At 67.8% G+C, this 230686-nt stretch carries 209 protein-coding genes, 8 pseudogenes and 1 riboswitch (2 of these 218 only partly in view); of the genes and pseudogenes, 137 read left to right on the forward strand and 80 right to left on the reverse strand.

The genetic code is table 11. The features are described 5' to 3' along the window. Together JOF29_RS12695 and JOF29_RS12700 are read right to left on the reverse strand one after the other, a co-directional pair. Positions 1-27, reverse strand: the 5' end (the start) of a protein-coding gene (locus JOF29_RS12695) for a hypothetical protein (protein WP_209694394.1). 333 nt of this gene lie to the left of the window's left edge; 27 of the gene's 360 nt are visible here — the first part of the coding sequence; it begins with the start codon at positions 25-27; the stop codon falls past the left edge of the window. Positions 28-189: 162 nt separating this feature from the next. Next, positions 190-1320, reverse strand: coding sequence for an epoxide hydrolase family protein (locus JOF29_RS12700; RefSeq protein ID WP_209694395.1), 1131 nt, complete (start codon positions 1318-1320; stop codon positions 190-192). A gap of 54 nt (positions 1321-1374) precedes the next feature. Here JOF29_RS12700 and JOF29_RS12705 point away from each other — a divergent pair, with 54 nt between their 5' ends. Then, on the forward strand, positions 1375-2385 hold the full coding sequence (locus JOF29_RS12705; protein WP_209694396.1) for a helix-turn-helix transcriptional regulator: 1011 nt from the start codon (positions 1375-1377) through the stop codon (positions 2383-2385). A 50-nt stretch (positions 2386-2435) separates the two neighbouring features. On the opposite strand, the gene JOF29_RS12710 is transcribed toward JOF29_RS12705, so the two are convergent. Together JOF29_RS12710 and JOF29_RS42960 are read right to left on the reverse strand one after the other, a co-directional pair. After that, positions 2436-3083, reverse strand: a complete 648-nt coding sequence (locus tag JOF29_RS12710; RefSeq protein ID WP_209694397.1) for a response regulator transcription factor — start codon at positions 3081-3083, stop codon at positions 2436-2438. Beyond that, positions 3080-5191 (reverse strand): GAF domain-containing sensor histidine kinase, encoded by a 2112-nt coding sequence (locus JOF29_RS42960; protein ID WP_245357564.1) that lies wholly within the window; start codon positions 5189-5191, stop codon positions 3080-3082. The genes JOF29_RS12710 and JOF29_RS42960 overlap by 4 nt, the downstream gene beginning before the upstream one ends. A 154-nt stretch (positions 5192-5345) precedes the next feature. On the opposite strand from JOF29_RS42960, the gene JOF29_RS12720 reads away from it, so the two are divergent. From JOF29_RS12720 to JOF29_RS12730, 3 genes are read left to right on the forward strand one after another with little or no spacing between them, the layout of a single operon-like run. Further along, complete coding sequence (locus tag JOF29_RS12720; protein WP_209694398.1) at positions 5346-5690, forward strand: hypothetical protein; 345 nt, start codon at positions 5346-5348, stop codon at positions 5688-5690. After that, a complete protein-coding gene (locus JOF29_RS12725; protein WP_209694399.1) occupies positions 5687-6385 on the forward strand; it encodes a hypothetical protein in 699 nt (232 codons plus the stop codon). The genes JOF29_RS12720 and JOF29_RS12725 overlap by 4 nt, the downstream gene beginning before the upstream one ends. A gap of 49 nt (positions 6386-6434) precedes the next feature. Then, positions 6435-7403, forward strand: a complete 969-nt coding sequence (locus JOF29_RS12730) for a methyltransferase domain-containing protein (RefSeq protein ID WP_209694400.1) — start codon at positions 6435-6437, stop codon at positions 7401-7403. Here the strand turns inward: JOF29_RS12730 and JOF29_RS45270 are convergent. Further along, on the reverse strand, positions 7329-8249 hold the full coding sequence (locus JOF29_RS45270; protein ID WP_209694401.1) for a DMT family transporter: 921 nt from the start codon (positions 8247-8249) through the stop codon (positions 7329-7331). The two genes, JOF29_RS12730 and JOF29_RS45270, sit on opposite strands and share 75 nt — an antisense overlap. 78 nt (positions 8250-8327) lie before the next feature. On the opposite strand from JOF29_RS45270, the gene JOF29_RS12740 reads away from it, so the two are divergent. Continuing rightward, positions 8328-9239, forward strand: a complete 912-nt coding sequence (locus tag JOF29_RS12740) for a LysR family transcriptional regulator (RefSeq protein WP_209694402.1) — start codon at positions 8328-8330, stop codon at positions 9237-9239. Here JOF29_RS12740 and JOF29_RS12745 read toward each other — a convergent pair. After that, on the reverse strand, positions 9224-9775 hold the full coding sequence (locus tag JOF29_RS12745; protein ID WP_209694403.1) for a dihydrofolate reductase family protein: 552 nt from the start codon (positions 9773-9775) through the stop codon (positions 9224-9226). The genes JOF29_RS12740 and JOF29_RS12745 overlap by 16 nt on opposite strands. 342 nt (positions 9776-10117) lie before the next feature. On the opposite strand from JOF29_RS12745, the gene JOF29_RS12750 reads away from it, so the two are divergent. Then, the gene (locus JOF29_RS12750) at positions 10118-11476 is read left to right on the forward strand and encodes an FAD-binding oxidoreductase (RefSeq protein ID WP_209694404.1); all 1359 of its coding nucleotides are present in this window, start codon (positions 10118-10120) and stop codon (positions 11474-11476) included. A 38-nt stretch (positions 11477-11514) separates the two neighbouring features. Here the strand turns inward: JOF29_RS12750 and JOF29_RS12755 are convergent, their stop codons facing one another. Both JOF29_RS12755 and JOF29_RS12760 read right to left on the reverse strand, forming a co-directional pair. Further along, positions 11515-12054 (reverse strand): dihydrofolate reductase family protein, encoded by a 540-nt coding sequence (locus JOF29_RS12755; protein ID WP_209694405.1) that lies wholly within the window; start codon positions 12052-12054, stop codon positions 11515-11517. A 12-nt stretch (positions 12055-12066) separates the two neighbouring features. After that, entirely contained in the window at positions 12067-12630 is a 564-nt protein-coding gene (locus JOF29_RS12760) for an NADPH-dependent FMN reductase (protein WP_209694406.1), read from the reverse strand. Positions 12631-12759: 129 nt separating this feature from the next. Between JOF29_RS12760 and JOF29_RS12765 the strand changes: the two genes are divergently transcribed. Then, positions 12760-15714 (forward strand): AfsR/SARP family transcriptional regulator, encoded by a 2955-nt coding sequence (locus JOF29_RS12765; RefSeq protein ID WP_307863294.1) that lies wholly within the window; start codon positions 12760-12762, stop codon positions 15712-15714. Positions 15715-15791: 77 nt separating this feature from the next. Beyond that, entirely contained in the window at positions 15792-17294 is a 1503-nt protein-coding gene (locus JOF29_RS12770; RefSeq protein ID WP_209694407.1) for an LLM class flavin-dependent oxidoreductase, read from the forward strand. Here JOF29_RS12770 and JOF29_RS12775 read toward each other — a convergent pair whose 3' ends face one another. Both JOF29_RS12775 and JOF29_RS42965 read right to left on the reverse strand, forming a co-directional pair. Next, positions 17295-17921, reverse strand: a complete 627-nt coding sequence (locus JOF29_RS12775; protein ID WP_209694408.1) for a DUF6308 family protein — start codon at positions 17919-17921, stop codon at positions 17295-17297. A 338-nt stretch (positions 17922-18259) separates the two neighbouring features. Further along, positions 18260-18448, reverse strand: coding sequence for a hypothetical protein (locus JOF29_RS42965; RefSeq protein ID WP_245357565.1), 189 nt, complete (start codon positions 18446-18448; stop codon positions 18260-18262). Between JOF29_RS42965 and JOF29_RS45920 the strand changes: the two genes are divergently transcribed. Beyond that, a complete protein-coding gene (locus JOF29_RS45920) occupies positions 18366-18629 on the forward strand; it encodes a DUF4291 family protein (protein WP_372446329.1) in 264 nt (87 codons plus the stop codon). The genes JOF29_RS42965 and JOF29_RS45920 overlap by 83 nt on opposite strands. On the opposite strand, the gene JOF29_RS12785 is transcribed toward JOF29_RS45920, so the two are convergent. Continuing rightward, the gene (locus tag JOF29_RS12785) at positions 18626-19255 is read right to left on the reverse strand and encodes an FMN-dependent NADH-azoreductase (protein ID WP_209694410.1); all 630 of its coding nucleotides are present in this window, start codon (positions 19253-19255) and stop codon (positions 18626-18628) included. The two genes, JOF29_RS45920 and JOF29_RS12785, sit on opposite strands and share 4 nt — an antisense overlap. A 197-nt stretch (positions 19256-19452) precedes the next feature. Between JOF29_RS12785 and JOF29_RS12790 the strand changes: the two genes are divergently transcribed. Together JOF29_RS12790 and JOF29_RS12795 are read left to right on the forward strand one after the other, a co-directional pair. Further along, the gene (locus tag JOF29_RS12790) at positions 19453-20094 is read left to right on the forward strand and encodes a LysE family transporter (protein WP_307863555.1); all 642 of its coding nucleotides are present in this window, start codon (positions 19453-19455) and stop codon (positions 20092-20094) included. Positions 20095-20310: 216 nt separating this feature from the next. Beyond that, positions 20311-20562 carry an alpha/beta fold hydrolase gene (locus JOF29_RS12795; RefSeq protein ID WP_209694411.1) on the forward strand — a complete coding sequence of 84 codons (252 nt, stop codon included), beginning with the start codon at positions 20311-20313 and terminating at the stop codon, positions 20560-20562. Here JOF29_RS12795 and JOF29_RS12800 read toward each other — a convergent pair. From JOF29_RS12800 to JOF29_RS12810, 3 genes are read right to left on the reverse strand one after another with little or no spacing between them, the layout of a single operon-like run. After that, positions 20559-24056 carry a UvrD-helicase domain-containing protein gene (locus JOF29_RS12800; RefSeq protein WP_209694412.1) on the reverse strand — a complete coding sequence of 1166 codons (3498 nt, stop codon included), beginning with the start codon at positions 24054-24056 and terminating at the stop codon, positions 20559-20561. The two genes, JOF29_RS12795 and JOF29_RS12800, sit on opposite strands and share 4 nt — an antisense overlap. Continuing rightward, positions 24053-24253 carry a hypothetical protein gene (locus tag JOF29_RS12805; RefSeq protein ID WP_209694413.1) on the reverse strand — a complete coding sequence of 67 codons (201 nt, stop codon included), beginning with the start codon at positions 24251-24253 and terminating at the stop codon, positions 24053-24055. The genes JOF29_RS12800 and JOF29_RS12805 overlap by 4 nt, the downstream gene beginning before the upstream one ends. After that, positions 24246-27311: a PD-(D/E)XK nuclease family protein gene (locus JOF29_RS12810; RefSeq protein WP_209694414.1), complete on the reverse strand. Its 3066-nt coding sequence runs from the start codon at positions 27309-27311 to the stop codon at positions 24246-24248. Before JOF29_RS12810 ends, JOF29_RS12805 begins: the two co-directional genes overlap by 8 nt. Positions 27312-27459: 148 nt before the next feature. On the opposite strand from JOF29_RS12810, the gene JOF29_RS12815 reads away from it, so the two are divergent. The 10 genes from JOF29_RS12815 to JOF29_RS12860 all read left to right on the forward strand — a co-directional run bounded on the left by JOF29_RS12815 (position 27460) and on the right by JOF29_RS12860 (position 35182). Continuing rightward, a complete protein-coding gene (locus JOF29_RS12815) occupies positions 27460-27852 on the forward strand; it encodes a VOC family protein (protein ID WP_209694415.1) in 393 nt (130 codons plus the stop codon). Between the two features lie 98 nt (positions 27853-27950). Next, the gene (locus JOF29_RS12820; protein WP_307863295.1) at positions 27951-30704 is read left to right on the forward strand and encodes an FtsK/SpoIIIE domain-containing protein; all 2754 of its coding nucleotides are present in this window, start codon (positions 27951-27953) and stop codon (positions 30702-30704) included. Continuing rightward, positions 30701-31378: a hypothetical protein gene (locus tag JOF29_RS12825; RefSeq protein ID WP_209694417.1), complete on the forward strand. Its 678-nt coding sequence runs from the start codon at positions 30701-30703 to the stop codon at positions 31376-31378. The genes JOF29_RS12820 and JOF29_RS12825 overlap by 4 nt, the downstream gene beginning before the upstream one ends. A 17-nt stretch (positions 31379-31395) precedes the next feature. Continuing rightward, positions 31396-31656, forward strand: coding sequence for a hypothetical protein (locus JOF29_RS12830; protein ID WP_130388988.1), 261 nt, complete (start codon positions 31396-31398; stop codon positions 31654-31656). A gap of 1 nt (position 31657) precedes the next feature. Further along, positions 31658-32980 carry a CdiA C-terminal domain-containing protein gene (locus tag JOF29_RS12835; RefSeq protein ID WP_209694418.1) on the forward strand — a complete coding sequence of 441 codons (1323 nt, stop codon included), beginning with the start codon at positions 31658-31660 and terminating at the stop codon, positions 32978-32980. Between the two features lie 50 nt (positions 32981-33030). Further along, positions 33031-33438 carry a hypothetical protein gene (locus tag JOF29_RS12840; protein ID WP_209694419.1) on the forward strand — a complete coding sequence of 136 codons (408 nt, stop codon included), beginning with the start codon at positions 33031-33033 and terminating at the stop codon, positions 33436-33438. Positions 33439-33774: 336 nt separating this feature from the next. Beyond that, complete coding sequence (locus JOF29_RS12845; protein WP_209694420.1) at positions 33775-33912, forward strand: hypothetical protein; 138 nt, start codon at positions 33775-33777, stop codon at positions 33910-33912. Between the two features lie 9 nt (positions 33913-33921). Continuing rightward, a complete protein-coding gene (locus tag JOF29_RS12850) occupies positions 33922-34398 on the forward strand; it encodes a hypothetical protein (protein ID WP_209694421.1) in 477 nt (158 codons plus the stop codon). Positions 34399-34550: 152 nt separating this feature from the next. Further along, complete coding sequence (locus tag JOF29_RS12855; protein WP_209694422.1) at positions 34551-34796, forward strand: hypothetical protein; 246 nt, start codon at positions 34551-34553, stop codon at positions 34794-34796. Beyond that, positions 34793-35182, forward strand: coding sequence for a hypothetical protein (locus JOF29_RS12860; RefSeq protein ID WP_245357567.1), 390 nt, complete (start codon positions 34793-34795; stop codon positions 35180-35182). The genes JOF29_RS12855 and JOF29_RS12860 overlap by 4 nt, the downstream gene beginning before the upstream one ends. 97 nt (positions 35183-35279) lie before the next feature. On the opposite strand, the gene JOF29_RS12865 is transcribed toward JOF29_RS12860, so the two are convergent. Further along, entirely contained in the window at positions 35280-35591 is a 312-nt protein-coding gene (locus JOF29_RS12865) for a hypothetical protein (RefSeq protein ID WP_209694423.1), read from the reverse strand. 189 nt (positions 35592-35780) lie between these two features. On the opposite strand from JOF29_RS12865, the gene JOF29_RS12870 reads away from it, so the two are divergent. Further along, on the forward strand, positions 35781-36782 hold the full coding sequence (locus JOF29_RS12870; RefSeq protein WP_209694424.1) for an NAD-dependent epimerase/dehydratase family protein: 1002 nt from the start codon (positions 35781-35783) through the stop codon (positions 36780-36782). A 9-nt stretch (positions 36783-36791) separates the two neighbouring features. Then, positions 36792-37283 carry a metallophosphoesterase family protein gene (locus JOF29_RS12875; RefSeq protein WP_209694425.1) on the forward strand — a complete coding sequence of 164 codons (492 nt, stop codon included), beginning with the start codon at positions 36792-36794 and terminating at the stop codon, positions 37281-37283. A 100-nt stretch (positions 37284-37383) separates the two neighbouring features. Here JOF29_RS12875 and JOF29_RS12880 read toward each other — a convergent pair whose 3' ends face one another. Beyond that, a complete protein-coding gene (locus JOF29_RS12880) occupies positions 37384-37539 on the reverse strand; it encodes a hypothetical protein (RefSeq protein ID WP_209694426.1) in 156 nt (51 codons plus the stop codon). A gap of 36 nt (positions 37540-37575) precedes the next feature. On the opposite strand from JOF29_RS12880, the gene JOF29_RS12885 reads away from it, so the two are divergent. Continuing rightward, positions 37576-38184 carry a hypothetical protein gene (locus JOF29_RS12885; RefSeq protein WP_245357568.1) on the forward strand — a complete coding sequence of 203 codons (609 nt, stop codon included), beginning with the start codon at positions 37576-37578 and terminating at the stop codon, positions 38182-38184. 69 nt (positions 38185-38253) lie between these two features. Continuing rightward, positions 38254-39483 carry an exonuclease domain-containing protein gene (locus JOF29_RS12890; protein WP_209694428.1) on the forward strand — a complete coding sequence of 410 codons (1230 nt, stop codon included), beginning with the start codon at positions 38254-38256 and terminating at the stop codon, positions 39481-39483. A gap of 20 nt (positions 39484-39503) precedes the next feature. On the opposite strand, the gene JOF29_RS12895 is transcribed toward JOF29_RS12890, so the two are convergent. From JOF29_RS12895 to JOF29_RS12920, 6 genes are all read right to left on the reverse strand, one after another. Next, complete coding sequence (locus JOF29_RS12895; RefSeq protein ID WP_209694429.1) at positions 39504-40028, reverse strand: orotate phosphoribosyltransferase; 525 nt, start codon at positions 40026-40028, stop codon at positions 39504-39506. Between the two features lie 24 nt (positions 40029-40052). Further along, the gene (locus JOF29_RS12900) at positions 40053-40307 is read right to left on the reverse strand and encodes a hypothetical protein (RefSeq protein WP_209694430.1); all 255 of its coding nucleotides are present in this window, start codon (positions 40305-40307) and stop codon (positions 40053-40055) included. Between the two features lie 64 nt (positions 40308-40371). Then, a complete protein-coding gene (locus tag JOF29_RS12905; protein WP_209694431.1) occupies positions 40372-40860 on the reverse strand; it encodes an FBP domain-containing protein in 489 nt (162 codons plus the stop codon). An 87-nt stretch (positions 40861-40947) separates the two neighbouring features. Then, on the reverse strand, positions 40948-41337 hold the full coding sequence (locus JOF29_RS12910; protein WP_209694432.1) for a hypothetical protein: 390 nt from the start codon (positions 41335-41337) through the stop codon (positions 40948-40950). Positions 41338-41506: 169 nt separating this feature from the next. Then, positions 41507-41998, reverse strand: coding sequence for a hypothetical protein (locus JOF29_RS12915; protein WP_209694433.1), 492 nt, complete (start codon positions 41996-41998; stop codon positions 41507-41509). Positions 41999-42102: 104 nt separating this feature from the next. Beyond that, complete coding sequence (locus JOF29_RS12920; protein WP_209694434.1) at positions 42103-42630, reverse strand: hypothetical protein; 528 nt, start codon at positions 42628-42630, stop codon at positions 42103-42105. A 219-nt stretch (positions 42631-42849) separates the two neighbouring features. Between JOF29_RS12920 and JOF29_RS12925 the strand changes: the two genes are divergently transcribed. The 4 genes from JOF29_RS12925 to JOF29_RS12940 are packed head-to-tail and all read left to right on the forward strand — an operon-like array spanning position 42850 to position 45595. After that, the gene (locus JOF29_RS12925; protein WP_209694435.1) at positions 42850-43395 is read left to right on the forward strand and encodes a hypothetical protein; all 546 of its coding nucleotides are present in this window, start codon (positions 42850-42852) and stop codon (positions 43393-43395) included. Between the two features lie 20 nt (positions 43396-43415). Continuing rightward, positions 43416-44594, forward strand: a complete 1179-nt coding sequence (locus JOF29_RS12930; RefSeq protein ID WP_209694436.1) for a sensor histidine kinase — start codon at positions 43416-43418, stop codon at positions 44592-44594. Continuing rightward, positions 44569-45234, forward strand: coding sequence for a response regulator (locus JOF29_RS12935; RefSeq protein ID WP_209694437.1), 666 nt, complete (start codon positions 44569-44571; stop codon positions 45232-45234). The genes JOF29_RS12930 and JOF29_RS12935 overlap by 26 nt, the downstream gene beginning before the upstream one ends. 4 nt (positions 45235-45238) lie before the next feature. Then, entirely contained in the window at positions 45239-45595 is a 357-nt protein-coding gene (locus JOF29_RS12940; protein WP_209694438.1) for an MmcQ/YjbR family DNA-binding protein, read from the forward strand. 9 nt (positions 45596-45604) lie between these two features. Here the strand turns inward: JOF29_RS12940 and JOF29_RS12945 are convergent, their stop codons facing one another. Then, positions 45605-46273, reverse strand: coding sequence for a maleylpyruvate isomerase family mycothiol-dependent enzyme (locus JOF29_RS12945; protein WP_209694439.1), 669 nt, complete (start codon positions 46271-46273; stop codon positions 45605-45607). Between the two features lie 53 nt (positions 46274-46326). Between JOF29_RS12945 and pgm the strand changes: the two genes are divergently transcribed. Next, positions 46327-47949, forward strand: a complete 1623-nt coding sequence (gene pgm, locus JOF29_RS12950; RefSeq protein WP_209694440.1) for a phosphoglucomutase (alpha-D-glucose-1,6-bisphosphate-dependent) — start codon at positions 46327-46329, stop codon at positions 47947-47949. Here pgm and JOF29_RS12955 read toward each other — a convergent pair. Continuing rightward, positions 47946-48320 carry a DUF3037 domain-containing protein gene (locus JOF29_RS12955; RefSeq protein WP_209694441.1) on the reverse strand — a complete coding sequence of 125 codons (375 nt, stop codon included), beginning with the start codon at positions 48318-48320 and terminating at the stop codon, positions 47946-47948. The two genes, pgm and JOF29_RS12955, sit on opposite strands and share 4 nt — an antisense overlap. Further along, complete coding sequence (locus tag JOF29_RS12960; protein WP_209694442.1) at positions 48317-49054, reverse strand: HipA family kinase; 738 nt, start codon at positions 49052-49054, stop codon at positions 48317-48319. The genes JOF29_RS12955 and JOF29_RS12960 overlap by 4 nt, the downstream gene beginning before the upstream one ends. Before the next feature lie 38 nt (positions 49055-49092). On the opposite strand from JOF29_RS12960, the gene JOF29_RS12965 reads away from it, so the two are divergent. Beyond that, positions 49093-50151, forward strand: a complete 1059-nt coding sequence (locus JOF29_RS12965) for a carboxylate-amine ligase (protein ID WP_209694443.1) — start codon at positions 49093-49095, stop codon at positions 50149-50151. Between the two features lie 69 nt (positions 50152-50220). On the opposite strand, the gene JOF29_RS12970 is transcribed toward JOF29_RS12965, so the two are convergent. Continuing rightward, positions 50221-50943: a hypothetical protein gene (locus JOF29_RS12970; protein WP_209694444.1), complete on the reverse strand. Its 723-nt coding sequence runs from the start codon at positions 50941-50943 to the stop codon at positions 50221-50223. Positions 50944-51173: 230 nt separating this feature from the next. Next, on the reverse strand, positions 51174-51788 hold the full coding sequence (locus JOF29_RS12975; protein ID WP_372446267.1) for a hypothetical protein: 615 nt from the start codon (positions 51786-51788) through the stop codon (positions 51174-51176). 72 nt (positions 51789-51860) lie between these two features. Between JOF29_RS12975 and JOF29_RS12980 the strand changes: the two genes are divergently transcribed. The 20 genes from JOF29_RS12980 (at position 51861) to JOF29_RS13075 (ending at position 74015) form a co-directional block, all read left to right on the forward strand. After that, positions 51861-52664 carry a GNAT family N-acetyltransferase gene (locus JOF29_RS12980; RefSeq protein ID WP_209694446.1) on the forward strand — a complete coding sequence of 268 codons (804 nt, stop codon included), beginning with the start codon at positions 51861-51863 and terminating at the stop codon, positions 52662-52664. Positions 52665-52677: 13 nt separating this feature from the next. After that, entirely contained in the window at positions 52678-53064 is a 387-nt protein-coding gene (locus tag JOF29_RS12985; protein WP_209694447.1) for a hypothetical protein, read from the forward strand. Next, positions 53061-53255, forward strand: coding sequence for a hypothetical protein (locus tag JOF29_RS12990; RefSeq protein WP_209694448.1), 195 nt, complete (start codon positions 53061-53063; stop codon positions 53253-53255). Before JOF29_RS12985 ends, JOF29_RS12990 begins: the two co-directional genes overlap by 4 nt. A 71-nt stretch (positions 53256-53326) precedes the next feature. After that, complete coding sequence (locus JOF29_RS12995; RefSeq protein WP_209694449.1) at positions 53327-54436, forward strand: GNAT family N-acetyltransferase; 1110 nt, start codon at positions 53327-53329, stop codon at positions 54434-54436. After that, positions 54408-55358, forward strand: coding sequence for a potassium channel family protein (locus JOF29_RS13000; RefSeq protein WP_209694450.1), 951 nt, complete (start codon positions 54408-54410; stop codon positions 55356-55358). Before JOF29_RS12995 ends, JOF29_RS13000 begins: the two co-directional genes overlap by 29 nt. Positions 55359-55508: 150 nt before the next feature. Then, positions 55509-57302, forward strand: coding sequence for a hypothetical protein (locus JOF29_RS13005; RefSeq protein WP_209694451.1), 1794 nt, complete (start codon positions 55509-55511; stop codon positions 57300-57302). 200 nt (positions 57303-57502) lie between these two features. Next, entirely contained in the window at positions 57503-58492 is a 990-nt protein-coding gene (locus tag JOF29_RS13010) for a LacI family DNA-binding transcriptional regulator (protein WP_209694452.1), read from the forward strand. After that, positions 58489-59409: a carbohydrate ABC transporter permease gene (locus tag JOF29_RS13015; RefSeq protein WP_209694453.1), complete on the forward strand. Its 921-nt coding sequence runs from the start codon at positions 58489-58491 to the stop codon at positions 59407-59409. The genes JOF29_RS13010 and JOF29_RS13015 overlap by 4 nt, the downstream gene beginning before the upstream one ends. After that, positions 59406-60239 (forward strand): carbohydrate ABC transporter permease, encoded by an 834-nt coding sequence (locus JOF29_RS13020; protein WP_209694454.1) that lies wholly within the window; start codon positions 59406-59408, stop codon positions 60237-60239. The genes JOF29_RS13015 and JOF29_RS13020 overlap by 4 nt, the downstream gene beginning before the upstream one ends. 8 nt (positions 60240-60247) lie before the next feature. Beyond that, positions 60248-61525, forward strand: a complete 1278-nt coding sequence (locus JOF29_RS13025) for an ABC transporter substrate-binding protein (protein ID WP_209694455.1) — start codon at positions 60248-60250, stop codon at positions 61523-61525. Continuing rightward, a complete protein-coding gene (locus JOF29_RS13030) occupies positions 61525-62676 on the forward strand; it encodes an ADP-ribosylglycohydrolase family protein (protein WP_209694456.1) in 1152 nt (383 codons plus the stop codon). Before JOF29_RS13025 ends, JOF29_RS13030 begins: the two co-directional genes overlap by 1 nt. Beyond that, positions 62673-63971, forward strand: a complete 1299-nt coding sequence (locus JOF29_RS13035; protein ID WP_209694457.1) for an ADP-ribosylglycohydrolase family protein — start codon at positions 62673-62675, stop codon at positions 63969-63971. The genes JOF29_RS13030 and JOF29_RS13035 overlap by 4 nt, the downstream gene beginning before the upstream one ends. Beyond that, positions 63961-64866 (forward strand): ribokinase, encoded by a 906-nt coding sequence (locus JOF29_RS13040; RefSeq protein WP_209694458.1) that lies wholly within the window; start codon positions 63961-63963, stop codon positions 64864-64866. The genes JOF29_RS13035 and JOF29_RS13040 overlap by 11 nt, the downstream gene beginning before the upstream one ends. After that, positions 64863-66845, forward strand: coding sequence for an SUMF1/EgtB/PvdO family nonheme iron enzyme (locus JOF29_RS13045; protein ID WP_209694459.1), 1983 nt, complete (start codon positions 64863-64865; stop codon positions 66843-66845). Before JOF29_RS13040 ends, JOF29_RS13045 begins: the two co-directional genes overlap by 4 nt. After that, a complete protein-coding gene (locus JOF29_RS13050; protein ID WP_209694460.1) occupies positions 66842-68029 on the forward strand; it encodes a CaiB/BaiF CoA transferase family protein in 1188 nt (395 codons plus the stop codon). Before JOF29_RS13045 ends, JOF29_RS13050 begins: the two co-directional genes overlap by 4 nt. Positions 68030-68042: 13 nt before the next feature. Next, complete coding sequence (locus tag JOF29_RS13055; RefSeq protein ID WP_209694461.1) at positions 68043-68864, forward strand: HpcH/HpaI aldolase/citrate lyase family protein; 822 nt, start codon at positions 68043-68045, stop codon at positions 68862-68864. Positions 68865-68973: 109 nt separating this feature from the next. Beyond that, positions 68974-70566: a phytoene desaturase family protein gene (locus JOF29_RS13060; RefSeq protein ID WP_209694462.1), complete on the forward strand. Its 1593-nt coding sequence runs from the start codon at positions 68974-68976 to the stop codon at positions 70564-70566. A gap of 67 nt (positions 70567-70633) precedes the next feature. After that, a complete protein-coding gene (locus tag JOF29_RS13065) occupies positions 70634-71041 on the forward strand; it encodes a TIGR03668 family PPOX class F420-dependent oxidoreductase (protein ID WP_209694463.1) in 408 nt (135 codons plus the stop codon). Between the two features lie 357 nt (positions 71042-71398). Continuing rightward, complete coding sequence (locus tag JOF29_RS13070) at positions 71399-72646, forward strand: IS110 family RNA-guided transposase (RefSeq protein WP_443667596.1); 1248 nt, start codon at positions 71399-71401, stop codon at positions 72644-72646. Positions 72647-72770: 124 nt separating this feature from the next. Continuing rightward, positions 72771-74015 carry an RNA polymerase sigma factor gene (locus JOF29_RS13075; protein WP_307863299.1) on the forward strand — a complete coding sequence of 415 codons (1245 nt, stop codon included), beginning with the start codon at positions 72771-72773 and terminating at the stop codon, positions 74013-74015. A 28-nt stretch (positions 74016-74043) separates the two neighbouring features. Here JOF29_RS13075 and JOF29_RS13080 read toward each other — a convergent pair whose 3' ends face one another. The 3 genes from JOF29_RS13080 to JOF29_RS13090 are packed head-to-tail and all read right to left on the reverse strand — an operon-like array spanning position 74044 to position 77105. Beyond that, positions 74044-75057, reverse strand: a complete 1014-nt coding sequence (locus JOF29_RS13080) for a Gfo/Idh/MocA family protein (RefSeq protein WP_209694465.1) — start codon at positions 75055-75057, stop codon at positions 74044-74046. Then, positions 75054-76061 carry an alcohol dehydrogenase catalytic domain-containing protein gene (locus tag JOF29_RS13085; protein WP_209694466.1) on the reverse strand — a complete coding sequence of 336 codons (1008 nt, stop codon included), beginning with the start codon at positions 76059-76061 and terminating at the stop codon, positions 75054-75056. Before JOF29_RS13085 ends, JOF29_RS13080 begins: the two co-directional genes overlap by 4 nt. Positions 76062-76121: 60 nt before the next feature. Continuing rightward, positions 76122-77105 carry a LacI family DNA-binding transcriptional regulator gene (locus JOF29_RS13090; protein ID WP_209694467.1) on the reverse strand — a complete coding sequence of 328 codons (984 nt, stop codon included), beginning with the start codon at positions 77103-77105 and terminating at the stop codon, positions 76122-76124. Between the two features lie 86 nt (positions 77106-77191). On the opposite strand from JOF29_RS13090, the gene JOF29_RS13095 reads away from it, so the two are divergent. Next, on the forward strand, positions 77192-78496 hold the full coding sequence (locus JOF29_RS13095) for an acyl-CoA dehydrogenase family protein (RefSeq protein WP_209694468.1): 1305 nt from the start codon (positions 77192-77194) through the stop codon (positions 78494-78496). Continuing rightward, positions 78496-79698 carry an acyl-CoA dehydrogenase family protein gene (locus tag JOF29_RS13100; RefSeq protein ID WP_209694469.1) on the forward strand — a complete coding sequence of 401 codons (1203 nt, stop codon included), beginning with the start codon at positions 78496-78498 and terminating at the stop codon, positions 79696-79698. The genes JOF29_RS13095 and JOF29_RS13100 overlap by 1 nt, the downstream gene beginning before the upstream one ends. A gap of 240 nt (positions 79699-79938) precedes the next feature. On the opposite strand, the gene JOF29_RS13105 is transcribed toward JOF29_RS13100, so the two are convergent. Then, complete coding sequence (locus JOF29_RS13105) at positions 79939-81285, reverse strand: sulfatase family protein (protein WP_209694470.1); 1347 nt, start codon at positions 81283-81285, stop codon at positions 79939-79941. A gap of 182 nt (positions 81286-81467) precedes the next feature. On the opposite strand from JOF29_RS13105, the gene JOF29_RS13110 reads away from it, so the two are divergent. From JOF29_RS13110 to JOF29_RS13140, 7 genes are read left to right on the forward strand one after another with little or no spacing between them, the layout of a single operon-like run. Then, a complete protein-coding gene (locus JOF29_RS13110; RefSeq protein ID WP_209694471.1) occupies positions 81468-82466 on the forward strand; it encodes a carbohydrate ABC transporter permease in 999 nt (332 codons plus the stop codon). Continuing rightward, positions 82459-83286, forward strand: coding sequence for a carbohydrate ABC transporter permease (locus JOF29_RS13115; RefSeq protein ID WP_209694472.1), 828 nt, complete (start codon positions 82459-82461; stop codon positions 83284-83286). The genes JOF29_RS13110 and JOF29_RS13115 overlap by 8 nt, the downstream gene beginning before the upstream one ends. Further along, complete coding sequence (locus tag JOF29_RS13120) at positions 83283-84644, forward strand: extracellular solute-binding protein (RefSeq protein WP_209694473.1); 1362 nt, start codon at positions 83283-83285, stop codon at positions 84642-84644. Before JOF29_RS13115 ends, JOF29_RS13120 begins: the two co-directional genes overlap by 4 nt. Then, on the forward strand, positions 84641-85990 hold the full coding sequence (locus JOF29_RS13125; protein ID WP_209694474.1) for a sulfatase family protein: 1350 nt from the start codon (positions 84641-84643) through the stop codon (positions 85988-85990). The genes JOF29_RS13120 and JOF29_RS13125 overlap by 4 nt, the downstream gene beginning before the upstream one ends. Positions 85991-86033: 43 nt before the next feature. Next, a complete protein-coding gene (locus tag JOF29_RS13130) occupies positions 86034-88241 on the forward strand; it encodes an arylsulfatase (RefSeq protein ID WP_209694475.1) in 2208 nt (735 codons plus the stop codon). Then, positions 88241-89203, forward strand: a complete 963-nt coding sequence (locus JOF29_RS13135; RefSeq protein ID WP_209694476.1) for a nucleoside hydrolase — start codon at positions 88241-88243, stop codon at positions 89201-89203. The genes JOF29_RS13130 and JOF29_RS13135 overlap by 1 nt, the downstream gene beginning before the upstream one ends. After that, the gene (locus tag JOF29_RS13140; RefSeq protein WP_209694477.1) at positions 89204-90013 is read left to right on the forward strand and encodes a ribokinase; all 810 of its coding nucleotides are present in this window, start codon (positions 89204-89206) and stop codon (positions 90011-90013) included. Here JOF29_RS13140 and JOF29_RS13145 read toward each other — a convergent pair. From JOF29_RS13145 to JOF29_RS13165, 5 genes are all read right to left on the reverse strand, one after another. After that, positions 90002-91006, reverse strand: coding sequence for a LacI family DNA-binding transcriptional regulator (locus tag JOF29_RS13145; RefSeq protein WP_209694478.1), 1005 nt, complete (start codon positions 91004-91006; stop codon positions 90002-90004). The genes JOF29_RS13140 and JOF29_RS13145 overlap by 12 nt on opposite strands. Positions 91007-91693: 687 nt before the next feature. After that, entirely contained in the window at positions 91694-92479 is a 786-nt protein-coding gene (locus tag JOF29_RS13150) for a carbohydrate ABC transporter permease (protein ID WP_209694479.1), read from the reverse strand. Positions 92480-92587: 108 nt separating this feature from the next. After that, on the reverse strand, positions 92588-93523 hold the full coding sequence (locus tag JOF29_RS45275) for a carbohydrate ABC transporter permease (RefSeq protein ID WP_307863302.1): 936 nt from the start codon (positions 93521-93523) through the stop codon (positions 92588-92590). 7 nt (positions 93524-93530) lie between these two features. Beyond that, positions 93531-94739 (reverse strand): ABC transporter substrate-binding protein, encoded by a 1209-nt coding sequence (locus JOF29_RS13160; protein ID WP_209694480.1) that lies wholly within the window; start codon positions 94737-94739, stop codon positions 93531-93533. Between the two features lie 179 nt (positions 94740-94918). Next, positions 94919-96307: a sulfatase family protein gene (locus JOF29_RS13165; protein WP_209694481.1), complete on the reverse strand. Its 1389-nt coding sequence runs from the start codon at positions 96305-96307 to the stop codon at positions 94919-94921. Between the two features lie 9 nt (positions 96308-96316). Here JOF29_RS13165 and JOF29_RS13170 point away from each other — a divergent pair, with 9 nt between their 5' ends. Further along, positions 96317-97162 carry an IclR family transcriptional regulator gene (locus JOF29_RS13170; RefSeq protein ID WP_209694482.1) on the forward strand — a complete coding sequence of 282 codons (846 nt, stop codon included), beginning with the start codon at positions 96317-96319 and terminating at the stop codon, positions 97160-97162. Between the two features lie 256 nt (positions 97163-97418). Here JOF29_RS13170 and JOF29_RS45925 read toward each other — a convergent pair whose 3' ends face one another. The 3 genes and pseudogenes from JOF29_RS45925 to JOF29_RS13185 all read right to left on the reverse strand — a co-directional run bounded on the left by JOF29_RS45925 (position 97419) and on the right by JOF29_RS13185 (position 100468). Then, the gene (locus tag JOF29_RS45925) at positions 97419-97937 is read right to left on the reverse strand and encodes a carbohydrate-binding protein (RefSeq protein ID WP_372446268.1); all 519 of its coding nucleotides are present in this window, start codon (positions 97935-97937) and stop codon (positions 97419-97421) included. A 182-nt stretch (positions 97938-98119) separates the two neighbouring features. Then, a pseudogene (locus JOF29_RS45930) lies at positions 98120-98812 on the reverse strand (FAD-binding protein); the annotation flags it as partial. Between the two features lie 138 nt (positions 98813-98950). Continuing rightward, on the reverse strand, positions 98951-100468 hold the full coding sequence (locus tag JOF29_RS13185) for a glycoside hydrolase family 31 protein (RefSeq protein ID WP_209694483.1): 1518 nt from the start codon (positions 100466-100468) through the stop codon (positions 98951-98953). 104 nt (positions 100469-100572) lie between these two features. On the opposite strand from JOF29_RS13185, the gene JOF29_RS13190 reads away from it, so the two are divergent. From JOF29_RS13190 to JOF29_RS13200, 3 genes are read left to right on the forward strand one after another with little or no spacing between them, the layout of a single operon-like run. Continuing rightward, positions 100573-101451: an SMP-30/gluconolactonase/LRE family protein gene (locus tag JOF29_RS13190; protein ID WP_209694484.1), complete on the forward strand. Its 879-nt coding sequence runs from the start codon at positions 100573-100575 to the stop codon at positions 101449-101451. A 35-nt stretch (positions 101452-101486) separates the two neighbouring features. After that, the gene (locus JOF29_RS13195) at positions 101487-103703 is read left to right on the forward strand and encodes a beta-galactosidase (RefSeq protein WP_209694485.1); all 2217 of its coding nucleotides are present in this window, start codon (positions 101487-101489) and stop codon (positions 103701-103703) included. Next, positions 103693-104520, forward strand: a complete 828-nt coding sequence (locus JOF29_RS13200) for an SDR family NAD(P)-dependent oxidoreductase (RefSeq protein ID WP_209694486.1) — start codon at positions 103693-103695, stop codon at positions 104518-104520. Before JOF29_RS13195 ends, JOF29_RS13200 begins: the two co-directional genes overlap by 11 nt. 29 nt (positions 104521-104549) lie before the next feature. On the opposite strand, the gene JOF29_RS13205 is transcribed toward JOF29_RS13200, so the two are convergent. From JOF29_RS13205 to JOF29_RS13215, 3 genes are all read right to left on the reverse strand, one after another. Further along, the gene (locus JOF29_RS13205) at positions 104550-106214 is read right to left on the reverse strand and encodes an extracellular solute-binding protein (RefSeq protein WP_209694487.1); all 1665 of its coding nucleotides are present in this window, start codon (positions 106212-106214) and stop codon (positions 104550-104552) included. Positions 106215-106219: 5 nt separating this feature from the next. After that, positions 106220-107050, reverse strand: coding sequence for a carbohydrate ABC transporter permease (locus JOF29_RS13210; RefSeq protein ID WP_307863303.1), 831 nt, complete (start codon positions 107048-107050; stop codon positions 106220-106222). Positions 107051-107160: 110 nt separating this feature from the next. Then, positions 107161-108090 (reverse strand): ABC transporter permease, encoded by a 930-nt coding sequence (locus JOF29_RS13215; RefSeq protein WP_307863304.1) that lies wholly within the window; start codon positions 108088-108090, stop codon positions 107161-107163. A gap of 274 nt (positions 108091-108364) precedes the next feature. On the opposite strand from JOF29_RS13215, the gene JOF29_RS13220 reads away from it, so the two are divergent. From JOF29_RS13220 to JOF29_RS13255, 8 genes are all read left to right on the forward strand, one after another. Next, positions 108365-109870, forward strand: a complete 1506-nt coding sequence (locus JOF29_RS13220; RefSeq protein ID WP_209694490.1) for a sulfatase family protein — start codon at positions 108365-108367, stop codon at positions 109868-109870. Positions 109871-110038: 168 nt separating this feature from the next. Beyond that, a complete protein-coding gene (locus tag JOF29_RS13225) occupies positions 110039-111313 on the forward strand; it encodes an ABC transporter substrate-binding protein (RefSeq protein WP_209694491.1) in 1275 nt (424 codons plus the stop codon). 150 nt (positions 111314-111463) lie between these two features. Then, the gene (locus tag JOF29_RS13230; RefSeq protein ID WP_209694492.1) at positions 111464-113242 is read left to right on the forward strand and encodes an ABC transporter permease; all 1779 of its coding nucleotides are present in this window, start codon (positions 111464-111466) and stop codon (positions 113240-113242) included. Between the two features lie 36 nt (positions 113243-113278). Continuing rightward, positions 113279-114466 carry a mandelate racemase/muconate lactonizing enzyme family protein gene (locus JOF29_RS13235; RefSeq protein WP_209694493.1) on the forward strand — a complete coding sequence of 396 codons (1188 nt, stop codon included), beginning with the start codon at positions 113279-113281 and terminating at the stop codon, positions 114464-114466. Beyond that, on the forward strand, positions 114463-116004 hold the full coding sequence (locus tag JOF29_RS13240; protein WP_209694494.1) for a sulfatase family protein: 1542 nt from the start codon (positions 114463-114465) through the stop codon (positions 116002-116004). The genes JOF29_RS13235 and JOF29_RS13240 overlap by 4 nt, the downstream gene beginning before the upstream one ends. Continuing rightward, the gene (locus tag JOF29_RS13245) at positions 116001-117953 is read left to right on the forward strand and encodes a glycoside hydrolase (protein WP_209694495.1); all 1953 of its coding nucleotides are present in this window, start codon (positions 116001-116003) and stop codon (positions 117951-117953) included. Before JOF29_RS13240 ends, JOF29_RS13245 begins: the two co-directional genes overlap by 4 nt. Positions 117954-118011: 58 nt before the next feature. Beyond that, a complete protein-coding gene (locus tag JOF29_RS13250; protein WP_209694496.1) occupies positions 118012-119031 on the forward strand; it encodes a LacI family DNA-binding transcriptional regulator in 1020 nt (339 codons plus the stop codon). 52 nt (positions 119032-119083) lie between these two features. Continuing rightward, entirely contained in the window at positions 119084-120604 is a 1521-nt protein-coding gene (locus JOF29_RS13255) for a glycoside hydrolase family 31 protein (RefSeq protein ID WP_209694497.1), read from the forward strand. 63 nt (positions 120605-120667) lie between these two features. Here JOF29_RS13255 and JOF29_RS13260 read toward each other — a convergent pair whose 3' ends face one another. Then, positions 120668-120874, reverse strand: coding sequence for a hypothetical protein (locus JOF29_RS13260; protein WP_209694498.1), 207 nt, complete (start codon positions 120872-120874; stop codon positions 120668-120670). Between the two features lie 477 nt (positions 120875-121351). Here JOF29_RS13260 and JOF29_RS13265 point away from each other — a divergent pair, with 477 nt between their 5' ends. The 3 genes and pseudogenes from JOF29_RS13265 to JOF29_RS13270 all read left to right on the forward strand — a co-directional run bounded on the left by JOF29_RS13265 (position 121352) and on the right by JOF29_RS13270 (position 125279). Then, positions 121352-124528 carry a galactose-binding domain-containing protein gene (locus JOF29_RS13265; RefSeq protein ID WP_209694499.1) on the forward strand — a complete coding sequence of 1059 codons (3177 nt, stop codon included), beginning with the start codon at positions 121352-121354 and terminating at the stop codon, positions 124526-124528. A gap of 153 nt (positions 124529-124681) precedes the next feature. After that, positions 124682-124861 (forward strand): annotated as a pseudogene (locus JOF29_RS45935) (S8 family serine peptidase); the annotation flags it as partial. Positions 124862-125012: 151 nt separating this feature from the next. Next, positions 125013-125279 carry an aldehyde dehydrogenase family protein gene (locus JOF29_RS13270; protein ID WP_209694500.1) on the forward strand — a complete coding sequence of 89 codons (267 nt, stop codon included), beginning with the start codon at positions 125013-125015 and terminating at the stop codon, positions 125277-125279. Positions 125280-125338: 59 nt separating this feature from the next. On the opposite strand, the gene JOF29_RS13275 is transcribed toward JOF29_RS13270, so the two are convergent. The 3 genes and pseudogenes from JOF29_RS13275 to JOF29_RS13285 form a co-directional block, all read right to left on the reverse strand. Further along, positions 125339-126109, reverse strand: a complete 771-nt coding sequence (locus JOF29_RS13275; protein WP_209694501.1) for a maleylpyruvate isomerase family mycothiol-dependent enzyme — start codon at positions 126107-126109, stop codon at positions 125339-125341. 58 nt (positions 126110-126167) lie between these two features. Continuing rightward, positions 126168-126990, reverse strand: a pseudogene (gene folP, locus JOF29_RS13280) (dihydropteroate synthase). Positions 126991-127013: 23 nt separating this feature from the next. After that, a riboswitch (ZMP/ZTP riboswitch) is annotated at positions 127014-127101 on the reverse strand. After that, positions 127088-128008: a class II aldolase/adducin family protein gene (locus tag JOF29_RS13285; RefSeq protein ID WP_209694502.1), complete on the reverse strand. Its 921-nt coding sequence runs from the start codon at positions 128006-128008 to the stop codon at positions 127088-127090. It overlaps the preceding riboswitch by 14 nt. A gap of 144 nt (positions 128009-128152) precedes the next feature. On the opposite strand from JOF29_RS13285, the gene JOF29_RS13290 reads away from it, so the two are divergent. From JOF29_RS13290 to rhaI, 4 genes are all read left to right on the forward strand, one after another. Further along, on the forward strand, positions 128153-130420 hold the full coding sequence (locus JOF29_RS13290) for a hypothetical protein (protein WP_209694503.1): 2268 nt from the start codon (positions 128153-128155) through the stop codon (positions 130418-130420). A 34-nt stretch (positions 130421-130454) separates the two neighbouring features. After that, positions 130455-132743, forward strand: coding sequence for a DUF4838 domain-containing protein (locus JOF29_RS13295; protein WP_209694504.1), 2289 nt, complete (start codon positions 130455-130457; stop codon positions 132741-132743). A gap of 68 nt (positions 132744-132811) precedes the next feature. After that, on the forward strand, positions 132812-133816 hold the full coding sequence (locus JOF29_RS13300) for a LacI family DNA-binding transcriptional regulator (protein WP_209694505.1): 1005 nt from the start codon (positions 132812-132814) through the stop codon (positions 133814-133816). A 115-nt stretch (positions 133817-133931) separates the two neighbouring features. Then, the gene (gene rhaI / locus JOF29_RS13305; RefSeq protein ID WP_209694506.1) at positions 133932-135107 is read left to right on the forward strand and encodes an L-rhamnose isomerase; all 1176 of its coding nucleotides are present in this window, start codon (positions 133932-133934) and stop codon (positions 135105-135107) included. A gap of 38 nt (positions 135108-135145) precedes the next feature. On the opposite strand, the gene JOF29_RS13310 is transcribed toward rhaI, so the two are convergent. The 4 genes from JOF29_RS13310 to JOF29_RS13320 form a co-directional block, all read right to left on the reverse strand. Next, entirely contained in the window at positions 135146-136024 is an 879-nt protein-coding gene (locus JOF29_RS13310; protein ID WP_209694507.1) for a carbohydrate ABC transporter permease, read from the reverse strand. Further along, complete coding sequence (locus JOF29_RS13315; protein WP_307863305.1) at positions 136021-136947, reverse strand: carbohydrate ABC transporter permease; 927 nt, start codon at positions 136945-136947, stop codon at positions 136021-136023. Before JOF29_RS13315 ends, JOF29_RS13310 begins: the two co-directional genes overlap by 4 nt. Beyond that, the gene (locus JOF29_RS42980; RefSeq protein ID WP_245357569.1) at positions 136944-138326 is read right to left on the reverse strand and encodes an ABC transporter substrate-binding protein; all 1383 of its coding nucleotides are present in this window, start codon (positions 138324-138326) and stop codon (positions 136944-136946) included. Before JOF29_RS42980 ends, JOF29_RS13315 begins: the two co-directional genes overlap by 4 nt. 94 nt (positions 138327-138420) lie before the next feature. Next, positions 138421-139590 carry an SGNH/GDSL hydrolase family protein gene (locus tag JOF29_RS13320; protein WP_209694508.1) on the reverse strand — a complete coding sequence of 390 codons (1170 nt, stop codon included), beginning with the start codon at positions 139588-139590 and terminating at the stop codon, positions 138421-138423. A 67-nt stretch (positions 139591-139657) separates the two neighbouring features. Between JOF29_RS13320 and JOF29_RS13325 the strand changes: the two genes are divergently transcribed. Together JOF29_RS13325 and JOF29_RS13330 are read left to right on the forward strand one after the other, a co-directional pair. Continuing rightward, entirely contained in the window at positions 139658-141820 is a 2163-nt protein-coding gene (locus JOF29_RS13325) for a family 78 glycoside hydrolase catalytic domain (RefSeq protein WP_209694509.1), read from the forward strand. Then, the gene (locus JOF29_RS13330) at positions 141817-143190 is read left to right on the forward strand and encodes a rhamnulokinase (protein WP_209694510.1); all 1374 of its coding nucleotides are present in this window, start codon (positions 141817-141819) and stop codon (positions 143188-143190) included. The genes JOF29_RS13325 and JOF29_RS13330 overlap by 4 nt, the downstream gene beginning before the upstream one ends. Here JOF29_RS13330 and JOF29_RS13335 read toward each other — a convergent pair. Beyond that, complete coding sequence (locus JOF29_RS13335; RefSeq protein WP_209694511.1) at positions 143187-144059, reverse strand: MurR/RpiR family transcriptional regulator; 873 nt, start codon at positions 144057-144059, stop codon at positions 143187-143189. The two genes, JOF29_RS13330 and JOF29_RS13335, sit on opposite strands and share 4 nt — an antisense overlap. Before the next feature lie 218 nt (positions 144060-144277). Here JOF29_RS13335 and ngcE point away from each other — a divergent pair, with 218 nt between their 5' ends. Genes ngcE through JOF29_RS13360 form a run of 5 tightly spaced genes read left to right on the forward strand, consistent with a single transcriptional unit; the run spans position 144278 to position 152377 of the window. Beyond that, on the forward strand, positions 144278-145681 hold the full coding sequence (ngcE, locus tag JOF29_RS13340; protein ID WP_209694512.1) for an N-acetylglucosamine/diacetylchitobiose ABC transporter substrate-binding protein: 1404 nt from the start codon (positions 144278-144280) through the stop codon (positions 145679-145681). Then, on the forward strand, positions 145659-146615 hold the full coding sequence (locus tag JOF29_RS13345) for a carbohydrate ABC transporter permease (RefSeq protein WP_209694513.1): 957 nt from the start codon (positions 145659-145661) through the stop codon (positions 146613-146615). The genes ngcE and JOF29_RS13345 overlap by 23 nt, the downstream gene beginning before the upstream one ends. Beyond that, the gene (locus JOF29_RS13350) at positions 146612-147439 is read left to right on the forward strand and encodes a carbohydrate ABC transporter permease (RefSeq protein WP_209694514.1); all 828 of its coding nucleotides are present in this window, start codon (positions 146612-146614) and stop codon (positions 147437-147439) included. The genes JOF29_RS13345 and JOF29_RS13350 overlap by 4 nt, the downstream gene beginning before the upstream one ends. Next, complete coding sequence (locus tag JOF29_RS13355) at positions 147436-150042, forward strand: DUF8189 domain-containing protein (protein ID WP_209694515.1); 2607 nt, start codon at positions 147436-147438, stop codon at positions 150040-150042. Before JOF29_RS13350 ends, JOF29_RS13355 begins: the two co-directional genes overlap by 4 nt. Before the next feature lie 34 nt (positions 150043-150076). Continuing rightward, a complete protein-coding gene (locus JOF29_RS13360) occupies positions 150077-152377 on the forward strand; it encodes a DUF4838 domain-containing protein (protein WP_209694516.1) in 2301 nt (766 codons plus the stop codon). 12 nt (positions 152378-152389) lie between these two features. Here the strand turns inward: JOF29_RS13360 and JOF29_RS13365 are convergent, their stop codons facing one another. From JOF29_RS13365 to JOF29_RS13395, 7 genes are all read right to left on the reverse strand, one after another. Then, complete coding sequence (locus tag JOF29_RS13365) at positions 152390-153124, reverse strand: helix-turn-helix domain-containing protein (RefSeq protein ID WP_209694517.1); 735 nt, start codon at positions 153122-153124, stop codon at positions 152390-152392. A 579-nt stretch (positions 153125-153703) separates the two neighbouring features. Then, entirely contained in the window at positions 153704-154696 is a 993-nt protein-coding gene (locus JOF29_RS13370) for a BadF/BadG/BcrA/BcrD ATPase family protein (RefSeq protein ID WP_209694518.1), read from the reverse strand. Next, entirely contained in the window at positions 154693-155988 is a 1296-nt protein-coding gene (locus JOF29_RS13375) for a family 4 glycosyl hydrolase (protein WP_209694519.1), read from the reverse strand. Before JOF29_RS13375 ends, JOF29_RS13370 begins: the two co-directional genes overlap by 4 nt. A 32-nt stretch (positions 155989-156020) precedes the next feature. Further along, positions 156021-156827 carry a 6-phosphogluconolactonase gene (locus tag JOF29_RS13380; RefSeq protein WP_209694520.1) on the reverse strand — a complete coding sequence of 269 codons (807 nt, stop codon included), beginning with the start codon at positions 156825-156827 and terminating at the stop codon, positions 156021-156023. A gap of 37 nt (positions 156828-156864) precedes the next feature. Continuing rightward, positions 156865-157677: a carbohydrate ABC transporter permease gene (locus JOF29_RS13385; protein WP_209694521.1), complete on the reverse strand. Its 813-nt coding sequence runs from the start codon at positions 157675-157677 to the stop codon at positions 156865-156867. After that, positions 157674-158660, reverse strand: a complete 987-nt coding sequence (locus JOF29_RS13390) for a carbohydrate ABC transporter permease (RefSeq protein ID WP_245357570.1) — start codon at positions 158658-158660, stop codon at positions 157674-157676. Before JOF29_RS13390 ends, JOF29_RS13385 begins: the two co-directional genes overlap by 4 nt. A 6-nt stretch (positions 158661-158666) precedes the next feature. Beyond that, positions 158667-160025: an ABC transporter substrate-binding protein gene (locus JOF29_RS13395; RefSeq protein WP_209694522.1), complete on the reverse strand. Its 1359-nt coding sequence runs from the start codon at positions 160023-160025 to the stop codon at positions 158667-158669. 130 nt (positions 160026-160155) lie between these two features. Here JOF29_RS13395 and JOF29_RS13400 point away from each other — a divergent pair, with 130 nt between their 5' ends. From JOF29_RS13400 to JOF29_RS13430, 7 genes are all read left to right on the forward strand, one after another. Beyond that, entirely contained in the window at positions 160156-160875 is a 720-nt protein-coding gene (locus tag JOF29_RS13400; protein WP_245357571.1) for a GntR family transcriptional regulator, read from the forward strand. 136 nt (positions 160876-161011) lie between these two features. After that, a complete protein-coding gene (locus JOF29_RS13405) occupies positions 161012-161707 on the forward strand; it encodes a Crp/Fnr family transcriptional regulator (RefSeq protein WP_209694524.1) in 696 nt (231 codons plus the stop codon). Between the two features lie 89 nt (positions 161708-161796). Beyond that, entirely contained in the window at positions 161797-162480 is a 684-nt protein-coding gene (locus tag JOF29_RS13410; protein ID WP_209694525.1) for a nucleotidyl cyclase domain-containing protein, read from the forward strand. A 203-nt stretch (positions 162481-162683) separates the two neighbouring features. Then, the gene (locus JOF29_RS13415; RefSeq protein WP_209694526.1) at positions 162684-164552 is read left to right on the forward strand and encodes a hypothetical protein; all 1869 of its coding nucleotides are present in this window, start codon (positions 162684-162686) and stop codon (positions 164550-164552) included. After that, complete coding sequence (locus JOF29_RS13420) at positions 164549-165526, forward strand: hypothetical protein (RefSeq protein WP_209694527.1); 978 nt, start codon at positions 164549-164551, stop codon at positions 165524-165526. Before JOF29_RS13415 ends, JOF29_RS13420 begins: the two co-directional genes overlap by 4 nt. Next, positions 165516-165872 (forward strand): hypothetical protein, encoded by a 357-nt coding sequence (locus tag JOF29_RS13425; protein ID WP_209694528.1) that lies wholly within the window; start codon positions 165516-165518, stop codon positions 165870-165872. The genes JOF29_RS13420 and JOF29_RS13425 overlap by 11 nt, the downstream gene beginning before the upstream one ends. Continuing rightward, positions 165862-166365 carry a Pycsar system effector family protein gene (locus JOF29_RS13430; RefSeq protein ID WP_209694529.1) on the forward strand — a complete coding sequence of 168 codons (504 nt, stop codon included), beginning with the start codon at positions 165862-165864 and terminating at the stop codon, positions 166363-166365. The genes JOF29_RS13425 and JOF29_RS13430 overlap by 11 nt, the downstream gene beginning before the upstream one ends. Before the next feature lies 1 nt (position 166366). Here JOF29_RS13430 and JOF29_RS13435 read toward each other — a convergent pair whose 3' ends face one another. The 6 genes from JOF29_RS13435 to JOF29_RS13460 all read right to left on the reverse strand — a co-directional run bounded on the left by JOF29_RS13435 (position 166367) and on the right by JOF29_RS13460 (position 172792). Next, positions 166367-166726, reverse strand: coding sequence for a hypothetical protein (locus tag JOF29_RS13435; RefSeq protein ID WP_209694530.1), 360 nt, complete (start codon positions 166724-166726; stop codon positions 166367-166369). Between the two features lie 483 nt (positions 166727-167209). Beyond that, complete coding sequence (locus tag JOF29_RS13440) at positions 167210-168772, reverse strand: MDR family MFS transporter (protein ID WP_245357572.1); 1563 nt, start codon at positions 168770-168772, stop codon at positions 167210-167212. 43 nt (positions 168773-168815) lie between these two features. Beyond that, a complete protein-coding gene (locus JOF29_RS13445) occupies positions 168816-169703 on the reverse strand; it encodes an ABC transporter permease subunit (protein WP_209694532.1) in 888 nt (295 codons plus the stop codon). Continuing rightward, positions 169700-170635, reverse strand: a complete 936-nt coding sequence (locus JOF29_RS13450; protein WP_209694533.1) for an ABC transporter ATP-binding protein — start codon at positions 170633-170635, stop codon at positions 169700-169702. The genes JOF29_RS13445 and JOF29_RS13450 overlap by 4 nt, the downstream gene beginning before the upstream one ends. Positions 170636-170753: 118 nt before the next feature. Next, positions 170754-171482, reverse strand: coding sequence for a response regulator transcription factor (locus tag JOF29_RS13455; RefSeq protein ID WP_245357573.1), 729 nt, complete (start codon positions 171480-171482; stop codon positions 170754-170756). Next, positions 171464-172792 (reverse strand): sensor histidine kinase, encoded by a 1329-nt coding sequence (locus JOF29_RS13460; RefSeq protein ID WP_209694534.1) that lies wholly within the window; start codon positions 172790-172792, stop codon positions 171464-171466. Before JOF29_RS13460 ends, JOF29_RS13455 begins: the two co-directional genes overlap by 19 nt. 718 nt (positions 172793-173510) lie before the next feature. Here JOF29_RS13460 and JOF29_RS13465 point away from each other — a divergent pair. The 6 genes from JOF29_RS13465 (at position 173511) to JOF29_RS13490 (ending at position 181763) form a co-directional block, all read left to right on the forward strand. Further along, entirely contained in the window at positions 173511-174686 is a 1176-nt protein-coding gene (locus tag JOF29_RS13465; protein WP_209694535.1) for an ABC transporter substrate-binding protein, read from the forward strand. Beyond that, complete coding sequence (locus JOF29_RS13470; RefSeq protein WP_209694536.1) at positions 174683-175612, forward strand: carbohydrate ABC transporter permease; 930 nt, start codon at positions 174683-174685, stop codon at positions 175610-175612. Before JOF29_RS13465 ends, JOF29_RS13470 begins: the two co-directional genes overlap by 4 nt. Next, the gene (locus JOF29_RS13475) at positions 175609-176430 is read left to right on the forward strand and encodes a carbohydrate ABC transporter permease (RefSeq protein ID WP_209694537.1); all 822 of its coding nucleotides are present in this window, start codon (positions 175609-175611) and stop codon (positions 176428-176430) included. The genes JOF29_RS13470 and JOF29_RS13475 overlap by 4 nt, the downstream gene beginning before the upstream one ends. A gap of 33 nt (positions 176431-176463) precedes the next feature. Next, positions 176464-177516, forward strand: a complete 1053-nt coding sequence (locus JOF29_RS13480; protein WP_209694538.1) for a LacI family DNA-binding transcriptional regulator — start codon at positions 176464-176466, stop codon at positions 177514-177516. Positions 177517-177591: 75 nt separating this feature from the next. After that, entirely contained in the window at positions 177592-180201 is a 2610-nt protein-coding gene (locus JOF29_RS13485; protein ID WP_209694539.1) for a family 78 glycoside hydrolase catalytic domain, read from the forward strand. After that, positions 180198-181763 (forward strand): DUF5597 domain-containing protein, encoded by a 1566-nt coding sequence (locus JOF29_RS13490; protein WP_209694540.1) that lies wholly within the window; start codon positions 180198-180200, stop codon positions 181761-181763. Before JOF29_RS13485 ends, JOF29_RS13490 begins: the two co-directional genes overlap by 4 nt. Positions 181764-181895: 132 nt before the next feature. Here JOF29_RS13490 and JOF29_RS13495 read toward each other — a convergent pair whose 3' ends face one another. The 4 genes from JOF29_RS13495 to JOF29_RS13510 all read right to left on the reverse strand — a co-directional run bounded on the left by JOF29_RS13495 (position 181896) and on the right by JOF29_RS13510 (position 185140). Next, positions 181896-182612, reverse strand: a complete 717-nt coding sequence (locus tag JOF29_RS13495; RefSeq protein ID WP_209694541.1) for a TetR/AcrR family transcriptional regulator — start codon at positions 182610-182612, stop codon at positions 181896-181898. A gap of 15 nt (positions 182613-182627) precedes the next feature. Next, on the reverse strand, positions 182628-183848 hold the full coding sequence (locus JOF29_RS13500) for an FAD-dependent monooxygenase (RefSeq protein WP_209694542.1): 1221 nt from the start codon (positions 183846-183848) through the stop codon (positions 182628-182630). Positions 183849-183947: 99 nt separating this feature from the next. Continuing rightward, positions 183948-184427, reverse strand: coding sequence for a nuclear transport factor 2 family protein (locus JOF29_RS13505; RefSeq protein WP_209694543.1), 480 nt, complete (start codon positions 184425-184427; stop codon positions 183948-183950). Next, the gene (locus JOF29_RS13510; RefSeq protein ID WP_209694544.1) at positions 184424-185140 is read right to left on the reverse strand and encodes a ribonuclease activity regulator RraA; all 717 of its coding nucleotides are present in this window, start codon (positions 185138-185140) and stop codon (positions 184424-184426) included. Before JOF29_RS13510 ends, JOF29_RS13505 begins: the two co-directional genes overlap by 4 nt. Before the next feature lie 187 nt (positions 185141-185327). Between JOF29_RS13510 and JOF29_RS13515 the strand changes: the two genes are divergently transcribed. Both JOF29_RS13515 and JOF29_RS13520 read left to right on the forward strand, forming a co-directional pair. Continuing rightward, positions 185328-186122: an IclR family transcriptional regulator gene (locus tag JOF29_RS13515; protein WP_209694545.1), complete on the forward strand. Its 795-nt coding sequence runs from the start codon at positions 185328-185330 to the stop codon at positions 186120-186122. After that, on the forward strand, positions 186119-186925 hold the full coding sequence (locus tag JOF29_RS13520) for a fumarylacetoacetate hydrolase family protein (RefSeq protein WP_209694546.1): 807 nt from the start codon (positions 186119-186121) through the stop codon (positions 186923-186925). The genes JOF29_RS13515 and JOF29_RS13520 overlap by 4 nt, the downstream gene beginning before the upstream one ends. 218 nt (positions 186926-187143) lie before the next feature. On the opposite strand, the pseudogene JOF29_RS13525 reads toward JOF29_RS13520, so the two are convergent. After that, positions 187144-187800, reverse strand: a pseudogene (locus JOF29_RS13525) (IS701 family transposase); the annotation flags it as partial. 248 nt (positions 187801-188048) lie between these two features. On the opposite strand from JOF29_RS13525, the gene JOF29_RS13530 reads away from it, so the two are divergent. Further along, positions 188049-188381: a type II toxin-antitoxin system PemK/MazF family toxin gene (locus tag JOF29_RS13530; protein WP_209694547.1), complete on the forward strand. Its 333-nt coding sequence runs from the start codon at positions 188049-188051 to the stop codon at positions 188379-188381. Between the two features lie 118 nt (positions 188382-188499). Here the strand turns inward: JOF29_RS13530 and JOF29_RS13535 are convergent, their stop codons facing one another. Further along, positions 188500-189489 (reverse strand): LacI family DNA-binding transcriptional regulator, encoded by a 990-nt coding sequence (locus JOF29_RS13535; protein ID WP_209694548.1) that lies wholly within the window; start codon positions 189487-189489, stop codon positions 188500-188502. A 118-nt stretch (positions 189490-189607) separates the two neighbouring features. On the opposite strand from JOF29_RS13535, the gene JOF29_RS13540 reads away from it, so the two are divergent. The 8 genes from JOF29_RS13540 to JOF29_RS13575 are packed head-to-tail and all read left to right on the forward strand — an operon-like array spanning position 189608 to position 197080. Then, positions 189608-190939, forward strand: a complete 1332-nt coding sequence (locus tag JOF29_RS13540) for an extracellular solute-binding protein (RefSeq protein ID WP_209694549.1) — start codon at positions 189608-189610, stop codon at positions 190937-190939. After that, positions 190936-191874, forward strand: coding sequence for a carbohydrate ABC transporter permease (locus tag JOF29_RS13545; RefSeq protein ID WP_209694550.1), 939 nt, complete (start codon positions 190936-190938; stop codon positions 191872-191874). The genes JOF29_RS13540 and JOF29_RS13545 overlap by 4 nt, the downstream gene beginning before the upstream one ends. After that, positions 191871-192746 (forward strand): carbohydrate ABC transporter permease, encoded by an 876-nt coding sequence (locus JOF29_RS13550; protein ID WP_209694551.1) that lies wholly within the window; start codon positions 191871-191873, stop codon positions 192744-192746. The genes JOF29_RS13545 and JOF29_RS13550 overlap by 4 nt, the downstream gene beginning before the upstream one ends. Beyond that, entirely contained in the window at positions 192743-193018 is a 276-nt protein-coding gene (locus JOF29_RS13555; protein WP_209694552.1) for a hypothetical protein, read from the forward strand. The genes JOF29_RS13550 and JOF29_RS13555 overlap by 4 nt, the downstream gene beginning before the upstream one ends. Then, a complete protein-coding gene (locus JOF29_RS13560) occupies positions 192982-193971 on the forward strand; it encodes an ADP-dependent glucokinase/phosphofructokinase (RefSeq protein ID WP_209694553.1) in 990 nt (329 codons plus the stop codon). The genes JOF29_RS13555 and JOF29_RS13560 overlap by 37 nt, the downstream gene beginning before the upstream one ends. A 28-nt stretch (positions 193972-193999) precedes the next feature. Continuing rightward, the gene (locus tag JOF29_RS13565; RefSeq protein ID WP_209694554.1) at positions 194000-195043 is read left to right on the forward strand and encodes a beta/alpha barrel domain-containing protein; all 1044 of its coding nucleotides are present in this window, start codon (positions 194000-194002) and stop codon (positions 195041-195043) included. Between the two features lie 7 nt (positions 195044-195050). Continuing rightward, positions 195051-196223, forward strand: a complete 1173-nt coding sequence (locus tag JOF29_RS13570) for a mandelate racemase/muconate lactonizing enzyme family protein (RefSeq protein ID WP_209694555.1) — start codon at positions 195051-195053, stop codon at positions 196221-196223. After that, entirely contained in the window at positions 196220-197080 is an 861-nt protein-coding gene (locus tag JOF29_RS13575; RefSeq protein ID WP_209694556.1) for an SDR family NAD(P)-dependent oxidoreductase, read from the forward strand. The genes JOF29_RS13570 and JOF29_RS13575 overlap by 4 nt, the downstream gene beginning before the upstream one ends. Before the next feature lie 116 nt (positions 197081-197196). Here the strand turns inward: JOF29_RS13575 and JOF29_RS13580 are convergent, their stop codons facing one another. The 3 genes from JOF29_RS13580 to JOF29_RS13590 are packed head-to-tail and all read right to left on the reverse strand — an operon-like array spanning position 197197 to position 199004. After that, a complete protein-coding gene (locus tag JOF29_RS13580) occupies positions 197197-198132 on the reverse strand; it encodes a sulfurtransferase (protein WP_209694557.1) in 936 nt (311 codons plus the stop codon). Beyond that, complete coding sequence (locus JOF29_RS13585) at positions 198129-198563, reverse strand: OsmC family protein (protein ID WP_209694558.1); 435 nt, start codon at positions 198561-198563, stop codon at positions 198129-198131. Before JOF29_RS13585 ends, JOF29_RS13580 begins: the two co-directional genes overlap by 4 nt. A gap of 9 nt (positions 198564-198572) precedes the next feature. After that, positions 198573-199004 carry a transposase gene (locus tag JOF29_RS13590; RefSeq protein ID WP_209694559.1) on the reverse strand — a complete coding sequence of 144 codons (432 nt, stop codon included), beginning with the start codon at positions 199002-199004 and terminating at the stop codon, positions 198573-198575. Positions 199005-199187: 183 nt separating this feature from the next. Between JOF29_RS13590 and JOF29_RS13595 the strand changes: the two genes are divergently transcribed. Genes JOF29_RS13595 through JOF29_RS13625 form a run of 7 tightly spaced genes read left to right on the forward strand, consistent with a single transcriptional unit; the run spans position 199188 to position 208074 of the window. Then, a complete protein-coding gene (locus tag JOF29_RS13595; protein ID WP_209694560.1) occupies positions 199188-200801 on the forward strand; it encodes an ABC transporter substrate-binding protein in 1614 nt (537 codons plus the stop codon). Between the two features lie 4 nt (positions 200802-200805). Next, positions 200806-201738: an ABC transporter permease gene (locus JOF29_RS13600; protein ID WP_209694561.1), complete on the forward strand. Its 933-nt coding sequence runs from the start codon at positions 200806-200808 to the stop codon at positions 201736-201738. 1 nt (position 201739) lies between these two features. Further along, entirely contained in the window at positions 201740-202615 is an 876-nt protein-coding gene (locus tag JOF29_RS13605) for an ABC transporter permease (RefSeq protein WP_209694562.1), read from the forward strand. Beyond that, a complete protein-coding gene (locus tag JOF29_RS13610) occupies positions 202602-204269 on the forward strand; it encodes a dipeptide ABC transporter ATP-binding protein (RefSeq protein ID WP_307863309.1) in 1668 nt (555 codons plus the stop codon). The genes JOF29_RS13605 and JOF29_RS13610 overlap by 14 nt, the downstream gene beginning before the upstream one ends. An 8-nt stretch (positions 204270-204277) precedes the next feature. Continuing rightward, positions 204278-205708 carry an NtaA/DmoA family FMN-dependent monooxygenase gene (locus tag JOF29_RS13615; protein WP_209694563.1) on the forward strand — a complete coding sequence of 477 codons (1431 nt, stop codon included), beginning with the start codon at positions 204278-204280 and terminating at the stop codon, positions 205706-205708. A gap of 1 nt (position 205709) precedes the next feature. Continuing rightward, positions 205710-207074 carry an NtaA/DmoA family FMN-dependent monooxygenase gene (locus tag JOF29_RS13620; RefSeq protein ID WP_209694564.1) on the forward strand — a complete coding sequence of 455 codons (1365 nt, stop codon included), beginning with the start codon at positions 205710-205712 and terminating at the stop codon, positions 207072-207074. A gap of 10 nt (positions 207075-207084) precedes the next feature. Further along, entirely contained in the window at positions 207085-208074 is a 990-nt protein-coding gene (locus tag JOF29_RS13625; RefSeq protein ID WP_307863310.1) for an aldo/keto reductase, read from the forward strand. Between the two features lie 6 nt (positions 208075-208080). Here JOF29_RS13625 and JOF29_RS13630 read toward each other — a convergent pair whose 3' ends face one another. From JOF29_RS13630 to JOF29_RS13645, 4 genes are all read right to left on the reverse strand, one after another. Next, on the reverse strand, positions 208081-208920 hold the full coding sequence (locus JOF29_RS13630) for a sulfurtransferase (protein WP_209694565.1): 840 nt from the start codon (positions 208918-208920) through the stop codon (positions 208081-208083). A gap of 120 nt (positions 208921-209040) precedes the next feature. Further along, complete coding sequence (locus JOF29_RS13635; protein ID WP_209694566.1) at positions 209041-209268, reverse strand: MerR family transcriptional regulator; 228 nt, start codon at positions 209266-209268, stop codon at positions 209041-209043. A gap of 25 nt (positions 209269-209293) precedes the next feature. Then, positions 209294-210289: an NADP-dependent oxidoreductase gene (locus JOF29_RS13640; RefSeq protein WP_209694567.1), complete on the reverse strand. Its 996-nt coding sequence runs from the start codon at positions 210287-210289 to the stop codon at positions 209294-209296. 34 nt (positions 210290-210323) lie between these two features. Next, positions 210324-211109: an acyl-CoA dehydrogenase family protein gene (locus JOF29_RS13645; protein WP_209694568.1), complete on the reverse strand. Its 786-nt coding sequence runs from the start codon at positions 211107-211109 to the stop codon at positions 210324-210326. Here JOF29_RS13645 and JOF29_RS13650 point away from each other — a divergent pair. The 3 genes and pseudogenes from JOF29_RS13650 to JOF29_RS45940 form a co-directional block, all read left to right on the forward strand. Continuing rightward, entirely contained in the window at positions 211104-211298 is a 195-nt protein-coding gene (locus JOF29_RS13650; RefSeq protein WP_209694569.1) for a hypothetical protein, read from the forward strand. The genes JOF29_RS13645 and JOF29_RS13650 overlap by 6 nt on opposite strands. Before the next feature lie 98 nt (positions 211299-211396). Next, positions 211397-211633: pseudogene (locus JOF29_RS46315) on the forward strand (pPIWI_RE_Y domain-containing protein); the annotation flags it as partial. Between the two features lie 7 nt (positions 211634-211640). Further along, positions 211641-211910 (forward strand): annotated as a pseudogene (locus JOF29_RS45940) (substrate-binding domain-containing protein); the annotation flags it as partial. A gap of 65 nt (positions 211911-211975) precedes the next feature. Here JOF29_RS45940 and JOF29_RS13665 read toward each other — a convergent pair. Then, positions 211976-212809 (reverse strand): SDR family NAD(P)-dependent oxidoreductase, encoded by an 834-nt coding sequence (locus JOF29_RS13665; RefSeq protein ID WP_209694570.1) that lies wholly within the window; start codon positions 212807-212809, stop codon positions 211976-211978. Positions 212810-212884: 75 nt separating this feature from the next. On the opposite strand from JOF29_RS13665, the gene JOF29_RS13670 reads away from it, so the two are divergent. Together JOF29_RS13670 and JOF29_RS13675 are read left to right on the forward strand one after the other, a co-directional pair. Beyond that, the gene (locus tag JOF29_RS13670) at positions 212885-213478 is read left to right on the forward strand and encodes an acyl-CoA-like ligand-binding transcription factor (RefSeq protein WP_209694571.1); all 594 of its coding nucleotides are present in this window, start codon (positions 212885-212887) and stop codon (positions 213476-213478) included. A 16-nt stretch (positions 213479-213494) separates the two neighbouring features. Next, positions 213495-214301 (forward strand): SDR family NAD(P)-dependent oxidoreductase, encoded by an 807-nt coding sequence (locus JOF29_RS13675; protein ID WP_209694572.1) that lies wholly within the window; start codon positions 213495-213497, stop codon positions 214299-214301. 145 nt (positions 214302-214446) lie between these two features. On the opposite strand, the pseudogene JOF29_RS45945 reads toward JOF29_RS13675, so the two are convergent. Both JOF29_RS45945 and mobF read right to left on the reverse strand, forming a co-directional pair. Continuing rightward, a pseudogene (locus tag JOF29_RS45945) lies at positions 214447-214801 on the reverse strand (SCO5389 family protein). Between the two features lie 12 nt (positions 214802-214813). Further along, complete coding sequence (mobF, locus tag JOF29_RS13680; RefSeq protein ID WP_209694573.1) at positions 214814-218404, reverse strand: MobF family relaxase; 3591 nt, start codon at positions 218402-218404, stop codon at positions 214814-214816. 284 nt (positions 218405-218688) lie between these two features. Here mobF and JOF29_RS13685 point away from each other — a divergent pair, with 284 nt between their 5' ends. The 15 genes and pseudogenes from JOF29_RS13685 to JOF29_RS13765 all read left to right on the forward strand — a co-directional run. Continuing rightward, complete coding sequence (locus JOF29_RS13685) at positions 218689-218979, forward strand: hypothetical protein (protein WP_209694574.1); 291 nt, start codon at positions 218689-218691, stop codon at positions 218977-218979. Between the two features lie 480 nt (positions 218980-219459). Then, a protein-coding gene (locus tag JOF29_RS13695; RefSeq protein ID WP_209696115.1) for an IS3 family transposase occupies positions 219460-220736 on the forward strand; the annotation gives its coding sequence in 2 pieces (ribosomal slippage) (positions 219460-219808 and positions 219808-220736; 1278 coding nt in all). 54 nt (positions 220737-220790) lie between these two features. Further along, positions 220791-221381, forward strand: a complete 591-nt coding sequence (locus JOF29_RS13700) for a hypothetical protein (RefSeq protein ID WP_209694576.1) — start codon at positions 220791-220793, stop codon at positions 221379-221381. A gap of 366 nt (positions 221382-221747) precedes the next feature. Next, positions 221748-222347, forward strand: coding sequence for a hypothetical protein (locus tag JOF29_RS13710; protein ID WP_209696260.1), 600 nt, complete (start codon positions 221748-221750; stop codon positions 222345-222347). Then, positions 222344-223420 carry a toprim domain-containing protein gene (locus JOF29_RS13715; RefSeq protein ID WP_209694578.1) on the forward strand — a complete coding sequence of 359 codons (1077 nt, stop codon included), beginning with the start codon at positions 222344-222346 and terminating at the stop codon, positions 223418-223420. The genes JOF29_RS13710 and JOF29_RS13715 overlap by 4 nt, the downstream gene beginning before the upstream one ends. A gap of 50 nt (positions 223421-223470) precedes the next feature. Further along, complete coding sequence (locus JOF29_RS13720) at positions 223471-223614, forward strand: hypothetical protein (RefSeq protein ID WP_209694579.1); 144 nt, start codon at positions 223471-223473, stop codon at positions 223612-223614. A 163-nt stretch (positions 223615-223777) separates the two neighbouring features. Then, positions 223778-224197: a hypothetical protein gene (locus JOF29_RS13725; protein ID WP_209694580.1), complete on the forward strand. Its 420-nt coding sequence runs from the start codon at positions 223778-223780 to the stop codon at positions 224195-224197. Positions 224198-224419: 222 nt separating this feature from the next. Beyond that, complete coding sequence (locus JOF29_RS13730) at positions 224420-225019, forward strand: hypothetical protein (RefSeq protein WP_209694581.1); 600 nt, start codon at positions 224420-224422, stop codon at positions 225017-225019. Further along, entirely contained in the window at positions 224968-225681 is a 714-nt protein-coding gene (locus tag JOF29_RS45280; RefSeq protein WP_209694582.1) for a CHAP domain-containing protein, read from the forward strand. Before JOF29_RS13730 ends, JOF29_RS45280 begins: the two co-directional genes overlap by 52 nt. After that, positions 225678-226001 carry a DUF6112 family protein gene (locus JOF29_RS13740; RefSeq protein WP_307863313.1) on the forward strand — a complete coding sequence of 108 codons (324 nt, stop codon included), beginning with the start codon at positions 225678-225680 and terminating at the stop codon, positions 225999-226001. Before JOF29_RS45280 ends, JOF29_RS13740 begins: the two co-directional genes overlap by 4 nt. 12 nt (positions 226002-226013) lie before the next feature. Further along, positions 226014-227201, forward strand: coding sequence for a TrbL/VirB6 family protein (locus JOF29_RS13745; RefSeq protein WP_209694583.1), 1188 nt, complete (start codon positions 226014-226016; stop codon positions 227199-227201). After that, positions 227198-227788 (forward strand): annotated as a pseudogene (locus JOF29_RS45950) (SCO6880 family protein); the annotation flags it as partial. The gene JOF29_RS13745 and the pseudogene JOF29_RS45950, both read left to right, overlap by 4 nt. Before the next feature lie 49 nt (positions 227789-227837). Next, the gene (locus JOF29_RS13755; protein WP_307863558.1) at positions 227838-228638 is read left to right on the forward strand and encodes an SCO6880 family protein; all 801 of its coding nucleotides are present in this window, start codon (positions 227838-227840) and stop codon (positions 228636-228638) included. Further along, positions 228635-230041 carry a putative type IV secretion/conjugal transfer ATPase gene (locus JOF29_RS13760; RefSeq protein WP_245357575.1) on the forward strand — a complete coding sequence of 469 codons (1407 nt, stop codon included), beginning with the start codon at positions 228635-228637 and terminating at the stop codon, positions 230039-230041. The genes JOF29_RS13755 and JOF29_RS13760 overlap by 4 nt, the downstream gene beginning before the upstream one ends. Positions 230042-230546: 505 nt before the next feature. Then, positions 230547-230686: the 5' portion of a type IV secretory system conjugative DNA transfer family protein gene (locus tag JOF29_RS13765; RefSeq protein WP_209694586.1), read on the forward strand. Its footprint extends 1111 nt past the window's final position; the window shows 140 of its 1251 coding nt (coding positions 1-140); it begins with the start codon at positions 230547-230549; its stop codon lies off the right edge, out of view.

The raw sequence follows: 230686 nt of genomic DNA on the forward strand, positions 1-230686 counted from the left end.
CAGATGCTGGGTTTCCTGGGGGTCCATGTGTGGTCCTTCCGGTTGCTCGAGCCTCGTCTCCAGAATAGGAGTAGGGCCGCATCGTCGATCAAGTTATCCACAGGCACCGCCCGCCGGTGTACGCAGCCTGCCTGAAGCGATGCGCCGGCCCGGCACACGCGTTGTGCGGGCCGGGCCGGGGAGAGTCGCTTACAGGTTCCGGAAGAACGTGCGGAGGTCGGTGATGACGTCGTTCGGGCATTCGAGGGCGGCGAAGTGGCCGCCTTGTTTGAAGTTCGACCAGTGGACGATGTTGGTGTTGTCGCGGTCGGCGAGGGGGCGGATGGTTTTGAAGTCGTCGGTGAAGATGGCTACGCCGGTGGGGGCGTGGTTCAGGGCGGGTTGGGCGCCAGCGTTGGCTTCTTCGTAGTGGTAGCGGGCGGCGGCGGCTGCGGTGTTGGTGAGCCAGTAGAGGGTTACCTCGGTGAGGATCTGGTCGGGGGTGACCAGGCTGGTGCCGTTGCCGAAGTTGTTGAAGAGTTCGTTCCAGGCGAGTTGGCCGACGGGGGAGTCGGCGATGCCGACGGCGACGGTTTGGGGGCGGGTGGAGTTGATGGCGTTGTAGCCGCCGACGGACTGGAACCACTTGAGGTGTTCGAGGGCGGCGTAGTCCTCGGGCGTGAACTTCTCGAACTCTGCCGGGTCGCCGGACGGGAACGAGAACAGTTGCAGGACGTGCAGGCCGAGGAAGCCGGGCGGGTTGAGGACGCCGAGTTCGCGGGCGACCATCGCGCCGGCGTCGGAGCCGTGGGTGCCGTACGAGTCGTAGCCGAGGCGTCGCATCAGCGTGTCGAACGTGCGGGCCACTCGCGCCATCGTCCAGCCGCGGTCGACCAGCGGCGTACTGAAACCGAAGCCGGGGATCGATGGTACGACGACCGAGAACGCGTCCTCGGGTGAGCCGCCGTACGCCGCGGGGTCGGTGAGCGGGCCGATCATGTCGAGGAAGTCGACGAACGAGCCCGGGTACGTGTGGGTCAGCAGGAGCGGCGTGGCTCCCTCGACCGGCGACGGTACGTGGATGAAGTGCACGGTCTGGCCGTCGATCTCGGTCAGGTAGTGCGGGAACTCGTTCATCCGGGCCTCCTGCGCGCGCCAGTCGAACCCGTTCTGCCAGTGGTCGACCATCTCGCGGAGGTAGTGGTTCGGGGTGCCGTAGTCCCAGTTGTCGCCGGGGGCGGCCTCGGGGAGGCGGGTGTGCGCGAGGCGGGTGTTGAGGTCGTCCAGGTCGGCCTGGTCGATCGTGACGGTGAAGGTCCGGATGCTCTCGTTCGTGTTCATGGCTCTACCGTAGGATCCGTATAGGAACATTAGATTCCTAATTAGGAGATTGATGTGCTGGAGACTTCGCAGCGGCTGTTGAGCCTCCTCGCGCTGTTGCAGACGCGCCCCGCCTGGACCGGTACCGAGCTGGCGGTGCGGCTCGAGGTGACGACGCGGACGGTGCGCAACGACATCGATCGGCTGCGCGAGCTCGGGTACCCGGTCGATGCCGCGCGCGGTCCGGCCGGGCACTACCGGCTCGGGGTTGGTGCCAAGCTGCCGCCGTTGCTGCTCGACGACGAGGAGGCGGTCGCGGTGGCGGTGGGTCTGCGGACGGGTGCCGGCGTCGTCGGTATGGCGGAGAGCAGCCTTCGGGCGCTGACCAAGCTCCAGCAGGTACTGCCGCATCGGCTGCAGCGGCAGGTGAACGCGATCAACGACGCGATGACGGAGGGGCCGGAGAACACCCGCTCGAACATCGATCCCCCCGAGATCGACACAATCCTATTGTCGACAATCGCCGCGTGTATTCGGGACGAGCACTACCTCCGGTTCGAGTACGCCGTACCGGAAGGGGACTCGCTCTACAAGGCCGGATCGAGTACGACCCAGGACCTGCCGATCCTCGTGGAGCCGTACCGGCTGGTGAGCTGGCACGGGTACTGGCATCTGGTGGCGCGGGACGAGGCGGGGGACTGGCACACGTACCGGGTCGACTGGATGTCGTTGCGGATGGCAACGGGTCGGAGGTATCGGCCGCGGCCGATGCGGGCCGACGAGTACGCGGATTTCGTACTGCGGGACGTGGCGTCGGCGGGGTGGAAGGTGCATGCGCGGATCACCGTGTACGCGCCGGCGCAGGAGGTGCTGTCGCGGATCCACGCGGCGGTGGGGATTGTCGAGTCGGTCGACGAGCGGACCAGCGTGCTCGTCACCGGCGCGGACTCGTTCGAGCTGATCGCCGTGTACATCGGGATGCTGGGCCTCGACTTCCGCGTCGACGAACCGCCGGGGTTGGTCGCGCACCTCGAGACCGTCGGAAAGCGGTACTTGACGGCGATCGGCGTACCGAAGAACGGGTAGTGGTGGTGGTAGCACGGCTGCGGGCGGCGGGGAGTGGGCGAATCTGGGGACTACTGCCCGTCCTTCGGTACGCCGAGGCCGGCGTTGCGGGCTTGGATGATGGCGTTGGCGCGGTCGGCGGTGCCCAGTTTGGTGAAGATCGTGGAGACGTTGTTGGCGACGGTCTTCGGGGCGAGGGCCAGACGGGTGGCGATCGCGGGGTTGGAGAGCCCGGCGGCGAGGAGGTCGAGGATTTCGCGTTCGCGGGTGGTGAGTTCGGGGAACGGGTCGGTGGGGGGCGGGGCGGCGAAGAAGGTGAGGACGCGGCGGGCGACGCCGGGGCCGAAGATGGCTTCGCCGGCGGCGACGGCGCGGATGGCGCGGGCTATTTCCTCCTGTTCGGCGCCTTTCACCAGGTAGCCGCGGGCGCCGGCGCGCATGGCGGCGAAGACCGAGTCGTCGTCCTCGAACATGGTGAGGACCAGTACGGCGACCTCGGGCGCCGCGCGGGCAAGTTCGCGGGTGGCGGCGAAACCGTCGAGGTCGGGCATTTGCAGGTCGAGTACGGCGACGTCGGGGTGGGTGGTGACGACTTCGCGGATCGCTTCCCGGCCGGTTGCGGCGACGCCGACCACCTCGATGCCGGGGAGTGAGGTCAGCAGGGCCGCCAGGCCGGCGCGTACGACGGGGTGGTCGTCGGCCAGGACAACTCGGATCACCGCACCTCCAACGGGACGGAAGCGGCGGCGGGGAGGGGGAAGCGGGCTTGGATTTGGCCGCCGGTGGGGGTTGGGCCGGCGGTCAGCGTGCCGCCCAGTTCGGCGGTGCGGTCGTGCATGGCTTGGAGGCCTACGCCGGGGTGCCAGACGCCGTTGGCGCTGCCGTCGTCGGTGATCTCGATTTCGAGTTCGGTTCCGCAGCGGAGGGACAGTACGGCGGAGGTCGCCGAGGCGTGACGGACCACGTTGGTCAGGGCCTCTGTCGCGATTCGGTACGCGGCGACCTCCAACGCGGCGGGCAGCGGCGGCAGGCTGTCGGTGGTGACCGTGACTCGGATCGGAGCGCCGTCGGCGCGGAACGACAGCTGGTCGGCGCGTTGTCGCAGGGCGGCGATCAGGCCGAGTTCGTCGAGGGCCGGCGGGCGGAGGTCGTCGACCAGGCGGCGTACGTCGGTGATCGCCGAGCGGGTGTCGGCACGCAACCGGGCGAGCAGTTCGACGGCTCGCGGGGTGTCGGTGGTGATGAGGTTGGCGGCGGCGTCCGCTGCGAACGCCACGCCCGTGAGCGTCGGCCCCAGTCCGTCGTGCAGATCGCGCCGCAACCGCCGTCGCTCCTCCTCGCGCGCCGACACCAGGTTCTCCCGCGACGTCTGGAGCTCCGCCGACAACCGGGTCGCGTGTACTGCCACCGCCAGCGGTACGGCGACCAGCGCGAGCACGCTCCGGTCCGCCGACGACAACCCGGCCTCGCCCGAGCGCGTCCCAACCTCGAGGAGCCCGAGTACCTGCCCGCCGTACGAGAGTGGTACGACGGAAACCCCCTCCGCCGTCGGGCCGCTCGCCCCGTCGCCGGGGTCTACCGGCCCCGGGCCGGGGTCGACCGGTTCGGACCCGGGGTCGACCGGTCCGGGGTCGAGCGAGGGCCGGGTGCCATGCGGGGGCCGGGTGTCGTGCGAGGGTGGGATGCCGTCCGAGGCGATCAGCCTGCCGTCTACTCGCAGGGCGGCGTACGGCAGGCGGAGTGCCGAGCGGATCGCGGCGACCACGCCTGGCAACCCGGCGGACAGTTGCGAGCCGACCCGGGATGCGACCCGCGCCGGGTCGTTGCGGTCGCCGTACAGAGCGCGGTCGACGAGTTGCTGCAGGCGCGGCAGCACCGGCGCGATGATCAGCGCGACGAATACCGTCACCGCGGCCGAGCGGCCCACCTGTGACGCGATCAGCGAGTCGAGCACCGCGACCAGCGCGGCATAGATGCCGATGGCAACCAACGACAGGAGCGCCCAGGTCAGCGCGCGGGAGACCACCAGGCGGATGTCGAGGAGCTGGTACCGGACGATCGCCACCGCGACGGCGATCGGGATCAGCGGGATCGCCAGCAGTACGAGGATCGGCGTACCGGCGACGAATGCCCACGGGGTGACGAACAGCAGGGCGATCACCGATGCCAGGAGCAACCACAGCAGTTGCCGGCGGCCGGGTTCGTCGGCGCGGCGGTAGCGGATCGCGAGGCAGACCAGGGCGAGCAGGAGCGCGGCCAGGTTGCGTACTTCGGTCGCGGTCCACAGCGGCTGCAGCGCGTCGAACCGTGGGATTGTCAACAATCCGCGGGGCAGTTCGGGGGAGACCGGCTCGCCACTGCCCGCCATCTCGAGGACGAAAAGCGGCGAGGTCGCGATGATGCCGATCGCGGCCCAGCGCCAGCGTGGTGACAACAACCGGCCGTCCGGGAACAGCAGCAGCGCGAGGGGCAGGAACAAGCCGATCGACCACGGCCAGGCGGTCAGCGAGACGGTGACGAATGCCTGTTGTACGACGTGGTCGTGCACCACATGAGCCAGGGCGTCGGCGACCGGCGTTGTCGCGTGCCCGATGCCGTCAGCGAGGAACAGCCAGCCGATCGGGTTGGCCGGGCGATGCCAGGCGATGACCGCGCCGCAGAGGCCGAAGGTCAGACCCATCAGCCCGTTCGTCACGACGAAGTTGTCGACAAGTTGCTGCCAGCCCCAGCCGGCCGAGACGCCGTACGCGACGGCGAAAACCACCTCGACCACGACCAGCGCGGCGAGCGCGCCGGCCAGGCCGCGGCGGTTTCCGGAGGTTGCCATACCCGAAGTGTGCTCCCGGAACGTTCCCGGCGTCTCGGGATCGCGATCCCGGATCCGGCGGGGGACTGCCTGCGCCGGAGGGATCCGGTCCCCGGGCGGCGCCGGTTCCGGGACCGCACTGTGGTGCCGAACCACGACACAAGGGGGTAAGGAGATGTACAGATTCGGTTTGGTGCTGCTGGGGTTGCTCGCACTCGCGGACCTCGCGTCGCCGCTCATGACGGACGGGGAGCACCCGCCGATGAGTATCGCGATCGGGTCCGCGGTCATCGGGCTGATCAGCCTGGCGCTGGTCGGTCTCGCCTGGCGGGGGAAGCGGTGGGCGCTCGCGCCGCTGATCACGTTGCGCCTGGCGTCGGCGTTGCTCGCAGTACCGGCGTTCTTCGCGTCCGGCGTACCTGCGGTTGCGGTCGCCGCCGCCGGGATCGGTGTTGCGGCGACGGTTGTCGGCGTGATCGCAGTACTGCTGCCGAAGCGCGTGCTGGCAGGTGCGCGATGACTCAGGAAACAGCACAGACGACCAGCGGTACGTCGGCGCACGCGGACATCCGGCCCGTCTGGAGGTGGGTGGCGGCGGTGATCCTGCCGATCGGGCCGGCGGCGGTGGCGCTGCTGCGGTTCCTGCTCCCGTACAACACGGCTGATGACTCGTCGACAATCGTCAATAAGATTGTCAACAATCTGGATCGCAGTTCGTTGGTGATCTGGTTGACCTACGTCGCGATTCTGACGTTGGTGCCGGGTGTGTACTTCGTGGGGCGGCTGACTCGGCGCAGTACGCCGTGGCTGACCGGGATCGCTGTGTTCCTGATGGTTCCGGGGTATCTGTCGTTGCCTTGGACGGCGAGCAGTGACGTCTTCACGTGGGCGGCCGGGACTGCCGGTGTCGACCAGGCGTCGATCACGAAGATCGCCGAGGTTTCGCACGGCTCGGTGAGCCTGGCCGGGTTGGTGTTCGTGGTTGGGCATGTGCTCGGGACTGTGCTGCTCGGGATCGCGATGTGGCGTTCCGGGGTGGCTGGCCGGTGGGCTGCGGTGGCGGTGGGGATCTCGCAGCCCCTGCATCTGACGTCGGTCATCATCAGCAGTCATCCGCTGGATCTGGTCGGTTGGGGGCTGCAGGCAGTCGGATTCGCCGCGGTGGGGTGGGCGATTGTCCGGATGTCGAACGACGAGTGGCAGCCGGTTCGATGAGCTGGACCCGGGCTCGGCGTTACGCTCGGCGTACTGAAGGGGGAGCGGTATGGGCGAGGTAACGGGCGGGCCTGGGTTCGTCACCGAGCGCGGGAGTTTCCGTGCCGCGCATGTGGCGGATCAGAACGTCGAGCGTCAGGCGTTCGTGCTGGATCAGGTGGCTGGGCGTCCTGCGGTGCGGGCGTTGAAGGCGTGGGCGCTTGAGCAGTTGGCGCCGGCGGCGGGGGAGACGGCGGTCGACGTCGGCTCGGGTATGGGGGAGGACGTGCTCGCGTTCGCGACGTACGGCGCCCGTGCGATCGGCGTCGAGCCCAGCCCCGGCCTCCGAGCCGAGGCAGCCCGACGCACGGGCCGGGCCGAGGCAGGACGACGCGCGGCCGGGGCCGAGGCAGCACAATGCGCGGCTGGCGCCGAGGCGACGCTACGCGCGGCCGGGGCCGGGGCGGCATTACGCGGGGCCGGGGCCGAGGAGGTGCGGCGTGCGCCGGCGTCGGGCGCCCCGGAGGGCGTGGAGTTTGTCGACGGGCGGGCTGAGAGGTTGCCGTTCGAGGATGCGTCCGTGGATGTGGTGCGGTGTGAGCGGGTGTTGCAGCACGTTGATGAGCCGGGGGATGCGGTGCGGGAGATCGCTCGGGTGCTGCGTCCGGGTGGGCGGGTTGCGTTGATCGACACCGACTGGGGTACGTCGATCATTCACCCGGCGGACCCCGACGTACTGCAGCGCATCGTCGACTACTTCCGCGGTGAGACCGCCAATCCGTACTCGGGCCGCCGGCTCCGCGGGCTGCTCGTCGACGCCGGGCTTGAGATCACCGGTGAGACGGCCGCGACCTGGATCGAGCCGCAGGACGGCGCCACGACGGGCTTTGTCGGCATGATGCACACGACCGCGGCCCGGGCCGGCGTGATCACCGACGCCGAGGCCGCGGCGTTCACCAAGACGCTAGGGGACGCGGCTGAGCGCGGCGTCTTCCATATGTCCCTCACGATGTACGCGGTCAGCGCTCGCAAGCCGTGAACGGCGCGGCCATTGCACGACCAGTACCGCGGACAGCACCAGCGCGCCGCCGAACCACTGCGGCGCGGTGAGCTTCTCGCCGAACATCCAGGCCGCCGCGACCACTGTCACGACCGGCTCGAAGATCGACAGGATCGACGCGACCGAGGCGCCGACCTGCGCCATGCCGGCGAAGAACAGCAGGATCGCCGCGACCGTGCTGATCACTGCCACCGCGGTCAGCCACAACCAGCCGATCGGTGCGAACCCGAAGTCTGTGCCGCCGCGCAGGAACCCCAGTAATACAAAGGTTCCGAACGCCCCGGTGCAGACCAATGCACTCAGCGCGAGCGGCGGTACGTCGACCGAGTCGCCGACCAGGATGTACCCGGTGTAGACGATCGGCGCGCCGAGTGCGAGCAGTAGCCCGGACCAGTCGAAGTGGCCGGACAGCGCGCCGCTGAGCACCAGGCCGATCCCGAGCAGTGCGATCACCAGCGCGGCCACCCGGCGCCGCGAGGCGGCCTCGCGGCGCAGCGCGATCGCCGTACCCATGACGAGGACCGGGTACAGGTACAGGATCAGCGCGACCAGCGACGCGTCGATCCTGGCGAGCGCGGAGAAGTAGAAGGTCGACTGCGCGGCGTACCCGAAGGCGCCCATCGCGAGGCCGGTGAGCACGACCCGGCGCGGCAGGTTGCGGAGTGCGCCACGGGCGAGCGCGATGCCTAGCAGCAGTACCGCGGCGAGGCCGAACCGGACGAGCAACAGCGCGTCCACGGACACGCCCGCGCCGTACGCGAGCTTGCCGAACACGGCCATCACGCCGAAGGCGGCGGCGGAGAGAAGGCAGAAGAGGCGTCCCACGACATCGATGGTCCGACCAGTGAACCGTTCACGTCCATCACGGCTTCACGGACAGCATCGTGAAGCTAAGCTGAACGAATGATGGATCTGCATCGGCTTCGGCTGCTGCGTGAGGTGCACGGCCGCGGCACAGTGCACGGAGCGGCCCGCGCGCTCGGATATTCGCCCAGCGCGATCTCGCAGCAGCTGGCCGTTCTGGAGCGCGAAGCCGGTACGCCGTTGCTCGAGCGGGTCGGCCGCAACGTACGGCTGACCGCGGCGGGCGAGGTCCTGGTGCGGCACGCGACCGCGCTGCTGGAAGGTGTCGAGGCGGCCGAGGCGGAGCTGGCGGCGGTCGCGGCCGGACGGGTCGCCGGGGTGGTGCGGATCGGGGCGTTCCAGTCCGCGTTCATCCGGGTCGTCGCGCCGGCGATCCGCAGCCTCGCGGGGACACATCCCGACATCCGCGTGCAGGCCACCGAGCTGGAGGTCGAGCAGGCCGCGCCCGCCTTGCGGATGCAGCAGCTGGACGTGATGGTCGGCGACGAGTACGACGGCCAGCCGCGCGCCGTCCACACCGACCTGCATCGCGAGCACCTGCTCCGCGAACAGATCAGCGTCGTTCTGCCGGAGGACCATCCGCTGGCCGCCAAGCGCCGGGTCCCGGTCGAACAGCTGAGGGAATTGCCCTGGGCGGCCTGTCAGCCAGGCACCGGGCACCGCGAGATGCACGTCCGCGTCTGCCGCGAGCTGGGCGGGTTCGAGCCCGACATCCGCTACAGCTCCGACGACTTCCGCATCCTGCTGGAGCTCGTCCGTACGACGGGTGCCGGGGCGCTCCTCACGGACCTGGCCCTCGGCGCCGGTGCGCCGGGTGTCGCCGTACGCCTGCCGGCCGAAGGCGATGTCGGTCGGGCGGTCTTCCTGCTGACCCGCCGTACCCGAACTCCTGCGGTCGCGGCGGTCGCCGATGCGCTGGCGGCCGCGGCCACTGATCAGACCAGGTCGTGACGGAGCAGGACTGTCCGATTGTCGAAAGTACGATTGTCGACAAGCCGCAGGGTGCGGCGTTCGGTGGGCTGGTGGACGGGCTTACCGCCACCGAGGATCACCGGGTGCACGATGACGTGGTATTCGTCGAGCAGCCCTCGTGCGGTCAGTGCCGCCGCGACGCTCGCGCTCCCGGTCAGCAGGATGTCCTTGCCCGGCTGCTCCTTGATCGCCTCGAGCTCGTCGGCGGCCCGGATGATCCGGGTGTTCCAGTCGGCGGATTGCAGGGTTGTCGACAATACGATCTTCGACGTCCGTCGCCAGACCGGTGCGAACTCGATCGCGTGCTGATCCGGGTTCAGCGCCTCGGCGTTCGGCCAGTACGACGACATCATTTCCCAGACCGTCCGCCCGTACAGGAACAGGTCGGCGCGCTCGGTCAGCCCCATCGAGTACGCGCCGAGTTCCGGGCCGAGCTCGGCCCAGTCGAACTCGCCGTTCGGCCCCGCGATGAAGCCGTCGAGCGACTGGTGCACGTAGTACATGATCTTCCGCATGGTGTCCTCCGGGTGACGGCCGCTTGTGCCTCCTGGTCGGAGGCGGTTGCCCGGAATTGACACGCGTCAGCCGATCCAGCCCAAACTGCTGACGGTGTCCGTCGTCGGCTTGACCTCGCAACCAGCCACCACCTTGCCGAGGGGGATTGACGAAACCGCCTGGGCTTGGGAGATTCGGAGGGGAACGGGCGGGTCTGGGGGAGGACCGGCCGCTCGTCGGGGGTCCAGTTGCTCTCTGGGGTGAAGTCTTCGCGCTGTGCTCGACGGTGACGCCGGTCTGCGCGGTGTACGCGGTGACGTGTACGCCGTTCTGCGACAGAACTTGTACAGGGGAGCGGGCGCATGATCGAGAACCTGCGGGAACGCACGCGGGGACAGGTCTTCGTAGTGGGAGACGAGGAATACGACGCGGCGCGCCGTGTCAACAATTGGATGATCGACAAACGACCGCAGGTGATCGTCCGGTGTGAGAACACCGGTGACGTGATGGCGGCGATCGACTACGCGCGGACGAACGACCTGGAGATCGCCGTCCGCGGCGGCGGGCACAGCGTGCCCGGCTTCGGTACGGTCGACGACGGACTGGTCATCGACCTGAGCCCGATGCGGAACGTCCGGGTCGACCCGGTGACCCGGACGGCGCGGGCCGGCGGCGGCGCGACCTGGGGCGACTTCAACGCGGCGACGCACGCGTTCGGGCTGGCGACCACGGGCGGGATCATCTCCACGACCGGTGTCGGCGGGCTGACCCTCGGCGGCGGGATCGGGTACCTGGCGCGGGGGCTCGGGCTGTCCTGCGACAACCTGGTGTCGGCCGACGTGGTGACCGCGGACGGGCGGTTCCTGATCGCCAGCGAGAAGGAGCACGACGACCTGTTCTGGGCGCTGCGCGGCGGTGGCGGCAACTTCGGCGTGGTGACCGCGCTGGAGTTCCGGCTGGCACCATTGTCGACAATCTACGGCGGCCCGATGTTCTTCGAGCTGTCCGACGCGGCCGCCGTACTGGCCGGGTTCCGGGACCTGATCATGGACGCGCCCGAGCAGCTCGGCGGGTTCCCGGCGTTCCAGATCGCGCCGCCGCTGCCGTTCATCCCGGAGGACCGGCACGGCGAGCCGTTCGCGGCGATCGTCGGCTGCTGGGCGGGAGACCTGGACGAGGGTGAGGCGCAGATCTCGAAGTTCCGGGAGCTGGCGCCGGTGATGGCCGAGCACGTCGGCCCGATGCCGTACCCGGCGCTGAACAGTGCCTTCGACGCACTGGTACCGCCCGGACTGCAGCACTACTGGAAGGCGAACTTCGTCACCGAGCTGACCGACGAGGCGATCCAGGCGCACCTGCGGCACGCGCCGGGCCTGCCGGCGGTGAACTCGACCGTGCACATCTACCCGATCAACGGCGCCTGCCACCGGGTCACCCCGGACGCGACCGCGTTCGCCTACCGGGACGCGAACTTCGCGACCGTGATCGCCGGCATGTGGCCGGATCCGGCGCAGAACGAGGCGTCGATCGACTGGGTTCGGTCGTACTACGACGACATCGCACCGCACTCCGAGGCCGGCGGGTACATCAACTTCATGGCCGGCGACGACCAGGGCCGGATCCGGGACAACTACCGGCAGAACTACGACCGGCTGGCGGAGGTGAAGCGCAGGTACGACCCGGACAACGTGTTCCACCTGAACCAGAACATCGTGCCCTGACCGCAGGGGGGTGCGGCCGGGCCGCACCCCCCTGCGGGCTACTTCTTGGGGCTGAGCTTGTGGACCACGATGCCGGACTTGAACGTCGTGGTCCCGAGCAGCTCGAGGTGCGTCGGTTCGATGCCGCTGCCGTGCAGCATGTTGGTGCCGTCGGCAACCACCGGGAAGATCCAGAAGTGGTACTCGTCGACGAGCTTGTTCTCCAGCAGCGTCCGCGAGAACGACCCGGTGCCGTACTTGATCAGGTCGCCGCCGTCGGACTCCTTCAGCCGCCGTACCGCGTCGGCAGCGTCGCCTTCGAGCGGCTGGGCGTTCCATTTCCACTCGGTCAGCGTCCGGGTCGCGACGTACTTCGGCATCGCGTTGAAGGCGTCGGCGAACGGGTCGCCGGCCCGGGACAGCCAGGCGTCCGCGAAGCCCTCGTAGGTGACGCGGCCGAGCACCTGCGCCTCGACACCCTCCATCAGGCTCTGGTTGTACGCCATGTGCTCGTCGTCCCAGTACGGCGGGCTCCAGTTCTGCGGGTCGTCGATGACGCCGTTCAGCGTGACGAACGTGGTTTCGATCAGCTTCCTCATGGGTCTTTCCTCTCAGGGTTGGTACGGGCGCCGGTTGCGGGCGTCGCGTAGTACTTCGGCCCACCAGACGAGCTGGTCGAGCATGAGCTTGGCTGTTGCTTCGTAGCCGGCGGACGGCTTCGGCCAGCCGCCGTCCGCGGTGAACTGCTCCCAGTAGCAGGGCAGGGCGATGGTGTTGCGGATGGTGACGGCGTGCAGCTCGGCGAACACCTGTCGCAGCTGTGCGGCCGCCTGGCAGCCGCCGTACTCACGGCCGTAGCTGACGATCGCTACCGGCTTTGCGTGCCACTCCTCGTAGTACCAGTCCAGTGCGGTCTTCAGAGGCGCCGGGAAGCTGCTGTTGATCTCCGGAGTGACTACGGCGAACGCGTCCGCCGTTGCGAGCCTGGTCCCGAGTTGCTGGACCTCTTGCGGTGCCGCGTCGTCGGTGTCGGGCAGCGTGTCCGGCAGGTTCGCCGTCACCAGGTCGACAAGATCGACCTCGAACTGTTTGGCAGCCTGCTGAGCGAGCCAGTGCGCCACCGTCGGGCCGAAGCGGCCACGGCGGGTGCTGCCGATGATCACTGCCAGTCGCATCTGCCGTCCTCCTTCCGTCTGACCCAGACTCTGCCGGAAGGCGTTTACGGTTTCTTTCCGGTTAGTGTTCGGTCGTGCGCTTCGGGGTGCTCGGACCGGTGACGGCCCTGGACGGACGCGGGACCGCCCGTGGTCATCCAGGGGCTGAAGGTGCGTGCGCTGCTGGCCGACCTGCTGGTGCATGAGGGACGGCCTGTTCCTGCTGACCGGCTCATCGACCACCTGTGGGGCACCGAGCTGCCAGGCAATCCGTCGGGGACCCTGTCGGCGAAGGTGTCGCAGTTGCGCCGCGCTTTCGAGGACGCCGAGCCCGGCAGTCGGGCACTGGTCCGGTCAGGGCCTGCCGGGTACTCGCTGGCGCTGGAGAGCACCACTTGTGACTCCCTCCGCTTCCGGGAGCTGCTGGACGCCGGTGCTGTCGACGAAGCGCTGGCACTGTGGCGTGGGCCGGCGTACGCGGACTTCGCCGACGAGGCCTTTGTCGAGACGGCTGTCGCCAGGCTGACGGACGAGCGGCTGAGCGCGTGCGAGCGAGCTGATCTGTCCGTGGCCGACCTGTCGGACCTGGTTCGTGCGCACCCGCTGCGTGAGGGGTTGCGGGCTGCGCAGATGAAGGCCCTGTACCGCGCTGGCCGTCAGAGCGAGGCTCTGGGGAGCTTTGACGAGGTGCGGTCACTGCTGGTGGAGGAGCTCGGACTGGACCCGAGCCCTTCGTTGGTCGCGCTTCAGCAGTCGATCCTGAAGCAGGAGCTACCGCACGCGCGGAACAACCTGCCGGCCCAGGTGACCGAGCTGATCGGCCGGGAGGAGGCTCTGGCCGATCTTGGGGTTGCTCTCGGCACGGCTCGGTTGCTGACGCTGACCGGGCCCGGTGGTGTTGGCAAGACTCGCCTTGCTCTTGCAGCGGCTGCTGCGGTTGCTGAGCGGTTCGCTGACGGTGTCGTGCTGGTGGAGCTGGCTGCTGTGACACCCGATGCTCTGTCGGTCAGCAACGCGCTCACAGACGCGGTGCAGGCCGCGCTGGATCTGCGGGACACCGGAGAGGCCATCGTCGATCGTCTGGCTGCGGTGATGGGCTCCCGGTTGCTTGTGCTGGACAACTGCGAGCAGGTGGTCGAGGAGGTCGCAGTCCTGGTCGACCGTTTGCTGGCTGCTGCTCCGGGGCTCCAGGTGTTGGCAAGTAGCCGTGAACCGTTAGGCCTGGCTGGTGAGGTGGTGTGGAGCGTTCCGCCGCTGGTGATCCCGGGAGTTGATTCTGGTCCGGAGACGGTGGAGGAGTGCAGCGCGGTGCAGTTGTTCGTCGCCCGTGCTGCTGCGGCGTCACGGGGGTTCGCTCTGACGGAGGAGACCGTTGCTGATGTCGCCGTACTGTGCCGGCGGCTGGACGGGATTCCGTTGGCGCTGGAGCTTGCGGCGACGCGCGTACGAGCTCTTGGCGTACGTGGTCTGGTGGCGCGGCTGGACGACCGCTTCCGGTTGCTGGCGACAGGGCATCGCGGTGCGGCGCCGCGGCAGCAGACGTTGCACGCGATGATCGACTGGAGCTGGGAGCTGCTCGACGCGGCGGAGCAGTCCGTGCTGCAGCGCCTTGCAGTACATGCAGATGGCTGTACTGCGGAAGCGGCGGCGGCTGTTTGCGGTGAGGACGACGTACTGGATGTGCTGGTGCGGCTCGTTGACCGGTCGCTTGTCGTACCTGTTGACGGGACGCGCTTCCGGTTGCTGGAGTCGGTGGCGGCGTACTGCGTCGACAAGCTCCAGGACTCTGGTGAGCTGGAGGCTGTGCGGCAGCGGCACTTGGCGTACTACGTGTCGCTGGCTGAGTCGGCGCAACTGTTCGGCGCTGAGCAGGGCAGGTGGCTGCAGCTGCTGGATGACGACTCGGCCAACTTCAGGGTTGCGCTGGATCGTGCTGTGTCCACGGGGCAGCTGGACATGGCTGAGCGGCTTGTGGATGCGCTGGCGTGGTACTGGTTCCTGCGTGGGCGTCACTTGGAGGCCCTGCGTTCGATGGAGGCAGTTCCAGGGTCTGCGCGTGCTGGGATCTGGCGGGCGGGCTACCTGTACCTGCTTGGACGTCCTGAGGCTGCGGTGGAGCGGGACCGCTGGATCGATGCTGCTGATGCAATGGGGCAGTGGTGGATCGGATACGCCGCGAGCGATGCAGGTGACCTGGCCGCGTGTCAGTCACTGCTGGACAGCGCACTGAAGCGCTTTGAAGCAGACGGCGACCAGTGGGGAGTTGGCGCCGTACTGGCGGCACGGGCGAAGCACGCGCATGTCAGAGGAGACTTGCCGGCCCTGTACGACGACGCGTGCCGGAGCATCGCGATCTTCCGGGCGCTGGGGGATCGGTGGGGCGTCCTGCAGGCAACGAGCTGGTTCGGTGCGCACGCGGAGCTTGTCGGTGACTTCGACGAGGCGGAGCGGCTGCACCTGGAGGGCGTGGCGGCTGCTGAGGAGATCGGGCTGTGGCCCGAGCTGGCGAACGAGCTGGGGATGCTCGGCTGGACGTCGATCCGGCAGGGCCGTTACGACGCGGCTCGGTCGTACGGCGAGCGCGCGGTGCGGCTGGCCACGGAGCAGGGGCAGCGCGCGACGCAGGCGTTGGCGGAGATCGTGCTGGCGTTCGCGGCTCGTCGTACCGGGGCTCTGGGTGAGGCGTCGGAGCGGTTGCAGACGCTGATCGACGTTGCCCGCCGGCAGCAGGAGGCCGTGCTGTACCTGGCGCTCGTGCTGGACGAGCTTGGGTTCGTCAGGGAGCTGCAGGGGCGGCTGGGGGACGCCCTGGAGCTGCACGTGGAGGCTTTTCGGGTGTCGGAGGAGTTCGACTCGCTCCGTGGCATGTGCTGGGCGCTGGAAGGGATTGCCGGCTGTCACCCGGACAAGACGCTCGCCGCTGTCCTGCTGGGGTGTACGGCTGCCACTCGGGCGTCCGAGAACTATCTGGTGGCTGCCACTGAGACGGACGACCTCGACCGGGCAGTCGCTGCGGCGGCGTCGGCTCCGGACTATCAGGTGGCATACGCACGCGGCGCGGAGCTGAGTCCGGCCGAGGCGTTCACGCTGCTCGTCCGGCAGTAGATGTTCTGTAGTTGAGATTATTCATCTAGCGAAGTAGTTTTGCTCGCGAGCCAACTTCGACAGGTGAAGGTGAACGCATGGACTACGGCCACGAGCTGGTCTTCGGCACGTTCCTGACCCCCGCGGTCGACGCCCCGGACCGGGTGATCGCGCTGGCCCAGCTGACCGAGCAGGTCGGGCTGGACCTGGTCAGCTTCCAGGACCACCCGTACCAGCCCCGGCTGATGGACGCGTGGACGCTGCTGTCCGTCGTCGCCGCGCAGACCGAGCGCATCAAGGTGACCACCAACGTTGCCAACCTCCCGTTGCGGCACCCGGTCGTCCTGGCGCGCAGTGTCGCGACACTGGACCTCATCACGGGCGGCCGGGTGGAGCTCGGGCTAGGCGCAGGCGGCTTCCTGGAGGCGGTGGCGGCGAACGCGGGGCCACGGCTGACGACAGGGCAGAGCATCACCGCTCTCGAGGAGGCCATCGCGATCATGCGCGAGGTCTGGACGCCTGGAGCCGGTGGGATCCGGCTCGAGGGCAAGCACTACACCGTGGCCGGCGCCAAGCGCGGCCCGGCGCCCGCGCACGACGTGTCGATCTGGTTGGGCGCATACAAGCCGCGGATGCTGGCCCTGACCGGACGGCTCGCCGACGGCTGGCTGCCGAGCAGCGGGTACGCCGGGCCGGACGAGCTGGCTTCTATGAACAAGGTGATCGACGAGGCGGCCGTAGACGCCGGCCGGGACCCAGCGGCCGTACGGCGGCTCTACAACGTCGCCGGCCAGTTCAATGGGCGTGGCGGGTTCCTGCAGGGGCCAGAGGAGCTGTGGATCGACCAGCTGACCGAGCTGACGCTGGGCGAGGGCATCAGCACGTACATCCTTGCCTCTGACAACCCTGACGACATCAGGCGCTTCTCTGAGGTTGCAGCAGGCGTACGTGAGGCTGTGGCGATCGCACGGTCGGGTGCAGTCGTCTCTCCAGCTCCGGTGTCCAGCTTTGGCGTCGTACCGACACCACCTCCTGCTGTACGGCGGAGCGCAGTACAGCTGCTGGACGAGGCGGAGCGGCCGACCGGGCCGGCGCAGGACCCGTCACGGACGTACACGCCGTACCAGCTGCAGTCGGGGCAGCACCTGATCGATGTGCACGACCACCTGCGTGCTGAGCTCGAGCAGGTACGTGACCTGGTGGAGCAGGTCGCGGCCGGGACGCTCGGGGTCGGTGCGGCGCGGTCACACATCAACACGATGACCATGCGGCAGAACAACTGGACGCTGGGCACGTACTGCGAGTCGTACTGCCGGCTTGTCACGACGCACCACTCGCTGGAGGACGCGTCGCTCTTCCCGCACCTCCGGCGCGCCGACCCCGCTCTGGCGCCGGTGGTGGACCGGCTGCAGGAGGAGCACAAGATCATCCACGACGTGCTGGAGGGTGTCGACAAAGCGCTGGTCGCGCTCGTAGACGGCTCAGGCAGCATCGACGGATTGCGCGCCGCCATGGACCTGCTCGACGACACGCTGCTCTCGCACCTGTCCTACGAGGAGCGAGAGCTGGCGGAGCCGCTGGCGCGGCTTGGGGTGCTGTAGCTACTTCGCCTCACCCAGCAGGGAGGCGAGGATGTCGAGCAGGCGGAGCGTCGGCACCTCGCCCAGCAGCCGGGCGGCGCTGGTGGCCGGCTCCGCGATCAGGCGGACCTGGAGCAGCTTGAAGTCGCGGATGTTGGCCGGGTTCACCAGGTCGTCGCGGACCGCGGACAGGAAGGCGGAGCCGGCTGCCGACGTACCGTAGGTCATCCGGATGAAGCTGTCCGTCACCGGATACAGGTACGGCCGCTTCAGGTGCAGCAGCTTCGACTTCTTCGCGTGCCCGAAACCCCGGTGGCCGGTGAACTTGTCGTCGAGCGCCATCGCCGCCTCGAACAGCTCGCTCCCCGGCACCGCGTCCTCGAGGCGTGCGTCGACCGGGATCGCCGCGAGGTCCTTCTCGGCCTCGACCTCGAGCAGCCACGGAATGTCCAGCGCCCGGAGGTCGGAGCCGATCACCATCGTCCGGGCCAGGTCCTCGAGCGTGACCCGGTTCGGGTCGGAGCCGCCGACGGTGGTCATCCCCGGCAGCCCGTCGTAGTACTGCAGCACGGAGCCGTTCGTCTCGGCGTACAGCCGCAACTGCGCGATCGCCTCGTCGACGACGATCTTCCGGGTACCGATGTTCATGAGCCACACCCTCACACTTGTGGTGGCAGACCCGCCAGCGGGCGGACCATCATTCGAACGTTTCCTCACCTGTTTCCGCAGATCGTAGCGACTTCCGGGGGACCTGCACGCCAGAGTGACTTCCCGTTATCCACAACCTGTAATCATCTCCGCCGCCCGAGTGCCGTTCGCTATAAACTCTCTGTCACAATCCCGCGACTGAGCGGAGGCAAACCGTGCGGCCCCTACTCGCGCTCGCCCTGTCCGTCCTCCTGCTCGTGCCCTTCACCCCGACCGCACACACCGCCGCCGGATGCCTACAACTGCCTGCACCCCGACGGCGCCGTCTCAGCCGGTGGTCAGCTGCTGAGCACCGGCTGACCTCGGTCACCGGCGACCAGTCGTTGGCGGGCCCGCGCCGGTGCGGATCCGGAGCAGACCGTGACGCTGACGCCGCAGCCTCGGGTGCGGTCGATCCAGATCGGGCCGTCGGGGGATGCGGTACGCCGGTACGTGCACGAGTGGATCGTCGGGATCGAGGACGTCACCGCGGACATGCAGCACGTGCGCGACCTCGCCCGTACGTCGACAGAAGCGGCAGAGGGTCGCCGGGCTGCGGATTGCCGTGCACGCGGTCGGCGCCGCGCATCCTTGGGTGCGGAAGATGCCGGTAGTGGACGCTCGGGCGTACCGGGCGCCGAGTCGCGTGCGCGTGGCTGTCGAAGTTAGAAGGTCTTGGCGGTGGTGCGGGTGGTGGAGAGGGCTTCGTCGCGGGATTGGGGTGCGTCGCCGGTGAGGGTGGGGTGGTAGCGGATGTCGGTGATGTCGTCGATGCCGGTCCAGCGGAGCCAGTCGTTGAAGAAGGTGGACTGGAAGTTGGTGCCGAAGCTGGGGCCGAGTTGTGGGCCCCAGACGCCACTGGTGTAGATGACGGCTGCTTTACGGCCGGTGCCGGCGAGGAGGGGCTGGTATCCGGTGTGGGGGTCCAGGCCCCAGATCGTCCCGGGCTGGGAGATCACGTCGATGAACTGCTTGAGGATGTACGGGACTCCGGCGTTCCACATCGGGACGCTGAACAGGAGGCGGTCCGCGGCGAGGAAGCGCTGGACGGTCGCCTGGACGGCTTCCCAGGCCTCGGCCTCTTCGCCCTCGAGCGCTTCGCCCGCGATGAACGTCATCTTGGCGCCGGCCGCGGCCGGCCCGAACTCCGGCAGCGTGCCGTCCCACAGGTTCCAGGTGACGACCTCGTCGCCGGGGTGCGTCTCGCGGTAGACGTCGACGAACGTGTCGGCGATCCGCAACGACTCCGACTTGTTTCCACGGGGTGACGACGCGATGTGCAGCAGGGTGCTCATATGGGTGCCTTCCGATCTTATCGGACTGTAGTCCGGTTATGTTCAGGACGATACGGACCTTGGTCCGGTTAGTCAATCGGCGGCTGCAAATTGGGTTGACCGCCTCCGCATGATGAGGACATGACTACGACTTCTGGACTGTTGCTGATGGGACCTGTGGCCTTGGCGGCTCGGGTTCAGCAGCAGGCCGGTCGTTGGTGGAGGTCGATGCCCGGTCAGTCGTGATCGGGCTGGTGGTCGCGGGGCTTTTGGCTGGGTACGGCGTTGCCGTGCCGGTCGGGCCTGTCGGGACCTATCTGGTGGCGTTGACGGCGCGGAGTTCGTTGCGGATCGGGGCGTTCGCCGCTCTTGGGGTCGCTTCGGCTGATGGTGTGTACGCGGCGGTCGCTGCGGGAGCCGGTTCGATGCTGGCTCCGTTGCTCGTGCCGATTGTCGGACCGTTGCGTTGGGCATCGGTTCTGGTGCTGATCGGCCTCGCGGTGATGGGAGCGGCCAAGGCGGTACGGCGTTATCGCGAGCAGCGGATCGTCGCGCTGCAACAGGAAGCCCCGGTCGGCGCGTGGACGGCGTACCTCGGGATGCTCGGGATGACGATGCTCAACCCGTGGACGGTGATCTACTTCGCGGCGCTGGTACTCGGGGGATCGGGTGTCGCGGGTGTCGGCGGGCGGATCGTGTTCGTGGTGGCGGCGTTCGTGGCGTCGGCGAGTTGGCAACTGCTGCTCGCGGGCGGTGGAGCGCTGCTCGGACGAGTGCTGACCGGGGCGCGGGGCCGGTTGGCGACGGCGCTGGTGTCGAGCGCGCTGATCGTCGTACTTGCGGCGCGACTGGTTGTCTAGTTGAGAATGTGGCTGTGATGATTCGGCGGGGGACGTGGAGATCGCGGTGACCGATCGCGGCGGGGACGGTCCGGGGGTTGTGCTACTGGATGGGCTGGCCGGGAGCTCGCGTGAACTGCTGCCGACGGCGGACGCGTTGGTCGGCTGGCGGTTGCCTGGTGCAACGATCTGGAGAGGACCGGTGAGGGCCTGCGCCCGCGATTCGACGCGGATGTGATGGAGTCGACGATCGCCGCGGTGCAGGAGGATCGCTGGGCGGAGTGGGAGCGGCTGGAACCGTCTGCGCTTGCGGTGTTCGCCGAGCACGGCATGTTCACGCCGGAGCAGCAGGACGAGCTGATCCGACGTCGTCCGCACACCGCGCGGGCCGTGATTGCCGGCGGAAGTCACGATGCGCACCTCGATGCGTTCGACGGATGGGTCGACGTGCTTCGCAGCTATTTGCGGGCTGGGCGGACTTCGGTCTAGCGCTCCGGTACCGCTCGCTCGACGGCTCCGCCCGGGTTGAGGAACAGGAGGATCGGGGGACCTGTGTTGGGGAGGATCTGGGCGTATGCCTGGAGTTGTGGTGCGTAGTACGCGACGCGGCTGTCCAACGCTGCCGCGGGGATGGCGTCGGTCTTGTAGTCGACGATGGTCAGGCGGCCGTCGTCCTCGCGGTAGATCAGGTCGACGAAGCCTTCGAGGACGGTGCCGTCGGGCTGGAGCGTGCCGACGTACGACTCGCGCCAGTGCTCGCGGGCCGCGGCGCGTTGTACGACGTCGGACGCCAGCGCCGAGCGGACGAGGGCGGCGACGATGTCGGTGAACTCGAGGACGCCCTCGGCGAGGCACTGGGTCGATACGGCGGCGTCGAGGCCGGCGCCGGTGGAGAGGTCGACGACCTGCAGTACGGCGTGGACGGCGCGGCCGATCGCGGTGCCGTAGCGGCCCTTCGACCACGGCGGGAGCTCGACGTCGCGGGGGCCTTTCGCCGTACCGGGGTCGACGTCGGTGAGGGTGGCGTCCGGGCCGGTGCCTTCGAGGCCGGAGGCGCTCTGCGCGGAGCGGGCGCGGCTCGCGGCTTGTGCGGCGGAGGCCCGCGCTTCCCATTCCGTGCGGGAGATCGGCCGGGACACGTCGGGGGCGGCGGTCGGCTCGCGGTCGGGGACGGGCGGGCCGGTGAAGAGGGTCGAGTTCGGGGCTTCGACGCCGCCGGCGGTTGCGAGGAGCTCGGCGTTGCTGGTGTGGCGGCGGTTGCCGGAGCGGTGCAGCGAGACGACCAGGTGGTCGCGGGCGCGGGTCGCGGCGACGTACAGCAGGCGGCGGCGTTCGTAGTCGTCCATCTGTTCGTCGACGGGCTGCACGAGGTCGAAGTCCTCGGTCTGGACGGATGACTTGAGCTTGACCGCGTACCCGCCGGACTGCGGCCAGAGGACCTGTACGCCGCGTTGCCGGTTCGGCGAGGCGGTCATGCCGGACAGGATCACGATCGGGAACTCGAGTCCCTTCGCGGCGTGGATCGTCATCACCCGGACCGCGTCGGCGTCGGTCTCGGGCAGGACCGCCTCGGCGACGCGGGAGGTTTCCTCACCCTGATGGGCGGCCCAGGCGAGGTACGAGCGGAGTCCGCCGTGCTCGACCTCGGACCAGGCACGGGCCTGGTCGACGACGAACCGGATCCGCCGCCAGGCGTCGCGGGCGCGCGGGCCGATCGCGGCGACCTCGAGCATCCGGCGGTCGGCGACGATCTTCGCGAGTACTTCGCTGGGGGTGAGCCAGCGGGCGGCGTAGTGCGTACGGCGGAGCCACTCCATCGCGTCGCCGACGGGATGGGTGAGGAGCTGGTCGGGGACCGGGGCGGTCAGGGTGAACGTGCCGCCTTTGCGCTTCCACGTGAACAGGTCGTCGTCGCCGCAGCCGAACAGCGGCGAGCGGAGGGTGGTGACGAGCGCGAGCTGGTCGCTCGGGTCGCCGAGGGCGCGGGCGCAGGCGAGCAGGTCGCGGACCTCGGCGGTCTGGTAGACGAGGGAGCTGGCTTCGGCGCGGTACGGGATGTCGGCGCGGTCGAGGGCGTCTTCGAGGAACGGGAGGGAGGTGCGGGCCGGGACGAGTACGGCGATGTCGCCGGCCTCGGCGGGGCGCCAGGTTTGGGTGCGGTCGTCGTACACGAGCCAGCCGTCGCGGAGCGCTTCCTCGATGACGGAGGCGACGTCGGTGGCTTCGCGCTCGCGGAGGACGGAGGCTTGCGCGCGCGGGAGGTCGTCGTGCGGGACGGCGCCGAGGATCGTGACGGCGGGGCCGGCGGATGGGTCGACGGCGGCTGGCTCTTCGAGAGGTACGTCGATGGCGTCGCCGCGGCGGCGGAACGGGAGCACCTCCGCGAGATCGGTGAGCTCAGCACCGTGGTCGGGTTCGTCGAAGAGTGCGGGCTCGTCGAAGATCGAGAGCTGGTCACCCTCGACGGGCGTCGAGCCCCGGTCCGAGGAACCGGGGGCGCCAGGTGCGGTGGAGCTTGCTGGAGGGCGGGAGCCGCCTGGTGTGCGCGCCCCGGTGTCGGCGCTGTCGGTGTGCGGCTCGCCAGGATTGGTGCGGTGGGGGGAGAGGGCTTGGTAGGCGGGCTGGGCGGAGTCCTGGGGCTGGATCAGGGTGGTGAAGACGGTGTTGATCCACTGGAGGATCGGTGGGACGGTGCGGAAGTTGGTGGTCAGGGCGACGGTTTCGCCGAGGAGCTCCTGGGCGGTGAGGTACGTCGCGATGTTGGCGCGGCGGAACCGGTAGATGGACTGTTTCGGGTCGCCGACCACGAACAGCCTGCCCTCGGGGACCTCGATGTCGTGCCAGTCCGGGTCGGACGCCTCCGCGCCGCCGGCGATGCGGACCGCGAGCTCGATCTGGATCGGGTCCGTGTCCTGGAACTCGTCCAGCAGCAACCGCTCGAACCGCTCCTGCAGCTCATCCCGTACGTCGGCGTCGCGGCGCAGCAGGTCCCGCGCCAGCACCAGCAGGTCGTGGAACTCGAGCCGCCCGTCCGCCCGCCGCAGCTCGGCCGACTCCAGCACCCGCTCCGCGATCCAGTGCGAAAGATGCCGCAGGCAAGCATCAAGCAGCAGCTCGACCAGCGAACCGGCGACCTCGACCACCTCGGTGCAGTCCGCGCGCGCCTTCGCGATGTCCGGCCAGTTCTCCTTGCGCCCGATCCGGCCCACCTTGATCCCGCGCAGCGCCTGCAGGAACGACAGCTGTGTCTCCTGATCGGAGGCGGCCTCCAGCATCAGACCGAGCTCGCGGATCTGCACCACCTTCGGCAGCAGCCGGTCCTCGGGATCCAGACACGTCTCGGCGAGCCCGCCGATCTGCGCCGCCGCGGCGATCAGCCCGGTCAGATCCGGCATCGCCACCAGCTCGGGCGGCTCGACGAGCACCCGGTCCGCGATCAGGTCCCAGTCGTTGCCGAACAGCCGCGCCAGCGACCGCAGATGCTTGAGCTCGACCCCGACCGCCATCGCGAGCAGCAGCGGCTCGGCGATCGTGTCGTCGTCGAGCAACTGCTGCTGCAGCTCGGCCCACCGCTCCTCGAACGCGACCGACGACCCGACCTCGTCCAGTACTTCGATCAGTGGCGGCAGCCCGGCCTCGATCGGATGCGCGAGCAGGATCTGCTGCGCGAACGCGTGCAGCGTGCCGATCGAAGCCGAGTCCAGATCGTCCAGCGCCGCGTCCGCGAGCTGCCCGGCGTCCGTACGCCGTGCCTTCTCGAACTCGACCCGCAACCGGTCCCGCAGCTCCGCCCCGGCCTTCTCGGTGAACGTCACGGCCGCGATCGTCCGCAGCGGTACGCCGTCCCGCAGCACCAACGTCCGCACCCGCTCGACCAGCGCATGCGTCTTCCCCGAGCCGGCACCCGCCTCCACGAACAGCGTGGCGTCGGTATCGGACCGGATCCGCTCCCGCGCATCCCCGTCGAGCAACTGCTCGGTCATCGGCAGCTCCCTTCGATCCAGCAGGCGCGCGCCGGCACCGCCGAGCCGGCCCGCAGCACACTCGCACACCCGCTGACGGCGAGCGGAAGTGCATGCCGGGCGGGAGCTGACGGCGCAGCCGCGCGCATCGGCGGACCGGAGGTGTCGGCGCGGCCGAGGTCGTCGGAGTGGGCCGAGGGCGTCGGGAGGCTACTCATCGGCGGACTCCAGCGCGGTTGGGTCGATGAGGCGGACGAGTCGCTCCAGCACGGGATCGTGCCGCTTGCGGTCCCACCGCGCCCGAACCTCGCTGTGCCCCAGGCCGTCCGGGTTGCAGTACGGGCACTGCACCCACAGGAAGTCCGGCACTTCGGGCGCCTTCGGCGGGAAGTACCCGGCCGCGATCGAGGACACGATCACGTCGAGGGTGTCGACGTACCGCTCCTCGACCTCCGGTGTCAGCGGGACCGGGATCCGTTTGCCGCCGCGGCGGACGAACCAGTACGACGCCTCGACCGGGGTGGAGGCCTCGCCCAGTCGCGCGCGGGCGGCGTACGCGTACACCGGCAACTGCAGCTTCGTGCCGCCCGCGACCGGGTCGGACTCGATGCCCTCGTACCGCGAGAAGCCGCCGGTCTTCACGTCGGTGACGTAGATCGTCCCGTCCGCGCCGAGGTCGACCTTGTCCGCGGAACCTCGCAGCAGCACCCGCCCGGACGGCACCGGGATCTCCACCGGCGGCTCGCCGTCGAACCCGAACCGCAGCTCGCTCGCGACCACCGAGGCGGATCGCGAAGAACGCCACCGGTCGTCGTCGGTCAGCAGCACCATCAGATCCCCGAGGATCCGCAGTCGCTCGCGCTGCCACAACCGCGGATGCCCGGTCAGCCCCTCGGCCTCGAACTGATCGCCGAGGTCCGCGCCGATCGTCAGCAACAGCGTGCGTTGCTCCGCGGTCCAGGGCTCGCCGTACCCGGGCAGTGAACCGGCCAGCCGTGACACGAACGCGTCCAGGCTGTTGTGGATCAGGTTCCCGATCTGCACCGGGGAGATGACGAGCAGGTCCTCGGGCGCTTCCAGCGGCTCCACCTGAAGCAGCCGCTCGACGAAGTACGCGTGCGGACAGGTCGCGTACGACTCCAACGAGGTCGGCGACGCGATCCGCTCGTCGATCGCGAACTCCGGCAGCCCCGAAACCCCCGACAGATCCCCGTCGAACCGGGTGAACGCCTTCGACGCCCTGCCACGCAACAACTCCCGTGCCCGCACGAGCACGCCGTCGTGCACCCACAGCCGCGCCGCCGCGGCCCGCGTCTGCCACTCCTGCTCGGTCGCCGGCATGGTTGCCGTCGTCAACGAACCGGCGTACGACGCGGACGTCCGCAGCACCGCCTCGTACCTGTCCCACTGGGTCGCGGGCAGCGCGTGGTCACCGGTCAGCTCGCGCAGCGAACCGAGCAGCCAGCGCGTCGGCAAGCGCCGCGACGACCGGCGCAGATCGCCGCGCGGGAACGACGCCACCACCCGCGCACCCGAGGAGAACGCGACCAGCAGATGCCGCTGCTTCGCGTCCAGGCGGTCCCGGAACGACGCCAACTCCGGCGCCGCCGCCTCCCGCACCCGATGGGGAAGCAGCGCGTCCTCGTGCACGCGCCCCGGATACAGGTCCTCCGACAGACCGACGACATACACGATGTCCGCCGACAACCCGATGCTGGCCGACAACGGCGCCACCAGCACACCGGTGCCGAACGTCCCGACGCGTGGCAGCGACTGCTGCAACTCGAGATCGAGGACATCACGCAGTACTGCGAGACTCGCCGGCGTGCCGAGCTCGTCGAGCGTCGACAGGCCCTTCAACGACCCCTCGACCGCGGCCGCGGCGTACTGCTCCTCGATCGGCAAGGACGAGTAGTCGCCGAGCAGATCGTGGAAGAGCTGCAGCACGCCCGCCGACAGGTCGAACCACGTGTCGAGCGCGGCAAGATCGGTCAGCCGTCGGCGCAACGTGGATGCGAACGCATGCAGCCGCTCCGCGGTGGTCGCGTTGTACTGCGCTCGCCGTACCGCGGCCGGTCGTGGATCGTCGGCCGCCTCCTCCTGGTCGGCGGTCCGCCGCTCGGACTCGGCGTACCGCGCCAGCCGGGTGTCCCAGTCGTCGCCACGCACCACACCGGCCGCCCGCGACATGCGCTCCCACTGCGGCACCGGGATCCGATCGCCGGCGAAGTCCCGCGTCGGCGCGTTCGCCAGTGCCCGGAAGACGTCCGCCCGGGGTAGGTCATGATCGACAAGGGCCAGTACTTCGAGCAGCGTCCGCGCGATCGCGCGCTCGTGCACCGGACGCGTACCGGGACCGTTGACCTCGATGTGGGCGGCGGACAGGTGCTCGTGCAGCAGACGCGCGTACGGCGAGGCGGCGGCGTAGAGGACCGCGATCCGGTGCGCGGGTGTCTGGTCGAGGGCCGAGACCACGTCGCGGACCACGCACCGCACCTCGTCGTCGGCGTCGGACGCGTTCAGGATCTCGGTGGCGACCGGGTAGTTCTTCGAGATCGAGGTCGGCAGGTCGATCCCGATCCGCTCCAGCGAGCGGCGGACCGCACGGTCGGCACGGCGGACATCGGTGAGGCCGACGATCACTGTCAGATCAGCTGCCGCGTCACCGAGCGCGGCGACGAACCCGGCCTCGGACTGCGTCAGCTCCTGCGGGAGATAGAGAACGAGAGCGCCGAGCTCGCGGACCGTCGACGAGTTGACGGTCGCCGCGGCGGCGCGGAGCAGGTCGGTCGCGTCGTACCAGTCCGTGCCGAGCTCGGTGGTCACCTGACGGTGCAGGCGGATCAGGTCGCGGCCGAGCGCGGAGGCCTCCGCGACCCTGTCGAGCGCCGGATCGCTGAGGTCGCGCAGCTCCTTGTGCGCGGCAGCGAGCGCTTGAATGGTCGACGGGTGCTCCGCGACCTCGTCGAAGATGCCGGGCGCCTTCGCCAGCGCCGTACGCCAGGTGGCGGCGACGATCGGACGGGTCGCGGGCCGTCGCGGCGCGAGCAGCCCGGCCGCGATCTGTTCGGCGAGGCGCTCGAGGGTCGCGAGGTACAGACCGCCGATGGACTCCCGCGCGAGATGCCGGCGGGCGATCACCCCGGACAGGTTGTTGGGCAGCAGCAGCGTGACCGGGGTCATCGGGTCGTCGGCCTTCAGCCGCGCGACGACGGCCCGCAGGCGCTCCAGAGCGGCGGCGCCGTACGCCGTGCTCTCGATCCGCGTGCTGCTCATCAGGAAAACTCCCGCCGTTCGACTGTCATCGCAGACGCTAGACCCTGCCACGGACAGAAAGGTGAAGGGGCGCGAAACGCCACGGTTTCTGCGGTGCCGGCGGTGGCCCTCGCACAATGGAGAAATGACGGGCACCGATAATGCTCCGATGACTGCCGCGGTGCATCACGTCGAGATCTGGGTCCCGGACCTGTCCCGGGCCGTTACGAGCTGGGGCTGGGTCCTCGGCCGGCTGGGGTGGAAGGACGGTGACGGCTGGCCCGGTGGGATGACCTGGACCGCGCCGGACGGCAGCTACGTCGTGGTCGAGCAGAGTCCCGCGATGTCGGCGGCCGAGCACGACCGGATGCGGCCCGGGATGAACCACCTGGCGCTGAACGCGGCCAGCCGCGCAGAGGTCGACGGGATCGTGTCCGAGGCGGCCGATCGCGGCTGGACACTGATGTTCGCCGACCGGCATCCGTACGCCGGCGGCCCGCAGCATTACGCCGCCTTCCTGCACAACGACGACGGTTACGAGGTGGAGATCGTCGCCCCTTGAGACGACTGATGCCTGGAGTGACCACTGGGGCCAGTGGTGTGACACGATTACCCGAGGCAATGAGTACTCGCGGGGCCAGGTGTGGAAGGACGATGCTGGTGACGGAGAAGCCTGACGGGGGGCCGGTTGCGTCGGAGCTCCGGCCGGCCTCGTCGGAGGCTCTTGAGGGGCGGATCCGCGGTTTGCAGCATGCGCTCGGGCAGTTGTTGGACAACGCGCGGCGGCTGACGTACGGCGAGCATCAGCGCGCCGTGCGGCTGCATCGGCAGTTGCAGGAGCAGACCGCGACGGCCCGTCGGGAGTCGCGGTCGCTGGTGGACGCGAAGACCGCCGAGGCGCTGTCGGAGGCCGAGCCGAAGGCCCGGTTGCTCGCCGATCGGCTCGCTCCGGGTCTCGCCGCGGTCCCGCCGAACGACGCACGCTGGCGTTCGCGGCAACTCGTCGGCGCCGGCGTCCCGGCGTACGTTCGGGTCGGCGAGCTCGACGCGGGTACGCCGGTGGTCGCGCCGCTGCTCCGTACGAACGGCTGGAAGGTGACCGGCGACCGCAACGAGACCGCGCGCCGGCTGCTGCAGAGCATCGCGCTCCGGCTGGTCGCGGCTGCGGAGCCGTTCCGGCTGCGCGTCGACGCGTTCGACCCGAAGCTCACCGGGATGATGGGGTTGCTCGGCCATCTGACCACGAAGTACCCGCAATTGGTGCCTAGGGCAACGCATACCGCGGAGCAGCTGCACACCGTGCTGTCCGGTCTCGTCGACGTGTCGTCGCTGCGGGCCAGCCGGCAGGCGCAGCTCGGGCACGAGCGGTTCGAGGACTTGCTGAAGGAAACCGGCCAGGTCACCGATCCGTACCGGGTGGTGATCCTCTTCGACTACCCGTTCGGCATCGACACGCTCGCGCAGCGCGACCTGCTCCGGCTGGCCGCGACCGCCGGCAGGCGCGGCATCTGCTTTCTGGTGCACTACGACGCGTCGACGGCGGCCGAGCTGGACGTCGACTCGAAGCAGTTGCTCGAGCTCCTCGATCCGGTTGCCATCGTCAACGATCGGGTCGAGGTCGCGCAGCTGCCGCCGGCCCGGCTGGATCCGCCGTTCGACGCGTCCGTTGCCGCGGGCATCTGTGACGTGATCGCCGAGCAGGCCGAGATCGCCGTGCTGCCGACCATCGACTTCGAGCGCACGCTGCCGGATCGCCTGACGTGGTGGCGACCGGTCAAGGACGAGATCGGTACCGTGATCGGGTACGACGATCGCACGCCGGCGCTGGTGCGGTTGCGCAGCGGCAACCCGGCGCTGCCGCACGTCCTGGTCGGCGGCGCGGTCGGCCAGGGCAAGTCGAACCTGCTGCTCGTGATGATCCACGGTCTCGCCGCGCGCTACTCGCCGGCAGACCTGGAGATGTACCTGCTCGACTTCAAGCACGGTGTCGAGTTCTCCGCGCTCGGCCCGGGTCCTGATCGCCCGCACTGGCTGCCGCAGATCCGGGTGCTCGGCGTGCACAGCGACCGCGCGTTCGGCCTCGCCGTGCTGCGGCACCTGTCCGACGAGCTTGCCCGGCGCAGCGAGGTGTTCAAGTCGCACGGGAACGTCGCCGACATCGCGGAGCTCGCGCCCGGCCCGGACCGCCCGCCGCGGATCCTCGTCGTACTGGACGAGTTCCAGGTGCTGCTCGAGGACGACGACGAGCTGGCGGACGAGGCCGCGAAGCTGCTGGAGCGGCTGGTGCGGCTGGGGCGGGCGTACGGCGTCCACGTGGTGCTCGCCACGCAGACGATCGAGGGCGTGAAGCGGCTGTCGACGCGGCGGGACTCGATCTTCGGCCAGGTGCCGTACCGGATCGCGCTGAAGACGACGCCGGCCGACTCGCAGGCGATCCTGCGCAGCGGGAACACGGCGGCCGCCGAGCTGCAGTTCCGCGGCGAGGCGGTGCTGAACGCGAACTTCGGATCGCCCGACGACAATCAGCACGTGCTGGTGAGTTTCGCGGACAAGCGCGTGCTGGACTCGTTGCGCGAGGAGCTGTGGACACGGGCCGGCGATGCCGCGCATCCGCCGCGGGTGTTCCACCTCGCGGAGCCGGCCCGGTTGACGGACACCGCGACGGCGGTGCAGCCCGAGCTGGGGCGGCCGTGGACCGGGTTGCCGATCGCGGTGACCGAGGAGCCCGTCGCGGTCGAGGTACGGCCCGAGCCTGGCGCCGGCGTACTCGTGCTGGGCGACGGGCCTGCCGATGCCTTGGGCGTGCTGACCGGGCTGGCCGTGTCGACGGCGGCCGGAGCGGTGGAGCCGCCGCGATTCGTGTTCGTCGACGGTACGAACTCGGCGCCGGCCGTTGCCGAGGGCAAGGACACGTTGGTGCGGGTACTGCGGGAGCTCGGCTGCGAGGTCGAGACCGTGGACAAGCACGACGACATCGCGCCGCGGTTGTTCGCGCTCCGGGACACGATGCGGAACGGGCAGGCGGGCGGGACGTACCTGCTCGGGTTCGGGTTCCACGGCGTACCGCGGATGCAAGTGCACGCCGAGGGGTACTTCGAGAGCCCGGCGAACGCGCTGCAGGAGATCGTGCGGGACGGGCCGGCGCAGGGGCTGATCACGTACGGCTGGTGGAACCGGCTGCACGTGTGCACCGAGCAGCTTGGGTACGGGCGTGGGAATGTCGCGACGCACATGTTCCTGAGGCACCCGCAGGACGGCGTACGCGCGGTGGCCGGGCCGCTGGTGCGCTGGGCGTCCGAGCCGCATCGGGCGTTGCTGTGGGACGGGCTGCATCCCGAGGCACAGGTCGTCGTACCGTTCGCTGCTCTGCGCGCGGACGAGGTGGAGCGAGCGGTGGAGTTGCTACGGCGATGAAGACTGACGAGCAGGTGTGGTCGGAGTACGTGCGGGCGCTGCGGACGGTCGCGATGGCGCGGACCGACGCGCAGCAGGCGCAGGACCGGGTGACGGCGCACAAGTCGAAGGCCGAGGCGACCGCCGCGGCCGAGGCCGACGCGATGGCCGAGCGCGGGCGGAAGCTGCAGACCCGCCTGAACGCCCTCGCCGACAAGGCCGCGGAGAGCCTGCAACGAGCCGGGCTGCCGGCCGAGGGCAAGCGGTCGAACCACACGCTTCCCGAGATCCGCGCGCTGAACGACATCGAGACCGTCGCCGCGCGGATCACCGAACAGCTCGCCGAGTCGGTCGACCAGCTGGAAGAACTGCGCACGTCGGCCCGGCGGCTCCAGGAGCTCCGTCGGCGGCGTACCATCAGCGCGGTCCTGGCGCTGGTCGGGTTCGTGCTGGTGTGGGTGTTCAGCCGCTCGTTCCTGGCCGGGGTCGAGGCTGCCGCGATCGCTGCCCTGACGATGCTGGCCGCGTCCCGGGTGCTCGGCCTGCCGCGGCTGCCGGCCGCGCGCTGGTGGGGCTGGGGCGGTGCCGGGCTGGTCTTCGTCGCGATGCTGGCGGGGCTGCCGTGGTGGATCGGGATCCTGGTGCCGGTCGTCGTGGCCGGTACGGCGATCGTGCTGCCGAAGAAGCGCAACTAGTTTGGGAGTGGGTTGAGGTGTCCGACGTACTGCGGCTCAAGGAACAGCTGCACCAGGTCTCGATGGAGGCCAAGCAGGCAGCCGGGGGACTGGCCGGGTTCAAGCTCCGGTTCACCCAGCACAGCCAGCTGGTGGAGAGCCTGATCGCCGGCACCGCGACCGGTATCGACCGCGACATCACCGAGATCCTGGAGGCCGCGAGCAAGGCGGTCGAACAGGCCGCCGAGGCACTCGAGATCGCGTCCGCCGGCTGCAAGAACTACGCCGACCAGATCTGAATTGGCTTCCGAGCTGCAGCGGGTCGCCCGCGGCCTGGTCGACTGCTTCGACGAGATCCCCCGCGTCGTCGACCAGTTGCTGCGTACGGCGGCCCGCTGCCGCGAGAACGCCCAGCTCGCCCTGATCGCGTCCCGCGGCCAGGCGACCGTCGCCGCCCAGCAACTCGACGCCGCCGCCCATTCCTGCGAGGCGGCCGCCCACTACCTCTCGATGGCACCTCCCAAGGCTCGCGGCTGGGCGGAGGGCCTGATCGGCGCGGCCGGCCCGTCCACGAACCGCCCGTCCTCCGACTCCGCCGACCGCAACAAGTCGACGAGCGGTACGGGCGTCCGGATCCGCACGACCCGGTTGACCGCGACGTACGACGATCTAGAAGTTGCCGAAGACAACGAACCCCCGCTGGTCACGGTCTCCCGCACGGCCTTCGAGAAGTACCGCAAGACGGCCGAGGAGGACTCGCACGAACCTCTCGAGTTCGAGATCACCGTCACCGAAACCGGCGAGATCATCGTCGAAGAACGTGACGAGAAGGAAGAGGCCGAACGCGAGGAGCGCCTCACCCGTGACTTCGAACTCACCCCCGACCGCGACGACGAAGACGAGCCCCCCGAGTTCGAAGAACGTGACGAGAAGGAAGACCAGAAACGCGAGGACCGCCTCACCGCCGACCACGAGCTCGACGTCGACCTCACCGAGCAGGTAAAGACACTCCTCGCCACCATGGCCGAATCCGAGGGCCAAGAATGGCAACACGCCACCCTCACCATCACCACCGACAAAGTGGAAGCCACCTTCGACTACGCCGAGGCCCCCCAGTTCGCCCCGATCACCGTCGACATCGAGCTGCCAGAACTCGCGACGCCCGACAGCTTCGACTTCGACCCAGCCTTCGATCCCCGCCCCCTCGAAGCCGACTTCGCGCCGGGCGTGCACGACCCCGAGAACTCCTTCAAACCGCACGAGCGGCTCATTGCCGATCGCCTCGCCGAGGAGGAGTGGCGCGTCGATGCCCGGAGGGAGGATCACTCCTCGGGCGACAAGGACCCGGACGCGACGGTGCGCAAGCACGCGGACAGACGTGGAACGGTCGTCGAGTTCAAGACTCCGAACCAGAACGGCGCCAATATTCTCAGACGCAACATCTGCGACGCGAGTGCTCAAGCAGCCGAGGTCGTCATCGACGGGCGGAACATCGATCTTTCAGAGGCCGACGCACTGCGCGCCTACCGCCGGGCACTCGGTCAGCCCGGCAAGACTATTGCTGACATCGTCCACGTCATCCTCGGTGACGGACGGCTGGTCACCTATCGAAGGGAGAAATGATGTCCGTCGTCGACAGTGTCTTTCTGGCGGTGTCCGGTGGACCTCAGGAGGTGAGCGACTGGTTGGTCGAGGGGGTCGGCGCGGAGGCTATGACGGCTGGGGCGGAGGAGGTTCGGCTGCGGGCGCGTGGGGCGACCGGGGAGGGCTGGTTCGGTGTGGTGGTGCAGCCGAACGGGTATGTCGAGCCGGATCCGGCGCCGGATGAGGTGCAGGCGATGGATCGGTATGCGATCGAGGTCCAGGTCCGTGGGGGCTCTGACGACGCCCTTCATCGGGAGGCGGGGCGCTTGTTCGACACGTTGATCGCTGGTCACTCCGACCTACCCGCACTTCTCGTGCACAACCTCGACACACTGGTGTCCGCCTATCTCCCCGGCGCCGGCAAGCACACCTTCGACCCGCAGATCACACCCGATGTCGAGGACATCGACACCTGGCGGCCGTGGGTCGTCGGCTGATGGCGAACAGCCACACCATCTTCCTGGCTGCTGGCGAGCCGCTCGAGACGACGGCTGGACGGATCGCGGCCGCCTTGCAATTGGAGCGCGTCGACGATCCGGATCTGAAGGACGATCAGTACTTCTTCCGCGGGCGTGCGCGGACGGTCGACGGGAGGGTTCTCCTGGTGGTGGGTCCGAACATCTACGGTGAAGACAACCCTGAGCCGGAGGACGTGTCCGCGATCGATCGGTACAGCGGCGTGGTCGACGTACGGATCGCCGGCTCCAGGAACGAGGAGCAGCAGCTGCGCGAGGCCCGCGCGCTTCGACGAGCTCGCAGCAGCGCGGCCACCGGTGGCCCTCGTCCTGGTCCACGCGATGTCCCTGATCATGGCGGCGTACCTGCCGGGCTCCGGCGTCCACACATTCCCGGCGGAGACCTCACTCGACGCGGACGACATCAGCGCGTGGCAGTCCTGGGTTGTGGACTGAGGTTCTGTGGTGGACACCGATGAGATCTTCCTGGCGCTGGCCGGGCCGTTTGAGGAGGCGGCCGAGCGGGTGGCCAGGGTGCTCGGGCTGGAGCCGAATGGGGATCTGCGGGTTGAGACGGGTGAGTTGCAGTACAAGGGGCGGGCGCGGTCGTCGGATGGTGTAGTCGGTGTCTACATCGGTCCGAACACCTTCGAGCCGGAGCCTGACGAGGCGCAGGCGATGGATGGGTACGGCGTTGTCGTCGATGTCCAGTACCGAACGCACAAGCCTCAGGCCGAGGAGGCGCGGCTGGCGTTCGAGGCCCTGGTTGAGGGGCTGCCCGACGTACCAGTATCTGGGAATTCCGTTGGTCCCGGGACAGTCCGTGGGGTCTGGGGACAGGTCATAGCTTGTTCACGGGCGCCGGGGGTTGTTCACACGGCCGGCGGCTGGCCGGCTCGTCCACCTGCCCGGGATGTCGGGGAGTGGTTTCACGAGGTGTGAGATTTTTCTTCGGGGTCGCGTCATGAAGTGCTGGGCGGGCCGTCACTACCTGTGAACCCATCCCCACAGGGAAGTGGAAGTGGTTGACGTGAAGGGTTGTCTTGCGAGGTCGCTGATGGGATCCGGCTCGACTCGGTGCCGGGTGTATTGACATGGGCGACGGTGATTGTTCGCGGTCCGTCGCGGTGCGGGTGGAGCGGCGGCGGGTGCGGGTCTGGTTCGGGGACCATGTGGTGGCCGACTACCGGGCCGAGGCCGAGTTGGCCGAACGGTACGCAGAAGCCATGTCGCGGAGGTTCGCCGGGCTGCGGGTGACCAGCGAGCCGCTGCCCGATCACGATCCGGGGCCGGACCGGAGGCTGCCGGGGGAGCGGCTCTGGGAGGTGGCGCCGAAATGAGTTCGCGTCGCTTCCGGCTGATCCGGCATCAGGATGTCTCCGGTGTCAGCGGCACCGGGCCCGTCGCCGAGGGTGTGCAGTTCACCGACGGGGCGGTCGCGCTCCGCTGGTACGGCGACTATCCGACCACGACCGTGTGGGACGGCATCGATTCCGTCGTCGCGATCCACGGTCACGGCGGGGCCACCGAGGTCGAGTGGCTGGACCCGGAACCGGGTCCCGACCCCGAGCTCCCGCTGCCGCCCCGCGAGTCCCTTCCACCCCGTCCCTGGCCGGACCTGCACTCGGCCCCCGAGCCGCAGGACCCCGACCCGTTGCACTCCGAGCGCGATCTCGGTTCGTACGGCGCGGCGCCGCCCTGGTCGTCGCACCGCGTCTTCCGCTGAGGTATCCGATCCACCGGTGCCGGGTTCATCCTCCTCTCCGGCACCGGTCACCACAGGTACGGCGTACGCCTGGGCGAGCCGGTGTACGCCGTACCTGTCAGCGGTAGTTCTGCTCCGCCAACTGGTCGAGGTTGTAGAACGTCGCGGGGCCGTCGCAGAGCTCCATCATCCGCTGCGAGAACTCGGTGGTGTCGGGGCGCCGGGAGTTCTCCATCGCCTCCTCGTAGGACTTGAACTCGATGATCGAGAAGTAGCGTCCCGCCTGGTCGCGGTCTGCACAGGTGAGCCCGCGCACCGGCGCCGGCCCGTCGTTGTCGGCTTCGCGCTTCGCGCGGAACTCCTCCATCAGCGCCGTGACCTCGTCCGCTTTCGACGTCCGGTACTCGATGATCTGAACGAAACCAGCCATCTCTCCCCCTGGTTGTGAATCGACACTCACCCTGGGTGTCGCTTGCTCCGACAGTGCCCCTGGATCGACTGCCTGGCAAGGGCGGACGACGTACGGTGACCTGACGAGGGCGGTGGATCACGCGGCGTTGTTTCTGCCCTCGGCAGAGGCGGCTGGGAATTGTCGGCGGCGGCTGATTTGCTTGCCCGCATGGAGATTCTGATTCTCGGTGGTACGGCGTTCCTCGGGCGGGAGATCGCGACGCAGGCGCTCGCCCGTGGGCACGCGGTGACGTGTGTGGCGCGTGGTGAGAGTGGCGCGGTCGCCGACGGCGCGACGCTGGTCGCCACCGATCGAAGCCGCCCGGATGCGTATGACGCGGTTCCGGCGCGCGACTGGGACGCGGTGTTCGAGGTCTCGTGGCAGCCGGGGTTCGTGAAGGGCGCGCTGGCCGCGTTCGGCGCGCGGGCGAAGCACTGGACCTACGTCTCGTCGGGGAACGTGTACGAGAAGTTCGACACCCCCGGCGCCGACGAGTCTGCGGTACTGCGGGAGCCGGTCGAGCAGGACGTCGCGGACCGGGAGCAGTACGGCGAGGCGAAGGTGGCGTGTGAGCGCGCGTCGTTGGACACGGTCGGGGAGCGGCTGGTGATCGCCCGCGCCGGGCTGATCGGCGGGCCGGGGGACGCCAGCGACCGGGCCGGTGCGTGGGTCGCGCGGGCGGCGCTGGCGCCGGAGGAGCCGCTGCTGGTGCCCGACACGCCCGACCTGGCGACGGCGGTCGTCGACGTACGGGATCTGGCCGGCTGGTTGCTCGACAACGCCGAGCTGGGGCGGACCGGGACCTTCGACACGTACGGGCCGGTGGTGCCGTTCGGGGAGTGGATCGCGACGGCGCGCGAGGTCGGCGGTCACACCGGGCCGGTGGTGCTCGCTCCGCAGGAGTGGCTGGAGGAGCAGAAGGTCGAGCAGTACATGGGGCCGGAGTCGCTGACGATGTGGATCACCGAGGCCGGCTACGAGGGCTGGTCGGAGCGCAGCGGGTCGGCCGCGGCGGCTGCCGGGTTGACGCACCGGTCGCGCATGGAGCTGACGGCGGACTCGCTCGCCTGGGAGCGCGAGCTCGGCCTGGCCCGCGAACGCCGCGCCGGCCTGAGCCTCGCGAAGGAGAAGGAGTTGATCGAGGCACTGAAGGCATCAGGCCGGTCCTAGAGTGGGCGCATGCGGCTGACGCTGATCTCGGATACTCATCTGCCGGTGCGGGCGAAGAAGTTGCCGGCGCCGGTGTGGGAGGCGGTCGAGCGGGCCGACGTGGTCATCCACGCGGGTGACTGGGTGAGCGTCGGGCTGCTGGACGAGTTGGAGTCCCGTGCTGCCCGGCTGGTCGGGTGCTGGGGCAACAACGACGGCCCGGAGCTGCGGGCGCGGCTGCCTGAGGTCGCCCGGGTGACGCTCGACGGGTTGTCGGTGGCCGTGGTCCACGAGACCGGTCCGGCGACGGGGCGGGAGGCGCGCTGCGAGGCGGCGTACCCGGGGGTGGAGCTGCTGGTGTTCGGGCACAGCCACATCCCGTGGGACACCACGAGCGCGGGCGGACTGCGGCTGCTGAACCCGGGATCACCGACGGATCGCCGGCGGCAGCCGTACTGCACCTACCAGACCGCGACCATCACCGCGGGCCGGCTGGAAGAAGTTGCCCTGCACAACCTCTAGAAGGTTGCATATCACAACGAAACGCGGCCGGGCGCGTGTGGCCGACGCCGTACCACCGAGTTACGGCGCACCCACACGCGCCCGGCCGACGCTGGCCAGGTCAGGCGCTCGCTGCTTCCTTGACTCTGGTCTTGAGGCGATCGCGGACCTCTTCCGGCGTGTACGCCCGGCGCTTCCGCTCGCCCCGTGCGACCACAACACCCGTGGCAGCCACGCCGACGAGCCCCGCAAGCCCTACCACCTTCCATACCTTCATGCCGACTAACCTAGCGATGTGAACAGCCGGATTTCCTTGGATGACGCTACGGAACTGACACGAACAGGTGACATTTGGCTGTTCCGCGGTGCGAGTGCGGCGGATCGCGCGATCCAGCTGACCACGAACAGCCCGGTCAACCACGTCGGGATGGCGATCGTCGTCGAGGACCTGCCGCCGCTGATGTGGCACGCGGAGCTCGGTCGTTCGCTGCCGGACGTGTGGACCGGGACGCACCACCGCGGCGTTCAGCTGCACGACCTCCGGGACGCGGTGCTGGTGTGGGGCAACAAGTATGGTCAGCACGCATGGCTGCGGCAGCTGGAGCACCCGGTGACGCGGGAGCTGGAGGACGCCGTACTGAAGACGGTCGCGCGGCTCGACGGTACGCCGTTCCCGTCGACGGCGCGGCTCGCGTCGCGCTGGGTTCGCGGGCGGATGCCGGCGCTGCGGACGGACTCGCGCGAGCTCGAGTCGGCGTACTGCGCGGAGGTGGTCGCGCTGACCTACGAGGCGATGGGACTGCTGCACGGCCGGCGGCCGAACTGGTACGACCCGGGCCGGTTCTGGAGCGGTGACGAACTGCAGCTCGCACACGGCGCGAAACTGGGCGCGGAGATCGCCGTCGACCTGCCGGAATCCTGACTCGACGAAAACTGTCGGCGGGCTGTGATTGGGTTGTTCCAGTCGGTCATCGACCGGAGGAGGACCCGGATGTACGCCGTCATCGACACGGAGACGACCGGCCTGTTGCCGAGCCATCGGCATCGGGTCATCGAGATCGCGGTCGTGCTGCTGGACGCGCGCGGGCAGGTCGAGCGCGAGTGGGTGACGTTGCTGAATCCGCAGCGCGACCTCGGTCCGCAGCACATCCACGGGATCCTCACCGCCGATGTGCTGGCGGCGCCGGAGTTCGCCGACATCGCGGCGCAGCTGGGCGGGCTGCTCGCCGGGCGGATGGTTGTCGGGCACAACGTCGAGTTCGATCTCGGGTTCCTGCGGGCGGAGTTCGCGCGGCTCGGTGTCACGGTGCCGCTGATCACCGAGCGGTCGATGTGCACGATGGCGCTGGCCGGTTACCTGCATCCGGGCGCGAAGCGGACGCTGGGCGCCTGCTGTGCGGCCGCGGGGATTCCGATCGAGGGCTGGCATTCGGCGCTCGCGGACACCCGCGCCACGGCCGAGTTGTTCGCGCAGTACCTCGGCGCGTTCGCGGCCCCGCCGCCGTGGCAGTGGGCTTATGAGGAAGTACGCCGTTTGCCGTGGCCCGATCTTCCCAGGACAGGGGTCGCACCGACCGTGCGGCCGGTGCACGCGGGCGGCCGCCACGGATGGATGAGTCGACTCGTCGACCAGTTGCCCCGCGTGCCGGAGCCGCCGCAGGCCGACTCGTACCTGGTGCTGCTGGACACGATCCTCGCCAACCGCGAGATCACCGCGGCAGACGCCGACCAGTTGGTGCAGGTGGCCAACGAGCTCGGCATGACCCGTCCACAGGTCGACCACCTGCATCGGTACTACGTTTCCGCGCTGGCGGACGCGTCGTGGGCGGCCGGCGACGTGACGCCTGATCAGCGCAACGACCTCGACAAGGTGGCGGTGATGCTCGGGCAGCGGGCGTTCGACGTCGACGACGCGTTGCTGCGCGCGAGCAGCGGGCGGTACGTCGTACCGGATCGCCCGGGGGCGCGCGGGTTTCCGCGGGGGAGCACGATGGTGTTCACCGGGGACATGGTCGAGCCGCGGGAGGTGTGGTGGGACCGGGCGGTCGCGGCCGGGTTCGCGCCGCAGGAGGCGGTTCGGCCGGAGACGACGTTCCTGGTCGCGGCCGACGTCGACAGCCTGTCGATGAAGGCCCGCGCGGCCCGGGAGTTCGGCGTACCGATCATCTCGGCCGAGGACTTTCGCAGGCTCCTGCCACAGGCCGAGCGCAAGGCGGGATGAGCCGGCGGGGGGGTGGGACGTCAGTTGTCCGGTTGCAGGTGTTCTGGGGTGAGGAGGGCGTGGAGCGTCAGGCCGGCCCCGGTCAAGGGCTCGGGGGTGGTGGCATTGCGGTTGATCACGCAGAGGGCGTCGGTGACGGTGGCGCCCAGGGTGCGGAGTTCGTTGGTGGACAGGACGATCTGGCCGCCGGTGGTGACGACGTCCTCGACGATCGTGACCCGGCGGCCGTTGGTCTCGGCGCCTTCGGCCAGCCGGCAGGTGCCGTAGGTTTTGGCCTCCTTGCGGACGAACGCGCACGGCAGGCCGGTGTGCCGTCCGAGCGCGGTGACGACCGGGATGCCGCCCATCTCCAGACCGGCGAGGACCTCGGTGCCGGCCGGGACGAACGGGACCATCGCGGCCGCGATCTCGTCCAGCAGCACCGGGTCGGCCTCGAACCGGTACTTGTCGAAGTACTCCGTGGCCGTGTGCCCGGACCGGAGCACGAACTCGCCGGTCAGATGTGCGGTTGCGTGTACCCGGCGCCCCAACTCAGCAAGTTCCACACCCGGCACCCTATCCGGCAGGTCTTACTCCTCGTCGGGTGCCGGTTCGATCTCGAAGTGCAGTTGCTTGCCGGAGCGGATGCGTTCGATGGCGGACCGGCAGGCGGACTCGCTGATCTGAACGCCGATCTCGCCGAGCTTGTGCCGCAGGATCCGGGCCGCGTCGTCCGCGGAGCGGGCGCTGGACTCGTTGATCGCCTCGATCGTGGTGGCTGTGAGTCGCTCGCGGATGTCCGGGTGGGTCTTGGCGATGTCATGCGTGATGCGGAACTCGGTCATTCGCGACTCGCTTTCTCGCGCGCTCGATGCGGGCCGGCAGGGGTCTCCAGGATAGTGCGCGCAGCTACCTGAGAACCCGCTGGGCGAAGCTCTCGAGTCGTGTCGCGAGCCGCTCCGCGCGGACCTCGGGCGGGGCGGTCTCACCCTGCGGTACGTCGAGCTCCTTCAGCCCGCGGATGTACAGCGAGCACGCGAGGTCGGCGCACACGTACAGCCCGACGGTGTTGCCCTCGCGCCCGGCGGTGCCTGCGCGCCGGGCGGCGAACAGTGCGACGTCGCTGACGTGGTGCGCGGTGTTGCACAGGTCGCACAGCCCCGCGAACCGGCGCGCGGCACCGGACGCCTGCGTGCTGACCGCGATCCCGGTCACGCCACCGTCCCGGCGGACCACCAGGTACCCCCGGTTCGGCGCCTTGCCGTCGCGCCAGCCGAGGAAGTCCAGCGACTCCCAGGGCAGCTCAGTGAACCGCGGCGGCAACGCCATCGCCTTCACCTGGCTCTTGGTCGAGTTGACGAACGAGCGCCTGATGTCGTCGGCGCTGAGCGGTTCCACGGTAGGTCCTCCGATCCTTCGAGGACCCATGAGACCTGCTGCCCGGGCCGCTGCGCAACCCGTTAATCAAGTTGCTGCCAGCAACCGTCAGGAGTCGGCGTAGTGCGTACTGCGGTTCGCGTCGTGGTTGCGGAGGTCGACGCCGAAGTCGACCGACGCCTTCAGCCGGAGCAGCAGCGAGACCAGCTCGGGTACGTCGTCGGGTCCGTCCGAGGTGAGCGTCAGGTCGGTGCCGGCCGCGGCCGGGGCCAGCCGGAACGTCAGCGTGCGGCCGAAGTACCGCAGCTCGTAGAGCTGGTCCTGGACGGCGCGCTCGATCCGGCTCTGGCCCCGCCGGCCGTCGGCGAGCACGAACGAGATCACCCCGTCGGACTCCGGTGCCTGATCGGCCCAGAACCGCTCCCGGCCGAGGACCGTGCTGACCGCCCGGTAGACGTCACTCGCCGCCGACGCGCAGTACACCTTCTGCTGTGCCACCCCACACCCCTGATGATCCGCCGCCCCGATCTGGTGCAGTCCATTATCCGGCCATTCTCCGGGCTGAACGGCTCCAGGACACGGACACGCCGGGCTGGGGTGGACTTCTGTCCGGCTTCAGCCTCCCAGACCCCGGATCGGCTTCAGCGCGTTCGACGAACTCGAGGACTCAGGCGTGCCGGGTGGTCTGCTGCAGGAGTGCCTCGACCGCCTGGCGCAGGTCGGTGTCGTGGTGTGGACCGGACCAGACCACGATCCGGCCGCGGTCGCCGAGCTTGGTGGAGATCAGGTCGCGGGCCGGGGCGGGGTCGCCCTGGTTGACGAGGACGACGAGCCGCCGGCCGTCGCGTTGCAGCCGGTCCAGCAGCGGCGGCAGCGTGGAGCCGCGGAACACGCCGGGATCGCTCTTCACCTTGGTCTCGATCATCACGCCGCGGCCGCGGACCACCAGCAGGAAGTCGGCCCGGTCCCGGGTGAACTCGCGATCGTGATAGATCCGCGCCTTCGGCCAGAGCCGCTGCAGTGCGGCGTCGACGTCGGAGTCGTACTCCGCCGCGAGCCGGCTGACGCGTGAACTCGTACCGCGTGGCCGGAACGCTTCCGGCGTACGACGGCTGCCGAACCAGGACGGCAGCCAGTGGCGAACGTGTGTGTCGATCATCCGGTGGACCCCTCGACCTAGTCGGCACTCAGGAGTGAGTGTGCCCGCGGTGACCAAGTGCAATCCGGTGACCACGCGATCGTGATCGCACCGCCACAAAGTTGTCAGCAGGCGGTCGGGGTGGTGGTGCCGCCGTCGACGATCCACCGGGAGTCCTGCGTGACGACGCGCATCTGGTCGAGCCAGCGGGTCGGGGTGGTGTTCGGGAGGACGCCGCGGCCGCGGACGTTCACGGTGCGGGCCGAGGTGGTGTCGTAGCAGGCGCTGATCAGGATGCCGTTCGACGCGAGCGTGCGCTTGGCCCAGACGACCTTGGTGAGCCCCGTGTTGTGCAGCTTGTTGGTCCGGAAGTACTTCGCCTGCGCGCTGATCGCCTGGTACATCTTCGGCGTCATCACCGCCTCGAGCTGCGTGGTCCTGCTGCCGCCGCTGCGCATCATCACGTCGAGCGCGGTGCGGTACGCGTAGTAGGCGTTCAGCACCGGGTCGTCGGAGCCGAGGTCGCTGGTCGCGGCCCGGGTCGCCTTGTGGGCGGCAGGCGCAGCCGCGGCGATGCCGCTGTCGGTCCCGCACCCCTGGAGCAGCAAAACCGGGAGCAGCGTGGCGGCCACGGCCAGGTTCCGCTTGCGCATGAACACCTCCTGTTGGACGAAAATCCCCGTCCTGGTGCCGCCGGCGCAACCCGTCCGGCACTGATCGTGTAACGCGGTGGCGCATACCGTGGTCACTGTGACCTGAATCACACACCACCCCCTACCCGGGTACTGGTCCGGGATCGGCTCTCTGGCTGGAGGTGCCGGCGGCGCCGGATTTCTACGCTCGATCTCAGTTATCAAGACCGAGGAGAGATCATGACGCAGACGATCGCTGAGGTGCGGGAGCACCGCGTCCGGCGGCTTGCCCGTTCACTGGTGTACGTCGCTTTGCTGCTGCCTGCGGGTCTGCTGACCATGGCGGACGCGATCCTCGGCGAGCCGGTGACCGCGGCGCGGCGCTGGCGTCGGCTGGGGGAGTACCGCGTGGGGGTGTCTGTTGTGTCTCCGAAGCGCAGTGCCCGTACGTTCGGCGACGGTCTGCTCAGTGCGGTACTAGGCCTGGCGAGCCTGTTCGTACTGTTGCTGACCGTGCTGGCCGTGGTCCGCGGCCCGTTCTGGGGCCTCGTCGAGCACGGCCCTGTCGAGCCGGGGACGTGGGGCGGCCCGAGCCGCGCCGGTGCCTGGGCCACGCACGGACTGCTCGCTCTTCCGTGCACTGTCGCATTCTTGTTCGTACTGCGTGGCATCGCGGCGCTGCAGACACTCCTGGTGCAGGGGACGCGCAGGTGGGTGCTTCCGGCAACTATCGTGGTGGCTGCCGGTACCTTCGCGTTCTTCTGGGCCTGGCTGCAGCAGGTGTGAGTAGGGTCCAACCTGTGCAGATGCCGAACAGGTGGTCGTGGGTTGCCGGGCTCGGCGTTGCCACTCTGCTGTTCCTGACGGTCCTCGACCTTGCACAGCACTACGAGGTGGCCCTCGGCGCTGTACTCGCACTGGCGATCGCACGCGCACTGGCCTTGAGCCTGTCGTGGCTGCGGCCGCGGGTGGCGGTAGTGGTCTCGCTTGTCACCACGGCTGTCACTGCAGCGCTCACAACACCGGTCAGCGCGAGTGAGCCGTGGCCGTGGGGTACGACGGCCGCCTTCGGGCACTCGTTCGTCGTGGCGATCGCAGGTGCACGTGGGCTCGGCCGTCGCGAGCAGGTGGGCTGGTGGGTCGCTACACAGGCTCTGGGGGTCGGTGCGATCGCATTGGCGCCGGAGCGTGGTGGCTGGCGCGGGCTGATCACGATGGCGGTCTTGTCGGCGGTAGCGGTCGTGGTGGGCGACCTGCTCCGCTCTCGCCGCGAGACGAACCGCCTCCTCGTAGAGCAGGAGACGATCAGCAAGACCGAGCGTTCGGAGCGGGAACGGCTGCAGGAGCGCGCCCGGATCGCCCGCGAGCTGCATGACGTCGTGGCGCACCACCTGTCCGTGGTGGTCGTCCGCGCGGACAGTGCCCCGCACCGGCTGCCCGACGTACCGGATGAGGTGCGCGCTGAGTTCACGGGCATTGCAGATGAGGCACGGGCCTCGTTGACCGAGATGCGTCGCGTACTGCGGTTGCTGCGCGAGCCGGTCGAACAACCGGGTGAGCTAAGCCCGCAGCCCGGTCTGCAGGAGGTACCTGAGCTCGTGGAGAGCACCAGGCGCGCAGGGGCCGACGTACGACTGGTGGGTGAGGTACCGACCGGGTTCGACCCGGCTGTCGAGCTCACGGCGTACCGGATTGTGCAGGAGGGTCTCAGCAACGCAGTACGGCATGCCCTGCACGCGGTCGTGGAGGTTGCCGTACGTCGTACCGCCCGTGAGCTGGAGGTCACCGTGCAGAACGCGAGGCCGCCGCGTCCCGTCGTACCGGCTCCTGGCAGCGGGCAGGGGCTGGCGGGGATGCGCGAGCGGGTGGCGCTTGTCGACGGGACGGTGAGCGCCGGTCCGACCTCGGAAGGCGGTTATCTGGTGCAGGCAGTGATTCCGGTCGGACAGGAGGTGTCGGGTGGCGATTACGGTCATGGTGGTTGACGACCAGGAGATGGTGCGGGCCGGCTTCGGCGCACTGCTGGACGCGCAGCCGGACATGCGGGTGGTCGGGCAGGCCGGTGACGGTGCACAGGCTGTCGAGCTGGCCGCGGACCTGAAGCCGGACGTGATTCTTATGGACGTACGGATGCCTGTGCTCGACGGTCTCGCGGCCACGCAGCGCATCCTCGCGGGGACTGCGCCTGGCGAACCGCCGCGGGTTGTGATGCTGACGACGTTCGACCTGGACGACTATGTGTACGCCGCCCTCCGTGCTGGTGCCAGCGGGTTCCTGTTGAAGCACTCGACGCCGGAGGAGCTGGCAGCGGCGGTACGGGTCGTGGCTGCGGGGGATGCGCTGTTGGCTCCGTCTGTCACACGTCGGCTCGTGGAGGACTTCGCCCGCGCGCAACCCGTCGTACAGGTGACACCGGCTCGGCTGACGCCACGGGAGACCGACGTACTGCGGCTGGTCGCTAGAGGGCTGTCCAACCGGCAGATCGCTGAAGAGCTCGTGCTGGCCGAGCAGACCGTCAAGAGCCACGTCAGCAACGTCCTGACCAAGTTGGACCTGCGGGACCGCGCACAGGCCGTCGTGTACGCGTATGAGTCCGGCGTAGTGATCCCTGGTCCGCGACACTAGACAGATGGACGTTCTGGAACGCGTACGCAGCCTCTGCCTCGCCCTTCCCGAAGTGACCGAGCGGTCGAGCCACGGTGAGCCGACGTGGTTCGTCCGGGACAAGAAGACCTTCGTGATGTACGCCGATCAGCACCACGACGACCGTGTCGGCGTCTGGATGGCGGCACCACCCGGCGTCCAGGAGTCGCTGGTCGCGGACGATCCCGAGCACTTCTACCGGCCGCCGTACGTCGGCCACCGCGGCTGGCTCGGCGTGTTCCTGGACGTGGACGTCGACTGGGAGCACTTCGAGGACCTGGTCGAGAACGCCTACCGCCAGATCGCCCCGAAGACACTAATCGCCCGCCTGGACGAGTCCTAGGGCATGCCCTTAGTCGTTCAGCGACACCGACGTCTGCGGGAACCAGGCCGGTGCCGGGGTCCAGGCGCGGGCGTGCTCCGGGTCGTCCCAGTCCCAGTTCTGGATCTGCGCCTTGCTGCGGCGGCCGAAGATGGCCCGGAACAGCTCGTAGGAGCTGGTGCGGACGGTCGCCGCCGGCGCTTCGGAGCCGGCCGAGTACGTGCCGTCCGGGGTGATGACGGTCAGCGGCCCGGGCTCGTCGAGCATCCAGTCGAGCGCGGCCAGCCACAGTTCGGCCGGCGGCCGACCGCTGCCGATCGCTCCGTGCAGGTCGGCCTCGTGGACGGCGGCGTCGACGTACGGGTTGCACACCAGCGGATGCGAGGTGGTGCCGCCGACGATCACCGCTTCGAGGGCCGATCCGGCGGTCGCCCATTCGTCGAGGACCTCGGCGATCGGCAGGTTCTGCCGCGTCGCCACCTGTGCCGCGGTCCACGGCGGCCGCGGCGCGCCAACGAGGTTACCGGTCGCGAAGTCGGCAGCAACGCCGGTGAGGTGCGCGATGAGGTCCTGCACGCTCCACTGCGGACAGGCAGGCACCTGCCGATCCAGGTCCTCCGCACTGAGCCCTTGCACGGCCGCGGCCATCCGAGCACGCCCCGCGTGGTACAGCTCGGCGCTTCTTCTGGGGTCCGTCACCGAACCATTGTCACCCCGTACAGCCCTCGGCGGTCTTGTGGTTGCATGTGGGCATGCACCCACGCGCAGGTCAGCCAGCACAGCCCGAGGACCTGGTCGACGTCGACGCCATGCTGGCGGCGTACGGCGACATCACCCCGGACGTCGAGAACCCAGCTCAGAAGGTCGTCTTCGGTACGTCGGGGCACCGGGGCTCGAGTCTTGACGGGGCGTTCAACGAGGCGCACATCCTGGCGATCACGCAGGCCGTCTGCGAGTACCGGGCCGGTGAGGGTACGTCGGGCCCGCTGCTGGTTGGCCGCGACAGCCACGGGCTCTCGGAGCCGGCGTGGCGCACGGTCCTGGAGGTGCTGGCCGGTAACGACGTACAGACGCTGGTGGACAGCGCGGACCGGCTCACGCCGACGCCCGCCGTGTCGCACGCGATCCTGCGGCTGAACCGCGGCGGCGGTGCGGACGCCGACGGCATCGTCATCACCCCGTCGCACAACCCGCCGCGGGACGGCGGCATCAAGTACAACCCGCCGCACGGCGGCCCGGCCGACTCCGACGCCACCAGCTGGATCGCGAACCGCGCCAACGCGCTGATCGCGGCAGGCAACCGGGAGGTACGCCGGAAGCCGTTCGGGCAGGCGCGTCAGCACGCCGGGGACTACGACTTCCTCGGGCACTACGTCGACGACCTGCCGTCGGTGGTCAACCTGGCCGCGATCCGGGACGCCGGCCTGAAGATCGGGGCCGACCCGCTCGGCGGTGCGAGCGTCGACTACTGGGCCGCGATCGGCGAGCGGCACGGGCTCGACCTGACCGTGGTGAACCCGCGGATCGACCCGGCCTGGTCGTTCATGACGCTGGACCACGACGGCAAGATCCGGATGGACTGCTCCTCGCCGTACGCGATGGCCTCGCTGGTCGCGCAGCGGGACAAGTACGACCTGGCGACCGGGAACGACGCGGACTCCGACCGGCACGGCATCGTCACGCCGGACGCGGGGCTGATGAACCCGAACCACTACCTGGCCGTGGCGATCTCTTACCTGTTCAGCAACCGCCAGTGGGGTCCGGACGTCGCTGTCGGTAAGACGCTGGTGTCCTCGTCGCTGATCGACCGTGTGGTCGGGGACCTCGGGCGGCGGCTGTGGGAGGTGCCCGTCGGGTTCAAGTGGTTCGTACCGGGGCTGGTTGACGGTTCTGTCGGGTTCGGTGGTGAAGAGTCGGCAGGTGCTAGCTTCCTGCGCTTCGACGGCACCGTGTGGACCACTGACAAGGACGGGATCCTGCTGGCGTTGCTGGCGAGTGAGATCACCGCGGTGACGGGTGAGACGCCGTCGCGGGCCCATGCGAAGCTGGTGGACCGTTTCGGTGCCTCGGCGTACTCACGGGTAGATGCGCCGGCTACCCGCGAGCAGAAGGCCAAGCTGGGAGCTCTGACGCCAGAAGCGGTCACGGCGACCGAGCTGGCCGGAGAGCCGATCGTGGACCGGCTCACCCACGCTCCCGGTAACGGGGCCGCTATCGGCGGGCTGAAGGTCACAACGGAGTCGGCCTGGTTCGCTGCACGTCCGTCGGGCACCGAGGACCTCTACAAGATCTACGGCGAGTCCTTCAAGGGCGCGGACCACCTGGCGCTGGTGTTCGAGCAGGCCCGCGACGTCGTGTCGGCGGCACTCGCCTAACGTACGAACGAGTCCAGCAACCGCTCCAGCTCCGCGGCGGGGTCCGTGGTGATCCCGCTGTGGATCGGTCCCGGATGTACGACGGTACTGCGAGGCGCCGCGAGCCACCGGAACCGCTCACCGATCTTGGTGGCCGCCGCCGGCCCACCCGCCGGGTCACCCGCGCAGATCGCCCGAACCTGCTCCAGCGCCGCACACACGACATCAACGTCGACTGCTGGGTCCAAGGCCCGCAGGCGGTCCGGATCCACATCCCATCCGGCACCCAGATAGTCCAGCGCCTGGCAGTACAACACCGCGCCGACGTTGATGAACTCGCCGCGCTGGATCCTCGGCGCCGCCCGCAGGATCACATAGTCGAACGGCTTCACCGCGCACCTCCCGGCACCCACGCGGACCGGTTCTCCAGCCGCGCCACCAGGTGGCCGAGATAGCGCTCCCGGTCCCCGTCCTCGATCCACTCGGACGGCACGAGCCCGATCACCTCGGTCAACAGTTCCGGGGTGATCGCCGCGGCCAGCTCCGCATCCATCTTCGCAACACCCGGTACGGCGACCGAGAACACGTGGTCGGACGCGTCGTACGGCAGCGAAGCGAACTTCTCCGCCGACATCCACGAGTGATGGAAGTACAGTGCCGCGCCGTGGTCGATCAGCCACAGGTTCTTGTGCCAGACCAGCATGTTCGTGTTCCGCCACGACCGGTCCACGTTCGCGACGTACGCGTCCAGCCAGAGGATCCGCGCCATCGCGTCGTCGCCCGGGTTGCCGGCCGATCCGTCGTACCCGAAGGACCCCGGCAGGAAGTCGACGGCCAGGTTCAGCCCCGCGCTGCGGATCAGCAGCTCCTGGATCTCGAAGTCCGGCTCCGACTTCCCGATCGCCGGGTCCAGCTCGATCAGCTTCAGCTCCGGCACCCGCAGCCCGAGCCGCCGGAACAACTCCCCGACGATCACCTCGGCCACCAACGCCTTCGGCCCCTGGCCGGCGCCGTGGAACTTGATCACGTACGTCCCGAGGTCGTTGCCCTCGACAACCCCAGGCAACGACCCACCTTCACGGAGCGGCAGAACGTACCGCGTCGCAGTAACAACAGGCAGACTCACGCCGCAGAGCCTAACTGCTTAGCGGTGGGTACCTGTGCATGGTGAAGCTTCCGTCCTTCGGAGTAGAGGAAGAGCTACTCCTCGTGACCGACGCGGGCGATCCGCTCCCGCGGAGCAAGGCCGTGGTCGATGACGTGGGGGAGTTCGACGTCGCGCTGGAGATGTCCAGGGCGATGGTGGAGATCAACACTCCGGTCTGCACCGGCGCGAGCGAGCTCCGCGACCACCTGGTCCGGATGCGGTCCCAGCTGGCGTCGGCCGCGGCGGACGGCGGTGCCCGGCTGCTGGCGATCGCAGTACCTCCGCACGGCCGGGCCGCGCAGCTGATCACGAAGAAGCCGAGGTACCAGCAACTGGTTCGTGAGTGGGGCCTGCTGGCGCGGGAGCAAGGTGTGTGCGGCTGTCACGTGCATGTCGAGGTGCCGGACCGGGACACCGCGACGAAGGTCAGCAACCACGTCCGTCCGTGGTTGCCCGCGCTGCTGGCGCTGACGGCCAACTCTCCGATCTACCTCGGTCAGGACACCGGATTCGCCAGCTGGCGCTGGCTGATGACGACGCGGTGGCCGAGCGCCGGCCCGCCGCCGTACCTGGAGTCGGCTGAGCACTACGACGCGCTCGTCGCGATGCACCTGGCGGCCGGCACGTTGATCGACGAGAACATGGTCTATTGGGACATCCGGCTGTCGACGCACCTCCCGACGGTGGAGGTGAGGGTCAGCGACGTACCTCTCACAGTGGATGAGACGGTGCTGCTCGCGACGCTGGTCCGCGCGATCGTGCTCACCGCGCTGGTGGACGGCTCGACAGGCCCGACACTGGAGCCTGAGGTACTGCGGGCCGCGTACTGGCTGGCTGCCCGGGACGGGCTCACCGCGCGAGGTCTCGACGTACTGCGTGCCGAGCCGATACCCATCGCCCAATTGCTCGAACAGCTCCGCCGGACCGTCGAACCGGCCTTGCAGCAGCTCGACGCGGTCGAACTGGTCGGCGATGGCATCGAGCGGGCGTTCCGTGACGGAAACGGCGCAATCAAACAACGCAAGGCGTTCCGCAAGACCCACGACGTAATCACCCTGACCGAAATCAACCCCTAACCCCGCCGGGCGCCCAGGTTGGGGAGGATTTTGTTCCCGTGTTGGCACAAAATCCTCCCCAGGTCAAGGCTACGGCGTTGAGGTGATTTGGCGGGTTGACTGGGTTTCGGCGGTGATGGAGCCGTCCTTGAACGCTTTGTCCAGGGTGCCTTCGGTACGGCGGGTCAGCGTGATGTCGACGGGACAGGTGGTCGCCGGCTTCACACCGGGCGTCGGCGTTACGGTGACCGGGCGGATCGAGCCGGGCGTGATGCTGACCGACGTACGACCGGGCTCGAGGTGAACGCTCCCGGTCTGCACGCAGGAACCGGCCCACGTGACGAGCGACGGCAGGTCGGACGGCCTGCTGTCGAACCGGACGGCGAGAGCGGCGCGGCGGGAGTACGTCGTACCGGTCACGGGCGCGGTGAGCTTGACCCGCTCGGGCAGCTTGACCGTCGACTTGGGCGCGGAGTCGTCGGCGCTTCCGCGGGTGAGGTCGAACGTGATCTCCGTACCCGCGGCGACCGCACCGTCGAGCTGCCCGTCGTAGTCGGTGACACCGGCGGGCTTGTGATGCTTGAGCTTCACGTCCTTCCCACCACCGGACGACGTGACCGACTCGCCGTCCCCGAGCTCGATGAACGTGAGCGTGCCAACCCGGTACGACGCACTCACGTCCGCCACCTGCGTCGTTTCCGGGACTGTGACCACGTAGGTCGCGCTGATCCCACTGGTCCGCACGTCCTTCGACTGGACCGTGGAACAACCCGCCAGCACCAGCACCACCGCACTCACAACAATCCGCTTCACAGCCAACGAAGCTAACAGCGCACAGGTCTAGTCACGCGGGTAGAACTACTCGAGTGGTGGTGCCGGGTCGGGAAGCGCCTCACGGCGCGTGGCCGCTCGTGGCGGCTTATTTTGGGACCCGGGGCTTGCACCGGCCCGGCACCTCGAACAGTGTAGCGGGTGCTCAAATGCCTTGTCCTGTTGGGATTCCGGGGTTCGGGACGTATAACATCCGCGAGGCCGGCGTGCAACTACCAGAGGTGTCCGGCGCGTTCCGCGCGGGCGGAGGTTTCCAGTTGGTCTGCGGTCTCGACCAGTTTGGCGGCGGACAGGACGCGGTCGTGGCCGTCGTCGGCGAGGTGGGCGCGGCCGGTGGCGATGATACGGGCGAAGGCGGCGGCGCGGTCCAGGGTGGTGGCGAAGTCGCCGGTCGCGACGCCGCGCAGGACGGCGTCGACCATGTCCCGGACCTCGGCGGGACCGGGGGGTTCGGCGACTCCGGCGACGACGGCGTGCACTTCGGCGTACGCGCGGCCGGTGCTGAACTCGCGGGAGACCTCCTCGGCGTTCCCGTGCACCCAGGAGCGCAGGACGTACAGCCGCCAGAGCGCGCCGGGCAGCGAGTCGGCGGGGGAGCCGGACCAGAGCTCGGCGAGCTCGTCGAGGCCGTAGTCGTCGGCGAGTTTGACCACCCGGGCGTGCACCTCGGCGTCCTCGGACTTGCGCACCCCGCGGACCAGCAGCTCGGCGGTCCGGTGCGCGGCCTCGGTCACGGTCGCCGGGTCGGCGGCACCGGGCAGTGACTCGAACAACTTGTTGCCGGGCATGATCGGCCGACGCGGGTTGGGCGTACTCACGGCCTCCATGGTGCCTGAACCCACCGACACCCGCATGCCGACGCGCGAAATCGGGTTGCGGGTGCCTGGTCTACTGATGCCGTGATTCCTCTCGACAACTCACCGGAGGCACTCGCCCTCCGGTCGGCGTACGACCAGCAGATCCGCACCCGCCGCGGCGGCGCCAGTACCGGTACCGCCGAGCATCTCGGCGCGCTGATCCGGCAGGTCGGGCTCCGCGGTGACGGGTTCGTGCAGTACCTCGGCGGCGTCGACGGGCCCGAGCTGGACCGGTTGATCGCGGATCAGGTCGCGTACTTCGAGGAGCGCGGCGCCAAGTTCGAGTGGAAGTACTACACGCACGACCTGCCGGCCGATCTGCCCGAGCGCCTCACCGCGGCGGGGTTCGTCCCGGACGACGAGGAGTGCCTGCTGATCGGCGACGTCACCGAGCTGCCGACCGAGGTCGTGCTGCCGGACGGGATCCGGCTGCGGGAGATCACCGAGCGCGCCGACCTCGAGCGCATGCAGGCGATGGAAGAAGAGGTCTGGGGCTACCCGCACGACTGGCTGCCGGAGGCGCTGAGCGCGGACATCGCGAACGCGGACGAGCCGGGCATGGTGCTCGTGGCGGAGACCGACGAGGACGACCCGACGATGGTTTGCGGGTCCTGGATCCGGTTCCACCGGGGCACCGACTTCGCCTCGTTGTGGGGCGGTTCGACGCTGGCGGAGTGGCGCGGCAAGGGCATCTACCGCGCGCACGTCGCGTACCGCCGGAACCTCGCGGCCGCGCAGGGGTACAAGTACCTGCAGGTCGACGCGTCGCCGGACAGCCGCGGCATCCTCGCCCGCCTCGGCCTGCGGCCGGTATCCGTGACGATCCCGTACAACTGGAAACCCTGAGTACCCTCGTCCCATGGCGGGTGGAGCGGGGAAGAGCAGTCAGCTGGCGAAGAACCTGGTGAAGTACGGCGTGCGGTACGGGCCGCTTGTTGTCGAGGCGGTTCGGCATGGGCGTGAGCCCGCGCAGCAGGCGGTGCAGGCCGCGTGGGCGAAGCGGTCCGCGCGTCGGAAGGCGTTCGAGCATGCGTTGACGGTCCGCGACGGGACGCTGCTGAAGGTGATCAAGGACGGTCAGGCGGTCTTCTTCGTATTCTCCGGCGACGCGATCGTGACGACGTACCCCGCCGTACCGCAGGCCACCTATCCCGAGCTGCTCCGGCACGCCGACCTGGACAAACGCGAGACGCCGGTCATTCCTGCACGCCGACCACACCTGCCGAGGATCCGCCGCAAACGGTGAAGCCGCAAACGGTGAAGCGGGAAACGGTGAAGCGGGAAACGGTGAAGCGGGAAACGGTGAAGCGGGAAACGGTGAAGCGGGAAACGGTGAAGCGGGAAACGTTGAAGCGGGAAACGGTGAAGCGGGAAACGGTGAAGCGGGAAACGTTGAAGCGGGAAACGTTGAAGCGGGAAACGTTGACGCGCGCGTAACATCCCGGACCCGACCGGGCAACAGGCCGGACGCAGAGTGGAAGGACGTTTCCACGAGGGAGGGCGTCCGCATGCTCTGGAAGATCAGGACCGAACTCGCCGACCGGCCCGGTGCACTGGCCGAACTCGCTGCACGGTGTGGTGCGGACGACATCAACATCCTTCATCTGGAGGTCTTCACCTCCGAGACCGGTGCGGTCGACGAGCTGGTCGTCTCCACCCGCGTCGGCTGGACCGCCGACGACCTGGCCGCCCTGGTCGCGGAGGCCGGTTGTGTCCGTACGACGGTCCGCCCGTGCCAGGCCGACGTACTCCACGACGCCCCGACCCGGTACCTGCGTGCCGTACTGCGGCTGATCGACGACCCGGTGTCCGTCGACGACGAGCTCGGCAACCTGCAGGGGTTCGACGAGTACACGCCGGCGGAGTGGGCGCGGGCCGACGCCCTGGTGGAGATCGCCGGGCGGCTGGCGGAGCGGTCCGATACGCCGGACGGGCCGCGGCCCGGTAGCGGCGTACCGGATCTGCGGACCGCGACCGTGGAGGACGCCGACGCGGTCGTCGCGATGCACGACCGGTGCTCGTACGAGAGCCGCACGCGCCGGTACCACGTACCGATGCCGAAGCTGACCGCCCGTACGGCGCGGCACCTGTCCGCTCCGGCCGGTGGTGTGTCGATCGTGGCGTGTGTCGACGGCGCGGTGATCGGGATGGCGACGGCGGCGCCGTGGGAGGAGCTGGGCAGTACGACGATGGAGGTCGCCGTACTCGTCGAGGACGGCTGGCAGGGACAAGGACTCGGACTGCGGCTGCTGCGCGAGGTGGTCAACGGAGCGCGGGCGCTCGGCGCGGATCGTGTCGTGTGCATGGTGCAGCCGGAGAACCACGCGATGCTCCGGACGCTGGAGCGGTTGCGGATGCGTTCGAGGGTGGTCCGGGACGGCGACAGTCTGATGGTGAGTGTCGCCCTGTCGGACCGGAGCCTGTCGCATGAGGTGGATCGGCCCGCGGTGCCATATCGTCATACGCGTGCCACCCCTTCCCACCGGTCGGAACCCCCACGGTCTGCTGGTCAACCTGCCCGCGAGCACACGCTCGCCGCTCTTTCAGCTCTTCACCCGGTTCCTGATCGCGCTGGGGCTGCTGACCGTGATGGTGCTGATCGTGGTGGTCGACCGTGACGGGTACCGCGACAGCTACGACGGCAAAGTAGACCTGATCGACAGCATCTACTACGCAACCGTCACGCTCACCACGACCGGGTACGGCGACATCACGCCGGTGACGTCCGCCGCCCGGCTGGTGAACGCCTTCATCGTGACCCCGTTGCGGATCGCGTTCCTGGTGGTTCTGGTCGGTACGACACTGGAAGTACTGGCCAACGAGGGTCGCCAGATCATGCGCGACACGCGCTGGAGGAAACGGATGAAGGACCACACCATCGTCGTCGGCTACGGCACCAAGGGCCGGTCGGCGGTGCACACCCTGCTCAGCAACGGCGTGAAGCGCGACAGCATCGTGGTGATCGACCCGCGGGCGCAGGCGATCGGGGACGCGGGCAACGACCAGATGGCCGCGTTCCACGGCGACGCGACGAACCGGACGGTACTGCGGCGGGCCGAGGTGGTGTCGGCCCGCGAGGTGATCGTGACGACCGACCGCGACGACTCGGCGGTCCTGGTCACGCTGGCGGTCCGGCAGCTGAACCCGAACGCGCACATCGTGGTCGCGGTCCGCGAGGAGGACAACGTCCCGCTGCTCCGGCAGAGCGGCGCGGACGCCGTCGTCACGTCCTCGGAGGCGGTCGGCCGGCTGCTCGGCCTGTCCGCGGTCAGCCCGAACCTCGGCGAGGTGATGGAGGACCTGCTGACGTACGGCGAGGGGCTCGAGGTCGCCGAGCGCCCGGTGCTCGGGCGCGAGGTGGGCAAGCCGCCGTCCGCGCTGCCGGACCGCGTCGTGTCGGTTGTCCGGGACGGCAAGGTGCACCGGTACTACGACTCGAACGTGTCGGTGCTCGCCGCCGGCGACAAGGTGATCGTCGTACGGCCGGCCAAGGCGACCCCGTGGGCCGAGCGCCCGGGCGCCGACGAGAACGAAGACTGAGCGGCCGCTGAGAAGCGTGTTCACCTATTGACAGTGGGTGACGGCGAGGAATAAGCCTGGCCTTGTTGCACCGACGGCGGTCCACAAGGGGGCCCTGAGCCGTCGCCGGCCCAGCCTCGGGCTCCCTCTCTGCGGGGTGGAGGCACGTCGATGCGCAGAATGCATTCTCGCTGGGGGATAGGTGCCGCCGTCATCACACTCGCGATCGCGATGATGCCGGTTCTTGGGTGGCAGGCAACGGCTGCGGCGCCTGCCACGAGCTCGGGCACGGTCAAGCCGAACGCGACAAGCATGATGGACTGCAACGGGTTCAGCCCGAAGTACAAGTCGGTCAAGCACGGACTGGGCGGGTTGTGCACCGACCCGGTCACCGTCGACAAGAACGGGGTGCCCTGGCGGTTCGAGGACAACGAGCACTACATCGGCCACGACGAACCGTCGGTCAAGTTCATCTCGAGCCGGCCGGGCAGTGCGAACGACATCAGTTACTTCATGCGGCTGGCCAAGGACCCGAACGCCAAGCCGACGGTGAACAGTCCGGCGGTGAGCAAGTACGCCCAGCTCAGCCCGGCACCGTGGTTCGGGCTGCCGCTGTGCGACCCGAAGTCGTACCCGCAGAACACGTGTACGGCGAACAGCGACGCCAACCAGTCGCAGATCAACAACCCGAACGCGGCCGGCTCGGCGTTCATGGAGCTGCAGTTCTACCCGCCAGGTTTCGGTCCGTTCATCGACGCGCCGAGCTGTGATGCCAAGGATTGGTGTGCGGCGCTGACGATCGACAGCCTGAGCTGCACGTTCGGGTTCGCGACCTGTAACAACAACTGCATCGAGCCGGTGAACTTCTCGTACCTGCAGACCGACGGCGTACCGTCCGGGCCGCCGAGCCCGCAGCTCACCGACGTGTCGACGCTGACACCGAACAACAGGACGCTGAAGATGCGGCAGGGCGACGTACTGCGGGTGGTGATGCGCGACACCGCGCACGGTCTACTCGCGAGGATCGACGATCTGAGTACCGGGCGCAGCGGGTCGATCGTGGCCTCCGCGGCGAACGGGTTCATGAACACGAACATCGCGGACTGTACCGGGACGCCGTTCGACTTCCATTCGGAGTTCAGCAGCGCGCAGCAGCAGAACCAGGTCCCGTGGGCCGCGCTCGAGGGCGGCGTACTGATGCAGGACGAGCTGGGTCACTTCGAGGGGTGCTCCAGCGTGTCGAGTCCGTTGCCGGTCAGCCAGACCTTCGCGAACGGGCAGAGCTTCTCGGACCCGAAGGTGTTCCAGGTCTGCAACGGTGGTGCCGAGGGCAACGGTTCCGGTGAGGGGCCGTGCGACCCGGCGACCGGGATCTGCCAGAACGCGACCACCGAGACCGGTGCCGCCTGCCCGACCAACGATTCGGCGAGCGGCGTGAACTGCGAGTTCTCCGGTGCGAACTGCATGATCGCCGGTCCGCGGACCACGATGGTGAACGGCCAGGCGGTGGTCGAACGGTGGCCGATCGCCGGCTGCCAGGAGAACGTGTTCCAGAACGGCGACCTGGACTTCGACGGATCGTCGTACCAGGCCGGCTGGCCGGACGGTTCGGCGGGGCATCCGACCTCGTTCGAGTATCTCGGGCCGTTCACCGGCGGCGGGCATCCGTATCCGTCGGTCCAGTTCGAGACCAACGTGGCCGCGTCGGAGATCCTCTGCAACACGCAGACCGGGGCCGGTTGTACGGCGAAGCCGCAAGGGGCCGCGTTCTACCCGTTCTGGAGTCTCGGGCGGTCGTCGCTCGGGGGCGGCGTGTGTACGTGGAACTTCGGCAACGTGATCAAGAACCGGACGGCGAAGACGTTCGGCCAGACGGCGCAGTACGGCGTACCGGATCTGGCGCGGTTCGGCGGGACGCTGACGAGTCCCGTGATCCCGAATCCGCAACTCAGCACCCGCTGCTGACGTCCGTCTGAGGGGACTTTGAGAACCCACCGACCGTTTCGGTACGCCGAGAACGGTTGGTGGGTTCTCAAAGTTGTACCGACGGGGGTCACGGTACGGTTTCGGCGGGGTGGTGTGGGGTGCTTGAGGTTGACGGGGGGTGCGTGGCGTTTTAGGGTCGGGCTTGTAAACGATTACAAGAACGATTACAGGAGCTTTTCGTGAGTCGTCCGACGATCGCTGGGGTGGCCCGGGTGGCCGGGGTCTCGGTGGCGTCGGTGTCGCGCGTGCTGAACGGGCTGCCGGCCACCGAGGAGATGGCCGAGCGGGTGCAGCGGGCTGTTGCCGAGCTTGGGTACGTGCCGGACGCGCGGGCGCGGTCGCTGAAGGTCGGGCGGACGTTCCAGCTGACGCTGGCGGTCGCGGACGTCGGCAACCCGGTGTACGTGACGATGATGCGCGCGGTCGAGGAGGTCGTGTCCGCCGCCGGGTACCGGCTGGTGGTGACGACGACCGGGCCGGAGGTGGTGGACGAGGTCGCGCTGGTGCAGGGGATGGCGCGCGGGTACGCCGATGGTCTGCTGATCAGCCCGATCCGCGTCGACGAGGACCTGGTGAAGGCGATCCGCGAGTGTGAGGTGCCGGTGGTCGTCGCCGGTAGTGTGCCGTCGAAGGCTGGCGTCGACACGGTCCGCGCCAACTCCCCGAAGGGCATGCTCCTCGCCGTCGACCACCTGGTGTCCCGCGGCCGTCAGCGGATCGCCTTCATCAACGGCCCCGCCGACACAGTCCCCGGCACCGCCCGCGCGAAGGGCTTCGCTGAAGCCCTCAGATCCCACAATCTCGACCCGATCGCAGTTGGTGAGGCAACGGACTTCACCTTTGCTGCCGGCCGCGCAGCCGCTCCCGCCCTGTTGTCCACTGGTGGGTTTGATGCGGTGATCTGTGCGAACGATCTGTTGGCCGTCGGGTTGATGCATGAGTTGGCTGCGGCGGGGCTTGAGGTGCCCGCGGATGTTGCGGTGGTGGGGATGGACGACAGCGAGCTGGCCGAGCAGAGTTTTCCGCCGTTGACGAGTGTGAATCTCGGGTCCGCGGAGCGGGGGCGGCGGGCGGCTGAGTTGCTGTTGGCAAGGATCGACGACAACGATCGGACGCCGCGCCGGATCATCGTACAGCCGTCGTTGAGCGTCCGGAGGTCCACCCCGTGACGGCTACGCTGACCGCGCCGGCGCCGCTGAAGAAGAAGCCTGGAAAGCCCAAGCAGAACCGCGAAGCGATCCTGCTGTTCCTGCCCGCGTTGCTGCCGGTGCTGATCCTGAGTGTCTACCCGCTGATCCGCGGTATCGCGCTCGGCTTCACCGATGCCCGCGCCGGCCTGCACGTGCAGACGAACTTCGTCGGCTTCGAGAACTTCAGCAAGCTCCTGCACAACAACCTGTTCTGGGACTCGTTCCGGATCGGCGTGATCTGGACGTTGTCGGTCACGATCCTCCAGTTCGTCGCCGCGCTCGGCCTCGCGCTGCTGCTGAACACGGACCTCAAGTTCCGCGGCGTCGCCCGTACCCTCGCGCTGATCCCGTGGGCCATGCCTCCCGTCGTGGTCGCGATCATGTGGCGCCTGCTGCTGCACCCGACGAACGGCCCGGTCAACGAGATCCTGCAGAAGCTGCACCTCACCGACCACCCGATCAACTTCCTCGGCGACTTCAGTACGGCGCTGCCGGCGGTGATCGTGGTCGGGATCTGGGTCGGCATGCCGATGACCACGGTCACCTTGCTCGCCGGCCTGCAGAGCATCGACCGCACCCTGTACGAAGCCGCCGCGGTCGACGGCGCCGGCGCGTGGAGCCAGTTCTGGAACATCACGCTCCCGCAGCTCCGGACCGTGATCGTCGCGATCACCAGCCTGGACATGATCTGGAACTTCAACTCGTTCGGCCTGGTCTACGTGCTGACCGCCGGCGGCCCGGGCGGGAAGACGATGCTGCCGATGCTGTTCGCGTACAACGAGGCGTTCCGCTACGGCAACTTCGGGATGGCCGCCGCCATGGGCGACGTGATGGTGGTCATCATCATCGTGTTCCTGTTCTTCTACCTGCGGAACCGCCTGCGGAGTGAGGCATGAGGACCAAACCCGCTACCCGCTTCCTGCAGTACGTCGCGGTCATCTGCTATCTGGTGTTCCTCGGCTTCCCCCTGCTCTGGCTGATCTCCAGCTCGCTGAAGTCGCCGCAGGAGTTCGCGAGCATCACCCCGTCGATCCTGCCGAAGCACTTCGACCTGTCGAACTACAGCGACGCGCTGAACGAGCAGGGCCTGGTCCGCGGTCTCGGCAACAGCCTGCAGATCTCGATCTACAGCACGATCCTGGTGCTGATCGTCGCGCTCCCGGTCTCGTACGCGCTGGCCCGTTTCCGCAGCCGGCTGCGGCCGCTGACGAACGGCTGGATCCTGGTCAGCCAGGTGTTCCCGGTGATCCTGATCGTGATCCCGCTGTTCATGATCCTGCGTCCGCTGCACCTGACGAACACGATCCCCGGCGTGGTGATCGTCTACACGGTCTGGTCGCTCCCGTTCGCGCTGTGGATGCTGCAGGGGTACGTCGCCGCCGTACCGCGGGAGCTGGAGGAGGCCGCGTCGGTCGACGGCGCGGGCCGGATCCGGACCATCGTGTCGATCGTGATGCCGCTGCTCCGGCCGGGGCTGATCGCGACCGCGATGTTCACGTTCATCTCGGCGTGGAACGAGTTCTTCTTCGCGCTGGTGCTGCTGCAGGACCCGCAGCTCAAGACACTTCCGCTGGTACTCGCCCGTTTCGTCGGTGCCGAGGGCCAGGTGCAGTTCGGTCCGCTCGCCGCCGCCTCCGTGCTGGCCACCGTACCCAGTCTCGTGTTCTTCGCCTTCTTGCAGCGGAGGTTGACCTCCGGCCTGCTCAGCGGCGCAGTCAAAGGTTAGGAGAAGTAATGAAGAAGGTCATGACCGCGTTGCTCGCTGCGGGTGCGCTGGTGACGCTCGCCGCGTGCGGGGGCAACAGCAGCAACAACAGCTCGAGCAGTTCGACCGAGAAGGTGACGCTCAAGTTCCAGAGCCTCGCCTTCCAGAAGACCACGGTCGCGGCGACGAAGAAGATTGTCGACGATTGGAATGCGAACAATCCGAACATCCAGGTCGAGTACGTCCAGGGCAGCTGGGACTCCGTGCACGACCAGCTGGTGACGCAGTTCCAGGGCGGCACCGCGCCGGACATCATCCACGACGAGTCCGCCGACATCACCGGGTTCGTCAACCAGGGCTACCTCGCGGACATCTCGCAATACCTGAGCAAGGAGACGAAGGACGCCGTCTCGCAGGGCGTCTGGGACACCGTCTCCAAGGACGGCAAGGTGTACGCCGCCCCGACCCTGATGCAGTCGTACGTCGTCCTCGCGAACTCGAACCTGCTCAAGCAGGCCGGGATCACCGCGACCGGTGACTCGCTGACCTGGGACGCCCTGGCCGCGGACGCGAAGAAGCTGACGGCGGGCGGCAAGTACGGTCTCGGCTGGGGTCTGAAGAGCCCGACCGCGACGATGCTGAACCTCGGCCTGAACTTCGACGCGAAGTACTTCGACGGCAGCGGTACGGCCGCGAAGGCGACGATCGGCGACGCCGAGCTCGAGGTACCGAAGCGGATCCACGCGATGGCCTACGACGACAAGTCGATCGACCCGACCTCGCTGACCCAGAGCGGCTCCGACGTGCTGCCCGGGTTCTACGCCGGCAAGTACGGCATGATTGTCGCCGGCAACTATGTCGCGCAGCAGATCGCCGAGGAGGCGCCGAAGGGCTTCCAGTGGGAGGTGCTGCCGCCGCTGAAGGGCACCAGCACCAAGCAGGCCGCGAACCCGCAGACCCTGTCGGTGCCGGCCGAAGGCAAACACATCGAGCAGTCGGGGAAGTTCATCGACTACTTCATGAAGGCCGAGAACCTGGCCGCGGTCGGTCAGGGCGACTGGCTGATCCCGACCACCCAGGCGGCCCGGGACGCGATCCAGAAGGCAACCGGCGGCAAGAACGGCTGGACGCAGACGCTTGCCTCCGGCACCGAACTCACCAAGGCGCCGTTCCAGAGCGTGGAGAACTACCCGAAGTGGAAGGACCAGATCGCGACGCCGGCGTTCCAGGAGTTCCTGGCGAACAAGACCGACCTCGCGGCACTGGGCAAGAAGCTGAGCGACGGATGGGGTCAGGTCAACAACTGATGCCGGAAAAGGCCAGCACCGCGATGGAAGAGAAAGCAACGGGGGTCCTCGCCGGGGCCGCGGTCGGTGATGCGATCGGTGGTGCCGTCGAGGGCTGGACTCCGGAGGCGATCCGGGAGCGGCACGGCGGCTGGGTGACCGGCATCGTCGGCCCGTGGTACGAGGACTGGCGGACCGCGCGTCCGATCGCGCCGTACCACAAGGGTGATGGGCACATCACCGACGACACGTTGATGACGCACGCACTGGTCGAGGTGTACGACGAACGCCGCGCCCACCTGGACGCGTACGCGGTCGCCGAGTCGCTGGTGCCGAAGATGCTGAACGGGACCCGCTGGGTCCCCGAGCTCGAGGCGGACGCGCTCCTGCTGCAGCGGGTGTTCCTGGCCGAGAAATGGCTGGTCGCCCGGCTGCACTACGGGCACGTCGACCCGCGCGAGGCCGGGGTCGGCAACATCGTGAACTGCGGCGCCGCGATGTACATGGCGCCGGTGGGGATCGCCAACGCGGGCGATCCCGAGGGCGCGTACGCCGAGGCGCTGGACGTCGCGGGTGCGCATCAGTCGAGCTACGGGCGGGAGGCGGCCGGCGTGTTCGCGGCCGCCGTCGCCGCCGCGATGGCGCCCGGGGCGACCCCGGCGTCCGCCGTCGGGACCGCGCTCGGGCTGGCCAAGGACGGCACTCGGAGGGCCGTCGAGGCGGTCGCCGAAGCAGCCCAGGGCATCACGGACTGGGAAGAGGCGATTCCGGTACTTCGGAAGGCGATCGAGCCGTACGACACCGTCGGGCCGAACTACCGCGAGCTGTCGATGGACGCCCGGCGGCCGAGCCGGACGAAGGCGATCGAGGAACTGCCGGTGGCGCTCGGGTTCGTGCTCGTCTCTGAAGGAGATGTACGGCGGGCCGTGCTGGGCGGGACGAACTACGGGCGTGACGCGGACTCGATCGCCTCGATGGCCGGCGCGATTACCGGGGCTCTCCAAGGCCGGAGCGGCGTCCCTCAGGACTGGGTGGCAGATATTGCCGAGGCGAGTAAGACGGATCTGCTCGGGCCCGGCCGGGTGATGGCGGCGGTCGCGCAGGACATTCGCGCGGCCGATGCGGAGCGGTGGGCGCGGCGGAACGACGTACTGGAGAAGTTGACGCGATGAGATTGACGTGGGTGCAGCCGGAGGATCTTCTGCCGCACCAGCTGGTTCAGGCGCGGTCCGAGGGGATCGACGTCACGGACGTGCAGGCGCGCTGGCTGGCGGCCGGAGGTACGACGGATGCGCCGGTCTCCGGCGCCTCCGACGAGCCGGCCGCACCCGCGCTGCGGGCGCTCGCCCGGGAGCTGCTGGAGGTGCTCGACGCCAGGACCGGGGACTGGCGTGAGCCCACCGTTCCGGAGTTGCGGAAGCTAGCTGAACCGGACGATCTCGAGGCCCGGACGCTGAACGCGTGGCTCGGCCGGTGCGCCGGGAACCTGCTCGGCAAGCCGGTCGAGAAGATCCCGCGCGCGGGGATCCGGGAGATCCTGGAGAGCTCCGGCCAGTGGCCGCTCACGCAGTACATCACCGCCGTCGGCGTACCGGACGAGATCCAGCAGCGCTGGCCGTGGAACCGGCGGTCGAAGCCGACCAGTCTGCGTGAGGTCATCGACGGGATGCCCGAGGACGACGACATCAACTTCGCGATCCTCGCGCTGCTGATGATGGAGCGCTTCGGGCCGGGGATGACCACCGAGGACGTGGCGCAGAGCTGGCTCGGCGAGCTGCCGGCCGGCCGGGTGTTCACTGCCGAGCGTGTTGCCTACCGCAACCTTCTCGAAGGCGTCGAGCCGGCTCGCGCGGCCGTGGTCGGGAACCCGTTCCGGGAGTGGATCGGCGCGCAGATCCGGACCGACGCGTACGGCTGGGCGCATCCCGGCGACCGGACGGCTGCGGCCCGGCTGGCGCTTGTCGACGCGCGGCTCAGCCACACCGGCGCCGGTGTCGACGGTGCGCTCTGGGTGGCCGCGATGTCGGCGGCGGGCCTGGTCCTGGACGACCCTGTCGAGGCCGCGACCGCCGGCCTGGAGGTGGTGAACGCTCAGGGCGCGATCGCCCGGGCGGTGCGTTTCGGGCTGACGCTCGCCGACGCCGGTCTGGACGAGGCGCTGGACGCGTTGCATGCGGAGTACGGCGACCTGCACTGGGTACACGCGGTGAACAACACGGCACTCACCGCCTACGCTCTGACGGCTCCGGATTTCGGGACCGCGATCGGTCGCGCCGTGATGGGTGGCTGGGACACCGACTCGGCCGGTGCCACCGTGGGCGCGGTGTTTGGCGCCACCCGCGGGGTTCCGGCAGAGTGGTCGCAACCACTGGACAACCGGGTGGCCACGAGCCTCCCGGGGATGAACCAGATCGCGATCGACGAGCTGGCGCGGCGGACTGTGGAGGTGGCCCGGGGTGGAGCCTGAGGTTGTAGTAGTAGGAAGCGCGAACGTGGACCTGGTGCTGCCGGTGCAGCGCATCCCGCGGCCGGGGGAGACGGTGCTGGCGGGACCGATGACCCGTGGCCCGGGCGGCAAGGGTGCGAACCAGGCCGTCGCTTCCGCACGCGCCGGCGCCCGTACGGCAATGGTGGTGGCGCTCGGCGACGACGAGGGCGGCGCGCTGCTCCGGGACGCGCTCGACGGCGTGGACCTGTCGCTGGCGACCACGAGCAAGGCCCCGACCGGTACGGCGATCATCACCGTCGAGGAGAGCGGCGAGAACTCGATCGTCGTCGCGCCCGGCGCGAACGGCGAGCTGACGTTGTCCGGCGCCGCGCTGGCCGCCATCGGACAGGCGAAGGTCGTGCTCTCCCAGCTGGAGATCCCGTTCGGCACGGTCCAGGCGGCGGCCGCGGCGGCGTCTGGATCTGGGGCGTACTTCATCCTGAACGCGGCCCCGGCCGCGGAGCTGTCCGACGAACTGCTCGCCGAGGTCGACCTGCTGGTGGTGAACGAGACCGAGGCCGAGGCGATCGCCGGGCCGGACCGGTCCGCGCTGCTGGGCAAGGTGCCGGCCGCGGTGGTCACGCTGGGCGGTGCGGGCGCCGTGATCCTGACCCGGGACGCCCCGGAGATCACGGTTCCCGGCGTACCCGTCGAGGTGGTCGACACGACCGCCGCGGGGGACACGTTCTGTGGGGTGCTGGCGGCGGCACTCGTTGCCGCGTCAGCTAACGACTCGGTCACGACAAGCGAACTGACGAACGCGGTCCGACGCGCTAACGTTGCTGCTTCATTAAGTGTTCAGGGCGCGGGGGCGATTCCCTCGGTGCCTCACGGGGATGCAATCGACGCGCGTTATGCGGAGGTATACCTGTGAACCCGCTCGAACCGCGGCCGATCGATCTACCGACCCTGGTGGACCCGACGGCCGACGTGTCCTTCCTGGACGACGCCAAGATCATCGGCGCCCCGGAGGACCCGGCCGACCTGCCGCGGTGGCGCGCCACGCTCGCCGAGTGGAAGGCCGGGGCTCTCGAGCGGACCCGGTACGACGGTTCGCACTACGTGGAGCCCGGTCGCGAGTGGACCCAGACGGCGTACTCGGTGGCGCTGGTCTGGCTCTGGGACGACCTGCTGTACGACGTGTCGACCGGGACGTTCACGCCGCGGAAGTTCGTCGAGCACGGGGTCGCGGAGTTCGGCGGGTACGACGCGATCGTGCTCTGGCACGCGTACCCGGTGATCGGCATCGACGACCGGAACCAGTTCGACTTCTACCGCGACGTCCCCGGGCTGCGGGAGTTGGTCGACGACCTGCACGGGTTCGGCCTGAAGGTGTTCTTCGACTACAACCCGTGGGACGTCGGCACCCGCCGGGCGGCCCGCTCGGACGCGGACGAGTTTGCCTCGCTGGTCAGCGACTACAACGTTGACGGTGTCTTCCTGGACACCCTGAAGGAGGGCGACCCGGCGTTCGCCCGGGCGATCCGGGCGGCGAACCCGGCGATCGCGCTGGAGGGCGAGTCACGGTTGCCGCTGGCAAGGATCGGGGACCACGCGCTGTCCTGGGCGCAGTGGTTCGCCGACACGCACGCCCCCGGCGTACTGCGGGCGCACCTGTTCGAGCGCCGGCACATGATGCACCACACCCGCCGCTGGAACCGCGACCACAGCGACGAGCTGCAGTCCGCCTGGGTGAACGGCGTCGGCATGCTGGTCTGGGAGTCGGTGTTCTCGGCCTGGGTCGGCTGGAACGCCCGGGACCGCGCGACGCTGCGCCGGATGGTCGCCGCGCAGCGCGCGTTCGCGCCGGTACTGATCGACGGCGACTGGATCCAGCTGACCCCGGAGATCCCGGACAAGGCCCGCGCGCACGGCGTCTACGGCTCCCGGTTCGACCTCGCCGACATCACGTTCTGGACGCTGGTCAACCGCGACGAGGAGGACTTCGAGGGCATCGTGCTGCGCTCGGAGGACCAGGTCGGGGACTGGTACGACGTGACGTCGGGCGTCCCGATCACCGCGGACGACGACGGCGTACACCTGGTCGTGCCGGGTCGTGGGGTGGCCGGGATCGTCCGGGTCGGCGCGACCGCCGGTGCGTCCTGCCGGGCGACCGCGCGCCGGCTCGGGACGTTGCCGCGGGCACACGTGTCCGAGTCCGCGTTCCCGATGCGCCCGGCGGCGTTGGTCGCCGTACCCCCGGTGTCCGGTGATGCCCGGATCGGCGCGACGGTTGCGGTGCCGGCCGGTTCTCGCACGTTGACGGTGACGCATCGGCGGCGCGAGACCGGGCTGTACGACACGGCGCCGTACGTCGAGGAGTGGAAGCCGCTGCCGCCCCGCCTGCACGATCTCCAGACGGTCACCCGCGAGGTCTCGCTGCCGGGGATCTCGGTCGCCGTGGCCGAGGTGACCAACGCGGAGTACTTCGCGTTCCTGGACGCGACCGGCTACCGGCCGGTGGTGGCGAACCGGTTCCTTCAGCACTGGGCCGACGGCGTGCCGGTGCCCGGGACCGAGGACCAGCCGGTGACGTACGTCGACCTGCCGGACGCGCGGGCGTACGCCGCCTGGCGTGGCGGCCGGCTGCCGACCGAGGACGAGTGGCAGGTCGCGGCTGGTCTTGAAGGGTTCGAAAGGCGTGAGCCGTTGGTGTGGAACCTGACCGAGAGCGAGTACCGCGACGGCCGCAGCCGGTTCTGCATCCTCAAGGGCGGTTCGCACTACCGCGCCGAGGGCTCCGACTGGTACGCCGACGGCGGGCCGCAGGAGCCGGAGGTCAGCTTCAAGCTGGTACTCACCGGCGGCGGCCTGGACCGCTCGGCGAACATCGGTTTCCGGTGCGCGGGATGAGACCTGCCGCCCTTGACGGTGTGAAGGTGCTGGAGGCGGCGACGCTGTTCGCGGGACCGCTGGCGGCGACCTTCCTCGGCGACTTCGGCGCCGACGTCACGAAGATCGAGCATCCGTCCCGCCCGGACGCCGCCCGTACCCACGGCGCGTCGAAGGACGGGGTCGGGCTGTGGTTCAAGACCCTCGGCCGGAACAAGCGGCTCGCGACGCTGGACCTGTCGCAGGGCCGGGACGTGTTCCTGTCGTTGGTTCGGCAGAATGACGTGCTGGTGGAGAACTTCCGGCCCGGGACGTTGGAGCGCTGGGGCCTCGGGCCGGACGTCCTGCTCGCGGCGAACCCGCGGTTGGTGATCGCCCGGGTGACCGCGTTCGGGCAGGTCGGGCCGTGGTCCCGGCGTCCCGGGTTCGGGTCGCTGGCCGAGGCGATGAGCGGGTTCGCAGCGGTCACCGGTGAGCCCGACGGGCCGCCGACGCTGCCGCCGTTCGGGCTCGCGGACGGCATCACCGCGCTCGCCACGGCGTACGCCGTCCTGGTCGCGCTCCGCGAGCGGGATCGCTCCGGGGCCGGGCAGGTGATCGACATGGCGATCATCGAGCCGATTCTGATGATGCTCGGCGGCGGCATCACGGCGTACCAGCAGACCGGGTACGTGCAGCCGCGGCTCGGGAACCGGTCGTCGAACAACGCCCCGCGGAACGTGTACCGGACTTTGGACGACCGGTGGGTCGCCGTGTCCACCAGTTCGCAGAGCATCGCCGAGCGGGTCGTGACGCTGGTCGGGCGCGCGGATCTGGTCGCCCAGCCGTGGTTCGCGACCGGCCGGGAGCGCGCGCAGCACGCCGACGAGCTGGACGAGGCGGTCGGGTCGTGGATCGCGGCGCGGCCGTTGGAGCTCGTGATGGCGGAGTTCGAGAAGGCCGAGGCCGCGGTCGGGCCGGTGCACGACATCCGCGGCATCGTCGGGGATCCGCAGTACGCCGCACTCGGGACGATCGTCAGCGTGGACGACGACGAGCTCGGCGGGCCGGTGGCGATGCAGAACGTGTTGTTCCGGCTGTCCGAGTCGCCGGGGGAGATCAAGTGGGCCGGGCGCCCGCACGGCGCGAACACCGACGAGGTGCTCGCCGGGATCGGCGTCACGCCCGACCAGCTCGCCGCGCTGCGGGCAGCAGGAGTTGTGTGAGGGGGAGTTCTAGGTGCTGACCGCACTGTACGTCCCGGCCAACCGGCCGGACCGGTTCGCGAAGGCTGTTGCCGCTGGACCCGATCTGGTGGTGTTCGACCTGGAGGACGCCGTACCCGTTGCCGGCAAGGCGGATGCGCGCGGGTGGGCGGTGGCCTGGATCGCGGCGAACGCGCAACGATCGGTGGAGATCCGGGTGAACGCGTTGCACTCGCCGTGGATCGCGGACGACCTGGCCGCGACCTCCGCCGTACCGTCGGTGCGGTTGCGGGTGCCGAAGGTGGAGAGCGCCGCGGACGTGTACGCCGTACTGGAAAAGGTGCCGTCGGCAAGGATCACGGCGCTGATCGAGTCCCCGCTGGGTGTCGAGCGGGCGTTCGAGATCGCCGCCGCCGATCCGCGCGTGGTGGCGGTCGCACTCGGCGAGGCGGACCTGTCCAGCGCGCTGGGAGTGGACGGGCCGGAAGGTCTCACCTGGGCGCGCGGCCGGTTGGTGTTGGCGTCGCGCGCGGCCGGCCTGGGCGCACCGATGATGTCGGTCTATCCGAACGTGCATGACCTGGACGGCCTCCGTCGTACGTCCGCGGAAGGCCGGGCGCTGGGCTTCGTCGGGCGTACGGCGATCCATCCCCGGCAGCTGTCGACGATCGTCGAGGCGTTCACCCCGACACCGGACCAGGTCGCCGCGGCGGTCGAACTTCTGGAAGCGGTCGAGAAGGCCGATGTCGCGAGCGGCGGCGTCCTCGTGCTGCCCGACGGCCGGATGGTCGACCCCGCGATGATCGGACGCGCCCGCGAGGTCGTCGCCCTGATCCGGGAGATCGAGTCCCGCTGACGTGCGGACCTGCACGCAGGCAAAAGTCGGTCATTAGCCGTGTTTGGAGCGGTTGATCGGTACTTGTGCTTGCCTGGCGGTCCGCCGGACGTCGGTTAAGGTCGTAGGCATGCTGCCGCGCAGTGTTGACGCCGTGGTGATCGGTTCGGGGCCGAACGGGCTGGTGAGCGCGATCACGCTTGCCGACGCGGGCTGGGACGTACTGGTCCTGGAGGCCGCCGCCACGTACGGCGGCGCCGTGCAGTCGACCGAGGACGGCGGCTGGATCAGCGATCGTTTCAGTTCGAACTACCCGCTCGGAGTGGCGTCGCCGGTGATCCGCGCGCTCGAGCTGGAGAAGTTCGGGCTCAAGTGGGCGCATGCGCCGCTGCCGTTGGTGCACCTGCTCGACGAGGACGGTGCCGCCGCGGCGATCCACCCCGACCCCGAGGACACGGCGAAGTCGCTCGGCGCGGAGCACCCCGGCGACGGCGATGCCTGGCTGCGGCTGTACCAGCAGTACGTCGCGCTCCGCGAGCCGCTGCTGAACGCGTTGCTCACCACCTGGCCGCCGGTCGGTCCGGGGCTGAAGCTGGCCCGGAAGCTCGGGTCGGCGGGGGAGCTGCTGCGGTTCGCGCGGTTCATGGCGATGCCGATGCACCGGATGGGGCAGGAGTTGTTCGCCGGCCGGCACGGTCCGGCGATCATCGCCGGGAACGCCCTGCACGCGGACGCGCCGTTGTCGGGCAGCGTCAGCGGCACGATGGGCTGGCTGCTCGCGATGCTGGCGCAGGACGTCGGGTACCCGGTCGCGACCGGCGGCTCGTCCGCCTTCTCGGGCGCGCTGGTACGACGGGCCGAGCGGGCCGGGGCTTTGCTGGTATCGGGCATGCCGGTCACCGGGGTGGACGTCGCCGGCGGCCGCGCCACCGCGGTCCGGACCTCGTCGGGGGAGACCGTCACCGTCGGGCGGGCCGTGATCGCGGACACCTCGGCACCGATGCTGTACGGCGAGTTGTTGCCGGAGGCACTCGTTCCGGGCGGGCTGCGGCGGGACCTGGACGAGCGGTTCGAGTGGGACTACCCGACCGTCAAGCTGAACTTCCGGCTGAGCGGGCCGATCCCGTGGAAGTCGGTCGAGGCACGCTCGGCGGGCGTCGTCCACCTCGGCGGTACGGCGGACGACCTGGTGCACCTGTCCGCGGACCTGGACACCGGGCGGGTGCCGTCGCAGCCGTTCCTGCTGATCGGGCAGACGACCAAGTCCGATGCGTCACGCTCGCCTGCGGGGACCGAGGCGGTCTGGGCGTACGCGCACCTGCCGCGTGGGATCGCGGACGACGCGTCGGCGGAGAAGCTGGCCGGCCGGATGGAGCGCGCGATCGAGCGGTTCGCGCCGGGCTTCGGCGATCTGGTCATCGCCCGCGACCTGCAGCGCCCGTCCGCGCTGGAGTCCGGGAACGCGGCGCTCGGGTTCGGCGCGCTCGGCGGCGGCACGATGCAGCTGCACCAGCAGTTGGTGTTCCGGCCGACGATCGGCCTCGGCAGCGCCCGTACCTTCGTCGACGGCCTGTACCTCGGCAGCTCGGCGATCCACCCCGGCGGCGGCGTCCACGGCGCCTGCGGCCACCTCGCCGCCCGTACCGCCCTCCGCGACGCGTCCGTCCTGGGCCCGCTCACCCGCCGTCTACCCGCCGCCGCATTGCGCCGCCTGCAACGCTGACCCCGCGGCTGTCAAACCCCGCGGCGGGGAGCTGAGAGCAGTGCGCGAGGCAGGTTAGAGTCATGGGGTGCGGTTGGATGAGGCGGCGTGCAGGGCCCGGGTGGCGGCCGCCCGGGTCGGGCGGTTGGCGACCGTCGGCGCGGACCTGCGACCGCACCTGGTGCCGGTGACGTACGCCGTCCACGGTGACGCGCTGTTCATCGCCGTCGACCAGAAGCCGAAGTCGACGACCGCACTCCAGCGGCTACAGAACATCGCCGCGCACGAGCAGGTCGCCGTACTGGTGGACGAGTACGACGAGGACTGGACACATCTTTGGTGGGTCCGCGTGGACGGGGCGGCGCAGGTGGTGCCGTCGGACGCGGCGGCGGTCGGGCTGCTGGTGGCGAAGTACCCGCAGTACGAGACCGACCCGCCGCAGGGTCCGGTGATCGTGATCCAGGCGGCCGCCTGGTCCGGCTGGTCGTTCAAGTGATCGGCAGCTCGACAGGACATGTCCGGCCGGGCCCGATGCGCCCACGCTCAGCTCGGCGTCCGACGGGGCGCAGTGGACGTATACGTCCTAATGAGAGTTATCGGGTCGCCGTCGGGCAGACTCGGTAGCTGGTAGGCCGCCGGTGGGTGAGCACTCTATACGTCCTGGACTTTGAGTCCTGTCGACAGAGCGTGCCCCTGCCGGTGACCGGGAGAGTTGATCGCTGATGGGATGTCGTGCCTGGCCCCGCCGTGCTGTGTGGTGGGTTGCCGTGAGTACTGCTTCATTAGGTCGCTGATGGTTCTCCCGACCGGCTTGCCTGCGGGTGACTGGCTTGATCGAGAGCGGGAGAACTTAGTGAAGTTGTTCGTGGGTGATGACTGGGCCGAGGCGCATCACGATGTGGAGGTGATGGACCCGGCCGGGCGGGTGCTGGCCAAGGCGCGGCTGCCCGAGGGGATGGTGGGGATGGCCCGGCTGCACGCGCTGCTGGCCGAGCAGTTCGCCGCTGTTGATCCCGATGCCGATCTGGACGAGGTCGAGGTGGTGGTCGGGATCGAGACCGATCGGGGGCCGTGGGTGGCCGCGTTGGTGGCCGCGGGCTACCAGGTGTTCGCGGTGAACCCGTTGCAGGCGAAGGCGTACCGCAAACGGCATGCGGTGTCGGGCGCCAAGAGCGACGCGGGCGACGCGCACGTGCTGGCCGACATGGTCCGCACCGATTCCCACCAGCTGCGCACGGTGGCCGGTGACAGCGCCGGGGCCGAGGCGATCAAGGTCGTCACCCGGATGCACAAGACACTGATCTGGGAACGGACCCGCACCACGCAGCGGCTGCGGCACGCGCTGCGCGAGTACTTCCCCGCCGCGCTGGAAGCCTTCGCCGACCTCGACGCGCCCGACACCCTCGAACTACTGGCCAAGGCCCCCGACCCGGCGTCTGCGGCCCGGCTGACCACCGCGCAGATCACCGCGGCGCTCAAACACGCCCGGCGCCGCAAGATCGACGGCATCGACGGCAGGGCCGCGCGGATCCGGGCCGCGCTGCGCGCCGAGCACCTCGGCCAGCCTGCCGTGGTGACTGCCGCCTACGCCGCCTCGACCCGCGCGCTGGTCGCGGTCCTGGTCGTCCTCGATGAGCAGGTCACGACGCTGCAGGGCCAGGTGGAGGCACATTTTGGCCGGCACCCGGCCGCTGAGATCATCGTGTCCCAGCCCGGGCTGGGACCGATCCTCGGCGCCCGGGTGCTCGCAGAGTTCGGCGACGACCCCGAACGGTACGCCTCGGCCAAAGCCCGCAAGAACTACGCCGCGACCAGCCCGATCACCATCTCCTCGGGCAAGAAGAAGGTCGCCCTGGCCCGCTACGTGCACAACGACCGGCTCATCGACGCCCTCATGACCCAGGCCTTCTCCGCGCTCAACACCTCGCCCGGAGCCCGCGCCTACTACGACAAACAACGAGCCCGCGGAGCCGAACACAACCCCGCCCTGCGCCAACTCGCCAACCGGCTCGTCGGCATCCTCCACGGCTGCCTCAAAACCAGCACCCCCTACAACGAAACAACCGCCTGGTCACAACAGGCCGAATTGCTCGCAGCTTGACACCCTTAGCTCCTGGGATGTCTGTCGAGCTGCACATCGGCGGGAGGCTGGGCTTGATTGGCTGGGTGGCGGGTCGGGTTCAGGGGCGTGTACGTCCTGTGGAGTGCAGGTTAGGCTCGGCGGCGTGAACGTGGAGGGGCTGTTGCGGGAGCTCGCGCCGCAGGTGCTGGGGTTCCTGGCGCGGCGGCACGGGCAGTTCGACCTGTGCGAGGACGCCGTACAGGAGGCGCTGCTGGCGGCGGCGACGCAGTGGCCGGTGGACGGCGTACCGGGGAATCCGCGGGGCTGGTTGATCACGGTCGCGACCCGGCGGCTGACGGATGCGTTCCGTAGCGAGAGCGCGCGGCGGCGGCGTGAGGACAACCTGGCGGCGATGGCCGGGCCGGAGGAGCTGGTTGCCCCGGGCGCGGATGTGGACGAGACGCCGGACACCGACGACACGTTGACGCTGCTGTTCCTGTGCTGTCATCCGGCGGTCACGCCCGCGTCCCAGGTGGCGTTGACGCTGCGGGCGGTCGGCGGTCTGACGACGGCGGAGATCGCCCGGGCGTTCATGGTGCCGGAGGCAACGATGGCGCCGCGGATCAGCCGGGCGAAGAAGAGCATCAAGGCGGCCGGCAGCCGGTTCGAGCTGCCGCCGGTGGCGGAGCAGGCCGAGCGGCTGCGCGTCGTGTTGCAGGTGCTGTACCTGATCTTCAACGAGGGCTACACGGCCAGCTCGGGGGAGGAGTTGCAGCGTGTCGAGCTGACCGCGGAGGCGATCCGGCTGGCGCGGATGCTGCGCTCGGCGCTGCCGGACGACGGCGAGGTTGCGGGCCTGCTGGCGTTGATGCTGCTCACCGACTCCCGCCGCGCGGCGCGGACGACGGCCGACGGAGGTCTGGTCCCGATCGACGAGCAGGACCGTTCGCTGTGGGACCGCGCGCAGATCACCGAAGGCGCCGACCTGACCCTGCACACACTGCAGCAGGGCGCCGTCGGGCCGTACCAGCTGCAAGCCGCGATCGCCGCCGTCCACGCCGAGGCGCCGAGCGCGGACGCGACCGACTGGCAGCAGATCCACGCGCTGTACCTGGTGCTGGAGAAGTTCGCGCCGAACCCGATGGTCACGCTGAACCGCGCGATCGCGCTGGCCCAGGTGGACGGTCCACAGGCGGGCCTCGACCTGCTCACGACGATCGAGGACGACAAGAACATCACCGAGACCCACCGCCTGGACGCTGTCCGCGCCCACCTGTACGAGCGCCTGGGCGAACCTCTCAAAGCCCACGAGCACTACCTGGCCGCGGCCCGCCGCACCACCAGCCTCCCCGAACAGCGCTACCTCGAGGCGAAGGCCGACGCGATCGGCGTACCGAAGAACGGGTAGTACTCGCCCGTCGGCGCTCTCGCCACGCTCAGCACCCGCCTGCCGAGGGTCGATTTGCGGAGTACTGCCCGTCGTTCGGTACACATGCCACCCGGCGTCCGGTTTCGTGGGACTTGATTGCGGCGTGCGCCAGGTGGAGGGCGCGGCGGCCGGCTCGGGCGTGGATCGGCGGTTCGGCCCCGGCGCGGAGGGCTGTCAGGAGGGCGTCGACGTGGCGGTCGAAGGTGCCGGCGAAGTTGCGGGACTCGTCGTCGAAGTAGGTCGAGTGCCAGCGCCGTTCGACCGGGTCGCCGGGTTTGCTGAAGCTGAGCGACCGGACCGTGTCGTGGATGACGAGGCGGCCCTCGGTGCCGTTGATCTCGAGGTGCTGCGTGTCCGGGTACGCGTACGAGGAGTCGTAGCTGCCGAGCATCGTGCCGACCGCGCGGTTCGCGAAGTCGAGCGCGAGGGCGACCGTGCTGAACGCGCCGTACGTCTTGTCGGTCAGGTGTGCGGACACGGCGGAGATCGGGCCGACCAGGTGCTCGAGCATGTCGAAGCCGTGGCACTGGGTCTCGATCAGGTTCGCGTGCGGTGAGCCGCCGCGGTTCGGTTCGCCGCCGAAGCGCCAGGTCGCGAAGATCAGGTCGCCGAGTTCGCCGGCGTCGATCAGGGCCTTGGCGCGTTGCACGGGTTCGGCGTACCGGTGGTTGAAGTTGATCGCGAAGAAGTTGCCTCGAGCATCGTTGAGGAGGGTGTCGGCCTCGTCGAGGTCGAAGACGAGGGGTTTCTCGACGAGAAGCGGGATGCCCGTGTGGACGAGCTTCAGCGTGACGTCGTAGTGGTCCTCGTTCGGCAGGCACACCGTGATCAGGTCGGGGCGCTCGCGCTCCAGCATCAGGTCGAGATCGGTGTACGGCGTGGTGCCGTACCGCTCGGCCCTCGCTGCTGTCCGGGCCGGTGTGCGACCGACGACGGCGACCAGTTCGGTGTCCTCGCGACGGGAGAAGATCCGCGCGTGGTGCTCGCCCCAGCCGCCGGCGCCGACCACCGCGACCCTCATGAGGCACCCTCCTGGGTGACGACGACCTTGCCCGTCTCGCCGGCCATGAACAACTGGAACGCCTCTGCGATCTCGGACACCGGGAAGCGGTGGCTGATCACCCGTGAGATCAGTTCCTGGTGCTCGGACAGCAGCGCGAGGTTGCCCGGCATCTCGTCGTACCGGAAGTACTCGCTGCCGAGGACCGCGTGCTCGGGGCCGATCAGGTCGTCGGACGCGTTCAGGGCCAAGCCCTCGCCGTGGCCGACGCAAATCAGAGCGCCGCGTTTGCTGATGATGTCGAGCGCCGCACGCCGCGCGGACTCCTTGCCGGAGGCATCGAACGCGAGGTCCGGGTTCCCGGCAGATTGCAGATTGTCGACAATCAACGGGATCGCCCCGAACGACTCCGCGAAGTCCAGCCGCCAGCGGGACAGGTCGGAGATGTAGACCGGTACGTCGGCGCCGTACGTGAGCTTGCTCATGACGGTCAGCCCGAGCCCGATCGGCCCGGCGCCGGCGATGTAGACGCTCTCGACGTCCTGCCGGACCAGTGCCGCGCGGCCGAGCGCGTGACTGCTGGTACCCATCACGTCGAGCAGCATGGTCGCGTTGCCGATCTCGACGTCGTCGGTGATCGGGAAGAAGTTGGACTCGTGGACGAGTTCGTACGGGCCGTAGCCGCCGTCGTGGGTGAAGCCCATGTCGGCGCGTTTCGCGAAGCACTGGTTGGTGGCGCCGTACCGGCAGCTTCGGCACTCGCCGCAGTAGTCCATCAGGAACACCGCGCCGCGGGTGCCGACGGGCGTGCTGGTTCCTTCGCCGGCTTGGAGAACCGTCCCGGCGGCCTCGTGTCCGGGGACGACCGAGGAGCCGTCGAAGTACTGGTGGCGGTCGGTGCCGCAGAGAGCGTTGGCCTGCACGGACAGCAGCAGCTGACCAGGACCGGGGTCGGTGTAGTCGTGAGCCGCGAACTCGATGTTTCCGGCTCCGGTGAACTTCGGGGCGAGAGCGGTGCGCGTCATGGTGCGGGAATTTACTACGTAGCAAATCCCGTCCACAAGGGGTCGCGCCGGGGTGTTTCGTCAGCGGGTGGAGCTCTCCCGGATCCGGAGTTCGTACCCGGCCATCCGATGCTCGGGGACGTGTTCCTCGTCGAGTTGCTCCGCGAGCAGGTCGAGCGCACCGGTCGCGATGTCGCCGAGCAGTGGCGCGACCGTACTCAAAGTCGGCGTCGACAGGCTCGACTCGACGATGTCGTCGAACCCGATCACCGAGACATCCTTCGGTACGTCGAACCCGCCGCGATGCAGCGCCTGCAGTACGCCGAGCGCGGCCGAGTCGTTCATCGCGAAGATCCCGTCGGGTCTCAGACTCTCGAAGGTGCGGGTGATCGCATCGGCCGCGGCGGTGGTGGTCCAGTCGCACTCGACGAGCAGCCCGGGATCGAGCGGCATGCCGTGCTTCTTGAGTGCGGCCTGGTACCCCTGGCGGCGGAGCTGGTACGACCTTTTCGGCCCGTGGTTCGCGCCGAGCAGCAGGATCCGCCGTCGGCCTGTCTCCAGCAGGTGGGTGACCGCGGCCAGCGCTGCCTCGCGGTTCCTGATGCCGACGTGGTCGATCGTGCTGCCCGGCTCGCGGTCGCCGATCAGTACCACCGGATGCGCGCCGCGCTGGTCGTCGCGGCCGAGCGACACCGCGCTCATGATCACGCCGTCGGTCAGGATGTCGCCGCCGCCGCGGAGCAGCTCGAGCTCGGCGTCCCGGTGACCGCCGGTGGTCTCCACGAGGACCGTCGTACCGCGGTCCCGGGCGGCGCCGACGACCGCCTCGGCGAGGTCGGCGAAGTACCGCTCGCGGAAGCTTGGGACGGCCAGCGTCACGGTGCCGGTGCGGCCGGTGCGGAGCCGGCGGGCGGCGGTGTTCGGGCGGTAGCCGAGCGCGTCGAGGCTGGCCTGGACGCGGGCGCGGGTCATGGGGGAGACGTGGACGTAGTTGTTCACCACGTTCGAGACCGTGCGCTGCGAGACGCCCGCGTGCCGCGCCACGTCGGACATGCTGACCGCCACCGCAGCTGCTCCTTCCCGCCCAGGACTGGTCAGATTATCAACGGTTAGGCGTGACCTGAGTTGTAACTTCGGTTTACAGTAGCGCCATGAGCGTTCAAGAGCGGGCACGCGGGCGGCGGGACGCGATCGGCGTCGGGGTCGCGCTGCTGAACCGGCTGGCGAGGTGGCGGGCGATCGACCGGCTCGGGCTGCGGAAGCCGGCCGAGCGGGCCGTGTTCGAGGCCACCAAGACCGGATTCCGGACGGCCGGCGCACTGTCCCGCCGGTTCACCGCGGCGTCCAGGCTGGCGTCCCCGTCACGGCTGCCCGCGGCCCGGGGGACCGGGCGGTTCGACCTGACGCCGACCGAGGACCAGCAGCTGATGGTCGAGGTCGTCCGCGAGTTCGCCGCCGACGTACTGCGGCCCGCTGCTGCCGCCGCTGACACCGCGTGTACGACGGACGCGAAGATCCTGGACTCGTCGGCCGAGCTAGGGCTGAGCCTGATCGAGGTACCGGAGGAGCTCGGCGGGATCGTCACCGAGCGCTCGACGATGACCGGCGTACTCGTGGCCGAGGCACTCGCGCACGGCGACCTGGGCCAGGCGGTCGCGTGCCTGGCGCCGTCCGCGGTCAGTACGGCGATCTCGCTGTGGGGCGACGAGACCCAGCAGGCGACGTATCTGCCGTCCTTCACCGGATCCTCGGTCCCGGCGGCCGCGCTGGCGCTGCTCGAGCCGCGGGCGTTGTTCGATCCGTTCGAGCTGGGGACCCGGTACACCGGCGGGCTGCTGAACGGAGTGAAGTCGCTGGTACCGCGGGCCGCGGAGGCGGAGCTGTTCGTGATCGGCGCGCAGACCGATGCCGGGCCGCGGCTGTTCGTGGTCGAGCCGGATCACCCGGGCGTGACGATCGAGGCTGAGCCGTCGATGGGGCTCCGTGCGGCGTCGCTGAGCCGGGTGATTCTGACCGACGTACCGGCGGTGCCGCTGGGGACGGCGGACGACTACCGGGAGTGCGTGCGGTTGTCGCGGCTCGGGTGGTGCGCGCTGGCCTTGGGTACGGCGCGGGCCGTGCTCGACTACGTGACGCCGTACGTGAACTCTCGTGAGGCTTTCGGTGAGCCGATCAGCCATCGGCAGTCGGTGGCGTTCATGGTGGCGAACATCGGGATCGAGCTCGAGGGCATGAAGCTGGTCACGTACCGGGCCGGGTCGCGCGCGACCCAAGGGCTTCCGTTCGGCCGCGAGGTGGCGCTGGCGCGGCAGTTGTGTGCCGAGAAGGGCATGCAGATCGGCACGGACGGCGTACAGCTGCTCGGCGGGCACGGGTACGTCAAGGAGCATCCGGTCGAACGCTGGTACCGCGACCTGCGGGCCATCGGCATCATGGAAGGCGCGGTACTCGTCTGATGATCAACCTCGAGACCCCTCGCAAGTTCAAGGCGTTCGTCAACCAGGCGCACCAGGTCGCGGCCGAGATGCTGCGGCCGAACTCGCGGCGCTACGACCTGGCCGAGCACGAGTACCCGGTCGAGCTGGACATGCTGGCCGCGATGGTCGACGGATTAGGGGCCTCAGGCACCGGTTCCGGCGCGGGCGCGTCCGGTGTACGACGTACCGCCGGCGCCGAGGACGGCGTCGTGAACGGGTCGAACCTGTCGTCGGTCCTGTCGATCATGGAGATGTGCTGGGGCGACGTCGGGCTGCTGCTGTCGATGCCGCGCCAGGGCCTCGGGAACTCGGCGATCGCGTCGGTCGCCTCCGACGAACAACTGCAGCGCTTCGAGGGCGTGTGGGCGGCGATGGCGATCACCGAACCCGGCTGCGGGTCGGACTCCGCCAGCATCCAGACGACCGCCCGGCTGGACGGCGACTCGTACGTGCTGAACGGCGAGAAGATCTTCGTCACCGCCGGCGGCCGCTGCGACGCGATCGTCGTCTGGGCCACCCTCGACAAGTCCCTCGGCCGGGCCGCGATCAAGTCGTTCGTGGTCATGAAGGACACGCCCGGCATGACCGTGGAGCGGCTCGAACACAAGCTGGGCATCCGCGCGTCCGACACCGCCACCATCCGCTTCGACAACTGCCGCGTCCCCGCCGCGAACCTGCTCGGCACCGCCGACATCGACAAGGGCTTCGCCGGCGTCATGCAGACCTTCGACAACACCCGCCCGCTGGTCGCCGCGATGGCCGTCGGCTGCGCCCGCGCCGCCCTCGAACTCACCCGCGACCTCCTCGCCGATGCCGGCGTACACGTCGACTACGACCGCCCCACCGCCCGCCAGTCCCACGCGGCCGCGACGTACCTCGCCATGGAAGCCGACTGGGAAGCCGCCTACCTCCTCACCCTCCAGGCCGCCTGGATGGCCGACAACGCCCAGCCCAACTCCCTCCAAGCCTCCATGGCCAAAGCCAAAGCCGGCCGCACCGCCAACGACATAACCCTCGGCTGCGTCGCCCTCACCAACACCTTCGGCTACTCCGAACACCACCTCCTCGAAAAGTGGTCCCGAGACAGCAAAATCCTCGACATCTTCGAAGGCACCCAACAAATCCAGCAACTGATCGTCGCCCGCCGCCTACTCGGCAAGACGTCGGCCGAACTCAAGTAGCCCGATTTATAAGGCATCCCGGATTGGTCCAATCGGCTGCTCAGAGCAGTTCCGGCGGGTGTACGACGATCGCCCGTGGCTGGCCGGCGCCATGCTCGCCTCGGCATCTCTCGGGCCGTACAGCGGCCCCGGGCCGAAGGCGATCAGGACGGGTTCGCCTGCGGCCTCATCGTCATCCTCCGCGGCATCGCCCGCCATCCTGGTCGCGAGCGGGACGTCCCGGGTAGTGGCGCCTGGTGTTCACTGGGAGGTGGCGGCATCGTTCCAGAGAGCGTTGTCGCTGACGAGGGTGGCTCGGCCCCAGTTCCGGAAGTCGTCGGACTCGTAGTACGCGAGGTCGCGGCCGTCGGTCGACTCCCACCATTCGTCGACCCGGCGGCGGAGTTCGGCACGGGTGCCGGCGAGGTCCCCGCGACCGACCACGTTGCGCAGCTCACCGGGATCCGCGGCGAGGTCGTAGAGCTCTTCCCACGGTGTCTCGCCGAAATGGCGTACGTACTTCCAGTTCCGCGTCCTGGCGACCCGGAAGGGATGTAGACCCCAGTACGCCGCGTAGTGCTCGAGGAACACGCACTCGTCGGCTGGTGGCGCCGGCCGCATCGCCCGATCCAGCACCGATCCACCTGACATCTCAGCTGGTACCGGCAGACCGGCTGCAGCCAGCAGTGTTCCGGGTTGCGCCACGTTCACGCAGAGATCGTCGACAACCGATCGCTCGACCGGCAGGCCCGGCACTTTCAGGACGAAGGGAATCCGGTAGAGCTCGTCGTACGGCAGGACGCCCTTCAGCCGGAACCCGTGAGCGCCCATCATGTCGCCGTGGTCGGAGGTGAAGAGCACGACCGCGTCGTCCCACATCCCGCGCGCTTCCAACGCGCCGCGGACGTCACCGACCAGGGAGTCGATGTGGCTGATCATGCTGTAGTAGGAGCTCAGCTCGTCACGCAGCCGGTCCAGTCCGACCCCACCGTGTGGCATCGCCCGTCGCTCGGCCTGGTAGGGCGGCTTGCCGATGAGATCGTCGTCGTACGTCGCCGGTATCGGCATCTCCTCCGGCGGGAAGTGCTCGTCGAACGGCGCGACATGCTCGAACGCCGGATGTGGCTCGTGCCAGGACACGGTCAGGAACAGTGGCTGCTCCGGGTCGTGTTCGGCGACGAACCGGACCGCGTCGGCCGTCACTGTCCGGTCCACCGCGGACAGCGGCGAGCTGACGCCGTGCTCCTGGACGTGTTGGTAGCCGAGGGCATCGAGCGGATGACCGAGATGGCTCTTGCCGAAGTACGCCGTCGTCCAGCCGGCATCGCGGAACACCTTGCCGACCGTGAGCCGGTCCGGGCTGAGGTGCCCGGTGTGCCCGCGGAACCCGTAGATCGCCAGCACGCCTGCCTCGTGCGGATACAGGCCGGTCTGCATGGAGACCCGGGACGGCGTGCACTGCGGGTTGGAGCAGAACATGCCGGTGTAGTTCACGCCCTCGGAGGCCAGCCGGTCGAGGTGCGGAGTCCGCGCGAGCGGGTCGGCGGTGCCGAGCCGCTGGTGCTGGAACTGATCTGCGATCAGCAGAACGACATGTCGGGGTGACATCCGGTAACCCTTCGGCCAATGGATTTGGTATCGATTTCAACTCCGTTGGCCGAGGAAGTCAAGGGACTGCGCCGATCCCTTGACCCGATGGACATTCGGCCTCTACGGTCGATTTGGTATCGATTTCAAATCCCGCTGACGGCGAGGTCGTCAGCAGCCGAGGGAGGCGCAGGGTGTCGATCATGTCCCCGCCCACAACATCGCCGGAACAGGCCGCCGTCGAGAAGGTGCCCGACCGGTCGCGACGCCGCCGGCGGCAGGGCGCGGTCGGTCTGCTGTTCGCCCTTCCCGCGCTGGTGCTTCTCGGCGTGTTCCACATCTGGGCGAGCCTGTTCAACATCGCGATGTCGTTGACCGACTGGTCGCTGGGCGGAGCGTCGTTCGTCGGGCTGCGCAACTACGTCGATCTGCTGACCGGCGCCGAGTTCCGCAACTCGCTGACGGTGACGTTGTTCTTCGTCGTCGGCACCGTCCCGGTGACGATCCTGCTGGGGCTGCCGATCGCGTACGCGTTGCACTACAGACTCGCCCGGTTCCATGTCTACCGGGTCCTCGTGTTCACGCCGTACGTCGTCCCGACGGTCGCATCGGCGATGATCTGGGGCGTCATCTTCGGATCGAACCCGGGCAGCCTGGCCAACTGGATCCTGTCCTGGTTCGGAGTCGGGCCACATCAGTGGCTGGTCGACGGAACCGGTGTGGTCAATCTGGTGCTGCATCCGCTCGGTGTCCAGCTGCCAGGGCTGCTCGGCGGCCCGAGTGTCGCACTGACGGTCACGATGGTGGCGCAGATCTGGCACATGCTCGGGTTCACAGTGATCGTGCTGCTGTCCGGGCTGACCGGTATTGGCGAGGACGTCCGTGAGGCTGCCCGGGTCGACGGTGCCGGCGAGCTCCGGGTGCTGCGCAGCGTCGTGGTGCCGTTGCTGTCGCCGACGATCTTGTTCCTGGCGGTGATCTCACTGATCTTCGCGGTCCGCGAGTTCAATCTGATCTACGTGCTCACCGGCGGTGGACCACAAGGGAGCTCGGAGACGTTGTCGATGCTGATGGTCCGCCAGTTCTACGAGGACAACGAGCTCGGCCGGGGCGCGACGACCGGCACCTTCCTGGCGATCACGGTCGCCGTCCTGACCCTGGTCCAGTTCTGGATCTCCCGGAGGCGAGTCCACTATGAGTGAGCCGACGCGCAGGCTGAAGACGCTGCCCACCCACCTCGCGCTGGTCGTGACCTGCCTGATCCTGATGGTGCCGCTGTACTGGATGGTGGTCACGGCGGTGAAGCCGCTGCAGGAGGCGCTCGCCTCGCCGCCGACTCTGTGGCCGCACCACGTCGCGTTCTCGAACTTCGCGGACGCGTTACGGCAGGCGCCGTTCGTCCGCTACGTTGCCAACACCGTGCTGACGGCCGGCCTGACCGCGGTCGGCAACGTGGTGATCGGGTCGCTCGCCGGATACGCGCTGGCTCGTGGCCGCTTCCGCGGTCGGGGGGTCCTGCTCGGATTTGTTCTGGCCAGCGTGATGGTCCCGGGCGAGGCGACGTTCATCCCGAACTACGTGACGATCCGGAACCTCGGCTGGTACGACAGCTACCTCGCGTTGGTGGCGCCTTGGCTGGTCGGCGCGTTCAGCGTCTTCCTGTACCGGCAGGCCTTCCGGTCGCTGCCCGAGTCGCTGTTCGAGGCGGCGCGGCTGGATGGTTGCTCGGAGCTCCGGTTGTTCCGCGCCGTCGCGTTCCCGCTGGTTCGGGCGACTTCGCTGACGGTTTTCGTGCTGAGTTTCGTATGGACCTGGAACGCGTTCCTGTGGCCGCTGCTGGTCACCTCCCGCCCCGAGTTGCGTGTCCTTCAGTTGGGCCTGACCGCCTTCCAGACCGAAGGCGGCGTGTACGTCAACCTGCTGATGGCGGCGACAGTGCTGTCGGTGGTGCCGGTGCTTGTGCTGTTCGCGACCACCCAGCGCCTGGTCATCAGCGGTATCGGAGAAGGAGCTCTCAAATGAAGGTACTTCCGCGCCGTCGCTGCCTGACTGTCCTGGTTGTCGCGGGTACGGCGCTGCTGGCCGGTGCCTGCGGGTTCGGCGGACCGAACTCCCCGGCTGCCGGGAGCAACGCCCCGATCCCGGACACCTTGAGCAAGAAGACCACGATCTCGTTCTGGCACGTGTACACGGGCGCCGACGGTGCTGCGATCGACGGGCTGGTGAAGAAGTTCGAGGCCGCGAACCCGAACGTGACGGTCCAGGCGCAGTACGTCGGTGGCTTCAACGACCTGAACAAGAAGGTCGTCTCGTCCCTACAGGCCGGATCGCCGCCCGACGTCACGGTCGCCTACCCGCCGAACGTCCTGGAGTACGTGAAGTCGAAGCGGGTCGTGGATCTGACGCCGTACGTCGACAAGGCCGGGGCCGGGTTGTCCAAGCAGGATCTGGCCGACATCCTGCCGAACGAGCTGAAGCGCAACCGGTACAGCACACAAGGTGGCGCCTATCTGAGCTTCCCGTTCGCGGTGAACGTCGCAGTGCTGTACTACAACGCCGATCTGCTCGCCAAGGCAGGCTTCAACGCCCCTCCGAAGACCTGGGCAGACTTCGAACGAGTGTGTGCGGCGGTGAAGGCGCTCGGCAGGACCTGCTACTCGGCGAACGCGAACGCCTCGACGCTGAACGCTATCGGGTACTCGTACGGAACGTCGCCGGTCGCCGCCGATGGCAAGGCATCGTTCGGCACTGCGCAGTGGAAGGACGCCTTCGGCCTGCTTGGCCGGCTGACGGGATCGGGCACGACCCGGCTCGCCAGCACCGGCGACGCCCAGACGGTCGACCAGAACGAGTTCGTCTCCGGGCAGGCGGCCTTCATCATCCGGTCGAGCCGGACGGCGCCCTTCCTGAGCAAGGCCATCGGCGACAAGTTCGCCTGGAACGCCGCGGCGTTGCCGCAAGCGACGGCGACCGCGCGGCCGACCACCGCACTGTACGGCCCCGGACTGGCCGCATTCGCGTCCGATCCGGATCGGCAGCTGGCATCGTGGCAGCTGATCAAGTTCCTCGGGTCGGCAGACACCCAGTCCACCTGGGCGAAGAGCACCGGCAATCTGCCGATCCGGCGGAGCGTGGTGACAGCTCCGGCGTACGCCGCGTACCTCAAGCAGCACCCGGCGACGGCGGTCTCGGCGAGCCTGGTTGCCGATGCGCACTGGGAAGGTGCGTTGGGGGACCAGGGCATCGTCGCCTTCCTGCCGCAGAAGCTGCGCAACTCGATGGAGGATCTCGAAGGCGGCATACTGAGCGGAGCGCTCACACCTGATGCCGCGCAGTCCCAGCTCCAGGCTCAGGCGACCCGGTTGATGGCGGCCAGATGAGCCGGCCGAACATCGTGGTGTTCCTGAGCGACGACCATGCGGAGTGGGCGCTCGGATGCTCCGGCAACTCCGAGATCCGGACCCCGACGCTCGATCACCTCGCGCGGACCGGCGTACGGATGCGGAACGCGTTCACGCCCAGTCCCGTGTGCTCGCCTGCCCGCGCATCGTTCTGGACCGGGTTGTTCCCGTCCCAGCACGGCGTGCACGACTTCCTGGCGTTGCAGGATCCCGAGGTGGCCGCGACGCCGTGGCTGGCCGGCGAACGCCTGCTCGGCGAGCAGCTGCAGGCCGGCGGGTACGAGACCGCGATGGTCGGTAAGTGGCATCTCGGCCGGACGGACGAAACAGCCTCGGGCTTCGACCACTGGGCGCCGAACGATTACCTCACCGCGACCCCGGGCCGTCAGGTGGTTACCGACGACGCCGTACGGTTCCTGCGGGAGCGGGACACCGAGCGTCCGTTCTTCCTGTACGTCGGCCACTTCGCGACTCACAGCCCGTGGCAGGACCGCCCCGAGCGGCTGGTCGACCAGTACCGTACGGCGACCTTCGGCGACATCCCTGACGACCCGGTGTATCCCTACGGCCGGATGGCCGGCGAGGCCCTGTTCACCACTCGGAACCAGCCTCGCGCGGCGCTGGCGCAGTACTACGCGGCGGTGTCCGAGATCGACGAGGGAGTCGGCCGGGTCCTGGACGAGCTCGAAATGCAGGGTCTGACCGACGACACCTTGGTGGTCTACACATCCGACCACGGACTGATGACCGGTCACCACGGCTTGTGGGGCAAGGGCAACGCGACCGTGCCCTACAACATGCTCGACGAGTCGATCCGGGTGCCAATGATCCTCCGCCAGCCCGGCGTGCTGCTGGGCGATCAGGTACGGGACGAATTCGTCAACCACTGCGACCTCTTCGAGCTCCTGCTGGACCATGCCGGGGCCGACGTACGCGATCGGCGGCACGAGTACCCAGGTCGATCGTTCCGGGAGCTGTGTCGTGGCGGATATGTGCCGGACTGGCCCGACGAGGTGTTTGCCGAGTACGGCGACACCCGGATGGTCCGTACGCGGACCGAGAAGCTGGTGTGGCAGCCGGGCGCCGGCCGGACGCTGCTGTTCGACCTGGTCGCCGATCCGCGCGAGTCGGTCGACGTCGCCGGTGACCGGGCGGCGTCCGTCGCGGAGCTGACCAAGCGGCTCGACGACTGGTTCGCGCGGTACGACGAACGCGGCACGAGCGGTCTGCGCGTCGCCGACCTGCCACGACACAACAAACGGGAGGCGTGGCGGGACCACGGGCGGCATGACATCGTCGCCCACCCGCCGTGGCTCGCCCGCTGATCAGTTCTGCACCAGTACAACCTCCGGAAAGGCGAGGTTCGCTATGTCACGCCCAAACACAGACTTCCAGGGCCGGATCGGCACCACCGTGGCCGACTCTGAGCCATGGTGGCCGGACAACGATGCCTCCGGTAACCGCCGGCCGAACGTCGTCACCGTAGTTCTGGACGACACCGGGTGGTCCGACTTCGGCTGCTACGGCTCGGAGATCGCCACGCCGACGATCGACCGGCTCGCGGCCGACGGGCTGCGGTACACGAACTTCCACGTGACGCCGCTGTGTTCACCGACCCGGGCCAGCCTGCTCACCGGCCGAAATCACCACCGTGTCGGCATGCGCTTCCTCGCCGACACCGACACCGGATTCCCGAACGCGCGCGGGCGCATCGACGCCGACGTACCGACACTGCCGCGACTGCTGCGCGAGCAGGGGTACGGGACCTATCTCGCCGGGAAGTGGCACCTCGCTCCGCTGCACGAGATCACCCCGGCGGGGCCGTTCCACAATTGGCCGCTGGGCAAGGGGTTCGACCGGTTCTACGGTTTCCTCGGTGGCTGCACGGATCAGTATGCGCCGGAGCTCTTCCAGGACAACGCGCCGATCGAACCGCCGCCCGACGAGGGGTACCACCTCAGCGCGGACCTGGTGAACCAGGCGATCCGCTTCGTCACCGACCACGTTGCATTCCGGACCGAGCAGCCGTTCTACCTTCAGTTGGCGTTCGGCGCGACCCATGCTCCGTTCCAGGCACCTCGGGAGTACGTCGACAAGTATGTCGAGACGTTCGCGAAGGGCTGGGACCAGACGCGTGCGGATCGGTTCGACCGGCAGGTCGAGCTCGGTCTCGTACCGCCAGGGTCAGAGCTGTCGGAACGCGCACCGGGCGTCCCGGCGTGGAACGAGCTCGACGACGACCGGCGCGAGCTCTTCACACACCTGCAGGCGGCGTTCGCGGGGTTCCTGGAACACACCGATGCCCAACTGGGACTGTTCGTTGCGGCGTTGGAGCGGCTTGGGCTGCTCGACGACACGGTCATCGTGGTCTGTGCCGACAACGGAGCGAGCCGGGAAGGCGGAGCGCAGGGTGCCGTCAACGTCGCGGCGGCCTACAACGGGGTGACGCGTACCGTGGCGACCGAGCTGAGCGAGTTGGACCGGCTCGCCGGCCCCGACGGACCATCGTTCTACCCGGAGGGCTGGGCGAATGCCGGAAACACACCGTTCCAGCTTTACAAGCAGTACGTCGACCTGGGCGGCGTACGGTCGGGGCTGGTCGTGCATTGGCCGCGAGGTGTGACCGGTCGCGGTGAGGTGCGCCGGCAATTCGTGCACGTCGTCGATCTCGCGCCGACGCTGCTGGAGCTGGCGGGAACCGCAGCCGATCTGGAGTTCGACGGTGCCTCGATCGTGGGGACCTTCGACGATGTGGGTGCCGGCCGCGATACGCAGTACTGGGAGATGCTCGGGCACCGGGCGATCTGGCACCGCGGGTGGAAGGCGGTCACATGCCACGAGCCGGGGGCGCCGTTCGGCTCGGACAAGTGGCGGCTGTACGACACGACGAGCGACTTCAGCGAGTGCCGGGATCTCGCTGCCCGGGAACCCGGCGTACTCGCGGATCTCCAGGAACTGTGGTGGCGGGAGGCGAAGGCGAACGACGTCCTCCCGCTGGACGATCGACGATTGAAGGACCTGCTGAAGTTCCGGCCGCCGCTGGGGATCGCGGCACGTCGCTCGCTGCGGCTGCACGCGGGCCAGAGCCACCTGCCGACGACCAGCACCCTCTGTGGCCTGGATCGGTCGATGCGCGTTCGGGCCCGGCTGACCCGGGCGGCCGACGGCGTGGTGCTGGCCAGTGGCGGCTCGTACGGCGGTTACGTTCTCTACGTGCAGGACGGCGTGCTGTCGTTCGAGTATCACTTCCTCGACTGGCGAGGGCGGGCCACGTCTGCACCCTTGCCGCCGGGTGAGATCGAGGTCGGTTTCGATCTCGACCGCCGCGACGACAGGTCGGCGCGGCTGCACCTGACCGTCGCCGGCGACCCGGTGGACGTCGCGGAGTTGCCGATGGCAACCACATTGCTGTCGTTTTGGGGACTCGACGTCGGGCGTGATCCGGTGTCGCAGGTGTCGAGGGCGTATACGGGTCCGTTTCCGATGCCGGCCGACGTACTGGCGGAGGTGGCGATCGACTTCCTCGAGGAGCACTCCGCCGGGGCTGTCGCCGACGCGATTCAGGCGACCGAGTGATGCGGCCGGTACTGCTCGATGTCGACACCGGCATCGACGACGCCCTCGCGCTGACACTCGCCGTACGCCATCCCGAGCTGGACGTGCGAGCGGTGACCTGCGTTGCGGGCAACACCGCGGTCGACCAGGTCGTGCGCAACACCTTGACGGTGTTGGACGCGGCCGGCGGCACACGGATCCCGGTCGCCCGCGGCGCGGAACGCCCGCTGCTCGCGGCGAGCCGGGACGCAAGTCATGTGCACGGCGAGGACGGGCTCGGCGATCTGGGAGTGCCGCCTTCGCCCCGGCGACCGGTGGAGATCCACGCGGTGGAGTTGATGCGACTGCAACTCCTCGACAGCACGACGCCGGTCACCATGATCGCCTTGGCTCCACTCACCAACGTTGCCCTCCTGCTGCGGATGTACCCCGAGGCTGCGGCGAAGCTCGAGCGGCTCGTGGTGATGGGTGGTGCGGCATCGGTCGGCAACGCGACACCCGTTGCCGAGTTCAACGTCTGGCACGATCCGGAGGCCGCGGCGATCGTCTTCGGTGCCGGCCTGCCGGTGACGATGTACGGGCTGGACGTCTTCTACCAGGTGGGTATCAGCGGGGAGGAGGCGGCCAAGCTCGCGGTCAGCGAAGACCTGGGGACCTGTCTGGTCGGTCGGCTGCTCGCCGGGCAGGTCGCCAAGGTGCACTCCGAGCAGCGGATTCCGCCTGGTACGGCGACGATCGGAGACGCCGGTGCGGTCTGCGCGGTCGCGGACCCGGCCGGCCTGAACACGTCGTCGTTGCCCGTCCGGGTGAGTCTCGAGGGCGAGGACACGCGAGGACAGACGATCGTCGATCGACGGAGCCGTCCCGGCGAGTCAGACCTGGCCGGGCGCGCGCAGGCGACAAGGGTCGACGTAGCGCTCGAGGTCGACGCTGAGCGCTACCGGCGGCTGTTCCTCGACGTCGCCTGCCGTGGCGAGGCGTGAGTGGACGGCACGGTCTGTGTGGTCGGGTCGCTCAACCTCGATCTGGTGACCCGGGTACGACGACATCCCCGGCCCGGCGAGACAGTCACCGGTGAGTGGACCCGGACATTCCCGGGCGGGAAGGGCGCGAACCAGGCCCTCGCCGCCGCCCGGGCGGGTGCGCGGACCCAGCTCGTCGGCCGGGTCGGTGCCGATGGCAACAGCTACCTCGCGGGCCTGGCCGAGCGCGGAGTGGACTGCGCGGCGGTGCTGGTGACTCCCGACGAGGCGACCGGGCGCGCGATCGTGATGGTCGACGAACAAGGTGAGAACAACATCGTCGTCTGCCCCGGTGCGAACGGCCACGTCACGGCCGCTGACGTCGACGCGAGGGCGGTGATATCGGCCGACGTCCTGCTGCTGCAGCTCGAACTGCCGGTCGACGTGGTCCGACGTGCGATCGATCTGGCCGCGGCCGCTGGCGTCCGAACCGTACTGAACGCGTCGCCGTGGTCGTTGTCGGCGAGCGAACTGGCGGAACTGGCCGATGTCGTCATCGTCAACGAGCACGAGGCGGCCGCGCTCGGCCCGGTGCCGGGCACGGTGTGCGTAACTCTCGGATCACGCGGCGCCCGCTGGCTCGGGATCCACGTACCGGCGCCGGAGGTGCAGGCGGTCGACACTACCGGAGCCGGGGATGCTTTCGCCGGGACATTGGCTGCTCGGCTCGCGGCGGTAGCCGAGCCGGGTCAGGCGCTGCATGCTGCCGTGACCGCAGGCGCGGCGGCTTGTTGCCACCTCGGCCCTCAGGGCTGGGCCCTAACTGGATGATCCGCGGACGACAAGGTGGTGGGGGACCAGCGTCCTCGCCGGGACGTCCTGACCGGCGATGGCCGAGATTAAGACGTCGACGATGCGGCGGCCGTAGTCCTCCAGGTCGGTCCGCACCGAGCTCAGAGGGGGTTGCAGATAAGCGCCGAGCGGGACGTCCTCGCAGGACACGATCGCGACGTCGGCCGGGATCGTCAGTCCGCGTTCGGTCAAGGCCCGCGCCGCACCCAGAGCCATCGGGGTGTTGTCCGCGACGATACCGGCCGGCCGGACACCGTTGTCGAGCAGCGTGCCGACGCTCTGCTCCGCAGCCTCGGCCCGGTAGTCACCGTTGATGACGCACAGCTCGTCGTCCGACCGTCCAGCGGTGCGACAGGCCTGCTCGTACCCCTTGCGGGCATCGCGGGTCAGCGCCGATCCCGGCCCACCGCCAAGGAAGACGATCGGCCACAAGCCTTGCGTGAGCAGGTGGGCGGTAGCGTCGCGTGCGACCGCCACGCGGTCCGTGACGAGGGCGGGCACGCCCAGCGACCGGATGTTCTGCGATCCGCACACGACAGCGACACCCTGATCCAGTAACTCGCTGAGCGCACCACGCACCGGCTGGACGTTCAAGTTGTCGGCAGTAGCGATGATGACGCCGTCAACGCCACGCTTCGGCAGCGAGTGCAGCAATCCGATCAGCCGGTCGCGACTGTGGTCCAGGTCGCAGAGCAGCAGGCTGTACCCGTGCTCGTCGGCGGCTCGTTGCACGGACTTCGCCAACGCGCCGTGGAACGGCTGTGAGATGTCGCCGACCAGCAACGCCAGCGTGTCGAAGGACCCCCGCCGCAGGTTCCGGGCCGCCGAGCTCGGCCGGTAGTCCAGCTCCGCGATCGCCGCGAAGACCCGATCGCGCTTCGCGACGACAACCGCCTCCGGCTGGTTGAGCACCCGCGACACCGTGCTCGGAGACACCCCGGCCGCCCGAGCCACATCACTGATGGTCGCCATAGTCCCCTCCACTCGGTCCTGCCAGCCACCCTACGCCAAGTCTGAAATCGATACCAGACACGCCTCTGATCCTCTAACCAGAGTCGTCACCGTGTGTGGGTCAGCGAGAGCCTTCGGACAGGTAGTGGTGTTGCAAGCGAGCTCGATGTGTGGCTCGAGTGGCTCTGGCGATGGGAAACTTGGTTCTGTTGACAGGTGGGAACGGTGAGTTTGAGACGGACTCGTGGTGGTGGGGCTGTGCAGCGCGGGGCGGCGTTGCCGGCTGAGCTGCGTCGTGTTCGAGGGGCCGGCTCGAACGGAGCCTGCGGTGGGGCTCGCGGCCGCACTGGGTGCTGCTTGTCGTCGCGTGGATGCGGCGCTGCGGGCGCTGGACGCGGAGGGCTGATCATGCGCTTGGCGATCCTGGAGGGCGGGCACCGGTTGCGGGCGCGGCTCGTCCTGAGCGTGGTGCGGCGTCTGAGTGGGCAGCGACTCGATCCGGTCGCCCAGCTGGCACTCTACCGGGCCCTACGCCGGAGGCTGCCTCTTCCACGCCACACCCATCGCGTTCAAGGGACGTCTCGTCGAATACGCGGGCCGCGTCCTGCAGGCGCCCCGGTCTACACTCGTCTCGACTTCCCCGACACCGGCCGACCTCGTCACAGTTCCAGGTCACAGAGCGCACTGACAATTGCGTGATGCTGGTCGTTATTCCTTGACCGCCCCTGATGCGACTCCGGCAATGAAGCGTCGTTGCAGGAAGACATACAGGATCAGAACCGGCAGTGCGACGATCACCGCGGCGGCGGCGGTCACGGAGGCGCTGAAGTTCCGGGTTGCGCCGGCAAAGAACGACAACGCGAGGGGCGCGGTCTGGACCTGGGTGTTCTGCGGGACGAAGACCAGCGGCATCAGGAATTCATTCCATGAATAGAGGAACAGCAGAGTCGCGAGCGTTCCGACGGCCGGCATGGACATGGGCAGATACACCCGCCGCAGTGCGACATGCCGACTCGCACCATCGATCAGTGCCGCGTCAAGCATCGAGGCCGGGATGTTTTCGTACGCCGACCGCATCCAGAAGATCCCCAGTGACGACGACGTCGCGATATGGGGAAGGATCAACGCCCAGTAGGTGTTGAGCATGTGCATGCTGTCGAGCTGATAGTAGAGCGGAACGATCAAGCCTTCGTAGGGGAGAACCAGTCCGATCAGGAGGAACCCGGCCAGGACGGTGCGTCCCCAGAAGCGCATCGTGGCGAAAGCGTAGCCGCCGAGGATCGAGCACACGAGGGAGCCGAGAACCACCCCGACGGCGACGATCGCCGATGAGAACAAAGCCTGTCCGAATCCACCTTGCGTCCATGCCGATGCGAAGTTGGCGAAAGTCAGCGTCGTGGGAATCTGGAAGCCTGTGATGCGCTCCGACTGAGGAGCGAGCGACAACAGAAGCACCGAAGCGAAGGGGTACAGCGCGATGATGGACCCGATCACCAGGACTGCGTGACCGGCGAGTTGCTCTGTCCGAGACTGCCTCACGAGGCTGATCCTTTCCTGCGACGCGGTGCCCGGATGCCGCGGCGGTCCGCCGAGGCGGGGCGTTCACGCATCAGCCGCATCACCAGTGCGACGACGCAGAGGATGAAGATCGTCATCAGCACCGCGATCGCCGAGGCTCTTCCGACCTGATGGGTCACGAATGCGCCCTCGTACACGTAGTACGACGGCACCGTGGTCGATGTGCCCGGACCGCCCGCTGTGGTGTTCCAGACGATATCGAAGTTGCGCAGCGCGACAATCACGGTCAGCACCAGCGCGACGCGGACCTCCCCGCGCAGGGGCCGGCAGCGTCACCGCGAAGAACTCCCGGACAGGCCCCGCACCATCCACTCGTGCTGCCTCGTAGAGTTCGGTGGGGATCTTCTGGATACCGCTGATGAAGAGCACGAAGGCCAGACCAAAGGTGATCCAGGTTCCGATCAATCCGACGGCTGTCAACGCGGTCGAGAAGCTGCCTAGCCAGGCCCGTGTCAGTGATCCGAGACCGATCGTGTGCAGGATTCCGTTCAGTGGGCCGTTCTCGTCATAGATCCAGCGCCAGGAAATCGCCACCACCACGGTGGACAGGATGTACGGCATGAACAGCACCGCCCGGAAGAAGGTCAGTCCGCGAACTCGAATCCGCGCGACGATCCCGACGACCGTGAGGGCGAGAGTAATCGGTAGCAGTGCGTAGAACACGATGAAGGTGAGTGAATGCCGGACGGCTTCCCAGATGAGCGGGTCGGCCAGCACCGATCGATAGTTCTTGAGCCCCACCCAGTCAGCGAGCGAGATTCCGTCCCAACTGAAGAGTGAGATCCAGGCCGAGGTGACCATCGGGCGGATGAGAAACACGACGTAGAAGGCCAGCGCAGGAACGAGATAGAGATACGCCGGCCAGTGATACCGGGTACGACGGGTCCTTGAGTGCATCGCAGAGGTCTGTCCGGTGCCGCCGTGGGGCGAGCCCAGAACGTTGCGCCGTGGCCGATGCACGATCAGCTCACTTCCTCGAGTCCTGGAATTGAGACCAGTTGCCCTGCACGTCCTTGATCATCTCGACGGGGGTCTGCTGGCCACCCATGACCTTCTGCAGATCGGTGGTGAAGGTGCTGGGCATGGTGGGGGTGGCCCAGCCGAAGTAGTACAGCGCGCCGTTGTGGCTGAGCTGTTCCTTGGAGGCAGCCATCAGATCGGAGAACAGGGGGTCGGACACCTGGACGCCCTCGGCAGTGATGGGAACCCGGCGCGCAGCGGCCAGGTACTTGCTGCTACCGGGAGAATTGATCAGGCCGACGAAGGCGATTGCGGCGTACGGATGCTTCGTCCGACTGCTCACATGCCAGTCCAGCCCGAACGAGCCACAGGAGGTCGCCGTGTTGCCGGCGCCGGACGGTGCTGCAATGAAGCCGAACGTCTTCCCGTCGGAGATGGCGCTGGCAGCCCAGTTGCCGCCGATGTAGAAGAGACCCTCACCGTTGGCGAACTTCTTCGCCGCGTCGTCGGGACTCATGCCGTTGTAGCCGGCCGAGAGGTAGCCGTTGTTCGCCCATTGTGACCAGAGCTCGAGGGCGGCCTTGTTGCTGGGCAGGTCGAATGTCTTGCCCTTCTCGCCGGTGATCCATGCGACGGTGTCGGCCGCGGGGGTCATGGCGCCCTGCACAATCGAGAAGGCCTGCATGGCCGAGCCCTTGTCAGAGTTGCCCAGGACGATCGGAGTCTGACCGGCCGTCTTCGCCGCGGCCAGAGCATGCTGGAACTCAGCGAAGGTCTTGGGCACCGTCAAGTGAAGCTGAGCGAGCTTCTCGCGGTTGTAGAAGATGCCGACCATCTGGTTGTCCGGCGCCATCCCGTAGATGTCACCGGTGCCGAACACCTTGCCGTCCGGCGACCACTTGACCTGGCTGATCGCTGCTCCGACGGCCTGGGTGTATCCATACGCGCTTGCGACGTCGTTCAGCGGCCGGATCAGCTTGTTCTTCACCAACGAGCCATCGATCTGCCATCCCTGATTTCCTTGGGCGACATCTGGCGGGCTCGAGGAGCTCATCGCGTTCAGGACGGTGGCTGTCAAGTCGTTGAAGCTCTTGAACTGAACCTTCACCGTGACGTTGGGGAACTTCTTCTCGTAAACGGGCACGAGGCTCTTCATCAGGTCGACCTCGCCCTGATCTGCCCAGACGTCGAGCGTGACGTTTCCTTCCGACTTCACCTGGTCCACCGTGACGGGCCCGGTGATAGCGGGGACGGCGGAAGTCGCCGATGATTGAGGCTGGGACGAGCTGCCAGGGGTGGAGCAACCACACAGTGTGAGCGCCGCGCCGGCAAGCAGCGCGCAGCCGTGCAGGAGTCTCTCCGTGGGAGAGTCGATGCCTTCATGGCGCGGTCCTTTCAGCCCGGCGTCTCCGCCGGGATCGGTGACAGCGGGGTCCGGCGAGAGAACTGCGCCAGCCGCTGCTCGGTGTCACGGAGCAGGCTGTGCAGTTCATCTCGGCGACGCCGATAGCCCGGGTCGTGACCGTGATTGACGAGCTCGTAGGGGTCGTCGTTCAGGTTGAACAGAAGCCACGGCTGCTGTTCCAGACTCACGTATTTCCAGCCGTCCTCGGTGACGACACCGCGCCAGGAGCGATCGACGCTCGAGGTGTGGCCGGTCGGGACGGGAATGCCGATATAGGCGCTGTCTGGTTCGTCGGCGGGCTCGTCCTCAGCGGTCACGAGGCCACTGAGGTCCCTGCCCTGCATCCAATCAGGCGTCGGCAGTCCGCACAGCCCGAGCGTCGTCGGAGCAAGGTCTACTTGGTTGAACAGGCTGTGAAGGCGGTGCGCCAACTGGTGCTCCCGGCTTGGACCGCCGATGATCAACGGAACCCGGATTGATTCCTCCCAGGGCGCCGTCTTCCGCCACTGGCCGTGCGAGCCGTGCATGTCGCCGTGGTCACTGAGGAAGACGATATAGGTGTTGTCGCGGATGCCGAGACGATCAAGCTCGTCCCGCAGCCGGCCGACATTGAGGTCTACACGCTCGATCGCCGCGTAGTAGCCGGAAAGCTCTCGCCGCGCACGCTCTTCCACAGCGGCAATGCCGGGAACGTTGGGGCGTAGCCGTACCTCGCCGGCGTTGTGCCGGGCCATGTCCTCGGCGGGTGCGACGTACGGGTCATGGGGAGGCTGCACGGACAGCACCGCGAAGAACGGGTCGGCCTCGCTCGACCGGCGGCGGATCCAGTCGATGGCCAGGTCCGTCAGCGCGTCGGTCTCGTAGCCGGGGGCGCGGAACTGCTCCATTCCGGCGGTGGCGGTGAGTACCGGAACGCCCTCGGGAACCTTGCCGGCATCGGTGTGCAGGAGGCAGTCGAACGGACGGTTGTTGTTCTCGTACGCCCACCAGTCCTCGAATCCGCCGCGGCGCTCGGGCGGGATCATCCGCAGTCGCGGACTCGGATAGCCCCCGCTCTGTTCATCCAGCTCGGGACGGGTTCCGTCGAGATGCCACTTGCCGAAGTATCCGGTGCGGTAGCCGGCGCCGGTCAGCTCGCCGGCGATCGTCGCGGTCGACGCCGGCATCGGATGATCGTGCCCGGCGACGCCGGAGTACAGCGGGTACCGCCCGGTCATCATCGATCCGCGGGCCGGACAACACAGGGGCGCGCCCGCAACCGCCCGACTGAACGCGTGTCCCTCGGCAGCGAGCCGATCGAGATTCGGCGTGTGGACGTTTGAATCGCCGCTGAAACCCGTGGCCTGACCCCGCATCTGATCAACCAGGAACCAGATCACGTTCGGTCGTTGGGATTGACTCGTCACATAAAGAACTCTAAGAATGAGTTTGCACAACAAACAAGGACTTTGCGCATGGTGCAATCACGAGTTCAATCGGTGGATCGGGCCCTCGGCCTCCTTTGGGCGGTGTACCGCAGCCCTGGCAGCAGTCTGTCGGAGCTTGCGAGCACCGCCGAACTGCTCCCGTCGACGGCGCTGCGGCTGCTGGCCACTCTCCAACGGCACGACCTGATCGAGCGAGACCCACAATCTCGGGGATATCGCATCGGACCCGCGGCCCAGGTACTGGCCGGGGGCCGCGACCCTGACCATCAACGGATCAGCGACGCGCTGGAACCACGACTGCGGATCCTTGCCGAAAGGGCGCGAGAACAGGCCACGATCGGCGTCATCGATGGCCGGAGCCATGTACACATCGCCTACGTCGACGGCGCCGTCACGGCGGGACACGCAGTGATCCTGCGACCACCCGAGACCAGTCGTAACAGCAATTTGAACGCCACCGCGATCGGCAAGGTGCTCCTCGCATTCGCGCCGCCTGCCCAGGCGGAGACCCTGATCCGCCAACTCAGCTTCGACCGAACCGCCCGTCGAACCATCACCGACCCGGACGAGCTGCGTCGGCATCTCACTGTCGTACGACGTAATGGATATGCCACCAGCGTGAACGAGAACTCTGACGACGTTCGCGGTATCGCCGCGCCCCTGCGCGACACAACCGGAGAGGTAGTGGCCGCGCTGTCGATCAACGGGCCTGCCGGTCGATTTCCCCGAGACAGGATCCGCGAGCTGGTTCCCCTGCTCTGCCACGCCGCCGAGGAATGCTCGAGGCTGCTCGGCTACCGCACCTGATCAACTCCCAGGCCGGTGTCACCACACCGCGGTTCGGCGCTACGGCCCGGTTGAGCGCGGACCGGATTGTGCCGCGACGCTCGTGACTCCGGCGGCCGATTCCGGTGACGTCGATGACCACGGTTTCGCCGGAGACGAGATACTGCGTGGGCATCGTCTGATAGGCACAGCGCCCGGGGGTGCCGAGGGCTGATGATGTCGCGAGGCTCGAGGGTGACGGTGGAATAGCTAAGCCACGAATGTCTCTCGTCGAACTTCATGTTGCCGGAGGCCCCTTCCTGTTCCTGCCGTACGTCATTGCTGACCAGTAACCGCAGTAGGACGTCGTCGATCGAGAGCGTCGCGCCGGCCTTGGTGATCGCGAGACCGTTCGGGCATTAGCTGTCCTGGCCCTGACCGCACAGGAACCGGCTGGGCTGCACCTGCTCTCGGTCGGCGGCACGGTGAGCGGACAGGTCCTCCGCGAAGGACGCCGGATCATCCACGAATGCTTTTCGAAGCGCACAGACGCGGACCTCCTTGTCACGGGGTGAAGGTCAACCAGCTCGGGTTGATGACGCGGCTGACGTTGCCGCGCAAACAGGATGAAGAGGCGGTGCCTTCCGGCAACCTCGACCTGGGTATGCAAGGTCGTCCACGATTGCCGGCTGCCGGTGTTAGGTAGGTCGATGCGCCCGACCATGGGGCCGTCGAAGGGGTCTGTCCGTAGTTCGATGGTGCGGGCAGTCCTGGCTGTGGCGACGCGTACCCTGTGCCTCCGTTGTGCCGGCGCCAAAGTCGACGTCGGTGAAAGCGAGGTAGTCGGCGCAGCAGACGTCGCGGCCGCCGCCGAGATCCTGCGTGGGGCTCAGTGCTGACCTGGGAGAAGAACGAGTTGTCCCCGGCTTCGATCCGGATGAAGGCCTCGCGTGCGGGCGGCGCGGCGGCGGCGTCCAGCCAGATAGCGTGGTCAGGAGATGCAACGCGCAGTACGGAGGTCGCCGGTGCGCTCGCAGGGACGTAGCGCTTGACAGTCTCGGCGGTGCTGGGGCGTGGGTCCGGGGTAGGTCGCATGTCATCGCGCCATCGGTCGGAATGGTAGTCGCGCAGATTGATCAGCTGCAGTACGGTTCGGTCGAGTCCTCGCCTCACAGCCGTCCACACGGTTCTGGCCCGGCCACAGGGCTGGTGCTCCGCCGTCGATCTCCACCCGGCCTGCCGCTGCCAAGACCTGAACGGGCGCTCCCACGGCGTGAACTGACGCTGCAGAAAGTGGAACCATCGCAACAGATCGAACGCGTCGCTGCGCAACGTCGACGGACTGCAAACCGACGCCGCCAGCTCCCGCTTGGCGTCAGGCGGCCTCATGCTCAGTTCAGAAAACAGCACCCGCCGGTCGTGCGGTGCTTCCTGCCCGCCGGTCTTCTTCTTGCCGGTGGTGAGGTCCGCGATCTGGCGGACCACGAGCCGGCCGGTGGTGCTCGCCTGGCCGCTGAGGCTTGTGCCGCCGGAGCGGAACGTGACCGGGACTTCCTGATGGTGGGTGATGGCCAGCACGGCGGAGACCTGGTCCGTGGTAGTCGGAGTCGCTACCGCCTGTGGGGCCAGAAGGCAACGCCACGCATCGTGGGCGACCGCCAGTCGAACGATCGTCCGTGCGCCTCCGCGTATGCCCGGGTTCTAAGCTCCGCCAGGAGCATCGGCGGAGTCGGGCTCAACGTTGCGGGCGACTCGGTTCGAGCCACGGTTCAGCTCAGATTCCATGATCATCGAGGAGAGTTGGCGGGAGCTGTCCTCGCGACGAGGTCTTCAGCCGCGCCGATAGACCGGAAGGCGTTCCAGCGGTGCGTCGATCAGTGTTGCCTGCGGCCCCTTCACGGTGGTTCCGTCGTCGCCGGTCCACGTTCCTTCGGGGAATACCACAGTCCGCTGGTTCGCCGTTTTTGTCAGGACTGGTGCGACGAGGATGTCGTCGCCGAGCATGAACTGGTCGGTGATGCGGGCGTAGCCCTGGTGCGGGAAGACGTACTCCATGCTGCGCAGGATCGGTTCACCGGTCGTCGCAGCGTGCTCGACGAGTCGGGTGATGTGTTCGGCCAGTTCGTGCCTGGCTTGCACAGCAGACCGGCAGATCGTTGCGTACTCCGGCCGGAGGACGCGCCATGGTGCGAGGGAGAACTGCATCATCGGGAACAGGGCAGCGGCCTGTGCCCACCTGACGAACAGCTCTTCGTCGAAGGTGAAAGCGGCATCCTCGAAGTCTTCCGCGAGGCCGCCGCCGATCATGTCGGGACAGTTGAAGGGATAGCCCGCCAGTCCCTGCGCGATACCGTGCGGGATCAGTGAGCCGAGTCCGCCACGACCCCACGTGGGCACGGTGTCCTTGAGTCGTTGGGCGAGTGGTTGGCCGGCGTGTTTCCAGCAGGCGCGGTATTCGTTGAGGGGGTAGTTGAGGCCGATGTCGGCCCAGGTTTGGGTGTGTTGGTTGGGGGTGGTGGGGGTGTGGGGCTGGTCGGTGTCGCGGTAGAAGCGGGGGTCGCCGGCGTCGAATTTGAACCCGTCGATGCGGTAGCGGGTTTGGAGGTTGGTGAGTTGGTGGTGGAGCCAGGTGGTGGTGTGGGGGTTGGTGAGGTCGAGGAGGGCGCTGTAGCCGTTCCACCAGCGGCGGATGGCGGTGGTGCCGGTGTGGTCGCGGAGGAGGAGCTGGTGGTGTTCGAGGGTGCGGAAGGTGGGGCTGTCGGGTGAGATGAAGGGGCAGGTCCAGAGCATGATGGTGAAGCCGAGGTCGTGGAGTTGGTTGATGAGGGTGTGGGGGTCGGGGAAGCGGGCGGGGTGGAAGTTCCAGACGCCGTAGTCTTCTTGCCAGTTGTCGTCGATCATGAGTACGCCGGGTGGGTAGCCGTTGTCGATGATGGCGTGGGCGTAGTCGAGGATGCGTTGCTGGGTCTGGTCGTAGACGAGTTCGATCCAGGTGTTGTACTGCGGGGTGGTGAACATGCGCGGGTCCGGGCTGGTCCCGGTGGCGGGGAAGTACGCGGTGCTCGCGGCCCGGAACGCGTCGCGCAGGGATGACCCGCCCGACCCCACCACCACCGGACCACCCGCCGATGCGTCGGCGTGAACCGCGAAGTCCTCGAAGCGGATCCTGAAACCCGACTCGCCCCAGATGTAGCGGCCGTGGCTGGACAGCAGCACCGGATTGGCTTGGGTGTGCCCGATCGACGTCTGCAGGTCGCGATCGAAAACGAAGCCGCCGTACGGCATGTCGTCGCCGTCGGCGACGGCACCGCTCCACCACATCTCACCAGGTTCTGATCTGAGCTCCATGCGTCGATCCTGCCATCTCCGAGTTCCGCTTCCAAGCCTTGACATCCCTTTAGGAAATCGTGTTTCCTGCCACTAGTAACGCTCGGCGGACCGAACGGAGTCTGATGCAGGTCGAATGCGTGGCGGCGACGAAAGACGTCGTCGGTGAGTCCCCCCGGTGGGATCACCGCCATAGCCGGCTTGTCTGGGTCGATGCCGAACGGCCGCTGCTGCATTCGCTCGACCCGCGAACCGGCCATGTCGGTACGCACCGGCTGAGCGAACCCGCATCGTCAATCGCCCTCCGTGCCGACGGCGGATACGTGATCACAGATCGTTGTGGTGTCCGCGCGCTGAGTTGGGCGCACGACGACACACCGAGCGTCGGCGAGCTGCTCATGCCGCTTGAGGCCGGGCGAGCCGACTGTGTTGTGAACGACTCCGGGTGCGACCAGGATGGCCGGCTCCTGGTCGGGTTCGGCTCGGAGAGCACCGGCGGCCTCGGACGGGTGGAGTCGGTGGCGGCGAGATCTGGTGCGCAGCCCGGCAACAGGCAAATACGCACAGGCATGTTCCTACCGAACGGGATCGGCTGGAGCCCGGACGGAAGGCGGCTCTATCTGGCTGACAGCTATGCGAGGTCGGTCTACGTTCATTCCTATGACCGCCGTACTGGAGATCTGGGAGAAGCCCAGGTGTTCCACAGGGCCGAGCGGGACGAAGGGCTGCCAGACGGACTTGCAGTCGACAGCGAAGGCTGCGTATGGGTGGCCTTCTGGGGCGGTCACGCCGTCCGGCGCTACAGTCCGAGCGGGGAGTTGCTCAGAACGGTCGACCTGCCGGTGCGGCAGGTTTCGAGCTGCGCTTTCGGCGGCCCAGGGCTGACCGATCTGTACATCACCACTGCGGCGTTTGGGCTCGAAGGCGGCGTCGCCGCCGCGGGTTCACTGTTCCGAGTCGCTACCGGAGCGCAGGGGCTTCCGGTCGATCTGGTTCGGTTCTGATCCGCATCCATCAATCTCGACGACGAAGGGCTGCTATGAGCGTCAAGCCGATCGCACCGAACGGTGTCTTCCCGTTCGGAACCCACGTCTACCGTGAGCCGCACAAGGACTTCGAAACCTTGCAGAGCGACTTGCCGCTGCTGAGTCGCCTCGGGTTCAACATGATCAAGATCCAGGAGTCGTGGGCGATCGACGAGCCTGCCGAAGGCCGGTACGAGTTCGCGCGGATCGTGACGCTGATGGAAGCAGCGCAGCGGGAAGGGCTGGGTGTCTACCTGGGTCTCACAATGGAACAGGCACCGGCCTGGATGTGGGCGAAATACCCCGACGCGTACATGGTGGATGCGAACAACGTCCCGTTCGTCGATCCGACGCAGTACTGCATGCCGGCCGATGCCAAGCCGGGTCCGTGCTGGAATCACCCGGGTGTTCGGGCTGCGGGGGAGGCGTTCATGGGTGCCGTGGCGGCGAGGCTCGGTGAGTTCGACAACCTGTGGACCTGGAACACCTTCCAGGAGGTCGGTTTCTGGAACAACCTGCCGAAGAATCCTGAGTTCGTCGGTTACTGCTACTGCCCGCACACGATCGCGGCGTACCGAGGCTGGCTGCAGCAGCGCTATGAAAGCCTGGCAGCCCTGAACGAGGCCTGGTTCACGGCGTACACGGACTGGAACCACGTCGATCCACCCCGTCGGTACCGGGCGTCGCCGGCGATGCTGGATTGGCGTTACTACATGGAGAACGTCTATTTGGCCGGCGTCCTCGAGTGGAAGACGGACGTGCTCAAGGCCTCCGACCCGCGTTCGCGGCCAGTGTTCGCCCATGTCGGGCACCCGACCGTTGCGTCTGGACAGGAATGGCGGTGGGCGGCGGCAGGCGACTTCTTCGGCAGCAGCAACTACCCGGCGTGGGACCCGTTCGATTCGTGGGACGACGCCTGGCCACAGCGCGAGTCGATGGATCTCACGCGCCTGTACGAGTTGTGGCACGCGATGTTCTTCCGCAACGATCTCGTCCGATCCGCGACCGGGCGTGGGCGTGCATTCTGGGGTGCCGAGTTCCAGGGCGGCCCGATCAGCACGTTCCTGCACCTAGGACGCACACCATCGGCCGATGACATCCGACGGTGGTTGCTCGCGGGGCTGGCGGTCGGCATGCATGGCATCAGTTTCTGGAACCACCGCGCCGAGCACTTCTGGCACGAGGGCAACGGATTCGGCCTGATGGACCGCACCGAGGGTTCCAGCGAGCGGATCGAGGAAGCCGGCCGCATCGCCCGTGCCATCAACCGCGATCCGGGGCTCTTCGTCGAATCCGAACCGCCGCCCGCACAGGTGGCCGTCGTGGTGAGCGAGGATACCTACCAGTTCATGTCCGGCAGCCGGACGAACGCACTGGAGATCCTGCAGCACAACCTCCGGGGTCACTACGCTCGGCTCTGGAAGCTCGGGGTTCCGGTCGACTTCGTGGAGATCACACTGAGCGAGGCATCCGACCTCAGCCGGTACACGGTGGTCATCCTGCCCTTCTCGCCAGCGATCGGTACACGTGAGGCCGAGGTGCTGACCAAGTACGTTGCCGCCGGTGGGACACTCATCAGCGAGGCATCGCCCGGCAGACACGACAATCGTGGCTTCGCGACGCCCTCCCAGATGTTCGACGGCGCCGAGAAGCTCTTCGGCGCCACCCAGACCGGGTTCAGCCTTGTCGATGAACCGGACGACCGCCGGTGGACGCCGCCGCCACGCGGTGCCGGGGAAATCCGCGCGGCCCTCGTCTGCGAAGCGGGCGCCGACCTGGCAGGAAACTCCGTACGGGCCAACGTCTACGTGCAAACCCTGCAGCCGACCACATCCACACCGATCCTGATGGCCGACCAGGAGGTCGTTGGCGTGCGGAACAGATACGGCGACGGCACTGCGATCCTGCTCGGGACGGTGACAGGCCTGTCCTCGACCGCGCACGTCCACCAGCCCACCGACGACTTCTTCGGCAAGATGCTGGCCGCTGCAGGAGTCGAGCCTGATCGGGTCGGCCGGCTTCTTCGCCGACGGCGAGTGGTGGCAGACCGGCAGGCGTGGTTCCTGATCAACCCGACCAGCGAGGCCGTCACCGAGTCGGTTCCGCTGGCGGGGTTGCGACTGGAAGGCGATCTCCTCGGTGACTCGGTGACCAGCCACACCGACGACGAGATCACCATCAAGGTGGCGCCGTACCAGCTGGCATGCCTGGTGGTGCGAGATGCCGGCTGACGGGAGCGTCTGCGTTGTCACCGGCGCCGGCAGTGGTATCGGCTACGCCATCGCCCGAAGACTCATGGGAGCGGGCTGGACGGTCGTCGCCGTCGACGTGGACGATTCCGGTCTCCGGCGGCTGAGCGCGGATTGCGCCGCCGGGGACAGTCTCGCAACGCTCGTTGGCGATATCTCGGACCGGGTGACCAGCCAGCGCGCCGCAGACTGCGCCGAGCGGCTCGGCGCCCTGCGGGGATGGGTCAACAACGCCGGCATCGAGATCGACGAACCGGCACATCGCCTCACGGAAGAACCGCTCCGGCGACAGCTCGACGTCAACCTGATCGGAACCATGTGGGGATGTGCGGAAGCCGTGCGTCGCTTCATGGTCTCCGGAACGCCGGGCTCGATCTGCTCGATCAGCTCGATCCAGGCAACCCGCGGCTTCCCCGGTGCCTTCGCGTACGCCGCCACGAAGGGCGCGATCAACTCGCTGACCCGGCAGTTGGCCGTCGACTACGCACCGATCGGGCTTCGAGTCAACGCGGTACTGCCCGGTGGCGTCCGTACGCCGATGACGCAGGCCGACTGGGATGCGGCCGCCGATCCTCAGGTTGCCCGAGCTCGCGACGATGCGTTGCACCTGCGCGGGCGAATCGCCGAACCGGAGGAGATCGCATCGGTGGTTGCCTTCCTGCTGTCCGACGACGCGTCATTCGTCACGGGCCAGGAGATCGTCGTCGACGGCGGCGCCTCGGCACGTTGCGTCAGTCAGCCGTTCGACCCCGAGATCCTCGCCGCGGCCGGGCGAGGATCGAACGACCGTCAGGACTGACGATTGGTGCCACCGTAGCTGTGGGCCTGTCAGCGCCCGCCGCCCGGCAACGAGCGGAGCGCCGATTCGTACTCCTTGCGGATTGTGTCCCCGCCACGCGATCGCCATTGGTCGCGCCACTCGTCGATCGCGGTGAGCGGCTTCCTGCCTGTGACGATGTCGGCGAGGTAGTCCTCGTTGAGCTGGTTCAGGGTCCCCGCCTGGGTGAGCGCAGCTCGGGAATACAGTTGCCGCGTCGGATCAGGCTGCACGGGCATCGCCGTCTGGATCCCCTGCTGTGCGATCAGTGCATCCTGGATCTGTGATGGGAAGTACAGCGTGGCGTCCATGGGCTGGCACATGTAGGTGAGCGCGAGCACCTCCGACCACTTGTCGGTGGTCCGCGGATTTCCGTGCTCGTCCCGTTTGTAATGCCGGCCGTCCTGGCCGTAGTTCATGAACAGGTATTCCTCGCTGCCGAACGGGGCGGCGTAGTAGTCGAGGAGCCGGAGCAGCATGCGGACGCGTGCGCTGTCGTTCTTGAGGCTGTTGGGGATACCCATGCCACCGAAATAGCCGGACGAGGCGTAGCTGGTCGCCTTGCCGCCGTCGTGTCCGGGAGGCACGAACGGCCGTGCATCCGCCTTCGGATTGGTCTGTTGAAGCAGTCCTCGCGCACCGGTGGTGTCGAACTGCGAGATGTAGCCCTCGAGGAACATGCCGATCTGTTGCGAGCCCACGAACAGGGTGCGGAGCTTTTGGTACTGGTTGTTCAGAGTGGCAGTGTCGGGGTGGTAAACGCCTCCTGACCACAGCCGGCGCATGAAGTCGAGCGCATTCTCGAACTCCTTGGTTTCGAGGTCCTTGGTGAGGGTGCCGTCGTCATTCCTGCGCCATCCGTGCGGAGCACCGAACATCTGGTTGAACATCTGCTGCTGCCAGGCGCCGAGAGCCCAAGACACGGTGGCGTTGCCGGCTGGATGGCGTTTCGCGAAAGCTGTGAGCATGGCGTAGACGTCATCTGCGTTCTTCGGATCGTCGACTCCCAGGGCTCGTGCCCAGTCCTTGCGATAGAGCCCGACCGATCCGGTCACGGGATCGAGGGGACGGGGTACGACGTAGATGCCGCCGTTGACCATGGAGCTCGTCCAGGCCTGGGTGGGTAGGCGGCCGAGGTTGGGGTAGTCGTTGACTGCGTCGCCCGACAGGTACGGCGAAAGGTCGAGGATCGCGCCGTTCTGAATCAGCCGGCCGGCTGATGCGGAGTCGTTCCGGTTGAGGAACATGAGGTCGGGGAGATGCCCGGATGCGGCCAGCGTCGCCATCTTCTGGTCGTAGAGGTCACTGGTCACCAGGTTGGGGTTGATGCGGACGCCCAGCCGAGTTTCCAGCTGCTGCCACAGGGGGTTCTGTCCCCGTGCCTGTGGTGGTGGGTAGAAGAGAACCTGGAACGTGTCGACGGTGCTGCCGTCGCCCGGCTTGGCCTTGACCGACTTGAAGGGGGCGGCGGGATAGCGCAGGTATGCCGGCGGGACGTTCGGATCTGCGCTTGCGTGCATGTCGGGAACGGACACCGGTGGCAGCGCCTTGGGAGGCTGTCCGGCGCCTTGACCCAGTTTGGAGGTCTTGCCGCCGCTGCACGCTGTGCCGCTGAGCAGTACCGCGGCGCTGAGGACGACACGGCGCCTGATCTGCGGATGTGTCTGGTCTGTCATTGGGACTACCCCTTGACTGCGCCGATGATGACGCCCTGGATGAAGTGTCGTTGGACGAACGGGTAGACGAGCAGGACCGGGACGATGGCGAGGACGACAACAGCCATCTGGGTCGCGAGCGTCGGCGCAGGCGCCGCGCCGTGAACCGCTCCTTGGGCGAATTGCGAGCCCGGCAGGCCCGCGCCCTGGAGGACATAGGTCCGCAGTACCAACTGGAGCGGCCACTTCTCCGGGCTGTTGAGGAAGAGCAGCGCATTGAAGAAGTTGTTCCAGTAGGACACGCCGAAGAACAGCGCGATCACGGCGATGACACCCTTCGACAAGCGCATCGCGATCGCGGTGAGGATGCGCAACTCGCTCGCTCCGTCGATGCGTGCCGAGTCGAACAACTCCTGCGGAATGCTCATGAAGAACGAGCGCAGGATCACCAGGTTGAAGGCCATCAGCGGAACGCCCGTGACCAGCACCAGGACCGCATAGGTGTCCAGCAGGTTCAGTCCGCGGACCGTAAGGTACAGCGGAATTAGTCCTGGGCTGAAGAGAAACGTGAGCAGTACGGCGCTCAGCAGGAACCGGTGCGCGAAGGTTCCGGGCCAGGAGAGCCCGTAGGCGGCGAGAACGACCACCGACGTTGACAGCAGCGTCCCCACGGTGGTCACGCCCAGACTGACGAGCAAGGATCGGGTGACGACACCACCAGCGAGGATCTGCTGATATGCCCCGAAGTCGATGTGACGCAGGATCACGACGAGTCCGCCGGCGTCGTTCACATCGCTTTGCCGCGCCAGACTGGTGACGACGACGACATACACCGGGAACAGCACGACGACAGCCACGGCGAGAAGTGTCACGGTTTTGGCGACCAGGCCACCGGGGGTAGGTCGCTCCGTCCACACGGGTCGTGCGGAGGCACGACGCGGCGCTGGCCGGCGTAAGGGAAGCATCGTCATCGTCTGTACAGCCCTTCCTGCCCGAACGCGTGCGCGAGTTTGTTTGCTATCAGCAACAGGACGAGCCCCACAGCACCCTTGAAGATCCCGGCGGCTGCCGCATAGCCCCACTGGCCTCCGATCACGCCCTGGAAATACACGAAAGTGTCGAGGACCTCGGCCGCGCGTGCCCCGACTGCGGCGCGCTGCAGCAGCATCTGCTCGAAGCCGACGCTCAAGGCGTCACCCAAGCGCAGGATCAACAGCAGGATGATCACGGGCCTGATGCCGGGCAGGGTGACGTGCCACAACCGGCGAAGCCGTCCACCGCCATCCACCGCGATCGCCTCGTAGAGGTCGATGTTCACGGCAGCGATAGCGGCTAGGAAGATCACCGTGTCCCAGCCGGCTTCCTTCCAGACGAGCTGGAACGACACCAGGAACTTGAAGAAACCCGGGCTCGTGAGTACGTCGATCGTGGATGTGCCATGGCGGCGAAGTTGCTGGTTGAGCAGCCCGGCGCCGCCGAGCATGTTCTGGAACAAGGTGACGATGACGACCCAGGACAGGAAGTGGGGCAGGTAGACGATGGCCTGCATCAGCCGTTTCACCCGTTGACCGATGACGCTGTTCAGCAACAACGCGAGAGCGATCGGGACCGGGAAGTACAGGACCAGTTGGACCGAGGTGAGGATCAACGTGTTCGTCACCGCGTGCCAGAACTCGGAGTCGCCGAACATCTGGGAGAAGTTCCGCAGCCCGACGAATGCCGACTGAGCCACTCCGAAGAAGGGGTCGTAGTCCTGGAACGCGACCACATTTCCTATCAACGGCACGTAGACGAAGACCGTGAGCAGTGTGAGCAACGGCAGGACCATCACGATCAGCGGCCAGTCTCGGCGTAGTCGTTCGAGCCGAGGGCGCCGCGGATACTGTGCAGTCTGCACGGCTGGTGGTGTCGCTGTGAATGCGCTGACGGCTGGGTCAGCCTTGCCGGCTCCCATTGGACCCCCGCTCTCTGCCACGTGGCTGGTCGGAGATGAAGGATGGCGCAGATGCCTGTTGGATTCCCGAGGGAACACCGTCGGCGTGATCGGTGTCAAGAGTGGGGAACTAGGAACTCGTTTTCCTTAAGGTGTTCCGGCGCACGGGAACTTCCGGGAGGTGTCTTGAATCTGTACAGTTCCTTTAGGAACACGTTATCCTCCGATTGGAGACACCTTGAGCGAGACTCCGAACATCTTGCTGATCACGACCGATCAACAGCACTTCCAGGCGCTCGGGTGCCGCACGCCCGCCCTGAAGACGCCCAACCTCGATCGTCTGGCTGTCGAGGGCATGTTGTTCGATCGCGCCTACTGCCCGAACCCTCTGTGCTCGCCGTCCAGGTCGTCCTTGATCACGGGTCAGTACCCGTCGACCCATGGATGCTGGACCATCGGCACCAAGCTCGATGAGGAGCGACAGACGATCGGGCAGCTCCTCGGCGACAACGGTTACGCCACGTCCCTGATCGGCAAAGCGCACTTCCAGCCACTTCGCTCACTTGCCGATCAGACATCCCTCGAGGCACCGCCAACGCTGCGCGACCTTGACTTCTGGAAGGGATTCAGCGGACCGTACTACGGGTTCGAGCACATCGAACTGGCCCGCAACCACGCCGATGAAGCCTGGGCCGGTCAGCACTACGCCTTGTGGATGGAAGCGAACGGGCTCGCTGACTGGCGGCAGTACTTCCAGGGAGACGGAGGAGGGCCTCCGCGCGAACACTGCTGGGACTTGCCGGAGGAGTTTCACTACACGACCTTCGTGGCGGAGCGCACCGTCGCTGCCATCGACCGCGCAGCGCTGGCCGGCAGGCCCTTCTTCACGTGGGCGAGTTTTCAGGACCCGCACCCGCCGTACCTGGTGCCGGAGCCGTGGGCTTCCATGTACGACCCGGCCGATCTCGAACCTGGCAGACTAGAGCCAGGGGAGTTGGACCTGATGCCTCCATGGTTCGCGAAGACCCAGGAGGCGGACCCGGACTTCAGTGAGTGGCAGGAAACACCGCACTTCAACCACGGCTTCAGCAGCCATCTCGTGGACGAGTCGGAACTGCGGAAGAACATCGCTGTCTACTACGGCATGATCAGCTTTGTCGACCATGCGGTCGGCCGGATCCTGGCTCGTCTCGACGAGTTGGGCGTGAACGAGAATACGCTCGTCGTTTTCACGACGGATCACGGTCACTTCCTCGGGCAGCACGGGCTCACCGCCAAGGGAGCCTTCCACTACGAGGATCTCCTGCGGATACCGATGATCGCCCGATATCCGGGCCGCATTCCGGCCGGTTCCCGGAGCGCGGCGCTGCAGAGCCTCGTCGACCTCGCGCCCACATTCCTGTCCGCGGCCGGCCTCGCAGTCCCCGGCGACATGCAAGGAGTCGACCAACTCCCCGTCTGGACCGGGCAGCAGCCGGCGGCGCGCGATCATGTCCTGGTCGAGAACCGCCATCAGCCGACCGCGGTACATATTCGCACGTACGTCGACGACCGCTACAAGCTCACGGTCTACCGGGACAAGCAGTGGGGTGAGCTCTTCGACCTCGTCGAGGATCCTCAGGAGCACCGCAACCAGTTCGGCAACCCGTCGTACGAGCCGATCCGCGCAGAGCTCATGCGCAGGTTCCTCAACGCTGAACTGAGGCGCGAGGCAAGTCGCTTCGCACGTATCGCGATCGCCTGAGGACCAGCGGTGACGGCCACACGGGTCTGCGCGGTACGAGCCGAAGCATCCGCCGCGGACGACGATGTTCCGGGCTATTGACGACCCGCCAGATCTCACTCTAACGTCCTAGACACACGTTTTCCTAAAGCGATGTAGCGCGACGGCGGTAGTCGGAGGAATCAAGTCATGATCAAAGTCAGGAAGGCGACGCTAGCGCTCGCCGTTGCGGTCACCTTGGGGGCCGCCTCCCTAGCGGCGTGTGGGGGTAACAGCTCCGGGTCCGGTGGGGCGGCGAAGCTGGTGGTGTGGGATCCGATCGCCACCTATGGCGAGTCGCCGGAGCAGGACAAGGCGTGGCGGGGCATGCTCGCGGAGATCGACAAGCGGTTCGTGGCGAAGCATCCCGGTGCCGAGATCGAGCACAAGAGCTTCGGGTACGACGGGTACCCGCAACGGATCGCGTCGGCCGTCGCTGCCAACGCCGCCCCGGACATCGCCTGGGACTGGGGCGATACCAACTGGCAGATCACCGAACCGTTGAACGACCGCCTGAGTGCCCAGCAGAAGTCCGATCTGACGCTGCTCGAGCAGACCGTGACCTCGGCGAAGGACGGCAAGATCCACGTCTTGCCATGGGGGACCTATCAAGGAGTCTGGGTCTACAACAAGAAGCTGTTCGCCCAGGCGGGCGTCGAGGTGCCGACGACGCAGGCGGCCTTCCTGACGGCATGTGACGCCCTGAACGGCAAGGGCATTGTGCCGTCGAAGGTCTCGTTCGGCGCGCCGAACTGGTTCAACCGGCTCGACGCGTTGTACGCGGGCCAGTTGATCGGCGACATCTCGCAGTGGAACCGGCAGGGCATCCCCTACACCGGCCCGGAGTACAAGGCTGCAACGGTCGAGTTGATGAAGACGTTCGACCACAAGTGCTGGGGAGACCATCCTGAGTCCAAGGGCACGCCAGGCGATCATGAGCAGAGTTTCATGTCCGGGAAGAGCGCGATGCTGTACGCGCGGTCGTCGGTCCCACTGGCCGAGGCGCGCAAGGCGCTCGGCAAGGACAACGTCGGGGTGTTTCTGCAGCCGGCTCTGCCCGGTGGGAAGCCCAACATGGATGCGAGCCTCGCCCAGGGCATGTCGATCATGTCGAGCAGCAAGCAGAAGGATCTGGCCTGGCAGTACATCTCGTTCTACACCGACGTGGATCAGCAGGAGCTTGCCTGGCAGACAGTCCAGCAGTTGCCGAACAACACCAAGGTCAAGGTGACCTCGACCGATCCGGTACTGCGGCAGTTGCTCGCGTGGGCGGTGGACCCGCAGTTCCAGGTCGGTGCGTGGCCGGTGAATCCGGACGAGTCGCAGGCGTACGCCCGGATGACGCCCGATGTGGTGACCGGCAGGCTGGCGGTGGACGACTTCCTCAGCAAGATGCAAGTCGTCCGTACCAAGACCAAAGGGTGACCGCGGATGAGTCAACGAACGATCGAATCACACACGGGCGAGCGTCGGCCGCGGAGTGCCCGGGGCCGGAACGTGTCGGCTGACGGGTCGGAGAAGTCGTCCGGTCGTGGGACCAAGCGCGTCCGCGTTGTGAGGGGCGATGCCTGGTTCGTGATTCCGCCGGTGGCGTGCATCCTGTTGCTACTGGCGTATCCGACCTTCCTGGGCCTGTACCGGGGTTTCACCGACTGGCGCCCGGGGCTCAGCAGCGCGTTCGTCGGCCTGCAGAACTTCCGGACCCTGGTCGCCGATCCGGTGTTCTGGCAGGTCCTGCGCAACAGCCTCTTCTACCTCCTCGGGGTCCCGTTCCAGATCCTGATCCCGTTGATGGTCGCGTTGATGCTGTACGAGCGGGTCCCGAAGGCGTCCTGGTTCCGCACCATCTATCTGTTCCCGCTGGTGTTCTCGTCGGCGATCCTCGGGCTGCTGTTCCAGTCCATCCTGAATCCCGAAGGACTGCTCAACCGTTTCGCCTCCGGAGTGGGTCTGGGAGTCCTGGCGCAGAGCTGGCTCGATGATCCAGGTCTGGTGAAGCCGACCATCCTGGCGGTTGCGCTGTGGGGCGGGCTCGGCGTCAACGTACTGATCTTCCATGCCGCGCTGTCGGCGATCCCGACCGAGTTGTTCGAGGCCGCTGAAATAGACGGCGCTTCCTGGTGGGGGAGGCTGCGCCACGTCATGATTCCGGGGATCATGCCGGTGCTGCTCGGCCTGACCTTCATGGGCATCGTCGATGTGTTCGTGCGGTACTTCGCGCTGATCAACGTCTTGACCAAGGGCGGGCCGAACAACGCGAGCGCGTCGACCGAGTACGACCTGTGGTCCAGGGCGTTCGAGGTGTTCCACTACGGGGAGGCGTCGGCCGAGGCCGGCGTGCTGCTCGTGATCGTCGCCGTACTCGCGGGTGTGGTGGTCGTCCTTCGCCGTTGGGCCGGCCGCGACGGACGGGCAGCGCGTCCGAGTCACGGTCCATCGGTGGTGGAGCGGATGAAGTACTCCGCGCTGGGCAAGGCGGTCCGAGGGGCGGCCCGGGCGACCTCAACGCGGTTGGCCGGCCTCGGACCACGCCTGCGGTGGAGTCCGATCCGGCTACTGATCGCAGTGCTGATCGTCGGCGTGTTCGTGTTGCCGATGATCTACCTGCTGAGCACCTCGGTGAAGACCAAGGCGGACTTCGACGCCCACCCGGTCAGTCTGTTCCCGCGATCCTTCACGCTGGACTTCGTCCGGGAGGCCTGGGAACGGGCGAGTCTCGGCCAGGCGATGCTCAACTCACTGGTCACGGCCGTCATCGCCGTGTCTCTGAGCGTCTTGCTGTCCACGATGGCCGCGTTCTGGGTACTGCGCAGTGGCGTTCGGCGCCGGGGTGTGCTGTTCGGCTTCGTCGGCGTGTTCTACTTCCTGCCGGCGCTGGTTTGGGTGATCCCGCTGAACAGTGTCCTGGTGCAGTTCGGGCTCGGGAACAACCTCGTCGTGCTCGGTGTGGTGCAGGGCGTGGTCCAGCTGCCGTTCGGCATCGCCCTCATGTCAGCCTTCATGCTCCGTGGGTTCCCGACCGAGGTGCTCGAGTCGGCCAGCATCGACGGCGCCAACCTGATGCAGCAGTTCCTCCGGATCGTCGTACCACTCAGCCTGCCGGGCATCGCCGCGTTGGTCTCGCTGGTGCTGACCTACGTGTGGGGCGACTTCCTGCTCAGCCTCGTCCTGATCCAGGACCCGGACAAGTTCCCAGCCACGCTGGCAGTGACCCAACTGGTCGGCAAATCGTCCCCGGCGCTGCAGGTCACCGCCGCCGCGGGACTCATCTCGTTCGTCCCGCTCCTGCTGTTCTTCGCGTTCGCACAGAAGGCGATGGTGCGTGGCATCAGCTCGGGAGTCGGCCGGGTCTAGCCCTCTTCGCTCTCTCGTTCACCTGGAAGGAATCGGATGAAAATCAGTCGTATCGACTGCCATGTTCTGGTCGACCCGGACTACGACCCGGCCGCGACCAGCTCGGCCCAGGACGACATCGTGGTCGAGGTACACACCGACGAAGGCCTGGTCGGCATCGGTGAGTCTGACATCAACCCCTGGATCGCCCGCGCCTGCATCGAGGCGCCCGGCACTCACACGATGGATCTCGGACTCCGCAACCTCGTACTCGGCATGGACCCTCTCGACCCGGCAGCAGTCTGGCAGCGGGCCTACCTCGGTACGGCGATGGCCGGCCGCCGTGGGGCGCTGATCCATGCCCTCGGCGCCATCGACATGGCGCTGTGGGACATTCGCGGAAAGGCCGCGGGCAAACCGGTCTGGCAACTGCTCGGCGAGCAACGCACCGACCCGATCCGGGCGTACGCCTCGCTCGAACCCGAGATCGGTGACTTCGACGGTTACGTCGCCTCGATGGTCGGCTGGGCCAGAACTGCGGTATCACTGGGCTTTCAGGCCGTCAAAGCCGAAGCGACCTTCTCCGGGCCCTACGCCAACATGGGTCTGCTGGCCGACGACGAGAAGATGACCGAGCTGCTCACGGCGGTCCGTTCGGCCATCGGCCCCGACATCGCCTTGATGGTCGACGTCCAGTATGCCTTCGACTCCGTCGACCGCGCCCAGCGGAGCATGGATGCCTGGTCGGAGCTCGACTTGTTCTTCGTCGAGACACCCTTGTGGATCGACGACCTCGACGGGTATGCCAAGCTGGTGGCCGGCAGCAACATCAAGGTCGCGGCCGGTGAGTGGCAGGCGACCCGGCACGAGTTCGCGGACCTGATTCATCGAGGCAACCTCGACGTCGTCCAGCCCGACATCGGTCGAGTCGGTGGACTCACGGAAGCTCTCGCCGTCTGTGAACTGGCTGCGTCGGCCGGCCGGCTGGTCGTGCCACACGTCTGGAAGACAGGGATCTCGCTGGCAGCCGCCGCGCAGTTGGCCACTGTGACGCCGCATATGCCGTACTTCGAGTTCCTGCACCCGGATGTCTGCGAGTCGCGGCTGCGCAAGGAGCTGGTCACCGACGAAGTGAGCATCGTCGACGGCGCGATTCAGCCACCCGCGAAGCCAGGACTGGGCGTCGAGCTGAATCGGGACAGGCTCGAGGAGTTCAGCGATGCTGCGGCCAGGCTCTACTCATGACCGGAGCGGATCGGCGGCGGAATCTGCTGATACTCGTCGACGACCAGCACCGATGGGACGCGCTCGGTTGCGCCGGAGCGGACCGGCACCCGTCGTGGCTCAGCGACGCAACCGCAGTCCGGACCCCGAACCTCGACCGGTTGGCCGCCGAGGGAACCCGCTTCACCCAGGCGGTCTGTACCGTCGCACCGTGCGTGCCGAGCCGGCACTCCTTCATCACCGGGATGGGCGCCCGCCAGACCGGCGTACTCACCAACATGCACTACTGGCCCAACCAGCCGCTGTATCCATCGGTCGGGACGATCTGTTCGGGCCTCGGCTACGACACGGCCGCGATCGGGAAGATGCACTGGAAGCCGCATTCGGCCCCGCCCGAGCACGTGCCTGACCGCCGCGGCTTCGCGTTCCGGGCCTCGTACGACGGACCGGGTACCGACGGCCCGTGCGACAGGCTGTACACGGATTTCGCGACCACCGAGGAGGTCGAGGAGATCCGGCGCTGGCCGGACCGCTTCGGTCGCGGCGGCGAGAACCGCGCCGGGTATGTCGGCGAGGTCACCTCGATCCGTGGCGAGCGACTTCCGGATGCGTGGCTTGCGGATCAAGCGGTGACCTATCTGCGGGATCGGCGCCGTACCGAGCGGCCGTTCTGTCTGGTCGTGAGCCTGGATCGGCCGCACCCGGAGAGTGTGGTCGCCAAGGAGTACGCCGACCTGTACGACCCGGCAGCCATGCCCCTGCCGCCGTCTCCGCCGTCACGTGTCGAGGAGCAGGACTGGTACTTGCGCTTTCTCCGCTCCGACCACGGTTGGAGCACCATGACCGAGCACGAGCACCGGCTCAGCATCGCCCGGTATCTGGCCAGTGTCACCTTTGTCGATGACTGCCTCGGCAAGGTCCTTGACGCACTCGACGAGACCGGACTCACGGATGACACCGTGGTGTGCTTCCTTAGTGATCACGGCGAGATGCTGGGCGAGCGAGACCGATGCTTCTCGAAGTACAGCCTGTACGACTCTGCCGTTCGGGTCCCGCTGCTCGTGCGGTGGCCGGGTGTCGGTGTCCCCGGCGCTTTCAGCGACGCTCCGGTCGAACTGACGGACCTCATGCCGACGTGGCTCGACGCGTTGGGGCTGGAGCAGCCGCGACGGCTGCCGGGCATGAGCCTCCGGCCGCTGCTCGAAGGCGCGTCGGCTGCCCAGGCGGGTTGGCGAACCGCCTCGCTCACCGAGCTGTACACCGCCGCGTCGGAGGGCGGTCCGCCCCGTGCTCAATGGGCAGTCCGGAATCGCGAGTACAAGTTGATCGAGCGTTCGAGCGGCGCCAACGCGCTGTACGACCTGGAAGTCGACCCCGGTGAGTTCGTGAACCTGATCGACGATCCTGCTCGGTCGGAGGTGTGTGAAGAACTACGTGCGACGCTCCTGCACCGCCTGATGACCGAAGCCGAGGACTGTCCGGCCGGTGATCCGGCCGCGGTAGCCATTGCGTCCGGCAGAGCAACACGATCTTCCTCGCCGAGTGAGAGGTCAGCATGAAGCCGTCCCGAATCAGTGCACTTGTCGTCACGTCGCTCCTCGTCGCAAGCCTGACCGGTCCGGCTGCTGGCGCCGGTCCGGCTCCCAAAGGCAGCGACGCGGTCAGCCTGCAGATCGCCGGTGGTCGCGTGTCCGTGGCCACGAGTACGTTGGCGATCGCGGCGATCACCAGCCAAGGCACTCCTCTGACTGTGTCGGGGCCGGCTGTGGAGGATCTCGGACCGGCCGAAGATGTTCAGCAGGGTGGCAACCGAGCCAGCTGGACCCTGCCGGCCAAGCACCTGGCTGTCGAGGCGGTCAGCAGGGCCGGCCGGCTCGAGATCGTCATCCGGTCGAACGTCGACCAGTCATTGTCCTGGCCCGTCACCGGCACCGATCCCGCTGTCCGCACCTTGCAGATCCCACGCGGCGAAGGGCTGTCCGTTCCGGTCGGCGACCCGCTCTGGAACAGCACTGGCGTCTGGGGCAGCGGTGGCGCCGGACTGGACGGCGTCGACATGCCGTTGGTCGGTGATCTGAACCTGCCGTTCTGGGGCTACAGCACTGGCCGCGGGGGAGTGAGCTACCTGTCTCCGACGGACATCGACACCAGCTTGTGGTTCGCCAGCCGTAACGGGCGTCTGCAGACCACGGCCGTGCACGACTTCTCGGCCCGCCAGGAGACGCGGGACTTCATGGTCGCCTTCGCCCTGACCGGGGGCTCTCCGATCGCCGCCGCCAAGGATTACCGGCAATGGCTGATCCAGCACCACCAACTGCGCACGCTGCAGGAGAAGGCCCAGACCAGCCCCGAGATCAACAAGCTCCGCGGTGCGTTCCACGCCTACCTGTGGGGCGGCGGTCGCACGGCCGCAGCGATCGACAAGCTCAAGGCGGCCGGAGTCAGCAGAATGCTGCTCAGCTGGGACGCCGATGCTCACCCGATGCCGGCGGATGCGATTCAGGCAGCGAAACGCGACGGCTACCTCGCCGGACCGTACGATACGTGGGACAACGCGCAGCCGCCGGAAAGCGCCGACGCACCCACGTCGGCCTGGCCGTCACCCGTCTGGGATCAGGCCTGCGTCCGGAACGCCGACGGCACTGTTGTCAGTGGCTTCGGCGGGCGAGGCTGCTACCTGAGTTCGCAGGCGCTGGCGCAGGCCGAACCCAACCATCATTACCTCGCCGACCGGATCGCGGCGATGACCGCTGACCATCCGAACGCGTACTTCATGGACGTGGACGCGGCCGGCGAGTTCTTCACCGACTACAGTGCCGCGCACCCGATGAACGAGAAGCAGGACCGGGAGAACAGACTGGAGCGGATGGGCTGGTTGTCGGAGCGTTATCACCTGGTGCTCGGCTCCGAGAAGGCCGGCGGCTGGTCGAACTCGGTGGTCGCGTTCAGCCACGGATCCGCGTCCGTCAACATGAACAGCTACTGGCCGTTCACCCACACGCCGGAGTGGGGCAGTTGGTCCCCTGCAGAGCGGCCGGCGTTCTTCTTCAAGCCTGCGACCATGCCCGACGCGCTCCGGACGGCCATGTGGGACCCGAAGTACCGTGCGCCGTTGTACTCCGCCGTCCTGCACGACTCGATCGTGAACCTGGATCGATGGGAGCTGTCCTATTACAAGGTCAACGGCGTACAGCAGGACCGGGCCTTGCTGGCCATGGTGTCCGCCAATCCCCTCAACTTCGTGCTTGACGCCGGTGTCATCACTCAGCGCGGTGCGGAGATCGCCCGGCTGCAGCGGGCGTTCCAGCCATTGCACGAGGCAACGTTCAATCTCCCGGTCACCGGCTTCCGCTACCTGGGCCAGGGGACCGATGTCCAGCAGTCAACCTTCGGCGCCGGCGCGGCGACGGTGACCGCCAACTTCGGCGCACAGGCTTTTCACGGCCTGCCGGGCAAGTGCGCACGGATCACGATCAGCGGGCAGCCGACCCGGCAGTTCTGCCCGTGATGGCCGACCGCCCGTAGAATCGGGCGCCGGACGGAGTGGAATGGGATGGGATATCACTATGGACGCCAAGCAGACACCAAGACTGATCGACATCGCTGCCAAAGTTGGTGTCCATCCGTCCGTCGTGTCGCGGACGCTGCGACAGGACCCGACTCTTTCCATCCGTCCGGACACGCGGGAGCGCATCGAGCAGACGGCTCGCCAGATGGGCTACCGCGGGAACGCCCAGGCCCGCGCACTCAGGGGAGCGTCCACTGGCGCTGTCGGCATGGTCATGCCGTCGCTGCGTAACCCCGTGTGGGCTGAGATCGTCCGTGGGGTGCTCGCCGAGGCCGTTCGCTGGAATCTTGCCGTGCTCGTCGCGGAAGTGCCCGACGACCGCGGCAACGACGAGGAGTACGTGCGGCTGGTGGAGGAGGGCCGGATCGACGGGCTGCTGCTCGGAAGCTCTGAGCCCGCGGAGCGATCGAGCGCCTGGCCACCCACGCAGGTACCGTCGGTGCACGTCAACCGGGCGGTGAAGGACGCGGCGTGCAACATCACCATGGACGAGACACGCGCGGTCGGCCTCTTCGTCGATCACCTGACCGCCCTCGGGCATCGCCGGATCACCCTGATCGACGGCCCAGCCACCGTCGACACCACCCACCGTCGCTCGGTCGCCTTGCAGCGCTTGGGCGAGGAACGGGGTCTGGAGGTACAGATCGTCAACGCGCCCTACAACGAGCAGGGCGGGCACGATGCCATGGCACGGCTGCTGCGCCGAGCTGCCAAACAACGACCGACCGCGGTCGGCGTGGCCAGCCTCAACCAGGCCCTCGGAGCGTTGGCCGCCACTCGCACCCGTGGTGTCGCCGTGCCGTCCGACCTGAGCATGATCTGTCTCGACGACGACCCGATTCTGGGCTTCCTCGACATCCAGCTGACCGCGGTCCGGATGCCCCTGTTCGAGCTCGGCGAAGCCGCGATGCAGGCGCTGGGCGAGCGGCTGAGCGGCGGCAACCCGCTCAGCCGGGAGATCGAGGATCCGATCGAGCTGGTCGGCAGGAGTTCGACCGCTTCCGTGCCGGTTCGATGATCGGATAAGGTCTCCAGGAACTCGTTTTCCTATAGGGATTGGATGGGTAGCCGTGTCCGACTCTGTTGCTCTCGAGCGGTTGCCTGGCGAGCTTTGGTGGGGAGGTGCCGTTGCCGACGGCGACGACATGCCGTACGACTCGCGCTTCGGCCGTGACCTCTCGATCTGGCTGGGCGACAATCAGGGCAGCCCGCTGCTCCTGTCGAGCCTGGGGCGTCACGTCTGGTGCGACGACCCGATCAGCTTCTCCTTTGAAGGAAACTTGTTGCGGGTGACATCGGCGGGTGGTCCGGTGGTGGTGGGGTCGGGCGGGTCATCCCTGCGCGACGCGTTCCGGGCCGCGAGCACCGCGTACTTCCCCGCCACCGGGACCAGCCCGGACCCGCGCATGTTCACCACCCCGCAGTACAACACCTGGATCGAACTCGTCTACGACCAGACCCAGCAACGCATCCTCGACTACGCCCACGCCATCATCGACAACGGCTACCCACCCGGCGTACTCATGATCGACGACAACTGGCAAGAAGACTACGGCGTCTGGAACTTCCACCCCGCCCGCTTCCCCGACCCCCACACCCTCATCAACCAACTCCACGACCTCGGCTTCACCATCATGCTCTGGACCTGCCCCTTCATCTCACCCGACAGCCCCACCTTCCGCACCCTCGAACACCACCAGCTCCTCCTCCGCGACCACACCGGCACCACCGCCATCCGCCGCTGGTGGAACGGCTACAGCGCCCTCCTCGACCTCACCAACCCCCACACCACCACCTGGCTCCACCACCAACTCACCAACCTCCAAACCCGCTACCGCATCGACGGGTTCAAATTCGACGCCGGCGACCCCCGCTTCTACCGCGACACCGACCAGCCCCACACCCCCACCACCCCCAACCAACACACCCAAACCTGGGCCGACATCGGCCTCAACTACCCCCTCAACGAATACCGCGCCTGCTGGAAACACGCCGGCCAACCACTCGCCCAACGACAGACCGACCTCGACCCGACCTGGAGCCGGCTCGGGCTGGGATCGATCGTTGCCTGGGGCATCGCTCAGGGCCTGCTCGGCTACGCGTTCAACTGCCCGGACATGATCGGCGGCGGACTCGCCTCGCAGTTCGAGCTGGTCAGCTACGTGGCAGACTCCGAACGGTTCGTGCGGTGGGCGCAGGCCGCTGCACTGTTCCCGATGATGCAGTTCTCCCTCGCGCCCTGGCGTGTCCTCACCGAGTCGGAGAACGCGATCGTCCGGGAGGCGATATCCATCCGTGAACGACTTGCCCCCTACCTGTGCGGTTTGGTCGAGCACGCTGCGACGACCGGTGAACCGATCCTGCGCAGCATGGAGTACGTCTTCCCGCACCAGGGCTACGCCCGGATCACCGACCAGTTCATGCTCGGTAACGACATCCTCGTCGCGCCAGTCCTCGAAAAGGTGCGCGCACCCGCACCGTCGCTGTTCCGCCAGGCGAGTGGCAACGGGACGACCAGACGATTCTCACCGGGCCAGAGGTCCTCGAGGTCGATGCCCCCTTGGAGTCGCTGCCCTGGTTCAAGCGCCTGAACGATGGGCCGTCCTAGCCTCGACGTCGCGCCGGTTGTGAGTGGTCCGCGACGGATGGGACAGTCAGCGCAGATGCAATCGCCGACGAGCGCGGGAGCGGGTCCGCATGCCGCCCGGCCGTACTGTCGCGTACTCCGGATGGGACCAGTTCACGTCCTCGGTGTAGGTGTGCTTGATCTGGATCATCAGCTTGTTCCGCCCCTGCTCCAGGTGGACGGCCTGCTTCGTCAGGTCCTTCTGCACCTCGACCGGTGTGGTCGGCGGTGTCATGCGCGCGCTACATCCGGCTACGCGCGCTCAGCGAAGTGAACGGCAACCCGTGGACCTCGGCGGCCGAGATCAACATCGGCCGGTCCGACTGACCACCGACCGATCCCAGACATGCCGTGTTCGCGTTCATGGAAGGGGTGACGTAGACCGGGAACCGGGAGCGAACGACGTCACTGCCTGAGATCTTGCCCTCGGCAACGTGGAGGGTCTTCGAGCCTTGCTGGCAAAGGCATCAAGGCGATCCCGGATGTGCCGCGACCTCCGGCTCCTGAGGACGCAGATCTGCCCGGTTGTCTCGGGTTTCCCTTGCGTTTGATCGCCTGCCGGAGGTGCGACACGTGCCGTCCCTAGCCTCCCTCGGGGGTCCCGGCTGGGCGGGACCGACGGTCGATGCGAGCCCCGCTGACACTGCACCTCCTGGCAGTCGACAGCGCAGTCGAGCTGCTTCCCCATCAGTCGCCCGGAAGGGATCAGTCAATGCGAGTAACACGTCAACGGCGTGAGAGGGCCCGAGCGGTTCGTCGCTCCCGGCTGAAGGGACGGATACCGCTCCTCGCGACAACCGCGCTGGCCGTCGCGGCCGCAGGAACCAGCGCGTTCGCGCAGACCAGTCAGTTCGGTTTCGAGCAGGTCGGTCAGACGACCGATCGGGGCCAGGTCGTGTCCGACGACCAGTACATCAAGCCGATCGGGCAGCGTCTGGTCATCCCTTACGGCAAGATCATGTCGTCCTCGGTCAGCCCGGACGGCACCCATCTCGCCGCCTCGCTCACCGACGGCGGGCAGGTGCTCGCGATCGTGGACCTCAAGAGCTACAAGGTGCAGCAGTACGTCGGCAACAACGCGCAGTCGGATCTACGCATCAGCGGCGGCGACGTCGGTCAGGAAGGGCCGACGTACTCGCCGGACGGTTCGCAGCTGTGGCTGGGCCGGACGAACGGCTACACCAGGTTCACTGTGAAGCCCGACGGCAGCCTCTCCGACCCGACGAACATCGGTATCGCGGCGCAGGGGTCGAAGCACGCACTGTCGGCCGGGCTGGTCTTCTCGGACGACGGCAAGACCGTGTACGTCGATGTCAACGGCCAGAATCGGGTCATCGCTCTCGATGCCGCGACAGGCGCCGTCCAGCAGAGCTGGCCCGTGGGTATCGCCCCGCGTGGCATGGCCAGGGTCGGCGACAAGGTGTACGTCAGCAACGAGGGCGGCCGGCAGGCGAAGCCCATGCCCGGCAGCCTGCTGGACCAGGTCAGCGCGGTCACCGCGAGCGGCGGCAACCCGCCGGATGAAGCCGCCGTGAACCTCAAGGACCGGGATCCGTCGACCAAGTGGCTGGCGTCCCAGCTGACCGGCTGGGTGACCTACGAGCTGGCCAAGCCTGCAGCGGTTGTTCACTACTCGCTGACCTCCGCGAACGACTCGCCGGGCCGCGACCCCAAGGACTTTACCCTGCAGGGGTCGAACGACGGTGGCAGCTGGACCGACCTGGACAAGCGGACAGGTCAGCGCTTCGATTCGCGGTACAGCACCAACAGCTACACGTTCACGAACACCACGGCGTACCGCTACTACCGGCTGAGTGTCACCGCGAACTACGGAGACCCGCTCCTGCAGCTCAGCGGCTGGGACATCAGCGACTCGACCGCTCCGGCTGAGACCACGATGAACTCCTACGGCACCGCGGTGCCGGCCGATCCGTTCACCGGCTCGTCCACCACGGGCACGGTCAGCGTCGTCGACTTGGCGAACCCGACGGCCGCTGCCGCAAGCATCGTCGTGGGTCTGCATCCGACCTCCGTGTACGCCAAGAACGGAGCGGTGTTCGTCACCAATACAGCCACCGACAACGTGTCGGTGATCGACGCGTCGAAGGGCAAGGTCGTCCAGACCATCGCCACCCAGCCGTGGCCGGAGGCCTCGGCGGGCTACGAGCCCACCGCGGTGAACCTTACCGACGATGGCCACCTGCTGGTGACCCTCGGCCGCGCGAATGCGATCGCGGTCTACCGATACAAGAGCCCGCTGGAGCCCGTCAGCTACATCGGCCTGCTGCCGACGGACTACTTCCCGTCGGCGATCACCACCGCCGGCGACAACGTCGTGGTGTCGAACACCCGCGGTGTCGACGCCCGCCGGGACACCACGGCCGCCGGTCACAGCACGCACGACACCACGTCGAGCCTGACCAAGTTCCAGTTGCCGGACGACCAGGCGATCAGGAAGTACACCAAGACCGTCTTCGACCAGAACGGCTGGACCAAGGGCTCGGCGCAGGTCGCCACGGACAAGGGCCACCGCAATCCGGTGCCGGTCCCGGCGAAGCTTGGTGCCCCGTCGACGATCAAGCACGTGTTCCTGATCGTCAAGGAGAACCGCACCTACGACCAGGTGTACGGCGACATCCCGGCGGGCAACGGCAACCCGGCGCTCACGCAGTACGGCGAGAACGTGACGCCGAACCAGCACGCGCTGGCCAAGCAGTTCGGGTTGTACGACAACACCTACGACATCGGCACGAACTCCGCCGAGGGCCACAGTTGGCTGATGCAGGCCGACAACCCGGAGTACACCGAGTCCACGGCCGGCGAGTACCAGCGCAGCTACGACTCGTACAACGACGTCCTCGGCCACCAGAAGAGCGGCTTCATCTGGACCGGTGCGGAGGCGGCGGGCAAAACCGCACGGGACTTCGGCGAGTACCAGATGCAGCAGAACAACAAACCGTCCAGTGCGAACTGGCAGAACCTGTACTGCGACACCAAGACCATGGCGGCGAACCCCGCGCAGAACACCGCCTATCCCATGTACTCGAACGTGGACATCCCGTCGCTCAGCAGCATCTCGGTGCACGGCTACCCGGGCGGCGACCTGAGCATTCCGGACATCTACCGGTACGAGATCTGGAAGCGTGACTTCGAGAGGAACGGGCCGGCGAACCTCAACATGTTCTGGTTCCCCAACGACCACACCGGTGGTCCGACGACCGGCCCCGCTCAGGTCGCGGACAACGACCTCGCCGTCGGCAAGGTCGTCGACACCATCTCGCACAGCAAGTACTGGAAGGACTCCGCGATCTTCGTGGTCGAGGACGACTCCCAAGCCGGTGTCGACCACGTCGACGGCCACCGTGCCCCGATCCAGATCATCAGCCCCTGGGCTCAGCACGGCGCGGTGGACAGCCGTTACTACACCCAGATCACGATGATCCGCACGATCGAGCAGATTCTCGGGATCCACCCGATGAACCAGAAGGACAGCGCCGCCACCCCGATGCGTACGGCGTTCACCAACAAGCCCGACTACACGCCGTTCACTGCGCTGCCCAACCGGACCCCGCTGACTCAGGGTCTGTCGACCCTGCCGTCCTGTGGAGCGGACACGCCGGCGGCGCAGGACCCGAACGCCGCGCCCGCGCCCACAGGCAAGGTGCCGGCGGCCGAGCAGGCGGTCGCGGCGAAGTGGGAGGCCTGGAAGCTGGCTCAGCCGTTCACCGGGCCGAGTGCCAAGGTCGACTCCGCCCACCCCGAACAGATGAACCGCTTCTCTTGGTACGAGGCACACGGGTTTGCCAAGCCCTACCCGGGTGACACCAAGCTCTACACGCCGGGCGAGGTACCGGGCGCCTACATCCCGGGCTCCGACAGCGACGGCTGACCCGCTCGACGGAACACTGCACGACGGCCAGGCGGCCAGCCTGAACCCAGCCGTGTGAGCAACCACAGGAAGGAAGCCGGGTCCGACCCAGCTGACTGCCCGGATGCCGGGTGTCCTCGCCTCCGCCGAGGTGAGGACACCGGCCTCGCCGTGGTGGCGGTGGGTGCGGACCTGTACCTCGGCAGGGTTCTGAGCAACGCGGGCCAAGGCCCAGAGTCGGGAGTCATCGTCGGCATGGAGTGGGCCGTGGCGCAGGGCACGGACGTCGTCAGCATGAGCCTGGGCTCGGATACCCCGAGTGACGGCACAGACCCACTCAGCCAGTCCGTCGACCGGCGACCGAAAGAGGACCGCGCGCTGCTCTGGCCGCAGTACGGCTTCAGCCTGGACAGCGCGAACAGTGCCCACCGCGGTCGTACCGACGTGTTCGATCTGGGCTTCGCGCTCGAGAACGGGACGGGCTCCGGATGCCAACCGGGTCGACGTGGCCACGGTCGGCCCGACGCTGATGGTCACGCCGGACGCCTTCGCCCAGCGGACCGTCGAAGCGATGCGCAGGTTGACCGTGGGGCCGGGGATGGAGCCGGCCTCCCAGGTCGGGCCGCTCATCGATCTCAGGAGCCGGCGGAAGCTGACTCGCGTCGTGGGCGAGATCGTCGCCCAGGGCACCGAAATTTTGCTGGACGGCTCGAACCTGTCTGGGCCGGGCTGTTTCTCCGCGCCGACAGTTCTTCACATCGCCGCCCCATGACGCGCACGCCGAGATCCAGACCGACCGGGAAGGCCGCTCGTTCGCGCTGGTGCGCCCGACTAGTAGCCGGGGAAAACCTTCCGGAGATCGTCCAGCGTGACGTTGCCGGTCACAGTGACGCCAGCGGCGTGCTCGGCGCCGAGCCGCCCGGTCAGCAGCCGCACCACGGCCTCTTTCGGACCCTCGAAGGTGGCTGTCGGGTCATCGACCGCGTCGGTCACGGTGACCGCGTCGGTGATCTCGATGCCGCCGCCCGGGATCGCCAGGCGGACCTGCTGCTCGAGCTGGTCGGTCTTGGCGGAGAAACCCAGCAGGAAGGCCAGCGGCCCACCGAAGAGCTCGAGGAGCAGCTCGGCGGAGTCCGAATCCACAGTCGCCGACGGGTTGATTCCGACGCGCACGTCCCAGGCGTGGTTGGCGACCTCGTTGAGCCGCAGGGCGAGCGCGACGATCAGCGGCACCGGTTCCGGCATGATACGCAGGTCGATCTGGCGATCGCGCTGCTCGGCGCTGAGCCCTTCGACCGTGTCGAGGTACTCCGCGTCGTGTTTGAGGAACCCGGCCGCTTGGTCGGCCGGGGACGAGGCGTTCCACCGGTCCCAGATCGACTGGTTGTCCTCAGCCTCGACCTGCTCGCCGGCGGTGGTCGCGATCGGTTGCCGACTGATCTCGGCACCGCTTCCGAGGTGCGAGAGCACCTGCGCCACGGTCCAGTCCTTCGCCCCGCTGCGGCTCCTCAGTTGTTCCTCGGACAAGGTCGGCACCAGTGCGGCGAGGGTGTCGTGGTTGGCACGGAGCGCCGCGATGGCGCGGTCGACAGATGTGGTCATACGGGGGTCAACCTCGCAGCCCACGGCTTTCTTCCGACCAGCTGCGCGCTCTCGGCGATTACCGTTCCTTGGCCAGCGCCGTAAAGATCGTGAGCGCGTCCGAAATCGCAGCAACGTCGTGGGTGCGGATGAAGTCCGCGCCTTGACCGGCCGCGTACAACTCTGCTGCGAGGGTGGCCGGCCCGATGTCGACGAGGTCTCTGCCTGTGAGAGCGCGAAGAAACGACTTCCTCGACGGTGAGACCGAACCTGGCCCTTATCTCGTCAAGCCCTCCCAGGACCATGACCGACGGCTCCGGGGCACTACTGAGGAAGTATCCGAGTCCGGGATCTACGACCAAGCGCTCGCGGTTGATGCCGGCGGCCTGAAGAGCTGCGAGGCGATCGCGGAAGAACTGTTCAAGCCCCTGTCGCACTGTTGGCGCATCGATCCGCACTTTGGTAGCTGGACCGCGGCGCTGGACCGAGTGCACGACGATGTGCGAACAGCCACTGTCGGGCAGCTCGGCGTACTGTTCCGGGTCGGGGAACCCTTGGATGTCGTTGAGATAGGTGGCACCGTGAGCGGCAGCGAACAGCTGTGTCTGAGGTGTGAACGAGTCGACCGACACAGGTACGCGGGCGGCCACCAGTTCGTCCAGGACGTCGGCCAGCCGGCGTTTTTCCTCTTCGACGCTTACTCGCTCGGCGCCTGGATGGCTGGCCGCAGCGCCGAGTTCGATGATGTCGGCGCCCGCGTCCAGCAGTCGCCAGGCCTGCGCCAAGGCGTCTTCGGTCGCCAGAAACCTGCCGCCGTCGGAGAACGAGTCAGCGGCGACGTTGACAATCCCGACCAGCCGGGGCCTTTCGGCCCACAATGCCGGAGCAGTGAATTCATGCATCACGTCGTGCCTCCCAGAGAGTTCCCAGAGGCCCAGGCGCGCGGCACGACGTCAGATGACGGGGCCGCTCCACGACGGTGATCCATCCAGACGCCAGTCACGGCCCATCGGACAGCCTACCCACGTCTCGACGAATCGCGCCGGGTTTTGTGGCGTCCTGGCGGTCGGGTACGACCTGGGCCTGGTCGGCATCGGGGTACGGCGCGGCGGCCAGTGCCTGCCGGCGGAGTGCTTCGTCGGGGCGGGTGTGGATCCGGTCGGCCAGGTGGTCCGGCAGGTAGCGCGGCGACCCGACCGCGAGGCAGTCGCGCAGGATCCGGGCGGTCTTGTCGGCCATCTGGGTGATCCGCCGTGCTTCGCCGCAGGACTCGGCCAGCGCGACCATCCCGTGGTTGCCGAGGTAGATCACACGTGGGCGCTCGTCTCGCCGGTCGAGGAACTCCAGGATCGCGGTTCGTGCCCGGCGGCCGAGCTCCAGCCCGGGATCGACGTACGGCAGGAGGATCTGCTCGCGTCCGAGGACGACGATCTGGTCCGGGAACAGGGCCCCGCCGACGAGTGCCTGGGCCCGGTCGGAGCAGCCGATCGCGTTGACCGACTGCGGGTGGCAGTGGGCGACCACGTTCGCGCCGTGGGTGAGCGCTGCGGCATGCAGGAGGGACTCGACCGACGGCTGTGGTGCCGTGGGGTCGAGCCGGCTGTCGAGGAGTGCGCGCTGGACGTCGGTGTCGTCGGCGTCCGGTGCGTCGAGCAGTTCGAGCAGCGGCTGCAGGCGGACCTCCACGAAGGTCGCGTGCTCGAGCGACGTGCCACTGGCCTTGACCAGCATCCGGTGCGCGCCGGTCCGGGCGGATACGTTTCCCTCACCGAGTACCGCGAGCTCCCTGTTCCCGTCGCCCATCCACCGGGCCAAGGACGCCAGTTCTGCCACCAGCTCCGCGGGCAGCGGCTCGGTCGCCACAGCGTCGAACAGCGCCGTCTCCGGCTGGGGGTGGGCGTCGGTGGGTGTCTGGTTCACAGGTCCTCCGGTTCCGGCCATCGCGGGCCGTTGACGTGTACGCGAGTCCGGGCGTAGGTTCCTCGCAATTGGAGCGCTCCAATGATGCATCTCCGACGAGCTCGACACCACCCCTTCTGCCGCCCTGGACCCGGGAGGAACTCGATGAAGCTCGCACACGCCGTCGCGGCGGTACTGCTGTTCACCGGCCTGGCACCTGTCGTACCGGCCAACGCTGTCGCACCACCCGGCCTGCTCGACTCGTTCGACGGCGCCCGCGACGCATCCCCGACGTACGGCATGAACGACTCCCTGGGCACGCGCCAATCAGGTCCTGGCAAGGGCGTCACGCTGACCCGGGTGCACGGGAACTGGACCTCTCCAGCTGGTACGCCGCCCAGCTACTACTCGCAGGTCAACAACAACTCGTACCCGGGCCGCCTGTCCTTCTGGATCGGCAACTCCGCCGTCCGCCTCGACGCACCGGCGGCCGCCGACGCAACCGACTCGTACACCGTCTCCGCCACCGTCGACCCGAACGCGAACTCGGCCGGCCCCGACACCGACTGGTCCTCGGTGATGCTGTCCAGCACCAGTACGTCGACCGGCTACGTCACCGCCTCCGACATCGAGATCGGCCTGACCGTACGGCGAACCGGCGAGGTCATGCTCTACCGCAACGGCGTCACGCAATGGGCGACCGGTATCACCGCCACGAGGCAGTCGACCGGATTCGGGGTCACCGTCACCGTTACGGGAGCGTCGACGTCAACGCCCGCAGTGAGCGTCACCGTCAACGGTGCAACGAAAGCAGGCGTCCTGGCCGCACCGCTTCCGCGCGCCTACGTGTACCTCGGCGCGTACCTCACCAGCGGCAGCAGCACCCCGCCGTACGGCGAAGTGAGCGCTGTCGACAATCTGCAGGTCAGCAAGATCACGCAGTACGTCGACTCGTTCGACGGCGCCGCCGACACCGACCCCGGCTACGGCCTCAACGACAACCTGGCCGGACGTCAGACCCCGCAGACGAACGCCGGTTACACGCGGGTCTCCGGCAACTGGACGAGTACCGCTCCGCCGCCGTCGAACTACTCCCAGGTCAACAACAACGCGTATCCCGGCAAGCTCTCGTTCTGGGTCGCGCCGTCGGCGGTCAGGACCAACGTCCCGGCGATCCCGGACGGCGACGACGCCATCGACCTCGCCGCCACGGTCGATCCGGACCCGGGCCTGTTCGGCACTCCGGGCGACTGGGTTTCGCTGATGCTGTCCAGCTCGAGCTCCTCGACCGGCTACGTCACGGATGCGGCCAACCGGCTCGGGATGACGATCGCCCGCAACGGCGTCGTCACGTTCTACAAGGACGGCGCGGTCTTCGGCCCGACGCTCTCCGCGACCCGGGCAGCGGCCGGCTACGCCGTCTCGGTCCGGATCACGGCCGCGAGTACGGCGAACCCCACGGTCGCCGTCGACGTGAACGGCACGCGGACCGCGTTCGCTCTCGGCGCCCCGGTCGGGAAGTCGTACGTCTACCTCGGCGCGTACATCAGCAACGGCAGCGCGACCGCGCCGTACAAGGAAGTCAGCATTGTCGACAATCTTCAGATCGGCAAAGTGTCGCCGTTCCCGTTCCTCAAGTACTACGGCACGTACGGCACTCGGAACGACGATGCCGCAGGCAACCATGTCCCGGACATGGCCGGGATCGCCAACCTGCACTGGATCAACGTGTCACCGACCTCGGCCGGTCAACCGGTGACCTATCGGACCGACGTCTTCGCCAGCTGCCCGCCGCATTCGTGCATCGTTTACGTCGGCAGCGAGTTCTTCAACCCGGACACGGCCGCCCCGGAGCCGAACCTGAATCGCTGGAACAACTACGTGGCGATGCTGCAGCCGTACAAGGACAAGATCTTCGGCTACTACCTCAAGGACGAGCCGTACATCTATGGCGTCACCCCTGCGCAGATGGACTGGCACGCCAATGCCGTCAAGGCGAGTATCACCGCGGGGAGCATCCCGGCCGGGCCGATCCTGATGACCGACACGTTGTACGACATCAACACCTGGGCGCATGTGCCGGCCGCGGTCGACTGGCTCGGGATGGACGCGTACGCGATGGACGCGGCGACGATCGAGGCGGCCGCGACCCGGCTCGACGAGATGACGCTGGACCCGACAGACCGGACCTACATGTTCCCGCCGAACGTCCCCGACACCTGGAACGGCTTCACCACCGAGCAGCAGGTGATCGGCAAGCAGTACGAGTACCTGGCGACCGCGAACCGCCATCCGAAGCTGACGGCGCTGCTCAACTTCGGCCTCTGGGTCAACACCGGCGCCGCCGGCAGTCATGTCCAGAGCCAGGAGAACGTCCCGAATCTGTTCGCGATCCAGGAGCGCATCGGCAACAGCGTCATGAACCTGCGCTGAGCAACCATCAGATCAACGAGACAGGAGCCCTCGCATGTCCGAACACGTCTCCCGCCGTACCGTCCTGCGCACCGGGGCGGTCGGCGGTATGGCCGCCGCGTTCGCCGGCGTCCTCCCCGCCGGGCTCGCGCACGCCGGCCGGGACCACTTGCACCTCGCGCACCGCGGGCGTTCGACGTACGCCGTACTTGCCGGAAGCAAGGATGCGCCGATGGTACGGCGGGCCGCCCGGGAGCTGGTCGACTATCTGAACCGGGTTACCGGTGCGGCGATCCCGTTGGTCGACGAGCACACCGTCCGGTCCGGGTACCACGACCTGATCGTGGTCGGTGTCGACAATCCTCTTGTCGACAAGTTCGGCCGGATCGACCGCGGCAGGCTGGGCGACGACGGGTTCGCCGTCCGGGTCCGCGGCAAGGACGTCCTGATCACCGGCCCGGGCCCGCTCGGCACCCTGCATGGTGCCTACTGGTTCGCCGAGACCCAGCTCGGGGTGCACTGGTACGCCGAGAACACCGAGACCGTGCCGTCGACGAGCACGATCGACCTCGACACCGATCCGCTGAACCGCGACTACGTGCCGCGGTTCCGGTTCCGGCAGCTCCATTACGGCGAGGCGTTCAGCGCCGAGAACCGGCACCACCTGCGGCTGAACGGCCGTCGGGACATGTACGACCTGCCGCAGCCGGCCGACCTGAACGTGTGGTCCGGCTACTGGCCCGAGGACCGGCCGGCGTTCTTCCGCGACCTGGTGACGGACAAGACACTGATCCAGGACGGCAACATCCAGTTCATGAACCCGGACGCGCGCAGCCAGGCGACGGCGACCGTGATCCGGCTGATCAACGAGCGGATCGCCCGCGGTGAGAACGCCTCCCTCGGGATCATCCAGTGGGACGCGAACCCGTGGCACCCGGACCCGGCCAGCAAGGCGTTCATCGACGCGCACGGTGGCGCGGGCTGCGCGGCGATGCTCGACTTCGTCAACGACCTGGCCCGCCGGGTCCGCAAGGTGATCCCGGCTGCGCGGCTGGAGACCGAGGCGTACCAGTGGTCGATCCAGCCGCCCACGCAGATGACGGTCGAGGACAACGTGGTGATCACGTTCTGTCCGATCTACGCCAACCGCGGCAAGCCGATCATGGACGACGCGAACGCGGACCAGCGGACCTACCTGCTCGGCTGGACCATGATCGCCAGGAACGTCGTGCTCTGGGATTACCAGACGATGTTCTCCAGCTACCTGATGCCGTTCCCGCAGTGGTACGACGGGTTCGAGTCGCTCCGCCAGGTGGCGAAGCTGCCGCAGGTGCAGGGCCTCTTCATCCAGGGCGTCTGGAACACCCGCGGCGGCGACATGGCCTCGATGCGGACGTGGGTGCTGTCGAGGCTCGCCTGGGACCCGTCGTTGGACGTACGGCGTACCGTCCGCGAATACCTCGACGGGTACTACGGTGCCGCGGCCGAGCACGTCGAAGCGTACCTGCAGACGTTGTGGGACTCGAAGGAGGCGAACGGTCCGCTGTCCGAGGGGTCGCAGTACATGTCCCGGATCTACGCGCTCGACGTGGTGCGGGCCGCCGACGGGCATTTCGCCAAGGCGGCCGCCGCGGTGCAGGGGAATCAGGAACTGCTCGACCGGCTCGCGGTCGCCCGGTTCCAACTGGACTACGTGATCTTCATGCGCGCACCGTCGTACCTCGAAGATCTGGCGAAAGCCGGCCAGACCTGGGACCTGGACCTCGTCAACCGGAAGGCGCGCGCGAAGCGGGCCCTGCAACTGACGGGAATGAGCCGGTACGCCGAGGGCGGTGGTGATGTCGGGAAGATTGTCGACGAGTACGACGTGAACCCGGTGCCGCCGGGCGACATCACGCCGCCGGCCGCGGTCGCGGGTCTGCCGGCGGACCAGTGGGCCGACTTCCAGGAGAGCCGGATCCTGATCGCGGCGCCGTGGATGACGAGCCTCGCGACCGATCTGAAGGCGTCCAACCATCGCGCGCTTCGGATGGATCCGAACGACTCGCAGTGGGGCGTGCAGTTCTGGCTCGACCAGTTGGGCGACGGGAACTGGCGGCTGTTCGTCTCGGTCCGCGCAGACGCCGGGACCTTGGCGGCCGGTACGCCGGTCGCGGACATCGGCGTGTATCCGCCGTTCGGGAACAACGTGGTGAAGTCCGCGGGTGACTTGGCAGGCGGCGGGTACCACGAGATCGAGCTGCCCGGGACGTACAGCCGGGACTCGCAGCACGTGCTCTACCTGCAGAACCTGTCGAAGGTGCCGGCGCTGTGGATCGACCGGGTGTTCGCCATCAAAGTCTGAGCCCGGTCGGTACAATTGACGCGCTCCAGACGATGCTCACCCGCATCGGTCCGACAGATGGGTCCAGTGTGATAGCGAACATCGAGGACGTCGCCCGGCTGGCCGGCGTCGCCCGGTCCACCGTGAGCAACGTGATCAACCGCCCGGAGATCGTTGCCGAGGCCACCCGGTTGCGGGTGCAGAACGCGATGGACATGCTCGGGTACGTTCCGAACGAGTCTGCACGGGTGCTGGCCGGCGGGATGGGCCGGTTCGTCGGGATGGTCGTCCACGACGCCAGCAACCCGTTCTTCGGTGAGATGGCCCGGGCGGTCGAGGACATCGCACTGGAGCGCGACTACGTGGTGACACTGACCAGCACCGGTGCCGAGCCCGGGCGGGAGGACAACGCGCTGCGGCTGCTGATGCGGCAGCGCGCGCAAGGCGTCCTACTGACAACTACGGCGATGCGCGCCACGTCCGTAGCGAGCCTGCGCGGGATCGGCACCCGGGTGGTGTTGCTGGACACGCCCGGCGGTCCCGAGGAGTGCTCTGTGTCTGTGGACGATGTCGACGGTGGCCGGCTGGTCGGTACGCATTTCCTGGACTGCGGGTACCGGCAGATGGCCTTCGCAGGCCGGCCCGCGCGCACCACCCAGCACGGCGACCGGCTGGCCGGCCTGCGGCAGACCCTCGCGGGGGACAGCCGCGGCCGAGGCGTGCACGTCCAGGAGATCCTGGTCGCCGCGGACGATGTTGCCAGCGGGCGGGAGGTCGCGGCGACCATCGCGAAGGGCGACCTCTCGAGCCCGCTGGCGGTGCTCTGCGGCAACGACCTGATCGCGATGGGCCTGATGTTCGGCCTGCAGGAGCTGGGCATCGACGTGCCCGGCCAGGTCGCGATCTGCGGGTACGACGACATCGACCTCGCGCAGTACCTCGCCATCCCGCTGACAACCGTCCGGCAGCCGATGGCCGAGATGGGGCGGACCGCGTTCGAGCTGCTGCTCAGCGAGGTGACCGACACCGGCCACGTCCACGAGGCCCGCCGGTTCGCGCCCGAGCTCGTCGTGCGCGGCTCGACCACTCCCTGAACGACCGGAACCGGCCAAACCCACAGCGGCCCCGTACGGCATAGAATTGGAGCGGTTCAATTGAGCCGCCACGCGCGCCGCTCCCGGCGCGCAGCGACCAGGAGGAGTGGGGATCATGACGGCCAGCCCGAACGAGCTCGTCGAACGCATCGCCGGCTTCACGATCGAGACCCAGAGCTGGGGATACGTGAGCACCGGCACCCGGTTCAAGGTGTTCAACACGCCCGGTACGCCGCGGACCGTGCACGAGAAAGTCGACGACGCCGCGCTCGTCCACCGGCTGACCGGCGTGACGCCGACGGTCGCGCTGCACATCCCGTGGGACCGCACCGACTACGCCGAACTCCGCCGGTACGCCGAGGAGCAGGGCGTCCGGATCGGGTCGATCAGCCCGAACATCTTCCAGGACGACGACTACCACCACGGTTCGTTCACCAACCCCGATCCGGCGATCCGCGCGAAGGCCGTCGCGACGTCGGTCGAGTGTGTCGGCATCATGCGCACCACCGGCTCCAAGCAGCTGTCGATGTGGGTTGCCGACGGCACCAACTACCCGGGCCAGGGCGACTTCCGCCGGCGTCGCGCCTGGCTGCAGGATTCGCTGCAGCAGGTGTACGACGCGCTCGACCCGGACATGTCGATGATCCTGGAGTACAAGCTCTTCGAGCCGGCGTTCTACCACACCGACATCTCCGACTGGGGCCAGTCGCTGTTGCTGTGCCAGGAGCTGGGGGACCGGGCGAACGTGCTCGTCGACCTCGGCCACCACGCTCTGGGCGTGAACATCGAGCACATCGTCGCCACGCTGCTCGGGCAGCGGCGCCTCGGCGGCTTCGACCTGAACGGCAAGCGGTACGCCGACGACGACCTGATGGTCGGGTCCACGAACCCGTACGAGCTGTTCCTGATCATGGCCGAGATCACCCACGCGCTGGCCGATCCGGATCCGGGGATCGCGGCCGGGGCGGCCGATGTGCTGTTCAAGATCGACCAGTGCGCGATGGTGGAGGAAAAGCTGCCGGCGATGTTGCGCAGTATCGAGGCCTGTCAGATCGCCTACGCGAAGTCGTTGCTGATCGATCGGGACGAACTACGGAAGGCTCAGGACACGGGCGACGTGGTCGGGGCGAACACGCTGGTGGACAGTGCGTTCCAGACCGACGTACGGCCGTTCCTGTGGCAGGCGCGGGAGTTGCTCGGTGGGCCGGCCGACCCGCTGCGGGCCTACCTGGACTCGGGGCTGCCGGAGAGGCTGGCGGCGGAGCGGATCGGCGCCCCTGCTGGGTGGTGACGGTAGTTGCCGGCGGCACCTGGGTGCCGCCGGCCCTGTCAGCCCTTGACCGCGCCGGCGGCGCCGGCGCTGCGGAGGAACTGGCGCTGGAAGATCAGGAACAGCACCAGCGGGATGACCACCGTGCAGAACATTCCGGCCAGCAGCAAGGACTTCTCGGCGGTCAGCGAGATCTTGAACAACGCCACGCTGAGCGGTTGCGTCTCCGGCTTGGTGAGCACCAGCAGCGGCCAGAGGAAGTCCTTCCAGGATGCGATGAACGTCAGCATCAGGACGACTCCGAGGATCGGCCGGGCCATCGGCAGCAGGATCCAGATGAACACGCCGAACGACCCGGCACCGTCGATCCGGGCCGCTTCGTACAACTCGGCCGGGATCCGGTCGAAGAACTGCTTCACGATCAGCACGTTGAACGCGCTCGCCGCCGCGGGCAGCCAGACCCCGAGATAGTTGCCGGTGAACCCGAGCTGCTTGACCGTGAGGTAGAGCGGGACGAGCGTGATCGTCCCGGGCACGAACAGCGTCGCGAGGATCAGCCCTTGCAGGACAGGCGCCCACCGCGGCCGCAGTACGGCGAGTACGTAGCCGCCTGTGGTGGAGACGATGATCGAGGTGACCATCGTCCCGGCCGCGATCAGGATCGTGTTGAGGGTGGAGCGTCCGATGCCGATGCTGGTCCAGGCATCGGCGACGTTGTGCCACTGCACCCCGGACGGCCACAGCGCGAGCGGCCGGGTGACGGTGTCCTCGGTGGTCGACACGGCAGCTTTCGCCAGCCAGAGCAGTGGTCCGAGTCCGGCGATCGCCGCCAGCACCAGCCCGGCCAGGATCGACACGGCGAGACCGATCCTGACCGGGGTCCGGCGGAGGTCGGCCGCGGAGACGATGCTGCGTTCCTCGGCGTCCCGACTGCTCATGTCCGGCTCCATTTCCGGGTCGCGAACAGGTAGCCGGCAGACACCGCCGCGAGCACGACGGCGAGCAGCAGGCTCAACGCGGTGGCGGCGCCGAAGTCGCCGTACACGAAGGCGTAGTTGTAGATCAGGAGCAGCACGGTCATGGTCTTGTTCTCCGGGCCGCCGCCGGTGAGCAGGAAGGGTTCGGTGAAGACCTGCAGCGTGCCGATGATCTGGAGCAGCAGCAGGACCAGTACGACGGTGCGCAGTTGCGGCAGCGTGATGTGCCAGAAGCGCCGGAGTAGAGATGCGCCGTCGATCTCCGCGGCCTCGTACAGCTCGCTGCGGATCGACATCAGGGCGGCGACGAAGATGACCGTGCCTTGGCCGAACGCGGACCAGGTGGCCATCAGAACCAGCGACGGCATCGCGGTGATCGAGTCCTGAAGCCAAGCGACCGGGCCGATGCCGGCGACCCCGAGCAGTGAGTTGAACAGCCCGTCCTTGCCCGGGTCGTAGAACTCGCGCCAGAGCAGGATGCCGACCACTGGCGGCAGGATGACCGGGATGAACACGAGCACCGTCGCGAGCTGGCGGGAATGGCGCATCTCCGCGATCAGGGTCGCCGCCAGCAGCGGGACCGGGAAGCCAAAGAGGGCCGCCAGGAGGGCGAAGTACGCCGTGTTCGTGACGGCCTGGCCGAGTAGCGGGTCGGACAGCACCCGGTTGAAGTTCTCCAGGCCGACCCAGGTGGTCTGCAGGAAGTTGGTGTGCTGGAAGCTCAGCGCGAGGCCGCGCAGCAGCGGCCACCAGGAGAAGAGTGCAAACACCAGGATTGTCGGCAATCCGAAGATCAACGCGTCGACACGTATCCGGCGTGGTCGCGCCGGAGCGGGCGGCGCCTGGTGGCGCAGCCCGCTCGAGCGGTTTTCGGTACGGCTCACCGTTGCGCCGTGGCGAGGATCGTGGTGGCTTGTTGCTGGGCCTGTTTCAGCAGGGCGTCGATGTCGGCGTCCTTGCGGGTCAGCACCGCCTGGATCACGGTGTCGAGCAGTGCGTAGATCTGCTGCGCCTCGACCGGCGGCTCGGAGACGACCGGCAGCTTCTGGGAGGCATCGACGTACGTCTTCACGTTGGCGACCGGGACGTTGATGTACGGCTTGATCGCCTCGAGGTACGGCTGGTATGCCTGCTGGTTGACGATCGCGTAGAACGTTCCCGGGACCGGGTTGCCGTCGGTGGCCTGCGCCTTGGCGAGGTCGGCCGCGGTCTTGGCATCGTAGTACTGGTCGAGGAACCGGAACTCGAGCCACTTGACGGCCGCGTCCACCTGAGCATCGGTGGCGTCCGCCCGGAGCACCGAGAGTGTGCCGCCGCCGAGCCCGCCGAGGCCGTTCGCGGTCTGCGGCAGCGGGAACATCCCGAAGTCCTTCGGGTTCATCTTGTTCTTCGTGACGAACTCGCCGAGCCAGCCGTCCGGGCCGACCATGATCCCGCAGCGGCCGGCGGCGAACTCCGGCGCCAGCGCGGTGAAGTCGATCAGGAAGTTGGAACCTGCCGCGTTGTAGTCCCAGCGCACCTTGCGGAGGAACTCCAGTGCGGAGTGTGCGCCGGCGCTGTCGATGTTCGCGGTGAACTTGTCGCCGTCCCGGGTCTCCAGTTCGTTGCCCATGGCAGCGATGATCGAGGTGAGGATCCAGCCGCCCTGGTTCTGCTTGGTGAGCTGGCAGTATCCCGCCTTGCCGGTCGCCTGCGTGATCTTCTGGGCCGCCTGAGCCAGCTCGTCCCAGGAGGTGAACGGCTGGTCCGGGTTCAGGCCGGCCTTCGTGAACAGGCCGCGGTGGATCAGGATGCCGTTCTGGGTGGCGAACGTCGGGATCGCGTAGTAGTGGCCGTCGGTGCTCTTCACCGCGTCGAGCATCGTCGGCAGGATCGACTTCAGCTTCGGGCTCGCCTCGACCCACTTGGTCAGGTCCTTGATCTGGTGCCTCGCGATCAGACCGCCGGACTCGGTGAACGGCGCCTGGAAGGTGGTCGGCAGGTCGCCACCGGCGAGCTGGGCGGTGAACGTCCGGGCGTCCCAGGTCCACTCGACCGGCTGGAGGTCGATGTTCGGGTTCTTCGCCTCGAAGGCGGCGACCTGGGCCAGGAACTCCTTGCGGCCGGCCGGGTTGTCGTTCCCGGGCAGGCCGTTGACGGAGATCTTCACTTTCCCGTCCGTGGTCGTGGCCGAGCTGTTGTCACCGCTCTTCCCGCAGCCGGCGCCGGCCGTGAGTACGGCGGTGAGCGCGGCCGCGACGGCCATCTTTCGCAGCACAGTCATTCGGGGCTCCCTCGGGAATTGAACCGCTCCAATTCGGAGAGGTATAGCACGGCCGTCCGGCCGGGACAACGGCTCTGACCGGGACCGGTCGGGGTCAGCTGGGTTGTACGCCGAGTACGGCGGCGGCTTCTTCGGCGTAGATGCGGTGCCCGCGGTCGTCGGGATGGTTGATGCCGTTGCGGAGCAGCGTGGGGTAGGCGACGCCCTCCGCGTACAGGCGGTGCCAGCGGTCGGAGACGGCGGCGAGCGCGACGGACTCCCGGGCGGCGAAAGCGCGCAGGAAGGCGACGTACGGGCGGGGGTCGGCGGCGTCGATGCGGTCGATGTGCATCCAGTCCGGGCGGGTGAAATGTGGTTCGAGCAGCAGCAGGTCGGCGCCGGCCGCGCGGCACCGGGCGAGGATCTCGCCGTACAGCGACGGCCACCTGGACGGGTCGAGCTCGGCGTCGTTGACGAACTCGAGCGTGATCAGGTCGGGCTCCGTGGCGGCGACTTTCCGCCAATCGGCGCCGTTCGGCGAACCGCCGTCGGACAGCCACTCCTGCGATTGGCTGCCGCCGATCGCGACCGTTCGGACCTCGGCCGCGATGCCCGCGGTGTGCAGGAGGTCGAGCAGTTGCGAGGGGTACGCCGTCCGCTTGCTCGACGCCGATCCGCCGGCTGTGACGCTGTCGCCCCAGCAGGTGATGCGCACCGGGCGCCCCTCACCGATCGCCTTCCGGACCGCGGGCAGGCAGTCGGACTGCGGCGCCGAGAGCGGCGTACGTGGGACGTTCGTCACCGGAATCAGGACCGGCTCGTCGCCGGCGTACGGCACGAAGATCGTGGCCAGGGTCTCGCTGTCGTCCGGGATGCCTGGGGGCTGCGGATTGCTCAGGTGGCTCTGGCCCCGGAGGATCCGCCCGTCGGCGAGCAGGACGTCGACGCGCAGCAGCGAGTACTCGTACTCGGCAACGGCGCTCCGCAGTGGGCGTTTCCGGGTGAGCGCCGCCCAGTGTTCGTCGACGAGGTAGTCGATGCCGTCCGCGAGCGGGCCGTCGGCGTCGCGCAGCCGCAGCGTGCCCGGTCGCAGCGCGCCGGGTGCGGCCGTGTCGTCGATCCCGCGGCAGTCGGTCATCACGCCGCGCAGTTTGTAGCCGTGCTGCCAGCGATCCGGCTCGCCGTCCGGCAGCTCGACCGGCTCGTCCACGACAACCCGCCGCTCGGCCGGCGCGATCCCGCCGGCGGCTGCCACCATCGACCACAGTCGATCCGTCTCGACCATCCGAACTCCTTCCGTTGGTGTTCGAAGGCTAGTTGAATCGCTCCAATTGTGCCTAGACTTCGACGCCATGGACGACGACGCCAACGCGCCGGACCGGCGTACCGGCTGGATGACCAGCGCGGCCTGGCAACAGGACCCCGACGGCCCACTGCCGGTGCTCGGCACCGTGATCGAGGTGACCGGACAGGCCCGGGACGCCACCCTGCGGGTCGCCGGCCTCGGCGTGTTCGTCGCCGCGATCAACGGCGAGATCGTCAGCGACCCGCTCGAACCGGGCTACACCGACTACGCGATCCGTGCCGAGTTCTGCACGTACGACGTCACCAGCCGGCTCGTCCGCGGGCCGAACGTGATCACGATCGAACTCGGCCCCGGCTGCTACCGATCCCGCAAGACCGAGGACCGGTGGACCAAGATCGAGACGGCGTACGGCGACCTCGCCGCCTGCGCGACGCTCGATTGGACCGACGACGCCGGACCCAACGGCCTCGGACGCTGGCATGCCACGACCGGCCCGGCGCGGACGGCCAACTGGGTCGGCGGCGAGGACTACGACGCTCACCACGAGCCGGACCTGCAGGCGATCGCGTCCTGGCCGACCGCGGTACCCGCGAAGGTGCCCGCGGAACTCAGGCTGTCCGCCAAGACCATCCCACCGATCCGCGAGGTCCAACGCCTCTCCGCCCAATCCGTGACCACGGTGCGCCCCGGCGTCCATGTCGTCGACTTCGGAGTGAACTTCGCCGGCTGGGTCGAACTCGACCTGCCACCGAATGCACAAGTCCGCCTGCGCCCTGCCGAGCTGCTCGAACCCTCGGGCGAGATCAACCCCGTGACGCAGGGCTGGGGACCCGTCTTCCACACCGTGGCAACGGCCGACACTCCGCGGACCTGGCACCCAAGGTTCTGCTACAACGGCCTGCGCTACCTGGAGATCACGGGTCTGCCCGACGCGCCCGCGGCCCGCGGCCTGGTGCTCGCCGCCGCCGCCGATCCGGCCGGCACGTTCACCTCGTCCGACGCGAACGTCACCGAGCTGCACCGGATCATCCGCCGCGCGATCACGTCGAACATGTACTCGATGTTCACCGACTGCCCGCAGCGCGAGAAGCTCGGGTACCTGGAGCAGCTGCACCTGGTCTACCCGATCCTGCGCTGGAACTACGACGTACGCAGTCTCCTGGCGAACACGCTGCGGATCGTCCGCGAAGCGCAGGAGCCGAGCGGCCACCTGGCGCTGTACGTGCCGGAGTGGGACCCGTTCCCCGACCCTTGGCGCGGCGACGTCAACTTCGGCCTCGCGATCGTCTTCCTGCCCTGGCAGCTGTACCGCACGTACGGCGACCTCGAGCTACTGACTGCCAACCACGACACCGCCGTCAGGTACGTCGAACACCTCCTGGCAGCACGGGAGGACGGGCTGGTCACCTACGGACTGGGGGACTGGAACGGCCGCCACTTCCGGTACGTGCCGTTCGTCGCAACGTCGACGCTCGCCCGGGCGCTGGGTGTACTTGCGGACACCGCGCGGGTGCTCGGGCTCGACGGCGGGCGCTGGTACGACGTACGCGCCGCGGTCGTCGGCGATGTGCGGCAGCGCTTCGTGACGCCGACGGGTGAGGTGGGGAGCGAGTCCGTGGCGGAGCTCGCGGTCGCGATTCACTCGGGCGTGCTCACCGCCGCGGAGGAGCGGGCTGCGGTCGATCGGCTGGAGCGCCGGATCATTGCCGACGGCTACTACCTGGACGTGGGCGAGATCGCGATGGCGGCCCTGGTCGAGGTGCTGGCGAGCTACGACCGGCACGAGACGCTGTACCAGCTGACGCAGGTCGACGAGCAGCCCGGATACGGATACATGCTGCGGCATGGGGCGACGTCGCTGACCGAGACGTGGGACGGCCCGACGTTCGGCTTCAGCCAGAACCACTTCATGAACGGGGCGATCGACGACTGGTTCTTCGCTCACGTGGCCGGGCTGCGGCAGGCCGCCGGCGATGCCGGGTTCCGGCAGGTCGTGATCCGGCCGCGACCTTGTGGTGCGCTGACGTCCGCGGCCGCGTCGTACCGGACCGGGTACGGCGAGCTCCGCAGTGAGTGGGTGATCTCGGACGGCCAGTTCACGCTCGACGTCGCCGTACCGGGGCAGACCGAGGCGGTGGTCGAGTTGCCGGACGGGACGTCGTACGAGGTCGGGAGTGGCGAGCACCGATTCCGGACGGCAGCGGGATGAGGGTCTTCGGCGCGATCGACCTGGGTGCGTCCGGCGGCCGGGTGATCGCTGGGCTGGTCGACGGCGGCGAGGTGACGCTGCGGACGGTTCATCGGTTCGGTAACAGGGTGGAGTTGCGTGACGGTCGCTTGCGGTGGCCGTACGCGGAGCTCATCGCGGAGATGTTCGCCGGGCTACGAGAGCTTGCGCGGAGGTACCCGGAGGTCGAGTCGATCGGCATCGACACCTGGGGTGTGGATTACGGCCTGCTGGACGATTCCGGCGTACTGCTGGCTGATCCGGTGTCGTACCGGGACCGCCGGGCAGCCGGAGTTGTCGATGCAGTCCACGACCGGGTCGGTGGGGTCGCGAGGTTGTACGACGTGAACGGGTTGCAGCCGATGCCGTTCAACACCGTGTACCAGCTGGCCGCCGATGACCGGCGCAACGCGGCGCGGATCGTGCTGCTGCCTGATTTGCTGGGGTATCGGCTGACAGGCGTGCTGGGGACCGAATTGACGATGGCGTCCACGACCGGACTGCTCGACGTACGGACGCGCGACTGGTCATCGGTGGTGCTGGAGGCGATCGGCGTCCGACCGGAGATGTTTCCGCCGCTGCGGCAGGCGGGGGAGGTGCTCGGGTGCCTTCGACCCGAGGTGGCTCGGGCCACCGGGCTCCGTCCGGATGTCGTGGTGACCACGGTCGGTTCGCACGACACCGCGTCGGCGGTTGCCGGAATTGCGGTGGAGGCGGGGCCGGTTGTGTTCGTCTCGAGTGGGACCTGGTCGTTGGTCGGCCTCGAACTTCCCGGACCGGTTGTCACCGAGGCGTCGAGGCGAGCCGGGGTCAGCAATGAGATCGGGGTGGACGGCCGGACCTTGTTCCTCCGCAACCTCGCCGGGCTGTGGTTGTTGCAACAGTCACTCGCCAGTTGGCAGCACCCCGATCCGCAGGCCCTGCTGACCGCGGCGGGGGAGTTGCCGGCCGGCGGGCCGATCATCGATGTCGGCAGCAACGAACTGATCCCGCCGGGAGCGATGCCGGAGCGGATCGACGCGTTGGTCCGGGCGACCGGTCGGCGACCGCCGGACGGACCCGCCGGGACGGTCCGCTGCATCCTTGACTCGCTCGCAGCCACCTATGCGGCAACCACACGTGAGCTGGCCCGACTGACCGGCGCTCAGCCACGGACGATCCACATTGTCGGCGGCGGATCGCGGAACGACCTCCTGTGCCGGCTGACCGGCCAGCTGTCCGGCCTTCCGGTCGTGGCCGGCCCGGTCGAGGCAACCGCCCTGGGCAACATCCTCGTCCAGGCCCGGGCTCACGGGGCCGGGGCTTCGCTCGGCATCGAATCTGTACACACAAGTGAGGCAGGGTGGGGTTAGCGGCGCCGGTGATCCACAAGGTGCGGCTGGACGGCTTGGGCGACCTTCTCGAAGGTGGCCAGCGAGCGGTCGAAGTTCTGGTTGGCTACGGCAACGAAGATCAGGTCGACCAGGAAGAGTTGGGAGTGACTGGCGGCGAGGGCTTGGGAGCGGAACAGGGAGCCTTCGTTGACGGCGGTGAGGAGGCAGTGGTCGGCGGCGCCGGCCAGGGGGCTGTCGGTGGAGTTGGTGATGGCGACCGTGACGGCTCCGACGGCCGCGGCGGTTCGCAGAACCTGGACGGCCTCGTGGGTGCGGCCGCTGTGTGAGAAGGCGACCAGGACGTCGCCCGGTTCCAGGGAGGCGGCGGCGCCGAGGCCGTCGTGGACGTCGGACCACGACCAGGCGGGCATGCCGATGACGTTCAGGCGGTGCCGCATCTCGGCGGCGGCGAGGGAGCTGCCGGAGACGCCGTACAGGTGGATGCGCCGGGCTGCCGTGAGCGCATCGACGACCGCGGCGATCGCCTTGAGGTCGAGTTGGTCGACGGTCTGCTGGATAGCGAGCATGTCGCCGCCGGCGATGACGGCCGCGGTGCGTTCGAGGGAGTCGCCGGGCTGGACCTCGGAGCCGATCGCCTGTTGCCAGTTGGCCTGTTCGGCGCGGCCGTTGTCGGTCGCGATCGCGACCTTCAGTTCCGCGTACCCGGTGTAGCCGAGGCGGCGGCAGAACCGGTTCACGGTCGCCGGGGACGTGTGGCTGAGATCGGCCAGTTCGTTGATCGTCGAGCCGACCGCGGCGGACGGGTCGGACACGATGTACGACGCGATCCGGCGCATCCCCTCGGGGAGGTCGTCGGCGGTGGTGGCCAGCTGGGACAGAACGCTCACGTCGTCATCGTGGCGCCCGATGAGACGGTCCGTCAAGCGCAGTGAGTGAAAATTTTCGCTCATGGTCTTGACACTCACCCCCTGAGATGAATGATTCTGTCTCAACATCGACAGGAGGTGAAGCCGCGCATGGCCGGCGGCCGGCCGAGATCGCGGACGTCGTACTCGACAACGGGGCGCCGCATCGCCTGATCTGTCCCACTACAAGGAGAAACGTGATGTCCCCGATCGATCGTCGTACTCTGCTCCTCGGTCTTGCCGGTGGTACCGGCCTGTTGCTCACCGGTTGCGCCGTCCCGTCCGGCGGCCGGGATTCGGGGTCGAAGGCCGCCCCTGCCGTCGCCGGTGACGATCCGAAGAACCCGTTCGGGGTGAAGACGTCCGACCGGCTGGACGTGGTGATCTTCAAGGGCGGCTTCGGCGACGACTACGCCAAGCAGGTCGAGGAAACCTACAAGCAGGCCTTCCCCGGTGCGCAGGTGAAGCACTCCGGTCTGCAGAAGCTGCAGGAGACGTTGCAGCCCCGGTTCGTCTCGGGTACGCCGCCGGACGTGATCGACAACAGCGGTGCTGCTGCGCTGAATGCCGTCACGCTGCAGAAGGGCGGTCAGCTGCTGGACTTGAAGGCCCTCCTCGATGCGCCATCGGTCGACGATCCAAAGGTGCGGGTCCGCGACACCTTGCTGCCGGGCGTGGTCGAGTCCGGGACGCTCGGCGACACCGTTGCCTCGGTCAACTATGCGTACACAGTCACCGGCTTCTGGTACAACCAGGACCTGTTCGAGAAGAACGGCTGGGTGTACCCGAAGACGTGGGACGAGCTGGTCGCGCTCTGCGCGAAGATCAAGGCGTCCGGCATCGCGCCGTTCACGTACCAGGGCAAGTTCCCCGGCTACTTCCTCGAGCCGCTGATGCAGATGATGGCCAAGACCGGCGGCGCGGAGACGCTGGCCGCCGTCGACAACCTCGAGCCGGGCGCCTGGCAGTCGCAGCCGGTGGCGGACGCGGTCGGTGCGATCGAGAAGCTGGTGAAGAACGGCTACATCCTGCAAGGATCGGAGGGGTTGTCGCACACGGAGGCGCAGCAGGCCTGGGTCGACGGCAAGGCGGCCCTGATCCCGTGCGGGTCGTGGCTCGAGAACGAGATGAAGTCGACGACGCCGAAGGGCTTCCGGATGGCCGTCGGCCCGACGCCGGCGGTGACCGCGCAGGACAAGCTGCCGGCAACCGCGATCAGCGCCTCCTCGTCGGAGGGCTTCATAGTCCCGAAGGACGCGAAGAACACCGCGGGCGGCCTGGAATTCCTGCGGCTGCTGCTCAGCAGGTCGGCGGCGTCGAAGTTCTCGGAGCTGACCGGCTCGATGACCACGGTGAAAGGCGCGGGCGCGAATGTGACGAACAGCCCGGCGCTGACCTCGGCCCGCAAGGCGGTCGAGGCGGCCGGGGCGAACACGATCAGCTTCCGTTTCGGCGGCTGGTACGGCGACCTGTATGCCGCGGGCTCGTCCGCGATGGGGGAGCTGCTGACCGGCCGGGTCGACGCCGCCGAGTTCATGAAGCGGACCCAGGCCGCCGCCGACAAGATCGCCAAGGACTCCAATGTCGTCAAGTACCACCGCTAGCCGATCCCTGAGCCGGGCCGGCCGCCGGGCCAGGGGCCGGTCCAGGGGCCGGTCCGGTAGCCTGCCACGGCATCGCGGCCTGATCGTCGGCTTCCTGACGCTGCCGATCATCCTGTACGCCGTGTTCGTGCTTTCGCCCTATGTCCAGGCGATCTACATCTCGCTGACCGACTGGACCGGCTTCGCCCGCCGGCTGAACTTCGTCGGCTTCGAGAACTACACCCGGGTCGCCCACGACGACCTGTTCTGGACCGGGCTGAAGCACAACCTGGTGATGCTCGCCGTCCTTCCGGTGCTGACGATCGGGCTCGGGCTGTTCTTCGCCTCGATGCTCAACATCGACCGCGCGGGCCGCGGCGTCCGGGGGAGTTCGGCGTACAAGATCGTGTACTTCTTCCCCCAGGTGCTGCCGGTCGCGGTGATCGGGGTGCTCTGGCAGTTCGTCTACACACCGCGGTCCGGGCTCCTGAACGGGTTGCTCGGCACGCATCACGCCTGGCTCGGGAGCCCGGACACCGCGCTCGCCGCCGTATTGGCGGTGGGGGTCTGGAGTTCGGTCGGGTTCTACGTGGTGCTGTTCAGCGCGGCGATGGGCGCGATCCCACAGGAGATCTACGAGGCTGTCGCGCTCGACGGGGCTGGGCGTTGGCGGACGTTCTTCCAGGTCACGCTGCCGTTGTTGCGCGACACCGTCCGGGTCGGGCTGATCTACGTGTCGATCGGCGCCTTGGACGGGTTCGCGATCGTCCAGCTGATGACGGTCGGGCCGGGCGGGCCGGACAACGCGACCGAGGTGGTCGGACTGACGTTGTACCGGCGGGCGTTCGCGGACGGGCAGTTCGGCTATGCCTGCGCGATGGGTGTGGTGATGCTGTTCATGACGCTCACGCTCGCGGTGATCCTGCAGTCCAGGCGGCGTGAGGTCGGCCGATGAAGCGCACAGTGAGGCGTTCTGGGATCCACATTCCGCTGCTGGCCTGGGCGACCGTTGTCGGGCTGCCGCTGCTCTGGATGGCACTCAGCGCGTTCAAGAACGACAAGGAGATCATCGACGACCCGTTCTCGCTGCCCAGCCAGTTGCACTGGGACAACTTCGGCCGGGCCTGGTCGCAGGCGAGCATCGGCCGCTACACGATGAACACCGTCATCGTTGTCTGCGGCGCGCTGGTCCTCACGATGACCCTCGGCGCGATGGCGGCGTACATCCTCGGCCGGTTCGAGTTCCGGGGCCGGAAGATCGTGTACTACGGGTTCGCGGCGAGCATGACGTTTCCGATCTTCCTCGCCCTGGTGCCGCTGTTCCTGGTCGCCTCGAACCTGCACCTGGTCGGGACCCTGTACGGGCTGATCCTGATCTATGCGGCGTACGCGCTGCCGTTCACGATCTTCTTCCTGACGCCGTTCTTCGCCGACCTGCCGCACGAGTACGCCGAGGCCGCCCGGATCGACGGCGCCGGCGAAATCGGCATCTTCGTCCGGATCATGGTCCCGCTGGCCCGGCCTGGACTGGTCAGTGTCGCGATCTTCAACTTCCTCGGCCTCTGGAACCAGTACCTGCTGCCGATCGTGCTGATGCCCGACGAGAAGCAGTTCGTGCTGTCCCAGGGCCTGGCAGCGCTCGCGGTGAACCAGGGCTACCAGAGCGACTGGAGCGCATTGTTCGCCGGCCTGACCATCGCCGTCGTCCCCGTTCTCGCCGTCTACATCTTCTCCCATCGCACGATCCAGGCCGGACTGACCGCCGGAGGTCTGAGATGAAGCATCCGCCCAAGGGAATCGTGGTCGTCCTCGCGATCCTCCTGCCGTTCCTGATCGCCACCCCGTCAACGGCGACGACCCAGGCCGGTCCGCCGCAGACCGTCCCCGCCCTGCAACAGTGGTCGCCCGGGCCTGTCGCCACCACGTTCACCGCCTCCTCGCGGATCGTGGTCAACGCCGGCTCCGGTATGCCGTTGTTCGCCGATGCGCACACCTTCGCCGCGGATCTCGGGCTCGCCACCGGTACGATGCCGCCGGTTGTGACCGGCGTACGGTCTGCGGCGAACCCGGGTGACATCTACCTCACCCTCGACCCGGCTGTTGCCGTGCACAACAACGAGGGCTATCAGCTGGAGTCGGGCGGGTTCGTCGCGATCTCGGGTACGACGGCCGACGGCGTGTTCAACGGGACGCGCTCCCTGCTGCAGCTGCTCCGGCATTCGCCGACCGTTGCCGGAGGCATCGCGGTGGACTGGCCGGCATACCCCGAACGCGGGATCCGGATCGACTCGGTGCCGCGGACGTTCTCGTCGCAGTGGTGGCACAACCTGATCCGGGAGCTGTCGTACACGAAGCTCGACATGCTCCAGAGCCTGCTGCTCGGCGGGTACGGCCTGACGTCGGCCGAGATCACCGACATCACGACGTTCGCCGCGAAGTACCACGTGCGGTTCACGCCGACGCTGGCGTTGTCCGGTCACGCCGACCCGATCCTGGACGCGCATCCGACGCTCGAGCTGTTCGACTCGACCGGCGCACGCCCGGCGACAGGGCGATCGCTGGACTACTCCAAGCTGGACTTCACCGCGCCGAACGTGGTGCAGCAGCTCTTGGACCAGTACGTCGCCCGCTCCGGCAGCGACTACTTCCACGTCAGCGGTGACGAGTTCATCGCGTATCCGGGATGGACGGACGGGCAGTGGTCGAAGTACCCGCAGCTCGACACGTTCGCCAAGCAGAAGGTCGGCCCGACGGCGACCGCGCGCGACGGCTACATCTGGTACCTGAACTGGCTCGACGACCAGATCGAGGCCCGCGGCAAGAAGATGCGCGTCTGGAACGACACGATCGAGAGGAGCCCGCTGATCGCGCTGCACTCCGACATCCAGGTCGAGTTCTGGTACCAGCCTGCCCGCGCGGCGGGGCTCACCCCGACGGACATCACGGCGACGAACAAGCTGCTGAACGTCCGCGAGGACCTGCTGTACTACGACATGGCGGTTCGGTCGGTCGATCCGCAGAAGGTGTACGACCTGTTCGTGCCGACCCAGTTCCCGGGCTACACGGTCCCCGCGACCAACGTGTCCGGCGGGATGATCGCGGTCTGGCTCGGTGCCCAGGGACCGCAGGCCGCCCTCGAGACCAACGAGCAACTCCTCGACCGGCTCCGGATGCCGCTGCGGGCCTTGGCCCAGAAGACGTGGGCCTCGCCGAACCCGGGGACGTACGCCAACTTCGCCGCGATCGACCCCTCGGTCGCCGTGGGCGTCGTACCAACCGCAGGTGTCGCGACCGGCAAGGCGGCGTGGCTCCCCGACGGCCGGTTCCTGGTCCGTACGACGGCCGGCGAGCTGCAGTTCGGTGCGTACGCCGTGGACGGGATGTTGCGCACGACAACGATCGCCACCGGGGTGAGTGGCGACCCGGTGACCGTGATGGCCGGGAGCACGCCGTACTTCGCGATCCGCGCGGCCGACGGCCGGCTCCTGTACGGCTCGCTGCAGCCGACAGGCTGGCGGTTGGCGTATGCATTGACCGGTGTGGCCGGCGATCCCGCGCTGGCGCTCGACTCGCTCGGACGGGTCGTGTACGCCGCCCGGCTGTCGAACGGTGAGCTGTGGAGCGGCCGTGAGGACCTCGCACCTGAACGCCTGACCACCGGGCTCGTGGGTGACCCGGTGCTGATCGCCGACGCCAACAAGAAGCTCACGTGGTTCGCGCGTACGACGGGAGCGACTGTCCGGCACGGGTGGCAGAGCGCGGCGGGCGGACCGTGGGACCCGATCACGGCCGAGCTCGTCACCGGTGCCGCCGGGCAGCCGGTCCCGGCGTTGGATGCCAACGGCAAGCTCACGCTGTTCGTCCGGGCCACGAACGGGGACATCGTTCATCGCTGGCAGGCGGTTGCCGGTGGTGGCTGGGACCCGACGCAGGCCGTGCTGGTCAACGGGGCGGCCGGGGACCCGGCGGTGAGCCTGGACTCCGAGCGCAAGCTGACCTTGTTCGTCCGGAAGACCGACGGCGGTCTGGCCCATCGCTGGCAGAGCCTTGCCGGCGGCGGTTGGTACCCCGGTGAAGTCGTCTTGCTCACCGGCGTCGCCTCAGACCCGACGGTCACGCTGGACAGCGCCGGCCGGCTCACGCTGTTCGTCACCACCACCGACGGCAATCTCTGGTTCCGTCGCCAGTCCGTCCCCGCGGGCGGCTGGGCGAACGCCGAGCTCGTGTTCTCCGGACTCAGCTCCCTCCCGGCGGTGCGCAGTTCCTCGGGACTCGTCGACTACCTCGCAGTGACGCCGTACCGCTACCTCGTACACGGCTGGCAAGGCGCCAACGCCGATGGCACCAACCATTGGTGGCGCTGGATCGTGATGGCCTCGTGAACGTCTGTTTCCGCCCGATCAGGAAGGATTTGTGATGAGTACGTCGAACGTGTCACGCCGGACCGTGCTGGCCGTTGGAGGAATCGCGACGGCCGCGACGATGGTGCCGAGGACCGCGCAGGCGGCTGCGCCTACGTTGGAGCTGGTGCACAAGGGGGCACCGAAGTACAAGATCTACCACGGGCCGGACGAAGGGCCGGTGACCCGGCAGGCCGCGCGGGAGCTGTCCGAGACGATCGGCGCGATCACCGGAGTGAACCTGCCGATCGTGGTCGGCGCACAGCCTCCGGGTGGCAGCGGTCGGCTGATCGTGCTCGGACGCGAGAATCCGCTGACTGCCCGGTTGCGGCTCGACTACCGGGCGCTCGGCGACGACGGGTTCGCGCTCCGGACCGTTGGGCAGACCATCTATCTCACCGGGCCGATCCCACGCGGCACGCTGTACGGCGTCTACTGGGTGCTCGACCGGTTGTGCGGGGTCCGCTGGTGGTCGCCGGACTTCACCAGCATCCCGAAGTCGCCGACGCTGGCGCTGGCGGCAGGCGCGCTGAACGGCGATCAGGTTCCGCGGTTCCCGTTCCGCGAGGTGGCCTCGGCCGACGGCAAGGACGCGGCGTACCGGCAGCACAACCTGCTGAACGGGCTGCGCGGCCAGGACGAGTTCGAGACATTGCCGCGGACGCCTGGGATTGACACCTGGTCGCGGTACTGGCCGGAGGACAAGGACGACTACTTCAAGACGATCCTTCCCGAGTCGCAGTGGGCGGACGGCGGGCAGATCAAGATGATGGACGCGACCACCCGGGCGACGGCCGCGGAACGGCTGATCGTCAAGATCCAGCAGCGCATCGACGCAGGGGAGGCGCCGACCGCCTCGTTCGCACAGAACGACCAGCCGTGGAGCCCGGATCCGGCCAGCAAGGCGTTCATCGACCTGCACGGCGGCGCGTACTCGGCACCGCTGGTCGACATGCTGAACGACATCGCCGCCCGGGTGACCAAGCAGATCCCGAACGCGATGCTCGAGACCGAGGCGTACACGTGGAGCTTCACGCCGCCGACCGGGATGAAGGTGCACGACGCGGTGGTGATGACGGTCGCCCCGATCCTGGCCGACTTCGGCAAGTCGCTGATGGGCCCGGGCAACGCCGACGTCGACGCCGGGATCCGCGACTGGGGCCGGCTCGCGAAGAACATCGTGATCTGGGACTACCTCACCGACTTCCACGCCTACCCGCAGCCGTTCCCGAACTGGTGGGCGATGTGCGAGTCGTTCCCCGAGTTCGCCAGGATCCCGTCGATCCAGGGGTACTTCGGCGAAGGTGCGTGGAACGGCCGTGGCGCCGAGTTCGCCCATCTCCGGCTCTGGGTGCTGTCCCGGCTGATGTGGAACCCGGCGGAGGATCCGGACGCGCTGATCCGCGAATTCCTCCACGGGTACTACGGTCCCGCCGCGGCGCCGCTGTACGACTACATGAAGCTGATGGTCGGTGCGGTCGCGTCCACCAACACCCGGCTCACCTGCTTCGTGCCGGAGAACGCGCCGTACCTGAATTTCGACTCGCTGACTGCTGCCGACGTACTGCTGGACAAGGCTCAGGCGCTGGTCCAGGACGACCGGGTGCTGTCCGCGCACCTGGCCGGCGTACGGCTCGGGGTCGACTTCCAGCTCCTGGTCCGGCGGGACGAGTTCGGCCGGTACGCCAAGGCGCACGGGATCAGCTGGGACCCCGACACCAAGCGCCGGCTGGCCCGGTTCCGGACCGAGATCATCCAGTCCGGGCTGACGCAGTACACCGAGACCGGCGGTACGCTGCAGCAGATGATCGACCGGGCGACCACGGTGGTCGAGCGGGTGCCGGCACCGGTACCGCAGGTCGCGCAGGGGCTGCCGGCGGGGGACTGGTTCGAGATCCAGGACTACGACTTCACGATCTCGACCAAGACCGCCGCGATCGTCCCGGACGACCTCGCCTCCGACCACGGCACCGCGCGGATGATTGCCACCGGCAACACCGACTGGGCGGTCATGTTCCCGCTCGACAAGCTCCCGGCGGAGGGAACCTGGAAGCTGTACGTCGCGGCGCGGATCCCGGCTACGTCCGCGGCCGGCGTGAACCAGGCTCTCGCCGCGGGCGTCTGGCCGCCGTTCGGGAACGTGGTCTTCCCGACCGTCGAGTCGATGCGCGACGGCCAGTACCATGAGCTCGCGATCCCCGGTACGTACACGCGGGACACAGATCCGAACGCGCTGCACTGGTTCTGGATCGCGCCGGTCGACAACGCGGACGTCCAGTACCTGTACGTCGACCGGCTGATCGCCGTCCGCGCCTAGCAGCCGGACCACCTACCTCGCGCCGCCCGCCCCGCCGACGGGCGGCATGAGGTGCCGGAGGCATCGAACGCGATGCCGACAATGCTCAGGTATTGGCGCCAGTGGCCGCTCTGGTGCGGCGGACCCGGCAGGAAGACCCGCTGGAGAGCAACGCGAAACGCTGATTTTGTAGACAGCAAGCTCGAGTGTGTTGAAGCGGTCGTTCTTGGTGAGTCGTGTCCGACGTGCGGCGTTCTCGGCCTCGCCGAGCAGCGTCCAGGCGCTGTCGCGGTTATCGCGTAGCGCGGCTGTGTACGAGGCTGTGGCAAGTAGTTGCCCGTAGGTGGCGGCGGTGCCGGAGTCGGCCAGGCCGGTATCGGCCTGCAGTTGGTTCGCTGCGTCGAGCATGAGCCGCTGCGCGCCGTCGCGGTGGTGGGTTCGCCGCATCACGATGGCCGCCCACCGCCGGGCCTCGGCAATCGTGAGACGGTCGTCGCCGGCTCGGGCGGCTTGGATCGCGCGATCCGCGGTGGCCCAGGCCATCCCGTCGTCATGCAGGCGAAGGTCTCGCACGTCCCACACCCGGCCAGGCTTCGTCTCCATCCGGCTCAGCGTCGAGGCGGAGATCCCTGCCAGGCGGGCCGCGTCTTTCACAGTCAGCCCAGCGGCCACATGGGCGGTGCGCAGCACGGCGCCGAAGTCGCCGCCGTCCGCTGCCTGCGCGACGGACGACATCGTGGTCCAGGCGGAGAAATGCTCAACGGTCACGTCGATCCCACTGCGGCGGGAGTTCGAGCGTGACCCATGTTTGCAGGTTGTGCAAGCCGGCTGCACTCTGAGTGGTCAGGTCTACGGCCGGGCTCGCGGGCCGGTGTTCTAGAAACATTGAATCCGTAGCTGACAGGAGCCTCCACACGATGACGCCTCAGACCGCATCGGCCGGCTCGCGGTCGGACGATGGGCCGGCATCCCGCTGTGCGACTCTCTGCTGTCGGCCGAGCAGGCACGCATCCTGGCGCGGTACGCCGCCACCGACACAGCGATCGTCCTTCTAGCGGACAGGGAGGCAGGAGAGCGGGCAGCAGACGCCTTCCTGGCTGATGTCTCGCGCTTCTTCCCGCGCATGCAGGCAGTCGAACTTTCAGCGCCGACCGCCGCGTTGTCGAGCTCCAAGGACGGGCTGCAACGCCCGCACAGCGAGAATCGTCCGCTGATTGAGCCAGTTCACCCTGTGGGCCAGGCCTTTGCGGGTGCGACCTGCAGATGGATGATCGTGGCGGGATGCCCCTCAGCGGCTCGCTCGACGATTCGGTGGATGCAGCGGCACAGCGACAGTTCATGCACATGTCATCGACTGAGAGTCTCTGACGGCGAATCGAGGACGGTGGCTCGTACGGCGGGGGTGGGCGGGACACCACCTTCGGCGAGGGCGTCGAGGATGGTGCCGAGGATCGGCTCGGCGGGTTGGGCCGCGACGTCGACGTGGGGGAGTTGGCGGCTGAGCTCTCGGAGGATGGCTTTGCGGAGGGTTATGTCGGCGGCGACCGAGCCGCCGAGGGTGAGGGCGAATGGTTCGTCGAGGGCTACCTGGTTGGCGCAGGCTTCGACGTACGCGGCGATTCGCTCGGCGTGCTGGTCGACGATGCCGACGGCAACGAGATCACCGCGTTCTGCTTCGCGCAACACAACGCGGGCCGCCTTCGCCTTGTCGTGGTGAGAGCCTTCGGCACTTTCGCGGCGGGTGAATCGGTGCAGCAGGTCCTCGACCGAAGCCGCCTCGTAGTACTCCGGGATCGCCTGTGACAACGAGGTACCGGATGTCAGGCCCGTGTGCGCGCGGAAGATCGCGTGCAGTGCATCGTCGACCAGGCCGGCTGCGCCGAGGGGGTGCTGGAGCCAGAACGAGAAGGCGAACTCGGTACCGGTCGGACCTCGGCCGGCGATCGCGGCACCGGTGCCGAGCGAGACGGCGACTCCGACTCCGTCCGGGTCCCCGCAGCGGAGCAGGGCGAACCCGTCGTTCTTGACCGAGAGGCGCACGTCCGGACCGAGGTGGCCCGTGAGCACCTCGGTCCAGAGCGCGGTGTCTTCTGGCCAATCCACGCCCGCCAGGCAGAACGCTGCCGATGCAAGGCGTCCACCGGGTACTGCGTCCTGTGCGGAGCCGACTGCCTCGTCGACGAGCCGCAGTACCGCGGCTACTGCCTCTCCAGGGTCGTCGACGCCGTAGATGTCGCCGAGCCCGCCGCGTGCCCAGCCGACGACGTTTCCGTGCCGGTCGGCGACGGCAGCGATGGTTTTGGTGTTTCCGGCGTCGACGCCGAGGAAGAGGTCGGTCACGGCAGGAGTCGCTCCGGGAGGTAGGCGGCGTGCGCGGCGGCCATCTCGTCGTACAGCTCTTCGGCGACCTTGAGGTTGTTGACGAGTGGGTTGGCGAGCAGGGCCTGGATGCCGTCCTTGCGAGTGCCGGCCCAGCCGGTCTTCGCGGCCAGGATCTGGAACTCGGCGAGCTGCTGGGTGATGCCGAGCACCGAGTGCGGCAGTTCCTTCTGTGGCTCGATGTGGAAGCCGTTCTTGTCGACGGTGCACCAGACCTCGACGACGGTGCTCTCGTCGAACCCGGCGAGCGCTCCACCGGCATTCGGCAGGTTGACCGGTAACCGGGCGCCGGTGTCGTTGTAGTGGGCACTCATCACGTCGATCGCGAGCTCCAGCTCGTGGATGCCGCCGCGCGAGCGCTTCGGGTCGAGCTCAGGTGTGTCTGCGGTCGACTGTTCACGGTAGTGGTCCCAGTAGCCGGGGACGGAGTCCATGATGATCTCGGACCGGGTCTTGGCCGCGCCCTGCTGCTCGCGAAGGAGTTCCTCGCGGAAGTAGTAGTAGTTGAAGTAGTCGGACGGGATCGAACCCATCGTCACCGCGAGCTGCAGCGCGCGGCGGGAGTTCGGGTCGAGTTGGTCCTTGCGCTCCTCCCATGCCTTCTCGAGGAGCGGCATGATGTCCTTGCCGTCGTACAGGGCCTCGGTACTCCAGCAGTTGTGGTTGACCCCGGCCATCGTCACCTCGGCGCGCTCCGGGTCGAGACCGGCTGCCTTGATCACGACTGGCGGGAAGACGATCGGTCCTTCGCACATCGACACGATGGGTACGTCGCTGTACTGCGTGACGGCCTGGGAGACGATGTTGACCGGGTTGGTGTAGTTGAAGATCTTCGCGTTCGGGGCGACCTCGTTCAGGTCCTCGACGACGCCCTTGAGGACGTTGACCGAGCGCAGCGACATGAAGAAGCCGCCGGGGCCTTGGGTCTCCTGCCCGATGATGCCGTGCTTGATCGGGATGCGCTCGTCCAATGCGCGAGCGCCGAAGCCGCCGGGCCGGAAGCTGGAGAGTACGGCGTCCACGTCGGTCAGTCCGGCGCGACGGTCGGTGGTGGCGGTGACGGTGAGGTCGAGGCCCTGGGCCTTGATCATCCGTTCGGTGATCGACCGGACGATCTCCAGGTGGTCGGGATCCAGATCGATCAGGACGATCTCGGAGCCCGCGAACTCCGCGCCGTGCCAGAGCAGCGATGCCATCGTGCCGGCGGCCCGGGAGGAGCCGCCGCCGAGGTATGCGAGCTTGATGCGTGCCATGAGAAACAGTGTGCCTTTCGTAACCGTTGGGGTCAGGAAGCAGCGGAGAGCAGCGTGGCTGCCGCCCGGTCTGCCAGGAATCGGGGGGATGCACAATCGCTGAGAACGGTGGCCGGCCAGTCGGGTTCGTACGAGTCGGCCGAGGCGACGCGCTGGACCGTGACCTGCTTGTGGGCTCCGGTAACGACCATGACGACCGCGCGGGACAGGTCCCGGATGGTGGCGGTACCCACGGTGACGCCGTACCGAGGTACGTCGTCCAGCTGCCGGAACGAGGGGAACGTCTCGAGGTTGTCGCGCCGGGTGTCCTCCCCGAGCTCGACGACGCGGGTGACGCTGTCGGTCGCGGTTCCGGGCGGGTTCAGTGCGATGTGGCCGTCGGAGGCGCCGGAGGCGAGGAGGAAGAGGTCGATCCCTCCGGCGGCGGCCAGCGTGTCGTCGTACGCACCTGGTTCGGCTGCGGGATCGGGGTACCACAGGTTCTGGGCCTGGATGCGGTGCCCCGGACCGGCCGCCGCGTTCAACGGTTCCAGGATCTGCCGGCGTCCGAAGCCGACGCAGCTGTGCGGGAGCTCGGGATCGACGAGTTTGAATCCGTCGGCCGTTCGTACGACGTACTCGTCCATCAGGGCGATGATCAGGTGGCTGAGGTCGAGGTTGCGCTGGGCAACGAGGTCGGCGAGGTGGGCGTAGGTTCGCAGTGGGCTGCGGCCGCTCGGGCAGCCGAGGACGAACGAGCGGGCCGCTTCCGCGGCCGACTCGATGCCGGCGGCGATGTCCTCGGCCGCGAGCAGGCCGACCTGGTCGGCGCTGTCGTGGACTTCGGGCGGCACGTGCATAGGGAAAGATCCTTCGCTTTCGGGAGGGAGGGTTCGGTCATTCCTTGAGGGCGCCGTTGAGCACGCCGCGGATGAAGTGCCGCTGGAAGAAGGCGTACAGCACGAGGACCGGCAGGGCGACGATGAGTGATCCGGCGGCGAGCAGGTTCACGTCGACGCTGTGCCGTCCTTGGAAGACGCCGAGTGCCAGCGTGGCGGGCTGGATCGCCGGGTCGGCGATGAAGATCAGGGACAGGAAGAAGTCGTTCCAGGTCCACATGAACGACAGCAACGCGAGCGTCAGAACGGCCGGCCGGGAGATCGGCAGCAGGATCTGCCAGAGGATGCGCCAGGTGCGGGCGCCGTCCATCTCGGCCGCCTCGACCAGCGACGCCGGCACGGCGCGGAACGTCGCGCGCATCCAGAACGTGCCGAACGGGACACCCATGCCGATCTGGATGATGATCAGGCCGAGCCACGAGTTCGTCAGCCCCAGCGACTGGAACGTGTAGTAGAGCGGGACGATGAAGACCTCGGCCGAGATCATCAGCCCGAGCAGTACGACGGGGAAGATGATCTTCTGGCCCGTGACTCCGAGGACGCCGAAGGCGAACCCGGACAGGATGGCCAGCAGCGTCTGTCCGGTGACCGCGCCGATCGTGATGACCGCTGAGGCGAGCATCGCGTGGCCGAATCCGCCGAGTTTCCAGGCGGTGCTGAAGTTCCCCCACTCGAGGTTGGTGAAGTCGAGCTGGCCGCCGCGGTTCGGGCTCAGTGCCGTGAACAGGAACCAGACCACGGGGAACAGCACCAGGATCGAGACGAACGCCAGGACGGTGTGGTTGAGGACGCGTTCGGTGCGCGAGATCATGCCTTCTCCTCCGACAGCCGCGTGATGACGAGCGCTACCAGGAGGCAGATGATCGCCAGCACGATGCCGATCGCGGCCGCCATTCCCACGTCCGGGTTCAGGAATGCTTTGCGGTAGAGCAGCAAGGCCGGAGTGATGGTCGACGTACCAGGGCCGCCCTGGGTGGTGACCCAGACGAGATCGAAGGCGCGCAGTGCTCCGGTGACGGTGAGGGTGAGCGCGACCGCCAGTTGGCCGCGCAGGGCGGGCAGCGTGATCGCCAGGAACTCCTTGACCGGTCCGGCGCCGTCGAGGCGGGCCTGCTCGTACAGTTCGTTGGGGATCGCGGCGACGCCGGCGACGAACAGGACCATGCACAGGCCGAGTGCTGTCCAGGTGCCGATCACGCCGAGCGCTGGCAGCGCCCAGGTGAAGTCACCGAGCCAGTTGTGGGCGAGGTCACCCAGTCCCACCGCTCGCAATGCTCCGTTGAGCGGGCCGTCCGGTCCGTAGATCCGCTTCCAGATCACGGCGACCACGACGCTGGTCAGGACCTGTGGGAGGAACAGCACCCAGCGGTAGATCCCGGCACCCCGCATCTTGCCGCGACCGAGAAGAGCGGCGGAGAGCAGGCCGAGCAGGATCGGCAGGCCGGCGAAGAACAGCACCAGTACGAGCACATGTGCCAGCGACTGTGCGAGCTCGGGATCGGTGAAGAACGACTTGTAGTTGCCCAGCCCAACGAACCGCGCGGCTGACACGCCGTCCCAGCTGTAGAACGAATAGCTCACGCTCTGCACGATCGGAACGATGACCACGAAGCCGTACGCGAGCAGCGCGGGAGCCGCGAAGGCGAGGCCGAGCCACCGCTGCTTGCGGGCCCGAACCGACAGCCGCGGCTTCCTTCGGCCAGAGCGGCCTGCGGTCTTCCTGTTGCCCATGGCATCCTCCGGTACGGCGGCTGTCGTAGCCGCCCGCCGTTGGAGGAGCTGACGGGAACTCATCCCCGATCAGCCCTTCGCCCGCTGCGCCTGGAAGGTGTCGTAGTCCTTCTGCCCGGCCGCGGCGAGTTGGTCGGGCGTCGACTTGCCGGCCAGCAGCAGCTGCACCTGGCCGCCGATCGTGTCAAGCATCGTCGGTGTCGACCAGTCGAAGTACGGCACGAAACCGTCGGCGTCGGTGAGCTTCTGTTGCGCGGTGATCTCGGTCGCGAGTTCGGGGCCGGGTGTCGCCTGCTTGACGTCGTTGTGCAGCAGCGGAAGATACCCGTGGTCGACGCTGGCCTGGGCTGTCGCCTTGCTCGCCAGGTAGTCGAGGAAGGCCGCAGCCGCATCCGGATGCTTCGACTTCGAGGAGATCGCCAGGTTGCCGACGGTCGAGCCGGTCCCGACTACCTTGTCGCCGTTCGCCTGCGGCAGCTGGACGTACCCGAATGTCTGCTTCTGCGCCGCCGAGAACCCGAGCGACCCGGTGTAGTTGAACTGGAAGGCGCCCTTGCCGGCCAGGAAGTTGTTCATCGAGTCGGCGAACGGAATGCCCTCGTGATTCGGCGTCAGCCAGCCGGCGTCGCTCCACTTCTTCACCGCCGTGGCGGCTTGCGTGATGCCGGTGGAGGTGATCGGCACCGAACCGCTGGAGTAGACGAAGTCCTCGATGTCCTTGGCCGAGCCGTACAGGTCCTGCAGCGCGAACAGGATCGCCGTCGAAGAACCCTTGTCCTGGGACCCGTACGCGATGGGGATCTGACCACCCGCCTTGACCGCGGCAGCCGCCTTCTCGAACTCGGCGAGTGTCTTCGGTACTGCGATGCCGAGCTTGTCGAGGATCGCCTTGTTGTAGTACAGGCCGATCAGCGACGACCGAGCCGCCGGTACGGCGTACACCGAGCCCGTGCCCATCTGCTTGCCGTCAGACGTGAACTGCTCCTGGCGCAGGATCGTGCTCGGGATCGCGTCCTTCCATCCGTACGCCGAGGCGTAGGCGTCGAGGTTCAGGATCCGGCCGCCCTTCGCGAGCGTGCCCATCGACTGCCAGCCGTTGTTCACCAGGGCGATGTCGGGCCCGTTGGGGTCGGCGAGCCGCAGGTTCAGGGTGTTCATCACCTGGCCCCAGTCCTGCGTGGTCCGCTGGATCTTGATGTTCGGGTGTTCCTTCTCGAACCCGGCGACCACGGAGTCCATCCACTTGCCCTCTTCGTTCTGCCAGAAGTCGAGCATCTTCAACGTGACGGCTTCACCAGAGACGTCGGTCGAGATCCCGCTGGGGGACTTCGTGGAGCTGGAACTGGAGCCGCCGGGCGCACACGCCGACAGCACTGTGGCTGTGGCGAGAAGGGCAGCAGCCGCGCCCATCAGGTGCCGCTTCTTCATGCCTGTCTCCTTCGATTTCGTCGGATGCCCCCGCTCCGAGAGAACGCTCTCAACGCTAGCCATAGTCAGACCAGTTATGCCAGATAAGGCCCAGTTTTGAGCCAAAGCCGAAACTGGTATGGTTATGGCGATGAGGACCTCAACCGTCGCCACCAGCGTCGCCCGTCAGTTGAGCGATGCCATCAACCGTGGTGTCTACGCGCCCGGATCACGCCTGCCGGGGGAGCGGCTGCTCGCGGACCAGCTCCATGTGAGCCGCAGTACGCTACGGGCCGCCCTCGGCGACCTCGAACGTGAGGGCCGCATCGCCCGCTCCCCGCAGCGCGGCTGGTTCGTCCCCAGCCCGACCGTCGGCGAGCCGCCGAGCACCCTGCAGAGCTTCACCGAAATGGCCCGCCTCCGCGGACTCACCGCAACAGCCGGCGTACTGGAGCGGGCACCGCGGTCCGCGACCATCGACGAAGCCGAGAAGCTGGCCATGCCGCCCGGCGGCGAGGTCCTGGTCCTGGTCCGCCTGCGCGGGATGAACTCGACCCCGATCTGTGTCGACACCAACATCATCCCGATGACCATCGGTGAACCGCTCCTGAACGCCGACCTCACCGACCGCTCGCTGTACGAGGCACTGGAGGAACTGTGCTCGGTATCGGTCTACCGCAGCGCCTACTCCGTGCAGGCGGACGCGGCCTCCGCCGAGACCGCAGCCCTCCTCACAATCCCGTCCGGCAACCCGGTCCTCATCGGCCGGGAGGTTGCCTACGACCGCGCCGGTACGCCGATCCTCCTCGGCTACAACACCTACCGCGGCGACGCCTACCGCTTCGAAGCCGACCTCTACCGCTCGGTCTGATCCGGTCTCGGTACCCGACGACGTATGGGCCGCGGGCGACCTGATCATCTTCCACGCCACGCCGATCCGGGTTCTCTCGCAGTATCCGGTCTGGAACAGTATGTATTCGTCGCAGCGTGTGAGGACGGGGGTACGAATGCGGGCATCGGAGCGCCGCGAGAGCGGGCTGGCCGATCAGGTGCCGTACATGGCGCGACTCGATACTCCTGCGAGGGAGCAGTTGGGCGCTCTGGGCGCTGAAGTGCGATACCCGATCAGGACTGTGGTGATGCGGCAGGGGGAGCCGTCGACGTACGTGTTGCTGGTGCGCGACGGCTGGTTCAAGATCACCGAGAGCTCGCGCAATGGGTATGAGGCCCTGTTGAGGTTGCGCGGTCCTGGCGATCTCGTCGGTGAGAGTGCGGTGCTCGCCGGCTCGAGTAGGTCGTCCACGGTGTCAGCCGTGAGTGACGTCACGGCGGTCGCAATCGCGGCGGAGGCTTTCGCGCAGTTCCTCGACGAACGGCCGGCAGCGATGAAGCAGTTGCTTGCCTTGATCAACGATCGGCTCCGGGCGTCGGATCGGATGCGGCTGGATTTCGCTGCCTGCAAGGTGCGGGAACGGGTCGCGCGCCTGCTGCTCGAGCTTGCCGAGTTCCACGGCCAGGTGGTGCAGGAGGGTGTCGCGATCGTCGTGCCGCTGACGCATCAGGAGCTTGCCGGTGCGATCGGCTCGACACGCGAGGCGGTGACGCGAGAGTTGCGCAAGCTGCGCGAGGAGAAGGTGCTCTCCACCTGGCGCCGGTTGCACCTCGTCGTACGGCCGGACGTCCTGCGGAGGATCGCTGGGTAATCGGTCACATCCACTCGGTGACCACTGTCCTTTCAGGGGACGAGGTCGGCAAGCCAGGCTGAAACCTGTCGAAGAACAGGGAGGCAACAATGGCCGATCCGATCAACCGGACGATCTTGGTCACCGACGTCGAGAGGTTCAGCAGCAGGGTGGATGGCGATCAGGCCGTCCTGCGTCGTGTCCTGTACGAGGTACTGCGGAAGACGTTTGCGGCGGCCTCGATCTACCCGACCGAGTACACAACGGAGGACCGTGGCGACGGCGTGTTCGCGCTGATCGACGCGAAGGTGCCGAAGGCGCAGTTGCTCCGAGCGCTCATTACGGTCACTCCGGCTGAGCTGCGTGAGTACAACCGTCGCGCCAGCGAGGTCGCGCGGGTGCGGATGCGCTGCGTCGTGCATTCCGGCGAGGTCGCGCTCGACGAACGTGGTGCCATCGGTGCAGCAGTGATCGACGCGTTCCGGATCTGCGACTCGGACGACCTGAAGGACGAGTTGGCAAAGATCGCTGAACCGTCGCTGCTGTGCGTCACTGACTTGCTCTACCAGAGCCTTGTCCGGCACCAGCATCCCGGTCTCGTACCGGAACACTTCCACCCGCTGGACGCATCGAGCAAGGACGGTCACCGGGACGGCTGGATCTACGACCGCTCACGCATTCACCAAGAGAGTGCTGCATCTCCCGAGCAGCCCAAACCTCGGGCCGCACCGTCGGGGGGCCGCTGCGCCCGCGGCGGGAATCTCCTTCCTGGGTACGACGCACGTCGCCGGTGACGCTGTCGGGGGCAACAAGTACGTCGGGGGCGACCAGAATGGCTGAGCCGTCGAATCCGAACCAAGAGGGTCCGAAGGACACCGGTGCGGGGGAGGACTTGCCCGCGGAAGATGTGCCGGAGACGTGGCGCGCAGGCGCGGAGCTTACCGCGCTGCTTCGCGTCCTCGGATCACGTCCCGATTCGGTGATCGCAGGTGATGCGGTGGGGCGGGACAAGCTGGTCTTCGGCGATGTCGTCGTACAGCGTCCCGGCGTACGGTCGGGTGAGGTTCCGGATGAAGAGCTGGAGCGCAACCGCCGGCTCTTCGTCGCATCCCGCTGCTACGACGAGATCTACGACCGGCTGTCCGTGGCGCGAGTCGTCGTACTGCGCGCGCCGCGGGGCACGGGCCGACGGAGCGCGGCCCTTCGGCTGTTGACGCAGCTCAACAACTCCGAGGTGATCTCACTCGATCCGGAGACCGAGCCGGACAAGATCGTCGATCACCTGCGTCCGGGATGCGGCCACCACCTGGCCGGCCCGGTCACCTCACTGGGCGCTCCGCTGCGTCAGGTGCATCTGCACGCAGTACGCCGCAAGCTCGAGAACGCAGGCGGCTACCTGGTCGTCACCGTCGATCCGGACACAGCGATGGCCGAAATCGACGACGTGATCGACTGGCTGGGACCCGAGGCGAAGGAGATCGTCCGCCGGCACCTGGGCGATCGGGCCGACGCGGACGACCTTCTCGAGTTGCCTGAGTGCGAAACGTTTCTGTCGGGTCAGCCGCCTCCGGCAGAAGCCGCGGGGTTCGCCGTGCTGTTGGCTGCTTACGCCGACGGAAGAGCTGATGCGGGGCAGCTCGCCGACTACGGAGTGGGTGCGGCGTCACGTGAGGCCGACAAGTGGTTCGGCGGATCCGAGCTCCCATTGCGCGAGCAGGCCTTCGTCATCGCGCTCGCAGTCTTCGACAAGTCGTCGTACGCCGAGGTCGCTGTGCCTGCCGACGACTTGTTCAAGCGTCTGCACCTCGTCGAAGATCCTGAGCATCCTGCTCAGCTGCCGATCTTTTCGCGCACTCGCGATGCAAGGCTGACGCAAGCTCGAGCCCGTGAGTACGACGAGCGCGTTGCCGGCCGCTGGGGACTGTCGCCTCACAGGCTCTGCGCGTTCACCAACCCGGCAACCGCAGCGGTTGTGCTGGCGCGCGTGTGGACCGATCACCCCGCGGCTCGAGAGCCGCTGTGTGACTGGCTGCTCGAGCTGGGCTCGAGTCCGATCCAGAAGGTGCGGCTTCGCGTCGGTGTCACGGCCGGCCTCCTTGCGTGTGCGGACTTCGATCCCGTCATCTCCGAGCTGATCAGCAAATGGGCGGACTCCGATCGACTTCTGCAGCGTCAGATCGCGGTCTGGGCGCTCTGTACAGCTGTGGATCAGAGGGAATCCGCGGTACGTCGGGTCGCGAGCGAGTGGACCTACACCACCTCCGACAAGAGACAATGGGTCGCTGCCCGGGTGTACGGGGCTATCGGGGGACGCATGCTCGAGCTTGCCTTCAAGCGCCTCGCGCGTCTCTCCGTCAAGAGCTCCAACTGGTTCCAGCAGAACAACGTTGCCGAGAGCGTAGCCGCGCTTCTCGGCGGCGAGAACACCCTGGCCGCGTTGACCATCGTCGACGAGGCGGCACGGCAACGGGACGCCTGGGGAGCCGTCGCTCGGCGCGGATTTACGTACGCCGCGGCCCGCTGGCCCCTGAGCGGAACCCTGGGACTCCTCGGCTTCGCTGCAACGAGCAGCGATGCGTGGCGTCAGCACGCGCGCTTGTGGCGACTCGTACTGGGCGATCCCGAGGTCCGTGACAGCGCGCGTCGGCACCTCCGCCGATGGATCACCCTTGCCGCAGACAACAAGGACCTCGAACGGCATCTGTCGCGCCTGCTCGTCGACCTGGCCGACAGCAAGACGGCCTTCGAACGGCTCGAGTACTTGCTGCGGAAGACGGTCGATCGGGACACCGACCGTACTTTGCCGGTCGCCGAGCGCCTGCGTGAACACCTGATTGCCAGTCACACCGAGAGGACCGCGTCATGAGCACTCCCGATCAGTCCGCGACCTTGAACGATCCGATTCTCGCCGAGCGAGATCTCCGGCGGTTCGACTTCGTGTTCAGCCGGCCTTCGTGGCGCTCGGGCGGCGCCCTGGTGATGATCAGCTCGTCCGGCAGCACAGCGTCGTACTCCGCTGAACGGCCCCCGACCCGCGGCGAGCTGGTGATCAAGAACTTCCGGAAGCTGTACGAGATCGATACCGGATATCACCACCTCACCTACGAGCACGAGTTGCCGAGCGACGGCGACGCGTTCCAGTTCAACGCCGTACTGGACGTCGACTGGCGCGTCGTTGACCCGGCCGTCGTCGTACGGCGGGGTGTCCGTGACGTCCGCCGACTGCTCGAACCGCGACTGCTTGCCCGGATGCGTGCGGAGACCCGGCGCTATGCCATCGAGGAGAGCGCCGCCGCGGAGCGCGCCGTTCAGGATGCGCTGGATGCGATGGAGCCGATCGAGGGCATCGCGCCAAGCTGCGAGGTCAGGCTCAGCTTGGACACAGAGGCGATCCAGCAGCACACCGCCCTGCGTGCCTTGGAGCACACGAAGGTGCAAGAGATCGTGAGACACGAGCTGAGTCGTTTGCAGGCTCTGCAGGGACAGGAGCTCACGGAAGCGACCGCACAGTTCTTCGCGCGACTCCTGGAAGGCAGCGACAGCGATCGGTGGGGCCTCCAGGTCGCGCACAACCCGGCAGATCTCCCACTCGCGTTGGAGGGCATCCGCGAGGACCACCGCGAGGGACGTCGGAACCAAGTGCGTCTCTTCGAGCAGTTGATTGCCAAAGGCATGCTCGAGGAGCACATGGTCGACGAGGCATCGCAGCTTGCAGTGGAGGCGATCCGCGCGGGCCTCGCGGACTCGGCGCACGGCAAGGACCGCCGTCGGCCCTTGTATCGTGAGGAGTTGCCTCGCGCCGAGACTCCGTCCACTGAGGAACAGGACGATGAGGGATAGCATCGCTTGGGCCGTTGCCGAGGTGATCCTGCTGTACGTCGTGCTCCGCTGGGCCGCTGTACCGATCCTGGAGCGTCTCCCGGCCGGCTTGGGACACGTCGTGGGTCTCCTCGCGGCGCTGCTGCTCTTGCCGGAGTACGCCGTGACAGTGATGACGCGACGGGCCTCCGGCCGACCGGCGCCTTTCGCCCACGCCTATGGCGAATTGGTCTGTGCCGTTGCCGTCGGCGTGTACCGCGTGGCCGGGATCCTGATATCCGTGTTACACACGGCCGCGGGGAGGATCGGTCATCGTGCGGCCCTTGTCGGAGGTATCGGGGTGGTGGTGATCATCCATGCGGTCTAGATCCCTCGCGGGGCATCGACGGATACCAGCGTGTACCGAGACCGCGACCGCGGAGCGGCTGCTGGCCGAGGTCCGTGCGGAGGCGGTGAACGCTGACAGCAAAGCGTCGATCCTGATCGCCGCAATGGGAGTCGGGTTGGCCGCGCTGGCGGGCATCCGCCCACAGCAAGGAGGCCCCGACCGTTGGTGGACCGTGGGTTGTTGCTTGTCCGCGGCGGCATTCGTCCTGTTGCTGGCCGCGCTTGCCCCACGGCGTGGACGCCGTCGGCGACAGGTCCAAGGGCTCTCGCACTTCGGTGACATCCGGACTGCGGCGTCGTCCGGCCGGCTGCCACAGGCGCTGCGCTGGACCGAACAACACGCTGAAGCCGGCCTACTGACTGCCTTGGACGCCGTGAGCCGCATCGTTGTCATCAAGTACCGCCTGATCACCGCAGCCGTGGCCTGTTGCGCCCTTGCGCTACCCGCGCTCGCGGTTGGAGCAGTCCGCTGAGTCACTCCCTTGCTGTGAAGACAGTGAAGTCGGCGCCGCGGCTGACGGCCGTCTTCTTGGTGGACTGGAGCAGGTCCTCCAGCCGCAGCAGGCGCAGTACGTCGTCGGTTGGCGCCGGCGAGGAGCGTACGGCGTTCAGCTTGGTGTAGGTGGTTTCCGACAGGTGCGGCTGAACGATGACCATCTCGGCCGGCGAGGCGGCGTCGCGTGCGTCGAGCATCGCGAGGAATTCGCCGCGGTCGTCCGCCCGCTTGCCGTTGGTCCGGGTCGCCGGGCAGTCGACTCCTGGGTCCTCGAGCTCGCGCCGTAACCGCTCAGGATCGACCAGGAAGACGGAGTTCTTGGTTGCCTGGCTCGCCACGACCTCGTAAGCCGTTGTCGCGAAGCCGCCGCGCGGGAGCTGCTCGCTCCACAGCTGGCTGTTGGAGAGTGCATGTCACCTCCTGCAGCAGGCCGGCTGCGACCATCGACTCCTCGTCCGACTGGTTCGGCGGCAACTGATCGGCTCCGGTGATCGCGATGTCGTAGGCGCCCTGGACGACCGACACATCGGTCACCGGCCGGGCCACAAAGGGGATCGCCGGGCGAGGTCCCGCGGCCTTCCGCGACTGGGCCGAGACCCACATGTCCGAGATCGAGCACCACCGCGTCGCGCGTTAGTGTCCCGCGCCTGAAGTTCACGGGGTACGTCGTACGGTCTCCGCCCTCGCACGGCCGGCACGACAGCTTCCGCGGCCCCCGGCCCGGCCGACACCCACGTCCTGCTGCCCTGCAACTTTGAGAACCCACCGACCACTTTTCGCCGGGCGATTTGGTCGGTGGCTTCTCAAAGTCGGGTTTGTGATCAGCCCCGCGCCGACTGGCGGCCGGGCTGATCGGTATCAGCGTTCGACGCCAGTTGCTTGTCCTTCAGGAAGAAGGTGAGTGCCCAGCCGGCTAGGAAGAGTGGGATGAGGTAGCCGAAGAGTGGGACGAGGCTGTTGGCGTAGGCGTTGATGATGGTGTCGCGGACGGTGGCGGGGAGTTGGCGGACGATGCTTGGGGTGATCGCGTGTACGTCGTGGACGGCGCCGAGGGCGCCTGCGGCGGCGGAGGTGGCGAGGTGGTCGGCGAGTCGGGTCGCGAAGATCGAGCCGATGACGGCCGTGCCGACGCTGGCGCCGATCTCGCGGAAGAAGTTGTTCGAGGAGGTGACGGTGCCGACCTCGTGGGCCGGGAATTCGTTCTGGGCTGCCAGTACGAGGGTCTGCATGAGCAGGCCCATTCCGGCACCGGCCACGGCCATGAAGGAGCACAGGACCCACAGCGAGGTTGCGGTGTTGATGGTGGAGAGCAGCCAGGCCGCGATCGCGACGACGGCGGTGCCTACGGCCAGGAGGGCCTTGACCCGTCCGGTCTTGCTGATGATCGTGCCGGAGATGGTTGCGGTGAGCATCAGTCCGGCGATCATCGGGAGCAGCAGCAGGCCGGATTCGGTGGCGCTGGTGCCGTACACCATCTGCAGATAGGTGGGCAGGTAGGCGATGATCGCGAACATGCCGATGCCGGCAGTGATCATCCCGACGAGTGTGGTGATGACGAAGGTTCGGTTGCGGAACAGCCTGGGCGGGATGACCGGCTCGACGGCTCGCCTCTCGACCAGCAGGAACGCGAGCCAGGAGACGGCAGCGCCGACGGCCAGCGCGATGATCGTCGCGCTCGTCCATGCGTACTGCGTTCCGCCCCAGGTGGCGACCAGGACGGTGCAGCTGGTGGCGATGATGAGGAGGGCTGAGCCCCAGTAGTCGACGTTGACGTCGCCGGTGGGCTTGGGTAGTCGCAGGGCGATGAGGGCTACGGCGATGGCGAGGATTCCCAGTGGGACGTTCATCCAGAGTGCCCAGCGCCAGGAGTGCTGGTCGGTGAACCATCTGCCGAGGATGGGGCCGACGACCGAGGAGAGGCCGAAGACTACTCCGATCGGTGCCATGTAGCGTGCGCGGTCACGGGCGGGGACGAGGTCGGCGATGATGGCCTGTGCCAGGATCATCAGGCCGCCTCCGCCGAGGCCCTGGATGGCTCGTCCGGTGACGAGCATGCCCATGGACTGGGCGAGTGCGGCGACCACGGATCCCGCGGTGAACAGGCCGATGGCGGCGAGGAACACGGTGCGGCGTCCGAGGAGGTCGCCGAGTTTGCCGTACAGCGGCATGACGACGGTGGCGGCCAGGATGTAGGCCGTGGTCACCCAGGCCATGTGTTGCAGTCCGTGGAGCTCACCGACGATGGTCGGCAGCGCGGTGCTGAAGATTGTCTGGTCGAGTGCTCCCAGCAGCATCGCGACCATCAACGCGACGTAGACCAGGACGAAGCTGCGCTTGTTCAGCGATGCCTTGGCAGTCTCCGCGACCGCTGTGGACTCCGGCATGGTCATCTCCTCTTAAGGTGTGGAAGGTCGTCAGCGGGCGGTGTCAGGCGTCGCGGCGGCGGAGCAGGACGGCGGCGGCGGCGAGCAGGATGACGACCCAGCCGGCGAGTACGGCGGCGCCGGCTGTGGCGGAGAGCATCCCGTGGGGTGGGACGACCGAGGTGAACGAGGACGCGGCGTTGGACGGAAGGTATGGCACGACGGCGTCTTTCCAGCTGGACGGCAGGATCGCGCCGAGCAGAGCAGGTGCCAGCAGCAACAAACCGAACAGTGCACCGATCGCTCCGGCGGCGTGCCGCAGCAGGGCACCGAGCGCGACTCCGAGGAGGGCGACACCGGCGAGATATCCGCCGGATCCGAGGACGGCTCGCAGTACGCCGTGATCGGTCAGTGAGGCGTTCGCGCCGTCGCCGAGGATCTGTTGTGCGGCCAGGAACGCGGCTAGCGCGGCGGCTGCCGACACGAGCAGGCTGACCACGCCGATGACGAGGGCTTTGGCCCACAAGACGGGTAGCCTGTGGGGTACGGCGGCGAGGGTGGCGCGGATCATGCCGCTGGAGTATTCGCCGGAGACCAGCAGGACCCCGAGGATTCCGAGGACTATCTGGGCGAGCATCGCGCCGCTCAGGCTGAGGCTGGTCGGGTCGGTGGAGAAGCCTCCCGGGCCTGGGCCGGGCTGTCCGTTGGGTCCGGACGGTGTCACGTCGCCGGTGGTGACGAGGGCCGCGAGTACGCCGAAGCCGATCAGTACGACGACGGCCACGGCGAGGGTGATCCAGGAGGATCGCAGGCTGGCGAACTTGTACCATTCGGATCGCACCACCCGGGGGAAGGTGACGCGCAGTGTGTTGACCGTTGCCGCGTCGCGCAGTCCGGCATGGTCGGACGCGTCGTGCCGGGTAGGGATCGGGGTGTCGAGTGCGGCGCTCATCGCGAAGCCTCCAGGTGGTCGGTGGCCGGGGCCTGTTGGTACTCGACCGCGTCGTGGGTCATTTGCATGAAGGCCTGCTCGAGCGAGACCTCGATCGGGATCAGGGCGTGGATCGGGAGTCCGGCGGCGAGCGCGCGATCACCGATGGCGGCGGCCTCGAGGCCGGTGATGGTCAGTTCGCCGCCGGCAGGTCCGGATTCGACGGCGACGTCGTCGTCGAGCAGGAGGTCGGTCAGTTCGGCGGCCTTGGGGGAGCGGACCTTGACCACGAGTCCGGAGGCGGCGCGCTGCATCTCGGCGACGGTCGTATCGGCGATCAGCTTGCCCTTGCCGACGACGATCAGGTGCTCGGCGACCAGCGCGATCTCGGAGATCAGGTGCGAGGAGATGAACACGGTCCGGCCTTCGTCGGCGAGCGATTTGAGCAGTCCGCGGATCCACTGGATCCCTTCGGGGTCGAGTCCGTTGACTGGCTCGTCGAGCATCACCACCTCCGGATCGCCGAGCAGGGCGGCGGCGATCCCGAGACGCTGACCCATTCCGAGCGAGAACGCCCCGGCGCGCTTGCCGGCGACGCTCGACAGCCCGACCAGCGAGAGGACCTCGTCGACACGACGGCGGGGAATCCCGGTGGTGGCGGCAAGGGTGAGGAGATGGTTGTACGCCGACCGGCCGGGGTGGATGGCCCGCGCCTCCAGCAGGGCGCCGACCTGGTGGAGTGGCGCGACGTGGTCGGCGTAGGGCCGTCCCATGACGGTCACCGTGCCGCTGTCGGGGCGGTCGAGACCGACGATCATCCGCATGGTCGTGGACTTCCCGGCGCCGTTCGGTCCCAGGAACCCGGTGACCACACCGGGCTCGACGGTGAAGCTGAGGTTGTCGACGGCAACCTTCTTGCCGTACGACTTCGTGATGTTCGCGACGGTGATCATCGCCGGCCCCACGGTGCCCTGTTCATGGCTCTGTTCATGGCCACAACCCTGCCGGGAGCGCGCGCCGCAGTCGTCGCCCGACAGCAGTACTTCGCGGAGTACTTCGGCCCGCCTCGGGCTACTGCTGCAGGAGTAGACCGGCGGTGTAGGCGATCACGACGAGCTGGGCGCGGTCGTGGGCATCGAGCTTCGTCATCGTCCGGCTGACATGCGTCTTGACCGTGTGCGGCGAGATGACGAAGTGCCCGGCGATCTCCTCGTTCGACTTCCCCTCGGCCACCAGAATCAGCGTCTCGCGCTCTCGGTCAGTCAGCGCGGCCAGACCGGGCGGACCCGGCGCGGTTGTCTGTGTCGCCTGGGTTGTCGGTACAGGTGCCTGGGATGTCGCGGACGGCTTGGCCAGGAAGCGCTCGATCAACGAGCGCGTCGCCGTCGCAGACAGCAGCGACTCACCGGCGGCGATCACCCGGACGGCGTTCACCAAGGCCTCGGGCTCGGCGCCCTTGCCGAGGAACCCGCTGGCGCCGGCCCGCAGCGCTGCCACGACGTACTCGTCGGTCTCGAAGGTCGTCAGGACCAGCAAGTGAACGTCGGCGTACCGCGGATCGGCGCAGATCGCGGTCGTGGTCTCGATCCCGTCGAGTTCGGGCATCCGGATGTCCATCAGTACGACGTCGACCGGCGTACCGGGCAGCAGATTGGCCAGCAGGTCCAGCGCCTTCCGGCCGGACGAGGCCTCGCCCACCACCTCGATGTCGTCCTCCAGTTCGAGAATTCCACGCAGGCCGACCCGGATGAGGGGCTGATCGTCGACCAGCAGAACCCGGATCACGCCGTACCGCCGCAACGCTTCGCTCCCGTACCGGCCGCCGTACGGGCCCCGGGCACGGGAACGGGGGCTGAGGACGGGTGGTGCGGGATCACGGCATCGACCCGGTAGACGCCGTCGTCCCCGAGGTCCGTCGACAGGCTTCCGCCCACCGCGTTGGCCCGTTCCCGCATGCCGATCAGTCCCTGACCGGTGCCGACTGCTCGATCGGCCGGGCCGGACTGCCCGGGCCGGGTGCCGTCAGGAACCGTAGGGTCGAGCCTGACCGGATTGCGAACCTCGATCGTCAAGGTCGTCGCGTCATGGACGAGGCTGAGGTCGGCCTGACCCGCGCCGTGCTTCGTCGCGTTCGTCAGAGACTCCTGGATGATCCGGAAGGCCGCCAGATCGCAGGCCGCGTCCATTGCCCGCGGGCGTCCGACCCGGCGCAGCCGTACCTCGAAACCGGTCGCGGTCACGTTCGCGAGCAGGCCGTCCAGGCGGTCGAGTCCGGATGTCGGGGCGAGTTCGGGGCCGTCGGGACTGTCGGGGGTGCTGGAGCGCAACACCCGCAGTACCGTACCCAAGTCGTCGAGGACGTTGCGCGCAGCGTCCTGCACGTGCACGAGCGAGGTCTCCGTGACATCCGCGTCCCGGCCTTGCGCCTTGCGGGCGAGACCGGCGTGAAGATTGATCACCGCGATCTGGTGAGCGACGACGTCATGCAACTCGCGCGCGATCCGCACCCGTTCCTCGGCAACCCGGGCCCGGGCTTCCTGCTCACGCATCTCGTCAGCGCGCCGTGCGCGATCCGCCAGCGCCGCGACCAGCGCCCAATGACCACGCACAGCGCGCCCAGACGCGAACGCGAGCGCCGTCGCCACGACACTCATGATCACCCGAGCATCTGTCACCGGCCCGCCGGTGTCGGCCCAGGACAAACCGAACAGGACGACGGCCGTCGCGCTCCCCGCGACCAGCGCCACGCCGTGCGTCCGCAACGATGCGACGCCGAACAGCGCGACCTCGGTCGCCAGAAACATGACCGGACTCGCCTGGTCGATCCCGATCACGGCGGCGCCGCCACCCAGAGCTATCGCCAGAGCCGGAATCGGCCACCTCGCCAACGTCCCCAACGCGGCACCCACCACCACAGCGATCGCGACGACCGCGACAGCCCGGCCCCCGGACAGGGGCTCATGCCGCACCCACCCGAGCATCGCCAGCGGTACAACAGCCGCCAGAACCACCTTGCCGGCCACCGGAAAACGCGGCGGTCCCAAATCGACCCACCTGTCCGGATCGGCCGGTCCACCTGGGCGGGAGGGGAGCAAACCGCGAAAGTTCATGATCCCGTCCTTGGCGATGATGCTCGACAGTCTGTCACAAGCGCCTGGTATCAAGTCTGACCCGCATGCACCGGTCGATCGTCACCTACCTGGAGTACTTCCCGTACTCCCGTCGGTGTACGGCGCCGGCGTAAGTCGGGTGGTCTCGCCATTGGGGAACCTGACTTCGGCGGTTGAGCCGAGCCGTACGTCGACGGTGAGGTGGAGCGTGTCGGCATCTCACAGGCGACATCGGCGTGGCGTCCGTCCGGTCCCTTGGGTGTGGGCTCGCACCATTCGCACCAGTGGTAGGTGCCATCCCAGATGAATTGCTCGCGCGGAAGCGGTTCGGTTGAGCGCGCGATCCGGGGCCCCGGCGCTCGGTACTGCGTCAGCCGGGGCGATCGGATCCGGTCATCCTGTGGTGTTGACAGCGATTGTTACCGGTAACAAGATGTTACCGGTAACAGCATCGCTGCCGGGACCGCTTCGGGTCCGTGGAGGCAGTGTCGCGCAGGATGTTTCCGGCGATTTGGGGGATCGCGGTCGGATTCTCCGTCTATGCCGTTCGGCGAGGAAGGGAAAGCCAATGCCCAAACCAGGGGTAGGAAATCGACTGACGCGTCGGCGATTGCTCGGGTTGACCGCGGTGTCGGCCGGCGCTGTGTTCTCCGGTCCGGTTCTGGCCGGCTGCGGCAAGGATTCGGCGAAAAGTGCCGGGTCAACATCGCTGACGTTCATGAACCAGTCCCGCGGACAGGCCAAGGCGCTGGACAAGCTGGTCGAGACCTACCACAAACAGACCGGCGTACGGGTGACCGTCGACAGCCCGGGGCCGACGAACTTCCCGGCGAAACTGCAGGCGAAGTCGCAGTCGGGCGACATGCCGGACGTCTACTCGACGCTCACGCTGCCCGAGATGATCCCGTACTACAAGGCCGGCTGGGCGATGAATCTGCAGCCGAAACTGACCGGCGACTGGAAGGACAACTTCTCGCCGATCGCTCTGGACCTGACCACGCTGAAGGCCGGCACGGTCAACGGCCTGGACGCCGGCATCTACTCGGCGCACTGGGAGATCCAGACCATGGGCCTGATGCTGAACACGAAGACGTTCGAGTCGGCCGGCATCGACCCGAAGGCTCCGCCGGCCACGACCGCCGCGTGGATCGAGCAACTGAAGAAGGTCTCCGGAAAGACCGGCAACGGCGCGTTCCTGATGGCCGCGTCGCTGGCGGACCGGTTCCTGCTGAGCCATGCGTCGAACTGGCTGACCGACGCCGAGATCGACGCCACGCTGGCCGGCAAGGCGAGTTGGAAGGCGGACGGCTGGCGCAAGGGCCTGCAGTTGCTGGCGGACCTGAGGGACGCCGGCGTCATCGTGAACAAGGCGCTGCCGGGCGGCGACGGCGACAACCCGACGGTGGAGAAGGGCTTCTTCAACGTCCAGGACACGCCGGCGATCTTCGACGCCTCGGTCGCGATCGGGGTCGCGCGGGCGACCGCGCCGGACTTCACGGACTACGTCTCGATGGGTATTCCGAAGGCGGCCGACGGGATGCGGAAGCCGCGGGTGTACGGCGGTGTCGGCAAGGGCGCGTGCATCAATCCGAAGGGGAAGAACGTCGACGCCGCGGTGAAGTTCGTGCAGTGGCTGACCGAGCCGGAGCAGGCGAAGGTGTTCGTCGACATGGTCGGGCTGATCCCGGCGAACCCGAAGGTCACCGCTGCCGACCTGCCTTCGCAGGTCGCCGGCTTTGCGTCCCTGGTGAACGCGATCGAGATCACTCCGTCACCGCTGAACACCGACGCCCGGACCGCGTTGGTCAGCGGGGTGCAGAGCCTTGTCCTGAAGGAGAAGACCGTCGACCAGGTGCTCGACGACCTGGAGACGGCGCAGAAGAGGACCAAGTGACGACCCATCCGCTCGAAGGGGTCGCCGCGTCGCGGCCCCGCGTCCGGCGCAGCCCGATAGCCAGGCGCCGGGAACTGATGGCGTGGTGCTTCCTGCTCCCGGCGATCGCCCTGCTGGCGGTCTTCACGCTGGTGCCGTTCGTGCAGGCGATCGTGCTGAGTTTCCAGCAGTGGGACGGCGTCAGCACGTCGACGCCGTTCGTGGGGTTGTCCAACTACCGGTTCGTCCTGCACGACACGGTGTTCTGGTCGTCGCTTCGCAACGTGCTGATCTTCGGCGTCGTCGGCTTCGTCCTCGGCAACGCGATCTCGCTGGGGATGGCGGTCGCGGTCAACCGGGTGCGTCGTGGCAAGGCGTTCTTCCGTACGGCGTTCTACCTGCCAGGCGTGTTCTCGGTCGTGGTCATCGGCATGATGTTCTCGTGGCTGCTCGCTCCGAACGCGGGGATCCTGAATCGCCTGCTCGGCGCCGTCGGAGCGTCCGGGCTGCAACACAACTGGCTCGAGGATCCTGGTACCGCACTGCCGACGGTCGCGGCGGTCTTTCTCTGGTACCACTGGGGTTTCGGGTTCATCCTGTACCTCGCCGGGCTCCAGGACGTGCCGGTGGAACTGTACGAGGCGGCCAGCCTGGACGGTGCGCGCGGGTGGGCGAAGTTCCGGTACGTGACGTGGCCCGAACTGCTGCCGGTGACGGCGATCGTGTCGCTGCTGACCCTGCTCGGTGCGTTGCAGGTGTTCGGCACCGTGCAGGTGCTGACCAACGGCGGACCCGGCAACCACACGATGGTGCCGACCCTGCGGATCTATCAGGAAGCGTTCACGAACCAGCGTTTCGGATCGGCGGCGGCGATGTCGGTCATCTTCGGTGGTGCGCTGGTCCTGCTGGCGATGCTGCAACTGTGGTTGTCCCGGAGGCGGAAATGAAGCGTCTGGCCGGTCGGGGCGGGCTATACGGGTTGCTGGTGGTGGCCGCGGTCGGGGCGCTGTTCCCGATGGTCTGGTTGCTGATCGGGTCGTTGCAGACGAGCAGCGAGCTGTATCGGGGCAAGGACCTGTTGCCGGCGAAGCCGCAGTGGTCGAACTACGTGACGGCGTGGACCGACGGAGACCTCGGCACCTACCTGCCGAACAGCGCGATCTACACGGTGTCAGCGGTCGCCGGCATCCTGCTCGTGTCCAGCATGGCCGGCTACGTCCTGGCGCGGATCGAGTTCCGGGGCAAGTCGGCGGTCACGTTCGGGCTGCTGGCGGTGATGATCATCCCCGCACCAGCCGCGTTCATCGCGCAGTACAAACTGATGGTCACACTCGGGCTGACGAACAGCCGGATCGGGTACGTGCTGATTCTGATTTCCGCCGGGATCCCGATCTCGACGTTGATCATGCGCGGATTCTTCGCGAACCTCCCGAAGGACCTGGAGGAAGCGGCCGCGATCGACGGCAGCTCGGCGCTGAACACGTTCGCCCGGGTGATTCTTCCGCTGGCGCGACCAGGCCTGATCGCCGTCGCGGTCATCCAGGGGCTTTCGGTGTGGAACGAATACCTGCTGGCATTGGTGCTGTTCGACGACGACACGCTGATGCCGGTGCAGCGAGGATTGATGAACTTCGTTTCCGCGGAGACTCCGGTGCAGAACATTCTGCTGGCCGCGACCGCGATCTCGGTATTGCCGGTGGTGGTGTTCTACGTGTTCGCACAACGGCAAGTCGTCCAGGGCATCAGTAGCGGTGCGGTCAAGTAGGCTGCCGTGGTCCGGAGAGAAGGCGGGGAAGACTTGACCGAGAAACGGGTGCCCGTTGTCCGGGCGACGCTCACCGATGTCGCCAAGGCGGCGGGAGTGTCCCGCCAGACTGCGTCCCGGGTCGCCCGCGGGGGCGCGAACGTGAACGCACGGACCGCGGCCCGGGTACGGCGTGCGATCAAGTCGCTCGGGTACCGGCCGGACCCGATCGCGCGGGCGTTGTCGGTCGGGCGCGGGCTCAGCGTCGGGCTGCTCACGCATCAGTTGACCGACCGGCAGATGGGCCTGGGCGCGATCTCGATCATGATCGGCGTCGAGCAGGCGGCTGCCGAGCTCGGTCTCGGCGTCAGCGTGGCGACGTTCGCGACCTTCGACCGGGCCACTGTGCAGGGCGGGATCGACCGGCTCGCCCGGGCCGGCTGCGACGGCGTGATCTTCATGGCCCCGTGGGTCTCCGCTGCGAAGACGTTGCGCGCGCTCGACACCTCGCTGCCGATGGTGTCCACCAGTGAGGTTCCCGAGTACGACGGTCCTGCGGTTCATGCCGACGCGAGGCGGGCGGCAGGTGATGTCGTGGATCATCTGTTGTCTCTCGGGCACGCGACGGTTCACCATGTCGCCGGTCCGCTCAACTGGATCTCCAGCCAGCTTCGCCTCGCCGGCTGGGAGAGCGCGTTGCGCCGCGCCGGAGCAGAGGTGCCCCAGTCGTTGGCCGGCGACTGGACCGCCGGATCCGGGTACGAGGCTGGTCGGCAGCTCGCCCTGGACCCCTCGGTGACAGCGATCTTCGCCGCCAACGATGAGATGGCTTTGGGAGTCGTACACGCGCTGACCGAATCCGGGCGGCGGGTTCCGGAAGACGTCAGCGTCGTCGGCTTCGACGATGCTCCGGGATCGGACCACTTCCGCCCGCCGCTGACAACCGTGAGGGTGGACGACGCCGAGTACGGACGACAGGCCGTCGCGCAGCTCATGCTGCAAGTCAACGGCGAAACCGCAGCGCCGGCGACCATCCTGCCGCACCAGTTGATCATCCGTGCCAGCGCAGCGCGTAGTCCGCGTCGAGCGCATCGGCTCCCGCGCTGACGTCCACATCACCAGCCGCACGCGGCTCGGCCGGCGCCGGGTCGAGTCATGCCTGTCCAACAGAGTGAGGAATTCATGTGTCGAGCTCCGGACCGACTGCGGATCGACAGCGGCGGCGACCAGTTCATCGTGTCGGGCGCGTCGCCGAGACTCTCCTGGCGACTTCCGCGGACGGCCACCGGTCAGCCGGGGTACGAACTGGAAGCGACCGTTGACGGCACGGTGCTCGATCGGGTAACTCGAACGTCGGGCAGCCATCTGTTCGTCCCTTGGCCGTGGGCGCCGCTCCGGAGCTGTGAGCGAGTCACGTGGCGCGTCCGGGTGCGAGGCGACCGGGGCTTCTCGGACTGGTCTGAGCCGAACTGTTTCGAGGTCGGGCTGCTCGACGAGGACTGGACCGCCCGATGGATCTCGCCGGTCGAGGGTGCCGACGAGGGCTACGGGATGCGGCCCGCCTACTCTCTTTCGGCCAGGTTCGAGCTGCCCACGGGTGTGAGGTCTGCTCGTCTCTATGCCACCGCACTCGGCGTCTACGAGGTGTTCGTCAACGGCCGGCGCGCTGGTTCGGCGGAGCTGACGCCCGGCTCGACGTCGTACGACCGTACGCTCTACGCGCAGGCGATGGACGTCACGGACTCGCTTCGGCAGGGTAGCAACCGGCTCGAGGTTCTGCTGTCGGACGGGTGGTACCGCGGCAAGACCGGCGGCTTCCGGCTGCCGTCCGGCTGGGGTACGACGACCGCCGCCAGGCTGGAGCTCCACCTCTGGTACGACGACAGCACGCGCTCGGTGATCCGCAGCGGCGCGGACTGGACCAGCTCCCGGTCGATGATCACCCGCGCCGACCTGATGGACGGCCAAGTGCTCGACCTCGGGCAACATGCCGAGGACGCTGTCCCGGTGCTGGTCGACCAGGTGGTTGCTCCCGGCATCGACTGGTCGCCCGCGCCGCCGGTCCGCCGGATCGAGTCCCGTCCGCCCGTGTCGCTGCGGGAGGTGGCGACCGGGAGCTGGATCGCGGATTTCGGTCAGAACGCCTCCGGCTGGATCTCGCTCGCCGACCTCGGCCCGGCCGGAACTCGCACGATCATCGACTACGGCGAGTTCGCCGGCACCGACGGTGACCTGACCACGGCGCATCTCGATATGTTCCTGACCGGCAGCCCGCCGATCGTGTTCGTGCAACGCGACGAGGTGGTGTCCGATGGCGACGGCGCCGTGTTCGAGCCGCGCCATACCGTGCACGGGTTCCAGTACGCGCGGCTGCGACGCGAGGGTGCCGGCATCGATCCCGCGAGCGTGACCATGCAGGTGGTGCACTCCGACCTCGAACCGACTGCGACGTTCGAGTGCGGCAACGCGGACCTCAACCGGCTGCACGACGCGGCCGTGTGGAGCTTCCGGGGCAACGCGGTCGACGTACCGACGGACTGTCCAACGCGGGAACGGCTCGGGTGGACCGGCGACTACCAGGTGTTCGCGACCACCGCGGCGCGGTTGTACGACGTGCACGGGTTCAGCCGGAAGTGGCTGCGATCCGTGCGTGACGACCAGTTGCCGGACGGCCGGATCGCCAACTTCTCCCCAGATGGACGGCGTACCAAGTTGATGGACCCTGGGGAGCGGCTGGCGAGGACGACCGGGTCGGCCGGTTGGGGGGACGCGATCGTCGCCGTCCCGCTGGTGCTGTACGAGACGTACGGCGACCGGGAGGTCCTGGCGGAGAACTGGGACGCGATGGTGCGCTGGGTGGACTGGGCCCTCGAAGCGGCCCGCACCCACCACGACCCGTCCCGGACGGGTCTTCGCCCGCATGAGCGGTTCATCTGGGACGGCACCTACCACTGGGGCGAATGGTGTGAGCCGGGCGGTGCGCGGGAGTCGGACAAGGGCGAGGTCGGTACGGCGTACCTCTATCGCTCGTGTGCCACGCTCGCACGGATCGCGGAGGTTCTGGGGCGGTCCGCTGAGGCTGCCCGCTACGGCGAGGTCGCGAAGCAGGTACAAGCGGCCTGGCGCACCGAGTTCCTCGACGAGTCCGGGTGGATGAGGAGCGACACGCAGGCGGGGTACGTGCGGGCGCTGGCGTTCGGGCTGGTGCCGGACGAGCTGCGGGCGGGCGCGGTACGACGACTCGTCGAGCTGCTCCGGGCCGCGGGCAACCATCTCGGCACCGGCTTCCTGTCCACCGGTGAGCTGCTCCCGGTGCTGGCGGACCACGGGTACGCCGACGTGGCGTACCGGCTGTTGTTCCAGCGCACGCCGCCGTCCTGGCTCGCGATGCTCGACCGCGGCGCGACCACGATCTGGGAGGAGTGGGAGGGTATCGACGACGACGGGAATCCACACGCTTCGCTCAACCACTACAGCAAGGGCGCCGTCGTGCACTTCCTGCACACCCATGTCGTCGGTCTGCGGCAGGCCGAGGGGTCGGTCGGCTGGGAGTCGTTCGTGGTCGCGCCGGTGCCGCATCCGGACATCCCGTGGGCGCGGGGCAGCTTCGAGAGTCCGCAAGGCACCATCGAGGTTGAGTGGCAGGACGACGGAGACACCTTCCAGCTCACGGTCGACGTACCACCCTGCTCTGTCGCGGTAGTGGTCTTTCCGGACGGGCAAAGGGCAACTCTTACGCCGGGCCACTTCAGCACGAACCGCCCGGCTCCAACTGGAAAGGTTTTCCGTTGACAACATTGCGGGACGGACAGCTTCTCGTCGACGGGTTTCCGTACCTCGTCGTCGGTGCAGAGGTTCACAATTCGAGCTCCGGCAGTGCGGCCGCCATCGAGGAGTCGTTCCGCACCGTGGCAGGACTCGGCGCGAACACGGTCCTCGTTCCCGTCACCTGGGAGCTCCTCGAACCCGACGAGGGCGAATTCGACTTCGCCCAGGTCGACGCCATCCTGTCGGCTGCCCGGGCGCACGACCTTCGGGTGGTTCCGCTGTGGTTCGGCTCCTACAAGAACGGGATGTCCAGCTATGCACCCGGCTGGGTCAAGGAAGACACCGCGCGCTTCCCTCGCGCCGAAGTGCCCGGCGGACCCATCGAGCACCTGTCACCCTTCGGCGAGGCAACCGTCACCGCTGACAGCCGCGCGTTCGCCGAACTCATGGCGTACTTGGCGCGCGAGGACACGCTGCACACCGTGATTATGGTGCAGGTCGAGAACGAGGTCGGTCTGCTCGGCGGATCCCGGGACCACAGTCCGCTCGCGAACGATGTGTTTTCGGCGCAGGTTCCCCCGCCGGTCATCGCGGCTGTGGCCGGCCATCCAGGCACGCCGGTCCATGCCGACTGGGTCACACGAGGCTCGAAGTCCGCGGGCACGTGGGCCGACGTGTTCGGAGACAGTGACAATACGGACGAGCTCTTCATGGCCTGCGCGTACGCCGCGTACGTCGAACGCGTGGCGGGGACCGGTAGAGCTCGACTCGACGTCCCACTGCTAGTGAACGCATGGCTCGACGGGAGCACCGTCAATCCCGGCCCGACGGGCGTCGCCGGCGGAGGACGGCCGGGGGACTATCCCAGCGGTGGACCAGTCATTCGAGTAGCACCGATCTGGCGAGAATTTGCGCCTACCATCGACCTGCTGTGCCCGGACTTCTACTTCGGCGACGTACGAGCTGTCTGCGAGCGATACGCCGACGCCTCTGCCGGATTGTTCATACCGGAGATGCACCGTACGGCTGATGGTGTCGCGCAGATGTTTCTCGCGGTCGGCGAGTACGGCGCCGTCGGTGTTTCGCCGTTCGGTGCGGATTCGCTGTCACCACACACACCGGACCACGGGCGCCTCGCCGATGCGAATGCCATGCTTCGTATGGCCCACCAGCTTATCCGCGAACGGCCCGGCGCGAAGCGGCGAGGATTCCTCCTCGACGACGCTGCCCCCTCGCCCCGCGTTCAGCTGGGCGACTACGTGCTTAGCGTTGAGTTGGACAAGAGGTCCGCCCTCGAGCCGGCGTACGGCATCGTCATCGAGCAGGACCCCGGGCGGTTCGTCATCCTCGGCCGGGGCTTCACCGTCAGCTTCTCTGCTCTGGACGGCAAGGTCGGCGTCCGTTCAGCGCAGGAACTGCACTGGAACGGAGACCACATCCAGCCTGGTCGGCGCCTCAACGGCGACGAGACGGCTGCCGGCACCCTTGGCCGGTTTCCTGCCTACGGCGCCGTACCTGAGCCGCTTCGCATCCCAAGACTCGAGAACCTGTCCGGCATGATCCAGTTCGACCTCTACCGCTTCTGACCGCCGCGACCTCGACAAGACGCGAGTCAGGCTCTTCCGCCGAGGTCGTCGCCCTCCTGATCGAGGGTGCGCATCATCCGCTGCCCGACCTGAGCCTTGTCAGGTACCGCCGCCTACGCGTTACGCGGCAGGCTACCTGGAGTGCTGGCTGCCGATCAGGGCGAGTACGGACTGGCGTCGTTCGGCCAGCAGTGTCAGGCCTTCGTTCGCCGTCGCGCGTAGCTGGGCCGGGTCGGCCTGGTCGGGGCCGAGTAGGGCGGTCACTGCGGCGGCCATGACCTTGTCCGGCTCGTCGACGTTGACGTTGTGCAGGACGGGTATGCGGGTCGTGGTGGTTTCCAGGAAGCCGATCATCAGCGCTTGCAGGGCGTAGGCCTGGTCGTCGAGGGACCAGTCGGTCCGGGCGAGACCATGTCGGCGCCAGACGGGCAGCACGGTGTACATCAGTGCCGCGGGACCGAGGAGGTCGAGCAGTTCTTTGCTGCGGCGGTGTTTGGCGAGGATGCCGAGGAGGTCCGTGTCGCCGGTCTGCAGTGCGCGCACGAACGGGTTGTCGAGGGCAGTGTGGATGAGGTGTGGGCAGAGTCGGTGTGGGCGGGCGAGGTCCGGGTCCGCGGTGAGGGCCGCGATCTCGTGGTCCAGGACGGCCAGGAAGTCCCGGGCGACCAATCCGAACAGCAGGTCCTCTTTGGTGGCCCAGTACAGGTACGCCGTGCCTTTGCCGACGTGGGATCGTTGGGCGATCTCCGCGACGGTGAGGCCCTTGACTCCGCGCTTGAGCAACAGTTCCCTGGCCGCCGCGAGAATCCGGGTGGCCGTGGCCGTGTCATGTTCGGTGATTGCGGTCATGGTCGCGTTCCTTCCTCAGGCCAGGGCGATGTCGTGGTCCTTGAGCCTTCCCGCCTTGTCCCTGGTCCGCAGCTGTTGCAGCAACGACGAGACCACTGGAACCCGCATTCCAGCGGTCATGAGTTTGCGGACGGCGAGCTCGGACGTGGTGGCCGGTACGAAGAAGGTACGTTGCTGGATCCCGTTGCGCTGGAAGACCTCCAGGGCGGGACGTAGTGCACGTTCCCACTCGGCCAGCGCATGTGGCACGTCCTGGGGATGGCGTTGCAGCATCGTGCCCAGCAGGTCGGCCCCGGACATAGCTGTCGAGACGCCCATTCCGGCGTACAGGGTGACGCACCAGGCCGAATCGCCGACGAGTACGACCCGCCCGCGATGCCAAGTGTCCAGATGCACTTGCTCGACGGAGTCGAACAACAGGTCGTCGGCGGTCTCCAGCGCGTCCAGTACTTCACCGAGCGACCGGCCGGCCGGTTCTGGTCCGAAGGCAGCACGCACTCGCTCTACGGGCGGTTGAGTGAACTCGGCATCGACATCGCGGGTGTGATAGTTCAGCAGCACTGTCGGATCACTGCCCGCGAACGGAAAGATCCACATCGAACGCTTCGGCTCGAGGAGTACGGCGGCGTCGTCTGGATGGAGGTCGCTGAGCGGCCGGGGGAGCTGGTAGGCGACGGCCATGTAGTTCAGCCGGTGCAGATATCGCTCGTGCGGCCCGAACACCAGCGAGCGCACGGTGGAGCGTAGCCCGTCCGCACCGATGACCAGGTCGAATCGCTCGGTGGCAGTGGTGCCGTCGACGGTGTTGGCCAGCGTGACGTCCACGCCGGTCGCGTCCTGCTCGATGCGGGTCGGTACGGTCGAGTGGCGGATGTCGACCCCGCTGGGAAGCGCGCTGAAGGCGGCTTCCTCGATGTCGCCACGCAGCATCATCCAGGGGCTTCCGGGCAGGTCGCCGTACCCAAGGCCGACCTTCCGGTTCCCGGCCCGGTCGATCTCGTAGCTGGCACCACGGGGCAGGCGGTTGTCGAGCCGCTCGAGAATGCCCAGGCGTTCTGCCGGTGGGCGGCCACCGCCGAACAGCGCGACGAAGTACCCACCGGTCCTCCTCGCCGGCGCCCGCTCGACGATGACCGGCGTCCAGCCGACCTGGAGCAGCCGCAGCGCGGTCGCGATCCCGCTGATGCCAAGCCCGACCACCAGTGCCCGGCCTTCGCCGCCGTCCGAGTTCGCCATGCTCCCAGATTAGAGTGACTGACCAGATTCGTCATTTGGTCAGTTCATGATCTGAGTCACAGCACCGATCCAACTCGTCTCGGCAGGTAGTCGGGGGCGTCATTTCTGGCTGGGGTGGGGCCGGGGCACCGGGCTGGTGTGGTGGTAGCCGCGGCCTTTGTAGTCGAAGTCCTGTAGTTCGGTCAGCGCGGAGCCTTGCGGTTGTGGTGCCGCGTAGTACGCGCGGATCTCGCGGATGAGGCCGGTGGGTTCGTCGAAGAGGTACCACTCGTCGCCGCGCAGGATCGTGTTCTCGGCGGTCTTGTAGTGGGTCCATTCGATGACGGCCTGGTGGCTTTCGGGTTCGACGACGAGGCGGTCGATCGTCCAGGCGGATCCCTTGGTGGCTACGAAATCCGCCCAGCGGCGGGCGATCAGGTCGGCGGTGCGCCATGCGCCGCCGTACATGCTGGGCGGGAAGTAGTGGACCGCGTCGTCGGTGAAGCAGGACTTCATCTTCGGTACGTCGGCCTCGTTGCAGCCGTCGAAGTAGGTGCGGATGGTCTGCTCGTACTGCGCGGCCAGTCCGGTGCGTGTCATCGGGATGCCTTCCAATCGTCATAGTCGCGGCGGCTCTGGTCGGTCGCGGGGTAGATGCCGAGCAGGGACTCACCCGTGTGGACGCGCGTGTGCAGGTAGTCCTCGATCTCTTCCTGCTCGACCGCCGGGCCGGCGATCTCGTCTGCCAGGCCGCGCGGTACGACGATCACGCCATCGGCATCTCCGACCATGATGTCGCCGGGGTAGACGGCTACGTCGGAGCATCCGATGGGTACCTGCAGATCCGCCACGTGGAAGGAGGTGAGCCGGGTGGTCGCGGTGATGGCACGGGCGTACGTCGGAATGTCGAGCTCTCGCAGCACCGAGCCGTCGCGTACGGCGCCGTCGGTGACGAAGGCGACCGCACCGCGTTTCCAGGCGCGGGTGACGAGCATGTCTCCGGCAGATGCGGCGCTGATGTCGTTCCGGCTGTCGACGACCAGGACCTGGCCGGGCCCGATCTGCTCGACTGCCTGCCACTGCAGGTTGTCCTCGGTGTGCAGGCTCTCGAGGGTGTCGAGGTCCTCCCGGCTCGGGATGAAGCGCATGGTGAAAGCTTCTCCGGCCCATCGCGCCTCGACGTCGCCCAGCGGCGGGACGCCGACGAGAAACTGTTGCCGGAGGCCACGTCTGAAGAGCTGGGTCGCGAGCGTCGCGGTGCTTACCCGGGTGAGCTTAGCGAGTGTCTCGGCGGCGAGTGGGGGCTGATTCACGGATCCTCCAGAGTCCCGTTGAATGGGACTGGATCATGCTGACTGGGACAGATGTTAGCCTCGACCGTAGTTGGCCCGGAGGAGCGTGGAAATGCTCGACGGCGATCGGAGCGTGACAGTGGCGGAAGTTGTCGGTGATCGGGATGACGGACATTCATCAGTCCCGCCAGGCGGGAAAGATGGTCCGGTGTCGGCGCTCGATCGGTGCCTGTCGATCCTCGACTTCATGGCCACGACGTCCGAGGCGACGGTCGCGGATATCTCGGCGTCGCTCGGCATCTCGCGGAGCGCGACGTACCGGTTGATGGAGCGGCTGCGACTGCGTGGATATCTGGAGGAAGGGCGGATCACGCACACCTGGGCCCTCGGTCCGGCGGCGGCGCGGCTGGCGATGGCGGCGGTGCACTCGACGGACGTCGCGCGGGCGGCTCCGGAGTATCTGCGGATGCTGGTGCAGCAGACTCGTGAGACGGTGTCGCTCGGCGTACCGCGTGGGCGGGAGATGGTGTTCATCTACCGGGAGCGGGGTCCGCGATCGGTCGGTGTGTCGGCCGATGTCGGTGTTCGCCGACCGATGTACTGCACGTCGGTCGGCAAGGCGTACCTCGCGGCGCTGCCGGCCGACCATCGCTCGTCGCTACTGGATCGCGTCGTGCTGCACAGGTACACCGAGGCGACGGTGGCCGATCGGTCCGCGCTCGAGGCGGACTTGGCCCGGACCGCCGAGCGTGGCTGGGCCCAGGACCTCGGTGAACTCGACGTCTCCAGCGCGTGCTGTGGAGCGGTGGTCCGGGACAACCTCGGCCGCCCGATCGCAGCGATCTCGGTCGCCGGACCGGCCGATCGCATGGTGCCCGAACTGGCTCGCGTCGGCCCGATCGTGGCGAGTACCGCCGAGGCGATCTCGCGCCGGCTGGGGTACGACCCGGAGATCGAGTATGCCCCCAGCGCGCCACCTGACCTCGACGGAAGGCAGTCATGAAGATCGGCAGGACCAATCTCGACGGCCATCAACGCTGGATCGTTCACGACGGCGATCGATGGCACGCAGGGCCTCCTGGCTGCCGGCTCGCGGACGTCCTGGCCGGACCGGACATCTCCGGCTGGCCACCACTCGGCGATCAAGACCCGCTGCTGCTCGCGCCGTACGACGGCGGAACGATCTTCGGCATCGGTCTCAACTACCGCAGCACGGTCGCTGAGATGAACTGGCCGGTGCCGTCCGTGCCATATCTGTTCCCCAAGCTCGCGGGCAGCGTGACCGGACCCCAGGGCGTCGTCGTCGCCGATCCAGCCCTGTCCGGCCAGGTCGACTGGGAAGGCGAACTGGCGGTTGTGATCGGTCGCAGGACACGCAATGTCGACACCGCTGAGGCTCTCGCGGCGGTCTACGGGTACACCGCCGCGAACGACATCTCGGCCCGTGATCTCCAGGCCGCGGACGGCCAATGGGTCCGTGGCAAGGGGCTCGACACCTTCTGCCCGCTGGGTCCTGTCATCGTCCCGGCGTCCGGCATCGATCCGGCGAACACCAGGATCCGGACCTGGGTGAACGGGAACGTGGTCCAGGACGGCAACACGTCGGACATGATCTTCGGCGTCGCCGAACTCGTCGCCTACCTCAGCAGCAATCTGACCCTGATGCCGGGCGACATCATCCTGAGCGGAACGCCCGCGGGCTGTGGAGGCTTCCAGAACCCGCAACGCTTCCTCGCCGCCGGCGACACCGTCGAGGTCGAGGTTGACCACATAGGCCGGCTCACCAACGTGGTCGAAGCCGGCTAGTACTCCAGCTGTCGATCGTGATCTTCATGCTTGGGCGTCTTGTCGCTGGTGGTGGCTGGTCTGGGATCGGGCCTGGCGGCGGCGTCGCCAGGTGGACCAGGCGAGTCGGTAGGCAGCGGTGTGGACGGGCTGGACGACGAGGGTGATGAACAGGCGCTGGATCTCGTTACAGGTGAGCGGCGCGAGGCCGTCCGGTGCAGGGCTGCGGACGTGTTCGTCCGCCGGACGACAGTGCGGAAGGCGTGCGCGAGCATGGCGAGGGTGACCCAGCGCAACCAGGACGCATAGCGGCGGACCTGGTGCTCGTCCAGTCCAGCCAGGCCCTTTCCGGACTGGAAGAACTCCTCCACTCGCAACCTTGATCCAGCGACCCGCACCAGCTCGGTCAGTTCGGGTTTGGTGGCGAAGGCGGTCTCCCCGGCAAGGCCCGCAGTGCGGCAGCGTTCGGGGTCGGAGGTCCAGGAGCGCGGAACGTACAGTTCCCGGTCCACTGCGGCGTGTCCGCGCTGACCGGCGTAGATCAGGTAGACGGCGACTTGGGTGTTCTCGATTCTGCCTGCGGTGCCGGTGTACTGGCGTTGCACGCCGACCGTGCCGGTGCCCTTCTTCACGTCGCCGGACTCGTCGACCACCGGCACCGCCTGGTCATCGTGCAGATGCTCCACCACGTAACCTCGCACGTCGTCACCGACGGCGTCGGCGTCCCACTTGGCCCGCCCCAACAGGTGCTGCATGCCGTTCGGTGTGGACTCGCCGGCCCATTCGGCGATGGTCCAGCAGTTCTTGCGCGGCAGGTCCGACAGGAGCCCGAGCACCAATCGCCGGACCCGGCGTCGGGGCTCGACCCGCTTGAACCGGCCCGCGATCCGGCCCATCAGGCATTCGAACGCCTCTTGCCATCGAGCAGGGTCTAGGCTGTGACCTGCGGCCACGGCATGATCTTCAGTCTTCACACACCGATGATCAACGGTGGCCGCGGCCGTCTTAATCGTCGGCCCTGACCAGCCACGTTGACCCCGCCCTTGGTCATCCCGGCCCGCTCCGCCAACATTGCGATCTCTGCCTGGAGTAGGCGGCGGTCGAAGGGGCGCCGCAGGCGCGCCGTCCCGTGTCAGGAGGACTTATGCGACGCGGCGAAGTCTGGTGGGCAGATTTCAACGAGCAGCGGGCAGTCGTACTGCTGTCGGGAGAAGAGGCGTCCGGCTTCTTGGCGACGCAGGTTGTCGCTCCCGCGGGCACCGATCTCAGCGGCGTGGCAGTCGAGGTGGCAGTAGGTGCCCCCGAAGGACTGCCTCTCGAAGGCGTCCTGAGAGTCGCACTTCCACGTCCCGACCTCATCCCTTGCACTTGGCTGGTCACCCTGGCCAGAGAAGACCTGATAGGGCAGGCGGGCGTCCTGCCGTCCGCGAAGCTCAGCGAGATCGAGGATGCCCTTCGTCTCGGTGGACTCAAGTAGGCAGAGAGGGACGGACGCCGCCGATGGCGCGGCCGGTCTCGTCGAGATGGTCAATGGTGGCCGCGCCAGATCAGTGGCGCCCCCCCCGTTCACAAGATCACGATCTACGGCTGGAGTACTAGGAGCTACGTGGGGCGCCGGTGGATTGCTGGATGGAGAGTTCGACCGGGATCTTGCGGGAATTGACGGTGTCGGCCGGGTTCTCGATTGTCTGCACCATGACGTCGGCGGCGGTCCAGCCGACCGTGCCGGGCGGGGGAGCGACCGTGGTCAGTAACGGCGATGCCAACCGGGAGGTGTTGGCGGTGTCGAACTCGACGATGCTCATGTCGCCGGGGACCGACAAGCCGCGCTGATTCAGCCGATTGATCAAGCCCAGCGCAACCAGGGTGTTGATGCAGACGATCGCGGTCGCCGGTGTCGCGAGGAGTTGGTCGGCGGCCGCGTAGCCGCCTGCGATGCCGGCGGTGAAGGCGCCGAGATCGACGTACTCCGGCAGGCCGCGTTCGGCGAGTGCGCGGCGAAGTCCTTCTCGTCGCTCCAGCTCGGACCACGTCGAGGTACGGCCGCCGGCGTACGCCAGTTGGCGATGCCCCAACGCCGTCAGGTGGGTGACGACCTGATCCATACCGCCGGTGTAGTCCACGGTGACACTCGTCAGTCCCTCCCCGTGACCGTCGACGACGAGCAGGGGCACCTGTTCCGCGAAGGCGGCGATCGTGCCGGGCTCGCTCCGTGGAGAGCAGATGACCAGCCCGTCGACGCGGCCGGACAGATCGCGAACCAGGTCCGCTTCGATCTCGGCGTCCTTCTCGCAATCGCCGACGAGTACGGCGTACCCGCGGACGCGGCAGCGTTGCTCGGCGCTCTTGAGCAGTGACGCGAACGTCGGGTTGTCGAGATCCGGTACGACGAGACCGATCGAGGCAGTGGCCGAACGGCCGTCGGATCGGCGTGACGGTGCGGCCACGTAGCCGAGCCGGCCAGCGACCTCGATGACGCGTTGGCGGGTGTCCGGCGCGACGCTGTCCGGTCGCGCGAGGGCGCGCGAAACGGTGGCGGCCGAGACGCCTGCCTCCCTGGCGATGTCGCGAACCGTGACCGTCATGGGCGTGACCTCTTCTCGATTCAACTCTTGACGAAGGCGGGATGCTGCTGTTTGACTGCCGTTGCGCAACGTTACAGCAACAATGAAACACGTTGCAAGTGGAGAGAGGCAGAGTCCCATGGAGAACGGCGGAAGCCGGCTACGTATCGGCCGGCGTGAGTACCTGAAGTTGCTCGGTCTCGGGGCGGGAGCGGTTGCGGCGGGTCCGGCGCTGGTGGGTTGCAGCCAAGGTGGTGGAGGCGGTACGGCCGCCAACGGCAGGAAGGTCGTGAACTTCATGGCCACGTCGATGCCAAGCCAGACGACGACGCTGGCCAAGTTCGTCCAGTTGTACAACGACTCGCAGTCCAGCTATCAGGTCAACCTGCGCGAGCTGCCGACGCAGTCGTCCAGCACCGAGGTACATCAGCAACTTGTGCAGACGCTCGACCGGGCCGACGGCAGCATCGACGCGTTCATGCTCGACATCGTGTGGGTGGCGGAGTTCGCTGCCGCGGGATGGTCGATGGATCTGTCCAGCTCGTTCAGTGCGACCGACCGCAAGCAGTTCTTCCCCGCTGTGGTGGAGGCCTGTACTTACGAGCAGAAGCTGGTCGCCATGCCGTTCGTCATCGCGGCCGGCATGCTGTACTACCGGACCGATCTGCTCAAGGCCGCCGGGCTGAAACCACCGGCGACCTGGTCGGCGCTCGTCGAGCAGTCTCGTCAGCTGACCGGTTCCGGCGCGGCCAAACTGGGATTCCTCTGGCAGGGAAAGCAGTCCGAGGCACTGGTCGCCAACGCCGTCGAGTTCATCGCGGCGGGTGGCGGTTCGGTGTTCGGGCCGGACCACAAGACCGTGACGATCGCCGACGCCCCGGCGGTCGAGGCGGTGCAGTTCATGTACGACACCATCAACAGCACCAAGATCTCGCCGCGCGACGTACTGTCCTGGGACGAGGAGCCCACCCGGCGGTCGTTCTGGGGCGGGTCGGCACCGTTCATGCGGATGTGGTCGTCGGCGTGGCTGCGCACGCAGGACCCCTCGATCTCCCAGGTCGCCGGGAAGACCGGGCTGGCGAATCTTCCCGGACTGAGGGCAGGCCTCAGCGGCTCCACGTTCGGTGGATATCAGCTCGGCATCGCAGAGTCGTCGAAGAACAAGGACGGTGCGCTCGACTTCCTCAAGTGGATCGCGAAGCCACAGACCGCGAAGACCTTCTACGACGGCTTCGGGTACACCTCGGCACAGACCGGGTTCTACGAGCAGGCCGGCATCAAGGGCACATCGGTAGCCGACGCGGTGACCCGGCAGGTTGGTGGCGCTGGGGTGCCGCGGCCGGTGACGCCGCACTACGCCCAGGTGTCGCTCGCCTTGCAGGCTGCGGTCTCGACCGCTATCAGCAAGGGCGATGTGAAGACGAACCTCGAACGCGCTCGCTCCGAGATCGAACGCATCGTCGCCTCATGACGGTGCTGAGAGAGTCGGTACCCCTGACGGCCGCCCCGACGCGATCTCGCCGGCGGACCCGGAGCGGTGGCGTCTTCGCGTGGGCGTTGCTGCTGCCGACGGTGGTCGCGACGGCGATCATTTCGCTGTACCCGTTGGCGGACACGCTCTGGCTTTCGTTCCACGACACCGTGCTGTCCGGCAAGCAGAACGGATTCGTCGGCCTGGCGAACTTCTCCCGGCTGCTGTCGGATGCGTACTTCCGCGGAGCCTGGGGGCAGACGATCACGTTCACGGTGGCGTCCACGGCACTCGAGACCTTGTTCGGCCTCGCCTTCGCTCTGGTACTGCACCAGAAGTTCCCGCTCCGCGGCCTGGTGCGAGCCCTGGTACTGATCCCGTGGGCCATCCCGACGGTCGCGGCGTCGAAGATGTTCCAGCGCCTGTTCGACGGGCAGGTCGGGGTTGTGAACTACGTGCTGGAGCGCGTCGGCCTGATCGACAGCTATGTGAACTTCCTGGGGGAGGGCTCGACCGCGCTGGCAACCATCGTGGCGGCGGACGTCTGGAAGACCACCCCGTTCATGGCGATCCTGATCCTCGCGGCGCTGCAGACGATCCCCGACGAGCTCCGCGAGTCCGCGATCGTCGACGGTGCCGGGGCGTTCCGCCGGCTGACCTCGATCGTCCTGCCGATGATCGCGCCGGCCATGCTCGTGGCCGCGCTGATCCGAGCACTCGACGCGTTCCGCATCTTCGACCTGCCCTACACCTTGACTGGTGGCGGCCCGGCCGGATCCACCGAGACGTTGTCGACGTACGCCTACAAGCAGGTCTTCTCCGGTCTTCAGATCGGGTACGGCTCGGCGGCGATCACCGTCACCTTCATCACCGAGGTGCTCATCGCCGGCATCTTCGTCGCGTTCCTGGTTCGTCAGTCAAGGAGGCTCGGATGACGACGGTGGCGAACCCTGTACGACTGCCGAACCTGTCCCGCCGCGCGCGCCGTCGTACCCGAGCCGCAGTGCTCACGGTGCTCGTCGTCGGCATCGTCGCGTGGTCGATCGGTCCGTTCCTGTGGCAGCTCAACGCCTCGTTCCAGCCGGACGTGAACCTCACCAAGAAGGTGCCGTCGTGGCTTCCGATTCCCTTCACCGTTGAGCACTACCGCAACGTGTTCGGTCCCCGGAACTTCGCGGCCTACCTGCAGAACTCGTTGCTGGTGACAACGATATCCACCGTTCTGACGCTGGCGATCGGCACGCTCGGTGCGTATGCGATGGCGCGGCTGCGGGTCGCCGGCAAGGGGCTCGTACTCGGCCTCCTGCTGGCGATGTCGATGTTCCCGCACATCGCGGTCGTCACACCGCTGTACCGGTTCTTCGGCGAGACCGCTCTGCTGAACACGTATCTGGCCCTGATCGCTCCGTACATCGGTCTGAGTGTCCCGCTCGTGGTGTTCATCCTGCACACGCATCTGCGCAGCATCCCGCGCGAGATCGACGAAGCCGCGGCTGTCGACGGCGCCGGCAAACTCCGTACGCTCTGGAGCGTCATCCTGCCGCTGGCAGCGCCGGGGATGGCGACGGCCGCGATCATCGCGTTCATCGGGAACTGGAACGAGCTGATGCTCGCACTCGCCTTCACGAGCACGCAGGACCGGCAGACCGTCTCGGTGGGCATCGTGAACTTCACCGACCTCGACTACGTACCGCTCGGCGACATGGCGGCGGCGTCCATCGTCGTCACGGTTCCGCTCGTCGTACTGGTGCTGATCTTCCAGCGCAGGATCGTCACCGGCCTCACCTCCGGCGGTGTGAAGGCGTGACCGCACAGGCATCGTGGCGCGATCAGTACCAGGACGTGGCCGACCAGCTCCCGGTGATGGTCGCATCCGCACGCCCGATCGTCGCGGGATTCACCTCCACCATCGACGCTGTTCATCACATCGGGCCGGAAGGGCTGAGCACCCTACTCCTCGCAGCACCCGACAAGTTTCCGCCAGAGTTCGCGGCGGGACTGCGCGAGCTGCAACGCCGGCTGCACGCGGGGCTGGACGCGAGTTGTTCATCGACGATCCGCTGGGCGAGCGGCACCTGACCGACCTGGTCGGTGAGCCTGCGCGACACCAGCCAGGCGGTACGTCGCTACAAGCCTGCTGGAGCTGGGCCTCGATAGGACTTCGGCCGCTGCTCAGCCTGGCCGATCGATCACCGAGGCAACTGGCGGTGGTCGATCCCAACATCCGGCTTGCGACACCGGGCGGGGTCAGTCCGGCCGGGGACCTCCAGCCGGAGCCAGGCGATGTTTCCCGGCCGGCCAATCATGCGCTGGAGTTCACCGCGGGAACCGAGGCGGCGGGCGTTCGGATCGATCGCTCGAGCCGCATCACGGTGGTGTTCCAGCGCAAGGCGCTGCAGCATGATCCGCACTTCGACGTACTGAGCCCGACCATCTCCGCTGGTGTGGGGCTCGTGAGCGGACTCAACGGGCTCGGTTCCGGCCGATCGGCCGCGCTCAGCCGTGTTGTAGGTGTACTGGATGCATGGCGCGAGGCAGGAGTGCCGACCGTTCATCTCGAGCTCGCCGAGTACCGGAGCGTCGCCGAACTGGGAGAGGTACTGGCCGCGGTGGCGCCGTACATTCACTCGATCGGAATGAGTCAGGACGAGTTCCAGGCGCTGGTCGGCCCAGGGCGAGACATCGGCCGGGAAGCCGCGGGCTTCGCGGATCACCACGGCGTGTCGCGGGTCGTGGTGCACTCGGACCGATGGGCGCTCAGTGTCCACACCTCCGACCCGGAGCGCGAGCGGCTCGCGCTGATCGCCGGCTGCCTGGCGGCGGCGTGTCGCGCTGAGAGTGGGCGCCCGCTGGGCCGCTGGCGCGTTCCGTCCCGGAGCGACTTCGCGTCGGGCATACCTGCCGAGACGAGCAGCGACGGCTGGAGGACAACTGTTGCCTCGAGCCCGTATCTGACGCGACCCCATTCGACCATCGGCCTGGGCGACACCTTCGTCAGCGGCCATCTCCTGGTGCACGCAGCCAACAGCTGACCAGAATTCTACGAGAAAAGAGAAGTTGATGACCTTCGTGATCCAAGACGCCGGGAAGCTTCGCTCGCTCCAGCGTGTGTTGTCCGGTAACGGGTTTCTCGAGATCTGTGCCCTCGACCATCAACGGGTACTCAAGACGATGCTGTCGGAAGACCCCGACGCGGTGGCCTTTCGCGACATCGTCGCCCTGAAGGACCGGGTACTCCGGGCGGTCGAACCGAGCGTCTCCGGGGTGCTGACCGATGTCCGGTACGGCGGTCCGATCCTGGTCGCGAGCGGTGCGATGACGAGCTCGACCGGCTACATCGTCGAGATCGGGGACGAGGGGTACGACATCCCGCCGGGTCCCCGGCGGAGCCGGCTGCGTGCGGGCTGGTCGATGGAGAAGCTAAAACTCATCGGCGCCGACGTGGCCAAGTTCCTGTGGTTCTTCCGCCCGGACGCAGACGCGGAGGTGGCGGATCACCAGCGCGGAGTACTGGCGCAACTCGTCGAGCAGAGCGCCCGGTACAGCCTGCCGATGGTGGTCGAGCCGATCTGGTACCCGCTGATCGGGGAGGACACGTCGTCCGCACCGTGGCGGGAGCGCCGCGTGCAGGGGATCGTCGAGTCCGCGATCGAGGCCGACCGCCTCGGAGCCGATCTGCTGAAGCTCGAGTTCCCCGGATACCTCGGCGACGAGCGTGGCGCCGAACGCTCTCACGAGGCGTGTGCCGAGGTCACGGCGAATACGCGAGTCCCGTGGGTTCTCCTGTCCGGAGGTGTCGGATTCGAGGACTTCGACGAACAACTGCGGATCGGCTGTTCGGCGGGCGCCTCCGGCTACATGGCCGGTCGCTCGGTCTGGCAGGAGGTCGCCGTGACGCGTGACGACGACGAGCGGGATCGGCTGATCGGCCAGTTGCGGAGCCGGCTCGAGCGACTGAACGCGACGACCTCCGCGAACGGTCGTGCCGTCGAGCTTGCGATCGACCTCGACGCCGCCGTTGAGCGGTTCCCGGAGTTCTGGTACGAGGGCTGGCAGAACCATGAGCAGGGCTCGGCGGAGAAGCTGTCCGCCGGCGCGGCCTGAGCCGGGCATGACAAGTCCGACAGTCGCGCGGGTCGAGAGTTTCGGGCTGGAGGCTCGCCTGCCCGGAGCGGGATACGGTACGGCCAGGGTGCTCGTCCAGCACCGCATCGGGACAGCGGTCAAGGTCACGACCTCGGACGGTGTCGTCGGCTGGGGCGAGAGCTTCGGGCCACCTCGCCAGGTCCAGCCGACGCTCGCCGCGATGGCCCACGAACTGATCGGCCGCCCGCTGCACGCACGCGAGGAGTTCCTGCTCGAGCCTGTCAACCGTGCGTACCATGTCGCCTCGACAGGCCTGGCGGTCGCGGCGTTGAGCGGCCTCGACATCGCCGTCTGGGATGCGTGGGCCCGGACACTCGACGTGCCGATCGCGTTCCTCCTCGGGGGACAGGTGACCGACAGCGTCCCGGCGTACGCGTCGACGGGCTATCTCACGCCGGAGCGCGACCTGGGCGCTCTGCGCGAGACGCTCGATCGGCATGTCGAGCAGGGATTCGGCCGGGTCAAGCTCAAGATCGGGACCTCACCTCGCGAAGACGCCGCCCGGGTCGAGGTCGCCCGCGAGGCGGTGGGACCGGACGGTAGCGTCATCGTCGACTACAACGGCAACAACACCCTCGGCACACTGCGCCGTTCGTACGACGCGATCGCCGGATACCGGCCGGAATGGGTCGAGGAGCCGCTGCCGGCGAACGACTACGCGGGCTGGCAGCAACTGCGAGACCTGAGCATTACCACGTCGGCCGGCGAGGCGCTGTTCACCAGGTTCCAGTTCGTGCAGCCGATCGAGCAACGATGGTTCGACATCGTGCAGCCCGACGTGGCCAAGTGCGGCGGGTTCACCGAGGCGTCCGCCGTACGGGCGATGACCGTCGCGGCCAACCTGGCCTTCTCGCCGCACTGCTGGGGATCCGGCATCGCGCTGGCCGCGACCGTGCAGCTCCTGGCGTCGACGACCCGATCTCCGTTCGGGCTGACGGGGCCGGATGTGGCGTTGCTCGAGTTCGACCAAGGCGTCAATCCGCTGCGGGACTCGGTGCTGCGCGAGCCGATCAGGGCAGCGGGAGGCCGTGTTCCAGTGCCGACCGGGCCTGGCCTCGGAGTCGAGATCGACGAGGACTGGATCCGCGCCCACGCCGTGACCCGAACATCCACCGACCAAGGTATGGGGGCACGATGACGACGGACCTGACCGGGCGGGTGGCGCTGGTGACCGGTGCCGGCCACAACATCGGGAGGGCCATCACCGGGCGGCTGGCCGAAGCCGGAGCCGCGGTGGCGGTCGCGGATGTCGACCCGGCCGCCGCCGAAGCCGTCACTGGCGAACTCCGGTCGGCAGGGCACGTGGCCTTCCCGGCGATCGGAGACTTCTCGGACGTGGATGTCGTGGACGACACCATCGATCGTGTCGAGGCCGAGCTCGGTACGATCGACGTTCTGGTCAACAACGCGTACGCCCGGCTCGGCGCCACGAGCTTCCTGCCCTTTCTCCAGGTCGACGCCGACGACTGGCTACGGTTCGTTGCGGTCAACACCACCCTGTTCTATGCGCCGACCCAGCGCGTTGCACGCTCTCTCGCGAGGGCGGGACGGTCGGGCAGCATCGTCAACATCAGCTCGCACGGTGCGGCCCGGGCGCACCGCAGGCACATACCGTACGACTCGGTGAAAGGGGCGATGGAGTCGTTCACGCGCGCGGTGGCAGTCGACCTCGCGCCCTGGAACATCCGGGTGAACGCGATCCGCCCCGGCACCATCGACGTGCAGGATGATCCCCTCGACTGGACCCGCGCAGACGGGCAGCCCGATGTCCGCTCCGCCCAGATCCCACTCGGCCGCACCGGCCATGGATCCGAGGTCGCGGACGTCGTACTCTTCCTCGCCTCGAACCAGTCCAGCTACGTGACCGGCCAGATCTTCAACGTGGATGGTGGACTGGCAGTGCAGGCACGCCCGCCACAGGTGGAGCCCGACGCACTCGCGACTCCCAACACGCTCATCGACTTTCCGTCACGACTCCGACTGAGAACCCGGTGAGCCAGCAGCCCTCAAGGTGAGTACGCCGTCCCAACTGCGCTGGGGTGCTGTATCGAGTGGAACCACGACCCCAGCGATCTCTCTGGCGTTCACCCCGTTGTTTCGAGGAATTGTGGTCAGGTGCAGTCGGTGTCCAGGTCGGGGGAGGGGGTGGGGGTTGTGCCTTGTTCTACGGGGAGGGCGGGGGTGGCGGACCAGGCTGACCAGGAGTCGACGTAGAGACCGATGGGCTGGCTGAGCAGGGCTGCTGCGAAGACGAGGAGCGAACTGGAGACGCCGCCTCCGCAATAGGCACCGACTTCGTGTGCGCCGATTGCGCGGTGCTGGAGGAACCACCTGCGGAGTTCGGTTGCCGGGCGCAACCGGCCGTCCGGGGTGACGAGGTGGTTCGAAGGTGCGTGGACGGCATGTGGGATGTGGCCACTGCGGGGATCGTCGGCGAGGCCGTTGTAGGCATGGGCAGGTCGCGCGTCGAGCAGGGTGCCGTACTGCGAGATCTCGAGCACCTCGGCTGCGTCGAGAACCCGCACGCTGGGCGGTACCGGGAGGTCGACGCCGGGCACGGAACGCCCTGAAGACGGCGCCGTCGGTCCAGCGGCGGGAGGCGGGAGCTCTGTCGGTCCAGTGGCCTCGAGGGACTCCGTTGGTCCGCCGACGTTCGTCCAGGCCGGGAGGGCGCCGTCGAGGACACGGACGGAGGAAAAGCCTGCCCAGGTCAGCGTGAACCAGGCTCGGGTTGCCGACGAGAGCTCCTCGATGCGCCGGGTGTAGACGATGACGTTGTCGGTTGGCCGGACTCCGCGCGAGCGCAATGCGGCATGCAGGTGACCCGGCGCGGGTAGTGGTAGATGTCCGCTGGTTGCGGTGGGGGTCCCGGCGAAGTCGAACTTGATCGAGGTGGCGAGCGCGCCTGGAATGCGGCCGGCGATGCGGTCCGGACCCGCGGCCATCACCCGCCACGGACTGACCTCGATGAAGACCAGTTCTGTCGCCTCGCGAAGCGCGGTCGCGGCATCGAGCAGGTACGACGTCGTGGCGAGGCCGCTCGTCATGGCTGTAGCTCGGAGGTGTGGGGCACGAAGACGACCGGCAGGCTGTCCTTCAGGGCGTTGTAGATGCGGCAGCGTTTCTTGTACTCGGCGACGAGTTGGTCCGCGGTCAGGTTGTCGACGCCGTCGATGAAGCATTCCATGATGAGTGTGCCGAGGTAGTCACCCTCGACCTTGCGCTCGATCCGGGCGAAGATCTCGACCTGCCGCTCGGGCTGCCCGCTCTCGACGAAGTCGTGCCGGAAGGCGTTCAGCGCGCACGACACCAGAGAGGCGACCAGCAGGTCGAGCGAGCTCGCCTCTTCACCGGGACCACCACTGCGCACCGAACCGTCGGAGACCAGCTCGAAACCTGGTCCGCTGAGGGTGTAGCGGCCACGAACGTCGGTGGTCTGGCCGTGCAGGTTGCTGACGACAGTGATCCGGTCGTTCATCGCACAAGTCTATGAACGAGTTGTCTCGCCGAGGAGCGCTTCCGGATGCTGGACGCGGTTGGTCGCGGTGCGCAGTTCGTCGGCGAGCAGGGCGACGACCCGGGTCAGTGACCGGTTGTCCTCCTGGAGTACGGCGATCCGGTGCTCCAGCTCCGCGATGGTCGCCTCGAGTTCCCGGCGGCCGCCCTTGCGTGGCCGCGGCGCCGGTGCCTGTGTCGGCGCGGGGGCGGCGTCCCAGCCGTCCGGGTCGCCGGCGTCGTAGTCGTAGCTGCCGTCGTCGTACCGCGCGACCCACTTGCGCAGTGACTGCGGCCCGACCTCGAACTCCTCGGAGACCTCGCGGACGATCGAGCGGTTGTCCGGCTCGTCCCGCCGGCGCTGCAGCACCCGCTCGACGGCACGCTCTCGCACGTCGTCGCTGTACTTCTTGTCGAACACCACGACCTGATACTACGTGAGCACAAGTGGTTATGTATCCGATATCACGACTCAAAGTCGACTAAGTTGCTCGACATATGAGACATGCTCCGACGCTCCTCGTGGCCGTGTCACGATGGCGGCATCACACGATCCAGGCGTTCCGCTATATAGCGCCGCGTGATCTTTTATCGAGAGGAATCCGCTGTGTCCCGTTTCCGTCGGCTTGCCGGAGTGGTCGCCGCGTTCGCCCTGCTCGCCACCGCAGCCTGCTCCGGGAACGGGGGCCAGACCGCCGCCGGTGCCCAGGTGGCCGAGGCGGACCGCAACGGCGGCACTCTGAACATCGGCCTGAGCGCGGACCCGACCGGTATCGATGCGGCCGTGGTCAACCAGGTCTGGCGGACGGTCGCTCGGGCGTTGTCCGACTCGCTGGTGTTCTACAACCCGGACACCAAGAAGCTCGAGCCGTGGCTGGCGACCAGCTGGACGGTCAGCCCGGATGCGCGGACGTACTCGTTCAAGCTGCGCGACGACGTGACGTTCCACGACGGTACGAAGCTCACCTCGGCCGTGGTGAAGGCCAACCTGGAGAGCCTGAACCGGCCCGGCATCCACTCCAGCGCGAAGACGATCGTCCAGGGCATCAGCAAGATCACGATGCCGACCGAGCACGACATCACCGTCCAGTTCGGGCAGCCGAACGCCGCGTTCCTGGTGTCGTTGTCACGGGCGTACGTCGGGATCGTGTCCGAGAAGACCGCGAAGCTGCCGGTGGCCGAGCGGCAGAAGTGGATCGACGGGTCCGGCCCGTTCTACCTGCAGGAGTACGTGCCCAACCAGCGGATCGTGCTGAAGAAGCGGGACGACTACCACTGGGCGCCGGCGTACTTCAAGCACGACGGTCCGGCGTACCTGGATCAGGTGGTCTACAAGATCATCCCGGAGGACTCGGTCCGCAACGGCGCGGTGATCGGCGACGACGAGCTGCAGTTCATCTACTGGGTGAACGCGAAGTACGTCCCGCAGCTGCAGGGCGCGGGCCTGACCATCTCGAAGACGCTGAACCCGGCGACCGGTCTCGAGCTGCCGATCAACTCGTCGTCGAAGTTCCTGAAGGACGTCCGGGTCCGCCAGGCGCTGCAGGTCGGGGTGAACCGCGAGGAGCTGGTGAAGATCGCTTCCGGCGGGATCGACGAACCGGCCACCGGCCCGCTGAGCAAGGACAACCCGTTCTACTCCGACCAGAGCGCGCTCCTGAAGTACGACCCGGACAAGGCCAAGTCGCTGCTCGACCAGGCCGGCTGGAGCAAGATCGGTGCCGACGGCATCCGGGTGAACGCGGCCGGTCAGCAACTGTCCCTGCGGGCGCCGCGCGACGATGCCGCGTTCCAGGTGCTGCAGGACCAGTGGAAGAAGATCGGCATCGAGCTGGTGCTCGACCCGCCGCTGGCAGCCGAGGCGAACGAGAAGCTGCTGAGCGGCACGTACGACGTCGCGTACTGGTACGCGTCGTCGCCGGAACCCGACGTACTGCGGGCGAACTACGGCACCACGACCGGCTCGAACCGGAGCTTCATCGCCAAGGACGACTCGAAGGGCCAGGAGCTGGACCGGCTGCTGCAGCAGCAGAACCACACGATCGACAAGGCGAAACGCCAGCAGCTCGTCGATCAGGCGTCGCGGATCCTGGTCGAGCAGGCGTACGACATCCCGGTCTCGAACGACGTCGACGTCTGGGCCCATTCACCACGGCTGCACGACATCAAGCCGGTGGGTCTCGACCAGTACCTGATCGACGCCTGGCTTGCGAAGAAGTAGGGCGATGCTGAGGTACGGCGTACGCCGGCTGCTGTACGGCGTGATCGTGATCTGGGGAGCGTTCACCGGGGCGTTCTTCCTGCTCTACATCGTCCCGGGTGACGCGGCCGGCGGTCTGACCGCGGGTGCGGACGGTGCGGACGTGAAGCAGTTGCTGGCCGAGCAGCGGGAGTTGCTCGGCCTGAACCGGCCCGTGCTGGTGCAGTACTGGGATGCCCTGACCGGAGCGCTGACCGGCGACTTCGGGCAGAGCGTCTATCAACGGCGCCCGGCCGTGCAGGTCTACTTCGAGTCGTTCCCGCAGACCCTGAAGCTGGCGTTCCTCGGACTGCTGCTGGCCGTCGTGCTCGGCGTGACCCTCTCGGTCGTGATCGAGTTGACGAACTGGCGGTGGGCACGGGAGCTGCTGATCTCGCTGCCGCCGGTCGCGGTGTCGCTCCCGCCGTTCCTGGTCGGCCTGGTGTTGCTGCAGGTCTGCGCGTTCCAGTTGCACCTGATCAAAGCGGTCGGCGACAAGAGTTTCGGCGGCTTGCTGGTGGCATCGGTCGCGCTGGCCGTCGCGGGTGGTGGCAGCATCTCGCAACTGCTGACGGCCAACCTGCGCGGCGCGCTGACCTCGCCGTACGTCGAGACCGCGCGGAACTGGGGCCTGAGCCGCTTCGACATCGTCGTACGGCATGCGCTGAAGAACGCCGCGCTCCCGGTGATCACGTCGCTCGGCACCACGGTCGGCGTGATGGTCGGCGGCACCGTGCTGACCGAGACGGTGTTCTCCCGCCTCGGCGTCGGCCGGTTGGTGGTGGACGCGGTCAACGGGCGGGACATGCCGTTGGTCCTGGTCGCGGTGACGATCAGCGCGGTGATCTTCGTGGTCGTCAACCTCGTGGTCGACGCGGTCTACCCGTTGATCGACCAGCGGATCCGATTGGACGCGTGAGATGGCAATCCTCGAGCTCGAGACTCTTGCGCCCGGTCCCTCGCGGGCCCTGCGCGGCTGGGCAGCCGGCGTGCTCCGGTCGCCCGCACTGCTGGCGTCGTACCTCTGGGTGATCGTGATCCTGCTCGCCGCGATCCACCCTGGCCTCTTCGTCTCTGGTGACCCGCTGCAGCAGGACGCGTCGTCCATGCTGGTGCAGCCGGGCGCCCATCACCTGTTCGGCACCGACGACTTCGGTCGGGACCAGTTCACCCGGACCGTGTACGGCGCGCGGTTGTCGCTGCAGGCAGCCGTGGTCGCGGTCCTGATCGGCCTGATCAGCGGCTCGCTGCTCGGTCTGATCGCCGGCGCCCTGCGCGGCGCGGTCGACAGCGTGCTGATGCGCGTCGTCGACATCATGCTGGCGGTGCCGAGCCTGATCGTGTCGCTGGCGATCATCTCCGCGCTCGGCCGCGGCACGCTGAACATCGCCGTTGCCATCGGCATCAACAGTACGGCGGGGTTCGCCCGGCTGATGCGTGCCGAGGTCCTGAAGGTCAGCAACGCCAAGTACGTCGAGGCATCGGTGTTCGCCGGTCATGGATACGTCTACAGGCTGTTCCGGCACGTCGTCCCGAACGCGTCCCGCTCGGTGCTCGCCGCCGCGACGATGGACATCGGTACGGCGATCCTGACCGTCGCCGCGCTGAGTTTCCTCGGTCTGGGCGCGCCACCGCCGACCCCGGAGTGGGGCCTGTTGGTCGCGGCGGGCCGCACGTTCATCGGCGTGCAGTGGTGGCTGAGCCTGCTGCCTGGACTCGTCATCGTCCTGACCGTGCTCGCCGTCTACCGGATCGGCCGGTCGTTCAACCGCGGGAGGACCAGTGTCATCGCCTGAACCGCTGCTCAGCGTGGACAAGGTCGGCGTCGAGTTCCGTCTGCCCGGACGGCCGGTGGCCCGGGTGCTCGACGAGGTGAGTGTGACGGTCGCGGCCGGTACGGTCGTCGCCGTCGTCGGTGAGTCCGGGTCGGGAAAGTCCACCCTAGGCCGCGTGGTCACAGGCACCCTGGCCGAGAACGGGAGGATCGCCGACGGACAGGTCACGCTCGGCGGCCGGACTCTGACCGGTCTGTCCGAACGGCAGTACCGCAACGTGCGCGGCAAGGAGATCGGCTATATCCCGCAGGACGCCCTGCTCGGCCTGAACCCACTGATGCCGGTCGGCGTCCAGGCGGGCGAACCGCTGCGCGCCCACGGTCTCGCGTCCAAGGCGGACCGCCGGGAGCGCGTGATCGACCTGTTCGCGAAGGTCGGGCTGCGGAACCCGGAGCGGCTGTACTCGCGGTACCCGCACGAGCTGTCCGGCGGCATGTGCCAGCGGGTCCTGATCGCGGCGGCGATGAGCACCGGGCCGCGGCTGCTGATCGCCGACGAGCCGACGACCGCGCTCGACGTCACCGTGCAGAAGACGATACTGGATCTGCTGTCCAGCCTGGTCGAGATCGACGACCTCGCGATTCTGCTGGTCACCCACGACCTCGGCGTCGCCGGCGAGCGGGCGGACGAGATCGCCGTACTGAAGGACGGGCGACTGGTCCGCAGCGGACGCACCGCGGAGGTGATTGCGGACCCCGGCGACGACTACACCGAACGACTGCTGCGAGCATCGTCGCTCGGCTTCTCCGGTGTCCGTGCGGCAAACAGCCGGCTGGAGTACTCGCGGACGGTGCCTGCGGACTCGCCTGTCGTGGTGGAGGCGAAGGGCATCACAAAGGCGTTCGGTGAGGTGACCGCGGTCGCCGACGCCACGTTCCAGGTGCGCAAGGGTACGACGCTCGGCATTGTCGGCGAGTCCGGCTCCGGGAAGACCACCCTGGTACGGATGCTGGCAGGTCTGACGCCGGCCGATGCCGGCGCGGTGGAGATCGACGGCAGGCCGGTCGTGCACCACCGGCGGGGCGCGGGACTGGCCGAGCTGTACCGCAAGGTGCAGTTGGTGTACCAGGATCCGTTCGCCTCGCTCAACCCGCGCGCCACGGTCCGCGCCATCCTCGACGAACCGCTCAGCGGGCACAAGACCGGCACCACGGCCGGTCGCTCCAGCGGGTCCGGCCGCTCGGGTCACCGGGCGGACCGGATCGCGGAGTTGCTGGAGGTCACGGGTCTTCCGGCGTCGGTCGCCGACCGGTACACCGCCGAACTCTCCGGCGGCCAGCGACAGCGGGTCGCGATCGCCCGGGCGCTCGCCCCGCGGCCCGAGGTGCTGATCCTGGACGAGCCGGTGTCCGCGCTCGACGTGACCGTGCAGCGTCAGATCCTCGACCTGCTCGGCTCCCTGCAGCGCGAGCTCGCGCTGACGTACCTGTTCATCTCCCACGACCTCGGCGTGATCGCCGAAGTCTCCGACGAGATCGTCGTACTCCAGCAAGGACGGATCGTGGAGCACGGGCCCGCGCTCGGCATCCTCACCCAGCCGCGGACCGACTACGTCAGGGAACTGCTGGCGTCGATCCCGGGCGCCGCTGAACCATCGTCCGCACTTTCCTCATGAGGAGATCCATGCGCCAGCTCCACCTTGGCTACATGTACTGGCTGAACGGCACCCACTGGGGCGGCTGGCGGCACCCGGACGCACCGACCGCACACGCGTTCGAGCTCGAGTACGCGGCCAAGGCACTGCGGATCGTGGAGGATGCGAAGTTCGACTTCTTCTTCCTCGGCGACACACTGCCGGGCGACATCGTCCGCGAGCAGTGGATCACCACCCACAACACCGGCCGGCTGGAACCGTTCACGCTGGCGTCGCAGCTGGCGCTGCAGTCCTCGAAGATCGGCCTCGTCGTCACGGCCCATCCGACGTTCTACGAGCCGTACATCCTGGCCCGCCTGACCGCGTCGCTCGACCACCTGAGCGGCGGGCGGCTGGCGTGGAACGTCGTCCTCGGCGCCAACGACCTTGCCGCGCAGAACTTCAGCCTGCCCGACCTCGGCGGCGCGGACCGGTACGAGCGGGCCGACGAGTTCATCGCGGTCATCCAGAAGCTGTGGGACAGCATCGAGGAAGGCGCCTACCTGCAGGACAAAAGCACCGGCCGGTACGTCGACGAGAGCAAGATCCATCGCCTGAACTGGCAGGGCAAGCACTTCCAGGTCGCCGGGACGCTGCCGGTCGAGCGCTCGCCGCAGGGGCACATTCCACTGCTGTACGCCGGCGCGTCGGAGCTGTCCCGCGAGCTGACCGCGAAGTGGGCCGACGTCAACTTCACCGGTCCCGCGACGGCCGAGGAGTCGATCGCGTTCAACGCCGACGTCCGGGAACGCGCCGTACGGCTGCGTGGGCGCGAGGATCCGATCTACTTCCTGCCCGGGATCGCGCCGCTGATCGGCGACACCCGCGCCGACGCGATCGAGCTGTACGAGGAACTGAACACGCTGCTGCCGTTCGACGACGACCTCGTCGACGGCGATCAGGACGAGTCCTTCTGGTCGAGCCCGGACTGGGAGCGGATCACCGCCTCGCGGTTCCCGCTCCCGCAGGGGATCCGCAGCGTCCGCTCGCTGTCCGAGCGGATCGGCGCCGACCTGCGACCGTTGGGCCTGGACGGCGTGATCAAGCCGGACATCGCCGAGCGGTTCAACTCCTACGGCGCAGGCCTGGTGCGGGCGCTGGCCGATCGGACCGACCGTACGGTCGATGCCGGGGGAGTACGCGTGCGCGATCTCTTGCACGCGGCCGTTGCCGGCGGGTTCCCGCTGGTGATCGGTACTGCGGAACATGTCGCGGACACGCTGATCGACTGGTTCGACCGCGGCGCCGCCGAGGGCTTCAACGTGAACTCGCCGTTCCTGTGGAACCAGCTCGAACGCTTCACCGGCGAGGTCGTGCCGATCCTGCAGGACCGCGGCGTGTTCCGCACCGAGTACACCACCGGCACCTTCCGCGGGCACTTCGGCCTGGAGGTCCCGCCCAACACGTTCACACAGGAGTGACATGTCGAATCGACGGAAGCTGCGCCTCGGCCTGGCGGCGTACGGCACCGGCTGGGACCTCGATGCCTGGCGCTTGCCGGAAGCATCCAACACCGGCCTCCGCGACCCGAGCGTGATCCTCGACATCGCCCGGACCGCCGAACGCGGCAAGCTCGACTACGTGTTCGCCGGCAGTGCGCTCGGCAGCGAGCCCGACCGGCTGAACCGGATCTACCGCTGGGACAACTTCGTGTACGCCGGGTACGCCGCGGCGCTCACGAAGAACCTCGGCTTCCTGATGTCGGTGAACTCGTCCTTCGAGCACCCGTACGGGATCGCCCGCCAGCTCGCCACGCTGGACAACTTCACCGCCGGCCGGACCGCGCTGAACGTTGTCTTCGGCATCGACCGCGACGGCGACCCGATCGGCAACTACGGCAAGAACCCGATGCCGACCGAGACCACGAAGTACGACCGGGCCCGGGAGTTCACCGCGGTCGTGAACCGGTTGCTGTACGAGAGCTGGGACGACGACCTGCTACTCGACGACAAGGCCGGCGGCGCGCTGATCAGGCCCGGGTCGTGGCACCAGATCGACCATCACGGCGAGCACTTCGACGTACGCGGCCCGTTGAACGTGCCGCCGCCGGTGCAGCCGCACATCCCGATCGTCCAGGTCGGGTTGTCGGAGGAGTCGCTGCGGTTCGGGGCGGACTACGCGCAGGTGCGGTTCTCGCCGTACTTCGGGATCAGCCGCGGCAAGGAGGAGTACCGCAAGCTGAAGGAGCGGGTGGCGGCGAACGGACGGGACCCGGAGAAGTTCAAGATCATCCCCGGGATCACGTTCTACCTGGCCGGCACCACCCGCGAGGCGGTCGCCAAGTTCAACGAGATCAACGCCTTGCAGCTGACCGAGGAGATCCCGTCCGCCTTCTCCGCCGCGTTGGGAGTCGACCTGTCGCGGGTGCGCGACACCGAGCGGGTGCTCGACGTGGTGGACGTGGAGTCGCTCGACGACGGGGCGCTCAAGCCGTTCATCAGCGACCGGGCGCGGGACGTCAAGAACGACCGGGAGCTGCTGCGGCAGGTGCTGACCGCCCAGGTCGGCGAGGACGCGACGTTGCGGGAGCTGTACCAGTACGTGCAGCGGTCGCGGCACGAGCAGCAGCCGGCCGTGGTCGGCGACGCCGCGAAGATCGCGGACTGGCTGGAGGAGAACCTCGAGGAGCACGTGCTCGACGGTGTGCAGCTGTTCCCGCCGTACCACCGGGGTCCCGCCGATCTCTTCGTCGACCTCGTCGTACCCGAGCTGCAGCGGCGCGGGATCTTCCGGACCGAGTACGAGGCGCCCACGCTGCAGGGCCTGCTCGACACCGACGACTACTGAGGAGAACGCTGTGAGTCATCGGCAACTAGGAGCGTCCGGGCTGGTGCTGTCCGAGATCGGGGTCGGCGCAAGCACGTTCGGCCGGACCGGAATGCGCGCGACCGGCCAGGACACCGTGACCGCGATCGTCGATCGCGCGCTGGACCTCGGCGTGACGTACTTCGACCTGGCCGAGGGGTACGGCGACCGCCCCGGCCAGAGTGAGGAACTGTTCGCCGCGGCGATCGGCAAGCGCCGCGAGAAGGTTGTCATCGGCACCAAGTTCGGCCGGAACCTGGCGGTGGAACACGGTCCGTCGTACTCGCGCCCAGGAGCCCGGAAGTACATCGTGGCCGCGGTCGAGGAGTCGCTGCGGCGGTTGCGCACGGACTACATCGACCTCTACCAGATCCACTTCCCGGACCCGCTCACGCCGATCGAGGAGACACTGTCGGCACTCGACACGCTCGTGCGGTCCGGGAAGGTCCGGTACGTCGGCGCCTCGAACTTCAAGGCCTGGCAGCTGGCCGACGCAGATCATGTTGCCCGCGACAACGGCCTGAGCCGCTTCGTTTCGACGACCGACGAGTACAACCTGCTCTGGCGCAAGCCCGAGGAGGAGCTGATCCCGGCCCTGCGGCACTACGGGCTGGGCTTCATCCCGTACTTCCCGCTGCAGAACGGCCTGCTGACCGGCAAGTACTCCGCCGATCACGCACCGGTGGAAGCGAAGATCACCAACCTCAAGCGGTACCTGCTCCGATCTGCGCCGTGGGAGGCGCTGGCGAAATTCGAGCAGTTCGCCCGCGACCGGAACGTCACACCCAGCACCGCCGCCCTCGGCTGGCTCCTCGCCCAGCCGACCGTGACCAGCGTGATCGCCGGCGTGACAGTCCCGGAACAACTCGACGAGAACGTCCTCGCCACCCGGTGGGCCCCGACCGCCGACGAGGAGGCCGAGCTGCGCGGTCTCTTCACCGGCGATCTCTCCGGCGGCCCCGGAGTGGTCGACCGCGGATAGTGCGGCTCAGGACGGGTAGACCCCGGGCCGATCGCCCGTTGTCGACGGTCGGCTCGGGTCGGTGATCCACTGCGACCACGACCCCGGAAACAGCGCCACCTCGATCCCGAGCTGGGCCAGCGCGAGCACCGTCGTCGTCGCCGAGACCCCGCTCCCGCAGTACGCACCGATCTCCCGACCGTCGAGATACGCCGAGTACAGGTCTCTGAGCGATTCGGCCTCCAGCAGCCTGCCATCGGCGAAGTTGCCGGAGCCGGGAACACTGTGCGCACCAGGGATGTGCCCGACGCGCGGCAGCTGCGGATCGCCGAGGTACGCCGCCGTACCGCGTGCATCGAGCAGATGCCCACTGACCGCGATCCGGGCCGCTTCCTCGGGGGAGAGCACCGGCAACGAGCCGGCGCGCACGACCACAGAGCCCTCGCCCGGCGTGGGAACCACGGTATCCAGCGCACCACCGATCTCCTCCCAGGCCTGCAGACCGCCTTCGAGATAGTGGGCCCCCGTGACACCGGCCCAGCGCAGCGTCCACCAGGCGCGCGTGGCGACCGCCGGGTTCTCCCGCGAATACACGACGACGGTGCTGTCGTGGTCCACCCCCCAGCCCCGAAGCCGCTCCTGCAACTCAGCGGGATCAGGCAGCGGGCCGTTGCCCGAGGCATCGGTACGGCGCCCGAACAGATCCCTCCCGAGCACCACGGCGTGCGCCCCTGGTACGTGGCCTTCCAGATACTCCGCGTCGGAGTCACGCCCGACCTCGAGCACGACGGTCTCCGCCCCGTCCCGCACCCGGGCCATGAGCTGCCCGGCCGAGATGACGACCGCCTGAGTGACCGCTACGCCCATCGGACTCACTCCTCGCTAGCTACGTGCTAGTTGATATGTAGCAACACCACCATAGTAAGTAGCACCTAGCGCTAGCTATATATCGGACCGGATCGCGGACAGTGCAAACGCGGTCCTGGCTCAGGAGGCCAGGCGGGAGTCGTGCAGGCTTGCGGTGTCCTGCAGGTCGGCGATCGTGAAGCCGAGTGCCAGCAGTTCGCGGATGTGGCGCACCCGGGCCTCTGCCGCGGGTGGATAGCGCCGGTACCCGGTCGTTGTCCGGTCCGGGATCAGCAGTCCGCGCTCCTCGTAGTAACGCAGGGTCCGCGGCGTCGTACCCGTCCGCTCAGCCAGCTCACCGATCAGCATCCGCTCACCTCCGACAGGGACAACGTCACAGCCGTACGACGGTCTTCCCGACCCGGTTGCCGTTCGCCAGGTCGAGCAGGGCCTGTGGCGCGTTCCGCAGTCCGTCGACGATGGTCTCCGCCGGCCGGATGGCGCCCGCGGTGAGCCAGTCGCGAAGCAGCCGACGGTACTCTGGGGCAAGGTCCTGGTGCTCGCCGACGGTGAAGCCTTGCACGGTGATTCGCTTGGCCAGTAGTGGAAACGGGTCGATCCGCGGATCGGCCGAGTCACTCAACTGATGTTCGAGCGCGCCGCACAGCACGATCCGCCCGTGCGGGTTCAGTACGTCGATCGCTGCCCGCAGGTGGCTGCCGCCGACGTTGTCGAAGTAGACGTCGATCCCGTCCGGGGCGGATGCGCGCAGCAGTTTGGCCACGGGTCCGTCGTGGTACTCGAACGCCGCGTCGTACCCGAGGTCGTCGATCAGCCTTCCGACCTTCTGCGCCGACCCGGTGCTTCCGATCACCCGTCCCGCTCCGAGGAGCTTCGCGATCTGGCCTGCCAGGCTGCCGATCGCTCCGGCCGCGCTGGAGATGTAGACCGTGTCGCCGGTCCGCAACGGTGCGAGCCGCAGGCCGGTGTACGCGACCAGTCCGGAGTGCAGGTGGATCGACGGCGACTCCGGACCTCGTTCGACGGGGCGGAACTGCGCGGCCGGCGCGACGGCGTACTCGCGCCAGCCGAGTTGGTGCAGGACGAGCTCACCGGCCGGCAGCGCCGGGTCGTGTGACTCGACGACCTCGCCGACGGCCGCGCCGTACATCGGCTCGCCGATCTCGTAGATCGGCATCGGGAGGCCGGGCAGCCCAGCGATCAGCATCAGCATCGCCGGATCCAAGGACAGGAACAGGTTGCGCACCACGACCTCACCCGGCCCGGGCGAGGCCAGCCTGACCGGTGCGATCTCGAAGTCGTCGGCGGTGGGCAGTCCGCGGGGCCGGGTACGCAGGTGAGCGGCGAGTCCGGTGGGAGGAAGAGTCATGGCGCGACGCTAAACCTTGACGTGCGCGTGAAGGTCAACCGCGAGCCGCGGTCCAGGCGGTGTTCGGGGAGGTGCCGTTGAGGAGGTAGTCGCCGATCAGGAGGGACTTGTAGATGGCCGGGTTGTGCGACGAGACCATCCGGGCGTTGCGCCAGTGACGATCGAGCTGGCGGCTGGTGCTGGTGGCCGAGGCGCCGCCGACTTCGAACAGAGTGGTTGCTGCGCGCATCACCAGGTCGATGACCGTGAGCTGGGCTTGATAGGTGGCGACGTCGGCGGCGTCGACCAGGTCCGGGGTGAGTGTGCCGGCGCGCGCGGCGTCGGCCGCTTGGCCGGTGTGTTCGGCAGCGGCGAGTACGGCGGCGTCGGCGGTGAAGGACCAGGCCGACAGTTGGCCGATCACCTGCTGTACCAGCGGATCTTCGCGTGGTACCGGGTTCACGGCTGCGGCGTACGTCCGGGTTCGCGGCTGGACGAATTCGACGGCGTCCCGGACGACGGCGCGCCCGATGCCCGCGAGGGTTGCCAGCAGCACCAGTTGGAAGAACGCCAGCAGGTGGCTCGGCCCGCGGTCGCGGAACTGGTAGACGTTCTCCGGCGCGATCTGCACATTCTCGAACACCGTCGTACCGCTGCCGGTCAGCCGCTGACCGAACCCGTCCCAGTCGTCGGACCGGCTCACCCCCGGCGTGTCCGCGCGGACGCTGACGGAGACGCGCTCGTCGGCACGGACGCCGCCGACCGAGATCCAGTCGGCGAAGAGGAGATCGGTGCCGACCTCGGTCCGTTCGCGAGCAAGGTCGCCGCGGCGTTTGTGCATCGGGAAGCAGCGAACGCGCTGCTGGCACAAGCTCGTCAATCCCTGCGGGTGACGATGGAGGGCATCGATCGCGTGGAGCAGGCCGGCGGCGCGCCCGTCAACGTTGCCGAGCTGGCGCGGAAGCTCTACACGGACCGAAGCAATCTCTACAAGTTGATGCCGTCGCGTCAGTCGCGCCGCCGTTCGTGACGTCGTACTGTCGCGTCGGTCCGTGATCTGTGCACCTGGTTCGAGAGCGACGGAACCGTCAGGCAGCCGACTACTCTCACCCGCAGCATCGCGTCGTCGTGACCGCGGCTCTTAGGGCTGCAGCGGCATGGCCGCTGCGTCGGGAGGAACCACGGGCGTGGCGCGAGGTCGCGCGGATGTGTGGCATGGTCATGCATGCGTACGGCCCGGGATCCGGTCCTGTGGCGCCGGCTGAGCTGGTGGCGGCCCTCCATCGGCCGCTCAGTGAGCTGTTACCGCAGGCCGACGAGCCCGGGGCGCTCGATGGTCTGGTGCTCCTCGATGCGGACGGCCGGCTCGGCAATGAGGCGTGGAGATCGCGAGCGACTACACGCAGGCTCTGTTCGATCGGGATGCGGATCCGTGATCCGCAACGGAGTACGCGTCCCCGAGGGCGTATCGGTCGCCGGGTTCGACGACGCCCCGATCGCGCGGTTGTCGTCGGTCGACATGACAACCGTCCGCCAAGACCCCGAACTTCTCGGCGCCGCAGCCGTCGAGTCCGCCGTACCTTGCATCGAGAACCGCGACGACCGGCCACGCGAGACCGTGGTCGAGACCTCCTCGGTGGTCCGAAGCAGTACCACGGTTCCGGTTCGCCTCGTCGGCCGTCCGGCACGCACCGGGGGACCACGGGGTCAGATGGTTTCGCCTGCGTCGGCGAGGAGGGTGCTGCCGGTCATGATCATCGAGAGATCGCTCGCGGCGAAGAGCACTACTCGCGCGATGTCGTCCGGAACGCCGAGGCGCCCGATCCGGCTGTGCTCCATCACGTCCGGCGGAGAGATCTCGATGCCGGCCGCAGCTGCCTGTTCCGTGGCGGCCTGCGCGGCGGCAAGATTGCCTTCGGTGGGAACGAAGCTCGGGGCCACGCCGAGCACCCTGACGCCCAGGGGCGCGAGGTCGACGGCGAGTGACTTGGTGAGCCCACGGGCGGCGTGTTTGGATGCCACGTACGCGGCCATTCCCGTGAAGGCGACCTTGAAGCCGGCCGTGGAGATGATGTTGACGATGACGCCGCCACGGCCGTCCACGGCCATCCGCCGCGCGGCCTCCCGGGACCCCAGGAACACGCCTCGGGCATTCACCGCGAACACCTGATCCCACATCTCGTCCGGCATCTGCAGAACCGGAGCGTTGGGGAACAGCCCGGCGTTGTTGACCCAGACGTCAAGGCCTCCGAGTTCGGCCAGAGCACGGTCGGCGACCTGAGCGACTGAGTCTGTGTCAGACACGTCAGCGCGCGCACCGAGCGCTTTGACGCCGAACCGAGCGGCGAGCTCCTCGGCCGCTGCGCCGGCAAGTTCCTCGTTCAGGTCCGCGATCACGATGTCCGTGCCGGCTTCGGCGAGCCGAGCGGCGATCGCCTTTCCCAGACCCTGAGCGCCTCCAGTCACGACCGCACGGCGGCCCCGCAGGGAGATCAGCTCACTAAGGGGGATGTCGGAGACATCGGGGAATGGGAACGGCACCTTCGACCTCCACGTGGGTTATTATTGGCAGACTATGTCAATAATACTCGTTCAGCAACCCAGTGCCGTGACGACGTGAGCGTCACCGGTCGTGGGCGGGGGCGGCCGCCTGTCGCAGACGAAGGCGAGCTCCGTGCGCGCGCCATCGACGTGATGCTCCGTCATGGCTACGAGAACGTCACCATGGCGCTGATCTCCGATGAGCTTGGTGTCAGTGTGCGCACGCTGCATCGCTACTTCCCGGCGAAGCCCGACATCGTCTGGGGTGGCATCGAGGGATCGCTCGAGGCGCTGCGAGCTGCCCTCGCGCAGGCTGACGAGCGGGCGCCGATCATCGAGGCGATCACCTCGGCCGTCGTCGCGGTCTTCGGTGAAGACGCCGATCAGCTCGCCGTGACGAGGGCAAGGATCCGGCTGATCGCGTCGACGCCCAAACTCGAGGCGACCCGCCCCGATACCTATCGGCACTGGCGAGAGGAGACCGTCGCCTACATCGCGCGTCGCCTCGCGACGCCGGCTGACGGTGTCGTTCCGCGCGCCGTCGGTGCCGCCGTACAGACCGCGATCATGGAGGCCCTCGCGTGGTGGGCCAGCCGCAGCGAATCGACCGCTCCGGTCGAGGCTGTTCGCCAAGCGCTGCAGGGAATTCGCCAGATTGCTGATCCCTGATACGAGGAGGAGCGCTGTGAAGATCAAGGACAAGGTCGTCGTCGTGACCGGCGGGGGCAACGGCATCGGTCGCGAGGTCGTGCTCTCGCTGCTGACCAAAGGCGCACGGGTGGCAGCGATCGACGTCAGTGAATTGGGTCTGAAGGAGACGTCCGATCTCGCCAACGCGGGCGACCGCCTCATCACGTGCACGGTGAACATCACCGACCGCGCGGCGGTGCTGGGTCTGCCCGCCCGGATTCGGGAGCGGTTCACGCAGGTCGACGCGCTGGTGAATGTCGCCGGTATCGTGCACGACTTCAAGCCGGTCGCCGCTCTCGACTTCGCGGCGATCGAGCGGGTCATGGCGGTCAACTTCTGGGGCACCGTCAACTTGGCGAAGGCATTCTTGCCGCTCTTGGAGGTTCGCCCGGAGGCGTCGCTGGTGAACGTCGCGAGCATGGGCTCTCTGGTGCCCTTTCCCGGCCAGAGCGCCTATGGGGCCAGCAAGGCGGCGGTGAAGTTGTTCACCGAGGGGTTGATCGCAGAGCATCAGGGCACTTCGCTGAAGGTCAGCATCGTGTTCCCCGGCGGGATCGCGACCAGCATCCTTGACAACTCGGGTGTCACCGGTCCGGCGATGAGCAGCGATGACGTCGCACCAGCCTCGGCTCGCCTCACCTCGCCGCGGGCGGCTGCCCGCCTGATCGTCGGCGCCGTCGAGACTGGGAAGCCGCGGGTGTTGATCGGCAGCGATGCCAAGTTGCTCGATCGACTCAGCCGGCTGATGCCGGCCCGCGCCATCCCGATGATCGCGAAACGGATGCGAGACCTGGCCCGCTAGTCCGCGTGGAGCGGACTTCATCCTCGCGGCCACTGCGACAGGCCTGGACAGTCCTACTGGCTTCCGGCGTCGCTGTATTGACCTGGAACGGATCGCCGCCTCTGCGTATCGTCGGATGCACGGAGGCCGCAACGGGGATGCGCGGTCAGCAGTCGCGGAGTTCCGGTGACTGGTTGAGGATCTGCGAGTGCGCGGAAGTGAACTCGCCGTACGTCTCGATGCCCAAGGCATCCGGCCGGAAGACCGCTACCCGATGGCAGTTCTGGAACGCCAGCGCGATGCCGAAGTGCCGCTCGAGGCTGCCGGATGGAGTTGCTGGCCAGCGCCCGCAGCAGTTGGCCGCGCTCGGTCTCCGAGGGTGGCGGCGTCTGGTTGTCAGCGAATTCGCGGCTGCTGCCATGCAGTTCGTCGGCGAGTTCGGCGATCCGGTGGTAGGCGTACGGCAGCGAGAGCCTTGCATCGTCGCTGATGAGGCTGGCGTCACCGCGGTCCACCAACACACCGATCCACCACTAGTCGGGTGGGCTCATCCCTGCCGGGGTTGCAGGACTCGCTGTGGCGTGAGGGCTGGTTGCAGTCGAGGTGTCCACGGTGAGTCGCCTCGCCAGGCGGTTGTATCGAGTCCGCTGCAGGGCTGCGTTGCGGGCAGGCTGGCCTCCTAGGGCTGCGGGGCCGTGGATGTTGTACAGCTCTCTGTAGCTGGCTATGTCGCGGATGAGAGATCGAAGGGCCTCGTTCTCAGGGGAGAGCTGGCTGACGAGGGCGTGGTGCCAGGAGGCTGGTTCGGTGGCGGCTTGGTGGGTCAGGTGGTCGGCGCGGTGAGCGATTTGGGCTTCGAGCTCGCGTAGCGGGGTGATGAGGTTCGGAGCGGTGACGGTGGTGGCTGGAATGATCAGTCCTGCGATCAGGACTGGGTGGTGGCCGGTGCGGTTGAGGTGTCTGGTGACGAGGCGTTCGACTCTGCTGTGGAGGACGGCGGCGAGGTCGTCGGCCTCGCCCAAGGCGGACTGGCTGACGGCTCGTTGGAGGATTTCTGGAGCTTTGAGGCCGGTGGCTTCGGCTCGGCGGAGCTCGGCGACGAGAGCACCGTATGTGGTGGATGCCTCGAGGGCAGCTTGGTCGCTGTGACTCAGGCCGCTGGTTGCTGCTGCGGCGCGGTATCGGGTGCGGGCGTCGAGTTGGCAGAGGTGTTCGTGGATGGGGATGAGGCGGTCGAGGCGGGTGGCGTTGTCGAGTTCCCGGCGCATCACTTCGTGGGCGGACAGTTCGACGCCGGGATCTGCGAGTACTGCCTCGAGCACGTCTTGCATGGTCTGCTCGAAGTGCGGTTCGTGGAGGTCGGTAGTGCTTTGGTGGGTGGTGACATAGGCGTTGTTGGTGTGGCGGCCGCGGGTCATGCCGACGTACATCAGGGCTCGGGTGAGTTGCTCGGTGACGAGGAGGTGGGTGGTGTCGACTGTGGCGCCTTGTGCGCGGTGGGCTGTGGTGGCGTAGGCGAGTTCGACGGATCTCTGGACGTAGGCGCTGGGGAGGGTGACTGCGTGGCCGGTCTGGTCCTGGACGGTCAGCGAGCCGTCTGGCCAGCGACGGATGACTGTCCAGTGGTCGCCGTTCTTGACGTAGTTATTGGTTCCGTAATGGAGGCGGCGGTTGTTGAGGCGAGTGACGATACGGTCGCCGAGGCCGACGTGGTTGCCGTTGTGGAGTTCGATGCCGTCGGGTTCGACTTCGCCGGTGGTGATGCGGTCGAGGCGGGCGCGGGCGTTGAGGCGGGCAACGGTGGTGTTGTCGGCTGCGATGAGAAGGCTGGTTTCGCCGTTGTGGATGTCGGTGAGCCAGGCCTTGTAGGCGGCGTCTTCCATCTGGTCGCTGGCGCCGGCGGTGAGCCGGTGGTGGTCGTCGTACGCGTCGATGGCCGTGAGGTCGCCGCTTCGGAGTGCGAGGCTGGCGTCGCGTTCCCATGGGTTGCTGAAGCGCCACACGTCGGTGAGTTCGGCGGCTTGGGTGTCTTTGGCGATGAGGCGGAAGGCGCCGCCGGCGTCGGCGGCCGAGAGTTGGGCGTCGTCGCCGACCAGGAGGAGTTTGGCTCCGGCGTTGTTTGCGGCGCGGGCGAGTGTGGCGAGTTCCGTGGTGCTCGCCATGGACGCTTCGTCGACGATGACCAGCTGGTTCTCGCGGAAGTTCCACCGGTCGTCATCCGCACGGAGGGCCGCGAGCTGAGCGGCGAGTCGCTGCTGACGCCGTCGACGTTGCATTCGGCCTGCTAGATGTACGGCGTATTCGGTCTTCTTGAGCTGTTCGCGCCGCCGTTCGGCGCCGAGGCCGATGGATTCGTAGATCCATTTGGCGATGTTCCCGGTGGGGATTCCGATGGCGTCGGACAGGATGGTCGAGGCCGCGGATGACGGTGCCAGGGCGATGACTGAACCCTCGCCGTTGGCGGTCTGCCAGTCGGTGGTGAGGGCGGATAGGAGGCTGGTCTTGCCGGTGCCGGCAGGCCCGACCAGGGCCTCAAGCTTCTGGCCGCTGGTGGCGATCCGTTGGAGTGCGCGGGCCTTGTCGGCGCTCAGGCTTTGGTCATGGATGGTGTGAACAGTCGGCCCGGCGGAGTCGTGCGAGAGCTCGAGCAGGAGGGACTCTGCGCCGAGGATGACAGGAGAGGTGAAGATCTCGCCGTTGTGGACGGTGAAGACGCTCTCGCCGTTTGCTCTGGTGATCGGCGCCGACACGATGGCGGGCGCTTTGAGGCTGATCGAGTGGCGTTCGGCATGCTCGACGACGGACTGGAGTACAGCGAAGCGGTCGTCGGAGGAGACGAGGCGGAGCAGCCGGGTCTGGCGGGCGGCTTCGGCGAGGAGGTTCCAGCGGTTCCAGGTGGCGCGCTTGGTCTGCAAGGTCAGGACGGTCGCGGCGCCGTAGGCCTCAATCGTCTCCGCACTGAGATCGTCGGCGGCCAGTGGACGATCTACGCCTCGGTCGAGCGATCGCTGGATGGTCGCGACGCCCTGACTGCCGATCGTCTGCTGGGCGCGCGTGCGCCACTGCGCCATCATCGCGGCCAGTGGCTGGGCGAGGTGCTTCGGTGGTCGTCTCATCAGCGACGCCCATTCATGAAGGACGAACATCTCGCGGTTGCTCGGCGGATGGCCCGGGTCTGGACGTCGTTCGAGAAGTGTGGCGATATTGGCCTGGACCTGCCTGGTTCGGGCGGAGAACTCGGCGATGAGTTCGTCGGGAACGGCGTCGATCTCGAACGCGGGGTCGCGCTGCGTGCCGCGTTCTCGTAGCTCCCAGGTCACGCCGAGCCGGCGAGTCAGCTTGTCAGCGAGGAAGCCAGTGTGGATCTCCGACATAGCGACCGCCGAGCGGAGCAGCGTCCGGCCGTCGAGAGCGCGCCAGACACCGTCCATGCCCTGGACTCGGTTGGCGACTACGACGTGGGTGTGGAGATGGGGGTCGCCGCTGCGTGTATCCCAGTGGTCGAACGCTGCGGCAATCAGGCCTCGGATGTCCAGTTGAATCTCGCTTCGATCGCCGGTTCTGGTAAAGGCTGCATGGTGTTCGATGAGTTGGAGGACATCGCGGACAGCCTCGTGATGGGCTGCGACGATCTGCTCCTGGGTACCGACATCGGCGGTTGCCCAGAGCGCCGAAACCGACTTGACGGGCGAGAACGTGAGATCGAATCCGGCCACGGCGTGTCTCGACCTTCGTCGCATCTCACGCCTCCGGATGTCCTCGATTTCGGCCTGCCGCTCGGCCTCGGTCAGTCCTGGTTCGAGGAGGCGAATCTGGTCCCGAGTCCGTTCTGACGCACTCTTGAAGACGGGGTACGACCGGCCCAGCAGATGTCCTGTCATTGGGTCTCTGGCACTTCCGAAGAGGGCTGTCATCTGTGTCTCGGTAACCTCGTCTCCGGGTGAAAGCTCGCCGGCACCGAGCCCCCGGAGGCCGCGACCGATCCATCGTCCGGCTGGACATCCCGTCGCTGTGTAGTAGGCGGTCAGTGACGTCGACATACGGCGGTCAACATCTCCGGATGCGATGTGGCGCAGCAGGTACTGGTAGCCAGCTCCTGCGGTCAGCCGATGGATGCTCAGCATGGTTGCTCGCTGGATGGAACGCGGCCTGAGCGGATTCCGGGAAGTGCCATGACAGCTCAACGGAACAGGGGAGAACTGTTTCGAAACCTTATGTCGACGACGCCCGAAATGAGGCCATCGGGACGGGTCGTCGACGCCCCGTTGCGGTTAGGTGTTGAGAAGGACCTGTCAAGCATTCACCAGCCAGCAGTAGTCGTTTCCTCGCAACGAGGCCGCGTCCCGCCGAGTCCTGGATTGCGTCATCGTGGTTCAGCGGGGCGCCGGGTCACACGATCGTCGGGGTCATGGAACCCGATGTGACCGAGACTTCGACCGATGACTCGCAGTTGCCGACTCGTGCTGCCGCGCCTCGGGCAGACGGGGGCGACTGGACCATTGGCAAGCTGATCGAACTGCTCGATGCGGCGATTGATTCGGCCGGGGCTCAGTTGGCTCGGTCGGCCGGTTTGTGGGCGGATTCGCCCAGCCCGTTTGAAGGGCGCGAACGACCATTGAAGCGTCGAAATCTACAGGCGGAGGAGACGCGGACGTTGCTGGAACAGGCGGACGTGGATCGCGGCCCAGGGCCTTTGTAACTCGCGGACGTCGGGTGGCGGTGCGGTCCTGGATGTGGCATTCCAGGTTCTGATGGTGGGGAGAGCGCGGTGAGCATCGGGGCAGTTAGTGGTTGAGCTGCTTCGGAGGTTGTTGTGGGTGGTCAGGATCGTGGGTTGTCGATGGATGAGCGGCGGCGGATGGTGGAGGCCAATGCTGCTGCGGCGCAGTACTTTCGGCGGGAGTTGCTTCGGGCCACGGGTGGGTGGCCGTTGGAGTATTTGAGGGCTTATGGGGCGGAGTCGGTGTTGTCGCCGGCGTCCGCGTGGAGGGTCGGGTATGCGCCTCAGGCGTGGTCGGACTTGGTGGATCGTTTGCAGGAGCGTGGCTTTTCGTTGGCGACGTTGGCTCGGGCGGGATTACTGGTGTGGAACGAGCACGGGGATGCGGCTGGGCCCTGACCCTGGTTCTTGGACACGCTGATTCCAGCCATCGGCTGGGGAAGCGAGATGATCAAGACCATGGCCCGCAAGAACTACTCCGAGGAGTTTCGTCGGCAGGCCGTCGACTTGTACGAGTCCACTCCGGGAGCGACGCTGCGTGGGATCGCGGCCGATCTCGGGATCGAGCGGGCCACTCTGGCTCGCTGGGTCGAGCTGTATGGCTCGGGCAAGAAGACGACGGCCGACGGGACCACCACCATCAGCAGCCCTTCTCGGGCCCGTCAGCGTGCGACCAGGGCCGGTGCTGAGCCGGAGACACCGCAGGCGAGGATCGCCCGGCTCGAGGCCGAGAACGCTGCTCTGCGGGCGGAGCAGGCCAAGCTCACGACCGAGCGGGAGATCTTGCGCCAGGCGGCCAAGTATTTCGCCGGGGAGACGAAGTGGTGAACCGCTTCCAGTTCGTCGCCGACCACTGCACCACCTTTGAGGTGAAGCGGCTGTGCGCGCTCGTCGAGATCGAGCGTTCGTCGTACTACGCCTGGCTCAAGGCCGCCCCCGCCCGCCGGCAGCGCGCCGAGGACGACGCGGCGCTTGCGGCGCGGATCCGGGCGGTTCACGACGACGACAACACCCAGGGTGCCCCGCGGATCACCGCCGAACTCAACGACAGCGCGGCCGGTGCCGGTGCTGCTGGTGGGCGGGTGAATCACAAGCGGGTCGCCCGGGTGATGCGCGAGCACGGCATCGTCGGCTACCGGCGTCGCCGCAGGGTCCGCACCACGGTCCCCGAACCGTCCGACCGCAAGGTGCCCGACCTGCTCAACCGGGACTTCACCGCTGACGCGCCGAACCAGCGTTACGTCGGCGACATCACCTACCTGCCGCTTGCCGACGGCAACAACCTGTATCTGGCCACGGTGATCGACTGCTACTCCCGCCGCCTGGCCGGCTGGTCGGTCGCGGACCACATGCGCACCGAACTGGTCGAAGACGCCCTCAACGCTGCGGCGGCGGCGACCCGCAGCAGCCTCGCTGGAGCGGTCTTCCACAGCGATCACGGGTCGGTCTACACCTCCAAGGACTACGCCCGACTCTGCACGAGCCTGGGCGTGACCCAGTCCATGGGCTCCGTCGGGACCAGCGCCGACAACAGCCTCGCCGAATCGTTCAACGCCACCCTCAAACGAGAGATCCTCCAAGACCACAACACCTGGCCCGACCCGGCCACCTGCCGCCGCCAAGTCTTCCGCTGGCTCGTCCGCTACAACACCCGCCGACGCCACTCCTGGTGCCGCTACCAGTCCCCGAACACCTACGAAACCCTCTACCCCGCTACGCTCCCGTCAGCGGCATAATCCACCACCCGTGTCCACGAACCGGGGGCAAGGCCCGCTGATCGGTATCGGGACATGTTGATGCTGGTGGCGCGTGATCGTCGGCTGTCGGAGGTCGGTTTTGTGGGCATCGGTCCGGATGGTGTTGCGCGGTCGGTGAGTCCGGTGTCGGCGATTCATCGGCCGGCGAACGTGGTGGTGGGGGTTGCGGAGCAGTTGGGGTTGCTTGCTGGTGGGGCGGTTCCGGTGATCGTCGATTCGCCGATGGATGCGATCGCGGTGTCCAACGCCGGCCTGGCGTCGGCTGGTTCATGGGCGGGGATTCCGTTGTGTGGTGGGGGATTGTCGACGGCTCAGGCCAGGACGCTGGCAGAGTTCAGTGTCAGTGGCAAGGCGCTTGTTGTGCTGAGCGGTGGTGAGGCGCAGCGGAACCAGTCTGCAGGGCATCTGGTGGATCTTCAGTTCTTCTTCGATCAGGTGCGAGCCGTCGGGTTGCCGCCGGGGGAATCGCTGGCGAGTCTGGGGCAGAGCGAGTTCGGGGTGAAGCGGGTGAACGAGGTACTTCAGAGTTCGCGTCCGGTGATGATGTATCGGTCGAGTGGCCGGGGGCTCATCTCCTTGCACAGTGCGGATCTGGATCCGCCGGCACCTGGTCCTGGGCTCTGAGACCGCGGGTTCCTGGAAGTCGTGATCCGGGTTCGGTTGTTGATGTTCTGCAGGGATCTTCGAAGCCGGATTTGGTCGGCTTTCGGAGGTCTTGATGAACGAGGATCTACGGCAGTTGCGGGAAGCAACTGTTATTGCGGCGCAGTTCTATCGAAGTGAGTTGCTTCAGACAACCACGGGCGGTTGGCCGTTGGGATACTTGAAGGAAGCCGGGGTTGATCAGGTATTGTCGGCGGATTCTGAGTGGAAGGTCGGGTATGCGCCGGACACTCTGACAAGTCTGGTCGACCATCTCGCGGCTGAGAACTTCTCCTACTCGACGATGGAGCGGGCCGGGCTGGTCATCCGTACGGCGAGGCTGACGTTGTGGATCGCTTCCGCGACAGGCTGGTGCTTGTTGCGCGGGACGACCAGCTGCGGCCGGCCGGATTCGTGGGAGTCGGGCCGGACAGGAGAAGCGGAGCGCTGAGCCCGGCTACGGCGATTCATCAGCCGTCGAACGTCCTGGTCGGAATCGAGGAGCAGTTGGATCTCCTGCGGGGTGGTGCGGCGCCGGTGATTGTGGATGATCCGATCGATGCGATCGCGATTTCGAACGTGAGCCGGAAACTGGATGGGCGCTGGGCCGGGGTCCCAGTGTGTAGTGATGGCTTGTCGACGGCGCAGGTGAGAATGCTGCGGAAGTTCAGCCTGGGCGAGACCGCGCTGGTCATTGCGTCCGGTGACGATCACCGGCGGAAGCTGACGACTGGGTACTTGCTCGATTTGGCGAGGTATTACCCGCAGGTTCTTGCCGTGTCTCTGTCGCACAGCCCGAGCGTCATTGCGGCCGCGGAGTCGGGTCCTGAGCACTTGAACGCGGTCATGAGCACACCTCGCCCGATCATGACCTACCGGTTAGGCGGTGCGGCGGCCGCGGATCTGATCCACGACCCGGAGCCGCCGGGCCGCGGCTGGGAGCTGTGAAGTCTCGGCTGTACGCCGCGCACGCGGAGGCCTCGTCGTTCTACCGACGTCAGCTTGTCGAGAGCCCGGGTGGTTGGGCGGCGGGGCATCTGCGGAGCCGCGGGCTCGGTGCTGTGTTGGCGTCGGAGTCTGACTGGCAGGTGGGGTATGCGCCTGACGGCTGGTCGCGGCTGGTCGGTCATCTGCGGAAGGCCGGGTTCGATGATGTGGAGATCGTGGCGGCGGGGCTGGCATTCGTCACCAGCAACGGATATCTGGTCGATCGGTTCCGGGACCGGATCATGTTCGTTGCTCATGACGTCGAAGTCCGGCCGGTTGGCTTCATCGGTCGTTCGGACAGCAATCGCCTGCGGTACTTGAACACCCGCAACACCGAGATCTATACCAAGGCTCGGACATTGATCGGCGTCGATTCTCAGGTGGAGCGTCTGCGGTCGGGCGCGGTTCCGGTGTTCGTGGAAGGTCCGATGGACGCGCCTGCTGTGGGCCTTGCCGGGGAGCGATGGGCAGGTCTTGCCTGCGGCGGTACGGCGATTACCCGCGAGCAGGCCGTGATGGCACGCTGGAACGCGCGCACGGGCAAGGTCGTCGTGGCGCTGGACGGAGATCTGGGTGGCCGAACCGGTGCCGTGCGCAGCTTGCCGGTGTTGTCGGAGGTGTTCGACGAGGTGCTGTTCGCGCGGCTCCCGGACAAGCAGGATCCGGCAGCGCTTCATGCTGTCGGCGGGGGCCGGTTGAACGAGGCGCTGGGCTCAGCGATTCCGTTGGCCGACTTCGCGATCGAGGTCGAGTTGACGAAGTGGGGAAACGTGCTTGATCACCTCAGCGGCCAGGTCAATGCCGTCCGGGCGGTGGCTCCGCTGGTGGCGAGTCTGCCGGCGGGCCGTGTCGCGGCGGCGGTCGCCAGGCTTGCACGGGCCGTCGACCTGGACGAAGAGGTGGTATCGAACGAGGTCGTTGCCGCGGTCGACCGTGGCCAGCGCCAGGGCCGACAGGCGCGCAATCGTCGGCCTGCAGGCGGACCGGTGGTGGCGGCAGAGGTGGAACAGCTCGACTGTTCCAGGAGTCCTTGATTCCGGGATCCAGGTTCTGGGATCGCGGCCCGGCCAGCAGATTTGTGGGCATGGACGTTGATCTGGAGGTACTGATCGCCGACGCCGAGCGGTCGGGTTGGGCGCCGGGGGCCGTCGCGGCGGCTGGCGGACGGGATCGAGGCGAGGATCGTCGTACCGCTGTCGAGCCGGCTCCGCGCGGCGCTTGGTTCTGATGAGGCGAAGCAGTTGGCGCGGGTGATCGCCTGGGAGCGGTGCCTCGAGCTCGCGGTTGATCCCCCTGAGGCGGGCGTGTCGTGGGGGTATCTGGCCAACTTGGTGCGGTGGCGGCTGCAAGACGCGGTACGGGCAGAGATGCTTCGTCGGCGTCGTCATCCGTTGACGTATCGGTTCCCGGACTGGGAGGTCACGCAGCAGCCCGCCCTCGGCAACCACCTTGACCGCATCGCGCACGAGCTTGCCGGGGAGGGCCTGGCGCTGAGGGTCGGCCGGGGTCTGATCGGGGCGGCCGCGGACGGGCCGCCGTTCTACAGGGCCGGGATCGTCGCCCGGGTGCGGCGGGCCGGTGCGACGCGGTCGCAGGCGGAGGCGTTCGCGTGGCTGCTGCGCGGCGGCGCCGGGCAGAGGTCGGCGCTCGCGAGGCTGGCGGTCGGGGAACCGCCGGACGCGGTGTTCGCCGATCCCGTCGTACGGCGCTGGATTCGGACCGCGTCCGGGCGTGACCTGCGGTTTTTCGGCGGACCAGGCCGCCTCGGCCACCGCCGAGCGGCGGGAGTCGAGTGGCTGCGGGCCGCCTGATCAGGCCTCTGACGAAAAGTCTCCGCGGCTCAACCGTTGAGGCTGCTTATGACGAAGAACTACTTGCGGCCACCTGCCCATCGACAGTTCGTTCGGTGCTTTCGCGCGCCGGCCTCGGTTGCGATCGGCGTGTTCGCGGCCGCCTCGGTCATTGCTCAGGTCGCTACGGCGGTCGGGTCTGCCCGTCAGCGCCGTACTGAGATGTCTCAGAGAGGAATCGCTGTGAAGCCTTCGAGACGGTTGAGGATCGCGATCGCGCTCCTGGTCGTTGTCGGCGTGGTCGTGCTGGCCGTGTCACTGACTACGAGTTGGAAGCAGCCGATGGATCAGCCGCGTACGGCGCACCCAACAGGTACGGCCATCCCGGCGCCGGTCTCGCAGCAGTTGGAGGAGTGGCGGCGGCCGACGACGACCGATCCTCGCGAGTTCGCGAACGCGTACGCCCGCACGATCTGGACCTACGACACCAACCGGCACAGCTACGTCGACTGGCAGAACGCGGTGAGCGTGTACGCCGATCCGTCGTCGGCTGCGCCCGAGGTTGCGAGGAGCCTGCTGCCGCAGTGGGCGGAGTGGGAGCAGCTGCAGCTGCACAAGGCCCGTGCGACCGCTACCGGGATCACGGCTGCGGTGACGCCGGAGCTTGAGGCGATGGCGAACCGCGGTCAGGCACCCAACGGCTGGCACGCCTACGTGGTTCGGGCCAGGCAGACGGTGGTGCTGGACACCGGCACGGAGCAGCTTGACCGGCAGGCGGCAGTGGCGGTGGTGTGTACGCCGACGTGCAGGTTCTGGTCGGCGTCCGCGCAGGTGTCACCGTGATCGTCAAAGCGGCGATCGCGTCGGCGGCGCTGATCGGCTCGATCGGCCTCATCGCACCGATCGCACTCGCGACGGGCGGCGGCGCGGCCTGCAGCACGCCATCCGACGCGCCGCCGACCGAGTCCACCCCGACCGACGTGGGTCCGATCGGGGCGGATCGGACTGTTGCGACTGCGATCGGGGCAAGGTCTACTGCCGTCCGGCTGACCGAGGTCCGAGTCGGGGCTGCGCCAGACGGCTGTAAGGCGCCGGTCAGTACCGGTGGTCAGCTGCCGGGTGCGGACCAGGCGGTCGCCCGTGCGATGAGCCTGGTCGGCAGTCACGGCTACTACCAGCTGTGTGCCCGGCTGGCTGCCAACATCTGGGGCCGGCAGCAGGCTGGGTACTTTTCTGCCGCTGAGCAGTGGCGACAGATGGTGGCCACAGGCAACGCGCATCCCAATGATCGCCGCCCCCCGACGGGTGCGCTCGTCTTCTGGGCGACCGGCGGTCCGTACGGGCATGTCGCGGTCTATCTCGGCAACGGCCGGATCATCTCGAACGACATCGGCGACGACATCTCTGGCGAGGGCGGTGTGTACCTCGTTGACTTCGGGCTTATCGAGTCCAAATGGGGCGCGACCTACCTCGGCTGGGCACCGCCCATCTATTCCACTACGTGAAGGACATCGACGTGTTCAACTACGCCTCCCTCCGGCGGCTGGCGATCCTGCAGGATCCCGGAGTCAGCCCCAACGCCACCGGGCTGCCCGGCCTGCCCGAAGTACGAACTCTTGCCGGTGCGACGATCACGTTCGCGCTCGTGTCCTGCGTTGTCGCCTTGATCATCTCGGCAGCTGCATGGGCCTTGGGCAACATCAACGGCAACCCGCATGTCGCCGGCAAGGGCCGGATCGGAGTCCTCGCCTCGTTGGGCGCGGCGATCCTGATTGGCTCGGCCAACAGCCTGATCCGCTTCTTCAGCGCCATCAACATCGGCTGAAGGGAGCGGCACATGTCGTGGAAGGACTGCCTCTTCAACCCCGAGGCATGCGTTGCGTCCGCGGGGAAAGACGCGATCAGTCAGACGGTCTGGGACGGGATCCTCAACTGGCTGGCCAAGGGCCTCACGGACATGACGACCAAGGTATTCGACAAGTTCACAGCCAGTACGACGCCCGACTTCAACCAGCACTGGTGGCGGGAGAACTTCGACTTGATCGTCACGATCTCCCTGCCACTGCTGGTGATCGCGTTCGTACTGCAGTGCGCAGCGGCCGCGATCCGACGTGAGCCTGCCCGCCTCGGACAGGCCGTGTTCGGAGCACTCCTCGGGACGGCCGGTGTGCCGTTCGCGGTCGCGGTGGTCGGGTCATGCGGTCAGATGGTCGATCGTCTCTCCACGACGATCCTGGGCACGAGCGATTCGGTGACCAAGGGCTTCCGCAGGATCATCGACCTGACCAAGGCGCTGGCCTCGATGAACCCACAAGGCGGAGTCCTGCTGACGGCCATCCAGCTCGCGATCCTCGCGACGATCGCCTTGTACTTCGTCATGATCGTCCGCGAGGTCGCGCTGACTGCTTTCGTCGTACTGGCTCCGATCGCGATGGCCAGCTGGACCTGGTCGGCGACCCGGCACTGGCTGCGCCGCTGGGTCGAACTCGTCGGCGCGCTGCTGTTCTCCAAGATGGTGATGGCGGTGATCTTCGCGCTCGGCCTGTCGGCCATGAGCAACTCGAGCCAGAACGGGGACTCGAGTCTCGGCACATTCCTCGCCGGAAGCCTGCTGTTCGCGATGGCCGCCTTCGCACCGATGGCGACGTACTCGTTCATTCACTGGGCCGGCGACCAGAGCCAGTCAGCGCTGTACGCCCTACAGCAAGGTACGGCGGGTGCGTCGGCGGTCAAGGCACGCGTCGAGCAGGCGTACCGGTGGGCCGCGTTCGACTTCACCGGATCGCGCTCCGGACCAGGGGCTGTCGTCGCGGGGCTGGACGACGCGGACGACGAGTCGGCTCCGACCGGCCCGACGAACCACGACACCACCGCGCAGGACCAGCCCACGAGCAACATCGGACCCGACTCCGTGGCCACCGCGCCTGCCGACACGGCCCACACGACCCAGACATCGGCCGACCGAGTCGCCGGACAGGACCAGCCCGGCGACACCGGACAGAATGGACAAGGGGAGGCGGGATGACGACGCCGGACCCCCTGTCGACCCGCTTCCCGCGACCGGAGCAGAACGCCGTACTTCTCGGACTTCGACCGGTACAGGTCGCGCTTCTGCTTGCCGCGATCGGCACGGTCACCCTGTCCTTCGTCACCGAGACCTCCGCGATCACCAGGCTCGGCAGCATCGTCGCCGCGTCCTTGTGCATGATGATCGCGTTCGGCCGGGCCGAGGAACTACCGGTCTACCGGTGGCTGCTCCTTCGCGGCGTCCATGCCTGGCGATCCTTGATCGGTCGCCAGTCGTATCGCGCCCGTGTGCTCGAGCTGCGGCAGCACGGGCGTCTCCAGTTGCCGGGCAAAGGCGGACGGATGCGGATCATCACGTCCGCGTCCGGCCTGGGCGTGGTCCATGACCCGCGACGACGTCGCTTGGTCGCGGTCGCACGGATCGAAGGGCCTGCGCACCTGCTGCAGAACGCGGACGAGCAGGACCGGCGCGTTGCGGCGTACGGGCGGCTGATCGCAGGCCTGTGTCAGGGCAATCGGATCGCCCGGGCACAGATTCTGGAACGTACTCTGCCGGATCCGGCCGACGAGCTCGGGCAATGGGCCAAGTCCCGCAACGTCGACCCGCGCACACCGGCCGGGGAGGTCTACACCGATCTGCTCGCCCAGGGCCGCGCCGACCGCGGCCCGGCACGAGACGCTGTTCAGCTTCGCCGTGAACCTCGACGCGGTGTCACGCGAGGTTCGCAAGAACGGCGGCGGCCTGACCGGTGCGGCGGCGGTCCTGGAGTCCGAGGCTCGCGCGTTCCAGACGTCCCTCGCGGCCGCCGGGGTCGCGGGAGCGTGGCTGAGCGCCGGCGATCTAGCGTCGAGTTTGCGTACGGCGTTCGATCCAGCCGCGACACGCACGGTCCCGAACCCAGAGGCACTCGATGCGGTTGACGCCGGCCCGTTGGCGGTCGACGCCGGCTGGGACCAGCTGCGCACGGATACGTCGCTGCATCGGGTGTACGTCATCACCGAGTGGCCGAGGATCCGGGCGACGCCGTCGTTCCTCAGTCCGTTGCTCTTGAAGCCCGGGATCCGGCGTACGTTCACGCTCGTACTGGAGCCGATCCCGATGGCGAAGGCACTGCGTGACGCCCGTCGCCATCAGGTGGAGCGTGTTAGCGACCGGGCGACCCGCTCCAGGATCGGGCAGCTCGAGACCGAGGAGGACCGCCAGCTCGACGCTGACGTGGCGCAGCGCGAGCGGGATCTCGGAGCCGGTCACGGCGACGTGCGGTGGCTCGGCCTGCTGGTCGTCTCGGCCGACAACGACGACGCGCTCGACGACGCCTGCATGGAGATCGAGATCGCGGCCACCCAGGCGCTGCTCGATCTGCGCCGGCTGGTCGGCCAGCAGCTGGAGGGCTTCATCGCCGCTGCGCTGCCGTTCGGGGTGGGACTCGGATGACGACGCGGCATTCGGCCTACTTCGAGCAAGACGGCACAGACCGTGCTACGCGGCGTACGAATCGGCGATCGGCGTACGACGTACCGCCCAAGCCGAGGGCTGATGCTGTCGAGGGCGAGTCGGGTACCGGACGGGGCTGGCGCCTGCGGGTCGATACGCACCGTGCGACGACCAGGATCCTTCGCGTGGCGTACCCGTTCCTCGCCGAGGGCGGACTGGGAGCCGATGGCACGTACATCGGGTCTGACGTGTTCAGCGGCGGATCGTTCGTCTACGACCCGTGGGTGCTGTACCAGGCCCGGGTCATCACCAACCCGAACATTCTGCTGGCCGGCGTGATCGGTAGCGGGAAGTCGTCAACAGCAAAGGCGCTCATCACGCGTTCGGTTGCCTTGGGCCACAAAGCGTACGTGCCGTGCGATCCCAAGGGCGAGTGGACCGCGGTCGCCGAGGCAATCGGCGGCGCAACCATCAAACTCGGGCCCGGACTACCAACCCGGCTCAATCCACTGGACGCAGGACGTCGACCGGCGACGGTCGACGTAGGGGAGTGGCAGCGGATCGTCTGGTCCCGCCGCCGCGCACTACTCGGAACCCTGGCCGAATCGACCCTCGGACGCCCGATGACCGCCGTCGAACACACCGCGCTCGACCTCGCCCTCGAGACCGTCTCCAGCCAGGTCCCGACACCGACGATCCCCGATGTCGTGGTCGCGCTGTTCACGCCGGACTCCGAGTTCGCGCGGCGCGCGAGTCTCCAGACGACGACGTTGACCGACGACGGCCGCGAGGTCGCGCACGCGATCCGGCGGCTCGTCCACGGGGACCTGTCGGGGATGTTCGACGGCCCGTCGACGACCGAGTTCGACCCTGCCCTGCCGATGGTCACCCTGGACTCGTCCTGGCTCGGCGCCGGCGGCAACGACGAAGCACTGCGCCTCACCCTGGCCTGCGCATCGTCGTGGCTCGAGGCCGCGGTCGCCGATCCGGCGGGCGGCAACCGGTACATCGTGTACGACGAGGGTTGGCGCGTCATGCGCGACGCAGCACTGCTGCGCCGGATGCAGGAGCAATGGAAACTGTCCCGCGCCTGGGGCGTCTCGAACATCCTGATCGTCCACCGCCTGTCCGACCTCGCAGCTGTCGGCGACCTCGGCTCCGAAGCCCGCGCCCTGGCCGAAGGACTGCTGGCCGACTGCTCGACCCGGATCATGCTCCGCCAGGAATCCGACCAGCTCTCGCGCACCGCAAGCCTGCTCGGCCTCACCGATGTCGAGATCGCCACGATCGCCAAGCTCCCGAAAGGCCGTGCCCTGTGGCGGCTCCCGAACCGCTCGTTCGTCGTACAGCTTGTCCGCCATGCCCGCGAAGTCGAGCTCTTCGACACCGACGCCCGGATGTAGAGCCATGAAACAACGACCCCCACAAGACTTCACCGACATCCTCATCACCGGCGCCGGCGTCATGTTCTGCGGCACCGGCATCCTCTACCTGGCAGGCGGCCTCGCAAGCCTGCTGACGACTGGCCACTGGCCAAAATCAGCATGGATCGACGCCTCACGAGTCGTACTTCACCCAGGCAACCCCGCGACCGCCTTCGGAATGACCGCAGCGCAGTTCGGACCAGTGACCTACTGGCTGGCCGTCGCAGTGCTTGTTGCCACGCCGATCTGCGTCGGACTGCTTGGCGCTCGCTTGTGGCAAGGCCGCCGGTCAACCCCGGCGAACCGGCGGCGCACTCTCGCCGCACGCCCCGGTCTGGCCACACCAACCGAGGTCGAGGCCGCGGTCGGGCGCAGGCAAGTCGTACGACGAGGACGAGCAGCCCGGCCACAGGCCCCGACACGGCATCCCACCGAGCTCGGAACCCTCCTGGGACACTCCCGCGGCAGAGAATGCTGGGCATCCGTGGAGGACTCCCGCATCGACGTCGGCCCACCGCGCTCCGGCAAAGGCCTCCACCAGATCATCGGCAGCATCATCGACGCACCAGGAGCCGTCGTCACCACCTCGACCCGGCCCGACAACCTCGCCGCCACCCTCGAACT

Origin of the sequence: Kribbella aluminosa (assembly GCF_017876295.1) — a bacterium.
GTDB classification, from domain to species: domain Bacteria; phylum Actinomycetota; class Actinomycetes; order Propionibacteriales; family Kribbellaceae; genus Kribbella; species Kribbella aluminosa.

Bases quoted from the DNA above. Each gene is read 5' to 3' on its own strand.
- JOF29_RS12700 (WP_209694395.1), bottom strand. From the start codon at position 1,320: ATGAACACGAACGAGAGCATCCGGACCTTCACCGTCACGATCGACCAG.
- JOF29_RS42960 (WP_245357564.1), bottom strand. From the start codon at position 5,191: ATGGCAACCTCCGGAAACCGCCGCGGCCTGGCCGGCGCGCTCGCCGCG.
- JOF29_RS12720 (WP_209694398.1), top strand. From the start codon at position 5,346: ATGTACAGATTCGGTTTGGTGCTGCTGGGGTTGCTCGCACTCGCGGAC.
- JOF29_RS12725 (WP_209694399.1), top strand. From the start codon at position 5,687: ATGACTCAGGAAACAGCACAGACGACCAGCGGTACGTCGGCGCACGCG.
- JOF29_RS12730 (WP_209694400.1), top strand. From the start codon at position 6,435: ATGGGCGAGGTAACGGGCGGGCCTGGGTTCGTCACCGAGCGCGGGAGT.
- JOF29_RS12740 (WP_209694402.1), top strand. From the start codon at position 8,328: ATGATGGATCTGCATCGGCTTCGGCTGCTGCGTGAGGTGCACGGCCGC.
- JOF29_RS12745 (WP_209694403.1), bottom strand. From the start codon at position 9,775: ATGCGGAAGATCATGTACTACGTGCACCAGTCGCTCGACGGCTTCATC.
- JOF29_RS12750 (WP_209694404.1), top strand. From the start codon at position 10,118: ATGATCGAGAACCTGCGGGAACGCACGCGGGGACAGGTCTTCGTAGTG.
- JOF29_RS12755 (WP_209694405.1), bottom strand. From the start codon at position 12,054: ATGAGGAAGCTGATCGAAACCACGTTCGTCACGCTGAACGGCGTCATC.
- JOF29_RS12760 (WP_209694406.1), bottom strand. From the start codon at position 12,630: ATGCGACTGGCAGTGATCATCGGCAGCACCCGCCGTGGCCGCTTCGGC.
- JOF29_RS12770 (WP_209694407.1), top strand. From the start codon at position 15,792: ATGGACTACGGCCACGAGCTGGTCTTCGGCACGTTCCTGACCCCCGCG.
- JOF29_RS12775 (WP_209694408.1), bottom strand. From the start codon at position 17,921: ATGAACATCGGTACCCGGAAGATCGTCGTCGACGAGGCGATCGCGCAG.
- JOF29_RS12785 (WP_209694410.1), bottom strand. From the start codon at position 19,255: ATGAGCACCCTGCTGCACATCGCGTCGTCACCCCGTGGAAACAAGTCG.
- JOF29_RS12795 (WP_209694411.1), top strand. From the start codon at position 20,311: ATGGAGTCGACGATCGCCGCGGTGCAGGAGGATCGCTGGGCGGAGTGG.
- JOF29_RS12800 (WP_209694412.1), bottom strand. From the start codon at position 24,056: ATGACCGAGCAGTTGCTCGACGGGGATGCGCGGGAGCGGATCCGGTCC.
- JOF29_RS12805 (WP_209694413.1), bottom strand. From the start codon at position 24,253: ATGAGTAGCCTCCCGACGCCCTCGGCCCACTCCGACGACCTCGGCCGC.
- JOF29_RS12810 (WP_209694414.1), bottom strand. From the start codon at position 27,311: ATGAGCAGCACGCGGATCGAGAGCACGGCGTACGGCGCCGCCGCTCTG.
- JOF29_RS12815 (WP_209694415.1), top strand. From the start codon at position 27,460: ATGACTGCCGCGGTGCATCACGTCGAGATCTGGGTCCCGGACCTGTCC.
- JOF29_RS12825 (WP_209694417.1), top strand. From the start codon at position 30,701: ATGAAGACTGACGAGCAGGTGTGGTCGGAGTACGTGCGGGCGCTGCGG.
- JOF29_RS12855 (WP_209694422.1), top strand. From the start codon at position 34,551: ATGGGCGACGGTGATTGTTCGCGGTCCGTCGCGGTGCGGGTGGAGCGG.
- JOF29_RS12860 (WP_245357567.1), top strand. From the start codon at position 34,793: ATGAGTTCGCGTCGCTTCCGGCTGATCCGGCATCAGGATGTCTCCGGT.
- JOF29_RS12865 (WP_209694423.1), bottom strand. From the start codon at position 35,591: ATGGCTGGTTTCGTTCAGATCATCGAGTACCGGACGTCGAAAGCGGAC.
- JOF29_RS12870 (WP_209694424.1), top strand. From the start codon at position 35,781: ATGGAGATTCTGATTCTCGGTGGTACGGCGTTCCTCGGGCGGGAGATC.
- JOF29_RS12875 (WP_209694425.1), top strand. From the start codon at position 36,792: ATGCGGCTGACGCTGATCTCGGATACTCATCTGCCGGTGCGGGCGAAG.
- JOF29_RS12880 (WP_209694426.1), bottom strand. From the start codon at position 37,539: ATGAAGGTATGGAAGGTGGTAGGGCTTGCGGGGCTCGTCGGCGTGGCT.
- JOF29_RS12890 (WP_209694428.1), top strand. From the start codon at position 38,254: ATGTACGCCGTCATCGACACGGAGACGACCGGCCTGTTGCCGAGCCAT.
- JOF29_RS12900 (WP_209694430.1), bottom strand. From the start codon at position 40,307: ATGACCGAGTTCCGCATCACGCATGACATCGCCAAGACCCACCCGGAC.
- JOF29_RS12915 (WP_209694433.1), bottom strand. From the start codon at position 41,998: ATGATCGACACACACGTTCGCCACTGGCTGCCGTCCTGGTTCGGCAGC.
- JOF29_RS12920 (WP_209694434.1), bottom strand. From the start codon at position 42,630: ATGCGCAAGCGGAACCTGGCCGTGGCCGCCACGCTGCTCCCGGTTTTG.
- JOF29_RS12925 (WP_209694435.1), top strand. From the start codon at position 42,850: ATGACGCAGACGATCGCTGAGGTGCGGGAGCACCGCGTCCGGCGGCTT.
- JOF29_RS12930 (WP_209694436.1), top strand. From the start codon at position 43,416: ATGCCGAACAGGTGGTCGTGGGTTGCCGGGCTCGGCGTTGCCACTCTG.
- JOF29_RS12940 (WP_209694438.1), top strand. From the start codon at position 45,239: ATGGACGTTCTGGAACGCGTACGCAGCCTCTGCCTCGCCCTTCCCGAA.
- pgm (WP_209694440.1), top strand. From the start codon at position 46,327: ATGCACCCACGCGCAGGTCAGCCAGCACAGCCCGAGGACCTGGTCGAC.
- JOF29_RS12965 (WP_209694443.1), top strand. From the start codon at position 49,093: ATGGTGAAGCTTCCGTCCTTCGGAGTAGAGGAAGAGCTACTCCTCGTG.
- JOF29_RS12975 (WP_372446267.1), bottom strand. From the start codon at position 51,788: ATGGAGGCCGTGAGTACGCCCAACCCGCGTCGGCCGATCATGCCCGGC.
- JOF29_RS12985 (WP_209694447.1), top strand. From the start codon at position 52,678: ATGGCGGGTGGAGCGGGGAAGAGCAGTCAGCTGGCGAAGAACCTGGTG.
- JOF29_RS12995 (WP_209694449.1), top strand. From the start codon at position 53,327: ATGCTCTGGAAGATCAGGACCGAACTCGCCGACCGGCCCGGTGCACTG.
- JOF29_RS13000 (WP_209694450.1), top strand. From the start codon at position 54,408: ATGGTGCTGATCGTGGTGGTCGACCGTGACGGGTACCGCGACAGCTAC.
- JOF29_RS13005 (WP_209694451.1), top strand. From the start codon at position 55,509: ATGCGCAGAATGCATTCTCGCTGGGGGATAGGTGCCGCCGTCATCACA.
- JOF29_RS13020 (WP_209694454.1), top strand. From the start codon at position 59,406: ATGAGGACCAAACCCGCTACCCGCTTCCTGCAGTACGTCGCGGTCATC.
- JOF29_RS13025 (WP_209694455.1), top strand. From the start codon at position 60,248: ATGAAGAAGGTCATGACCGCGTTGCTCGCTGCGGGTGCGCTGGTGACG.
- JOF29_RS13030 (WP_209694456.1), top strand. From the start codon at position 61,525: ATGCCGGAAAAGGCCAGCACCGCGATGGAAGAGAAAGCAACGGGGGTC.
- JOF29_RS13035 (WP_209694457.1), top strand. From the start codon at position 62,673: ATGAGATTGACGTGGGTGCAGCCGGAGGATCTTCTGCCGCACCAGCTG.
- JOF29_RS13050 (WP_209694460.1), top strand. From the start codon at position 66,842: ATGAGACCTGCCGCCCTTGACGGTGTGAAGGTGCTGGAGGCGGCGACG.
- JOF29_RS13060 (WP_209694462.1), top strand. From the start codon at position 68,974: ATGCTGCCGCGCAGTGTTGACGCCGTGGTGATCGGTTCGGGGCCGAAC.
- JOF29_RS13080 (WP_209694465.1), bottom strand. From the start codon at position 75,057: ATGAGGGTCGCGGTGGTCGGCGCCGGCGGCTGGGGCGAGCACCACGCG.
- JOF29_RS13085 (WP_209694466.1), bottom strand. From the start codon at position 76,061: ATGACGCGCACCGCTCTCGCCCCGAAGTTCACCGGAGCCGGAAACATC.
- JOF29_RS13095 (WP_209694468.1), top strand. From the start codon at position 77,192: ATGAGCGTTCAAGAGCGGGCACGCGGGCGGCGGGACGCGATCGGCGTC.
- JOF29_RS13100 (WP_209694469.1), top strand. From the start codon at position 78,496: ATGATCAACCTCGAGACCCCTCGCAAGTTCAAGGCGTTCGTCAACCAG.
- JOF29_RS13105 (WP_209694470.1), bottom strand. From the start codon at position 81,285: ATGTCACCCCGACATGTCGTTCTGCTGATCGCAGATCAGTTCCAGCAC.
- JOF29_RS13110 (WP_209694471.1), top strand. From the start codon at position 81,468: ATGTCCCCGCCCACAACATCGCCGGAACAGGCCGCCGTCGAGAAGGTG.
- JOF29_RS13115 (WP_209694472.1), top strand. From the start codon at position 82,459: ATGAGTGAGCCGACGCGCAGGCTGAAGACGCTGCCCACCCACCTCGCG.
- JOF29_RS13120 (WP_209694473.1), top strand. From the start codon at position 83,283: ATGAAGGTACTTCCGCGCCGTCGCTGCCTGACTGTCCTGGTTGTCGCG.
- JOF29_RS13125 (WP_209694474.1), top strand. From the start codon at position 84,641: ATGAGCCGGCCGAACATCGTGGTGTTCCTGAGCGACGACCATGCGGAG.
- JOF29_RS13130 (WP_209694475.1), top strand. From the start codon at position 86,034: ATGTCACGCCCAAACACAGACTTCCAGGGCCGGATCGGCACCACCGTG.
- JOF29_RS13135 (WP_209694476.1), top strand. From the start codon at position 88,241: ATGCGGCCGGTACTGCTCGATGTCGACACCGGCATCGACGACGCCCTC.
- JOF29_RS13145 (WP_209694478.1), bottom strand. From the start codon at position 91,006: ATGGCGACCATCAGTGATGTGGCTCGGGCGGCCGGGGTGTCTCCGAGC.
- JOF29_RS13185 (WP_209694483.1), bottom strand. From the start codon at position 100,468: ATGGAGCTCAGATCAGAACCTGGTGAGATGTGGTGGAGCGGTGCCGTC.
- JOF29_RS13190 (WP_209694484.1), top strand. From the start codon at position 100,573: ATGCAGGTCGAATGCGTGGCGGCGACGAAAGACGTCGTCGGTGAGTCC.
- JOF29_RS13195 (WP_209694485.1), top strand. From the start codon at position 101,487: ATGAGCGTCAAGCCGATCGCACCGAACGGTGTCTTCCCGTTCGGAACC.
- JOF29_RS13200 (WP_209694486.1), top strand. From the start codon at position 103,693: ATGCCGGCTGACGGGAGCGTCTGCGTTGTCACCGGCGCCGGCAGTGGT.
- JOF29_RS13205 (WP_209694487.1), bottom strand. From the start codon at position 106,214: ATGACAGACCAGACACATCCGCAGATCAGGCGCCGTGTCGTCCTCAGC.
- JOF29_RS13225 (WP_209694491.1), top strand. From the start codon at position 110,039: ATGATCAAAGTCAGGAAGGCGACGCTAGCGCTCGCCGTTGCGGTCACC.
- JOF29_RS13235 (WP_209694493.1), top strand. From the start codon at position 113,279: ATGAAAATCAGTCGTATCGACTGCCATGTTCTGGTCGACCCGGACTAC.
- JOF29_RS13240 (WP_209694494.1), top strand. From the start codon at position 114,463: ATGACCGGAGCGGATCGGCGGCGGAATCTGCTGATACTCGTCGACGAC.
- JOF29_RS13245 (WP_209694495.1), top strand. From the start codon at position 116,001: ATGAAGCCGTCCCGAATCAGTGCACTTGTCGTCACGTCGCTCCTCGTC.
- JOF29_RS13250 (WP_209694496.1), top strand. From the start codon at position 118,012: ATGGACGCCAAGCAGACACCAAGACTGATCGACATCGCTGCCAAAGTT.
- JOF29_RS13260 (WP_209694498.1), bottom strand. From the start codon at position 120,874: ATGACACCGCCGACCACACCGGTCGAGGTGCAGAAGGACCTGACGAAG.
- JOF29_RS13265 (WP_209694499.1), top strand. From the start codon at position 121,352: ATGCGAGTAACACGTCAACGGCGTGAGAGGGCCCGAGCGGTTCGTCGC.
- JOF29_RS13275 (WP_209694501.1), bottom strand. From the start codon at position 126,109: ATGACCACATCTGTCGACCGCGCCATCGCGGCGCTCCGTGCCAACCAC.
- JOF29_RS13290 (WP_209694503.1), top strand. From the start codon at position 128,153: ATGAAGCTCGCACACGCCGTCGCGGCGGTACTGCTGTTCACCGGCCTG.
- JOF29_RS13295 (WP_209694504.1), top strand. From the start codon at position 130,455: ATGTCCGAACACGTCTCCCGCCGTACCGTCCTGCGCACCGGGGCGGTC.
- rhaI (WP_209694506.1), top strand. From the start codon at position 133,932: ATGACGGCCAGCCCGAACGAGCTCGTCGAACGCATCGCCGGCTTCACG.
- JOF29_RS13310 (WP_209694507.1), bottom strand. From the start codon at position 136,024: ATGAGCAGTCGGGACGCCGAGGAACGCAGCATCGTCTCCGCGGCCGAC.
- JOF29_RS42980 (WP_245357569.1), bottom strand. From the start codon at position 138,326: ATGACTGTGCTGCGAAAGATGGCCGTCGCGGCCGCGCTCACCGCCGTA.
- JOF29_RS13320 (WP_209694508.1), bottom strand. From the start codon at position 139,590: ATGGTCGAGACGGATCGACTGTGGTCGATGGTGGCAGCCGCCGGCGGG.
- JOF29_RS13325 (WP_209694509.1), top strand. From the start codon at position 139,658: ATGGACGACGACGCCAACGCGCCGGACCGGCGTACCGGCTGGATGACC.
- JOF29_RS13330 (WP_209694510.1), top strand. From the start codon at position 141,817: ATGAGGGTCTTCGGCGCGATCGACCTGGGTGCGTCCGGCGGCCGGGTG.
- ngcE (WP_209694512.1), top strand. From the start codon at position 144,278: ATGTCCCCGATCGATCGTCGTACTCTGCTCCTCGGTCTTGCCGGTGGT.
- JOF29_RS13345 (WP_209694513.1), top strand. From the start codon at position 145,659: ATGTCGTCAAGTACCACCGCTAGCCGATCCCTGAGCCGGGCCGGCCGC.
- JOF29_RS13350 (WP_209694514.1), top strand. From the start codon at position 146,612: ATGAAGCGCACAGTGAGGCGTTCTGGGATCCACATTCCGCTGCTGGCC.
- JOF29_RS13355 (WP_209694515.1), top strand. From the start codon at position 147,436: ATGAAGCATCCGCCCAAGGGAATCGTGGTCGTCCTCGCGATCCTCCTG.
- JOF29_RS13360 (WP_209694516.1), top strand. From the start codon at position 150,077: ATGAGTACGTCGAACGTGTCACGCCGGACCGTGCTGGCCGTTGGAGGA.
- JOF29_RS13375 (WP_209694519.1), bottom strand. From the start codon at position 155,988: ATGGCACGCATCAAGCTCGCATACCTCGGCGGCGGCTCCTCCCGGGCC.
- JOF29_RS13380 (WP_209694520.1), bottom strand. From the start codon at position 156,827: ATGCACGTGCCGCCCGAAGTCCACGACAGCGCCGACCAGGTCGGCCTG.
- JOF29_RS13385 (WP_209694521.1), bottom strand. From the start codon at position 157,677: ATGATCTCGCGCACCGAACGCGTCCTCAACCACACCGTCCTGGCGTTC.
- JOF29_RS13390 (WP_245357570.1), bottom strand. From the start codon at position 158,660: ATGAGTTCCCGTCAGCTCCTCCAACGGCGGGCGGCTACGACAGCCGCC.
- JOF29_RS13395 (WP_209694522.1), bottom strand. From the start codon at position 160,025: ATGAAGAAGCGGCACCTGATGGGCGCGGCTGCTGCCCTTCTCGCCACA.
- JOF29_RS13400 (WP_245357571.1), top strand. From the start codon at position 160,156: ATGAGGACCTCAACCGTCGCCACCAGCGTCGCCCGTCAGTTGAGCGAT.
- JOF29_RS13405 (WP_209694524.1), top strand. From the start codon at position 161,012: ATGCGGGCATCGGAGCGCCGCGAGAGCGGGCTGGCCGATCAGGTGCCG.
- JOF29_RS13410 (WP_209694525.1), top strand. From the start codon at position 161,797: ATGGCCGATCCGATCAACCGGACGATCTTGGTCACCGACGTCGAGAGG.
- JOF29_RS13420 (WP_209694527.1), top strand. From the start codon at position 164,549: ATGAGCACTCCCGATCAGTCCGCGACCTTGAACGATCCGATTCTCGCC.
- JOF29_RS13425 (WP_209694528.1), top strand. From the start codon at position 165,516: ATGAGGGATAGCATCGCTTGGGCCGTTGCCGAGGTGATCCTGCTGTAC.
- JOF29_RS13430 (WP_209694529.1), top strand. From the start codon at position 165,862: ATGCGGTCTAGATCCCTCGCGGGGCATCGACGGATACCAGCGTGTACC.
- JOF29_RS13440 (WP_245357572.1), bottom strand. From the start codon at position 168,772: ATGCCGGAGTCCACAGCGGTCGCGGAGACTGCCAAGGCATCGCTGAAC.
- JOF29_RS13445 (WP_209694532.1), bottom strand. From the start codon at position 169,703: ATGAGCGCCGCACTCGACACCCCGATCCCTACCCGGCACGACGCGTCC.
- JOF29_RS13450 (WP_209694533.1), bottom strand. From the start codon at position 170,635: ATGATCACCGTCGCGAACATCACGAAGTCGTACGGCAAGAAGGTTGCC.
- JOF29_RS13460 (WP_209694534.1), bottom strand. From the start codon at position 172,792: ATGAACTTTCGCGGTTTGCTCCCCTCCCGCCCAGGTGGACCGGCCGAT.
- JOF29_RS13465 (WP_209694535.1), top strand. From the start codon at position 173,511: ATGAACCAGTCCCGCGGACAGGCCAAGGCGCTGGACAAGCTGGTCGAG.
- JOF29_RS13475 (WP_209694537.1), top strand. From the start codon at position 175,609: ATGAAGCGTCTGGCCGGTCGGGGCGGGCTATACGGGTTGCTGGTGGTG.
- JOF29_RS13485 (WP_209694539.1), top strand. From the start codon at position 177,592: ATGTGTCGAGCTCCGGACCGACTGCGGATCGACAGCGGCGGCGACCAG.
- JOF29_RS13495 (WP_209694541.1), bottom strand. From the start codon at position 182,612: ATGACCGCAATCACCGAACATGACACGGCCACGGCCACCCGGATTCTC.
- JOF29_RS13500 (WP_209694542.1), bottom strand. From the start codon at position 183,848: ATGGCGAACTCGGACGGCGGCGAAGGCCGGGCACTGGTGGTCGGGCTT.
- JOF29_RS13505 (WP_209694543.1), bottom strand. From the start codon at position 184,427: ATGACACGCACCGGACTGGCCGCGCAGTACGAGCAGACCATCCGCACC.
- JOF29_RS13520 (WP_209694546.1), top strand. From the start codon at position 186,119: ATGAAGATCGGCAGGACCAATCTCGACGGCCATCAACGCTGGATCGTT.
- JOF29_RS13530 (WP_209694547.1), top strand. From the start codon at position 188,049: ATGCGACGCGGCGAAGTCTGGTGGGCAGATTTCAACGAGCAGCGGGCA.
- JOF29_RS13535 (WP_209694548.1), bottom strand. From the start codon at position 189,489: ATGACGGTCACGGTTCGCGACATCGCCAGGGAGGCAGGCGTCTCGGCC.
- JOF29_RS13540 (WP_209694549.1), top strand. From the start codon at position 189,608: ATGGAGAACGGCGGAAGCCGGCTACGTATCGGCCGGCGTGAGTACCTG.
- JOF29_RS13545 (WP_209694550.1), top strand. From the start codon at position 190,936: ATGACGGTGCTGAGAGAGTCGGTACCCCTGACGGCCGCCCCGACGCGA.
- JOF29_RS13550 (WP_209694551.1), top strand. From the start codon at position 191,871: ATGACGACGGTGGCGAACCCTGTACGACTGCCGAACCTGTCCCGCCGC.
- JOF29_RS13565 (WP_209694554.1), top strand. From the start codon at position 194,000: ATGACCTTCGTGATCCAAGACGCCGGGAAGCTTCGCTCGCTCCAGCGT.
- JOF29_RS13570 (WP_209694555.1), top strand. From the start codon at position 195,051: ATGACAAGTCCGACAGTCGCGCGGGTCGAGAGTTTCGGGCTGGAGGCT.
- JOF29_RS13575 (WP_209694556.1), top strand. From the start codon at position 196,220: ATGACGACGGACCTGACCGGGCGGGTGGCGCTGGTGACCGGTGCCGGC.
- JOF29_RS13580 (WP_209694557.1), bottom strand. From the start codon at position 198,132: ATGACGAGCGGCCTCGCCACGACGTCGTACCTGCTCGATGCCGCGACC.
- JOF29_RS13585 (WP_209694558.1), bottom strand. From the start codon at position 198,563: ATGAACGACCGGATCACTGTCGTCAGCAACCTGCACGGCCAGACCACC.
- JOF29_RS13600 (WP_209694561.1), top strand. From the start codon at position 200,806: ATGCTGAGGTACGGCGTACGCCGGCTGCTGTACGGCGTGATCGTGATC.
- JOF29_RS13605 (WP_209694562.1), top strand. From the start codon at position 201,740: ATGGCAATCCTCGAGCTCGAGACTCTTGCGCCCGGTCCCTCGCGGGCC.
- JOF29_RS13615 (WP_209694563.1), top strand. From the start codon at position 204,278: ATGCGCCAGCTCCACCTTGGCTACATGTACTGGCTGAACGGCACCCAC.
- JOF29_RS13620 (WP_209694564.1), top strand. From the start codon at position 205,710: ATGTCGAATCGACGGAAGCTGCGCCTCGGCCTGGCGGCGTACGGCACC.
- JOF29_RS13630 (WP_209694565.1), bottom strand. From the start codon at position 208,920: ATGGGCGTAGCGGTCACTCAGGCGGTCGTCATCTCGGCCGGGCAGCTC.
- JOF29_RS13635 (WP_209694566.1), bottom strand. From the start codon at position 209,268: ATGCTGATCGGTGAGCTGGCTGAGCGGACGGGTACGACGCCGCGGACC.
- JOF29_RS13640 (WP_209694567.1), bottom strand. From the start codon at position 210,289: ATGACTCTTCCTCCCACCGGACTCGCCGCTCACCTGCGTACCCGGCCC.
- JOF29_RS13645 (WP_209694568.1), bottom strand. From the start codon at position 211,109: ATGCACAAACGCCGCGGCGACCTTGCTCGCGAACGGACCGAGGTCGGC.
- mobF (WP_209694573.1), bottom strand. From the start codon at position 218,404: ATGCTGAGCATCCATCGGCTGACCGCAGGAGCTGGCTACCAGTACCTG.
- JOF29_RS13685 (WP_209694574.1), top strand. From the start codon at position 218,689: ATGGAACCCGATGTGACCGAGACTTCGACCGATGACTCGCAGTTGCCG.
- JOF29_RS13700 (WP_209694576.1), top strand. From the start codon at position 220,791: ATGTTGATGCTGGTGGCGCGTGATCGTCGGCTGTCGGAGGTCGGTTTT.
- JOF29_RS13720 (WP_209694579.1), top strand. From the start codon at position 223,471: ATGGACGTTGATCTGGAGGTACTGATCGCCGACGCCGAGCGGTCGGGT.
- JOF29_RS13745 (WP_209694583.1), top strand. From the start codon at position 226,014: ATGTCGTGGAAGGACTGCCTCTTCAACCCCGAGGCATGCGTTGCGTCC.
- JOF29_RS13760 (WP_245357575.1), top strand. From the start codon at position 228,635: ATGACGACGCGGCATTCGGCCTACTTCGAGCAAGACGGCACAGACCGT.